At 72.2% G+C, this 226,511-nt stretch carries 215 protein-coding genes (2 of these 215 running past the window's edge); 91 read left to right on the forward strand and 124 right to left on the reverse strand.

Annotation, left to right across the window (positions count from 1 at the left end; translation table 11 throughout):
* The 8 genes in view from SD460_RS38150 to SD460_RS38185 are tightly spaced (each overlapping or abutting the next) and all read right to left on the reverse strand, a layout consistent with a single transcriptional unit that may run on beyond the window.
* On the reverse strand, positions 1-1,544 hold the 5' portion of the coding sequence (locus tag SD460_RS38150; RefSeq protein WP_318307442.1) for an MMPL family transporter. 649 nt of this gene lie to the left of the window's left edge; only the first 1,544 of its 2,193 coding nucleotides appear in the window; it begins with the start codon at positions 1,542-1,544; its stop codon lies off the left edge, out of view.
* On the reverse strand, positions 1,541-1,789 hold the full coding sequence (locus SD460_RS38155) for an acyl carrier protein (protein ID WP_290062223.1): 249 nt from the start codon (positions 1,787-1,789) through the stop codon (positions 1,541-1,543). The genes SD460_RS38150 and SD460_RS38155 overlap by 4 nt, the downstream gene beginning before the upstream one ends.
* A complete protein-coding gene (locus SD460_RS38160; RefSeq protein ID WP_290062222.1) occupies positions 1,786-2,346 on the reverse strand; it encodes a ferritin-like domain-containing protein in 561 nt (186 codons plus the stop codon). Before SD460_RS38160 ends, SD460_RS38155 begins: the two co-directional genes overlap by 4 nt.
* On the reverse strand, positions 2,343-3,446 hold the full coding sequence (locus SD460_RS38165) for an SDR family oxidoreductase (RefSeq protein WP_318307443.1): 1,104 nt from the start codon (positions 3,444-3,446) through the stop codon (positions 2,343-2,345). Before SD460_RS38165 ends, SD460_RS38160 begins: the two co-directional genes overlap by 4 nt.
* Positions 3,443-4,336: a class-II aminoacyl-tRNA synthetase family protein gene (locus SD460_RS38170; protein WP_290062219.1), complete on the reverse strand. Its 894-nt coding sequence runs from the start codon at positions 4,334-4,336 to the stop codon at positions 3,443-3,445. Before SD460_RS38170 ends, SD460_RS38165 begins: the two co-directional genes overlap by 4 nt.
* The gene (locus SD460_RS38175; protein WP_290062218.1) at positions 4,333-4,578 is read right to left on the reverse strand and encodes a hypothetical protein; all 246 of its coding nucleotides are present in this window, start codon (positions 4,576-4,578) and stop codon (positions 4,333-4,335) included. Before SD460_RS38175 ends, SD460_RS38170 begins: the two co-directional genes overlap by 4 nt.
* Positions 4,568-5,470, reverse strand: coding sequence for a diiron oxygenase (locus tag SD460_RS38180; RefSeq protein ID WP_290062217.1), 903 nt, complete (start codon positions 5,468-5,470; stop codon positions 4,568-4,570). Before SD460_RS38180 ends, SD460_RS38175 begins: the two co-directional genes overlap by 11 nt.
* Complete coding sequence (locus SD460_RS38185; RefSeq protein ID WP_290062215.1) at positions 5,467-6,435, reverse strand: 3-oxoacyl-[acyl-carrier-protein] synthase III C-terminal domain-containing protein; 969 nt, start codon at positions 6,433-6,435, stop codon at positions 5,467-5,469. Before SD460_RS38185 ends, SD460_RS38180 begins: the two co-directional genes overlap by 4 nt.
* Before the next feature lie 157 nt (positions 6,436-6,592).
* Here SD460_RS38185 and SD460_RS38190 point away from each other — a divergent pair, with 157 nt between their 5' ends.
* The 6 genes from SD460_RS38190 to SD460_RS38215 all read left to right on the forward strand — a co-directional run bounded on the left by SD460_RS38190 (position 6,593) and on the right by SD460_RS38215 (position 16,972).
* Positions 6,593-7,384 (forward strand): hypothetical protein, encoded by a 792-nt coding sequence (locus tag SD460_RS38190; RefSeq protein WP_318307444.1) that lies wholly within the window; start codon positions 6,593-6,595, stop codon positions 7,382-7,384.
* 60 nt (positions 7,385-7,444) lie between these two features.
* Complete coding sequence (locus SD460_RS38195) at positions 7,445-7,930, forward strand: peptidase inhibitor family I36 protein (RefSeq protein WP_290062213.1); 486 nt, start codon at positions 7,445-7,447, stop codon at positions 7,928-7,930.
* Between the two features lie 271 nt (positions 7,931-8,201).
* Complete coding sequence (locus SD460_RS38200; RefSeq protein WP_318307445.1) at positions 8,202-14,546, forward strand: hypothetical protein; 6,345 nt, start codon at positions 8,202-8,204, stop codon at positions 14,544-14,546.
* Positions 14,543-15,571 (forward strand): hypothetical protein, encoded by a 1,029-nt coding sequence (locus SD460_RS38205; protein ID WP_290058735.1) that lies wholly within the window; start codon positions 14,543-14,545, stop codon positions 15,569-15,571. The genes SD460_RS38200 and SD460_RS38205 overlap by 4 nt, the downstream gene beginning before the upstream one ends.
* Positions 15,571-16,152, forward strand: coding sequence for an HD domain-containing protein (locus SD460_RS38210; protein ID WP_290058733.1), 582 nt, complete (start codon positions 15,571-15,573; stop codon positions 16,150-16,152). The genes SD460_RS38205 and SD460_RS38210 overlap by 1 nt, the downstream gene beginning before the upstream one ends.
* Complete coding sequence (locus SD460_RS38215; protein WP_290058731.1) at positions 16,142-16,972, forward strand: hypothetical protein; 831 nt, start codon at positions 16,142-16,144, stop codon at positions 16,970-16,972. Before SD460_RS38210 ends, SD460_RS38215 begins: the two co-directional genes overlap by 11 nt.
* On the opposite strand, the gene SD460_RS38220 is transcribed toward SD460_RS38215, so the two are convergent.
* A complete protein-coding gene (locus SD460_RS38220) occupies positions 16,948-18,072 on the reverse strand; it encodes an FAD-dependent oxidoreductase (RefSeq protein WP_318307446.1) in 1,125 nt (374 codons plus the stop codon). The genes SD460_RS38215 and SD460_RS38220 overlap by 25 nt on opposite strands.
* Positions 18,073-18,156: 84 nt before the next feature.
* Between SD460_RS38220 and SD460_RS38225 the strand changes: the two genes are divergently transcribed.
* Positions 18,157-18,810: a TetR/AcrR family transcriptional regulator gene (locus SD460_RS38225; protein ID WP_290058728.1), complete on the forward strand. Its 654-nt coding sequence runs from the start codon at positions 18,157-18,159 to the stop codon at positions 18,808-18,810.
* Here SD460_RS38225 and SD460_RS38230 read toward each other — a convergent pair.
* Entirely contained in the window at positions 18,807-20,249 is a 1,443-nt protein-coding gene (locus SD460_RS38230; RefSeq protein ID WP_290058726.1) for an MFS transporter, read from the reverse strand. The genes SD460_RS38225 and SD460_RS38230 overlap by 4 nt on opposite strands.
* A 162-nt stretch (positions 20,250-20,411) precedes the next feature.
* On the opposite strand from SD460_RS38230, the gene SD460_RS38235 reads away from it, so the two are divergent.
* A complete protein-coding gene (locus tag SD460_RS38235) occupies positions 20,412-21,332 on the forward strand; it encodes a TAXI family TRAP transporter solute-binding subunit (RefSeq protein ID WP_290058724.1) in 921 nt (306 codons plus the stop codon).
* On the opposite strand, the gene SD460_RS38240 is transcribed toward SD460_RS38235, so the two are convergent.
* Positions 21,329-22,726 (reverse strand): sensor histidine kinase, encoded by a 1,398-nt coding sequence (locus SD460_RS38240; RefSeq protein WP_318307447.1) that lies wholly within the window; start codon positions 22,724-22,726, stop codon positions 21,329-21,331. The genes SD460_RS38235 and SD460_RS38240 overlap by 4 nt on opposite strands.
* A 3-nt stretch (positions 22,727-22,729) precedes the next feature.
* Entirely contained in the window at positions 22,730-23,404 is a 675-nt protein-coding gene (locus SD460_RS38245; protein WP_290058720.1) for a response regulator transcription factor, read from the reverse strand.
* Positions 23,405-23,630: 226 nt separating this feature from the next.
* On the opposite strand from SD460_RS38245, the gene SD460_RS38250 reads away from it, so the two are divergent.
* The 5 genes from SD460_RS38250 to SD460_RS38270 all read left to right on the forward strand — a co-directional run bounded on the left by SD460_RS38250 (position 23,631) and on the right by SD460_RS38270 (position 27,771).
* Positions 23,631-24,359: an amino acid ABC transporter ATP-binding protein gene (locus tag SD460_RS38250; protein ID WP_192783056.1), complete on the forward strand. Its 729-nt coding sequence runs from the start codon at positions 23,631-23,633 to the stop codon at positions 24,357-24,359.
* Positions 24,360-24,415: 56 nt separating this feature from the next.
* Complete coding sequence (locus SD460_RS38255) at positions 24,416-25,342, forward strand: glutamate ABC transporter substrate-binding protein (protein WP_290058718.1); 927 nt, start codon at positions 24,416-24,418, stop codon at positions 25,340-25,342.
* Positions 25,343-25,428: 86 nt separating this feature from the next.
* Entirely contained in the window at positions 25,429-26,076 is a 648-nt protein-coding gene (locus SD460_RS38260) for an amino acid ABC transporter permease (RefSeq protein ID WP_290058716.1), read from the forward strand.
* Positions 26,073-26,954 (forward strand): amino acid ABC transporter permease, encoded by an 882-nt coding sequence (locus SD460_RS38265; protein ID WP_290058715.1) that lies wholly within the window; start codon positions 26,073-26,075, stop codon positions 26,952-26,954. Before SD460_RS38260 ends, SD460_RS38265 begins: the two co-directional genes overlap by 4 nt.
* A gap of 79 nt (positions 26,955-27,033) precedes the next feature.
* Complete coding sequence (locus SD460_RS38270; RefSeq protein WP_318307448.1) at positions 27,034-27,771, forward strand: SDR family NAD(P)-dependent oxidoreductase; 738 nt, start codon at positions 27,034-27,036, stop codon at positions 27,769-27,771.
* Here the strand turns inward: SD460_RS38270 and SD460_RS38275 are convergent.
* On the reverse strand, positions 27,725-28,420 hold the full coding sequence (locus SD460_RS38275; RefSeq protein ID WP_318307449.1) for a YoaK family protein: 696 nt from the start codon (positions 28,418-28,420) through the stop codon (positions 27,725-27,727). The genes SD460_RS38270 and SD460_RS38275 overlap by 47 nt on opposite strands.
* Before the next feature lie 244 nt (positions 28,421-28,664).
* On the opposite strand from SD460_RS38275, the gene SD460_RS38280 reads away from it, so the two are divergent.
* Entirely contained in the window at positions 28,665-29,516 is an 852-nt protein-coding gene (locus SD460_RS38280; protein WP_290058709.1) for a helix-turn-helix domain-containing protein, read from the forward strand.
* On the opposite strand, the gene SD460_RS38285 is transcribed toward SD460_RS38280, so the two are convergent.
* Genes SD460_RS38285 through SD460_RS38310 form a run of 6 tightly spaced genes read right to left on the reverse strand, consistent with a single transcriptional unit; the run spans position 29,503 to position 35,004 of the window.
* A complete protein-coding gene (locus SD460_RS38285; protein WP_318307450.1) occupies positions 29,503-30,627 on the reverse strand; it encodes an amidohydrolase family protein in 1,125 nt (374 codons plus the stop codon). The genes SD460_RS38280 and SD460_RS38285 overlap by 14 nt on opposite strands.
* Complete coding sequence (locus SD460_RS38290; RefSeq protein WP_290060966.1) at positions 30,624-31,145, reverse strand: GNAT family N-acetyltransferase; 522 nt, start codon at positions 31,143-31,145, stop codon at positions 30,624-30,626. The genes SD460_RS38285 and SD460_RS38290 overlap by 4 nt, the downstream gene beginning before the upstream one ends.
* Positions 31,146-31,171: 26 nt before the next feature.
* Positions 31,172-31,924: a succinate dehydrogenase/fumarate reductase iron-sulfur subunit gene (locus SD460_RS38295; protein ID WP_290060967.1), complete on the reverse strand. Its 753-nt coding sequence runs from the start codon at positions 31,922-31,924 to the stop codon at positions 31,172-31,174.
* Positions 31,921-33,837, reverse strand: a complete 1,917-nt coding sequence (locus SD460_RS38300; protein ID WP_290060969.1) for a fumarate reductase/succinate dehydrogenase flavoprotein subunit — start codon at positions 33,835-33,837, stop codon at positions 31,921-31,923. Before SD460_RS38300 ends, SD460_RS38295 begins: the two co-directional genes overlap by 4 nt.
* A gap of 58 nt (positions 33,838-33,895) precedes the next feature.
* A complete protein-coding gene (sdhC, locus tag SD460_RS38305; protein WP_290060971.1) occupies positions 33,896-34,720 on the reverse strand; it encodes a succinate dehydrogenase subunit SdhC in 825 nt (274 codons plus the stop codon).
* Positions 34,717-35,004: an Rv0250c family protein gene (locus SD460_RS38310; RefSeq protein WP_196425237.1), complete on the reverse strand. Its 288-nt coding sequence runs from the start codon at positions 35,002-35,004 to the stop codon at positions 34,717-34,719. The genes sdhC and SD460_RS38310 overlap by 4 nt, the downstream gene beginning before the upstream one ends.
* Positions 35,005-35,256: 252 nt before the next feature.
* On the opposite strand from SD460_RS38310, the gene edd reads away from it, so the two are divergent.
* The 4 genes from edd to SD460_RS38330 all read left to right on the forward strand — a co-directional run bounded on the left by edd (position 35,257) and on the right by SD460_RS38330 (position 41,268).
* The gene (edd, locus tag SD460_RS38315) at positions 35,257-37,215 is read left to right on the forward strand and encodes a phosphogluconate dehydratase (RefSeq protein ID WP_318307451.1); all 1,959 of its coding nucleotides are present in this window, start codon (positions 35,257-35,259) and stop codon (positions 37,213-37,215) included.
* Positions 37,212-37,817, forward strand: coding sequence for a bifunctional 4-hydroxy-2-oxoglutarate aldolase/2-dehydro-3-deoxy-phosphogluconate aldolase (gene eda, locus SD460_RS38320; RefSeq protein ID WP_318307452.1), 606 nt, complete (start codon positions 37,212-37,214; stop codon positions 37,815-37,817). The genes edd and eda overlap by 4 nt, the downstream gene beginning before the upstream one ends.
* Before the next feature lie 204 nt (positions 37,818-38,021).
* Positions 38,022-39,989, forward strand: a complete 1,968-nt coding sequence (locus SD460_RS38325) for a PEP/pyruvate-binding domain-containing protein (RefSeq protein ID WP_290060976.1) — start codon at positions 38,022-38,024, stop codon at positions 39,987-39,989.
* 19 nt (positions 39,990-40,008) lie between these two features.
* Positions 40,009-41,268 carry an MFS transporter gene (locus SD460_RS38330; protein ID WP_318307453.1) on the forward strand — a complete coding sequence of 420 codons (1,260 nt, stop codon included), beginning with the start codon at positions 40,009-40,011 and terminating at the stop codon, positions 41,266-41,268.
* On the opposite strand, the gene SD460_RS38335 is transcribed toward SD460_RS38330, so the two are convergent.
* The 4 genes from SD460_RS38335 to SD460_RS38350 all read right to left on the reverse strand — a co-directional run bounded on the left by SD460_RS38335 (position 41,258) and on the right by SD460_RS38350 (position 45,476).
* Positions 41,258-41,785 carry a regulatory protein RecX gene (locus SD460_RS38335; RefSeq protein WP_086862444.1) on the reverse strand — a complete coding sequence of 176 codons (528 nt, stop codon included), beginning with the start codon at positions 41,783-41,785 and terminating at the stop codon, positions 41,258-41,260. The genes SD460_RS38330 and SD460_RS38335 overlap by 11 nt on opposite strands.
* 32 nt (positions 41,786-41,817) lie before the next feature.
* Entirely contained in the window at positions 41,818-42,864 is a 1,047-nt protein-coding gene (gene recA, locus SD460_RS38340; protein ID WP_290060979.1) for a recombinase RecA, read from the reverse strand.
* 240 nt (positions 42,865-43,104) lie between these two features.
* A complete protein-coding gene (locus tag SD460_RS38345) occupies positions 43,105-43,299 on the reverse strand; it encodes a DUF3046 domain-containing protein (protein WP_290060981.1) in 195 nt (64 codons plus the stop codon).
* A gap of 323 nt (positions 43,300-43,622) precedes the next feature.
* Positions 43,623-45,476 (reverse strand): Hsp70 family protein, encoded by a 1,854-nt coding sequence (locus tag SD460_RS38350; protein ID WP_318307454.1) that lies wholly within the window; start codon positions 45,474-45,476, stop codon positions 43,623-43,625.
* Between the two features lie 183 nt (positions 45,477-45,659).
* On the opposite strand from SD460_RS38350, the gene SD460_RS38355 reads away from it, so the two are divergent.
* From SD460_RS38355 to def, 6 genes are all read left to right on the forward strand, one after another.
* Complete coding sequence (locus SD460_RS38355) at positions 45,660-46,910, forward strand: four-carbon acid sugar kinase family protein (RefSeq protein ID WP_318307455.1); 1,251 nt, start codon at positions 45,660-45,662, stop codon at positions 46,908-46,910.
* A complete protein-coding gene (gene pdxA, locus SD460_RS38360) occupies positions 46,907-47,935 on the forward strand; it encodes a 4-hydroxythreonine-4-phosphate dehydrogenase PdxA (protein WP_290052387.1) in 1,029 nt (342 codons plus the stop codon). The genes SD460_RS38355 and pdxA overlap by 4 nt, the downstream gene beginning before the upstream one ends.
* Positions 47,932-49,209: an MFS transporter gene (locus SD460_RS38365; RefSeq protein ID WP_290052388.1), complete on the forward strand. Its 1,278-nt coding sequence runs from the start codon at positions 47,932-47,934 to the stop codon at positions 49,207-49,209. The genes pdxA and SD460_RS38365 overlap by 4 nt, the downstream gene beginning before the upstream one ends.
* The gene (locus SD460_RS38370; protein ID WP_290052390.1) at positions 49,181-49,981 is read left to right on the forward strand and encodes a DeoR/GlpR family DNA-binding transcription regulator; all 801 of its coding nucleotides are present in this window, start codon (positions 49,181-49,183) and stop codon (positions 49,979-49,981) included. Before SD460_RS38365 ends, SD460_RS38370 begins: the two co-directional genes overlap by 29 nt.
* A complete protein-coding gene (locus tag SD460_RS38375) occupies positions 49,962-54,650 on the forward strand; it encodes a DEAD/DEAH box helicase (protein WP_318307456.1) in 4,689 nt (1,562 codons plus the stop codon). The genes SD460_RS38370 and SD460_RS38375 overlap by 20 nt, the downstream gene beginning before the upstream one ends.
* Positions 54,651-54,767: 117 nt before the next feature.
* Positions 54,768-55,268: a peptide deformylase gene (gene def / locus SD460_RS38380; protein WP_290052393.1), complete on the forward strand. Its 501-nt coding sequence runs from the start codon at positions 54,768-54,770 to the stop codon at positions 55,266-55,268.
* On the opposite strand, the gene SD460_RS38385 is transcribed toward def, so the two are convergent.
* From SD460_RS38385 to SD460_RS38405, 5 genes are all read right to left on the reverse strand, one after another.
* Positions 55,265-56,326: a GNAT family N-acetyltransferase gene (locus tag SD460_RS38385; protein WP_318307686.1), complete on the reverse strand. Its 1,062-nt coding sequence runs from the start codon at positions 56,324-56,326 to the stop codon at positions 55,265-55,267. The two genes, def and SD460_RS38385, sit on opposite strands and share 4 nt — an antisense overlap.
* A gap of 74 nt (positions 56,327-56,400) precedes the next feature.
* Positions 56,401-57,174, reverse strand: coding sequence for an alpha/beta fold hydrolase (locus SD460_RS38390; protein WP_290052394.1), 774 nt, complete (start codon positions 57,172-57,174; stop codon positions 56,401-56,403).
* A 77-nt stretch (positions 57,175-57,251) separates the two neighbouring features.
* Positions 57,252-57,983, reverse strand: coding sequence for a VOC family protein (locus tag SD460_RS38395; protein ID WP_290052396.1), 732 nt, complete (start codon positions 57,981-57,983; stop codon positions 57,252-57,254).
* A 58-nt stretch (positions 57,984-58,041) separates the two neighbouring features.
* On the reverse strand, positions 58,042-58,809 hold the full coding sequence (locus tag SD460_RS38400; protein ID WP_290052398.1) for a maleylpyruvate isomerase family mycothiol-dependent enzyme: 768 nt from the start codon (positions 58,807-58,809) through the stop codon (positions 58,042-58,044).
* A complete protein-coding gene (locus SD460_RS38405) occupies positions 58,799-59,212 on the reverse strand; it encodes an SAV_6107 family HEPN domain-containing protein (RefSeq protein WP_290052399.1) in 414 nt (137 codons plus the stop codon). The genes SD460_RS38400 and SD460_RS38405 overlap by 11 nt, the downstream gene beginning before the upstream one ends.
* A gap of 802 nt (positions 59,213-60,014) precedes the next feature.
* Here SD460_RS38405 and SD460_RS38410 point away from each other — a divergent pair.
* Positions 60,015-60,527, forward strand: coding sequence for a YbaK/EbsC family protein (locus SD460_RS38410; protein WP_318307457.1), 513 nt, complete (start codon positions 60,015-60,017; stop codon positions 60,525-60,527).
* A complete protein-coding gene (locus SD460_RS38415) occupies positions 60,524-61,138 on the forward strand; it encodes a GNAT family N-acetyltransferase (RefSeq protein ID WP_318307458.1) in 615 nt (204 codons plus the stop codon). Before SD460_RS38410 ends, SD460_RS38415 begins: the two co-directional genes overlap by 4 nt.
* Here the strand turns inward: SD460_RS38415 and SD460_RS38420 are convergent.
* The 3 genes from SD460_RS38420 to SD460_RS38430 form a co-directional block, all read right to left on the reverse strand.
* Positions 61,114-61,983: a DMT family transporter gene (locus SD460_RS38420; RefSeq protein WP_438860863.1), complete on the reverse strand. Its 870-nt coding sequence runs from the start codon at positions 61,981-61,983 to the stop codon at positions 61,114-61,116. The two genes, SD460_RS38415 and SD460_RS38420, sit on opposite strands and share 25 nt — an antisense overlap.
* A 214-nt stretch (positions 61,984-62,197) precedes the next feature.
* Positions 62,198-63,886 carry a DUF885 domain-containing protein gene (locus SD460_RS38425; protein ID WP_290052406.1) on the reverse strand — a complete coding sequence of 563 codons (1,689 nt, stop codon included), beginning with the start codon at positions 63,884-63,886 and terminating at the stop codon, positions 62,198-62,200.
* Positions 63,887-63,928: 42 nt separating this feature from the next.
* A complete protein-coding gene (locus SD460_RS38430) occupies positions 63,929-64,813 on the reverse strand; it encodes a methylenetetrahydrofolate reductase (RefSeq protein ID WP_247012324.1) in 885 nt (294 codons plus the stop codon).
* A 106-nt stretch (positions 64,814-64,919) separates the two neighbouring features.
* On the opposite strand from SD460_RS38430, the gene merB reads away from it, so the two are divergent.
* The 5 genes from merB to SD460_RS38455 all read left to right on the forward strand — a co-directional run bounded on the left by merB (position 64,920) and on the right by SD460_RS38455 (position 69,932).
* Positions 64,920-65,609 (forward strand): organomercurial lyase, encoded by a 690-nt coding sequence (gene merB / locus SD460_RS38435; protein ID WP_290052414.1) that lies wholly within the window; start codon positions 64,920-64,922, stop codon positions 65,607-65,609.
* A gap of 61 nt (positions 65,610-65,670) precedes the next feature.
* On the forward strand, positions 65,671-66,759 hold the full coding sequence (locus SD460_RS38440) for a polyprenyl synthetase family protein (protein WP_290052417.1): 1,089 nt from the start codon (positions 65,671-65,673) through the stop codon (positions 66,757-66,759).
* Between the two features lies 1 nt (position 66,760).
* Complete coding sequence (gene crtI / locus SD460_RS38445) at positions 66,761-68,233, forward strand: phytoene desaturase family protein (RefSeq protein WP_290052418.1); 1,473 nt, start codon at positions 66,761-66,763, stop codon at positions 68,231-68,233.
* On the forward strand, positions 68,230-69,156 hold the full coding sequence (locus SD460_RS38450; protein ID WP_318307460.1) for a phytoene/squalene synthase family protein: 927 nt from the start codon (positions 68,230-68,232) through the stop codon (positions 69,154-69,156). The genes crtI and SD460_RS38450 overlap by 4 nt, the downstream gene beginning before the upstream one ends.
* Positions 69,153-69,932, forward strand: coding sequence for an LLM class F420-dependent oxidoreductase (locus tag SD460_RS38455; RefSeq protein ID WP_290052422.1), 780 nt, complete (start codon positions 69,153-69,155; stop codon positions 69,930-69,932). Before SD460_RS38450 ends, SD460_RS38455 begins: the two co-directional genes overlap by 4 nt.
* Before the next feature lie 3 nt (positions 69,933-69,935).
* Here the strand turns inward: SD460_RS38455 and SD460_RS38460 are convergent, their stop codons facing one another.
* The 3 genes from SD460_RS38460 to SD460_RS38470 form a co-directional block, all read right to left on the reverse strand.
* Positions 69,936-70,448 (reverse strand): CGNR zinc finger domain-containing protein, encoded by a 513-nt coding sequence (locus SD460_RS38460; protein ID WP_290052488.1) that lies wholly within the window; start codon positions 70,446-70,448, stop codon positions 69,936-69,938.
* Positions 70,449-71,114: 666 nt separating this feature from the next.
* Positions 71,115-71,522: a hypothetical protein gene (locus SD460_RS38465; protein ID WP_290052424.1), complete on the reverse strand. Its 408-nt coding sequence runs from the start codon at positions 71,520-71,522 to the stop codon at positions 71,115-71,117.
* A 46-nt stretch (positions 71,523-71,568) separates the two neighbouring features.
* Positions 71,569-71,937 (reverse strand): Rv2175c family DNA-binding protein, encoded by a 369-nt coding sequence (locus SD460_RS38470; protein ID WP_290052426.1) that lies wholly within the window; start codon positions 71,935-71,937, stop codon positions 71,569-71,571.
* 103 nt (positions 71,938-72,040) lie between these two features.
* Between SD460_RS38470 and pknB the strand changes: the two genes are divergently transcribed.
* The 5 genes from pknB to SD460_RS38495 all read left to right on the forward strand — a co-directional run bounded on the left by pknB (position 72,041) and on the right by SD460_RS38495 (position 78,166).
* Positions 72,041-74,068 carry a Stk1 family PASTA domain-containing Ser/Thr kinase gene (gene pknB / locus SD460_RS38475; RefSeq protein WP_290052427.1) on the forward strand — a complete coding sequence of 676 codons (2,028 nt, stop codon included), beginning with the start codon at positions 72,041-72,043 and terminating at the stop codon, positions 74,066-74,068.
* Positions 74,065-74,274 carry an NfeD C-terminal domain-containing protein gene (locus SD460_RS38480; RefSeq protein WP_020644793.1) on the forward strand — a complete coding sequence of 70 codons (210 nt, stop codon included), beginning with the start codon at positions 74,065-74,067 and terminating at the stop codon, positions 74,272-74,274. The genes pknB and SD460_RS38480 overlap by 4 nt, the downstream gene beginning before the upstream one ends.
* Positions 74,275-74,329: 55 nt before the next feature.
* A complete protein-coding gene (locus SD460_RS38485) occupies positions 74,330-75,835 on the forward strand; it encodes an SPFH domain-containing protein (RefSeq protein WP_290052431.1) in 1,506 nt (501 codons plus the stop codon).
* A gap of 136 nt (positions 75,836-75,971) precedes the next feature.
* Complete coding sequence (locus SD460_RS38490) at positions 75,972-76,673, forward strand: hypothetical protein (protein ID WP_290052432.1); 702 nt, start codon at positions 75,972-75,974, stop codon at positions 76,671-76,673.
* 179 nt (positions 76,674-76,852) lie between these two features.
* On the forward strand, positions 76,853-78,166 hold the full coding sequence (locus SD460_RS38495; protein ID WP_290052433.1) for a wax ester/triacylglycerol synthase family O-acyltransferase: 1,314 nt from the start codon (positions 76,853-76,855) through the stop codon (positions 78,164-78,166).
* Positions 78,167-78,190: 24 nt separating this feature from the next.
* On the opposite strand, the gene SD460_RS38500 is transcribed toward SD460_RS38495, so the two are convergent.
* The gene (locus SD460_RS38500; RefSeq protein WP_290052434.1) at positions 78,191-79,027 is read right to left on the reverse strand and encodes a helix-turn-helix transcriptional regulator; all 837 of its coding nucleotides are present in this window, start codon (positions 79,025-79,027) and stop codon (positions 78,191-78,193) included.
* 86 nt (positions 79,028-79,113) lie between these two features.
* On the opposite strand from SD460_RS38500, the gene SD460_RS38505 reads away from it, so the two are divergent.
* On the forward strand, positions 79,114-79,884 hold the full coding sequence (locus tag SD460_RS38505; RefSeq protein ID WP_318307461.1) for an SDR family NAD(P)-dependent oxidoreductase: 771 nt from the start codon (positions 79,114-79,116) through the stop codon (positions 79,882-79,884).
* A gap of 3 nt (positions 79,885-79,887) precedes the next feature.
* On the opposite strand, the gene SD460_RS38510 is transcribed toward SD460_RS38505, so the two are convergent.
* The 4 genes from SD460_RS38510 to gltB all read right to left on the reverse strand — a co-directional run bounded on the left by SD460_RS38510 (position 79,888) and on the right by gltB (position 88,595).
* Complete coding sequence (locus SD460_RS38510; protein WP_318307462.1) at positions 79,888-81,279, reverse strand: class II 3-deoxy-7-phosphoheptulonate synthase; 1,392 nt, start codon at positions 81,277-81,279, stop codon at positions 79,888-79,890.
* Positions 81,280-81,469: 190 nt separating this feature from the next.
* Entirely contained in the window at positions 81,470-82,354 is an 885-nt protein-coding gene (locus SD460_RS38515) for a trypsin-like serine peptidase (protein ID WP_290052438.1), read from the reverse strand.
* Positions 82,355-82,540: 186 nt separating this feature from the next.
* Positions 82,541-84,049, reverse strand: a complete 1,509-nt coding sequence (locus tag SD460_RS38520) for a glutamate synthase subunit beta (RefSeq protein WP_290052439.1) — start codon at positions 84,047-84,049, stop codon at positions 82,541-82,543.
* Entirely contained in the window at positions 84,042-88,595 is a 4,554-nt protein-coding gene (gltB, locus tag SD460_RS38525; RefSeq protein ID WP_318307463.1) for a glutamate synthase large subunit, read from the reverse strand. The genes SD460_RS38520 and gltB overlap by 8 nt, the downstream gene beginning before the upstream one ends.
* A gap of 314 nt (positions 88,596-88,909) precedes the next feature.
* Here gltB and SD460_RS38530 point away from each other — a divergent pair, with 314 nt between their 5' ends.
* Positions 88,910-89,695, forward strand: coding sequence for an SDR family oxidoreductase (locus tag SD460_RS38530; protein ID WP_318307464.1), 786 nt, complete (start codon positions 88,910-88,912; stop codon positions 89,693-89,695).
* A gap of 63 nt (positions 89,696-89,758) precedes the next feature.
* Here SD460_RS38530 and lgt read toward each other — a convergent pair whose 3' ends face one another.
* The 4 genes from lgt to SD460_RS38550 are packed head-to-tail and all read right to left on the reverse strand — an operon-like array spanning position 89,759 to position 94,463.
* Positions 89,759-90,730, reverse strand: a complete 972-nt coding sequence (lgt, locus tag SD460_RS38535; RefSeq protein WP_290052446.1) for a prolipoprotein diacylglyceryl transferase — start codon at positions 90,728-90,730, stop codon at positions 89,759-89,761.
* 18 nt (positions 90,731-90,748) lie between these two features.
* Positions 90,749-91,918, reverse strand: coding sequence for a M20 metallopeptidase family protein (locus tag SD460_RS38540; RefSeq protein ID WP_290052449.1), 1,170 nt, complete (start codon positions 91,916-91,918; stop codon positions 90,749-90,751).
* A complete protein-coding gene (locus SD460_RS38545) occupies positions 91,915-93,039 on the reverse strand; it encodes an amidohydrolase family protein (RefSeq protein ID WP_318307465.1) in 1,125 nt (374 codons plus the stop codon). The genes SD460_RS38540 and SD460_RS38545 overlap by 4 nt, the downstream gene beginning before the upstream one ends.
* Complete coding sequence (locus SD460_RS38550) at positions 93,036-94,463, reverse strand: APC family permease (RefSeq protein ID WP_318307466.1); 1,428 nt, start codon at positions 94,461-94,463, stop codon at positions 93,036-93,038. The genes SD460_RS38545 and SD460_RS38550 overlap by 4 nt, the downstream gene beginning before the upstream one ends.
* Before the next feature lie 48 nt (positions 94,464-94,511).
* Here SD460_RS38550 and SD460_RS38555 point away from each other — a divergent pair, with 48 nt between their 5' ends.
* Positions 94,512-95,870, forward strand: coding sequence for a type I glutamate--ammonia ligase (locus tag SD460_RS38555; protein ID WP_290052453.1), 1,359 nt, complete (start codon positions 94,512-94,514; stop codon positions 95,868-95,870).
* On the opposite strand, the gene SD460_RS38560 is transcribed toward SD460_RS38555, so the two are convergent.
* The 8 genes from SD460_RS38560 to SD460_RS38595 all read right to left on the reverse strand — a co-directional run bounded on the left by SD460_RS38560 (position 95,862) and on the right by SD460_RS38595 (position 102,723).
* Entirely contained in the window at positions 95,862-96,518 is a 657-nt protein-coding gene (locus SD460_RS38560; RefSeq protein WP_290052455.1) for a peptidoglycan recognition protein family protein, read from the reverse strand. The genes SD460_RS38555 and SD460_RS38560 overlap by 9 nt on opposite strands.
* 46 nt (positions 96,519-96,564) lie before the next feature.
* Positions 96,565-97,122 (reverse strand): Uma2 family endonuclease, encoded by a 558-nt coding sequence (locus tag SD460_RS38565; protein ID WP_290052456.1) that lies wholly within the window; start codon positions 97,120-97,122, stop codon positions 96,565-96,567.
* 134 nt (positions 97,123-97,256) lie between these two features.
* The gene (locus tag SD460_RS38570; RefSeq protein WP_290052459.1) at positions 97,257-97,637 is read right to left on the reverse strand and encodes a MerR family transcriptional regulator; all 381 of its coding nucleotides are present in this window, start codon (positions 97,635-97,637) and stop codon (positions 97,257-97,259) included.
* Between the two features lie 34 nt (positions 97,638-97,671).
* Complete coding sequence (gene trpA, locus SD460_RS38575; protein WP_290052461.1) at positions 97,672-98,463, reverse strand: tryptophan synthase subunit alpha; 792 nt, start codon at positions 98,461-98,463, stop codon at positions 97,672-97,674.
* Positions 98,460-99,689, reverse strand: a complete 1,230-nt coding sequence (gene trpB / locus SD460_RS38580; protein ID WP_290052489.1) for a tryptophan synthase subunit beta — start codon at positions 99,687-99,689, stop codon at positions 98,460-98,462. The genes trpA and trpB overlap by 4 nt, the downstream gene beginning before the upstream one ends.
* Positions 99,668-100,477 (reverse strand): indole-3-glycerol phosphate synthase TrpC, encoded by an 810-nt coding sequence (gene trpC / locus SD460_RS38585; protein ID WP_290052463.1) that lies wholly within the window; start codon positions 100,475-100,477, stop codon positions 99,668-99,670. The genes trpB and trpC overlap by 22 nt, the downstream gene beginning before the upstream one ends.
* Before the next feature lie 124 nt (positions 100,478-100,601).
* Positions 100,602-101,129 (reverse strand): Trp biosynthesis-associated membrane protein, encoded by a 528-nt coding sequence (locus SD460_RS38590; RefSeq protein WP_290052491.1) that lies wholly within the window; start codon positions 101,127-101,129, stop codon positions 100,602-100,604.
* Positions 101,130-101,163: 34 nt separating this feature from the next.
* The gene (locus SD460_RS38595; RefSeq protein WP_318307467.1) at positions 101,164-102,723 is read right to left on the reverse strand and encodes an anthranilate synthase component I; all 1,560 of its coding nucleotides are present in this window, start codon (positions 102,721-102,723) and stop codon (positions 101,164-101,166) included.
* A 94-nt stretch (positions 102,724-102,817) separates the two neighbouring features.
* Between SD460_RS38595 and SD460_RS38600 the strand changes: the two genes are divergently transcribed.
* Complete coding sequence (locus SD460_RS38600) at positions 102,818-103,441, forward strand: TetR/AcrR family transcriptional regulator (RefSeq protein WP_290052467.1); 624 nt, start codon at positions 102,818-102,820, stop codon at positions 103,439-103,441.
* Here SD460_RS38600 and SD460_RS38605 read toward each other — a convergent pair.
* From SD460_RS38605 to hisF, 5 genes are all read right to left on the reverse strand, one after another.
* On the reverse strand, positions 103,438-104,463 hold the full coding sequence (locus tag SD460_RS38605) for a hypothetical protein (RefSeq protein WP_290052469.1): 1,026 nt from the start codon (positions 104,461-104,463) through the stop codon (positions 103,438-103,440). The two genes, SD460_RS38600 and SD460_RS38605, sit on opposite strands and share 4 nt — an antisense overlap.
* A gap of 100 nt (positions 104,464-104,563) precedes the next feature.
* Positions 104,564-104,926, reverse strand: coding sequence for a DUF1304 domain-containing protein (locus tag SD460_RS38610; RefSeq protein WP_290052470.1), 363 nt, complete (start codon positions 104,924-104,926; stop codon positions 104,564-104,566).
* A complete protein-coding gene (hisI, locus tag SD460_RS38615; RefSeq protein WP_290052471.1) occupies positions 104,923-105,285 on the reverse strand; it encodes a phosphoribosyl-AMP cyclohydrolase in 363 nt (120 codons plus the stop codon). The genes SD460_RS38610 and hisI overlap by 4 nt, the downstream gene beginning before the upstream one ends.
* Positions 105,282-105,659: a hypothetical protein gene (locus SD460_RS38620; protein WP_290052474.1), complete on the reverse strand. Its 378-nt coding sequence runs from the start codon at positions 105,657-105,659 to the stop codon at positions 105,282-105,284. Before SD460_RS38620 ends, hisI begins: the two co-directional genes overlap by 4 nt.
* Positions 105,656-106,429: an imidazole glycerol phosphate synthase subunit HisF gene (gene hisF / locus SD460_RS38625; RefSeq protein WP_290052476.1), complete on the reverse strand. Its 774-nt coding sequence runs from the start codon at positions 106,427-106,429 to the stop codon at positions 105,656-105,658. The genes SD460_RS38620 and hisF overlap by 4 nt, the downstream gene beginning before the upstream one ends.
* Positions 106,430-106,466: 37 nt before the next feature.
* Here hisF and SD460_RS38630 point away from each other — a divergent pair, with 37 nt between their 5' ends.
* The 4 genes from SD460_RS38630 to SD460_RS38645 all read left to right on the forward strand — a co-directional run bounded on the left by SD460_RS38630 (position 106,467) and on the right by SD460_RS38645 (position 110,557).
* Positions 106,467-107,072: a TetR/AcrR family transcriptional regulator gene (locus SD460_RS38630; protein WP_290052479.1), complete on the forward strand. Its 606-nt coding sequence runs from the start codon at positions 106,467-106,469 to the stop codon at positions 107,070-107,072.
* 36 nt (positions 107,073-107,108) lie between these two features.
* The gene (locus SD460_RS38635) at positions 107,109-107,678 is read left to right on the forward strand and encodes a dihydrofolate reductase family protein (RefSeq protein ID WP_290052481.1); all 570 of its coding nucleotides are present in this window, start codon (positions 107,109-107,111) and stop codon (positions 107,676-107,678) included.
* Positions 107,679-107,749: 71 nt separating this feature from the next.
* Entirely contained in the window at positions 107,750-108,916 is a 1,167-nt protein-coding gene (locus tag SD460_RS38640; RefSeq protein WP_290052493.1) for a phytase, read from the forward strand.
* A gap of 147 nt (positions 108,917-109,063) precedes the next feature.
* Complete coding sequence (locus SD460_RS38645; RefSeq protein ID WP_290052483.1) at positions 109,064-110,557, forward strand: right-handed parallel beta-helix repeat-containing protein; 1,494 nt, start codon at positions 109,064-109,066, stop codon at positions 110,555-110,557.
* A gap of 6 nt (positions 110,558-110,563) precedes the next feature.
* Here SD460_RS38645 and SD460_RS38650 read toward each other — a convergent pair whose 3' ends face one another.
* Positions 110,564-112,147 (reverse strand): hypothetical protein, encoded by a 1,584-nt coding sequence (locus tag SD460_RS38650; protein WP_318307468.1) that lies wholly within the window; start codon positions 112,145-112,147, stop codon positions 110,564-110,566.
* A gap of 294 nt (positions 112,148-112,441) precedes the next feature.
* Between SD460_RS38650 and SD460_RS38655 the strand changes: the two genes are divergently transcribed.
* Entirely contained in the window at positions 112,442-112,939 is a 498-nt protein-coding gene (locus SD460_RS38655) for a SigE family RNA polymerase sigma factor (RefSeq protein WP_290056272.1), read from the forward strand.
* Positions 112,936-113,898, forward strand: coding sequence for a hypothetical protein (locus SD460_RS38660; RefSeq protein WP_290056271.1), 963 nt, complete (start codon positions 112,936-112,938; stop codon positions 113,896-113,898). The genes SD460_RS38655 and SD460_RS38660 overlap by 4 nt, the downstream gene beginning before the upstream one ends.
* On the opposite strand, the gene SD460_RS38665 is transcribed toward SD460_RS38660, so the two are convergent.
* Positions 113,888-114,826 carry a hypothetical protein gene (locus SD460_RS38665; protein ID WP_290056269.1) on the reverse strand — a complete coding sequence of 313 codons (939 nt, stop codon included), beginning with the start codon at positions 114,824-114,826 and terminating at the stop codon, positions 113,888-113,890. The two genes, SD460_RS38660 and SD460_RS38665, sit on opposite strands and share 11 nt — an antisense overlap.
* A 147-nt stretch (positions 114,827-114,973) precedes the next feature.
* On the opposite strand from SD460_RS38665, the gene SD460_RS38670 reads away from it, so the two are divergent.
* Genes SD460_RS38670 through SD460_RS38680 form a run of 3 tightly spaced genes read left to right on the forward strand, consistent with a single transcriptional unit; the run spans position 114,974 to position 116,818 of the window.
* Positions 114,974-115,687 (forward strand): ABC transporter ATP-binding protein, encoded by a 714-nt coding sequence (locus SD460_RS38670; RefSeq protein ID WP_290056268.1) that lies wholly within the window; start codon positions 114,974-114,976, stop codon positions 115,685-115,687.
* Positions 115,684-116,418, forward strand: a complete 735-nt coding sequence (locus SD460_RS38675; RefSeq protein WP_290056266.1) for an ABC transporter permease — start codon at positions 115,684-115,686, stop codon at positions 116,416-116,418. Before SD460_RS38670 ends, SD460_RS38675 begins: the two co-directional genes overlap by 4 nt.
* Before the next feature lie 13 nt (positions 116,419-116,431).
* A complete protein-coding gene (locus tag SD460_RS38680; RefSeq protein ID WP_290056264.1) occupies positions 116,432-116,818 on the forward strand; it encodes a PPOX class F420-dependent oxidoreductase in 387 nt (128 codons plus the stop codon).
* Here the strand turns inward: SD460_RS38680 and SD460_RS38685 are convergent.
* From SD460_RS38685 to hisH, 5 genes are read right to left on the reverse strand one after another with little or no spacing between them, the layout of a single operon-like run.
* Complete coding sequence (locus tag SD460_RS38685) at positions 116,802-117,278, reverse strand: GNAT family N-acetyltransferase (RefSeq protein ID WP_318307469.1); 477 nt, start codon at positions 117,276-117,278, stop codon at positions 116,802-116,804. The genes SD460_RS38680 and SD460_RS38685 overlap by 17 nt on opposite strands.
* A 10-nt stretch (positions 117,279-117,288) precedes the next feature.
* Positions 117,289-117,669 carry a DUF1330 domain-containing protein gene (locus tag SD460_RS38690; RefSeq protein ID WP_290056261.1) on the reverse strand — a complete coding sequence of 127 codons (381 nt, stop codon included), beginning with the start codon at positions 117,667-117,669 and terminating at the stop codon, positions 117,289-117,291.
* Between the two features lie 55 nt (positions 117,670-117,724).
* Positions 117,725-118,318 (reverse strand): TetR/AcrR family transcriptional regulator, encoded by a 594-nt coding sequence (locus SD460_RS38695; protein WP_290056260.1) that lies wholly within the window; start codon positions 118,316-118,318, stop codon positions 117,725-117,727.
* A gap of 43 nt (positions 118,319-118,361) precedes the next feature.
* Positions 118,362-119,099, reverse strand: a complete 738-nt coding sequence (gene priA, locus SD460_RS38700) for a bifunctional 1-(5-phosphoribosyl)-5-((5-phosphoribosylamino)methylideneamino)imidazole-4-carboxamide isomerase/phosphoribosylanthranilate isomerase PriA (RefSeq protein ID WP_290056259.1) — start codon at positions 119,097-119,099, stop codon at positions 118,362-118,364.
* A gap of 36 nt (positions 119,100-119,135) precedes the next feature.
* Positions 119,136-119,756, reverse strand: coding sequence for an imidazole glycerol phosphate synthase subunit HisH (hisH, locus tag SD460_RS38705; protein ID WP_290056278.1), 621 nt, complete (start codon positions 119,754-119,756; stop codon positions 119,136-119,138).
* Between the two features lie 207 nt (positions 119,757-119,963).
* Here hisH and SD460_RS38710 point away from each other — a divergent pair, with 207 nt between their 5' ends.
* From SD460_RS38710 to SD460_RS38720, 3 genes are read left to right on the forward strand one after another with little or no spacing between them, the layout of a single operon-like run.
* A complete protein-coding gene (locus SD460_RS38710) occupies positions 119,964-120,140 on the forward strand; it encodes a hypothetical protein (protein ID WP_290056257.1) in 177 nt (58 codons plus the stop codon).
* Between the two features lie 48 nt (positions 120,141-120,188).
* Positions 120,189-121,361: an acyl-CoA dehydrogenase family protein gene (locus SD460_RS38715; protein WP_290056255.1), complete on the forward strand. Its 1,173-nt coding sequence runs from the start codon at positions 120,189-120,191 to the stop codon at positions 121,359-121,361.
* Positions 121,362-121,399: 38 nt separating this feature from the next.
* Complete coding sequence (locus tag SD460_RS38720; protein ID WP_290056254.1) at positions 121,400-121,948, forward strand: NIPSNAP family protein; 549 nt, start codon at positions 121,400-121,402, stop codon at positions 121,946-121,948.
* On the opposite strand, the gene SD460_RS38725 is transcribed toward SD460_RS38720, so the two are convergent.
* From SD460_RS38725 to SD460_RS38735, 3 genes are read right to left on the reverse strand one after another with little or no spacing between them, the layout of a single operon-like run.
* Positions 121,934-122,362: an NUDIX hydrolase gene (locus tag SD460_RS38725; RefSeq protein WP_290056253.1), complete on the reverse strand. Its 429-nt coding sequence runs from the start codon at positions 122,360-122,362 to the stop codon at positions 121,934-121,936. The genes SD460_RS38720 and SD460_RS38725 overlap by 15 nt on opposite strands.
* Before the next feature lie 21 nt (positions 122,363-122,383).
* Entirely contained in the window at positions 122,384-123,277 is an 894-nt protein-coding gene (locus SD460_RS38730) for a transketolase family protein (protein WP_290056251.1), read from the reverse strand.
* A 2-nt stretch (positions 123,278-123,279) separates the two neighbouring features.
* Positions 123,280-123,972 (reverse strand): thiamine pyrophosphate-binding protein, encoded by a 693-nt coding sequence (locus SD460_RS38735; RefSeq protein WP_290056250.1) that lies wholly within the window; start codon positions 123,970-123,972, stop codon positions 123,280-123,282.
* Positions 123,973-124,024: 52 nt separating this feature from the next.
* Here SD460_RS38735 and soxR point away from each other — a divergent pair, with 52 nt between their 5' ends.
* Entirely contained in the window at positions 124,025-124,486 is a 462-nt protein-coding gene (soxR, locus tag SD460_RS38740; RefSeq protein WP_290056248.1) for a redox-sensitive transcriptional activator SoxR, read from the forward strand.
* Positions 124,487-124,518: 32 nt separating this feature from the next.
* A complete protein-coding gene (locus SD460_RS38745) occupies positions 124,519-125,067 on the forward strand; it encodes an RNA 2'-phosphotransferase (RefSeq protein WP_290056247.1) in 549 nt (182 codons plus the stop codon).
* Between the two features lie 159 nt (positions 125,068-125,226).
* On the opposite strand, the gene SD460_RS38750 is transcribed toward SD460_RS38745, so the two are convergent.
* Positions 125,227-125,820, reverse strand: coding sequence for a TetR/AcrR family transcriptional regulator (locus tag SD460_RS38750; protein ID WP_318307470.1), 594 nt, complete (start codon positions 125,818-125,820; stop codon positions 125,227-125,229).
* Positions 125,821-126,026: 206 nt separating this feature from the next.
* On the opposite strand from SD460_RS38750, the gene SD460_RS38755 reads away from it, so the two are divergent.
* Positions 126,027-128,213, forward strand: coding sequence for an MMPL family transporter (locus SD460_RS38755; RefSeq protein ID WP_290056244.1), 2,187 nt, complete (start codon positions 126,027-126,029; stop codon positions 128,211-128,213).
* Between the two features lie 126 nt (positions 128,214-128,339).
* On the opposite strand, the gene SD460_RS38760 is transcribed toward SD460_RS38755, so the two are convergent.
* From SD460_RS38760 to hisD, 4 genes are read right to left on the reverse strand one after another with little or no spacing between them, the layout of a single operon-like run.
* Positions 128,340-128,498 (reverse strand): CG2302 family histidine operon protein, encoded by a 159-nt coding sequence (locus tag SD460_RS38760; protein WP_290056243.1) that lies wholly within the window; start codon positions 128,496-128,498, stop codon positions 128,340-128,342.
* Positions 128,495-129,094, reverse strand: a complete 600-nt coding sequence (hisB, locus tag SD460_RS38765; protein WP_290056242.1) for an imidazoleglycerol-phosphate dehydratase HisB — start codon at positions 129,092-129,094, stop codon at positions 128,495-128,497. The genes SD460_RS38760 and hisB overlap by 4 nt, the downstream gene beginning before the upstream one ends.
* Positions 129,091-130,191, reverse strand: a complete 1,101-nt coding sequence (locus SD460_RS38770) for a histidinol-phosphate transaminase (RefSeq protein WP_290056240.1) — start codon at positions 130,189-130,191, stop codon at positions 129,091-129,093. Before SD460_RS38770 ends, hisB begins: the two co-directional genes overlap by 4 nt.
* Positions 130,188-131,513: a histidinol dehydrogenase gene (hisD, locus tag SD460_RS38775; RefSeq protein WP_318307471.1), complete on the reverse strand. Its 1,326-nt coding sequence runs from the start codon at positions 131,511-131,513 to the stop codon at positions 130,188-130,190. The genes SD460_RS38770 and hisD overlap by 4 nt, the downstream gene beginning before the upstream one ends.
* An 84-nt stretch (positions 131,514-131,597) precedes the next feature.
* Here hisD and SD460_RS38780 point away from each other — a divergent pair, with 84 nt between their 5' ends.
* Positions 131,598-132,392: a carbon-nitrogen hydrolase family protein gene (locus SD460_RS38780; protein ID WP_290056237.1), complete on the forward strand. Its 795-nt coding sequence runs from the start codon at positions 131,598-131,600 to the stop codon at positions 132,390-132,392.
* A gap of 69 nt (positions 132,393-132,461) precedes the next feature.
* Here SD460_RS38780 and SD460_RS38785 read toward each other — a convergent pair whose 3' ends face one another.
* The 3 genes from SD460_RS38785 to eccB are packed head-to-tail and all read right to left on the reverse strand — an operon-like array spanning position 132,462 to position 135,243.
* On the reverse strand, positions 132,462-133,121 hold the full coding sequence (locus SD460_RS38785) for a response regulator (protein WP_290056235.1): 660 nt from the start codon (positions 133,119-133,121) through the stop codon (positions 132,462-132,464).
* A complete protein-coding gene (locus SD460_RS38790; RefSeq protein WP_290056234.1) occupies positions 133,118-133,810 on the reverse strand; it encodes a response regulator transcription factor in 693 nt (230 codons plus the stop codon). The genes SD460_RS38785 and SD460_RS38790 overlap by 4 nt, the downstream gene beginning before the upstream one ends.
* Positions 133,811-133,821: 11 nt before the next feature.
* Positions 133,822-135,243 (reverse strand): type VII secretion protein EccB, encoded by a 1,422-nt coding sequence (eccB, locus tag SD460_RS38795; RefSeq protein WP_290056232.1) that lies wholly within the window; start codon positions 135,241-135,243, stop codon positions 133,822-133,824.
* A gap of 140 nt (positions 135,244-135,383) precedes the next feature.
* Between eccB and SD460_RS38800 the strand changes: the two genes are divergently transcribed.
* The gene (locus SD460_RS38800; protein ID WP_290056230.1) at positions 135,384-136,433 is read left to right on the forward strand and encodes a type VII secretion protein EccE; all 1,050 of its coding nucleotides are present in this window, start codon (positions 135,384-135,386) and stop codon (positions 136,431-136,433) included.
* Positions 136,434-136,440: 7 nt separating this feature from the next.
* Here SD460_RS38800 and SD460_RS38805 read toward each other — a convergent pair whose 3' ends face one another.
* Genes SD460_RS38805 through SD460_RS38835 form a run of 7 tightly spaced genes read right to left on the reverse strand, consistent with a single transcriptional unit; the run spans position 136,441 to position 143,362 of the window.
* The gene (locus tag SD460_RS38805) at positions 136,441-137,937 is read right to left on the reverse strand and encodes a hypothetical protein (protein ID WP_290056229.1); all 1,497 of its coding nucleotides are present in this window, start codon (positions 137,935-137,937) and stop codon (positions 136,441-136,443) included.
* A gap of 48 nt (positions 137,938-137,985) precedes the next feature.
* Positions 137,986-139,356: a type VII secretion integral membrane protein EccD gene (gene eccD, locus SD460_RS38810; RefSeq protein ID WP_318307472.1), complete on the reverse strand. Its 1,371-nt coding sequence runs from the start codon at positions 139,354-139,356 to the stop codon at positions 137,986-137,988.
* Positions 139,356-139,676: a YbaB/EbfC family nucleoid-associated protein gene (locus SD460_RS38815; RefSeq protein ID WP_290056226.1), complete on the reverse strand. Its 321-nt coding sequence runs from the start codon at positions 139,674-139,676 to the stop codon at positions 139,356-139,358. Before SD460_RS38815 ends, eccD begins: the two co-directional genes overlap by 1 nt.
* On the reverse strand, positions 139,673-140,143 hold the full coding sequence (locus SD460_RS38820; RefSeq protein ID WP_290056225.1) for a hypothetical protein: 471 nt from the start codon (positions 140,141-140,143) through the stop codon (positions 139,673-139,675). The genes SD460_RS38815 and SD460_RS38820 overlap by 4 nt, the downstream gene beginning before the upstream one ends.
* Positions 140,143-141,504, reverse strand: coding sequence for a WXG100 family type VII secretion target (locus SD460_RS38825; protein WP_290056224.1), 1,362 nt, complete (start codon positions 141,502-141,504; stop codon positions 140,143-140,145). The genes SD460_RS38820 and SD460_RS38825 overlap by 1 nt, the downstream gene beginning before the upstream one ends.
* A gap of 3 nt (positions 141,505-141,507) precedes the next feature.
* Positions 141,508-142,557, reverse strand: a complete 1,050-nt coding sequence (locus SD460_RS38830; RefSeq protein WP_290056222.1) for a WXG100 family type VII secretion target — start codon at positions 142,555-142,557, stop codon at positions 141,508-141,510.
* Positions 142,558-142,588: 31 nt separating this feature from the next.
* Positions 142,589-143,362, reverse strand: a complete 774-nt coding sequence (locus SD460_RS38835; protein ID WP_318307473.1) for a WXG100 family type VII secretion target — start codon at positions 143,360-143,362, stop codon at positions 142,589-142,591.
* A gap of 142 nt (positions 143,363-143,504) precedes the next feature.
* On the opposite strand from SD460_RS38835, the gene eccCa reads away from it, so the two are divergent.
* Positions 143,505-147,431, forward strand: a complete 3,927-nt coding sequence (eccCa, locus tag SD460_RS38840; protein ID WP_318307474.1) for a type VII secretion protein EccCa — start codon at positions 143,505-143,507, stop codon at positions 147,429-147,431.
* Here eccCa and SD460_RS38845 read toward each other — a convergent pair whose 3' ends face one another.
* From SD460_RS38845 to SD460_RS38865, 5 genes are all read right to left on the reverse strand, one after another.
* On the reverse strand, positions 147,432-147,908 hold the full coding sequence (locus tag SD460_RS38845) for a hypothetical protein (protein WP_318307475.1): 477 nt from the start codon (positions 147,906-147,908) through the stop codon (positions 147,432-147,434).
* Between the two features lie 72 nt (positions 147,909-147,980).
* On the reverse strand, positions 147,981-148,340 hold the full coding sequence (locus SD460_RS38850) for a DUF6086 family protein (protein WP_290056216.1): 360 nt from the start codon (positions 148,338-148,340) through the stop codon (positions 147,981-147,983).
* A complete protein-coding gene (locus tag SD460_RS38855; RefSeq protein ID WP_318307476.1) occupies positions 148,340-152,026 on the reverse strand; it encodes an ALF repeat-containing protein in 3,687 nt (1,228 codons plus the stop codon). The genes SD460_RS38850 and SD460_RS38855 overlap by 1 nt, the downstream gene beginning before the upstream one ends.
* A 175-nt stretch (positions 152,027-152,201) precedes the next feature.
* Positions 152,202-152,483 carry a hypothetical protein gene (locus SD460_RS38860; RefSeq protein WP_290062883.1) on the reverse strand — a complete coding sequence of 94 codons (282 nt, stop codon included), beginning with the start codon at positions 152,481-152,483 and terminating at the stop codon, positions 152,202-152,204.
* Positions 152,484-152,488: 5 nt separating this feature from the next.
* Entirely contained in the window at positions 152,489-156,463 is a 3,975-nt protein-coding gene (locus tag SD460_RS38865; RefSeq protein WP_318307477.1) for a polymorphic toxin-type HINT domain-containing protein, read from the reverse strand.
* A gap of 366 nt (positions 156,464-156,829) precedes the next feature.
* Between SD460_RS38865 and SD460_RS38870 the strand changes: the two genes are divergently transcribed.
* The 7 genes from SD460_RS38870 to SD460_RS38900 all read left to right on the forward strand — a co-directional run bounded on the left by SD460_RS38870 (position 156,830) and on the right by SD460_RS38900 (position 164,759).
* Positions 156,830-157,336, forward strand: coding sequence for a hypothetical protein (locus tag SD460_RS38870; RefSeq protein WP_290061038.1), 507 nt, complete (start codon positions 156,830-156,832; stop codon positions 157,334-157,336).
* A gap of 130 nt (positions 157,337-157,466) precedes the next feature.
* Entirely contained in the window at positions 157,467-159,482 is a 2,016-nt protein-coding gene (locus SD460_RS38875; protein WP_318307478.1) for a trypsin-like serine protease, read from the forward strand.
* A 53-nt stretch (positions 159,483-159,535) separates the two neighbouring features.
* On the forward strand, positions 159,536-161,074 hold the full coding sequence (locus SD460_RS38880; protein ID WP_290061035.1) for a tachylectin-related carbohydrate-binding protein: 1,539 nt from the start codon (positions 159,536-159,538) through the stop codon (positions 161,072-161,074).
* Positions 161,075-161,190: 116 nt separating this feature from the next.
* Positions 161,191-162,924 (forward strand): FG-GAP-like repeat-containing protein, encoded by a 1,734-nt coding sequence (locus SD460_RS38885; RefSeq protein WP_290061033.1) that lies wholly within the window; start codon positions 161,191-161,193, stop codon positions 162,922-162,924.
* Positions 162,925-163,075: 151 nt separating this feature from the next.
* Positions 163,076-163,780: a S1 family peptidase gene (locus SD460_RS38890; RefSeq protein WP_438860689.1), complete on the forward strand. Its 705-nt coding sequence runs from the start codon at positions 163,076-163,078 to the stop codon at positions 163,778-163,780.
* A 53-nt stretch (positions 163,781-163,833) separates the two neighbouring features.
* Positions 163,834-164,277: a YdeI/OmpD-associated family protein gene (locus SD460_RS38895; protein WP_290061029.1), complete on the forward strand. Its 444-nt coding sequence runs from the start codon at positions 163,834-163,836 to the stop codon at positions 164,275-164,277.
* Entirely contained in the window at positions 164,277-164,759 is a 483-nt protein-coding gene (locus tag SD460_RS38900; protein WP_290061028.1) for a nucleotidyltransferase domain-containing protein, read from the forward strand. Before SD460_RS38895 ends, SD460_RS38900 begins: the two co-directional genes overlap by 1 nt.
* On the opposite strand, the gene SD460_RS38905 is transcribed toward SD460_RS38900, so the two are convergent.
* Complete coding sequence (locus tag SD460_RS38905) at positions 164,756-166,168, reverse strand: class I adenylate-forming enzyme family protein (protein WP_290061026.1); 1,413 nt, start codon at positions 166,166-166,168, stop codon at positions 164,756-164,758. The genes SD460_RS38900 and SD460_RS38905 overlap by 4 nt on opposite strands.
* Before the next feature lie 326 nt (positions 166,169-166,494).
* On the opposite strand from SD460_RS38905, the gene SD460_RS38910 reads away from it, so the two are divergent.
* The 6 genes from SD460_RS38910 (at position 166,495) to SD460_RS38935 (ending at position 170,726) form a co-directional block, all read left to right on the forward strand.
* Entirely contained in the window at positions 166,495-166,839 is a 345-nt protein-coding gene (locus SD460_RS38910; RefSeq protein ID WP_086856673.1) for a WXG100 family type VII secretion target, read from the forward strand.
* A gap of 18 nt (positions 166,840-166,857) precedes the next feature.
* Positions 166,858-167,160: a hypothetical protein gene (locus tag SD460_RS38915; protein ID WP_020644701.1), complete on the forward strand. Its 303-nt coding sequence runs from the start codon at positions 166,858-166,860 to the stop codon at positions 167,158-167,160.
* 102 nt (positions 167,161-167,262) lie between these two features.
* Positions 167,263-167,649, forward strand: coding sequence for a hypothetical protein (locus SD460_RS38920; RefSeq protein ID WP_086856674.1), 387 nt, complete (start codon positions 167,263-167,265; stop codon positions 167,647-167,649).
* Positions 167,646-168,944, forward strand: a complete 1,299-nt coding sequence (locus SD460_RS38925; protein ID WP_318307479.1) for a WXG100 family type VII secretion target — start codon at positions 167,646-167,648, stop codon at positions 168,942-168,944. The genes SD460_RS38920 and SD460_RS38925 overlap by 4 nt, the downstream gene beginning before the upstream one ends.
* 76 nt (positions 168,945-169,020) lie before the next feature.
* The gene (locus SD460_RS38930) at positions 169,021-170,361 is read left to right on the forward strand and encodes an alpha/beta hydrolase (protein WP_290062597.1); all 1,341 of its coding nucleotides are present in this window, start codon (positions 169,021-169,023) and stop codon (positions 170,359-170,361) included.
* Positions 170,358-170,726, forward strand: coding sequence for a hypothetical protein (locus tag SD460_RS38935; RefSeq protein WP_290062598.1), 369 nt, complete (start codon positions 170,358-170,360; stop codon positions 170,724-170,726). Before SD460_RS38930 ends, SD460_RS38935 begins: the two co-directional genes overlap by 4 nt.
* 6 nt (positions 170,727-170,732) lie before the next feature.
* Here the strand turns inward: SD460_RS38935 and SD460_RS38940 are convergent, their stop codons facing one another.
* From SD460_RS38940 to nadA, 5 genes are all read right to left on the reverse strand, one after another.
* Complete coding sequence (locus SD460_RS38940; RefSeq protein ID WP_290062599.1) at positions 170,733-171,263, reverse strand: PM0498 family protein; 531 nt, start codon at positions 171,261-171,263, stop codon at positions 170,733-170,735.
* Positions 171,264-171,305: 42 nt separating this feature from the next.
* Positions 171,306-172,466 (reverse strand): S8 family serine peptidase, encoded by a 1,161-nt coding sequence (locus tag SD460_RS38945; RefSeq protein WP_318307480.1) that lies wholly within the window; start codon positions 172,464-172,466, stop codon positions 171,306-171,308.
* A 72-nt stretch (positions 172,467-172,538) separates the two neighbouring features.
* The gene (gene nadC / locus SD460_RS38950; RefSeq protein WP_318307481.1) at positions 172,539-173,432 is read right to left on the reverse strand and encodes a carboxylating nicotinate-nucleotide diphosphorylase; all 894 of its coding nucleotides are present in this window, start codon (positions 173,430-173,432) and stop codon (positions 172,539-172,541) included.
* Positions 173,429-175,072 (reverse strand): L-aspartate oxidase, encoded by a 1,644-nt coding sequence (locus SD460_RS38955; protein WP_318307482.1) that lies wholly within the window; start codon positions 175,070-175,072, stop codon positions 173,429-173,431. The genes nadC and SD460_RS38955 overlap by 4 nt, the downstream gene beginning before the upstream one ends.
* Complete coding sequence (nadA, locus tag SD460_RS38960) at positions 175,069-176,082, reverse strand: quinolinate synthase NadA (protein WP_290057347.1); 1,014 nt, start codon at positions 176,080-176,082, stop codon at positions 175,069-175,071. The genes SD460_RS38955 and nadA overlap by 4 nt, the downstream gene beginning before the upstream one ends.
* 111 nt (positions 176,083-176,193) lie before the next feature.
* Here nadA and SD460_RS38965 point away from each other — a divergent pair, with 111 nt between their 5' ends.
* Both SD460_RS38965 and SD460_RS38970 read left to right on the forward strand, forming a co-directional pair.
* Positions 176,194-176,826 carry an NUDIX hydrolase gene (locus SD460_RS38965; RefSeq protein WP_290057346.1) on the forward strand — a complete coding sequence of 211 codons (633 nt, stop codon included), beginning with the start codon at positions 176,194-176,196 and terminating at the stop codon, positions 176,824-176,826.
* 40 nt (positions 176,827-176,866) lie between these two features.
* On the forward strand, positions 176,867-177,583 hold the full coding sequence (locus SD460_RS38970; RefSeq protein ID WP_318307483.1) for an LON peptidase substrate-binding domain-containing protein: 717 nt from the start codon (positions 176,867-176,869) through the stop codon (positions 177,581-177,583).
* Between the two features lie 103 nt (positions 177,584-177,686).
* Here the strand turns inward: SD460_RS38970 and SD460_RS38975 are convergent, their stop codons facing one another.
* The 10 genes from SD460_RS38975 to SD460_RS39020 form a co-directional block, all read right to left on the reverse strand.
* Positions 177,687-178,727, reverse strand: a complete 1,041-nt coding sequence (locus tag SD460_RS38975) for a M48 family metallopeptidase (protein WP_290058243.1) — start codon at positions 178,725-178,727, stop codon at positions 177,687-177,689.
* 42 nt (positions 178,728-178,769) lie between these two features.
* The gene (locus SD460_RS38980) at positions 178,770-179,366 is read right to left on the reverse strand and encodes a DUF2567 domain-containing protein (RefSeq protein ID WP_290058244.1); all 597 of its coding nucleotides are present in this window, start codon (positions 179,364-179,366) and stop codon (positions 178,770-178,772) included.
* A 59-nt stretch (positions 179,367-179,425) separates the two neighbouring features.
* Entirely contained in the window at positions 179,426-179,629 is a 204-nt protein-coding gene (gene bsaP / locus SD460_RS38985; RefSeq protein WP_290058245.1) for a biotin synthase auxiliary protein BsaP, read from the reverse strand.
* On the reverse strand, positions 179,616-180,629 hold the full coding sequence (gene bioB, locus SD460_RS38990; protein WP_290058246.1) for a biotin synthase BioB: 1,014 nt from the start codon (positions 180,627-180,629) through the stop codon (positions 179,616-179,618). The genes bsaP and bioB overlap by 14 nt, the downstream gene beginning before the upstream one ends.
* A gap of 72 nt (positions 180,630-180,701) precedes the next feature.
* Complete coding sequence (gene bioD, locus SD460_RS38995; protein ID WP_438860866.1) at positions 180,702-181,418, reverse strand: dethiobiotin synthase; 717 nt, start codon at positions 181,416-181,418, stop codon at positions 180,702-180,704.
* An 81-nt stretch (positions 181,419-181,499) separates the two neighbouring features.
* Positions 181,500-183,671, reverse strand: a complete 2,172-nt coding sequence (locus SD460_RS39000) for a SulP family inorganic anion transporter (RefSeq protein WP_318307485.1) — start codon at positions 183,669-183,671, stop codon at positions 181,500-181,502.
* Between the two features lie 217 nt (positions 183,672-183,888).
* Positions 183,889-186,120: a bifunctional SulP family inorganic anion transporter/carbonic anhydrase gene (locus tag SD460_RS39005; protein WP_290058248.1), complete on the reverse strand. Its 2,232-nt coding sequence runs from the start codon at positions 186,118-186,120 to the stop codon at positions 183,889-183,891.
* A gap of 453 nt (positions 186,121-186,573) precedes the next feature.
* Positions 186,574-187,851 (reverse strand): adenosylmethionine--8-amino-7-oxononanoate transaminase, encoded by a 1,278-nt coding sequence (locus SD460_RS39010; protein ID WP_438860651.1) that lies wholly within the window; start codon positions 187,849-187,851, stop codon positions 186,574-186,576.
* 17 nt (positions 187,852-187,868) lie between these two features.
* A complete protein-coding gene (locus tag SD460_RS39015; protein WP_290058249.1) occupies positions 187,869-189,071 on the reverse strand; it encodes a cytochrome P450 family protein in 1,203 nt (400 codons plus the stop codon).
* Positions 189,072-189,094: 23 nt separating this feature from the next.
* Positions 189,095-189,508: an SRPBCC family protein gene (locus SD460_RS39020; protein WP_290058250.1), complete on the reverse strand. Its 414-nt coding sequence runs from the start codon at positions 189,506-189,508 to the stop codon at positions 189,095-189,097.
* Between the two features lie 64 nt (positions 189,509-189,572).
* Here SD460_RS39020 and SD460_RS39025 point away from each other — a divergent pair, with 64 nt between their 5' ends.
* Positions 189,573-190,196 carry a nucleoside/nucleotide kinase family protein gene (locus SD460_RS39025; protein WP_290058251.1) on the forward strand — a complete coding sequence of 208 codons (624 nt, stop codon included), beginning with the start codon at positions 189,573-189,575 and terminating at the stop codon, positions 190,194-190,196.
* Positions 190,197-190,199: 3 nt separating this feature from the next.
* Here the strand turns inward: SD460_RS39025 and SD460_RS39030 are convergent, their stop codons facing one another.
* From SD460_RS39030 to SD460_RS39045, 4 genes are all read right to left on the reverse strand, one after another.
* The gene (locus SD460_RS39030) at positions 190,200-191,357 is read right to left on the reverse strand and encodes a glycosyltransferase family 4 protein (protein WP_290058252.1); all 1,158 of its coding nucleotides are present in this window, start codon (positions 191,355-191,357) and stop codon (positions 190,200-190,202) included.
* A gap of 145 nt (positions 191,358-191,502) precedes the next feature.
* Positions 191,503-192,555 (reverse strand): C40 family peptidase, encoded by a 1,053-nt coding sequence (locus tag SD460_RS39035; RefSeq protein WP_290058253.1) that lies wholly within the window; start codon positions 192,553-192,555, stop codon positions 191,503-191,505.
* Between the two features lie 425 nt (positions 192,556-192,980).
* The gene (locus SD460_RS39040) at positions 192,981-193,238 is read right to left on the reverse strand and encodes a hypothetical protein (RefSeq protein ID WP_290058254.1); all 258 of its coding nucleotides are present in this window, start codon (positions 193,236-193,238) and stop codon (positions 192,981-192,983) included.
* Between the two features lie 352 nt (positions 193,239-193,590).
* Positions 193,591-194,979 carry an NYN domain-containing protein gene (locus SD460_RS39045; RefSeq protein WP_318307486.1) on the reverse strand — a complete coding sequence of 463 codons (1,389 nt, stop codon included), beginning with the start codon at positions 194,977-194,979 and terminating at the stop codon, positions 193,591-193,593.
* 96 nt (positions 194,980-195,075) lie between these two features.
* Between SD460_RS39045 and SD460_RS39050 the strand changes: the two genes are divergently transcribed.
* Positions 195,076-196,779: a DEDD exonuclease domain-containing protein gene (locus SD460_RS39050; protein ID WP_318307487.1), complete on the forward strand. Its 1,704-nt coding sequence runs from the start codon at positions 195,076-195,078 to the stop codon at positions 196,777-196,779.
* Positions 196,780-197,542: 763 nt separating this feature from the next.
* Here the strand turns inward: SD460_RS39050 and SD460_RS39055 are convergent.
* Positions 197,543-198,433 carry a MerR family transcriptional regulator gene (locus SD460_RS39055; protein ID WP_318307488.1) on the reverse strand — a complete coding sequence of 297 codons (891 nt, stop codon included), beginning with the start codon at positions 198,431-198,433 and terminating at the stop codon, positions 197,543-197,545.
* 45 nt (positions 198,434-198,478) lie between these two features.
* Here SD460_RS39055 and SD460_RS39060 point away from each other — a divergent pair, with 45 nt between their 5' ends.
* The 3 genes from SD460_RS39060 to SD460_RS39070 are packed head-to-tail and all read left to right on the forward strand — an operon-like array spanning position 198,479 to position 199,738.
* On the forward strand, positions 198,479-199,216 hold the full coding sequence (locus SD460_RS39060) for a maleylpyruvate isomerase family mycothiol-dependent enzyme (protein WP_290058258.1): 738 nt from the start codon (positions 198,479-198,481) through the stop codon (positions 199,214-199,216).
* A gap of 58 nt (positions 199,217-199,274) precedes the next feature.
* The gene (locus tag SD460_RS39065) at positions 199,275-199,556 is read left to right on the forward strand and encodes an Lrp/AsnC family transcriptional regulator (protein WP_247012548.1); all 282 of its coding nucleotides are present in this window, start codon (positions 199,275-199,277) and stop codon (positions 199,554-199,556) included.
* Entirely contained in the window at positions 199,553-199,738 is a 186-nt protein-coding gene (locus tag SD460_RS39070; protein WP_290058259.1) for a YdeI/OmpD-associated family protein, read from the forward strand. Before SD460_RS39065 ends, SD460_RS39070 begins: the two co-directional genes overlap by 4 nt.
* On the opposite strand, the gene SD460_RS39075 is transcribed toward SD460_RS39070, so the two are convergent.
* The 5 genes from SD460_RS39075 to ctaE all read right to left on the reverse strand — a co-directional run bounded on the left by SD460_RS39075 (position 199,735) and on the right by ctaE (position 204,509).
* Entirely contained in the window at positions 199,735-200,088 is a 354-nt protein-coding gene (locus tag SD460_RS39075; protein WP_290058260.1) for a VOC family protein, read from the reverse strand. The genes SD460_RS39070 and SD460_RS39075 overlap by 4 nt on opposite strands.
* Before the next feature lie 77 nt (positions 200,089-200,165).
* Complete coding sequence (gene qcrB / locus SD460_RS39080) at positions 200,166-201,857, reverse strand: cytochrome bc1 complex cytochrome b subunit (RefSeq protein ID WP_318307489.1); 1,692 nt, start codon at positions 201,855-201,857, stop codon at positions 200,166-200,168.
* Entirely contained in the window at positions 201,854-203,008 is a 1,155-nt protein-coding gene (qcrA, locus tag SD460_RS39085) for a cytochrome bc1 complex Rieske iron-sulfur subunit (RefSeq protein WP_290060285.1), read from the reverse strand. The genes qcrB and qcrA overlap by 4 nt, the downstream gene beginning before the upstream one ends.
* Positions 203,005-203,823 carry a cytochrome bc1 complex diheme cytochrome c subunit gene (qcrC, locus tag SD460_RS39090; protein ID WP_290060284.1) on the reverse strand — a complete coding sequence of 273 codons (819 nt, stop codon included), beginning with the start codon at positions 203,821-203,823 and terminating at the stop codon, positions 203,005-203,007. Before qcrC ends, qcrA begins: the two co-directional genes overlap by 4 nt.
* 62 nt (positions 203,824-203,885) lie before the next feature.
* Entirely contained in the window at positions 203,886-204,509 is a 624-nt protein-coding gene (gene ctaE, locus SD460_RS39095; RefSeq protein ID WP_086681061.1) for an aa3-type cytochrome oxidase subunit III, read from the reverse strand.
* 95 nt (positions 204,510-204,604) lie between these two features.
* Here ctaE and SD460_RS39100 point away from each other — a divergent pair, with 95 nt between their 5' ends.
* From SD460_RS39100 to trpD, 3 genes are all read left to right on the forward strand, one after another.
* Positions 204,605-205,018 (forward strand): hypothetical protein, encoded by a 414-nt coding sequence (locus SD460_RS39100; RefSeq protein WP_290060283.1) that lies wholly within the window; start codon positions 204,605-204,607, stop codon positions 205,016-205,018.
* A gap of 63 nt (positions 205,019-205,081) precedes the next feature.
* On the forward strand, positions 205,082-205,483 hold the full coding sequence (locus SD460_RS39105) for a response regulator transcription factor (protein WP_290060286.1): 402 nt from the start codon (positions 205,082-205,084) through the stop codon (positions 205,481-205,483).
* Between the two features lie 5 nt (positions 205,484-205,488).
* Positions 205,489-206,523, forward strand: coding sequence for an anthranilate phosphoribosyltransferase (gene trpD, locus SD460_RS39110; protein ID WP_318307490.1), 1,035 nt, complete (start codon positions 205,489-205,491; stop codon positions 206,521-206,523).
* A 45-nt stretch (positions 206,524-206,568) separates the two neighbouring features.
* On the opposite strand, the gene SD460_RS39115 is transcribed toward trpD, so the two are convergent.
* Positions 206,569-207,492: a DMT family transporter gene (locus SD460_RS39115; protein WP_290060281.1), complete on the reverse strand. Its 924-nt coding sequence runs from the start codon at positions 207,490-207,492 to the stop codon at positions 206,569-206,571.
* Between the two features lie 83 nt (positions 207,493-207,575).
* On the opposite strand from SD460_RS39115, the gene SD460_RS39120 reads away from it, so the two are divergent.
* On the forward strand, positions 207,576-208,535 hold the full coding sequence (locus tag SD460_RS39120) for a GlxA family transcriptional regulator (protein ID WP_290060280.1): 960 nt from the start codon (positions 207,576-207,578) through the stop codon (positions 208,533-208,535).
* A gap of 53 nt (positions 208,536-208,588) precedes the next feature.
* Here SD460_RS39120 and SD460_RS39125 read toward each other — a convergent pair whose 3' ends face one another.
* Positions 208,589-209,008, reverse strand: coding sequence for a cytochrome c oxidase subunit 4 (locus tag SD460_RS39125; RefSeq protein ID WP_160696084.1), 420 nt, complete (start codon positions 209,006-209,008; stop codon positions 208,589-208,591).
* 32 nt (positions 209,009-209,040) lie between these two features.
* Complete coding sequence (ctaC, locus tag SD460_RS39130; RefSeq protein WP_290060278.1) at positions 209,041-209,982, reverse strand: aa3-type cytochrome oxidase subunit II; 942 nt, start codon at positions 209,980-209,982, stop codon at positions 209,041-209,043.
* Positions 209,983-210,168: 186 nt separating this feature from the next.
* Here ctaC and asnB point away from each other — a divergent pair, with 186 nt between their 5' ends.
* The gene (gene asnB / locus SD460_RS39135; RefSeq protein ID WP_290060277.1) at positions 210,169-212,103 is read left to right on the forward strand and encodes an asparagine synthase (glutamine-hydrolyzing); all 1,935 of its coding nucleotides are present in this window, start codon (positions 210,169-210,171) and stop codon (positions 212,101-212,103) included.
* Positions 212,104-212,167: 64 nt separating this feature from the next.
* On the opposite strand, the gene SD460_RS39140 is transcribed toward asnB, so the two are convergent.
* Positions 212,168-213,157, reverse strand: coding sequence for a carbohydrate kinase family protein (locus SD460_RS39140; RefSeq protein ID WP_290060275.1), 990 nt, complete (start codon positions 213,155-213,157; stop codon positions 212,168-212,170).
* 148 nt (positions 213,158-213,305) lie between these two features.
* Between SD460_RS39140 and SD460_RS39145 the strand changes: the two genes are divergently transcribed.
* Entirely contained in the window at positions 213,306-213,476 is a 171-nt protein-coding gene (locus tag SD460_RS39145) for a hypothetical protein (RefSeq protein ID WP_290060274.1), read from the forward strand.
* Between the two features lie 74 nt (positions 213,477-213,550).
* Here SD460_RS39145 and SD460_RS39150 read toward each other — a convergent pair whose 3' ends face one another.
* Complete coding sequence (locus tag SD460_RS39150; protein ID WP_103342340.1) at positions 213,551-213,928, reverse strand: HesB/IscA family protein; 378 nt, start codon at positions 213,926-213,928, stop codon at positions 213,551-213,553.
* 146 nt (positions 213,929-214,074) lie between these two features.
* Here SD460_RS39150 and SD460_RS39155 point away from each other — a divergent pair, with 146 nt between their 5' ends.
* On the forward strand, positions 214,075-214,722 hold the full coding sequence (locus SD460_RS39155; RefSeq protein ID WP_290060272.1) for a DUF3043 domain-containing protein: 648 nt from the start codon (positions 214,075-214,077) through the stop codon (positions 214,720-214,722).
* Positions 214,723-215,107: 385 nt separating this feature from the next.
* A complete protein-coding gene (locus SD460_RS39160) occupies positions 215,108-216,097 on the forward strand; it encodes an aldo/keto reductase family protein (RefSeq protein ID WP_290060271.1) in 990 nt (329 codons plus the stop codon).
* Here the strand turns inward: SD460_RS39160 and SD460_RS39165 are convergent.
* Genes SD460_RS39165 through SD460_RS39175 form a run of 3 tightly spaced genes read right to left on the reverse strand, consistent with a single transcriptional unit; the run spans position 216,094 to position 217,887 of the window.
* Complete coding sequence (locus SD460_RS39165; RefSeq protein ID WP_290060270.1) at positions 216,094-216,306, reverse strand: hypothetical protein; 213 nt, start codon at positions 216,304-216,306, stop codon at positions 216,094-216,096. The genes SD460_RS39160 and SD460_RS39165 overlap by 4 nt on opposite strands.
* On the reverse strand, positions 216,299-217,141 hold the full coding sequence (locus SD460_RS39170) for a phosphoribosylaminoimidazolesuccinocarboxamide synthase (RefSeq protein WP_290060269.1): 843 nt from the start codon (positions 217,139-217,141) through the stop codon (positions 216,299-216,301). Before SD460_RS39170 ends, SD460_RS39165 begins: the two co-directional genes overlap by 8 nt.
* Entirely contained in the window at positions 217,138-217,887 is a 750-nt protein-coding gene (locus SD460_RS39175) for a GntR family transcriptional regulator (protein WP_318307491.1), read from the reverse strand. Before SD460_RS39175 ends, SD460_RS39170 begins: the two co-directional genes overlap by 4 nt.
* 137 nt (positions 217,888-218,024) lie before the next feature.
* Here SD460_RS39175 and SD460_RS39180 point away from each other — a divergent pair, with 137 nt between their 5' ends.
* Complete coding sequence (locus SD460_RS39180) at positions 218,025-218,468, forward strand: hypothetical protein (RefSeq protein WP_290062500.1); 444 nt, start codon at positions 218,025-218,027, stop codon at positions 218,466-218,468.
* Here the strand turns inward: SD460_RS39180 and SD460_RS39185 are convergent.
* Positions 218,465-219,151: an IspD/TarI family cytidylyltransferase gene (locus tag SD460_RS39185; RefSeq protein WP_318307492.1), complete on the reverse strand. Its 687-nt coding sequence runs from the start codon at positions 219,149-219,151 to the stop codon at positions 218,465-218,467. The genes SD460_RS39180 and SD460_RS39185 overlap by 4 nt on opposite strands.
* Before the next feature lie 73 nt (positions 219,152-219,224).
* Between SD460_RS39185 and cobT the strand changes: the two genes are divergently transcribed.
* Positions 219,225-220,301, forward strand: coding sequence for a nicotinate-nucleotide--dimethylbenzimidazole phosphoribosyltransferase (cobT, locus tag SD460_RS39190; protein WP_290062502.1), 1,077 nt, complete (start codon positions 219,225-219,227; stop codon positions 220,299-220,301).
* Positions 220,302-220,374: 73 nt separating this feature from the next.
* Here cobT and SD460_RS39195 read toward each other — a convergent pair whose 3' ends face one another.
* The gene (locus tag SD460_RS39195; RefSeq protein ID WP_290062503.1) at positions 220,375-221,478 is read right to left on the reverse strand and encodes a branched-chain amino acid aminotransferase; all 1,104 of its coding nucleotides are present in this window, start codon (positions 221,476-221,478) and stop codon (positions 220,375-220,377) included.
* 96 nt (positions 221,479-221,574) lie between these two features.
* On the opposite strand from SD460_RS39195, the gene SD460_RS39200 reads away from it, so the two are divergent.
* Positions 221,575-221,877: a hypothetical protein gene (locus tag SD460_RS39200; protein ID WP_290062504.1), complete on the forward strand. Its 303-nt coding sequence runs from the start codon at positions 221,575-221,577 to the stop codon at positions 221,875-221,877.
* On the opposite strand, the gene SD460_RS39205 is transcribed toward SD460_RS39200, so the two are convergent.
* Positions 221,834-222,508 carry a ribonuclease FAU-1 family protein gene (locus SD460_RS39205; protein WP_290062506.1) on the reverse strand — a complete coding sequence of 225 codons (675 nt, stop codon included), beginning with the start codon at positions 222,506-222,508 and terminating at the stop codon, positions 221,834-221,836. The genes SD460_RS39200 and SD460_RS39205 overlap by 44 nt on opposite strands.
* The gene (locus tag SD460_RS39210; protein WP_318307493.1) at positions 222,501-223,346 is read right to left on the reverse strand and encodes a hypothetical protein; all 846 of its coding nucleotides are present in this window, start codon (positions 223,344-223,346) and stop codon (positions 222,501-222,503) included. The genes SD460_RS39205 and SD460_RS39210 overlap by 8 nt, the downstream gene beginning before the upstream one ends.
* A gap of 110 nt (positions 223,347-223,456) precedes the next feature.
* Here SD460_RS39210 and SD460_RS39215 point away from each other — a divergent pair, with 110 nt between their 5' ends.
* Together SD460_RS39215 and SD460_RS39220 are read left to right on the forward strand one after the other, a co-directional pair.
* On the forward strand, positions 223,457-224,956 hold the full coding sequence (locus SD460_RS39215; protein ID WP_318307494.1) for a leucyl aminopeptidase: 1,500 nt from the start codon (positions 223,457-223,459) through the stop codon (positions 224,954-224,956).
* A gap of 124 nt (positions 224,957-225,080) precedes the next feature.
* Positions 225,081-226,511: the 5' portion of a TRAP transporter permease gene (locus SD460_RS39220; protein ID WP_290062037.1), read on the forward strand. 534 nt of this gene lie beyond the right edge of the window; only the first 1,431 of its 1,965 coding nucleotides appear in the window; it begins with the start codon at positions 225,081-225,083; its stop codon lies beyond the right edge, outside the window.

Below are 226,511 nucleotides of genomic sequence, written 5' to 3' on the forward strand. Positions count from 1 at the left end.
GCCGTGGCGGCGCGGACCGCGGTCAGCAGTGCCCGCGTGCTTTCGGCCGACGCGTGGTCGTCGGGCACCACCTCCAGCACGATCGAGCGCCGGTCGGCGGAGAGGTAGTGGCCGGCGGCCGGGCGCAGCGCCGGTTCGAGGAGGTCCGACGGCGGGTCCACCCGGCGCACGTGGTCGAGTCCGGCGAGCCGGTCGTGCAGCCGGCGGGCCTCGTCGCCGCCCGCGCTGCCCGGCAACGGTTCTTCGCCGCGGACCACGACGACGATCGGCGACGCCGTGCCGCGGCCGAACTCCTCGTCCACCGCGTCGTACCCGGCGCGCACCGAGGAGGACGGCGGCAGGATCCGGACGTCCGGGGTGAACGTGCGCAGGTCCGCCGCGGGCGCGGCGAGCAGCAGCAGCGCCGCGGCGGCCGGCAGCAGGAACGCGACCGGCCGTGCCATCACCCGGCGCGCCAGCCGGCCCCACCGGCTGCCGGTGCGGGGCTCGCACAGCCGTTTCGGCTGGGGCACCCGGTCGCCGAGCAGGTACAGCACGGCCGGCAGCACCAGCCCGGCGGCGAGCACCGCGGTGCCGACCACCACGACGACGCCGAGCGCGATCGACTTGATCGCGTCCAGCTCGATCACCAGCAGCCCGCACGTCGCGGCCGCGACGATCGTCCCGGCGAACAGCACCGTCCGGCCGCTGGTGCGCAGGGTCGCCGCCAGCGCCGCGAAGCGGTCACGGCGACGCGCGTACTCCGCCACGTACCGGGAGATCACGAACAGCGAATAGTCGACGCTGACGCCGAGGCCGATCATGCTGGCGGCGCTCTGCACGAACAGCGACAGCTCGTACCCCTCGGCGATCCGCGCGAGCAGGCCGAGCGCCCACACGATCGCGGTCACGCCGGTGAGCAGCGACAACGCGGTGAGCAGCACGCTGCGGTACAGCAGGTACAGGATCAGCAGGATCAGCGGCAGGGTGATCAGCTCGGCCCGGGCCAGTCCCTGCTCGCTGAGCCGGTTCACCTCGCCGAAGAACGTGCCGGCGCTGACCAGGGCGACCCGCAAGCCGTCCGGGGCGTACCGGCGGTCCAGCTCGTCCTGGACCGCCGGCAGCACCTGGCGTGCCTCGCCTTCCGGCAGGTCGAGCCCGACCATCGTGATCGCGGTCCGCCCGTCGCCGCCGACGAACCGCGCCCGGGCCGCGGACCCGGCGTCCAGCCAGCCGTAGCTGCTGGTGGCCCGCAGGCGCGGCTCGGCGACCGGCGCGCGCATCGCGTCGCCGACGCGGGCCGCGAACTCCGGCGTGCCCGCCTGGTGCCGCTCGTCGCGCACGACCAGCGTGACGGTGCTCGCCCCGCGGCCGGTGAACCCCTCCCGCAGCGCGGTGGCGACGCGTTCGGACGCCGACCCCTCGACGTACCACCCGCCGCCGCTGAGCCGGCCCGGCAGCTGCCCGGCGGCGATCCCGGCGACCGCCAGGGTGAGCAGCCACAGCACCACCACCGGCCACCGGAACCGCCGCAAGCCGCGCGCGAGCCGCGTCGACGCGCTCACGGCGCCGGTGCGGTCGCGTGCCGCTCGGCCAGCAGCCGCTCGAGGTCGCCGAGGGTGCGCAGGTCCTCGAGGTCGTCCTGGGTGAGCACGACGTCGTACTCCTCCTGCAGGTCCACGGCGACCTCGATGAACGCGAAGCTGTCCGGGAGCAGCTCCCGGATCGTGGTGTCGCGGGTGAGGCGCTCGGCCGGGGTCGCGGTGAGCTCGGCGACGCGGCGCGCCACCTGCTCGAAGGTGACGCTCACGGTGCCTGCTCCCCGAGGAACGCGATCCGGTCGCCGTACTCGGCGAGGGTCTTCGCGTAGATCTCCTGGTCGGCGGCGGTGAACCGGTCGAGGGTGGCCGCGATGTGCTCGGCGCCGTACCGGCTTTCCATGTCCCGCAACGCGTCCCGGACGTACTGGACGTGCCAGCGCTCGTCGAGCATGATCCGCTCGATCGTCTCGCGGACCCGTGGGTGCAGGCCGGGGACGCGCAGGTGCTGCCGGTACTGCCCGATCACCCGCTTCTCGAAGACCTGGGTGATCGCCATGACCTCCATCAGGTTCGCGGGCATCCCGATCGCGCGCAGGTACTGGTCCTGATAGGACTCCCGCAGTTTGACCGGGGTGGCGTCGAGGTCGTTGACGCACTCGGTCCAGTAGCGGGCGTGGTTGGCCTCGTCCGCGAAGTGGTGCGTCACCTCGGCCTGCAGCTTGCCGGTCTTGACGGTGCGGGCGACGCGCCCGAAGAACAGCGCGCCGTTGATCTCGGAGCTGCGGTAGTAGCTGAGCAGCCACAGGTCGTTTTCGGACAGGGTCATGCGATCTTCTCCATTCGGGAAACGCCGGACCGGCCCCACCGCGTGCGGACCAGCTCCGCGCAGGCCACGGCCGCCAGCTCGCGGACCCGGACCGGCGGCCGGGACGGCCACGCGGCGGCGAGACGCCGGTTGTCGAACCGCTTCGGGAGGAACAGCTGGGCCGCGAACGGCGCCACCGAGTCCAGCGCGGCCGCCAGCGGGCTGGCCGACAGTCCCCGGGCCGCGGTCACGAGGTCGCGGAAGCTGTCGCGGTCGCAGAACCGGGGCCGGAGCACCCGGCGGCGGCGGAAGCCGGGATCGGTCTCGAACACGTCGAAGACGTCCTGGATCAAGGTGCCCAGGCTGACCGTCTCGGCCGGCGACGGCGCCAGGTGGTAGATCCCCGCCGGTGTGTCGGGATCGGCGAGGCGCACGGCGCCGCGGGCGGTGAAGTCGGCGTCGGCGAGGTAGAGCCGGGTGTCCGGGTCGCCGGGTACCAGCGAGAGCAGCCCGTAGAAGTACAGCTTGAGCGTGTTGTGGAAGGCGTTGTGCCGGCTCACGGCCCCGGTCGCGTCGTCGGCGACCACGGTCGCCGGCCGGGCGACCGACAGCGGCAGCCCCGCATACCCGGTCAGCAGCCGCTCCGCCTCGTACTTGGACCACTCGTAGTGGTTCGCGAAGCCGGCGGCGCCGTCGTGCGCCCGCTCGGTCACCTCGCCGGTGCGCTCGCCCGCGCTGTACAGCGTGGAGAGCACCAGCAGCCGCCGCAGGCCGGGGCAGCGCGCGGCGAACTCGGCGACCTTGCGGGTGCCGGCGACGTTGACCGCTCGCGCCACCGGCAGCGGCACGGTGAACTCGGTCCGCGCGGCCACGTGCACGACTCGGGTGACGGGGCTCGGGTCCACGGCCCGGAACGGGGCCGGGTCGAGCAGGTCCACGGGCACCACCGTGATCCGGTCCTGGTGCGTGGCACCCAGTTCGCGCCGCAGCGAGGTTTCGAGGCCGGCCGGCTCGCCGCGGACGGTCAGGAGCAGCCGGTCGCCGGTTTCGGCCAGCAGCCGCGCCACGATCCGGCGGCCCAGGTAGCCCGCGGCGCCCGTGACCACCGTCAGCCCGGTCACGACGCCACCGCCACGGCTGTCACCCGGCGGGCCGCGGCCACCACGTCCGGCCAGCCGGCCGGGGCCGGGCCGTACCGGTCGGTGAGGGCGTACAGCCAGCGTTCCAAGCCGAACGCCACGCACCCGGTGGTCGCCGGGCGGCCGTGGCGGGTGATCTCGTAGGCGTCGCCGAAGGTGTCCTCGTGCAGGTTCACCGACGCGATCGCGAGGTCGCGGTAGGCGGCTTCGTGCTTGGTCGGCGACAGCCGCTGCGCCAGGTACTTCGGGCTGCGGGTGGGCCGGAAGAACGGGTCGGTGGCCGCGGCCCAGCCGACCGGCAGGGCCAGTTCGCGGAACAGCGCCGTCACCAGGTCCGTGGCGGCACGCAGGAACCCCGTCACCTCCCGGCGGTCGCCGAGGCAGACGATCTCCCGCATCCGGAACGCCCACTGCCGGCGCAGCGGCTCGTAGTGGGTTTCCCGGCGGAAGCACGTGTTGCGGGTCGTGACGTACCGCGGGCCGCTCAGCGCCTCGCCCCGGTGGTGGACGTAGACGTGGTAGCAGGCCGCGGGGGTGAGCACCTCGCGCACGGGGGCGAGCCGGGTCAGGCGGACGCCGGTCTCGTCCAGCGGGCGGGTGGTGAACTCGCCCAGGTTCTCCTCCGCCGGGTCCAGGCCGCAGGCGAAGGTGGCCAGGTGCGGGAACGACGTCAGGAAGTCGACCGCCTGCAACGCCTCGGCGTCGAGCATCGCCGGGTGGTCCTCCGGCTCGGCCGGCCACCGGCCGGCGAGGACGGTCCACGCCTCGTCGCACGCCTGCGCCAGCCGCAGCAGCGGTCCGGACAGGACGACCTGCCCGTCCGGGCGCCACGCCAGCCCGGCCGGCATCGGCCGCGCCACCGCCGGGGTCACCGCGCACCGCCCAGGAACCGGTCCGCGATCACCCGCAGGCTGTGGAAGTCGCCGGGCCGCAGCTGTTCCACGTCGATGGGTTCGCCGCGCAGCCGTTCCAGCAGCAGGATCAGCTCGGGGACGTGCAGCGACGTCAGGATGCGGCCTTCCAGCAGCGGCAGGTCGTCGGTGAGTTCCCCGGGCGGCAGGCCGGTCGCCTTGGCCACCACCCAGGTCCGGACTTCGTCGAGTTCAGAAGGCATCGGCGGGCTCCTCGGCCAGCAAACCGGTGGACAGCAGGAACTTCAGGCACTTCGCCGAGACGCGGCGCCGGTGCTGCCGCTGTGCGGTCGCGTGCCACGCCGCTTCGGCGACCTCCCACGGGTCGGGGTGGCCGCAGTCGGCGTAGACGTCGGGGTTGTAGTACTCCCGCCAGGTGGTGACGAAGAACTGCCCGAGGTACGCGCGCAGTTCGGCCAGCCGCGCCGTGCTCCAGGACGGCGAGTACACCTGCCAGAGCGCTTCCACGATCGCGCGGTTGAACACGAGGTGCCGCGATTCGTCGGCGTGGTGCGCCTCGTTGATGAACAGCGCCAGCGGGTGCAGCCGGTCGTCGCGCGCCTGCAGGACGTTGTACCGGTCCGCGTGCTCTTCGAAGATCAGCACCTTCGCGAAGAACAGCAGATCGGAGACCTCGCGGTCGGCCGATTCGACGAAGGGCAGGTGCCGGCTGCGGTAGACCTTGTCGTAGCGGCGGCAGAACCCGCCGAAGTAGACGCTGTGCTTGTTCTCCTCGTCGAGGAAGTGGTGCAGGTAGTCGGCGATCTCCGCCAGGTCGGGGCGGTAGAGCCGGCGGGCCACCCCTTCCATCAGCGCCTTCTCGCCGTGGATGTTGAGGCTGAAGAAGTTCGCCGCCTCGTGGAAGGCGAGCCGGCGCGCCGCCGTTTCGTCCGAAGGCCACGCGCTCGTGCCGTACAGCGAGGACAGCTCGGGGGTGAAGAACCAGCCGGTCTCCGGGTCGAGTTCCGCCGGCCACTCCACCGTCCGGTACGGGTTCGTGTACTTCGCCCGCGACAGTTCGGTGAGCCGGTCGAGTTTCCCCGCCATCGACGCGATCGCTTCGCGCAGGGACGGCGGGTCGGTCTGGGTGGTCATGGACGTTCCTCCACGGCTTCGAGCACGACGGCCTGCCAGTTGAGGCCGTAACCGGCGACCACGAGCAGCACGAGGTCGCCCCGGCCGGCCCGGCCGGAGGCCGCCAGCGAGGCGAGGTTGACGATGTTGTCGGCCGAGATCGCGTGGCCGTTGTCCGGCAGCGACGGCTGCCAGACGCGGTCCGCGGCGATGCCGACCAGGCGCGGCAGGATCTGCCAGGCCGCGCGGTGGGTGTTCTGCGGCACCACCCAGGCGATGTCGCCTGCGGTCAGGCCCGCGCGGTCCAGCAGCTCGCCGATCAGCAGCGTGACGTACGAGAAGTAGGAACCGAGCGTCTCGTCGTCGCCGGCCTGGTGCAGGCCGCCGTTGGTGATGTGGTGCGAAGCCACCAGACGGAAGCCGGACGGCGCCGTGCCGACCAGGCACGCGGCCGCGCTGTCGGAAATCAGGTTGTACGAGTGCTCGTACCGCGAGCCGGCCGGGAAGCGGTCGGCGGTCACGCACAGCACCCGCCGCCACCCCGGCTCGGTCAGCAGCAGCGCCCGCGCCACCCGCAGCGCGCCGAGCATCGTCGTGCAGCCCTGCTGGGTCAGCCCGAGCACCACGGCGTCGCCGAGCCCGAAGTCGGCTTGGAGGCGGCTGGCCGGGAAGTCCATCAGGTACGTCACGTCGCCGGAGGCGCGCCACCGCTCCTCGTCGCCGACGTTCCCGTTGCCGGGCAGGCAAGTCGCGTAGACGATCGCGTCGATCCCGGCCCGCAGAACGGCTTCCGGGAGGGCCCGCACCGCCGCAGCCGCCAGGTCGTACGCCGTGGTCCCGGGTGCGCACCGGTGGTGCCACTCGAAACCGGCCGAAGCGAGGTCCGCCGACGACGAGCGCAGCAGCTCCGCGTCCCCGGACTCGGTGACGTGCGCCTTGAGTTCCCCCATGGCGTGCACGAGGTGGTCGACGTAGACGTCGGTCATCGAAGCTCCCTTCGGCGGTCAGGCCGGGAGTTTCGCTCCCGGCTGCGGCCGGGTTTGTTGTGGAAGTGTTGTGGCCCGCGGCCGCAACACATCCACAACGTTTTCCCCGCATCCCCCGGCGACGGTGTGCGACATCGGCACACCCCGGGGAGGACACATGCGGAAGCTGCTCACCACCGTGGCCGTCGCCGCCGCCTTGGCCGGGTGCGCGGCACCGCCGAACCTCTTGCGCAGCACGGATCTCCGGCTGCCGCTGGACGACTACCTGCTGTCCCCGGCCGAACTCCGCGAGCTCAGCGCGGCCCGGGAGCTGCTGGTCCGGCGTTGCCTGGCCGCGGCGGGCTTCGCCTACCCGTCGCGAGCGGACTCGGCACCGAAGGGTCCCCGGACCTGGAACGAGCGGCGTTACGGCGTCACCGACGCGGACCTCGTCGCGGTGGACGGCTACGGGCTCGGCGACCGCGAGCCGACCGGCGACAAGCCGGCCCCGAAACTCGACGCGGCGGCCCGCGCGGCCCTGGAGGGCCCGCGGGGGTGCGCGGCCAAGGCCGGCGAAGAACAGCGCCGCGGCGGCCCGGAGCTCGATCGCGACCTGCCGCGCCGGCTCGCCTCCGAAAGCTTCGCCCGATCGCGGGGCGCCCCGGAGGTGACCGACGTCGTCCGGAAGTGGTCGGACTGCATGCGCGCCGGCGGGTTCGCCTACGACGACCCGCTCGCCCCGCCGGCGGACCCGCGGTGGGCCGGGCCGGGCAAGCCGGCCGCGGCCGAGATCGCGACGGCGACCGCGGACCTCGAGTGCAAGCGGCGCACCAACCTGGTCGGCGTGTGGTTCACCGCCGAGACCGCCGTCCAGCGCGGCCTGGTCGACGGCAACCGCGCCGCGCTGGAGTCGATCCGGCGGGCCGCCGACGCCGAGCTGGCGTTGTCGCGGCGGCTGCTCACCCCCTGAACCGGCGCGGCGGACCGGCCGCGTGGAAACAAAGATCGGAGTGCAACGATGCGAAAGCTCATGACCAGAGCCGGGATCGTGCTCGGCACGCTCGCGCTCGCCGTCGGCGTGGCGGCGGGACCGGCGGCGGCCGCCCCCGCCCCACCCGCGCCCACGACGTCGCACGACTCGGCAGTGGGCCAGGGCAAGGCACCGAGCCCGGTGAAGAAACGCGGCGACGCCACCACGAACGTCTCACCGGGCAACGGCGTCTGCGAAGTGTTCGAGTTCTGCCTGTTCCGGCTGAGCGGCTTCCAGGGCAGCATGGTCGACATCTTCCGGAACGTGCCGAACTACGCCGGGGTCCTGTACTTCGTGTGGGCCCCCGGGGTCGGCGAGCCGATCGCGAACAACAGCCAAAGCGCCTTCAACGGCGACCCGGACTACTTCGTGATCACCTGCACCGACCCGGGCTACAGCGGCCAGTGCGGGTACATCCCCCCGATCAACGGCGGGGACTTCCTGCCCGACTTCTTCCTCAACGTGGAGTCGCACTACTTCACCTGACCGAGGCGGAACCGGACCGGCCGGGCGGTGCTCCGGCAAAGTCAGGTCGGGCCGGCCAGTCCGGCGGATGCGCCCCAATGTGGCGTTCGGTGCGTTGGACGCACCGAACGCCACATTGGGTGCATCCGGGACCGGACCCTGGCCCGGATGGGCGGGGCGAGTTCCGAGCCCAGTGCAACGCGTCCCCGGCGAACGGCAGCGTCCCCGGTGACGCTGCCGTAACGCCGCGAAAGCGCTGGTGCGACGGCTCGGATGCCATCCTGCTGGCCCTATGCCAGTGCCCGTCAAGGTCCACGCACCACAGCCGGCGACGCCGGTGGTTTCCGTGGTGCCGGAAGCACCGGGGGCGGCCGGGCCGGTGCGGGAGGCCGGGCCCGCGGTGGCCGGGAACGCGGTGGCCGGGAACGCGGCGGTGTCCGCGGCGATGGGCGGGACGCCGCCGGGGGCCGGGCCGTCCGGATCCGCGCTGCTGGCCGGGCAGGGGCTGGTCGGGAACCAGGCCGTCGCGGCCTCAGCTCAACGGCAACCCGCGCGCAAAGCGGTCCCGAAGGGGCCGCCGAGGCCGCGGCTCGACCAGCGGGGCGCGGACGACCGCAGCGGCAAGAAGAAGCCCGCGGCCGGCTCGCGGGCGCCGGAGCTGGGACTGGTCGCCCCGGCGCGGCTGGTGCTCCCCTCCTTCAGCCACCGGTTCGACGCGCCGGCCGCGCTTCCGGCGGTGCGGGCCGCGGCCGTCAAGCCGGCGGCGCTGACCGCGGCCGCGCGGGTGTTCCGGGACCTCGTCGAGCGGGCGCGGCGGGCCCACGACGCCCAGCGCGCGCTGCTCGAACGGCTCGGGCGGGGCGCGGTGGACCGGCACAGCCGGCTCGACGGCCGGACGCGGTCGCGGGTCGCGCAAGGCGTGCAGGAGCTGGACGACCTGCGCGGCCAGGCGCTGGGCACCGTCGACACCGCCTACGACGAAGGCACCGCCGGGCTCGACCTCGCCGTGCGGCGCGGACGGCGGCTGGTGGGTTCCGCCACCGCCGGGGCGCTGCAGCGCGTGCGGGCCAACGCGGACACCGCGGGCGAGCAGGTCACCGCGATCGTCGACGACCTGGCCGCCGGCTACACCGGCCTGCTCGAAGACAGCGCCGTCGCGATCACGACCTCGGCCGGGCAGGCGGTCGCCGCCCTCCAGGCCTACGGCGCGTCCGCCTCGAAGCTGTTCCCCGGCGGGACGACGCCGGTGGTGGAGGCCGAGAACGAGGCGCGCCGCGCGGCCGTCCCGGGGCTGGTTTCGGCCGCCGTGACCGCGCGGAACCAGGCGGCGGACGAACAGGCGAAGGCCTATCGAGACCAGATTCCCGTCGTCCGCAAGCAGTTCGACGAGACCGAGCTCGCCAAGGCGCTGAACACGCGCAAGGCGGAGATCGACACCAAGGGCCGGGCCGCCGTGCAGAACGCGAGCCGCACGGCCTTCGGCGCGCTCGGCAGGCAGGCCGCGAGCGGGCACGAGGCGCTGCGGCGGATGGCCGGCGACGCCCGCACGTCGATCGAGCTGCGGCACCGGGCGGCCCGGACGCGGCTGGTCGGCGAGGCCAACGCCCTGCTGCAGGGCTCCCAGGCGCAGGCGAGCGCCGAGCTGACCGGGCTGGAGACGGCCGCGGCGAGCGGGTTGCCCGCCTTCGACCGCACGATCACCGCGGTCCACGAGGGACTCAAGGCGGCGGCCGGCTCCGCGGAAAACCTCAGCCAGGCCGTGGAAAAGGCCGCCGAGGAGACCCGGCCGAAGGTGGACGAGCTCGGCCTCTCGCAACAGCGTGCGGTGACCCGCGCCGACGCGTCGACCGCCGACGCGGTGGCCGGGGCCGAACGGTCCGCGGTCCAGGCAGCCGGGCAGGCGCGCGTGGCCGCGGCCGGTGCGCTGCGCGAGACCGGGGCGGGCGGCGCCCGCGGGATGGGCGACTTCGTGCACGGGCACGACGCGGCCTTCGCGGCCACGGCGAAGGGCGTCAGCCGGGTCGCGGACGCGTGGGCCATGCCGCTGAAACGGGTGTTCGGCGACGCGGTCCGCAAGACCAAGGACGCGATGACCGCGCCGTTCACGGAGTGGAAGGCCGACACGGTCGGCCGGCGGACCGACTTCATCGACGCGGCCTTCACGCCATTCCTGAACCCGGCCACGGCGCTGGCCGGCTCGGTCGACGCGGCCGCCAAGGCGGTGGCGGACGACCTCGACAAGCGGCGGTTCCAGCTGGAGAAGGCGTTCGACGGCTGGGGCACGAACGAGGAGGAGGTGTCGAGAGCGCTGCGCGGCCTGACCGCGACGCAGGGGCGCGCGCTGAGCTGGATCTACGCGAACCACAACGGCTCGCTCGAGGCGGCGCTGCGCGACGAGCTCAGCGGCGCGGACCTCACGTCCGCGCTCGCCTACCTGCGCGGCGACCAGGCCGCGGGGGCCGCGGCCGAGCTCGAAGCCTCGATCCACTGGTACAACGACGAGGAATCGCGCATCGAGGACATCATGCGCAACCTCAAGCCCGAAGAGCTCGACAAGCTCAAGGGCAGCAAGGAGGGCGCGGAGGCGCTCGCCGACGTGCGCGACAACCTCGGCGGCACCGACCTCAAGGTGTTCGACGCGCTCTCGGTCGGCAACCAGAACCTCGCCGACGCGTTCCGGATGAAGGACCGGATCGACGACGCGCGCAAGGCCGGCGACATCGACGCGATCCACGACACCCTCGCCGCCTACAGCAAGGCCCCCACCGAACGCGGCCGCGTCGCGGCCACCCCCGACGAACGCCGGGTGGCCGTGCAGCGCGAGCTCGCGGGCCTGATCGGCGGACCGGCGCGCGGCCCGGCCGCGATCACGCCGGCGCAGGCCGCCGCCGCGGTCAAGAAGTACGCGCTCGCGTCGATCGAAGTGGTCAGCACCGACGCCGAGGGCGGCACGACGACCGAAACCGTCGAAATCACCGGCGCCAACCGGGACCTCGGGGTCGCGCTCATCGAAGGCGGCGAGGACACCGAGGCCGCACGCGCGGCCCGGCTCGGCGTGGAGACCCAGCGGCCCGGCGGGCCCAACCTGCTCAAGCTGGACGCCGCGCTGGTCGACCCGCGGCTCAAGCCGATCCCGGCCGGCCTGCCGGCGGCGGAGCGCGCCCGGTTGCAGGCCGACCGCGACCAGGCGCTGGCCGAGCGCGACCGGATCTTCCGGAAGTACGCCACCGACTACGGCGGCGCGAAGCAGGCGGGCACGCCCGCGGCCGCGAAGACCTACTTGGAAGGGCGGCTGCGCACCGCCGCCGGCGACGACAAGGACCTCGGCGAGCTGGCCGTCGCACTGGCCCACGACGACTACCCGACGCCGAAGACGGCCGCGCTGGCCGTCAAGTACGCGTCGAAGGGCGCGGGCACCGACGAAGAGCTGATGTTCCGCTTCGTCGAGCGGCTGGACCGCGACGAGATCGCCGCGATGCGCGTCGAGTACCGGGATCTCACCGGCACCGCGCTCGACGACGACCTCGGCACGTTCGGGGGCAAGGGCTGGTTCACCGAGCTCTCCGGCGACGACCGGCTGCGGATGGAGCGGGCGCTGCTCGGCAAGCCCCGCAACGACCGGGAACGCGCCGAGGTCTCCGCGTTCAGCATTCAGCAGCAGCGGGACGAGACCGGCTGGCTCGGCTCCTGGCTGGCCGGGGACAGCCTCGCGGACCGGTCGCTGACGTCGGCGAAGGCCGAGCTCACCGCGTCGCTCGGCGGCGCGACCGTGAAGGTCGACGACAAGGGCAACCCGGTCTGGACCGACGCCGCCGGAAAGCCCGTCGCGGCCGGCAGCGGCATGTTCGACAAGGACGGCCGGTACACCGGCGCGGATCCGCGCCAGTTCGCCTCCGCCGTGCGGGCCGGCAACCTCGCGGCCGAGAACTACGCCGCCCGGATCGACAGCATCGCGAACTACCTGACCACGGCGGTCATGGTGATCGGCGCGATCGTCGCCGCCGTCGCCACGGTCGCCACCGGCGGCGCGGCCAGCCCGCTGCTGCTGGCCGCCATCGCCGGGCTCACCGGGCTCGGCTCGATGGGGGTGCACTGGGCGGTCAGCGGCGGCCGGTACGGCTGGGAGCAGGCCGCCGTCGACCTCGGCATGACCGCGGTCCAGGCGCTCACCGCGGGGATCGGGCAGCACCTGTCCCTCCTGGCGCGCGGCAGCACCCAGACCCTCGCCACCGGCATGACGACGCTGCGCTCGGTGCAGGCGCCCCTCGCCCAGACGATGGGCGGCATCACCGGCAGCACGGTCGGCGACCTGCTGGTCATCGGCGCCACCACCGGCGGCATGGGCGGCTTCGGCGGCGCGCTGCTCGACGAAGCGACCTGGCGCAAGGGTTTCGGGGCCGGTTTCGGGAAGCTGCTCGAAGGCACGCTGATGGGCGCGCTCGCGGGCGCGACCAGCACCGTGACGTCGCACGCCTTCGAGTCGATCCCCGCCGGCCGCGCGATCGGCGGCACCCGACCCACCCTCGGCGACGCGCTGAGCGGCTCGACGGCCGCGCGCGCGGCCCTGCGCGGGACGTCGTCGTTCCTCGGCGGCGCGACCGGCAAGGGCGCGGAACTGGGGCTGGGCAAGGCGTTCGGCACCTACCACGGCGACGCGGGCGACATCCTGGCGGAGATGGGCAAGGCCGGCCTGGAGTCGGCCGTCCAGGACAGCGCGGCCGGCCCGCTGGAATCGCTGCACCGGCGGCCGGACCGGGTGGAGGCGCGGGCCAAGCTCAAGCGGCTGCGGGAAGAGTGGCCCGAGCTGGACCGGGCGCTCACCGCCAACCCGGTCGCCCGGGACAGCCTGCTGACCCACCCCGAGTCCGTCGCGCTGCTGGAAGCCGCGCTCGGCGACGTGCAGCGCCGGCTCGCCGGCGCCGGTATCGCCGACGCGGTCCGCCGGGGCGAGGTCACGCCCGAGATCCAGGCGAAGGTCGATTCGATCGTCGGCGACCTCAAGGCCGAACACCCCAACGAGGTCCTCGACCGGGCCGCGCAGGTGAACATCGCCAAGGAGATCAAGGCGGGCACGACCGAGGAAGGCTACCGGCAGCAGGGCTTCGACCCGGCCCGGCGCAAGGATCCCGCCTACCAGCGCGAAAGCGTCGACCGGCTGCGCGCGGAAGCGCCGGCGGCGCAGAAGCAGCTCAACAAGATCGTTTCCGACATCGCGGCCGAGACCGGCGGCGAGGCGTCCTGGCGGCCCGGGGTGAAGGACCGCGGCCGCAGCCTGCGGAAAGTCGCCGAATACGTGGAGAAGTACGACACGGGCGACGCGTCGATGCTCGTCGACGTCGTCGGCGCGAGGATCCGCTTCGAGAGCGTCGACGAGCTCTACCGGGCGCTCGACGCGTTGAAGAACGACCAGCGGCTGAAGATCGTGCGGATCAAGGACCGGGTCACCAAGTCCACGCCGAGCGGCAACCGCAGCGTCCTGATGAACGTGCGGCTGCCCGACGGGCACGTGGCGGAGCTCAAGTTCAGCCTGAAGTCCTTCGAGGCACCCTCGGTCGCCGAGCACCCGCTGTACGAGATCCGCCGCGACTTCGAATCGGCGGCGGTGGTCGCGCGCCGGTCGCCGACCCCGGTCGAAGCGCTGATCACGGCCGCGACCGAGGCGTACGGCCGCCGGAACTACGGCGCCGCGTGGAACCGGGAGATGGCGGGCAGCCGGCTGCGCGAGCTGCTCGCCGAGCACCCCGACGTCGCCTCGATCGCGGCGCGCCTGGTGGCCGATTCGGCGCTGCACCCGACGAACCTCGCGAAGTCGCTCGCCGATCCGCAGAGCCGGGACGCCACCATCGAGATCCTCCGCGATCTCGCCGACCGGCGGGTCATCGGCGAGCGGACGCTCGAGGAGTACCGGGCGGCGAGCCCGGGTCAGGGGCCGCTGTTCGAGCCGGTGGCCCCGGCGATCAACCGGGACGCCGGCCGGGACCGCAAGGCGGTCTTCGTCGAGCAGGCCAAGCAGGCCGATCCGGCCCGCGGGGTCGGTGCCTCGCCGAACCGCGAAGAGCTGGCCCAGCTGGCTGACTACGCGAAGCGGTTGCGGGAGAACGTGCACCCCGCGGTGGAAGCCGAGGTACTCGAGTTCGTGTCGCGGACGGCTCCCGGTGCCGCCGTCAGCGTCCGGACGAAGGACGCTGCCGGCATCCTCGACAAGGTCGAGCGGATGTCGACCGGCTCCGCCAAGCGTCCCGGCCGCCCGGACTACCGGGCCGGCGACGTCATCGACGCGGTGGGCGCCCGGATCACCACCGACAGCATGGCCGACCTGCAGCGGGTCCTCGAAGGGGCGAAGGAGTACTTCCGCACCGGGAGCGACGGCCGCATCCTCGAGATCGAGAACATGTACGCGGAGCCGAAGGACAAGAACCCGGCGTACCGCGTGATCCCGCTCGTCGTGAAGATCGACGTGGGCGGCGTTCCCTATACTTTCGAGCTGCAGCTGACCACCCGGCGGGCCTCCATCGCCGCCGACCTGGAGCACAACACGATCTTCAAGCCGTACGTCGAGCTGACGGAAGCCGAAACGGCGCGGGTCAAGGGGATGCTCGCCGAAGCGGCCGCGCTCGACCAGGAGGAGACCCGGTGAAGTCGCTGGACTTGGGGCCGCTGGACTACCACGAACGCCTGACGTTCGTGTGGATCACCGGCGGAGCGCCCGCGGGGCCGCGGGCCGCGTTCGTCATCGACGGCCGGGCCTACGCGGACGCGGAGCAAGCGCGCGCCGCCGTCCGGGACGCGCTGGAGCAGACCGACCTGCGGGCCGAGGTCGCGGACTTCCGCCCGGCCGGGATCGCGGCGAACGAAGACGAACTCGCGTACTGGCCGAGCTGGGCGGAGTTCCGCCGGTGCCTGGACGTGTACGGCCCGGTGTTCCCCTGGCGCCGCCCGCGCCCTGTCCCACCCGTTCCCCCGCCCGCGGCGGCCCCCGTCGCCGTCGCGCCGGTTTCCGCCGCCCCGGACCGGTACTTCGAATGCTGGGGCGAGCTCGTCGAGATCTTCCCGTGGGGGCAGGGCCCGGAGGATCCCGTGCTGGGCCGCCGCGCGGAGGGGTACGGGCTCAACGGCTACACCGGCGAGTTCGAAGCCGACACCCGGCGCGCCCGGCAGTGCGCCCACGGCGTGGACGACGACGACACCTGGCCGCTGGACGACGAGGACGAGTTCGTCGACGCGGTCGAGAAGCGCCGCGAGCGGCTGCTTCGCACGTCGTTCTACCAGCGGCACGACAAGCCGGAGATCTTCGCCGCGTACGAGCGGGGAGAACCCCGGCGCGTCACGTACGAGATGTGGCGGGAGGCGCAGCGGCGACGGGCGTTCTACTTCTACGGCACCGAGCCGGTGCGCGTCGACCTGACCACTCCGGCGACGGCGTGGCGGCTGGACGCGAAGACGGGCCGGCTGGTCCCGGGCGAGGTCGCCGGAGAAGGCAGGCGGATCACCGAACACGAGTGGCTCCTCGCGATCGAGGAACGGCGGCGTGCGCTCGACGTGGACGGTGCCCTCGCCGAGGCCTACGCGAACGCCGCCGCGGAGCCCGAAAAGTCGTTCCGCAACCGGATCCTGACCCACGCCTTCGACCTGTGGGCCGAGAAGTTCGAGGCGGACCGGTGATGCGGACCTTCTCGGCGAAGGAAGGCTGGCCCGCCGTTCGCGCCGGCTGGGCGGACCGGCTCCCGGAGGCGGACCTGGCGGCGCTGGACGAGGCCGTGGCCTTCGCGGCCCGCCACCACGGTGGGCAGACCCGGCCGGCCGGCGAGCCGTACCTGGAACACCTCCTGGAAGCCACGCGCGTGCTCGTCGAGGCCATTGGCAGCACCGACGTCGACGTCCTGCGGGCGGCCGTGCTGCACGACGTGGTCGAGGACACCGACGGCACGCTCGACGAGGTCCGCGCCCGCTTCGGGGACCGGGTGGCGACCCTGGTCGGCTGGGTGACCAAGCCCGAAGGCGGGGCGCGGGCCGACTACCTGGCGCGCCTGCGCGACGCCCCGGACGACGCGCTCCTGGTGAAGCTCGCCGACCGGCTGAGCAACGTCCAGCGGCTGGACACGCATCCGCGTCCCGCGAAACGCGGGGCCTACTACGAAGAGACCGTCCGCACCATCCTGCCCCTCGCCGCCCGGCACCCGTGGTTCCGGGACTGGTTCGAGACCTGGCGCACCGAGTTCCGCGGGCTCGCCGATGAGCGGTGACCTGCCCGCGTTCTTCCGCGACGGCGAAGTCCCCGCGAAGGTGGTGCGCACCGCCGACGGCCGGGTCACCGCGTTCCGGCTCGGCCCCGGCGGCGGCTGGACCGCATGTCCCGAGCCGGCCGGCCCCGACGTCTCCCGGCTGGACCGCGACGAGTTCCTGACCCTCGTCGAACGGGCGCGCGGCCGGCTGTCCGGGACCGGGCCGCTCTTCGACCTCTACGCGCGGATCGCGGCGGCCGAAGCGGACGGCCGGACCGCGGCGGCGTTGCGCCGGACGTCGTACATCCTGTTCGAGACCGAGCTGCAGCAGCGCGGCGACCCGGGCGCGGACCCCTCGCTCGCCACCGGGCAGGGCGACCCGCGGGTGCGGGCCGCGGTCTCGATGACCGTGTTGTCCGCGCGGCTCGAACCGGTCCTCCGGGCGATCGCCGCCGATCCGGCGGGCGCGGCGCTGCGGGAGCTGCGGCCGCGGGAGGCCGACTACGCCTGGGTTTTCGTGCGCGAGGCGGTCGCGGCCGCCCGGCAGCGGTACGAACGGGCGTGGGACGCCGGGATCGGGTTCCGGCGCCCGGGCGGCCGGTCGCGGATCCGCGTGCACCTCGCGCCGGCCGGCGCGCTCGCGGACGACAACGCGCTGTCACGGCCGTTCCCCGGCGGCTACCGGTCGGTGGCGGACCGGCTGGTGCCGGCGCGGGTGTGGGCCGCGTGGCGCTACCACTCCCCCGGCGCCACCACGGGACTCTCCTACGACGGGCTGGTCTGGTGCGAAGACCACTGGGCGTTCTTCCCGAAGCCCTACCGGGTGCTGGCCTCCGGCTGAGCCAGCAGGGCGACCATGCTGTGCGGCGCGCCGGGGCCGAACATGACCTCGTAGATGTCTTCGTCCGCGGCCTCGGTAGCGGCGCGCTCGAACATCCGCCGTTCGTACCCGGCGATCGCGTTTTCGACGTCGTCCCCGTTTTCGGCCAGTGCTTGCCCGAGTTCGGCGCCGTCCAGCATGGCCAGGTTGGCGCCTTCGCCGTTCGGGGGCATGAGGTGGGCGGCGTCGCCGAGCAGGGTCACCCCCGGCACGCGGTCCCAGCGGTGCCCGGCCGGCAGCGTGTGGAGGCGGCGCAGCACCGGCGGGGTGTCGCTCGCGGTGATCAGCGCGGTGAGTTCGGGGGCCCAGCCGTCGAACTCACCGGCGGCGCGCGCGGTCACCTCGGCGGGATCGAGGCCGGCGAGCCAGTCCTCGGGCCTGCGCAGCTGCGCGTACGTGTGCAGGGTCCCGCCGCTCTCCCGGTGGGCGAGGATCCCCTGGCCGGGGGCGAGCGCGAACAGCGAGCCGCCGCCGACCGCGGCCGCCGCGGCGGGGTGGCGGGTGTCGCCGTCGAAGAGGAACGTCTCGACGACCGAGACGCCGACGTACTCGGGCGTGGCGGCCGACAGCAGCGGCCGCACGCGTGACCAGGCGCCGTCCGCGCCGACCAGCAGGCTCGTGACGACGCTGGTGCCGTCGGCGAAGCGCACTTCGTGGCGGCCCTCGCCGAGGGCTCGCGCGCCGACGGCCTTGTGCCCCCACCGGACGACGTCCGGCGGCAGCGCGTCGAGCAGCAGCTGCCGCAGGTCGCCGCGCTGCACTTCGGGCCGCTCGCCGGTGCCGTCGTCGGGCCGGTCGAGCAGCACGGTCCCCGCCCGGTCGAGGACCCGGTAGGACTCGCGGCCGGGCAGGACGAGCTCGCGGAACCCCTCCGTCAGGCCGGCCGCTTCGAGCGCGAGCTGGCCGTTCCAGGGGTGGATGTCGAGCATCCCGCCCTGGCGGCGCGCGGCCGGCGAGGGTTCGGCTTCGTGGACGGTGACCGGGATGCCGTGCCGGTGCAGCACGCGGGCCAGGACGAGACCGCCCAGGCCGGCTCCGATGATCGTGACTCGTTCGCGCATGGTGTCTCCTTCGATTGGATCGGCGATCCAATCCAAAGCTAGCATGACTTTGGATCGGCGATCCAACCATGCGATGATGACCTCATGGCGAAGCGGCGCACGGACGGTCTGTCCCAAGAAGTGATCGTCGAGGCGGCGACCGGGCTCCTCGACGAAGGCGGCGAGGCCGCGCTGACCTTCCGGGCGCTCACGGCCCGCCTGAGCACCGGCTACGGGGCGATCTACCACCACATCGCGAACAAGAGCGACCTGCTGGCGGCGGCCACCGACGACATCGTCGACGGCGTCATGACCGGCGTGGTGGTCGGCGCGGAGCCGCGAGAGGCGCTGCGGACGGTCGCGCTGGGCCTGTTCGACGCGATCGACGCCCATCCGTGGGTCGGCGCCCAGCTGTCCCGGGAGCCGTGGCGCCCCGCGCTCCTGGCGGTCTACGAGCGCATCGGCGGGCTGCTCGACGCGCTCGGCGTCCCCGATAAGGCGCTGTTCGACGCCGCGGGGGCCCTCGTGAACTACGTCCTCGGGGTGGCCGGGCAGAACGCGGCGAACGCCCGCCTCCTCGGCGGCGACGTCGACCGGTCGGCGTTCCTGACCGGGGTGGCCGACCAGTGGGCCCGGCTCGACCCGGCCCGGTACCCGTTCGTCCACAAGGCGGCGACGCGGCTGGGCGACCACGACGACCGCGAGCAGTTCCTGGCCGGCGTCGACATCTTCCTGGCCGGCGTCGCGACCCTCCGCTAGACGGCTTCCAGCTCCGGCTCGGCGTCCGGCACCCGCGGCCGGACCAGGAGGCCGGCGAGCGCGACGAGCAGGCCGGCCGTGGTGAACCCGGTGACGACGACCAGCGCCGGCACCCACCCGCGGAGCAGCGCGGCGGTCGACGACTCGCCGCCGCCGGCCGCGGTCAGCACCGCCGTCACGACTGCGAGGCCGATCGCGCCGCCGACCTGCAGCGAGGTGTTGACCAGGCCGCCCGCCAGGCCCTGCTCGCCGTCCGCGATCCCGGCCGTGGCCTGGATGTTGAACGACGGGAAGGCCAGCGCGAAGCCGAGCCCGAGCAGGATCATGCTGGGCAGCACCGAGCCGACGTAGCCCGAGTGCTCGTCCACGCGCAGGAACAGCGCATAGGACAGGACGTGCGCGAGGACCCCGGCGAAGATCGCGCGGGTCGTCCCGACGCGCTCGATCAGCGGATCGACGCGCGGGCAGCCGAACGCGACGATCATCGCCGCCGGCAGGAACCCCAGCGCCGTCTGCAGCGGCGACCAGCCCAGCACGCGCTGGAAGTAGAGCATCACGACGAACTGGACGCTGATGAAGGAGGCGAAGAACAGCGCGGCACCGAGGTTGGCCCTGGCGAGCGGCCCGGAGCGGAGGATGCCCAGCCGCAGCAACGGGTTCCGGCTGCGTTTTTCGATGAGCACGAACGCCACCAGCAACGCGACGGCGACCACGAAGGTGATCAGCGTGCGCGGCGCGACCCAGCCGGTTTCGGGCGCCTCGACCACGCCGTACACGAGCAGCAGCGAGCCCCCGACCCCGGTGAGCGCACCGGGCAGGTCGTAGCCGCCGGCCGGCTCGGCGCGGTAGGCGGGAATCAGCTTCCACGCCACGACGACCACGGCCGCGGCGAGCGGCGCGGGCAGCAGGAACGTCCACCGCCACCCGAGCTCGGTCAGCACCCCGGAGAAGACCAGCCCGGCGGAGTACCCGCTGGCCCCGAACACGGCGAAGATGCTGATCGCCTTGTTCCGCGCGGGCCCTTCCCGGAACGTGGTGGTCACGATGGACAGCGCCGCGGGCACGGTGAACGCGGCGGCGGCCCCCTTGACGAAGCGGCTCACGATGAGCAGCGTCCCGTCGTCGACGAGCCCGCCGAACAGCGAAGCCAGCGCGAACAGCGAAACGGCGGCGAGGAAGACCCGCCGCCGCCCGAGCAGATCGGCGGTGCGCCCGCCGAGCAACAGCAACCCGCCGAAGCCGAGCACGTACCCGCTGACGACCCACTGCAGGGCGTTGGTGGACAACCCGAATTCGGCTTGGATGGCGGGCAGCGCGACCCCGACCATCGACCCGTCGAGCGCGTCGAGCGCCGTGACGATCGAGACGGTGAGGAGAACACCCCACAGACGCGCGTCCCACCGGGTCGAGGCGGTGGACAGGTACGTGGCAGAACTCATGGATCCGACGTTAGGTTCGCACGTTCCCGAACCTCGTCTCATGAACTGCGGTGCCCAGGTCACCACGCCGGTGCGGTCGACGACGTGCTCCAGGTGCTTGCGCACCGTCGCCACGGAGATGACCGGCTGACGGCGGACGCGCACGTCTGGCACGATCGGCTGATGAGCAGGCCACGGCGAACGCGCGGACCAGTGCTGGCCGCCATCCTGCTCCTGGTGCTCTCCGCCTGCTCCAGCCAGTTCGCCGACGTCCGGCTCCGGATCGCCGCCGGGAACCCCGGTGGCGTCTACGACAAGCTCGCGCAGACCCTCGCCACCGCCTGGCAGGCCGGGCTCGACATCGAGCGGCCGCAGGTGCTGCAGACGCAGGGGTCGCCCGACAACGTCCGGCGGGTGCTGAGCGGGCAGGCCGAGGTCGCCTTCGTGGCCGCCGATGTCGCCGCCGATCAGTACCGGGATCGGCCCGGGCTTGCCGCGCTCGCGCGGATCCACGACGACTACCTGCACGTCGTCGTGCGGTCGGACTCCGACATCCGGTCGGTGGCGCAGCTGCGCGGGCGCCGGATCGCGATCGGCTCGCCCGCCTCAGGGGTCGAATACATCGCCGGGAAGCTGCTCGGGGCGGCCGAACTGACCGGGAAGGTCAGCACCATCACCCGGGGTCTCGACGACTCCGTCGCGGCCCTGCTGAACGGCGACGTCGACGCGTTCTTCTGGTCCGGCGGGCTGCCGACGCCGAAGCTGGCGGACACCAAGAGCCGGCTGCGGCTGGTCGACATCGCCGACCTGATGCCGAAGATGCAGGCGATCAGCGAGGTCTACGGCACCGCCACCATCCCGGCGAGCACCTACGACCAGAGCGGGCCGGTGACCACGCTGGTGGTGCCGAACTTCCTCGTGGTGCGCACGTCGATGCGCGACGACGTCGCCGAGGCGCTGGTCAGCGGCCTGTTCGCGGCGCGGCAGCAGCTCGCCGGCGCGAATCCGGCGGCGCTGTCGATCGACGTCCACCCGGGCATCGAAACGCAGCCGATCCCGCTGCACCCGGGCGCGCTCCGCTACTACCGGGCGCAGAAGACCTAGCCCGCCGGGAACGTCATCGTGATCCGGAGGCCGCCGCCTTCGGGCAGGTCCAGGGCCAGTTCGCCGTCGGAGTGCGCGACGATCTCGCTGACGATCGCCAGGCCCAGCCCCGAGCCGGGCACGTTCTGGTGGGCCGGGCTGCGCCAGAACCGGTCGAGCGCGCGGTCCAGCTCGTCCGGCCGCAGGCCCGGGCCGTGGTCGCGGACCGACAGGCGCACGCGGTCGCCGTCGCGCTCGACGGCGACCCGGATCTCGGTGCCGGCCGCGGTGAACTTCAGCGCGTTGTCGAGCAGCGCGTCCAGGATCGTCTCGGCGCCGCGCGGCGGCATGCGCACGCGGACGCCGTCGCCCGGGGTGTCGACGACCAGCCGCACGTCGCGGGCCTCGCCGACCACCGACCAGTCGGCGACGCGCTCGGCGACGGCCTCGTCCAGCACGAGCGGGTCCAGCTCGCCGCCGGAGGCCTCGGCGCGGGCCATCGACAGCAGCCCGTCGAGGATCTGGTGCAGCCGGCCCGCGTCGACCCGCGCGGCCTCCAGGTCGGCGGCGGCCGGCTCGTCGTCGACGTGGCCTTCGAGGTTGCCGAGCCGGATCTTCAGCGCGGTCAGCGGGTTGCGCAGCTGGTGGGAGGCGTCGGCGACGAACGCGCGCTGCGCGGCGAGTGCCCCCGACACGCTCTCGGCCATCCGGTCGAAGGAACGGCCGAGCTGCCGCAGCTCCGGCGGCCCGCCGCTCTCCCCCACCGGCTCGGCCTCGCGCCCGCTGACCACGGACGCCACCAGCGCGCCGGTCGCGTCGTCGAGGCGGTGCACCGGCCGCAGGATCCAGCGGACCACCGGGATCGCCACGGCCAGCGCCAGCGTGAACGCGAGGATCCCGCCCGCGGCGAGCAGCAGCCACCACCACAGCACGTCGGCCCGCTCGGCGCCGGTGTCGGACACCGTCACCACCGCGCCGCGCACCTCGCCGTCGGCGAGCACGGGTTCGGCCAGCACCAGCGGCGTGGCGTCCCACGGCATCAGCACGCCGCCGGGCTGGGAGCGGCGGCCGGCCAGCGCCTCGTGGACCGGGTCGCTGATCCGCTCGGCGTTCATGTCGAGCCGCGCGGCGTTCGGGCCCAGCGAGCTGACCACCGGCTTGCCGTCCTGGTCGAAGACGACCACCTGGACGCCGTACACCTCGGTGTAGCGGCGCAGGTCGGGGTCGAGCAGCAACGGCTTGTCATCGAGCAGCGGGCGCTGCGCCAGCGACGCGAACCGCGCGGTGTCGGTCAGCCGGTCGAGGAAGAGGTCCTGCTGCGCGCCGGCGGCGATGGTGGTGGCCAGCGGGATGCCGAGGCCGAACACCAGCAACGCGACGAGCGTCAGCACGATGCCCTGCAGCCGGACGCGCACCCCTCAGCTCCGGGCGACCTGGCCGCCGAGCCGGTAGCCGACCCCGCGGACCGTCTCGATCAGCGCCGGGCGCCCCAGCTTCGTCCGCAGCGTGGCGACGTGGACGTCCAGCGAGCGGCTTTCGGCGGGACCGCGGTGGCCCCACACCTCGGTGAGCACGTGCTCACGCGAGCAGACCGCGCCCCGCGCGCCCGCGACCAGCGCGAGCACCTGGAACTCCTTGCGGGACAACGCGACCGCGTGCCCGTCGACCAGCACCTCGTGCCGGGCCAGGTCGACGCTGACGTCCCCGACGCGGATCACCACCGGCTCGGCCGTCGCGTGCTCGCCGCGGCGGCGGCGCACCGCCTCGACCCGGGCCAGCAGCTCCTCGACGTCGTAGGGCTTGACCAGGTAGTCGTCGGCGCCCGCGCGCAGGCCCTTGATCCGGTCGTCGACCTCGCCGCGCGCCGACACGACGATGATCGCGACGTCGCTGACCGCGCGGATCTGGTGGCACAGCGTCACGCCGTCGATGTCCGGCAGGCCGAGGTCGAGCAGGATGACGTCGACTTCGTGCACCCGTTCGAGCACCCCGGCGCCGGTGGCCAGGCGGGCGATCGCCAGGCCGCGGCGGGTCAGCGCCGGGATCAGCGCGCCCGCGACCCGGTCGTCGTCCTCCACCAGCAGCACCCGCACCCGTCGCCTCCCATGGTGACCTGCTTCACCGCCCGGTAGCGACGAACTCTAGGACGTCTCCCCCGGGACCGCCGAATCGGACATCGATACCCACTTGAAACCCTAAGAATGGGTCAAGCCGCCTTGCGAGCAGGGAGCACGGCGGTAGGTTCTCGCCATCGCGTGGTGACCCTCGCCGCATTCGAACGATCCTGGAGGCCAGATGACCGCGGAGGTGGCGGCGCCGATGATCAAGGCGGCCGCCGTGAACAAGTACTTCGGCGACCTGCACGTGCTCAGGGAGATCACGCTCGAGGTGCCCCGTGGCCAGGTCGTCGTGGTGCTGGGCCCGTCGGGGTCGGGCAAGTCGACCCTCTGCCGGGCGATCAACCGGCTGGAGCCGATCAACTCGGGCGAGATCGCCGTCGACGGCGTCCCGCTGCCCGCCGAGGGCAAGGCGCTGGCGGCCCTGCGCGCCGACGTCGGCATGGTGTTCCAGTCGTTCAACCTGTTCGCGCACAAGACCATCGTCGAGAACGTGATGCTCGCGCCGGTGAAGGTCCGCAAGACCTCGCAGGCCGAAGCGCGCAAGACGGCGATGGAGCTGCTGGAGCGCGTCGGCATCGCGAACCAGGCCGACAAGTACCCGGCGCAGCTCTCGGGCGGCCAGCAGCAGCGCGTCGCCATCGCGCGGGCGCTGGCGATGCGGCCCAAGGTCATGCTGTTCGACGAGCCGACCTCGGCGCTGGACCCGGAGATGGTCCAGGAGGTCCTCGACGTGATGACGGGCCTGGCCAAGGACGGCATGACGATGCTGGTCGTCACCCACGAGATGGGCTTCGCCCGCCGGGCAGCCGATCGGGTGATCTTCATGGCCGACGGCGAGATCGTCGAGGACACGACGCCCGAGGAGTTCTTCACCGCGCCGAAGAGCGAGCGCGCGAAGGACTTCCTCGGCAAGATCCTGACCCACTGAGAGAACGTTCCGCGGCGCCGTCGCGCCGCGGGTGACGACACACAGGAGAGATTCACATGAGGATCCGCACCCTCGCGGTGGGAGTGCTCGTCGGTGGCCTGACGCTGACCACCCTGACCGCCTGCGGCAAGGAAGGCACGCCGAGCACCCCGGGTGCCGGCGACCAGGGCGGTTCGAGCGCCGCCGCGCTGCCGAGCTACCCGGTCGCGACCGGCGTCGACCTGGCAGGCTCCCCGGTGTTCGCCAAGATGAAGTCGGCGGGCGCGCTGACCGTCGGCGCCAAGGACGACCAGCCCGGCCTGGGCCAGAAGGACCCGACGACCGGCAAGTTCGGCGGCTTCGACATCGAGATCGCGAAGCTCGTCTCGGCCGGCCTCGGCTTCGACCCGGAGAAGATCACCTTCCGCACGGTCGACTCGGGTGCCCGTGAGCAGACGATCGCGAACGGCGACGTGAACTACTACGTCGGCACGTACTCGATCACCGACAAGCGCAAGGCGCTCGTCTCCTTCGCCGGCCCGTACTTCGTCGCCGGCCAGGACCTGCTGGTGCGCAAGGACGACTCGTCGATCACCGGCAAGGACACCCTCAAGGGCAAGAAGGTCTGCTCGGTCACCGGCTCGACCCCGATCCAGAAGGTCCGCTCGGAGAACCTGACCGAGCCGGGCAACATCGTCGAGTTCCAGAAGTACTCGCAGTGCGTCGAGAAGCTGCTGTCGAAGGACGTCGACGCGGTCACGACCGACGACGCGATCCTCAAGGGCTACGCGTCCCAGGACCCGGACAACCTGAAGGTCGTCGGCCAGACGTTCTCCACCGAGAAGTACGGCATCGGCCTCAACAAGGACGACAAGGTCCTGCGCGACAAGGTCAACGAGATCCTGCAGAAGGCGCTGGACGACGGCACCTGGCAGAAGATCTACGACGCGACGCTCGGCAAGTCGGGTTCGGCCGCCAAGAAGCCGACCCTCGAGAAGTACTGACGTTCGCGTGACGGCCGGTGGATCGGGTTTCCCGGTCCACCGGCCTTCTCCATCCACCACCTGACCACGGACGCGGGGAAGGCTCCATGGACGTCCTCTTCAACAACCTGGACCTGTTCGGTCCGTTCTTCCTCCGCACGATCGAACTGTTCGTGCTCTCGGCCGTCGGCAGCCTGGTCTGGGGCACGGTCCTGGCCATGCTGCGGGTGAGCCCGGTCCCCGTCTTCCGCGCCGTCGGCACGGCGTACGTGACGATCGCCCGGAACACCCCGCTCACGCTGGTGTTCGCGTTCTTCGTGTTCGCGTACCCGCTGCTGGACATCGTGAAGCTCGACTACTTCCCGGCCGCCGTGACCGCGCTGACCGTCTACACCTCGGCGTTCATCTGCGAGGTCGTGCGCTCGGGCATCAACACCGTGCCGGTCGGGCAGGCCGAAGCGGGCCGGGCGCTGGGGCTGACCTTCGGCCAGATCCTCGGCCAGGTCGTGCTGCCGCAGGCGCTGCGCTCGGTCGTCCCGCCGCTGATCAGCACCCTGATCGCGCTGCTGAAGAACACCACGATCGCCGCCGGTTTCTCCGTCGCGGAGGCCGGCGCGATCCGCTCGTACCTGTCCGAACGCGGTGAGAACCAGCTGGTCGGCCTGCTGTGGGTCGCGCTCGGCTTCATCATCCTGGTCGCCGTGCTGTCGTTCGTCCAACGCAGCCTGGAGAAGCGCTGGAGCGTGGCCCGATGACCAATGTCCTCTTCGACGTCCCGGGCCCGAAGGCGCGGCTGCGGTACCGGACGTACGCGGTCGTCGGCACCCTCGTGGTGGTCGCGTTCCTCGGCTACATCGGGTGGCGCTTCTACGACAGCGGCCAGTTCACCGCCCGCAAGTGGGAGTGGCTGCAGTACTCGCAGGTGCAGCGCGACCTCGCCAACGCGGTGCTCCAGACGGTCGAGGCGTTCGCGGCCGCGGCCGTGCTGGCCTTGATCTTCGGTGCGATCTTCGCCGCCGGGCGGCTGTCGGACCACGCGTGGATCCGCGGGATCGCCGGGTTCGTCGTGGAGTTCTTCCGCGCCATCCCGGCCCTGATCCTGATGTTCCTGTTCTACTTCGGCCTGCCGACCGTCGGCGTGCCGATGACGCCGTTCCTCGGCGTGGTGTTCGGCCTGACGCTGTACAACGGCTCGGTGCTGGCGGAGGTCTTCCGCGCGGGCATCCAGTCGCTGCCGAAGGGGCAGAGCGAAGCCGCGTACGCGCTGGGCATGCGCAAGACGCAGGTGATGTTCCTGGTCTTGCTGCCGCAGGCGATCCGGGCGATGCTGCCGACGATCATCAGCCAGCTGGTCGTGCTGCTGAAGGACACCGCGCTCGGCTTCATCATCACGTTCCAGGAGCTGCTGTACTACGCGCGCTACATCGGCTCGCAGGGCACGTTCGGCCGCCCGATCGTGCCGTCCACGATCGTCGCGACCGCCATCTACGTCGTGATGTGCCTGCTGCTGACGGCGCTGGCGACGTACCTGGAGCGGCGCAACCGGCGCAACAAAAAGGTCATCGGCGGAACGGGCGGCAAGGTCGAGCAGATCGCGCTCGGCTCCGCCGCCGGTGGCGGCGCCGCCGGCTGAGTCCCCGGCTCGGAACGGCCCCCGGCGTACCCGTCGGGGGCCTTTCCATGTCCGCCGATCTCCCCTAGCGTCGGGGCCCATGGGTGTCGCACTGGTGACCGGAAGCTCCCGAGGCCTGGGCCGCACGATCGCCCGGCGGCTGGCCCGCGACGGGTTCGCCGTCGCGCTCAACGGCCGGCACGACGATCCCGACCTCAAGGCGGCCGCGGAGTCGGTCCTCGCCGAGGGCGGGCGGGCCGCGGGCTTCGCCGCCGACGTGACCGACCGGCGCGAGGTGGGCGAGCTCGTCGACGCGGTGACGGCGTTGCTGGGCCCGGTCAGCGTGCTGGTGGTCAACGCGACCGGCCCGCAGCCGGACGTCCCGCTGTCCGATGTGGACTGGCCGGAGCACCTGGCGCACCTGGACTTCTTCGTGCGCTCGCCGGTGCTGCTGGGCCACGCGGTGCTCCCCGGCATGCGCGCCCGCGGGTACGGCCGGATCGTCCACATCGATTCGGAGGTGGCGGACCGCCCGCCGCCCGGCCGGTCGGCGTACGCGACGGCCAAGGCGGCCCAGGCCGGCCTGGCCCGGTCGTGGGCCCGCGAGCTGGCCCCGGACGGCATCACGGTCAACTCGGTGGCCCCCGGCTTCGTCCCGGTCGAGCGCCACGCGGAGGTCCCGGAAGCCGAACGAGCGGCCTACCTGGCCTCGGTCCCCGCCGGCCGGCTCGGCACCCCCGACGACGTGGCCGCGGCGGTGAGCTTCTTCGCCTCGGCGGAAGCGGGCTTCATCACGGGCCAGCGCCTGCTGGTCGACGGCGGCCGCGCGCTCGGCTAGTCCCGGTCAGCAGCACCGCGAGCACCGCCAGCACGAGGACCAGCGCCAGTGCCAGCGCGGCCGCCATGGCGACGTGCAGCTGGAGCAGTCCCCCGGCGAACGCGCCCCCGAGCATGGCCCCGACGGCGGCCACCTTCCGCAGCGGGTGCGAACCCGCGCCCCCGGCGGCCTTCGAGTCGGCCGCGAAGCCGGTCAGCGTCATCGTCAGCACCGTCGTCGTCAGGTCGGGCGCGCCGATCCGGCGGACCGCCGCGTTCTGCAGGCCCATCGCCAGCCCGAGCACGACGATCAGCAGCTCGCTGCCCAGGCGCGTGCCGCCGCCGAGCGTCGCGGCCAGCACGACGGCCACCGCGATCAGTCCGGCTTGGACCGCGGTCGCCCGGCGGAGGGTGTCGCGGTCGTCCCCGGCGCGGGCCAGCCGCCCGCCGGCGAGCGCGCCCGCCAGGAACGCCAGCACCGCCGTCAGCGAAGCGAGCACGGACAGCGTCGTCTCCCCCGCCGCGGCGAAGCCGAGGAACACGACGTTGCCGGTCATGTTGGCCACGAACACCCGCCCGAGGCCGAGGAAGCTGACGGCGTCGACCACGCCGGTGACGACGGTCAGGGTCAGCAGCAGCGCGGCCACGTCACGCGGTTCCGGTTCAGCCATGCGGGCAGTCAACCACCGCGGGCCCCGGCGCGGAACCGGCGGTCCCGTACGATTCCCGGAATGGCCGTCGTGAATGCCTTCTCGCCTTCGCGAAGGTGCGAAGCGCGCTTCATTGTGCGAAGGTGCTTCGCAGCGCTTCGCGGGCGAAACCCGTTGTCACACAGGCAGAACAGCAACATCCCTTCCGGTGAACCGCTGCGTGGCAGGAGCCGTTTTGTCGGTGCTTGCCTTTAACGTGCGGGGCATGACCGAAAAGAGCACGGTGCGCACCCGGGAGATGGGTGTCGAGCTGAAAAACCAGCGCGAGGCGAGACAAATGTCGCTGCGCGAGGTCGCCCGGCGCGCCCACTGGTCGGCGTCCAAAGTGTCCGGCTGGGAGAACGGCCGCCGGATCTCGCCGATCGACGCGGCGATCTACCTCGCGCACTGCGGAACCGACGCGTCCGAACGCGACCGGCTGCTGCACCTGACCCGGCCGCCGAGCGACCTCTACTGGGTGCGGCCCTACTTCGACAAGCTCGTCGACCCGATGAAGTCGCTGATCATCCAGGAAAACCTGGCGACCGCGGTGATCTCGAACAGCCCGCTGGCCCTGCCGGGCATGCTCCAGACCGAGGACTACGTGCGGTCGGTCTACGAGCTGTCCGGCCGGTACACGACGGACCGGCTCAAGGCGCTCGTCCAGGCGAGGATCGACCGGCAGCAGCTGCTGCAGCGCCGGAACCCGCCGCAGTGCCTGTACTTCGTCTACGAGCACACCCTGCGGTCGGTCCTGCGCGACCCGGCGCTGATGCACGAACAGCTGCAGTACCTGGTGCTGGCCACCAACCTCCCGCACTGCACCATCCGCGTCGTCCCCGCCTCCGCACCGCCGTACCACCTGATCGGCAGCCGGTTCACGATCCTCGAGTTCGCCGAACACCCGCCGGTGGCCTACGAAGAGACCTTCGCGGCCGGGCTGTTCATCGACGAACGCGTGGCCGTCGAAGCCTTCTACATCTACCGCACGCGGCTGGAGCAGGTGGCCTTGTCGGAACACGAATCCCGGGCGTTCCTGGTCCGGCTGGCCGAGGAGTTCGACCTCATGGCGAATTGACCCCGCCGACCCGTTCCCCGTCGTGCCACACCGCCCGGATCCGTCCCGGCAGGTCGGTCAGGTCCAGGTCCGTACCGTCGAGCAGCACCACGTCGGCCCGCAACCCCACCGCGAGCCGGCCCCGGTCGTCCTCCAGCCGGAGCAGGCGGGCCGCCTCGGAGGTGGCCGCCTTCAGCGCGGCCGCGTCGCCGAGCACGGCGGCCAGCAGGCGCAGCTCGGTCGTCAAGTCGACATGGGGACGGGGAGCCAGGTCCGAGCCGGCCGCGATCGGGACGCCCGCTTCCACCGCGAGGCGGACCGAACGGCGGTGCGTCCCGGCGAACTCGCTGTCGCTGATCGGCGAGAGCGTCGGCACGTACCAGGCGTTCGCCAGCGCGGCCACGGCGTCGTCGTCGAGGAACGTGCCGTGCTCGACACTGCGAGCGCCGGCGCGGGCCGCCGAGACGACCGCCGCGGCGGTGTGCGCGTGGGCCAGGACGTCCCGGCCGCTGCGGCGGGCCTCGTCGACCAGGGCGAAGAGCTCGTCGTCGGTCGGCCGGACGTCCACGCCCTCGCGCACCGCCCGCAGGGCGCCGCTCGCGCCGACCTTGATCCAGTCGGCGCCGGCGCGCACCATCCGGCGGACGGCCGCCCGCGCCGCGTCGGGGCCGTCGAACACCGGGTCCGGCAGCGACGGGTCACCGAAGTGGTCGACGGCGCCCGCGGGCGGGTCCCAGCTGTCGCCGAGCCCACCGGTCGGCGACAGCTGGCGAAGGCTGACGAGCAGGTCGGGCCCGGTGATCCAGCCTTCGCGCAGCGCGTGCTTGAGCCCGGCGTCGGCGCCCCAGGCGTCCCGCACGGTGGTGATCCCGCGGGCCAGCAGGCCGCGCAGCACCGGCACGGCTTCGAGCACACGCGCGCTGCGCGGCAACGGCTCGGGCCGAGGGAAGGCGACGTGCACGTGGCAGTCGATGAGCCCGGGGATCAGCAGCCCGCCCGAGCAGTCGACGCGCCCGTCGCCCTCGAGACCCGGGCCGACCTCGGCGATCCGGGCGCCGTCCAGCCGGACGTCCGCCCGCGCCGAGTCCCCGGTTTCGGGGTCGAACACGAGCGCGCCGGCGAGCAACGTCACGCGAGATCCTTGCGGTAGATCAGGAAGTCGCACGGTGTGGCCAGCGCGGGCGCGAGGTGCGGGTAGTCCCCGGCGAGGTCGGCGCGGTGCGTCACGCGGTAGCCGAGCCGGGCGTACCACTCGGCGAGGAACTGCTTGGACGGGTGCGTCCACTCCCGCGGCACGAGGAGTTCCAGCTGCATCTCGCGGCAGCCTGCCTCCCGGCACGTCTGCTCGGCGAAGCGCACCAGCTCCCGCCCGATCCCGGCTCCGCGCCGGGCGGGGTCGGCGGCGAGCATTCCGAACTCGCCCGTCGCGTCATCGAGGCGCTGGACGCGGACCGAGCCGGCGAGAGCGCCGTCCACCGTGGCGACGGCGATCTCCCCGGCTCGCACGAAAGCGCCGACCTCGTCGGCGGAAGTCCGGTCGGTGCTCTCGCACCAGAGCCCCTTCTCCGCCTCGGCGTAGACGAGGTTGACGAGGTCGGCGATCCGCCCGGCCGAAACGAGGCCGGACGGCGGCAGGAAGGCGATCTCCATGCCCCCACCATGCCAGGCGGGTCACCTCATTTGTCGCGGCGGAACAACTTGTTGCCGAGCCACACGATCGGGTCGTACTTGCGGTCCGCGACGCGCTCCTTCATCGGGATGAGCGCGTTGTCGGTGATGTGGATGCCTTCCGGACAGACCTCGCTGCAGCACTTGGTGATGTTGCAGTAGCCGAGGCCGTGCTCCTCCTGGGCCGCGTCGCGCCGGTCAGCGACGTCGAGCGGGTGCATCTCCAGCTCCGCGATCCGCATGAGGTACCGCGGCCCGGCGAAGGCCTCCTTGTTCTCCTCGTGGTCGCGCACCACGTGGCAGGTGTTCTGGCACAGGAAGCACTCGATGCACTTGCGGAACTCCTGCGAGCGCTCGACGTCCACCTGCTGCATGCGGTACTCGCCGGGCTTGAGGTCCGCGGGCGGGGTGAACGACGGGATCTCCCGCGCCTTCGTGTAGTTGAAGGACACGTCGGTGACCAGGTCGCGGATCACCGGGAACGTCCGCATCGGCGTCACCGTGATGACCTCGTCCTCGGTGAACGTCGACATCCGCGTCATGCACAGCAGGCGCGGCTTGCCGTTGATCTCCGCCGAGCACGAGCCGCACTTGCCCGCCTTGCAGTTCCAGCGCACCGCGAGGTCCGACGCCTGGGTGGCCTGCAGGCGGTGGATGATGTCGAGGACGACCTCGCCCTCGTTCACCTCCACTGTGAAGTCCTGCAGCTCGCCGCCGGTGTCGTCGCCGCGCCAGACGCGGAAGCTCGCCTTGTAACTCATGCCTTGCTCCCGGGGTGCGTCTCGAGCTCGTCGTCGGTGTAGTACTTCCCGAGTTCGCCGAATTCGAACAGCTCCAGCAGGTCCTGCCGCAGCGGCACCTGCTCCTTCACCTCGACGCCGATGTCCGGGACGACCGGGTTGTCCCCTTCGGCCGCCGAACACACCAGCAGCTTGTGCCGCCAGTCGGGGTCCATGCCCGGGAAGTCGTCCCGCGTGTGCCCGCCGCGGCTCTCGGTCCGCGTCAACGCCGCCTTCGCGACGCACTCGCTGACCATGAGCATGTTGCGCAGGTCGATCGCGAGGTGCCAGCCGGGGTTGAACTGCCGGTGCCCTTCCACGGTGACGTGCAGGATCCGCTGCCGCAGCTCGCCCAGCTTCTCCAGCGCCTGCTCGATTTCCCCGGCCTTGCGGATGATGCCGACGAGGTCGTTCATCGACTGCTGCAGCTCGGTGTGCAGGGTGTAGGGGTTCTCGGCCGACGCGCCCGCCGGCGGGTCGAACGGCGCGAGCGCCATCTTCGCCGCGGCGTCCACATCGGACTGCGCGACCGCGGGGCGGTCGGCGAGGCCGTCCACGTACTCGGCGGCGCCGAGCCCGGCGCGGCGGCCGAACACCAGCAGGTCCGACAGCGAGTTGCCGCCGAGCCGGTTGGACCCGTGCATGCCGCCCGAGCACTCGCCCGCCGCGAACAGGCCGGGCACGCTCGCCCCGGCCGTGTCCGGGTCGACCTCGATGCCACCCATGACGTAGTGGCAGGTCGGGCCGACCTCCATCGGCTCGGCCGTGATGTCGACGTCCGCGAGTTCCTTGAACTGGTGGTACATCGACGGCAGCCGCTTCTTGATCTCCTCGGCGGGCAGCCGGCTCGCGATGTCGAGGAAGACGCCGCCGTGCGGGGACCCGCGGTTCTCCTTGACCTCGGAGTTGATCGCGCGCGCGACCTCGTCGCGGGGCAGCAGGTCCGGCGTGCGGCGGTTGCTCTCCTGGTCGGTGTACCAGCGGTCGGCTTCGTCTTCGCTCTCCGCGTACTGGCCCTTGAAGACGTCCGGCACGTACTCGAACATGAACCGCTTGCCCTCGGAGTTCTTGAGCACGCCGCCGTCACCGCGCACGCCCTCGGTGACGAGGATGCCCTTGACGCTCGGCGGCCAGACCATCCCGGTCGGGTGGAACTGGACGAACTCCATGTTGATCAGTTTCGCGCCCGCCCGCAGGGCCAGCGCGTGGCCGTCGCCGGTGTACTCCCACGAGTTCGACGTCACCTTGAACGACTTGCCGATGCCGCCGGTGGCGAGCACGACCGCGGGCGCCTCGAAGAGGATGAACCGCCCGCTCTCGCGCCAGTAGCCGAACGCGCCGGCGATCTTGCCGTCGGTGGTGAGCAGCTCGGTGACCGTGCACTCGGCGAAGACCTTGATCTTCGCTTCGTAGTCGCCGGTCTCGGCGAAGTCCTCCTGCTGCAGCGAAACGATCTTCTGCTGCATCGTGCGGATCAGCTCGAGCCCGGTGCGGTCACCGACGTGCGCGAGCCGCGGGTAGGTGTGCCCGCCGAAGTTGCGCTGGCTGATCCGGCCGTCGGCGGTGCGGTCGAACAGCGCGCCGTAGGTCTCGAGCTCCCAGACGCGGTCGGGGGCCTCTTTGGCGTGCAGCTCGGCCATCCGCCAGTTGTTGAGGAACTTCCCGCCGCGCATGGTGTCGCGGAAGTGGACCTGCCAGTTGTCGTTCGAGTTCGCGTTGCCCATCGAGGCCGCGCACCCGCCCTCGGCCATCACCGTGTGCGCCTTGCCGAACAGGGACTTGCACACGACGGCGACGCGGAAACCGCGTTCGCGAGCTTCGATCACGGCGCGCAGACCGGCGCCACCGGCACCGATCACCACCACGTCGTAGCTGTGCCGTTCGACCTCGGTCATAAAAGGATTCCACCTCGGAACTGGGGACTTCGGTTTTGGGGAGCACTGCCGGGAGGCGCTAGTTGACGAATCTCAGGTCCGAGATCGCCCCGCTGGCCACGAGCATGACGTAGAAGTCGGTCAGCACCAGCGTGCCGAGCGTCGTCCAGGCCAGCGCCATGTGGCGGGTGTTGAGCTTCGAGACCTTCGTCCAGATCCAGTAGCGCACCGGGTGCTTGGAGAAGTGCTTCAGCCGGCCGCCGGTCACGTGCCGGCACGAGTGGCAGGAGAGCGTGTACGCCCACAGCAGGACCACGTTGCCGAGCAGCACGATGTTGCCCAGCCCGAAGCCGAAACCGCCGGTCTTGCCGTGGAACGCCGTGATGGCGTCGTAGGTGTTGATCAGCGAGACGATCAGCGCCACGTAGAAGAAGTAGCGGTGGACGTTCTGGATGATCAGCGGCAGCCGCGTCTCGCCGGTGTACTTGGCGTGCGGTTCCGCGACGGCGCACGCGGGCGGGGAGAACCACACGGCCCGGTAGTAGGCCTTGCGGTAGTAGTAGCAGGTCAGGCGGAACCCGAGCAGGAACGGCAGCACGACGAAGCCGAGCGGGATGAACCCGGGCAGGTCGCCGAACCAGTGGCCGAAGTGGCTCGAGCCCTCGACGCAGGAGGTGGACAGGCAGGGGGAATAGAACGGCGTCAGGTAGTGGTAGTCGGGCACCCAGTACGCGGTGCGCACGAACGAGCGGACCGTCGCGTAGATGATGAACGCCGACAGTCCGAGCACGGTCAGCAGCGGCTGGAGCCACCACCGGTCCGTGCGGAGGGTGCGCTCGGCGATCCGGGCCCGTTTCGGGGCCCGGACGCCGGTGCCGACGCCGTTGTCAGCGGGTGCGCTCACCGCTGGTCGCGCTTGTAGCCGCCGACGCCTTCGTCATCGGCGCCGTGCCAGAGCGCCGGGTCGTAGGGGGTGTCGGGGACGGGGACGCGCTCCGCGGCCTTCGCCTGCGCGGGCACCGCGAGCGGCGTGCCGTCGAGGTCCGCGGTGTCGATGTCGAGGCGCTCCACGTCGTTGGCGAGCCGGCGCACCGCCGAAGCGTCGCCGTAACGAGAGCGCAGTGCGCCGACGCACTGCCGGAGCTGGCCGATGGTTCGCCGCAGCTCGGCGATCTCGGAGGTGGACATGATCCCTCCCGGTGGTGGTGGGGCTGGCAGGGAACCGGCCGGCGATCGCTCGCCTTAAGGCTTTGCCACGCGTCGTGCAGTGTGACAACTAGCACACTAACGGTTCGCGAGGTGATCGGGGTCACGCGGGTGGATCTTCTGAATCGATTTTGATTCGGCGTTTTGCCGAGGTAGTGTGGCCAGTGTCACGACCCTGAGGCGTCAGCGTTGCCGTCCCGCGGACCACCACACACCAGTGATCCGGAGCCGGACATGAGCCCCGCCCCCACCACGAAGCCGCACCGAGTCGTCGCCGACGTCACCGCCCGCATCGCCGAGCGCAGTGCCGCGACCCGCACCGCCTACCTCGCCCGCACGGCCGAAGCGCACGAAGAAGGCCCGGTCCGCCGCGGCCTCGCGTGCAGCAACCTGGCCCACGGGTTCGCCGCGATGGACGGCGTCGACAAGGCCGCCCTGCGGGCCGCGCGCGCCCCCGGCGTCGCGATCGTCTCGTCCTACAACGACATGCTTTCCGCGCACCAGCCGATGCAGGAATACCCCGCCTGGCTGAAGAAGTCCGTGCGCTCCGCCGGAGGTGTCGCCCAGTTCGCCGGCGGCGTGCCCGCGATGTGCGACGGCATCACGCAGGGCCGCGCGGGCATGGAGCTGTCCCTGTTCAGCCGCGAGGTCATCGCGATGTCGACGGCGATCGCGCTGTCGCACGACATGTTCGACGCGAGCCTGCTGCTGGGCGTCTGCGACAAGATCGTGCCCGGCCTGCTGATCGGCGCCCTGTCGTTCGGGCACCTGCCGGCGCTGCTCGTCCCGGCCGGCCCGATGAACTCCGGGCTGCCGAACAAGGAGAAGGCGCGCGTCCGGCAGCTGTACGCCGAAGGACTCGCGACCCGCGAAGACCTCCTCGACGCCGAAGCGGCGTCGTACCACTCGGCCGGCACCTGCACGTTCTACGGCACCGCGAACTCCAACCAGATGGTCGTCGAGGTGATGGGCCTGCACCTGCCCGGCGCCAGCTTCGTCCAGCCGGGTTCCGCGTTGCGGCACGCGCTGACCGAGGAAGCGGGACGCCGGGTCGTCGCCATCTCGCGCGGCGAGGAGTACACGCCGGTCGCGCGGATCCTGGACGAGAAGGCGTTCGTCAACGGCGTCGTCGCGCTGCTCGCCACCGGCGGCTCGACCAACCACACGATGCACCTGGTCGCGATCGCCGCGGCCGCGGGCATCCAGCTGACCTGGGACGACTTCGCCGACCTCTCGGCCGTCGTGCCGCTGCTGGCGCGGGTCTACCCGAACGGCAGCGCGGACATCAACCACTTCCACGCGGCCGGCGGCATCCAGTTCCTGGTCGGCACGCTGCTCGACGCGGGCTTGCTGCACGAGGACGTGCACACGGTCGCCGGGTTCGGGCTGCACCGCTACCGCGCCGAGCCGATCCTGTCCGACGGCGAGCTCGTCTGGCGCGACGTCCCCACCCGCAGCCTCGACGAAGAGGTGCTGCGCCCGGCGTGGCGCCCCTTCGCCGCGGACGGCGGGCTCCGGATGGTCGAGGGCAACCTCGGCCGCGCGGTCGTCAAGGTCTCCGCGGTGGCGCCCGAGCACCGCGTCGTCCAGGCGCCGGCCCGGGTGTTCACCACCCAGGAGGCGTTCAAGGCCGCGTTCGAAGCCGGCGAGCTCGATCGCGACGTCGTCGTGGTGGTCCGGCAGCAGGGCCCGCGGGCCAACGGCATGCCGGAACTGCACGGCCTGACGCCGGCACTGGGCGTGCTCATGGACCGCGGGCACGCCGTGGCGTTGCTCACCGACGGCCGGATGTCGGGCGCGTCGGGCAAGGTCCCGGCGGCGATCCAGGTGACGCCGGAAGCCGCGGCGGGCGGCCTGATCGCCCGCGTCGCGGACGGCGACGTCATCCGGCTCGACGCGTCCTCGGGCTCGCTCGACGTCCTGGTCGGTGACGAAGAACTCGCCCGCCGTGAGCTTGTGGACTCGCCGCCGTCCGAAGCATCCTGGACCGGCACCGGCCGAGAGCTGTTCGCCGCGTTGCGCCGTGCGGTCGGCCCCGCCGACCAGGGCGCTTCGGTGTTCGGCGGCTTGACTCCGGAACACCTTGGCGTCCTTTCGGGGGTCCAGGGGGGCTTGCCCCCCGGCCAGGGTCCGGGGCTTGGCCCCGGGCAACACCGAACACCCGCTTTCACCACCCAGGAGGTCGGTCAGTGACCACCGGTCAGGACCTGCTCGCGCTGTCCCCCGTGATGCCCGTCGTCGTGCTCGACGACGCCGCCGACGCGGTACCCACGGCCCGGGCCCTGCTCGCCGGCGGGATCGGGGTCATCGAGCTGACCCTGCGCACCCCCGCGGCGCTGGCCGCGATCGAGCGCATCGCCGCCGAGGTGCCGGACATCGTCGTCGGCGCCGGCACCGTCACCGCGCCGGAGCACGCGAAGCAGGCCGCCGACGCGGGCGCGAAGTTCCTCGTGACCCCCGGCTGCACGGACGCCGTGGTCGACGCGTGCTTCGAGACCGGGCTGCCGTTCCTGCCCGGCGCGAGCACCGTGTCGGAGGCGATGCGGCTGGCCGAGCGCGGGCTTTCGGCGCTGAAGTTCTTCCCGGCGGAGGCCTCGGGCGGCGTCGCGTACCTGAAGTCGATCGCGGGCCCGTTGCCGTCGCTGAAGTTCTGCCCGACCGGCGGGATCACCGCGGCCACGGCGCCGTCGTACCTGGCGCTGCCGAACGTCGGCTGCATCGGCGGGTCGTGGCTGACGGCGTCGCTCGACGTCGCGACGATCGAGAAGCTGGCCGCGGAAGCCGCGCAGCTGTAGCGGAGATCACCCCGCGTCAGCACCGCGCCCGAACGGCGGAATGCGCGTCCGCATTCCGGGAGCACCGTTCCAGTCTTCTGGAACGGTGCTCCGAGCGGGTGTGGCGGCGGTCATGAATTCCACTGAGTGGAGCAATCGCGGCGCCGGTGGGTGATTTACCGGCCTGTTATCGTTTCCCTTCGCTGTTTCGAGCGAGGAGATCCGGTGTCCCTGACCGATGTGGTCGCCCCCAGTCCTGCCCCCGAGAACGTCGCCGCCCTGGTCGGCGAACGCCTTTCGCTGTCCGCCCTCCACCAGCTGGGCGGCACCCTCGGCGGCTATTCCTTCGTGAAAGTCGTGGTGGACCGGGAAACCTCGGCGATCCACTTCCTGAACGACGCGCGCCATTCCTTTCACGCGATCTATATCGGCGAAGAGATCCTCGGCGTCCCCGAAGAACGGGTGCGCGCGGAGATCGACTCATACAACGAGGCTTTCTACCACGCACCGGACCGCCGGTTCCTGCTCGGCATTCTCGCCCGGCACCCGCAACTGCTTTCGCTGGAAACGGTCGAGGTCGACACGATGCCGGCGGCGCTGATCCGCGAGTTCCACGCCTTCGTCGCGGAGTACGTCGACCCGGCGCTGCCGCTGGTGTTCAAGCCGGCCAACCAGCTGCAGGAGCGGATCGTCCGGGAGATCCCGGCGGGCGAGCTGCCCCGCGTGTTCGCGCACGAGCTGTTCTCCACGGCGCCGTTCGTGGCGCTGAACCCCGGCACGGCCACCGGGCGGCTGCGCGCGTTCCGCACCGAGGCCGAGTACCGCGCGGCCACGCTGGACTGGACGGACATCATCGTGATGGACCGCGTCCCCGACGACGTCCCGCGGCTGTCCGGCATCGTCAACGCCCGGCACACGACACCGTTGTCGCACACCAACGTGCTGGCCACCGGCTGGCAGATCCCGAACGCCGTCCAGCTCGGCGCCCTCGCCGAAGTCGAGCGCCGCGGCCTCGACGGCAAGTGGGTCGAGTACACAGTGGACGGCCAGGCGCTTTCGCTGCGCGAGATCCCCGAGCCGGCCACGGCGACGCCCCCGAGCTGGTACGCCCAGCGCGTCACGCTGGAGCAGCCGGAAGCCGACCACAGCCCGATCGTGCACCTCGCCCGGCTGCGCGCGGCCGACCGCTACCGCTACGGCACCAAGGCGGCCAACCTCGGCGAGCTGCACCACGTCCTGGCCCACGGTTCGCAGCGCCTGCTCGGCTTCTACCAGGTGCCCCGTCCGCCACGCGAGAACCTGCTGCCCTACCTGGCCCGGCTGCTGGATGTCCCCGCGGGTGCCGACCTGACCGCCGCGGCCCGCCGCCTGCTCGACGACCGCGTCCGCGTACCGCGCGGCATCGCCCTGCCGTTCTCGCTGCAGCGCCGGTTCCTGGAGTCGTCACCGCGGATCCAGCAGGCCATCGGCAAGCTGAAGATGGCGCTGGAGCTGGACGCGCGCGAGATCGAGCCGCTGTGCGTCGAGCTGCAGACGCTGATCCGGGCGGCCCGCATGCCGGGCGCGCTGGCCGGCGAGATCGACTCCGCGCTGGTGTCCCAGCTGGCCGGCGTGCGCTCGTTCGTCGTGCGCAGTTCGTCGAACGCCGAGGACCTCGCCGGGTTCTCGGCCGCCGGGATCTACGAGTCGCTCACCCACGTCACCACCGCCGAGCGGATCTTCGCCAGCGTCAAGGAGGTCTGGGCGTCGCTGGTGTCGGTGCGCAGCGTCCGCCTGCGCCGCCAGGCCGGGATCTCCCTCGACGACTGCTACATGGGTGTGGTGATCCAGGAGCAGGTCGCGGCCGACTTCGGTGGCGTGCTGGTGACGACGAACCCGATGAACCGCGCGGACTTCCGCACGGTGTACGTCAACGTGTCACCCCGCGTCACCGACGTCGTCGAGGGGTCGGCGCTGCCCATGCAGTACCTGTATTCGACGGTCGAGGGCGGCGGCCGCACGGTGTCGCTGGGCGACGCGCCCGAGGACCTCGACGAGGCCGCCCACGAGCAGCTGCAACGGCTCGCCGTCGCCGGCCGCCTGCTGCAGGGCCACTTCTCGCCTGATTACACGTTCGATTCGCCGGTGGACGTCGAATGGCTCGCCGACCGCGACCACATCCACCTCGTGCAGCTGCGTCCGTATTCCGTTTGATCCTCCAGGAGACACCACCATGCTGGGCTTTCGCCTGCCCGCGAAACCGGCCGTCCAGCGCGCCGTCCGGCTGACCTACGGGTTCCAGTTCTTCTTCGGCCTGCTGTTGTGGGTGCCGATCTTCTACCAGTACCAGAAGCTGGCCGGGCTCTCCGACGGCGAGATCTTCGGCATCCAGAGCATCTACTACATCGTGTTCTGCCTGCTGGAGATCCCGACCGGCCTGATCGCCGACCGCTTCGACTACCGCACCTCACTGACGGCGGGCGCCGGCGTGCTGGTGGCGGCGAACCTGGTGCCGGTGTTCCTGAGTTCGTACACCGGTTTCCTGGTGCACTTCGTCCTGATCGCCCTGGCCCGTTCGCTGGTGTCCGGCGCGCAGAGCGCGTACCTGTACGAGTACCTGAACGCCCACGGCGAGGGAGAGCACTACCTCCGCGTCGAAGGGGTCGGCCGCGCGTACAGCCTGGTCGGCAAGATCGTGTACTGGCCGGTGATCGGCCTGCTGATGACGTGGAACCTCCCTTCCCCGTACTGGCTGACGGCGCTCAACGCGGCCGTGGCCCTGGCCTTCGCGTGCAAGCTCCCCCCGATCCCCGGCGGCCGTCGTATCGAAGGCAAGACGGCCTCACTCCTGTCGGGCGTCGGCGGCGCGTTGTCCACGCTGCGTTCGTCCCGGTGGCTGGCGCTGCTGATGGTGCAGGGAATCGCGATGTTCACGCTGGTCCGGATCTGCCAGGTGAACCTGTTCCAGCCGATCCTGGAGTCGAAGTCGCTCTCGGTGAACTGGTACGGCGCGGTCCTGGCCGCGATGACGGTCTTCGAAGCCCTCGGCGCGGCCCGCCCCCACCGCCTCCGCCGCGCGATCGGCCCGGTGGGTTCGGTGTTCACGCTGACGATCGTGATGGCGTCCTGCCTCGGCTTGCTGGTCTGGGCAGGCCCCTTCCCGGCCGTGGTGCTGCTGTGCGTCTTCGCGGTGGCGACGGGCATCGCCTTCCCGGTGCAGAAGCAGCTGCTGAACGACTCCATCCCGGACTCCCGCTACCGCGCGACCCTGCTGTCCCTGGAGTCCATTGTGGACCGAGCGGTGTGCGCACTGGTGGCGGTGGCACTGGGCGCGTACCTGGCGGCCGGCCGGCTGAACGAGTTCCTGCTGCTGTCGGCCGTGGTCACGTGCGCCGCGATGGGCCTGCTGGCGCTGCTGCTGCTCGCGGTCCGCAAGCACCGCTCCGACCGCCGGGTCCCGGCGGCCCGCGCACCCGAAGCCGTCAGTCGATGAACGCGTCGTCGAGGAGGGTGGACTCCGCGCCGTACTCGCGGAGTTCCTCCTTGATGACGGTGTACGCCAGCCCCTGGGGGTAGCCCTTGCGCGCCAGGAAGCCGAGCAGCCGCCGCAACGCCGTCTGTTCGTCGACGTTGCCCAGGGAGCCGAGGCGCTTGCGGACCAGTTCCCTGGCCATCTGCTCCTCGGACTCGCGGTCGACCTCACCCGCCGCCTGCGCGGCGACCTCGTCGTCGACGCCCTTGCGGCGCAGCTCGGCCAGCAGCGCGGTGCGGGACAGGCCCTGGGTCTCGTGCCGGGACTTGACCCACAGCTCCGCGAACTCCGCGTCGTTCACCAACCCTGCCCGGTCGAGCTTGCCGAGCAGGGTTTCGCTGGTCTCCTCGTCGAACCCCTTGCGGCGCAAGGCCTGCCGGAGCTCCTCCTGAGTACGCGCACGCACGGCCAGGAGGTCGTAACAGATCTCCTTGGCCTTCTTGTACCGCTCCTCGGGAGGCAGCTCGGCCGGCGGGATCTTCGGCGCCCTCGCCACTCAGCTCACTCCGCTCAGAAGTCGACCGGCGCCGGCACGGCCTCGACGGCCTCCGCGTCGACCTGCGCGCCGATGCCCAGCTTCTCCTTGATGCGCTTCTCGATCTCGTTGGCGATGTCCGGGTTGTCGCGCAGGAACTTCCGCGCGTTCTCCTTACCCTGGCCGAGCTGGTCGCCTTCGTAGGTGTACCAGGCGCCGGACTTGCGCAGGATCCCCTGGTCGACACCCATGTCGATCAGCGAGCCCTCGCGGGAGACGCCGACGCCGTACAGGATGTCGAACTCGGCCTGCTTGAAGGGCGGGGCCATCTTGTTCTTCACGACCTTGACGCGGGTGCGGTTGCCGACCGGCTCGCCGCCGTCCTTGAGCGTCTCGATGCGGCGGACGTCGAGCCGGACCGACGCGTAGAACTTCAGCGCCTTACCACCGGTCGTGGTCTCCGGGGAGCCGAACATGACGCCGATCTTCTCGCGCAGCTGGTTGATGAAGATCGCGGTGGTGCCGGAGTTGTTCATCGCACCGGTCATCTTGCGCAGCGCCTGGCTCATCAGGCGGGCCTGGAGGCCGACGTGCGAGTCACCCATCTCGCCCTCGATCTCGGCACGCGGCACGAGCGCGGCCACGGAGTCGATGACCAGGATGTCGAGCGCGCCGGAGCGGATCAGCATGTCCGCGATCTCCAGCGCCTGCTCACCGGTGTCCGGCTGGGAGACGAGCAGCGCGTCGGTGTCGACGCCGAGCTTCTTGGCGTACTCCGGGTCCAGCGCGTGCTCCGCGTCGATGAACGCCGCGATGCCACCGGCGCGCTGCGCGTTGGCCACCGCGTGCAGGGCGACCGTCGTCTTACCGGAGGACTCCGGGCCGTAGACCTCGACCACGCGGCCGCGGGGCAGCCCGCCGATGCCGAGCGCGACGTCGAGGGCGATCGCACCGGTCGGGATCACGGAGACGGGCGCGCGGCCGTCCTGGCCGAGCCGCATGACCGAGCCCTTGCCGTACTGCTTGTCGATCTGCGCGAGCGCGAGCTCGAGCGCCTTGTCCTTGTCGGGTGCTGCAGGCATGGAAGTCCACCTCGCTGGTCGAAGCCCCGGCTCTCCGGGGGCTCTGTGTCGGTTCTTCAGCTGTCCGGTCCGACGCTAGCGGCGGGGACCGACAATTCCAGGCGCGGCGCCCAATCTGTGGATCGCTGGACCCGATGTGGACAACACCTTAGACGAACACGTGTTCGAGGTCGGCAGCGACACACCCTTGCGCTAGGATTTTCGCCCGCCCGGGTCAGGACCCGTGCGTATCCGCCCAGGTCAGCGCCGTTCGAAGGGTACGTCGAAGGCGTCGCAGACCTCTTTCCAGACCTCTTTCGCCGGGATTCCCGCGGTCAGCGCCTGGTCGACGGTGCGCCCGCCGAGCCCGCTGAGGACGTGGTCCCTGGCCAGTACCTGGGCCCGCCCGGGGCCGAACTCCTCGGCCATCAGCCGCCGGAAAACCGTGATCCGCATTGAACCCACTCTAACCGCCGGGCACGAACGGTCCGTTCGCGCCCGCCGCCCGCCCTCCCGACCGGCCGGGACCCGCGCCGAACGCAGTGAATGACTCATTCCTGTCGTCCGGCGACACGACTCCGGCAAAGTCGCGGCGGTCCGGTACCCCAGGCCGGTCCCGTCGCTCGCGGCGTACTGAAGGGGACTTTCCTGTCATGTGATGCCAGGAAAGTCCCCTTCAGCACACCAGATGCCAGCAACGTCCCCTTCAGGTCGGCGGGACCCGCGACCTGGCCGGGACCCTGTCGTCCGGCGACGTGAATGAGTCATTCACGTCACCCTCACTCCCCCGGCTGGACGCTCGCCTCGAAGTAGTTCGCCAGCGTGTCCGGCGTGGTCACCTGGGCCTGGTCGCTCGAGTTCAGCTGGTAGATGAATCCCACCAGCGGCCGGTCCGACACCGCGAACACGAGCACCGCCGCCGTCTTGCCCGCCGCGGACGAGTAGTGGCCCTTGAGCCCGTTGCCGCCCCAGTCGGCCTCGGTGCGGTCGCCGCCCGCGGAGGCGAGCAGGCCGTCGGTGTACTCCTTGAGCGTGTCGGCGCTGTCGCCCTGGACGTAGGTCACCTGCGTGCCCGCGCGGCCCGGCGCCGAGCAGGTCGAGGCCACGCCGAGGCTCTTCGCCGGCGCCGCCGGGCCGTTGCCCATGCCCGGCTTGCAGTCGCCGGTGTCGGCGATCTTCCCGGCGAGCTGGCGCAGGCAGCCGGTGAGCCCCTTGCCGTCCGCCTGGCCCGGCGTCCTGCACTGGTCCGCGGTGTAGGTCGCCACCGAAGACGACGACGTCAGGAAGAAGGTCAGCCCCGCGGCGAGCACCACGACGACCGCGGCCGCGATCCCGATGAGCAGCTTCTTCTTCCCGCCGGACTTCGGCTCGCCCTTCTCGGCGGCCGAGGCGGCCGAGGCGGGCGAGTACGCGGGGAAGTTCGACGGCATCGGCTGCGGCCCGCTGGGCGGGAAGTAGCCCTGGTACTGCTGCGGCGGCGGGGGCGGCGGCGCGTACTGCGGGCGGTGCGGCCCGGTGCCGGCGGCCACCGCGCCTTCGACGTTCTGCGTCCGCGCGCCGAGGCCGTCGCGGGCGACGTGCTGGGCGCCCAGCGCCACCGCCGTCTCCGGCTGGTCCAGGCTGCCCGGCACGACGCCGAGCTTCTCCGCGATCATGGCGCCGACCAGCGGCAGCCGGCTCGACCCGCCGACCAGGTAGATGCCGGCCAGCCGGTCCGGGCTCAGCCCCGACGAGCGCAGCGTCCGCGACAGCAGCTCGACGCTGCGCAGCATCGCCGGCCGGACCAGGCCTTCCAGCTCACCGCGCGTCACCAGGACGTCCTTGAACGGCTCGGGCATCGGCACCTCGGTCTGCGGGTGCCGCGACAGCGCCTCCTTGGCCGCCTTGACGTCTTCCTGCAGCGCGCGCCGGGTGCGCCGGTCGCCCGTGGACTCGGGCCGCAGCAGCCGCTGCCAGCGCTGCGGGTCGGAGTGCGAGACCTCGCGCCCGACGTGCACCATCAGCGCCTGGTCGACGTCGAGGCCGCCGAGGTCGGGCAGGCCGTCCTCGGCGAGGACGGTGAAGCCGTTCTGCGTGGCGCCGACGACGGCGACGTCGAAGGTGCCCGCGCCGAGGTCGTAGACCGCGAGCGCCTGGCCGGGCGCGAGGGACTTGCCGGGGAACGACGCGAAGTGCGCCGCCGCGGCGACCGGCTCCGGCACCAGCAGGATGTTCTGGCCGACGCCGGCGAGCCGGGCGGCGGACATCAGGACGTTGCGGCGGGTCTGGCCCCACTGCGCGGGGTGGGTCAGCCGGACTTCGTCGGGCTGTTCGCCGCCGAGCTGGCGGGACGTCTCTTCGAGCACGCGGCGCAGGATGGCGGCCAGCGCGTCGGTCACCGGGACGACGTCGGTGCCGAGCAGCAGGGTCTGCTCGTCGATGCGGCGCTTGGGGTTCGGCTCGAAGCGCGTCGGGTCGAGGCGGGCGCGGCGCTCGGCGTCGCGCCCGACCATGATCGTGCCCTCTTCGGTGGCGAACACCGCCGAGGGCATGTTGGCCGAGCCGTCCACCTCGACGACCCGGGGCGGCATGCCGTGCGCCGAAAGGACGGCGACCGTGTTGGACGTCCCGAGGTCCACCGACAGGATCCGCACTGCACTCCCCTTCACGAAAAACCCGCCTTGACGGCGTTCGCCGTGATGCTGCCACGTGCGCGGTCACCGTGCGTGCAGACCCGGCAAAGTACCCCGCCGCTTGACGGAGAGGTGGATCACGAGGCACGATAGTTGCGCAGTTCGGTCATCCGAGTTGCATGAACCGCGCAAAGGAGCGTCAAGATGCCGAAGTTGCTCGTCCTCGGGGACGACCTCACGGGCAGCAACGCGACCGGAGCGCTGTATGCCCGCTTCGGGCTGCGCGCGGTGTCCGTCAACGCGCCGCTGGAGCCGGACGCGCCCTGCTTCCGCGAGGACAGCGGGATCGACGCGCTGGTGGTCAACTTGAGTACCCGGCACGCTCCGCCGTCACACGCCGGGCAGGCCGTCCGCCGCGCGATCGAACTCGCCGGGCCGGTCGAACTCACGGTGAAGCGCGTGGACACGACGCTGCGCGGCAACGTCGGCGTGGAGACCGAAGCCGTCCTGGCGTCGGCGCCCGCCGCCCGCGCGCTGGTCGTTCCCGCCTTCCCGGACGCCGGCCGGGTCACCCTCGGCGGCCTGCACCTGGTCGACGGCGTGCCACTGGCCGAAAGCCCCGCCGCGCGCGACCCGCTGGCGCCGGTCCGGTCCTCGCGGGTCCGCACCCTCCTCGGGCCGACGCGCCGCGATATCGCCGAACTGCCGCTGGACGTCGTCGAGGAGGGCGTGGACGCGGTCGAAGCCGCCCTGCGGTGCCCCGCCGGGCTCGTCGTCTGCGACGCCACGACGAACCGGCACCTCACCACCGTCGCCAAGGCCGCGGCCCGGCTGGCGGCCGAAGGCACGCGGTGGATCTCCGTCGACTCCGGGCCGTTCGGCGTCCGGCTGGCCGCGGCGCTGGGCCTCGCACCCGGCCACGACACGGTCCCGCCGGTGCTCGCGGTGGTCGGCAGCATCACCGGCCAGACCCACGACCAGCTGCTGGAAACCGAGCTGGTGCTGGACGCGCGGTACGTCGACGTCGCCGCGGACCGGCCCGATCCGCCGTCCATCGCCGACGAAGCCGGGAAGCTCCTGGCCGCCGGGCACCGGGTCGTCGGCATCCGCACCCGTGCCCCCGCGCCGGGCACCCCGATCGACCCGGCGGTCGCGGCGCGGATCCCGCCCGCGCTGGGCGAAGCGACCCGGCTGGTGCTCGGCGCGCACCGGATCGGCGGGCTCTACGCCACCGGCGGCGACATCGCCGTCGAGGTCACGCGGTCGCTCGGGGCCGAAGGCTTCGAGATCGACACCGAAGTCCTGCCACTGGCGGTGGCCGGACGGCTGTCCGGCGGGCCGTACGCGGGGCTGCCCTTCGCCACCAAAGGCGGGTTGATCGGCGGCCGCGACGCCGCCGTCGCCTGCCTGGAACACCTGAACCACGTGCTGGCCACCGGAAGGAAGAACCCGTGAGCGACCTCCCCCTCCTCGCCGTCACCCTCGGCGATCCCGTGGGCATCGGCCCGGAGATCACCCTGAAGACCCTGGCCGAGCCGGAGGCACTGCAGCTGGCGCGCGGGGTCGCGGTCGGCGACGCGCCGGTGCTCGACCGCGTCGCCCGGCACCTGGGCCTGTCCGTGGAGATCAACCCGATCGCCACGGTCGCCGACGCGCGCTTCACCCCCGGCGTGATCGACGTGCTCAACCTCGGCGTCGTCACCGAAGACCTGCCGTGGGGCGAGGTCAACGCGACCGCGGGGGCCGCCGCGGTCGGCGCGATCGAGGTCGCCACCCGGCTCGCGCTGGCCGGCGAGGTCGACGCGGTCGTGACCGCGCCGATCAACAAGGAGGCGATCTGGGCGGCCGGCTCCCGGCACCTCGGGCACACCGAGATGCTCGGCGAGCTGACCGGCTCGACCCGGTTCAACACGATGTTCTGGGTGTCCGGGCTGAAGATCTTCTTCGCCACGCGGCACCTTTCGCTGCGCGAGGCGCTCGACCGGATCACGCGGGAGAACATCGAGCACGCGATCCGCGAGGCCTACACCGCGCTCGAAGTGTTCGGCACGGAGAAACCGAGGCTCGCCGTGGCCGCGCTGAACCCGCACGGCGGGGAAAACGGCAAGTTCGGCGACGAGGAGATCGTCGCGATCGCGCCCGCGGTCGCCGCCGCGCGCGCCGCGGGGCTCGACGTGGTCGGCCCGATCCCGGCGGATTCCGTGTTCCACCAAGGGATCCAGGGCCGCTTCGACGGCGTGCTCTCGCTCTACCACGACCAGGGGCACATCGCGTCCAAGACCTACGACTTCGACGGCACCGTCTCGGTGACGGTCGGCCTGCCGATCCTGCGCACGTCCGTCGACCACGGCACGGCGTTCGACATCGCCGGCACGGGCCGGGCGTCGCACGGCACCATGCGCGCCGCGTTCAAGGCGGCGGCGACGCTGGCGCCGTACGCCCGGAAGCTGCCCGCGATCTACCCGCCGAGCGTCCGGTGATCCCCCGCAAGCGCTGGGCCTACGTCATCCCGGTCGCGGTGGTCATGTACATGCTGGCCTACCTCGACCGCACGAACGTCGCGGTGATCCTGCCCTACATCGGCGACGACTTCCCGTTGTCCGCCAGCGCGAAGGGGCTGGCGAGCGGCATCTTCTTCGTCGGCTACCTCGTCCTGCAGATCCCGGCGGCGGTGCTGGCGGCGAAGTGGAGCGCCCGCAAGACCGTGCTGATCCTGATGATCGCGTGGTCGATCGCGGCGGTGCTGTGCGGGCTGGTGCGGAACGAAACGCAGCTGCACCTGGCCCGGCTGCTGCTCGGGCTGTTCGAAGGCGGCGTGTGGCCCGCGGTGCTGATCCTGCTGGCGTCGTGGTTCCCGCAGGCGGAACGGGCCAGGGCGAACGCGCTGTGGATGACGTGCCTGCCGATCTCGGCGATCATCATGTCGCCGCTGTCCGGGCTGATGCTCGACCACATGTCGTGGCGCTGGGTGTTCGTGCTCCAGGGCCTGCCACCGCTGCTGTGGGCGGTCGTCTGGTGGTTCGCGGTGGCCGACCGGCCGGCCAAGGCCCGGTGGATCTCCGCCGAGGAGCGCGAGTACCTCGAAACGACCTTGAAGGCCGAAGAAGACGCGAAGCCCGCGTTCGCGAAGCAGGGTTACCGGCAAGCGCTGGCGAACCGGCAGGTGCTGCTGCTGATCGGCATCTATTTCTTCTGGATCACCGGCTTCTACGGGTTCAGCTTGTGGTTGCCGTCGGTGGTGAAGACGATGACGGGCGGTTCGGCCACCGCGGTCGGGTTCCTTTCGGCCGTGCCGTACGTCCTCGCACTGGCCGGGATGGTCGCGTGCGCGCACTGGTCGGACCGGACCGGCGACCGGCGGCTCGCGGTCACCCTGCCGCTGCTGGTGGCCATCGCCGGGCTCCTGGTGGGCAACCTCGTGCACTGGCCACCGGCCGTGCAGCTGATCCTGCTCTGCGTCGTGGCGACCGGCGTGTACATGCCGTACGGGCCGTTCTGGGCGATCCCCAGCCGGCTCCTCGGCATCGAGGTGGTCGCCGTGGCGATGGGCCTGATCAACGCCCTCGGCAACCTCGGCGGGTTCGCCGGTCCCTACCTGGTCGGCTGGCTCACCGACGTCACCGGCAGCGCCACCACCGGGTTCGTCGTGCTGGCCGCGTTCCTCGCCGTGGCCGCCGGGCTGGCGTTCTTCGGGCTGAAACCCGCGGTTGTGGAAGAGTCGGCGCATGTCCCAGCCGCGACCAGGCACCCGTGACCGGCGCGCGATGCTCCTGGAGGCCGTCCGCGACGGCTCCGGCGGCATCGCGGAGCTGGCCGCGGAGTTCGGTGTCTCCGAGTCGACGATCCGCCGCGACCTCGCCTCCCTCGCCGGGGCCGGGCACGTCGTCCGCACCTACGGCGGCGCGCTCGACACCGAACGCAGTCCCCGGGAAAAGGACCAGGAGCACGCGGCGGCCAAGGAGGCCATCGCCCGCGAGGCCGCCGCGCTGGTCGAGGACGGCGAGGTGGTGCTGCTCGACGCCGGCACGACCACCGGCAGGCTCGCCCGGCACCTCGCCCACCGGGAGGGGCTGACGGTGGTCACCAACGGCGTCACCGCCATCCGCGAGCTGGCCGGGTTCGCCGGGATCGACCTGATCGTCCTCGGCGGCCGGCTGCGGCACCCCAACGAAGCGATCCTGGGCGAGACCGTGCTGGCCCAGCTGCGGCACATCTCACCCGATCGGGTGTTCCTGGGCGCGGACGGCGTGGTCGACGGCCGGGGGCTGTGCTGTCCCTCACTCGAGCAGTCGGTGGTCAAGCACGCGATACTCCACGCGGGCGGCGAGGCGTACGTGCTGGCCGACCACTCCAAGCTGGACCAGGCCCCTTTTTCCTACTGGGCGCCGCTGGACCGCGACTACCGGCTGATCACCGACGAGCCGAAGGCCGACGTCACGTACCCGCAGTTCGCCGAGAGCGTGATCCTGGCCGGCGAGGCCGAAATTGTCGGGGGTGCCGCGCATCATGGACGGCGTGGCAGATGACGTGCTCGACCTCTTCTCCCCCGCGACCCGGGACTGGTTCGCGGGGGCCTTCGCCGCGCCCACCGCGGCGCAGGAAGGGGCCTGGCGGGCGGCGCACGCGGGTGAGCACGCCCTCGTCGTCGCGCCGACCGGGTCCGGCAAGACGCTGTCGGCGTTCCTCTGGGCGCTCGACCGGCTCTCGGTGGAGCCGCCGCCGGCGGAGGCCACCAAACGCTGCCGGATCCTCTACGTCTCGCCGCTGAAGGCGCTCGCCGTCGACGTCCAGCGGAACCTGCGCGCACCGCTCGCCGGCATCTCGCAGGCGTCCCGGCGGCTCGGGTTGCCGGTGCCGGAGATCGAAGTCGGCATGCGCACCGGCGACACGACCGCGGCCGAGCGCCGCTCGTTCGGCAAGACCCCGCCGGACGTGCTGGTGACCACGCCGGAGTCGCTGTTCCTCATCCTCACGTCCTCGGCGCGGGAGTCGCTGCGCGGCGTCGAGACCGTGATCGTCGACGAGGTGCACGCGGTCGCCGGCGGCAAGCGCGGCGCGCACCTCGCGCTCTCGCTGGAGCGGCTGGACTCCCTCCTCCCCAAGCCCGCGCAGCGGATCGGCCTGTCGGCGACGGTCCGCCCGGTCGACGAGGTGAGCGCGTTCCTGGCCGGCGGCCGCCCGGTGCGGGTGGTCCAGCCGAAGCTGGCGAAGACCATCGAGGTCCGCGTCGAGGTCCCGGTCGAGGACATGAGCAACCTCGACGCGCCCCGCCGCGGCCCGGCGCCCAGCCCGCTCGACGAGCTGGAGTCGCTCGGGTCGCTCGAGTCGTTGGAGTCGCTGACCGAGGCGTTCCCGCCGGGTGACGTCGCACCCGGTGGCATCGGCACGCTGGAGGAGATCGCCGGCAACCCGGTGCAGCGGCCGTCGATCTGGCCGGCCGTCGAGGAGCGGGTGCTGAGCCTGATCCAGGACCACCGCTCGACGATCGTGTTCGCCAACTCCCGGCGGCTCACCGAGCGGATGACGGCCCGGCTCAACGAACTGGCCGCCGAGCAGACGGAGCTGACCCCGGCCGACACGTTCCCGGCCGAAGCCGTCGGGCAGTCCGGGGTGAGCACCGGCGCGCCGCCGGTCATCGCGCGGGCGCACCACGGGTCGATGTCGCGGGAGCAGCGCACGCACGTCGAGGAGGACCTCAAGTCCGGGCGGCTGCCGTGCGTGGTGGCGACGTCGTCGCTGGAGCTGGGCATCGACATGGGCGCGGTCGACCTGGTGGTGCAGATCGAGGCGCCGCCCACGGTGGCGTCCGGGCTGCAGCGCGTCGGCCGGGCCGGGCACCAGGTCGGCGCGGTGTCGTCCGGGGTGATGTTCCCGAAGTTCCGCGGCGACCTCGTCTCGTGCGCGGTGGTGGCGGAGCGGATGGCGAGCGGCGCGATCGAGGCGGTCCGCTACCCCCGCAACCCGCTCGACGTCCTCGCGCAGCACGTCGTGGCCATGGTGGCGCTGGAACCGTGGACGGTGGCGGACCTGGCGTCGCTGGTGCGGCGAGCGGCGCCGTTCGCGTCGCTGCCGGACGACGCGCTGCACGCGGTGCTCGACATGCTCGCGGGCCGGTACCCGAGCGAGGAGTTCGGCGAACTGCGGGCGCGGATCACCTGGGACCGCATCAGCGGCGAGCTGCGCGGGCGGCCCGGTTCGCAGCGGCTGGCCGTGACCTCGGGCGGCACCATCCCGGACCGCGGCCTGTTCACCGTGATGACGCCGGGCGCGGACGACAAGCCCGGTTCGCGCGTCGGCGAGTTCGACGAGGAGATGGTGTACGAGTCGCGCGTCGGCGACACCATCCTGCTCGGCACGTCGTCGTGGCGGATCACCGACATCACGCACGACCGGGTCATCGTGGTGCCCGCGCCCGGTGAGCCGGCGCGGATGCCGTTCTGGAAGGGCGACGCGCCGGGGCGTCCGCTGGAACTCGGCCGGGCGCTGGGGAAGTTCGTCCGCGAACTGTCCACATCGGACGACCAGAAGGCCAGGGACCGGGCCGCCGCGGCGGGGCTGGACCAGCGGGCGTCGGACAACCTGCTCGCCTACCTGGCCGAGCAGAAGTCCGCGACCCGGCACGTGCCGAACGACCGGACGCTCCTGCTGGAGCGCTACCGCGACGAGCTGGGTGACTGGCGGATCATCCTGCACTCGCCGTTCGGCGCGCAGGTGAACGCGCCGTGGGCGCTCGCGATCGCGGCGCGGCTGCGGGAAAACCGCGGGGTCGACGCGCAGGTGGCGCACTCCGACGACGGCATCGTCCTGCGCCTGCCGGACGCGCTGGATTCCGAGGGCGGCGACGTCACCATCGGCGCCGACGACGTGCTGCTCGATCCCGAAGAGGTGGAGCAGCTCATCGTCGCCGAAGTCGGCGGCTCGGCGGTGTTCGCGGCCCGCTTCCGGGAATGCGCGGCGCGGTCGCTGCTGCTGCCCCGCCGGGACCCGCGGCGCCGTACTCCCCTGTGGCAGCAACGGCAACGCGCGTCGCAGCTGCTTTCGGTGGCGGCGAAGTACGAACGGTTCCCGGTCGTGCTGGAGGCGATGCGGGAAGTCCTGCAGGACGTCTACGACGTGAGCGGCCTGCGGGAGCTGATGGCCGACGTCCGCGCGCGCAAGGTCCGGCTGGTGGAGGTCGAGACGCCGGCCGCGTCGCCGTTCGCGCGCAGCCTGCTCTTCGGCTACGTCGGGATGTTCCTGTACGAGACCGACGCACCGCTGGCCGAACGGCGGGCGGCGGCGCTGTCGCTGGATTCGGCGCTGCTCGCCGAACTCCTCGGCACCGAAGCGATCCGCGAACTGCTCGACCCGGAAGCCGTGCGCGAGGTGGAACGGTCGCTGCAGCGGCTCGAACCCGACCGGCACGCGCGGTCGGCCGAGGACGCCGCGGACCTGTTGCGGTTCCTCGGCGACCTGACCGTCGAGGAGGCCGCCGAACGCGGGATCCAGGCGGAGTGGCTCACCGAACTGGAAGCGGCGCGGCGGGCGATCCGGGTGCGGATCGGCGGCGAGGAACGGTTCCTGGCGATCGAGGACTCGGGCAAGGTGCGGGACGCGCTGGGCACGGCGCTGCCGGTCGGCGTGCCCGAGGCGTTCACCGAACCGGTCGCGGACCCGCTCGGCGACCTGCTGTCGCGCTACGCCCGCAGCCGCGGGCCGTTCGCCGCGGCGGACGCGGCGAAGCGGTTCGGGCTGGGCCTGGCCGTCGTCACCGGCGTCCTCGACCGGATGACCGGGGAAGGCCGCCTGGTGCGCGGCGAGCTGAGCCCGGTCGGCCATCCCGATACCCACGGGGTCGGGATCGAGTACTGCGATTCGGCGGTCCTGCGCCGGCTGCGGCGGGCTTCGCTGGCGAAGCTGCGGGCGGAGGTCGAGCCGGTCGAACCGGCGGCGCTGGGCCGGTTCCTGCCCGCGTGGCACGGGTTCGGCGGCCGCGTCCGGGCGGCGCCGACGGCGGACGACGTGCTGTCGGTGGTCGAGCAGCTCGCCGGGGCGCCGTTGCCGGCGAGCGCGGTGGAGTCGCTGATCCTGCCCGGCCGGCTGCCGGGTTACTCCCCCGCGCTGCTGGACGAGCTGACGACGGCGGGCGAGGTCACCTGGGCGGGCTGCGGCGCGCTGTCCGGCGGGGACGGCTGGATCGCCCTCGCTCCCACGGACGTCGCCGACCTGCTGCTGCCCGAGGTCGTCGAAGACATCCCGACCGGGCCGCTGCACGACGCGATCGTGTCCACTTTGGAGGGTGGCGCGCTGTTCTTCCGCCAGCTGGTGGACCGCGCGACCGTGCTGGTCGAGAAGGCACCGAGTGACGCCGAAGTCGTGGCGGCGCTGTGGGACCTGGTGTGGGCGGGGCTGGTCACGGGCGACACGCTGGGCCCGCTGCGGGCCCAGGTCGCCGGGCACGGCGCGCACAAACCCCGGCGCCAGGCGCCCCGCGGCCGGTACGCGCGGTTGCGGGCCGGGCGGCCGCAGATGCCGTCGCGGTCCGGGCCGCCGACCGTGGCGGGCCGGTGGGCGCTGACCCCGCCGCGCGAAACCGACGCGACCCGCCGGGCCCACGCCCGCACGGAGGCGTTCCTGGAGCGCCACGGCGTCCTGACCCGCGGCGCACTCGACACCGAACGCGTCACCGGCGGGTTCTCGGGGATCTACAAGGTCCTGCGCGGCATGGAGGACACGGGCCAGGTGATCCGCGGCTACGTCGTGGAGGGCCTCGGCGCGGCCCAGTTCGCGGCGAAGGGCGCGGTGGACCGCCTGCGCGCCGTGTCCGGCCCGGGCCGCCCGGCCCCCGGCCGCGCGGTGGTGCTGGCCGCGGCGGACCCGGCCCAGCCCTACGGCGCCGCCCTCCCCTGGCCGGCGGCGACGGGCGACACGAAACACCGTCCCGCCCGCAAGGCCGGAGCACTGGCGGTCCTGGTGGACGGGGTCCCGGCCCTGTACGTCGAGCGAGGAGGCCGCTCACTGCTGAGCTTCACGGAGGAACGAAAACCCTTGTCGGACGCGGCCCAGGCACTGTCGGCGGCGGTCCGCGAGGGCTGGCTGGGCCAGCTGTCCGTCCAGCGCGCGGACGGCGAGCAAGCCCTCACCTCGGAGCTGGCGGAAGTGCTGCGGGAAGCGGGTTTCCGGGCGACACCGTCGGGCCTGCGCCTACGAGCCTGAGGAGGGAAAGGATCGGCGCCCGGGTGGCGGTGCGCGAGGCACACCGCAGGCATCCGCGACCCCGCCGCGGGCTGCCCTAAGCTGCCAGTCCGACACCGCACGAAGGATGTTCTGCTCATGGCGATGCGCGAACTGCGCTATTTCGGCGACCCGATCCTCAAGTCCGTCTGCGATCCGGTCACCGTGTTCGACGAAAAGCTCGAAGCGCTCGTGCGGGACCTGGTCGACTCGGTCAAACCCGCCGGGCGGGCCGGGCTGGCCGCGCCGCAGATCGGCGTCGGGTTGCGGGTTTTCAGCTATGACGTCGCCGGCCTCACCGGGTACGTCGTCAACCCCGAGATCGTCGAGCTCTCCGAGGAGACGCACGAAATCGGCGAAGGCTGCCTTTCCGTGCCGGAGCTGTGGTTCCCCACCCGGCGCGCCAAGCACGCCAAGGTCCGGGGCGTCGACGTCCACAACGAGCCCATCGAGGTCGAAGGAGAAGACGTGCTCGCCCAGTGTCTCCAGCACGAAACCGATCACCTCGACGGCGTCCTCTACCTCGACCGGCTCACCGCCGAGCGCAAGAAGTCCGCCCTGCGCGAGGCGCGGGACAAAGACTGGTTCTGGAAGCGCTAGGCAGGCAGGAAGAGCCGCAGCTTGGCGCCGTCCTCGACGGCTCGTTCCGTCCGCAGGCCGGCCCGGGCCGCCGTGCGGGGCAGGACGTCGTCGCCGGTCAGGCAGTCCGCCGACAGCTCCGTGATGCCCTGGGTCTCCGCGAGGACCGCGAGCCGAGCCAGCAGTGCCGTGCCGATGCCCTGCTGCTGCCAGTCGTCCTCCACCAGCAGGGAGATCTCGGCGGTCCCCGACGCGGCCGGGATGAGCTGGGCCAGGCCGATCACCTCGCGGCCGAACACCGCCAGCACGCTGGTTCCGCGCGGGGGCACCAGCAGCCGGTGCAGCCAGCGGCGCGGGACCGTCCGCACGCCCGAGTGGTAGCGCCGGAAGAGCGTCGCCATCGAGCAGCGGCGGTGCAGGTCGGCCACCGCGTCGGCGTCGCCGGGGACGCCTTTGCGCAGGACGATCGCGGCGCCGTCGGGGCGGTCGAGCACGACCGGGCCGGACGCGTTCCGGGCCGCCGCCGTGAGCAGCGCCACCAGCGCTCCGGCGCGGGTCAGCTCCAGCTGCACGAACGGCGCCCAACGACGGCGCGCCACCAGCGCGCGGTCGCCGGCCAGCGCGAACACCGCCCGGTGCCCGCTCTCGGTGCGAGCCGGGTTCGCCTCGGTGGCGGGGACCAGCGTGACGACGTCCGCGGCGAGGACGTCCTTCAGCACTTCGGCGAGGCGGCCCGGGTCGTCGACGGCGCGGCGGGCCGCCAGCAGCGTCGACGCGGACGGGTCGACCAGCTCGCGGACGTCGGCGTCGATGATCGCGGTGCATTCGCAGCCCTCGGCGCGGATGGCTTCGACCAGGCGCCGCCGGGGCAGGCCGGTCGCGGGGCGCAGCACGATCTCGTCGAGCACGCCGCCGGGCACCGGCAGCACGCTCAGGCCGAGGATGTTGCACTCCAGGTCGGCGAGCCGGATGGCGAGGCGGGCCAGGGTGCCCGGGTGGTCGTGCATCCGGACCCGCACCCGCCACGCCGACGCGCCGGCGGGCTCCTCGACGGCGGCCGTCCGATCCGGCTGGGGCAACGCTCTGGAGGTCTCCATGCCCCCACGGTCCCCGGTGGTTGTTGCCGCCCCAGGACGCCGGTGTTTCGCGCAGGTCAGCGTTCGACGCCACCCGGCAACCCCGGCGAAACACTCGCCAGCCAGGACCGCAGCTCGGTCGCCAGCGCGACCGGGGCGTCCAGCTGGACCAGGTGGCCGGCGTCGCGGATCGGGGTGAACTTCGCGCCGGGGATGCCCGCGGCGAGCCGCTCGCCGATGTCGATCGGGATCCACGTGTCTTCGGTGCCCCACAGGACGTGCACGGGCACGTCGACCCGGCTCAGCCGCTTGTCGTTCTCGGCCAGGTAGCTCTCGTCGTACGCCGCGATCTGGCGGTAGAGCGCCGGCTGGCCCTCGTCGCCGAGCCACGGGGCGGCGAGCTCGTCGACGTCGGCTTCCCGCAGCCCGCGGTGGCTCGCGTTGGCGACGTAGGCCCGGACCAGCGCCTCGTGGATGTACGCCGGCACCCGCGCGAGCACGTCGGGGTGCTCCTTGACGAGCTGGAAGAACGGCGAGCCCGACGGCGGGATCACCACGGCGTCGGCCAGCAGCAGCGACGCGTAGGGCACGCCGTGGAACAGGTGGGCGCGCAGCGAGACCGCGCCGCCGTAGTCGTGGGCGACGACGTGCGGCCGGTCGAGCTCCCAGTGCGCGAGCAGCGCTTGGAACGCTTCGGCTTGGACGTCGAAGCCGACCGGGTGGCCCGCGTCCTTCGAAGACCGGCCGTAGCCGGGCATGTCCCAGAGGTAGACGGTGAAGTCGCTGCTCAGCGCCTCGGCGAAGGGCCGCCACAGCCACGACGACCACGGCGTGCCGTGGCAGAACACCACCGGGGCCCGGAGCCGGCGCTGTCCCAGGCGATCCGGCGCCCCTGCCAGTCGAAGGTCTCCATGCCCTCCAAGCTAGGTCAGCGCGGGGTGAGCACGCAGAACTCGTTGCCCTCCGGATCGGTCAGCACCCGCCACGGCAGCGCCGGGCCGCCCAGGTCCGCCGGCGCCGCACCGGCCGCGACGACCTCCGTCACCGCCGCGGCGTGGTCCGCGCCCGCCGGCGGCGCGACGTCGAGGTGGACCCGGTTCTTGCCGCGCTTGACGTCGCCGGTGCGGAGGAACTCCAGCCACGGCCCGCGTTCCGACGGCGCGCGCAGCCCGACCAGGACGTCACCTTCGCGGGATTGGACCGGCCACCCCGTGATCCCCGTCCAGAACGCCGCCAGCTGCTCCGGATCGTGGGCGTCAACCACGATCGACGCCACCGCGTCAGTGCCGGTGTAGCGCTCCCGCGGCTCGAGGACGCAGAACTCGTTGCCTTCCGGATCCGCCAGCACGACCCACGGCACCGCGCCCTGGCCGAGGTCGACCCGGTCACCGCCGAGCTCGAGGGCCCGGGCCACCAGCTCGGCCTGGTGCTCGGGGGTCCGGCTCGCCAGGTCCAGGTGGATCCGGTTCTTCACCACCTTGGGGTCCGGGACCGGGACGAAGACGAGGTCCAGGTCCCAGCCGTCGGTTTCCGGGGCGCGCACGTCGACTTCGCCGAGCTCTTCGGCGACGGCACGCCAGCCGAGCAGCGCGGCCCAGAAGTCCGCCAGGACCTCCGGCCGCGCCGCGTCGATCACCAGGTTCACCAGGCGTGTGTTCATGCGGCGCAGGCTAACCGCCACCCCCGACAGTTCCGGTTCGGCTTCCCCACCGGCCGGTTCATCGGGTCGCGAGCCGCAGCAGCGCCCAGAGCTGGGCCGCCTGGTCGTGCACGCCGCGCACGGTCACCGAGGTCAGGGACGCGCGGCCCCAGAGCCACAGGTAGACCTGCGCGGGCTTCGCCGTGACGACGTCGTCCGCGGCCTCGGCCTCCTCGGCCGAACAGCGCCAGGCCTCGGTGATTTCGGGTCCGGCGCGCGCGATCCAGCTGTGCGCGCCGGTGCGCACGCCGACCGAACCCGCTTTCGTGCCGGTGAGCCCGAGCATCGGCAGCTTCTGGCCGAACCACAGGGTGAGCGCCTCGTCGATGCCGTCGATCGCCAGGTCGTCGGCCACGCCACGCGGCTCGGAGCCCGCCGCCTGTTCGACGTCGACGCGGTGGATCAGCGTCTCGTGCAGCATCCGGCGCCGCCAGAACCCGTAGGTCGGGTCCGCCGGCCACCAGGTGTCGGCGCGCTCGTCAGGCTCGTGGGCGGCGAGCTCGTCGAGCAGCTCGGCCAGGCCCGTCTCGAGGAACTCGTGCAGCGGCTGGCCGGGTTCGGGATCGCGCGGCCAGTCTTCGGGGCTGCGGCCCTCCGCGAGCCGGCGCCGGACCATCCGGTAGAGGCTCCCGACGTGCCGCGCCACCTCGCCGATCGACCAGCCGGGGCAGGCGGGCACCGGCGCTTCGAGCGGAGCGGCGTGCACGGCCTCGGCGAGCACGCGGCCTTCGATCCCCAGCGCCGTGAGCAGCCGCCCCTGGTCGACCGGGCCGTGCTCACGCGACATGGGCTTCCCCGCTGATCGGCAGGCCGTGCACCAGCCGGCGGACGAGCTCCAGGAACAGCCCGGCCACGCGCACCAGCTGCGCGGCCGACTCCCCGGTGACCTTGCCGGTGATCCCGGCCTGCGCGGCGGCGCGAGTCGCGGAGTTGCCCGCGAAGAACGCGGACCACTCGCGCAGCTCGGGCGCGACGGAGTCGAGCAGGACCCAGCTGCTGGCCGGCCGAGCCCGCCCCCGATGCGGCCGCCCCCGAGCCTCGAGCACGGCGGCAGCCCCACGCAGAGCGGCGAGGTAGGCCCCGATGAACCGCTCGGCGGCGGTGGTCTCCCGCTCGGCCTCGGCCAGCCCACGCCGAGCTTGCGCAAGGAGAGCGGCCGCGGCGGGCGGGGCCGGCGGGCGGAGGGACATGGGCAGCTGGGACTGATCGGAACCGGCGGCCGGACTCAGCGCCACGGCCTGCGGCCGGGCGGCGCTGGTCGCCGGCGGGTTCGCGGCAGGCGGGCGGAGGGGCATCGGCAAGCCAGCGACGGCCGCGGGCGGAGCCTCGGCCGAGCCAGCGTTGGTGGCGGCCGGTCGCGGGGTGTCGGCCGACGGGGCCGGCTGCGGCAAGTCAGCAATCGTGGCGGCCGGGTGAGGGACATCGGCGGGGGCAGCCACCACGGGCGGGTCAGCAGCGGTGGCCGGCTGCGGGGCGTCGGCCACGGCAGCTGCAACCGGCACGTCAGCGGTCGCGCCAGCCGAGCGCGGGGCGTCGGCCGACCGCGACGACTCCACCGCCGCCGGAGCAGCCGCAGTCGCAGCCACCTGCTCCGACGGGGGCGGTGTCATCGGCAGCTCGGGCTGGCCCAGCTCCGCGGCCGAAACCGGCGGGGTCGGGCGAGGGCGGCGGGGGCGGCCGTGGTGGGTGCCGGCCGCCGCCGGGGTTACCGGGGGGCGCAGCGACATGGGCAGCTGGGGCTGCCCGGGGTCCGTGGGGGACACGACCTTGACGGACATGGCGACCCTCCTCCTGCGCGGCGTGAGCTCGATCCGGTACCCGGCGCCGAGACGCTTCCCCCGTCCCGGGGCCGGGCACCTGACCGGTGCGCGCTCACCAGATGTCGAACGTCTGTTCGAACAATTTCCAGAGTAACCCCCGACCGGGCATCCGCTCAACCCCAGGGGTGGAATCCCCCGGGACACCAGGTCGGCGGCGTGATCTCATAGGCCCATGAGTTCGCTGGACCACCCCGCCGTCGCCAAGGTGGCGGCCGCGCTGGCCGAAGCCGGGCAGCACACCGCCGCCGAAGGCATCCGCGTCCTGGCCGCCGAGGTGCGGACCGCCGCCCAGGCGGCCGAAGCACTCGGTGTGCCCGTCGGCGCCATCGCCAACAGCCTCATCTTCCGCCTGGGGTCCGACAAAAACGCGCTCCTCGCGCTGACCTCCGGTGCCCACCGCGCGGATCCGGCCACCCTCGCGCGGCTGGCCGGCGGCGAAATCGGCAAGGCCGACGCCGACTTCGTGCGGGCGCACACCGGGCAGCCGATCGGCGGCGTCGCCCCCGTCGGGCACCCGCGGCCGCTGCCGACGCTGGTGGACACCGCGCTGCGCGCCCACGACGTCGTGTGGGCCGCCGCCGGGCACCCCAAGACCGTCTACCCCACCACGTTCGCGGACCTCGTGGCGTTGACCGGGGGCACCCCCGGCGCGCTCAGCGGCGCGGAGGAAGATGGATCGCTGTGACCGCGATGCCCGCCGGCTGCTCCCGCTACGTCCAGCTCTCGACGGACGAGTTCCGCGCACGCCTGCCCGAAGCGCTCGACATCTACGTGCGGGCGATGCGCTACCCGGCGGGCACCGCCGAACAACGGGCGCCGATGTGGCTCACCCACGCGCTGCGCGAGGGCTGGCGCTGCATGGCCGCGCTCGACGCCGACGACGTCCTGCTCGGGCTGGCCTACGGCTACCGCGGCCGGGCCGGGCAGTGGTGGCACGAGCAGGTGCGCCACGGCCTGAGCCGCCGGTTCGGGCCCGCCGAGGCCGACCGCTGGCTGGCCGACTACTTCGAGCTGACCGAGATCCACGTCAAGCCGGAGAACCAGGGGCACCAGATCGGCGAGGACCTGCTGCGCGCCCTCCTCGACGGCGTGCCGAGCGCGAACGTGCTGCTCTCCACGCCGGAGGGCACCAGCCGGGCGTGGAAGCTCTACCGCCGGACCGGGTTCGTCGACGTCCTGCGCGACTACCACTTCGCCGGTGACCCGCGGCCGTTCGCGATCCTCGGGCGGGCGCTGCCCCTCGAGGATCGCCGAGGGGCAGCGCCGGAGGTTCACCGCGGTTCGGGCCGCCAGTAGCCGACCACCAGCGCGGCGACCAGCACGGCCGCGCCGCACCACGCCGTGCCGCTCAGCCGTTCCCCGAGCAGCACCGCGGACAGCACGGCCGCCGTCAACGGCTCCAGCACCGCCGACAGCGCGCCCAGCACCGGGTGCGCGCCGGTCAGGCCGCGCAGGTACGCGGTGTAGGCGAGCGCGGTCGGGACGACGCCGAGGTAGCAGGCCACCAGGAGGACGTCCGCGTGCAGCGGCAGCGCCATCCCGGTCCAGCTCACGACCGGCGTGAGCAGCAGACCGCCGGCCAGGCCGCCGAACGCCGTCGTGGGCAGTGGCTCGAGGCCCTCGACCGGCTTCGCGGTGAGCAGCGTCAACGCCGCGAAGCCCGCCGCGGCCAGCAGCGCGAAGCCGAGGCCGCCGAGCGTGGCCACCGCGTCGGGTGACCAGCGGAGCAGCACCAGGCCGGCGAGCGTGCCCGCCACGGACACCAGCGTCCAGCCGCGGGGTTTCCGCGTACCGGCGAGGGTGACCACGACGGGCGCGGCGCCGATCGTGGTCATGGTCGCGATGCTGACCGAGCTCAGCGATACCGCGGCGAAGTAGCTCGCTTGGAACAGCGCGAACAGCCCGCCGACGGCGAGAACGCGGTTGACCGCGCCGGCCGTCCGCGGGAAGGTGCCGCCCTTCACCAGGACGAACAGGGTGGCGACCCCGCCGCCGACGAGCAGCCGGTAAGCGGCGACGGCGAGCGGGTGGAGGCCAGCGAGGTCGCCGAGCAGCGAACCGGCGAGGCCGCCGGTGCCCCAGAGGACACCGGCGAGGACGAGCGCGGCCGAGGAACGGGCGCGCGTGGGTACAGACACCAAGGGAAACGCTCCTGCGTCGAAGGAAAGGGAGATCGACGACGCGGGGCGGTGCGCAAGACGAAGCGGCCGCGGGCGCTCAGGCCACGCGGCGAGGGACCACCCCGCTCAGGCGCGGGGCGGTGGGGTGACGAGGAAGATCCGGTGCACGGGGCGAACCTAACGGGGAAAAACGAAGCGGGGCCACCGGTTTTCCGGTGACCCCGCCCGCGAACGCTCAGTCCAGCTTCGCCAGCTGCTCCCGCAGCGTGTCCAGCCCCATCCCGCCCAGCTTCAGCGCCTCCGTGTGGAAGCGCTTGATGTCGAACGACGCGCCCGCGCGGGCCTGTGCCTCGGCGCGCGCGGCCAGCCAGAGGCGCTCGCCGATCTTGTACGCCGGGGCCTGGCCCGGCCAGCCCAGGTAGCGGTCGATCTCGTCGCGGAGGTGGGCTTCGTCGGTGATCGTGCGGGTGAGCATGAACTCCAGGCCCAGCTCCGGCGTCCACCGCGAACCCTCGTGGAAGCCCGTGCCCGCGGGGATGACCAGCTCGAGGTGCATGCCCAGGTCGACGATCACCCGGGCGGCGCGGAAGAGCTGCTCCGAAAGCATGCCCAGCAGGTCGCCGTCGTCGGACAGGTAGCCCAGTTCCTCCATCAGGCGCTCCGCGTACAGGGCCCAGCCCTCCGCGTGGCCCGACGTGAACGCCATCAGGCGCTGGTACTTGTTCAGCGACGCCGACTGGTCGACCGCCGTCGCGATCTGGAGGTGGTGGCCCGGGGCGCCCTCGTGGTAGACGGTGCTCGTCTCGCGCCACGTGCTGAACTCGTCGCGGCCGGCCGGCAGGGACCACCACATGCGGCCCGGGCGGCCGAAGTCCTCGCTCGGGCCCGTGTAGTACGCGCCGACGCCGCCGCCCGGCGGGGCGATCTTGCACTCCAGCGCCATCACGCGGTCGGAGATCTCGAAGTGCTTGCCGCGCAACGACTCCAGGGCGCCGTCGGACAGGCGCTGCATCCACGCCTCGAACTCCGGGCGGCCCTTGACGCGGTACCGCGGGTCGGCGTCCAGGATCGCCGCGGCTTCCTTCGGGGTCGCGCCGGCCTTGACGCGGTTCGCGACCGCGCGCATTTCCGCTTCGATGCGGGAAAACTCCGCCCAGCCCCATTCGTAGGCTTCGCGCAGGTCGAGCGCGGCGCCGACGAAGAACCGCGACCACAGGCGGTAGGCGTCCTCGCCGGCGGCGTCCTTGACCGGGGCCTTCGGCGCCAGCTCGGCGCGCAGGAACCCGGCGAACTCGGCGAACGCCTCGTCGGCGGCACGCGCGCCGTGCGCGAGGTCGGACTTCAGCGCTTCGCCCTGCGAAGACGCGCCGTCGACGAGCGAGGCGAAGAACCCCTTCGCGTCCTTCAGCCCGGCCCACGTCTCGCACTGCTCCGCCACCTTCGAGACCTGCCGCAGCGCCGCGACGTGCCCCGCGTCGGCGCCCGAGAGGAGGCCGCTCCGGACGCCGGCCAGCGCCTTCGGGACCTCGCCGATGCGGGCGGCGACGACCGACCAGTCCTGCTCCGACTCCAGCGGCATCAGGTCGAACACCATCCGCAGCTCCTGGACGGGGCTGGAGATGACGTTCAGGCTCGCCACGTCGAGGCCGGCTTCGTGGATCTCCAGCTCGAGGCCGACGCGTTCGGTGAACACCGCCTGCGCCGCCCGTTCCGCGGGGTCGCGCGGCTGGGCGGCCGCTACGGCGGCGTGGGCTCGCGCCGCCAGTGCGGCACGCTCGGCGAAGCCGTCCGCGGAGTAGTCGGTCAGCCGGTGGTCGTGACCGGCGATGCCGTAGGACGTCGCCGCGACCGGGTCCGCGGCCGCGTAGTCGTCGACGTAGCGGTCGCAGATGCCGTTCACGTCGTCGGAAGCAGTGGAAACCATGAGCCGCACCGTACCGGGCCACACCGACCCGGTGGTACGTACTTAAGCACGGGCCGGGACGAGCCCCAGCCGGGCGATGACCTCGCGCGTCGCCTTCGAGCGGTTGAACGTGTAGAAGTGCAGGTTCGGCACGCCTTCCGCGATCAGCTTCTCGCACAGCTCGGTGATGACGTCGATGCCCGCGGCGCGGAACGCCTTCGGGTCGTCCGCCAGCGGCTCCAGCCGGTCGAGCAGCTTCCGCGGCGCGGGCGCGCCGGACAGCTTGATCGTCGTCTGCAGGGTCCGCATCGTCGTGAGCGGCATGACGCCGGGCAGCACCGGGACGTCGCAGCCGGTCGCGGCCACCCGGTCGCGCAGCCGCAGGAAGTCCTCGGCGTCGTGGAACAGCTGCGCGATCGCGAAGTCCGCGCCCGCGCGCAGCTTGCGGACCAGGTACTTGGTGTCGGTGTCGAGGTCGGGCGAGCGGGGGTGGCCGTAGGTCGACGCCGAGACGCCGACGCAGAAGTCGCCCAGCTCGCGGACGAGCTGCACCAGCTCTTCGGCGTAGGTCAGCCCCTCGGGGTGCGGGATCCAGTCGCCGTAGACGTCGCCCGGCGGGTCGCCGCGCAGCGCGAGGATGTTGCGGACGCCGACCGAGGCGTACCAGCCGATGACGTTGCGCAGCTCGGCGACGGAGTGGTTGACCGCGGTCAGGTGGGCCATCGGCACCAGCGTCGTCTCGGTCGCGACGCGGGCGATGCTGCGGATCGTGCCGTCGCGGCTGGAGCCACCCGCGCCGTAGGTGATCGACATGTAGGCCGGGTCGTACGGCTCGAGCTCCCGGACCGCCTTCCACAGGACGGCCTCGTCCGCCGCGTCCCGGGGCGGGAAGAACTCGATGGAGAACTTCGGCCCGTCTCCGCGCAACCGCTCGATCACCGACGTCATGCCTGCATGTTAAGGGTCCGCGCCCGCCATGCGGGAGCCCCCGTCCGCGTCGCGAGACTGCGGTTCGACTCACATTCGAGGCGCTATGGCCGACTAAACTGGCGGCGTGCGGGAAGAGGATGCCGGCTGGGACGAGGACGTGCGCCTCGCGGTCTACCACGCTTTCGCCGAGCACGGCCGGGCGCCGACCGCGCCGGAGCTGGCCGACGCGGCGGGTGGCTCACTGGCCGTCGCCAAGCAGGCGCTGCACCGCCTCGCCGACGCCCACCACCTGGTGCTCGACGACTACGAGCACGTCGTGCTGGCGCACCCGTTCGCCGCGCGGCCGCTCGGGTTCTCCGTGATGGGCGCGCACACGCTGTGGTGGGGCGGCTGCGCGTGGGACTCCTTCGCCATCCCGCACCTGGTCGAAGCCGAGCCGGAAGTGCTGGTCGCGACGCGCTGCCCGGGCTGCGGCCAGCCGCACGCGCTGGTGGTGGACCGGGCCGGGCCGCCGGAGGGCGCGCAGGTGGCGCACTTCCTGGTGCCCGCCGCGCGGATGTGGGACGACGTCCTGCACACGTGCGCGAACCAGCGGCTGTTCTGCTGCGAGTCCTGTGTGGACGCCTGGCTCGCCGAAACCGGGCGGCCCAAGGGGTGCGTGCTGGACCTCGTGACGCTGTGGCGGCTCGCCCGCGGCTGGTACGAAGGCCGGCTCGAGCGCGGCTACCGGCGCCGCGAGCCGGACAGCGCGATCGCTTACTTCGCCGAGGCCGGGCTGACGGGGTCGTTCTGGGCCGCCACGGCCGGAGTCTGATTCACCACATCCGGGTGCCCCGGCGGCCCGCGCGCCCGCGGGTTCGGCGAGGATGGGCCGCATGAACGCGCCCGCCGACACCGACCTGCCCGCCCACGTCGAGCGGGCGCTCGCCGGGTTCCTGGACCGGGCCGGCACCGAGATCCTGGGAGCCGAGCCGACGGTGGCCGCCGGCATCGACGCGCTGCGCGGGTTCGTCCTGGGCGGCGGCAAGCGGCTGCGCCCGACGTTCGCCTGGTGGGGCTGGCGTGGCGCGGGCGGCGACCCCGCGGGCGCGGAGGCCGACGGCGTGCTGCAGGCGGTGTCCAGCCTCGAGCTGATCCAGGCCTGCGCGCTGATCCACGACGACCTGATCGACTCCTCCGACTCCCGCCGCGGCTTCCCGACCGTGCACATCGCGGGCGCGAAGCTGCACGCCGACCAGGGCTGGCTCGGCTCCCCCGCGACGTTCGGCCTGGCCACCGCGGTGCTCGTCGGCGACCTGGCGCTGGCCTGGGCGGACGACATGTTCGCCGACGCCCCGCTGCCCGCCGAGACCCTCGCCGCGGCGCGCCCGGCGTGGCGCGCGATGCGCACCGAGGTGCTCGCCGGGCAGTACCTCGACGTCCGCACGCAGGCCACCGGCGACGCCTCCGTCGAGGCCGCGCTCAAGATCGACCGGCTCAAGACCGCCGCCTACACCGTCCAGCGGCCGCTGCACCTGGGCGCCGCGCTCGGCGGGGCGTCGGACGAGCTGATCGCCACGCTGCTGGAGTTCGGCGGCGAGGTCGGCGTCGCGTTCCAGCTGCGTGACGACCTGCTCGGCGTGTTCGGCGACCCGTCGGTCACCGGCAAGCCCGCCGGGGACGACCTGCGCGAAGGCAAGCGCACGCTGCTCGTCGCGCTCGGGCTTCAGCTCGCCGCCGAAAAGGGTGAGACGGCCGCGGCCACCGTGATCGCGGACGCGATCGGCGACGCCGACCTCTCCGACGAGGGTGTCGAGACCGTCCGGATGGCGTTGCAGCAGGTCGGCGCGGTCGACGCGGTCGAGCGCCGGATCGACGAGCTGACGACGGCGGCGATGGCCGCGCTCGAGCGCGCGCACCTGGCCGAGCCGGCGCCCGAGGCGCTGACCGGGCTGGTCGTCAAGGCCACCCAGCGGACGTACTGACGTGCGGATCATCGAAGGGCCCGCCGACCACGTCGTCGTCATCGGGGCCGGGCTGGCCGGGCTCTCGGCGACCCTGCACCTGCTGGGCGCCGGCCGGCGCGTCACGCTGCTGGAGCAGGCGGACACCCCGGGCGGCCGCGCCGGGCAGCAGAGCTTCGACGGCAACGCGGTCGACACCGGCGCGAGCGTGCTGACCATGCCGGAACTGCTGGACGAGGCGTTCGCCGCGGTCGGCGAGTCCCTGGCCAAGAACCTGCGCCTGACCCGGCTCGACCCGGCGTACCGGGCGCGCTTCGCCGACGGCAGCTCGCTGGCGCTGCACACCGACGGCGACGCGATGGAAGCCGAGATCCGCGAGTTCGCCGGTGCTCGCGAGGCGGCGGGCTACCGCGCGCTGCGGCGCTGGCTGACCGAGCTGTACGCGGTGCAGCGGGACCGGTTCATCGGGACGAACTTCGACTCGCCGCTCGACCTGGCGCACCCCTCGCTGGCGAAGCTCGCCGCGCTGGGCGGGTTCGGGCGGCTCGGCCCGCGCGTGGGCCGCTACCTGCTCGACGAGCGCGTCCGGCGGCTGTTCACCTTCCAGGCGCTCTACGCCGGTCTCGACCCGGCGAGCGCGATCGGCGCGTACGGCGTCATCTCGTACATGGACACCGTCGGCGGCGTCTACTACCCCGAAGGCGGGATGGGCGAGATCGGCCGGGCGCTGACCGGCGCCGCGGCACGGGCGGGCGCGGAGGTCCGGTTCGGCACCGAAGCGGCCTGGCTCGAACGGGTGAATTCCCGGGTGCGCGCGGTCCGGACGCGCTCGGGCGAGCGGATCGCGTGCGACGCCGTCGTGCTGGCGACCGAGCTGAGCACGGCGTACCGGCTCATCGGCGCGCGCCCGCGGCGGCCGGTGCCGCTGCGCTACTCGCCGTCCGCGGTGGTGCTGCACGGGCGGACGACCGAGAAGTGGGACCTCGGCCACCACACGATCTTCTTCGGCGCGGCCTGGGAGCGGACGTTCGCGGAGATCATCCGCGAGGGCAAGCTGATGAGCGACCCGTCGCTGCTGGTCACCCGGCCGACGGCGACCGACCCCGGGCTGGCCGGGCGCGGCGGCGAGATCGTCTCGGTGCTCGCGCCGGCGCCGAACACCCAGCGCGGTCCGATCGACTGGGACCGCGTGCGCGGGCCGTACCGCGACGAGCTGTTCCGCACGCTGGAGGCCCGCGGGCTGACCGGCTTCGGCGACGAGTTCACCGTGGACGAGACCATCACCCCGGCGGACTGGGCGGCGCGCGGGCTCGCGGCCGGCACGCCGTTTTCGCTGGCGCACACGTTCGCGCAGACCGGCCCGTTCCGGCCGGCGAACCTGGTGCGCGCGGCGGGCAACGTCGTGCTCGCCGGCTGCGGCACCACCCCCGGCGTCGGCATCCCGCCCGTGCTCATCTCGGGACGGCTGGCCGCGGAACGGATCACCGGCCGGTGAACGAACTCGACGCCGCGGGCATCCTCGCGCCGGACCTGCGGGCCGCCTACACCGAGTGCCGGCGCATCAACGCCCACTACGGCCGCACGTTCTTCCTGGCCACCCGCCTGCTGCCGGCCCGCGCCCGCCCGGCGGCGCACGCGCTGTACGGCTTCGCGCGGATGGCCGACGAACTCGTCGACAACCCGGCACCGGGCAGCGACCCGGCCGAGTCGCTGGACCACGTCGCGGCGATGGTCGACGTCGTCTTCGACGGCGGCACCCCGGACGACGCGGTGCTGGTGGCGCTGGCCGACACCGTGCGCCGCTACGGCCTTTCGCGGGACTTGTTCACCGCGTTCCTGAAGTCGATGCGGCTGGACCTCTCCCCGATCGAGTACCGGACGTTCGCCGAGCTCGGCGAGTACATGTACGGCTCGGCCGCGGTGATCGGCCTGCAGATGCTGCCGGTGTTCGGCACGATCGGGCCGCTGTCCGACGCCGAGCCGGGCGCGATCGCGCTGGGCGAGGCGTTCCAGCTGACGAACTTCCTGCGCGACGTCGGCGAAGACCTCGACCGGGGCCGCCTGTACCTGCCGCTCGACGAGCTGGCGGCGTTCGGCGTCTCGCGCTCACTGCTCGAGGCGAGACGCCCCGACCCGCGGATCCGGACGGCGATGGCGTACTTCGTCGCGCGGACACGGGCGGCGTACCGGCGGGCGGAGGCGGGGGTTTTGTTGCTGCGCCCCGAATCGAGGCCGTGCGTGCGGACGGCGTTGACGTTGTACCAGGGCATCCTCGACGAGATCGTGGCCCTGGACTACGACATCCTGACGCGGCGCGCGGTGGTGCCGAAGTCGCGCAGGCTGGTGGTCGCACTACCCCCCTTCGCCGCGGTCTGGGCGCGCGAGACGTTCGGGAGCGGTCGTAGGCTGCGATCATGACCGAACGACGCATCCGGATCGGCTTGCAGCTGCAGCCGCAGCACGCCGACTACGACAGCATCCGGCGCACCGCGTCGGCCGCCGAGGACCTCGGGGCCGACATCGTCTTCAACTGGGACCACTTCTACCCGCTGTACGGCGATCCCGAGGGCAAGCACTTCGAGTGCTGGACCATGCTGGGCGCGTGGGCGGAGTCGACGTCGCGGGTGGAGATCGGCGCGCTGGTGACCTGCAACAGCTACCGCAACCCCGAGCTGCTCGCCGACATGGCCCGCACGGTCGACCACATCTCCGGCGGCCGGCTCATCCTCGGCATCGGCTCCGGCTGGTTCGAGAAGGACTACGACGAGTACGGCTACGAGTTCGGCACCGCGGGCGGGCGCCTCGACGACCTCGCGGAGTCGCTGCCCCGCATCGAGTCCCGCCTCGGCAAGCTGAACCCGGCCCCGACGCGCAAGATCCCGGTCCTGATCGGCGGCGGCGGCGAGAAGAAGACGCTGAAGCTGGTCGCGAAGCACGGCGACATCTGGCACGGTTTCGGTGACCCGGAGGTCGTCGAGCGCAAGGTGAAGATCCTCGACCAGCACTGCGCGGACGTCGGCCGCGACCCGGCCGAGATCGAGCGCTCGTGCGGCGTGCAGGGCGAGCCGGACGAGCTGGGGCCGAAGCTCCTGGAGCTGGGCGTCACGACGTTCACGGTCGGCGTCGGCGGGCCGGACTACGACCTGGGCGCGCTCGAGAAGTGGATCGCCTGGCGGGACAAGACGAACAGCTGAGTTTCACGTTCGCGCCCGGTGCGCGGCGACCCGTTCTCGTGTCGCGCACCGGGGCGAACAGAACTTCCGGAGACTGCCGCCGCCCGTGTGGGCGAACGGCTTCCCGCACGACGGCGACGCGCACAACCCGCCCGGCACGTCCTGGCGTTCGGCCAGCAGCGACGCCAGCCCCAGCGCCGACGACGTCACCAGCCACGCGCCCCACGGCCCGTCGTCCGCCGCGTCGACGTGCAGGTGCCAGCCGTACCCCTCCTCGTGGTCGGTCAAGCGAGGCGGGCGCGCGTACTTCGTGAACAACGCGTTCAGCACCGAAGCCGCCGAGGCCACGTCGCCAGCCGCGAACACCGCGCGAAGCTCGAGCGCGGCCGCGTGCAGGTCCGGCACGTCCACGTCCGACACGTCGGTTTCGCCGTGCTCACGCAGGACGCGCGCCACCGCGGCCGGGTCGGGCTCCGGGAGCAGCACGTTCAGCAGGTCGACCGCGCGCTGCACGGAATCCCGGTGCGGGAAGGTCATGCCCCACTGTAACGTCTCGACCATGATAAGGCGTTACCTGGCCGGGTCGACGCTCGCGCGGATCGGGGACGAGCTCTCCGGCCCCGCTCTGCTCCTGCTCGGCCTCACCGCGGGCCCGCACGCCGGGTCGGCGCTGCTCGCCGGGCTGACCGCGGCCGCCGCCGTGGGCGGGCCCGTGTTCGGGGCCGCGCTGGACCGCAGTGGCGCTCCCGGACGGCTGCTCGCCGTCGCCCTCGCCGGGTACGCGGGCGGGATCGCGCTGGTCGCCGCCACTTTCGGGCACTTACCGCTCGCCGTCGTGGTCGCGCTCGCCGTCGGCGCCGGGCTGCTCAACCCGGCCGTCGCGGGCGGCTGGACCGCTCAGCTGCCCGCCGTCGCCGGGCTCGAACTACAGAAAGCCAGCCGGCTCGACGCGCTCACCTTCACCGCCGCCGCACTGGCCGGGCCGGGACTCGCGGGGCTGCTCGGCGGGCCGGCCGGGCTCGTCGTGGCCGTCGCGCTGGTCGCCGCCGCGGTCCCGGTCGCGTGGTCGCTGCCGGGGAAACAGCCGAAGCCGGCGACCCGCCTCCGTGACGGCTTCACGATCCTGGTCCGCAACGTCCCGCTGCGGCGGGCGACGGCCGCGTCGACCCTCTCCTGCGCCGGCATCGGCATGGTCACCGTCTGTTACCCGCTGCTGGGTGCGGCCCACCTGCGCGGCCCGGCGGACGGCGCGCTCCTGCTGACCGTCCTGGCCGTGGCGTCGCTGCTGGCCAACGCGGTCTTCGCGAAGTGGCCGCTGCCGTGGGCCCCGGACCGGACGGTCTGGCTGAGCACGCTCTTGCTGGCCGCCGGCTGCGTTCTCTCAGCGGCGGGACACGGCGTCGCGGCGCTGGCCGCGGGCGCCGCACTGGCCGGGCTGGCCGAAGGTCCGCAGCTCACGGCGTTGTTCGCGATCCGCCACCGCGAAGCACCCGAGCACGTCCGGGCGCAGGTGTTCACGACGGCGGCGAGCGTGAAGATCACCGGGCTGGCGGCGGGCGCGGCGCTGGCCGGCCCCCTGGCCGCGTGGTCGCTCCCGGCGTGCCTGCTCACGGCCGCGGCGGTGCAGGTCCTCGCCGCGACCCCGTACCTCCGCAGGTCAGAACGCCATCGCCTGCGCGCGCCGCTTCACCTCGGTGCCGTGGCTGGTGCGCAGCGCGTTGACCGGGGTGCTGCCGGGCAGGGTGTCGTCCGCGGTGAACAGCCACCGCAGCATCTCCGTCCGGCTGAACCCGGAGTCGGCGAGCACGGTGATGGTGCCGGCCAGGCCCTTGACCACGCCGTCCTTGACGAAGAAGGCGCTGGGCACGCACAGTTCGCCGCCCCGCTTCAGCGCGATCAACTGCCCGTCACGGAGCATCTGCCGGACCTTGTTGGCCGAAGTCCCGAGCGCCTTGGCGACCTCGGGCAACGGGAGGACCGCGATGGCGGTGTCGAGGACGTCTTCGGCGACAGGAATCCCACTCACAGGTGACACTGTGCCACATTCGGTCCCGTCACCCGCTAGTGCGCACGGGTGACCCGCGAGGTCTCCTCCACGAGGCGTGTGCGGTTCCGTACGATCCATACCCGTGACACGCACCCACCCCAGCCTGGCCGGCACGCTCCTCGAGCGGCGCTACCGGGTGGACCGGCTGCTCGCCCACGGCGGGATGTCTTCCGTCTACAGGGGGACCGACACCCGGCTGGACCGTCCGGTCGCGATCAAAATCATGGACCCGCGGTTCGCCGACGACCGGTCGTTCGTCGAGCGGTTCGTGCGCGAGGCCCAGTCCGCGGCGCAGCTGCACCACCCGCACGTCGTGGCGGTGCACGACCAGGGCTTCGACCTGCCGCAGGGCGCGGAGTCGGGGCTGGCGTTCCTCGTCATGGAACTGGTGGACGGCGGGACGCTGCGCGACCTGCTCGACGAGCGCGGTCCGCTGGACGTCGCGCTGGCGCTGAGCGTGGCCGAGCCGGTGCTGTCGGCGCTGGCCTCCGCGCACCGGGCGGGGCTGGTGCACCGGGACGTCAAGCCGGAGAACGTGCTGATCGGCCGGTCCGGCCCGCACACCGGCGGCGCGGTGAAGGTCGCGGACTTCGGCCTGGTGCGGGCGGTGGCGAGCGCGGGCACGACGAGCTCGAGCGTCATCCTCGGCACGGTCGCCTACCTCTCCCCCGAGCAGGTCGAAACCGGCGCGGCATCGGCGCGCGGCGACGTCTACTCGGCCGGGATCCTGCTCTACGAAATGCTGACCGGCCAGGTGCCCTACACCGGGGACACGGCGATCTCGGTGGCCTACCGGCACGTGAACGACGACGTGCCGCGCCCGAGCGCGCTGCGCCCGGACCTGCCGCCGGAGCTGGACGACCTGATCACGCGCGCGACGCGCCGGGACCCGGAGCAGCGCCCGGCCGACGCCGGGGAGTTCCTCACCGAGCTGACCGCCGTGCGCGCCCGGCTGGGGCTGCTGCCGGTGACCGTGCCGATCCCGGTCTCGCACGGCCAGGGCGACGTCGCCGACACCGAGCGCACGCTGCCGCGCATCCCGCAGGTGCCGGACGGCGAGAAGACGATGCCGGTGCACCGCCCGAACGCGACGCGGGCGCTGAGCCACCCCGGCACCCCGCCGCCGGGGATGACCCAGCAGATCCCGCCGGTCCGGCCCGGTCCCCCGCGCCGCCAGGGCGAGCCGGGACCGGAGAAGCCGAAGGACAACCGGAAGCGGATCGCGGTGATCGCCGCCGCGGTGCTGCTCTTCGGCGGGCTGCTGACGGCGTTCATCTTCATCCTCACCGACACCGGCGGTGATAAGACCGCGACCGTGCCGAAGCTCGTCGGGCTGAACCAGGCCGCGGCGGGTGACGCGCTGCGGTCGGTGAAGCTGACGCCGCAGTTCACCCAGGAGTACGACAACAGCGTGCCGTCGAACACCGTGCTCCGCGCCGAGCCCGGGGAGGGCACGAAGCTGCAGCCGAACTCGACGGTGTCGGTGGTGCTGTCCAAGGGCCGCCCGGCGGTCCCGGACGTCCGGCCGGGCACCGCGCTGCCCGACGCCGAGAACGCGATCAAGACGGCCCAGCTGACCCCGGTCCGCGGCACCGACGACTACGACGCCGAGGTCCCGCAGGGCGCGGTCATCCGCACCGAGCCCGCCGCCGGCAGCCAGCTGAACATCGGCGGCCAGGTCACGATCATCGTGTCGAAGGGCCCGATCCCGCTGCCACCGGTCCCGGACGTCACCGGGCGGAGCAAGGACGAGGCCTTCCAGCTGCTGCAGCAGGCCGGCTTCGAGCCGTTCCAGGCGGGCGAGGAGTTCAAGCAGGACGTCCCGGGCGGCGCCGTCACCCGGACCGACCCGCCGGCCAACGCGCAGGCCAAGGAGAAGCGGATCGGCGTCTTCGTCAACAACGCCGTCCAGGTGCCGGACGTCCGGTTCCGCTCGTTCGACGACGCCCAGAAGATCCTGGAGCAGGCCGGGTTGAAGGCCGACCGCGACGGCGGGCGCGGTCGCGGGCCCGGTGGCGGCGGGTTCGACTTCGTCTTCAACCAGGACCCGCAGCCGGGGACGTTCGTGCAGAAGGGCTCCAAGGTCAAGCTCAAGGGCTTCGGTCAGTGATCGGCAGCCGCGGCCGCGTCACCGGCACGATCGGCCCCGGCCTCATCGGTGAGGTGCTCCTGAACGTCCGGGGCGGCACGGAGGCGTTCTACGCCTACCCGGCCGACCCGGACGAGACGTTCAGCTCCGGCACGCAGGTGCTCGTGGTCGACTTCGAACCCCCGCGGACGGTTTATGTGGAACGGTGGCAACCGCTGAGCCGCTGACGGCGTCGAAGGGGCACCAACACACCCACAACAGAAGAGCGAGGGGGTCGGTGCCATGAGTCTCGTGGAAATCGTGCTGCTTTCCATCGGTGGTCTCATCGTCGCGCTGGTGGTGATCTTCGGCATCCTGCGGCTGCTCTACAAGGTCGCCGAGCCGAACGAAGCCCTGATCATCTCCGGGCTCGGCGTCCGCGTCGACCGCGCGGACACCGCGGACAGCCTGGGCTTCAAAATCATCACCGGCCGCGGGGTGAACGTCCTGCCCGGCTTCCAGACCGCGCGGCGGCTGTCGCTGGACACCCGCGGCGTCAACCTGCAGGTCTCGTGCGTGACCAAGCAGGGCCTGCCGGTCACCGTGCGCGCCGTCGTCATCTACAAGGTCGGGGACGACTTCGCCTCGATCGCCAACGCCGCCCGCCGGTTCCTCGACCAGCAGAAGGGCATGAACGACACGATCCACGAGCTGTTCTCCGGGCACCTGCGCTCGATCGTGGGCGGGCTGACCATCGAGGAGATGATCCACAACCGCGACGCGCTCACCGGCGAGGTGCGCCAGTCGTCGGCCACGGAGATGATCAAGCTCGGGCTGATCGTGGACTCGCTGCAGATCCAGGAGATCGACGACGAGTCGGGCTACATCAACAACCTCGGCAAGCCGCACGCCGCCGCGATCGCCGCGTCGGCCCGCATCGCCGAGGCGCAGCGCGACCAGGAGGCCGCCGAGGTCGAGCAGGTCTCCGCGGCGAAGAAGGCGGCCGCGGTCCGCGAGAGCCAGATCCAGCAGGCCGGCTACCAGGCGGAGGTCGACCAGGCGCGGGCGAAGGCGTCCCAGTCGGGCCCGCTGGCCGAGGCGACCGCGCGCCAGGAGGTCGTCGTCCAGGAGACGCGGGCGGCCGAGCTGGAGGCGGCGCTGGCCGAGCAGCGGCTGCAGTCGCAGGTCCGCAAGCCGGCCGACGCGAAGGCGTACGACACGCGGACGACGGCCGACGCGGCCCGTGACGCTTCGATCGCGAAGGCGCAGGCCGAGGCGAAGGAGACCGAGCTGCGGGCCGCGGCCGACGCGACCCGCGTCAAAACGGCCGCCGAAGCCGAGGCGCAGGCCACGAAGGCCCGTGCGGAGGCGGCGGCCGGGGCGACCCGGGCGACCGGTGAAGCGGAGGCGGCCGCGGCCAAGGCCCGCGGTCTGGCCGACGCGGAGGCCGCGAAGGCGAAGGGACTCGCCGAAGCGGAGTCGGCCCGGGCGAAGGGCCTCGCCGAGGCCGACGCGATCAAGGCGCGCGCGGCGGCGCTGGCGGAGAACCAGGAAGCCGTCGTCGCGCAGCAGCTGGCCGAGCGCTGGCCGGAGATCGTCGAGGCGGGCGCGAGCGCGTTCGGCAACATCGACCACATGGTCGTGCTCAACGGCGCCGACGGCATGTCCGACATGTTCGCCAAGGCGCTGTCCCTCGGCGGCACCGGTCTCGGCCTGGCCCGGCAGCTGATGGACGCCATGGGCAAGCCGGCCGAGAAGGAGCTCGACGAAGCCGCGCGGACGAACGGCGAACTCAAGCTGAGCGACTGAGGCGTCACGGAGTGTGCGGCCCTTGTGTCCCGGATCACGGGAAGCAAGGGCCGTACGCCCGATCGGGGGCGGCAATTCCCGTGATGTTGTCCTACCGTGGGCGCATGGTGCCGGACTGCGTGTCGCGGGCCGTCCGATGAGCTTCTTCACCGGCGGTCCCCGTGAGCGTCCCCTGTTCCCCGTCCCGGAACAGGAGCTGTACGCGTTCAACGGCCGGCACTGGACCGACGCCCCGCGCGAGCACATCGTCCCGGCCGTGCTGGCCTGGCCGCAGCCGCTGGGCCGGTCCGACCGCACGGTGGTCGCGCTGCGGACCGTCGAGGTGTGGCCGGAGGCGCTGACGCTGCGCGTGACGGTGTATTCGCGGGACAGCCTGGTCGACGACCCCGCCGAGGGGCTGATCGACCACCGGCGCAAGCCGGACTACAACGGGCTGCTGGTCGGCGTGCTCTACGCCGACGGCAGCCGGGCCAGCTCGGAAACGGTTTCGGTGCCGTCGGCTTCCGAGCCCGACGGCCCGGTGCTGCGGGCGCAGGCGGTGGGCGGCACGCGCTTCGCCGTCGAGCACGAGGTGTTCCTGTGGCCGCTGCCGCCGGCCGGCCCGCTCAAGCTCGTCGTGCAGTGGAAGGACCGGGACATCCCGGAGACCCGGACGACGCTCGACGGCGGCGCGATCCGGGCCGCGGCGAAGGACGCCGCGGAGATCTGGCCCGGGCTGGGCAAGCGGCAGGCGAACGGCCTGCCGGTCCGCCGGGTGGGCAAGCAGGTGGCACTGACCCCCGACTGGGGGGCCTCGGTGGTGCGGGCGGAGCAGCCCGATTCCGCCCCGGGTGAGTGAAAACAAGCTGATCTGTGACCCCGGGCACCGGAGCCCGGGGTATCTCGAATGGATGAACGGGGTGAGTAGTTAGCGTCGTGGAAACACTTCGACCACCCGGCCGTCATGTCGGGCTGGTGCAGTGAACCCCCTCCTGACGCACGTGGCCGTGCACACCCGCGAACCAGGAAAGGTCGCTCATGGCAGCCTCGCCGCTCAGCGCACTCGACGTCGCTTTCCTTTGCCTGGAAAGCGAAAACTCCCCGATGCACATGGGGGCGGTGCTCACGTTCACCGCCCGCGGCCCGGTGGACGGCGGGGCGCTGACGGCGATCCTCGCCGAACGCGCCGCCCGGCTGCCGAAACTGCGGCAGCGGGCGCGCGCGGAACTGTTCCCGCCGGGCTCCGCCAGCTGGACCGAGGACGCGGAATTTGTTGCGGCCGAACACATTCACCACGTCGTGCTCAGCTCGCTGTACGAACCGGACCCGCTGGCGGCGTACGCGTCGCGGTGGATCGCCGAGCCGCTCGACACCGCGCGGCCGCTGTGGGACCTCACCGTCGCGACCGGACTGCCGGACGGCAAGTTCGCGCTGCTGCTCAAGCTGCACCACGCGCTCACCGACGGCGCCGGGGCGTACGCGGTCGCGGCCGGCCTGCTCGACGGCGTCAAGCTGCCGGAGCAGACCGCGCCGTCCCGGCCGATCCCGGCCCCACGCTCCACTTTGGACACGGTGAAGGACGCGCTGGGCACGGTGTGGGGACAGGCGAACGAAACCGCCGGGATCGCGTCGTCGCTCGTGCGGGCCGCGCGCCCGCCGCTCTCGCCGATCTCGGCCCCGACGTCGGCCGAACGACGGCTCGGCTTCGTGCGGCTGCCGCTGTCGGAGCTGCGCCGCGTGCGCCAGGCCCACGGCGGCACCACGAACGACGTCGTGCTGGCGGTGCTGTCCGGCGCGCTGCGCGAATGGCTGGTCAACCGCGGCCACCGCGCCGACGGCCGCACGCTGCGCGCGCTGATCCCGGTGAGCGTGCGCGGCCGGTCGGGCGACCAGCTCGGCGGCAACAAGCTGTCCGGCTACCTGTGCGACCTGCCGGTCGGCGAAGACGACCCGGTCGAGCGCCTGCGGGTGGTCCGCCGCGCGATGACCCGCAACAAGGCGGCGGGCCCGAGCCGCGGCGCCGGCGCGCTGCCGCTGCTCGCCGACCGCGTCCCGCCGCTGCTGCACCGGCTGGGCACGCGCACCGCGGGACGGGCCGCCCCGATGCTGTTCGACCTGGTCATCACCACGGTCCCGCTGCCACCGGCCCGCCTGTCGATCGACGGCGCCCGGCTGGCGGAGGTCTACCCGTTCGTCCCGCTGGCCCCGCGCCACGCGGTCGGCATCGCGGTGGCCACCTACCGCGACTCGGTCCACGTCGGCCTCCAGGCCAACGGCGAGGCGGTCCCGGACATCGGCTCCCTGCGCGACGCGGTGCTCAAGTCCACGGCCCGCCTGCTGGACGCCTCCTGACTCGATCGGGGCCGGGCAGCGTCGTCAGGGCGTGACGCCCGCAGTCCCCACCACCTCCAGGAACGCCAGCGCCTCGGCCCCGCGGGAGCCGGGTGGCGCGGTGTAGAGCACGAGGTGCTGGTCGTCGCCGCGCAGGGCGAGGGAGTCGCAGTCGACGGTCACCTCGCCCACCGCCCGGTGCCGGAAGGTCTTGGAGAGCACCGGCGTCGCGTGCACGTCGTGCCGCTCCCACAGCCGGGCGAACTCGGCACTGCCCGCGCGCAGCTCGGCGACGAGCCCGGTCACCGCCGGGTCCGCGGGGTAGCGGGCCAGGGTCGCCCGCAGCCCCCGGACGACGTTGAGCCGGAACTCGGCGACGTCGGAGACCCGGTACAGCGACCCGGCCGGCTCGAGGAACGCCTTGCGCGCGAGGTTGCGCCGCTCGGGCGGGACCGCCGCGAAGTCCTCCATGAGCGCCGCCGCGAGGTCGTTCCACGCCAGCACCTCGAAGGTGGCGGAGACGACGAAGGCGGCCGTCTGCGGCAGCCGCTGCAGCAGCGCGAGGATGCTGGGGCGCACGTCGCGGGGGTGCCGCCCGCTCCGGATCGGCGCGGTGCCCGCCAGGACGTGCAGGTGCTCGGCCTCGGCGCCGGTCAGCCGGAGCGCCTCGGCGATGCCGGCCAGGACCTCGCCCGACGGCCGCGGCGCCCGGCCCTGCTCGAGGCGGACGTAGTACTCGGTGGAGATGTGCGCGAGCACCGCGACCTCTTCCCGGCGCAGTCCCGGCGTTCTCCGGCGCGGTCCGGCGGGCAGCCCGGCGTCCTGCGGCCGCAGCCGCTCACGACGGCTCCTGAGGAACGCACCCAGCTCTTGCTTGTCCACCCCTCCAGTATGCGAACGCTCCGGCGCCGGATCCTGGTACGGCCTGTGCCTGTCTCCGGGCCGCACACCCGGGCAGCGTCGGGTTCATGACGAACACCACGATCGGCCTGCTCTCCGGCAAGGTAGTGCTCATCACCGGCGCCAGCCGCGGCATCGGCGCGGCCGCGGCCCGCCTCTTCGCCGAGGAAGGCGCCGCCGTCGTGCTGGCCTCGCGCGGCATCGAGCCCCTCGAGCGCATCGCCGCCGAGATCCGCGACGCGGGCGGCGCCGCCGACGCCGTCGCGCTGGACCTGGCCGATCCCGCGAGCATCCGGGCCGCCGTCGACCGCGTCGAGCAGCTGCACGGCCGCCTCGACGGGGCGTTCAACAACGGCGCGACGATCCAGCGGCCCGGTCCGCTGGAGACGACCGCCGAGGAAGAGATCGACGAGCAGTTCGCGGTGAACTTCCGCGCGCACTGGACCGCCATGACCGCCGAGGCCGCGCTCATGCGCCGCGGTGGCGGCGGGGCGATCGTCAACACCTCGAGCATCGGCAGCCGCCGCGCCAACCCCGCCCTGCCCGCTTACGGCGCCATGAAGCGGGCGCTGAACAGCCTCACCGAGACCGCGGCCGTCACCTGGGGCCCCCAGGGCATCCGGGTCAACGGCCTCACGCCCGGTGGCACCGCCACGGACATGATCGACGAGTGGGAAGCCTCGACTCCCGGGATCGTCGAGCGGATCACCGCGTCGATCCCGCTCGGCCGCATGGCCGAACCCCGCGAGGTCGCCGAGGCGGCCGCCTGGCTGCTCAGCGACCGCGCGGCCATGGTGAGCGGGGCGATCGTGCCGGTCGACGGCGGGGCCGGCGCTTGAGCGTCAGCCGCGGAGCATCTCCGCGACCAGGAAGGCCAGCTCGAGCGACTGCTGCGTGTTGAGGCGCGGGTCGCAGGCGGTCTCGTAGCGGCCCGACAGGTCGACGTCCGAGATCTCCTGGGCGCCGCCGAGGCACTCGGTGACGTCCTCGCCGGTCAGCTCCACGTGGATGCCGCCCGGGTAGGTGCCCAGCTTGTTGTGCACCTCGAAGAAGCCCTGGACCTCGTCGACGATCCGGTCGAAGTGCCGGGTCTTGTACCCGGTCGACGACTCGTGGGTGTTGCCGTGCATCGGGTCGCACTGCCAGATGACCTTGTGCCCGGACGACTCGACCTTCTCGACGATCGCCGGCAGCACCTCGCGGACCTTGCCGTTGCCCATCCGCGCGATGAGCGTCAGCCGGCCCGGCTCGTTGCGCGGGTCGAGCCGCTCGACGTACTCGACGGCCTGCTCGGGCGTGGTCGTCGGGCCGATCTTCAGCCCGATCGGGTTGGCCAGCAGCTCGGCGAACGCGATGTGCGCGCCGTCCAGCTGGCGGGTCCGCTCGCCGACCCAGAGGAAGTGCGAGGACAGGTTGTACAGCTTCGGGTCGGCCGCGTCCGCGTGGTCGAGGCGGAGCATCGAGCGCTCGTAGTCGAGCAGCAGCGCCTCGTGGCTGGCGAAGATTTCCGTCGACTGCAGCGACGTGTCGGTGACCCCGCACGCCGACATGAACCGCAGGCCGCGGTCGATCTCGTTGGCCAGCGACTCGAAGCGCTGCGCGGCGGGTGAGGCCGACACGAAGTCCTTGTTCCAGTCGTGCACCTGGTGCAGGTCGGCCATGCCCGCGGCGGTGAGGGCGCGGACCAGGTTCATCGCGGCGCCCGCGTTCGCGTAGGCGCGGATCATCCGGCCGGGGTCCGGCACGCGCAGCTCGGGCTTGGCGACCAGCGAGTTGATGATGTCGCCGCGGTAGACCGGCAGGCCCAGCGCGTCCGTCCCGGCCGACCGCGGCTTCGCGTACTGGCCCGCGATGCGCCCGACCTTGACCACCGGCAGGCTCGCGCCGTAGGTCAGCACGACGGCCATCTGCAGCAGCGTGCGCAGGTTGGCGCGGATGTGCGGCTCGGTGTTGGACTCGAACGTCTCCGCGCAGTCGCCGCCCTGCAGGAGGAACGCCTCGCCGCGCGCGACCATGGCCAGCCGGTCCTTCAGCCGGTCGATCTCGGCGGGCACGGTGATCGGCGGCACGCTCTCCAGCACCCCGCGCACCCGGCGGGTCGCCTCCGGGTCGGGCCACTCCGGCTGCTGCGCGGCCGGGCGGGCCAGCGCGGTGTCCAGCCGCTCCCGCAGCCCGGGCGGCAGCGGCGGCAGTTCGGGCAGCGTGTCGGCGGGGACGTCCACAGTCCAGTTCACACGGTCCAGGATAGGGTTCGCGCCGATCGGCGTTTCGCCAGGTCGGCCCCAGCGCCGCCGCCCCCGCCCTGAGCTGCGGACCCCGCGTCCACGGTGACCGGCCGCACGCGAGACCCGAACGCCGCTCGCGTTTCGCGCGCCCCCGACACCGGCGTCAGCCCAGGGGCCGGAACCCCTGGGCTGACGGTGTTCACGCGGCTTGCGCGCGGTTGTACAGGTTCTGCGCGTCGGTGCCGAAGTAAGGCCCGAACATGTAGCCCGGCAGGAAGGTGTAGCCGAAGCTGTTGACCGAGGCCTGCACGCCGGTCCCGGTGCCCTCGTTGAACGAGAGGAACCACGGCCCGCCGCTCGAGCCGCCGGTCATGTTGCACCGCATGGCGTGGTCCTTCGTCAACAGGAAGTCGGTGAAGGTGCTGCCGCTGCAGTAGATCAGCTTCGTCCCGTCGTACGGCGACGCGGCCGGGTAGCCGAAGGTGTACATGCTCTGGTTCTTCGGCTGGTTGAAGGCGATGCCCTGCGCGCCGACGACATCGGTGAGCCGCTGCCCGTTGAGCGGGTTCACGACGGCCATGCCGACGTCGTAGTTCATGTCCTCACTGGCTTCCCACTGCGGCGTGGTCAGCGTGGCCTTCGCGGCCCACTGGCCGTAGGGCGCGTTCCCGTTGTCGTAGCCGGGCACGAACACCCATTCGGTGTGCCAGGTCCCCTGGTACTTCACGCAGTGCCCCGCGGTGACGACGACACTGCCGTTGGTGCTGGTGACGGCGTCCCCGGAGCAGGAGGCCTTCTGCCCGTTGAAGAGGAAGAACACGCGCCCGGCGGTCTGGGTGACCTTGCCACCGCCGGTCCACGCACCCCCGCCGTTCGGGATGCTCTGGATGACGGCGCTCTGCCCTTTCGCCACGTCTTTCGGCGCGGCGGCGGGCGCCTTGACGAGCTTGTCCATGGGAACGGCCGCCCGCATGGCATCGGGCGTCCAGAAGGGTTTCGCCGCTTGAGCGGGCGTGCCGACAAGGGCAAAGGCAAGCGAAAGGACGGCGGTGACGACCGCGGCCCGGAATGTCGTGCGCTTCAAGACACCCACCTTCCGCGAAAGTGAATTGCCGCAAAAGCGGCACAGCTACTCGAAAGTAGTTGGCTCGACACAGAGCGCACACCGCCATTCGGCCGTAGGCGTGGCCACCGTTCGACGTAGTCGGGTCCGGCACGGAACGCCGAAGGCCCCCTCACCAACGGCGAGGGGGCCTTCGCAACGAACGGATCAGACCACCGCGAGCGGCAACGCCGTCGGGTGCACCGGCGCCGGCAGGTCCGAAGCTCCCGTCAAGTACGTGTCCACCGCGTTGGCCACCGAGCGGCCCTCCGCGATCGCCCACACCACCAGCGAAGCGCCGCGGTGCGCGTCACCGCACACGAACACGCCGGGCGTCTCCGTCTGCCAGTCCGCGCCGCAGGAAAGCGTTCCCCGGCGGGTCAGGGACAGACCCAACCCGGGAAGCAGCGGCATCTCCTCGACGCCCTCGAAGCCGATCGCCAGCAGGACCAGGTCGGCCGGGACCGTCTCGGTCTGCTCGGTTGTCGGGATGACCTCGCGGCGGCCGGTGGCCGGGTCCTTCTGGACTCGGACCTCCTGGAGTTCGACCGCGCGGACGTGGCCGTTCTCGTCGCCGACGAAGCGCTTGACCGCCACTGCGAACTTGCGCTCGCCCGCTTCCTCGTGGGCCGGGTACGTGCGCAGGATGTACGGCCACGTCGGCCACGGCGAACGCTCGTCGTCGCGGACGGACGGTGGGGTCGGGTACTGGTCGAGCTGGGTCACCGAGCGCGCGCCCTGGCGGGTGGCCGTGCCGTAGGAGTCCGCGCCCGTGTCGCCGCCGCCGATGACGAGGACGTGCTTGCCGCGGGCGTCGATCGACGGGGGGCCGTCGCCCTCGACGTACTTGTTGGCCGGGACCAGGTGTTCCATCGCCAGGTGGATGCCCTTGAGCTCCCGGCCCGGCGTGGTCGTGTCGTCGCGGCCGCGCAGGGCGCCGACCGCCAGCACGACGGCGTCGTACTGCGCGCGCAGGTCCTCCACCGAGAGGTCGACGCCGACCTCGCAGCCGGTCACGAACCGGGTGCCTTCCTTGCGCAGCTGCGCCAGGCGGCGGTCGAGGACCTTCTTCTCCATCTTGAACTCGGGGATGCCGTAGCGCAGCAGGCCGCCGAGGCGGTCGTCGCGCTCGAACACCGTCACCTCGTGGCCGGCGCGGGTCAGCTGCTGGGCGGCGGCCAGCCCCGCGGGCCCGGAGCCCACGACCGCGACGCGGCGGCCACTGGACACTTCGGACACCTGCGGCTGGACGTAGCCCGCCTCCCAGGATTGGTCGGCGATCGTCTGCTCGACGCGCTTGATCGCCACCGGCCCGCCGGACAACGGCGAGATCGACAGCACGCAGCCCGCCTCGCACGGTGCCGGGCACAGCTTCCCGGTGAACTCGGGGAAGTTGTTGGTCGCGTGCAGCCGGTCGCTCGCCGCGGCCCAGTCACCGCGGCGGACGAGGTCGTTCCACTCCGGGATCAGGTTGCCCAGCGGGCAGCCGGAACCGCCGGAGTGGCAGAACGGGATGCCGCAGTCCATGCACCGCGACGCCTGCTTGCGCACCTCTTCGTTGCGCTCGCCCGGGTCGACGTCCGCGTAGACCTCGCCCCACGAGTGCAGACGGTCCTCTTTGGACTTCTTCTTCGGCTCCGCGCGAGAATACCGTAGGAAACCGGTCGGGTCAGCCACGAGCGGCCTCCATGATCGCCTCGTCGACATCGCGGCCGGCGGCTCGTGCCGCCTTCGCCGCGTCCAGGACCCGCTGGTAGTCGCGCGGCATCACCTTCGTGAACGCCACGGACCGGCGCGGCCAGTCGCCGAGCAGCGAGGCCGCCACCGCGGAGCGGGTGAGATCGTAGTGCTGCTGCACCGTTTTCTTGAGCCACGCCAGGTCGTCGGCGGTCGGCTTGAGCAGGTCCACCATGTCCTGGTTGACCTTCCGGCCGTCGACGTCGAGCACGAACGCGACGCCGCCGGACATGCCGGCCGCCAGGTTCCGCCCGGTCGGGCCGAGCACCACCGCGCGGCCGCCGGTCATGTACTCGAACGCGTGGTCGCCGACGCCCTCGGCGACGACCGTGGCGCCGGAGTTGCGGACGCAGAAGCGTTCGCCGACCTGGCCGCGCAGGAAGATCTCGCCGGCCGTGGCGCCGTACGCGATCGTGTTGCCCGCGATCGTCTGCGCCTCGGCGGCGAACGAGGCCGCCGGGTCGGGGCGCACCACGATCCGGCCGCCGGACAGGCCCTTGCCGACGTAGTCGTTGGCGTCGCCGACCATGTCCAGGGTGATGCCGCGCGGCAGGAACGCGCCGAGCGACTGGCCCGCCGACCCCGTGAGCGTGACGTTGATCGTGCCTTCGGGCAGGCCGTCCCCGCCGTAGCGGCGGGTGATCTCCGAGCCCAGCAGCGTGCCGACGGTCCGGTTGACGTTGCGCACCGGCAGCTCGATGTTGACGTGGTGCGCGTCCTCCAGCGCCGCCTCGGCGAGCTGGATGAGCGTGCGGTCCAGGGCGTGCTCGAGGCCGTGGTCCTGACCGCGGGTGCGCCGCTTGGCACCACCGTAAGGAGTCTCCGAAGGCATCTCGAAGATCGGCGCCAGGTCCAGCCCGGACGCCTTCCAGTGGTCGACCGCCTCGTCGGTGTTCAGCAGCTCGGCGTGGCCGATGGCCTCGTCGAGCGTGCGGAAGCCCAGCGCCGCAAGGGTTTCCCGGACTTCCTCGGCGACGAACTTGAAGAAGTTCACCACGTGCTCGACCTGGCCGGTGTAGCGCTTGCGGAGCTCCGGGCTCTGCGTGGCGACGCCGACCGGGCAGGTGTCGAGGTGGCAGACGCGCATCATGATGCAGCCCGCGACGACGAGCGGGGCCGTCGCGAAGCCGTACTCCTCGGCGCCGAGCAGCGCCGCGATGACGACGTCGCGCCCGGTCTTCATGGCGCCGTCCACCTGCACGGTGATCCGGTCGCGCAACCCGTTGAGCAGCAACGTCTGCTGGGTTTCGGCGAGGCCGATCTCCCACGGCGTGCCCGCGTGCTTGAGCGAGTTCATCGGGGACGCGCCGGTGCCGCCGTCGTGCCCCGAGATGAGCACGACGTCCGCGTGCGCCTTGGACACGCCCGCCGCGACCGTGCCGACGCCCAAAGAGGACACCAGCTTCACGTGGATGCGGGCGTGCTCGTTGGCGTTCTTGAGGTCGTGGATCAGCTGCGCCAGGTCCTCGATGGAGTAGATGTCGTGGTGCGGCGGCGGCGAAATGAGGCCGACGCCCGGCGTCGAGTGCCGGGTGCGCGCGATCCACGGGTACACCTTGTTCGGCGGCAGCTGGCCGCCCTCGCCGGGCTTCGCGCCCTGCGCCATCTTGATCTGGATGTCGTCGGCGTTGACCAGGTACTCGCTCGTCACGCCGAACCGGCCGGACGCGACCTGCTTGATCGCGCTGCGCCGCTCGGGGTCGTAGAGCCGTTCGGGGTCTTCGCCGCCCTCGCCGGTGTTGGACCGGCCACCGAGCCGGTTCATCGCGATGGCCAGGGTTTCGTGCGCCTCGGCCGAAATCGAGCCGTACGACATCGCGCCGGTGTTGAAGCGCTTGAAGATCGCCTCGGCGGGCTCGACCTCGTCCAGCGGGATCGGCTCGCGGACGCCGTCGCGGAAGGAGAACAGCCCGCGCAGCGTGCCGCCCTCGCGGTAGAGGCGGTGCACCTCGTCGGTGTACTTGCGGTACACCTCTTCGCGGCCGGTCTTGGACGCGTGCTGCAGCAGGAACACCGTCTCCGGCGTGAACAGGTGCAGCTCGCCCTCGCGGCGGTAGGCGTACTCGCCGCCGGTGTCGAGTCCACGGTGGACCCGCTCGGTCGGGTTGTCCGGGTACGCGCGGCGGTGGCGCGTGGCCACCTCTTCGGCGAGCACGGTCAGGCCGACGCCGCCGAGCTTCGACGACGTCCCGGTGAAGTACTCGTCGAGCAGGTCCTGGGCCAGGCCGAGGGATTCGAAGACCTGGGCGGCGGTGTACGCGCCGACCGTCGAGATGCCCATCTTGGACATGATCTTCAGGACGCCCTTGACCAGCGCCTGCACGTAGTTGCGGATCGCCTTGCCGGGCTCGATGCCGGTGACCGCGCCCTGCGCGATCATGTCTTCGATGGTCTCGAAGGCCAGGTACGGGTTGACCGCGGCAGCGCCGTAGCCGAGCAGCAGCGCGATGTGGTGCACCTCGCGCGCGTCGCCGGATTCGACGACCAGCGCGACGCGCAGGCGTTCCTTCGTGCGGACCAGGTGGTGGTGCACCGCGGAAACCAGCAGCAGCGACGGGATCGGCGCCATCCGGTGGTCGGAGTCGCGGTCGGACAGCACCAGCGTGCGCGCGCCGGCCGCGATCGCCTCGGACGCCTCGCGGCGCACCCGCTCGATCGCCCCGGCCAGCGCCTCGGCGCCGCCGTCCACTTCGTACAGTCCGGAAAGGACGCTGCACGCGAACCCGGGGAGGTCGCCGTCGTCGTTGATGTGGATGAGCTTCGCGAGCTCGTCGTTGTCGATGACGGGGTACGGCAGCTTCAGGTGGCGGCAGGACGCGGGTCCCGGGGCCAGGAGGTTGCGCTCCGGGCCCATGATCCGCGCCATGCAGGTGACGAGCTCCTCGCGGATCGCGTCCAGCGGCGGGTTGGTCACCTGCGCGAAGTTCTGCTTGAAGTAGTCGTAGAGCAGCCGAGATCGCTTGGACAGCACCGCGGGCGGGGTGTCCGAGCCCATCGAGCCGATCGGCTCGGCGCCCTTCTCGGCCATCGGCGCGAGCAGGATCTTGAGCTCTTCTTCGGTGTAGCCGAAGGAAAGCTGGCGGCGCAGCACCGAGTCGTGGCTCTGCACGACGTGGTCGCGGTCGGGCAGCTCGGCGATCTTCAGCAGGCCCGCGTGCAGCCAGCCCTCGTACGGCAGCTCGCCGGCGAGCGCGGACTTGACCTCTTCGTCGTCCACGATCCGGCCGGCTTCGGTGTCCACGAGGAACATCCGGCCGGGCTTGAGCCGCCCCTTGGCCACGACGTCCTTCGGAGCGACGTCGAGCACCCCCGCCTCACTGGCGAGCACGACGCGGTCGTCGGCCGTGCGCCACCAGCGCGCCGGCCGCAGGCCGTTGCGGTCCAGGACCGCGCCGACCAGCGTGCCGTCGGTGAAGGTGACGCAGGCGGGACCGTCCCACGGCTCCATCAGGCTCGCGTGGAACTGGTAGAAGGCCCGGCGTTCCGGCTTCATGGTGGCGTGGTTCTCCCACGCCTCCGGGATCATCATGAGCACCGCGTGCGGCAGCGACCGGCCGCCGAGGTGCAGCAGCTCCAGCACCTCGTCGAACGACGCCGAGTCCGACGCGTCCGGCGAACAGATCGGGAACAGCCGCGAAAGGTCGCCGTCGATGAGCTCGGACTCCAGCAGCGCCTCGCGCGCCCGCATGCGGTTGCGGTTGCCGCGGATGGTGTTGATCTCGCCGTTGTGGGCCACGAACCGGAACGGGTGCGCCAGCGGCCACGACGGGAAGGTGTTGGTGGAGAAGCGGGAGTGCACCAGCGCGATGGCGCTTTCGAGCCGCTCGTCGCGCAGGTCGTCGAAGAACGCCGGCAGCTGCTCCGGCGTCACCATGCCCTTGTAGACGATCGTCCGCGAGGACAGCGACGGGAAGTACGTGCCGCAGCCGGAGTTCGCGCTTTCGTGCTCGACGCGCTTGCGCAGGCAGAAGGCCAGCCTGTCCAGCTCCAGGCCGGCTTTTCCGTCCGCGGTGACGAAAAGCATGGCGAAGTGCGGCATGACCGAGCGGGCGGTCGGGCCGATGTCGGCGCGGTCGGCGTCGACCGGGACCTCGCGCCAGCCGAGCACCTCCAGGCCCTCTTCGACGGCGATGCGTTCGGCCAGCTCGACGGCCTTGCGGCGCTGCTCGGCGTCTTCGGGGAGGAACGCGATGCCGGCCGCGTAGGTGTGGTGGCCACGTTCATCGGGCTCCGGCAGGGAAAAACCGGCTTCCGCGCGCAGCAGCACGTCCGGCAGCTGCAGCAGGATGCCGGCGCCGTCGCCGCTGGTGGGTTCGGCGCCGGCGGCGCCGCGGTGGTCGAGGTTGGTCAGCGCGGCGAGGCCATCGGTGACGATGCCGTGGGAGCGGCGCCCGCGGATGTCGGCCACCATGGCCACACCGCAGGAGTCCTGTTCGGTCTCCGGGTCGTAGAGACCCTGCTTGCCGGGAATGGCGGAGAAGATCATGAAGAAGGGACCTCCTTCGTCGTCTGTCGTGCGGGGCCGGGCTACCGGCCGGGGAGCGCACGGGACGACGATGGCCCGCTTGTTAGCGCGACTTTAACACCTGGGAAACACGTCAGCATCAATTCAGTGCGCCCTGAACTGCGGCGGACGGTAACGATCTGGCTGCGCGGAACGACGTAGTTCCTGATGGGTTCCCGGTAGTTCGCACCGCTAAGTATACGTGCCGGAAACTCCGGTCAAGCCTAACGTGACCAGTCCGACCCGGCACACTCGCACCGTGTCCGCGGTCACTAGAACGTGTTACATTTCGCCGCATGATCCTCGACCGGTTCAAGCTCACCGACCAGGTCGCGGTGGTCACCGGCGCCGGACGCGGGATCGGCGCGGCCACCGCCGTGGCTCTCGCCGAAGCGGGCGCCGACGTGGTCATCGCCTCCCGCACGGCCGCCCAGCTCGACGAGGTCGCCGCCCGCGTGTCGGCGGCCGGGCGCCGCGCGGTCACCGTCCCCGGCGACCTCTCCACCCCGGACGCCGCGGCCGCGCTGGCCGCGACGGCGGTGGCCGAGTTCGGGCGCCTCGACCTGGTGGTCAACAACGTCGGCGGCACGTACCCGCGGCCCCTGCTGGAGAGCACCGCGGAGTTCCTGGAGGAAGCGTTCCGCTTCAACGTCTCGACCGCGCACGCGCTGACCGCGGCGGCCGCCCCCGCCCTGCTGGAGACGGGCGGCTCGGTCGTCAACATCTCGTCGGTGATGGGCCGCGTCGCGGGCCGCGGCTTCGCGGCGTACGGAACGGCGAAGGCGGCGCTGGCCCACTACACGCGCCTGGCAGCGGCGGACCTGGCCCCGAAGGTCCGGGTGAACGCGATCTCGGTGGGCTCGGTGGCGACGTCGGCCCTGGAGATCGTGGTGGGCAACCCCGAACTGAAGGCGAAGATGGAGTCGGCCACGCCGCTGCACCGGATCGGCGAAGCCGAGGACATCGCCGCGACGGTGGTGTTCCTGGCCTCGCGCGCCGGCGGGTACCTCACAGGCAAGATCCTCGAGGTCGACGGCGGCCTGCAGACCCCGAACCTCGATCTGGGCCTGCCCGACCTGTAGTGAATGACTCATTCCTGTCGTCGGACGACAGGAATGAGTCATTCACTACGTCGGTGCCCGGAGTCAGCTCTCTTCGGTCTTCTTCGGTTCCTCGGCCGGCGTCTCCGGAGCCTCGGCCGCCACCTTCGCGGGCTCGGGCTCCTCCTCGGCGGCCTCCGGCGCGTCCTTGCTCACCAGCGTCTCCGGCAGCTCCCGCGGCCCCCGCTTCCCGGCGAGCACGAAGTACACCACCGCCGCGACGAACAGCAGGATCGACGTCCAGACGTTCACCCGCAGGCCGAGGATGTGGTTCGCGGTGTCGGTCCGCATCATCTCGATCCAGCCGCGGCCGACCGTGTACCCGGCGACGTACAGCGCGAACGCCCGCCCGTGGCCCAGCTTGAACTTGCGGTCCGCCCAGACGACCAGCAGCGCGACCAGCAGGTTCCAGATCAGCTCGTACAGGAACGTCGGGTGGACCGGGCTCTCCGGCAGCGGGATGTGGCCGGTCGCGACGCCGTTGAGCAGGTTGTCCGGGTCTTCCGGGTTGAAGCGCTGGTAGACCTCCAGGCCCCACGGCAGGTCGGTGTGCGCGCCGTAGAGCTCCTGGTTGAAGTAGTTGCCGATGCGGCCGATGGCCTGCGCGACGACGATGCCGGGGGCGATCGCGTCCGCCATCGCCGGCAGCGGGATGCCCTTGCGGCGGCAGGCGATGAGCGCGCCCACCGCGCCGAGGGCGATGGCGCCCCAGATGCCGAGGCCGCCGTCCCAGATCGCGAACGCGTTCCAGGGGTTCTTGCCCTCGGTGAAGTACAGCTCGGGGTCGGTGATCACGTGGTACAACCGGCCGCCGACCAGGCCGAACGGCACCGCGAACACCGCGATGTCGATCACCGTGCCCTTGGTGCCGCCGCGGGCCACCCAGCGCCGTTCGCCCCACCAGATCGCCACGATGATGCCGGCGATGATGCACAGGGCGTACGCGCGGAGCGGGATCGGTCCCAGGTGCCAGACCCCCCGGTCGGGACTGGGGATCGTCGCGAGGTAGGCGCTCATCACGCGGCCACCGTAGCGCTAAGGCGCCGGAGCCTCCAAGGCGGCCAGGTACCCCGCCACCAGCGCGTGCGCGACCTGGGTGACGGCTTCGTCGCGCGGGAGGAAGCGTTCGTCGTGCAGGCTGGGCACGCCCGCGGTGTCGCCGAGGCCGACGAACAGCATCAGCCCGCGCGTCGGGCCGCCGCAGTAGTGGGCGAAATCGTCGGCGCCGAACGACCGGAACTGGTCGTCGACGCCGTAGCCGGCGTGGGCCAGCCAGCGCTGCGCGGCCGCCGCGAGCGCGGCGTCGTTGTCCAGCACCGGCTCGCACGGGCTGATCTCCAGTTCGGCGGTGCAGCCGTGCGCCCGCGCGGTGCCGTGCACGATGTCGGCCAGCGCTTCCAGAGCGCGCTCGCGGTCCTCGGCGCGCATCAGGCGCAGGGAGCCGAACGCGGTCGCGCTGTTCGGGACGACGTTGGCCGCCGCGCCCGCCTGGATCCGCCCGACCGAGCAGACCGCGCCGTACACCGGGTCGATCCGCCGCGACGCGAGCTGCTGCAGGCTCACCACCAGCTGCGACAGCGCCAGGATCGGGTCGCGCAGCAGGTGCGGGTAGCCGGCGTGGCCGCCCTGGCCGTGCAGGGTCACCTCGAACTCGTCGGTGGACGCGTTCACCGGGCCGGGCGCCGCCGAGACGACGCCGTGCGCGATCCGCGGCTGGACGTGCGCGCCGATCACCGCGTCGACGCCTTGCTCGGTCAGCACCCCGGACTCGACGATGTCGAGCGCGCCCGGCGGCGAGGTCTCCTCCCGCGGCTGCAGCAGCGCCAGGATCGGCCGCGGCACGCCGACGCGGACCGCCGCGCGGCCGACCGCGACCAGCGCGGCGAGGTGGACGTCGTGGCCGCACGCGTGCATCAGGTCGTTGCCCGAGGCCCACGGCACGCGGGTGCCCTCCAGCACCGGGAGGGCGTCGAGCTCGGCGCGCAGCGCGATCGCCGGACCGCCGGCGCCGGGCAGCGGGATCGCGCGGCCGGTCTTGGCGACGCGGATCCCCTCCCCCGCGCCGAGCGCCTCGGCGACCAGGCGGGCGGTGTCTTCTTCGTCTCCGGAGCCGCGCGGGTCGGCGTGCACGGCGTGCCGGAGCGCGACGGCGGCGGGCAGTTCGTCGGCGATCGCCCGCGTCCACCGGGCCCACAGGTCGTTCACACGTGCTCCAAGCGGTAGATCCTCTGCGCGTTCTCGTGCCCCACCGAAGCACACAACCGGATCGCGTCCCCTTCGGACACCGCGTCCGCGTCGAGCGCGGCGCGCACGAAATCCGACAGTCCCTGCCGGAACAGCGCCGTGCCCAGGTGGTAGAGCTCGGCCAGGCCGAACGCGTCGGTGGAGAAGAGGACCTTCCCGAACGGCGCGATCTCCAGGAGCTCGGCCAGTACCGCCGGCGCCCGGAACCCGGCGTTGTGCGTGATGAGCCCGGCGTCCACGAACACGTGCTCGAAAACCTGCGCGAGATACGCGGCGTTCCGGTGGAACGGGTAGTTGTGCAGCAGCAGGATCGGCACGCCGCGGTCCCGGGTGGCCCGCAGCAGCCCGGTCAGCAGCAGCGGGTCGCAGCGGTGCAGGTCGACGTCGGAGTCGCCGTAGCCGACGTGGAACTGCACCGGCAGGCCCAGGTCGAGGCCGGTGAAGACGAGGTGGCGGTGCAGCACCTCGTCGGCCAGCCGGGGGTTTCCGGAGCGCAGCCAGCGGCCCGCCGCGGCCGCCACCTCCGGCGGCGACGGCCGCTCCCCCGCCAGCTCGAGGCCGACGCGGTAGGCGGCGATCGACTTGAACCCGGCCGCGGTCGCGGCGCGTTTCCCCAGCTCGTCGGCGAAGGCGGCGGCGAACCCGTCCGCGGTCGTGCCCCGGATGACGGACTCGGCGACCTGTTCCAGCCGGACGACGTCGTGCGCGCGGGCGCCCGCGAGCGCGGCGAACTCGGGCGTGGTGGTCAGGGCGTCCGGCAAGAAGCCGCCGTCCAGGAGGAAGTCGGTGGTGCCGGTGGCGCGCAGGAAACGCCGGGCCACCTCGGCCGCGCCCAGCTCGGCGCGGCGTTCGAGGTAGGCGTCGGCGGGGGCGTGCTTCGGCAGGCCGAGCACCGGCGCGCAGCGGGCACGCACGGCCAGCCCGATCAGCGAGTCGAACAGGCTCGTGCCGAGCGGCGAAGGCGCGTCGGCCTCGGTCAGCATCCCCTCGAAGTCCGCGCGGGCCACGTCCCGGGTGACGACGCCGTGGCAGTGGTGGTCCACCAGCGGCAGGTCCGCGACGAACGGGAGCAGGTCGGTCATGCGCCTCCGTCCACGGTGGTCAGCCTCTCCCCCACCCTACGAGCGAAGCCGGGTGCCGACAGGACGGCGAGCACCGCGAGCACCAGCACCGCCGCGGCCACCACCGGGAACCAGCGCGCCGGGCCTTCGGTCGGATAGGGCACCACGTTGACGTAGACGGTGTACCCGAGCACGGCGAGCGCGCCGATCGGGAACACGAGGTGCCACCCCGGCACGCGCATGCGGCGCTTCACGAACAGCAGCAGGATCGCGCCCACCGTCGTGAGCAGGTAGATCACCAGCAGGATCAGCGTGCCGATCGAGCCCGACCAGGCGAACGTGTCCGCCGCGGTCGCGCCGAAGAAGAGCGCGCACACCAGGATGATCAGCACCGCCGCGCCGGTCACCGCGCTGACCGCGGCCACCGGCGTGCCGCGGCTGGACGTCCGGCCGAGGCCGCCACCCGCGTCGCGCCCGAGCGCGTAGAGCAGCCGCGAACCGCCGACGACGCAGGCGAGGCAGCAGCCGAACGCGCTGATCGCGGCGCCGACGCTGATCACGTCGCCGACCCAGGCGCCGGCGTAGCGGCTGCCGAGGTCGCCGAGCAGGGACGGCGAGTCGTGGAACGCGGCCGCGTCCGTGCCGAACGCCATCATCTCGACGGCGGTGACCACGACGAAGTAGACACCGCCGAAGACCGCCGTGCCGAGGATCGCGCGCGGGATGTTCCGCTTCGGATCGTGCGTCTCCTCGCCGAGTGTGGCGGCGGCTTCGAACCCGGCGAAGGACAGGAAGCCGAACACCGCGCCGAGGAACACGCCGGACAGCCCGGTTTCCGGGACGAAGACGTCCAGGGTGAACCGGGCACCGCTGGGTGCGTTCCCGGCCAGCAGGCGCACCAGGATCACCACGGTGACCAGCAGGATCACCGCGATCGTCGCGCCTTCGACGGCGAGCAGCGTGCTCGTGCCGCGGCGGGCGGGCAGCACGGACAGCAGCCAGGCGCCGATCAGCGCGACCGCCGTCAGCACGAACGGGCCCCAGGACGGCGGGTCCGGCCAGATCCCCACCTGCGTCAGGAAGGCCGTGCCCAGCGTGCCCGCGGCCGAGCTCGTGACGACGGCGTAGAACGTGTACGTGCCGAGGAGGCCGATGCCGGAGACGACGCCCGCGCGCGGGCCGAGGGTGGCGCCGACGAAGGCGTACACCGAACCGGCGTGCTGGTAGTACCGGCAGAGCTTGACGAAGCCGTACGCGACCAGCAGCACCCCGACCGCGGAGAGCAGGAAGGCGAGGGGGACGGCGCGGCCGGCGGCGGCCGCGGTCTGCTGGGGGTTGATGTTGGCGGCCATGCTGGGCGCCATCAACGCCACGGACAGGCCGACGGCCTGCCAGACGGAGAGGGAGCGGCGCAGCCCTGGACGGGTTTCGACGGTGTCTGACACGATCTCCACCTCTTTCTCAGGCGACCAGTGAACAACGACAGGGGTGGGATGAGCCAGCTCGATCGGGCAGAACTCGCGCAGCAGGGCGCGATCCGGGCCGACGGCCTGCGCGCGGCCGGCGTGGAGCTGGTCGCGCTGACCTTCGTGGACAACAGCGGCATCGCGCGGGTGAAGGCCGTCCCGGTGGACCGGCTGTGGTCGGCGGCGGCGTGGGGCGTCGGCGCGTCGAAGTCGTTCGACTTCTTCCTGGCCACGGACGAAATCACCGACGGGACGTACTCGCGGGGCCCGGTCGGCGACCTGCGGCTGCACCCGGACCTCGACGCGCTCGTGCCGCTGGCGGCGCAGCCGGGCTGGGCGTGGGCGCCGGTCCGGAAGTACGACACCGACGGCGAGCCGCACCCGCAGGACGCACGGGCGCTGGCCGCGACGGCGACGGCCGAACTGGCCTCGCGGGGCTACCGGGCGCGGATGGCCTTCGAGCTCGAATGGGTGATCACCGCGGCGGACGCGCCGGCCGACCCGCGCTCGGCCACCGCGGGCCCGGCGTACGGCTACGCGCGGCTTTCCTCGCAGGCGGCGTACCTGCGCACGCTGGTGTCCACGTTGTCCGCGCAAGGCGTTGCGGTGGAACAGATCCACCCCGAATACGCGGCCGGGCAGTTCGAGCTGTCGGTGGCGGCGGACGACCCGGTGCGCGCGGCCGACATCGCGGTCCTGACGCGGGAGACGATCCGCACGGTCAGCGAGCGGCACGGGCTGCGGGCCTCGTTCACGCCGAAGTTCGAGCCCGGCGGCGTCGGCAACGGCGGCCACGTCCACCTGAGTCTCTGGGACGGCGACCGCAACCTGTGCTCCGGCGGCGACGGTCCCTTCGGCCTGACGCGGACCGCCGAGGCGTTCGGCGCCGGGATCTTTTCTCGCTTGCCGGCGCTGCTGGCGATCGGCGCGCCCTCGGTGGTGAGCTACCTGCGGCTGGAGCCGCACCACTGGGCGGGCGTGTTCAGCGCGTGGGGCCTGGAGAACCGCGAAGCGCCGCTGCGGCTGGTGCAGGGCCCGGCCGGGCAGCGCGACCGGACGGCGAACTTCGAGGTCAAGTGCTTCGACCTGACGGCGAACCCGTACCTGGTGGTGGCGGCACTGCTGTTCGCGGGCCTGGCCGGCGTGGCGGCGTCGGCGTCCCTGCCGGAACCGGTGGACGTCGACCCGGGAACGCTCCCGTCCTCGACGCGGTTGCTGACGTCCCTGGCGGACGCGGTGGCGGCGTTCGAGGCGGACGACGCGCTGACGTCGGCGTTCGGCCCGGAGCTGGCAACGACGCTGATGGACGTCCGTCGCGGCGAGATCGCCCGGCTCGGGTTGCTGCCGCCGGACGAGCTGTGCGCGGTGATGCGGTACCTACATTGACGCTCGCACCTCGTCGCGCAGCTGCGGCAGCTTGGCGTAGAGGCGGTCGCCGGGGCATTCGGTGTTGTAGAAGTCGCGGTGGCCCTTGATTTCCTCGACGGGGATGCCGTACTGGCGGCAGACGTAGGCGCAGAAGGTGACGAGCGACGCCCACTGCGCCGCGGGCGGCTCGACGTCGGTGTAGGTGCCTTCGTTTTCGATGCCGATGGCGTTGGTGTTCTGCCCGGGACAGTGCGCGCCCTGGACCATGGTGGTGCGGCCACGCAGCGCGTCGAGGCTCCCGTGCCGCCCCTCGAGCCGGTACCCGCCGCGGCTGACGGTGAAGTGCTGACCGGTGTCGGACCAGCCGTTGTTGTCCATGTGGTCGTGCTGATCGTCCCGGGCGACCTGGAAGGCGTGGGCGAGCGAGTAGTCGGTGCTGTTGGCGCTGGCGATGTGGTGGATGAGCACGCGGTTCGCGGGGTGGCCGAGGGTGGTGAGCGCGTCGGCGGGCGGGCGCGCACCCCACTCGGCGCAGCTGTAGATCCGGGGAGCGGTGGCTGCTTCTGCCAGCCGGGGCACCACGAGCCCGGCCGCTCCCGCGACGGCGACGCCGGCGGCGCCGCGGAGAAAGGCGCGCCGCGGGAGGTGTCGTAAGTCGAAGTCCATGCGGCGCACTCTGCCGGGGCGGCGTACAGCTTTCGTACAAGAGCGCTCAGAGGCGGAGGGTGGCGGCGAAGGGGCGGGAGAGGTGGAGCTCGCCGTTCTCGCTCTTGGCGAGGGGTTCGTACTCGCCGCCCTGGAGTTCGAAGAGGGTGGCGCCGACCGGTTCTTGCGGCTCGACCAGGAGGTAGAACGGGATCAGTGCCTCGGCGTAGATCGCGCGCTTGAGAATCCGGTCCTGCACCTTGGTCGATGGCGAGACGATTTCCGCTGCCAGCAGGACATCACTCGCCGCGTACGCGACGGTGTCGACCGCAGGGCAGGTCAGGATCACGAGATCGGGGATCAGGAGCCGCTGTCCTCCGAAGCGGACGTTCACGCCTGGCAGCAACTCGGTGTCTTCCGGCACCACGGGCACGAATGCGAGCTGCAGTCTCTGCAAGAGCCGCTGATGAGCCGAGGTGGGAGCGGGGCTCACGAGGAGAGCTCCATCCACGAGTTCGATCCGTTGCAGCGAAGTCTGGTCCTCGGGGAGAGCGAGAACTTCCTCCGCGGTCCAGCCTTCGGGCCGCAGTGGGATGCCGGGCTGGGGCTCAGTCGGTGCTGCCATCGCGCTTCACCTCCGCTCGGGCCCGTCGCCGCAGGTCTGTTCCAGTGTGGCATGTCCAGCCGGTCCCCTCGTTGTGGATCATCACACGAGGAGTATGCGGGTCGCCACCGACAGTTCTGGATCAGCTGATGGCGTCACGCCGGTGCGACAGCCAGCTCCCCCGCGCCGCTGTACAGCTGGATCTTGAACCGGATGTGCTCGTGGTGCTCCTGCAGCCGCGCGATCTGCGCCGCCACCCGCCGTTCGTGTTCGCGCAGGACCTCGACGCGCTCGTCCTGTGTCGCCTCGCCCGAGCGCAGCAGGTCCACGAACCGCAGCATCTGCGCGACCGGCATGCCCGTGTACCGCAGGCACCTCAGCAGCTGCAGGAACTCCACGTCCTGCTCGGTGAACACCCGGCGGCCGCCGGCGGTGCGGCCGACGTGGTGGAGGAGGCCGATGCGCTCGTAGTAGCGCAGGGTGTCGATGGTGAAGCCGGTCTTTTCGGTCACCTGGGCCGGGGTGTAGGACGTCACGCCGTCCAGCGTGACACCTGGAGCGCACTCCAGGTCAAGCGGTGGCGACCGCCCGGCGCACGCCGTCGGCCAGCTCGGCCGACAGGCGGTGGACGCCCGAAGGGCCTTCCGCCGCCGCCGTGACCAGGGCCGAGCCCACGATCACCGCGTCCGCGAACGACGCCACCTCGGCCGCCTGGTCACCCGAGCGGACACCGAGACCCACGCCGATCGGGAGTGACGTGTGCGCCCGGGTGCGGCGGACCAGCTCCTCCGCGCCCGCGCCGACCTGGTCGCGCGCGCCCGTCACGCCCATCACCGCGGTCGCGTAGATGAAGCCCGACGACGACGACGCCGTCAACGCCAGCCGCTCCTCCGACGACGAGGGCGCCACCAGGAACGTGCGGTCCAGGCCGTGCTCCTCCGACGCCTTCATCCACGCCGAAGCTTCGTCCGGGATCAGGTCCGGCGTGATCAGGCCGAGCCCGCCCGCCGCGGCGAGGTCGCGCGCGAAGCGGTCCACGCCGTAGCGGTTGACCGGGTTCCAGTACGTCATCACGACCGCGCGGCCGCCGCGGGCGGCCACCGACTCGACGACCTCGAAGACGTGCTTGAGGCGGAAGCCGTTGTCCAGCGCCGTCACGGACGCGGCCTGGATGGTCGGGCCGTCCATCACCGGGTCGGAGTACGGGACGCCGACCTCGATCAGGTCCGCGCCGCCGTCGACGCACGCCGCGATGAGGTCCTTCGAGCCGTCGACCGTCGGGAAGCCCGCCGGGAGGTAGCCGACCAGCGCGCCCCGCCCCTCCGCGCGCGTCGTCGCGAAGAGGTCGTCCAGCCCGCTCATTCGTTCACCAGTCCGAACCACTTCGCCGCCGTGTCCATGTCCTTGTCGCCGCGGCCGGACAGGTTCACCAGGATCAGGCCGTCGGGGCCCAGCTCACGGCCGAGCACCAGCGCGCCGGCCAGCGCGTGCGCCGACTCGATCGCCGGGATGATGCCCTCGGTGCGCGAGAGCAGCCGGAACGCGTCCATCGCCTCGGCGTCGGTGACCGGCCGGTACTCGGCGCGGCCGGTGTCCTTCAGCCACGCGTGCTCCGGGCCGACGCCCGGGTAGTCCAGCCCGGCCGAGATCGAGTGCGACTCGACCGTCTGGCCGTCCTCGTCCTGCAGCAGGTAGGTCATCGCGCCGTGCAGGTTGCCCGGGGTGCCCTTGGTGAGCGTGGCGCCGTGGCGGTTGCCCTCGATGCCCTCGCCGCCCGGCTCCAGGCCGACCAGCCGCACGGACGGGTCGTCGTAGAAACCCGAGAAGATGCCGATCGCGTTCGACCCGCCGCCGACGCACGCGGCGACGACGTCGGGCAGGCGCCCGGCCTGCTCGAGGATCTGCTCGCGGGCCTCGGTGCCGATGACGTGGTGGAAGTTGCGCACCATCGTCGGGAACGGCGCCGGCCCGGCGGCCGTGCCGAACAGGTAGTGCGTGGTGTCCGCGTTGGTCACCCAGTCGCGCAGTGCCTCGTTGATCGCGTCCTTCAGCGTCCGCGACCCGGTCTTGACCGGGATGACCTCGGCGCCGAGCAGCCGCATGCGGGCCACGTTCAGCGCCTGGCGCTCGGTGTCGACCTCGCCCATGTAGACGACGCAGTCGAGGTCGAGCAGCGCGCACGCGGTCGCCGTCGCGACGCCGTGCTGGCCCGCGCCCGTCTCGGCGATGACGCGCTTCTTGCCCATCCGCTTGGTGAGCAGCGCCTGGCCCAGCACGTTGTTGATCTTGTGGGATCCGGTGTGGTTCAGGTCCTCGCGCTTGAGGAAGACGCGCGCGCCGCCGGCGTGCTCGCCGAAGCGCTTGGCTTCGGTGAGCAGCGACGGGCGGCCCGCGTAATCCTTCAGCAGGCGGTTGAACTCGTTCAGGAAGTCCGGGTCGTGCCGGGCCTTCTCGTACTCCGCGGCGACCTCGTCGACGACGCCGATCAGCGCCTCCGGCATGAAGCGGCCGCCGTACGGACCGTAATAGCCGCGGTCGTCCGGGTCGTGCTTGTCGTGCTCAGCGGTCACCGGGACGGCCTCGGGCAGGCGGGGTGGGATCCGGCGGTGACCAGCTTGACCAGGGAACCCTTCGGGTCGCCCGAGGCGACGAGCCCTTCGCCGACCAGCACCGCGTCGGCGCCGTGCCCGGCGTAGGACATCAGGTCGCCCGGCCCGCGGACCCCCGACTCGGCGACCTTGTAGACGTCCATCGGCAGGCCGGGGGCCAGCCGCGAGAAGACGTCGCGGTCCACCTCGAGGGTGTGCAGGTTGCGCGCGTTGACGCCGATGACCTTGGCGCCCGCCTCGAGGGCCTTGTCGGCCTCCTCGGCGTTGTGGATCTCCACCAGCGCGGTCATGCCCAGCGATTCGACGCGGTCGAGCAGCGAGACGAGCGCGTTCTGCTCCAGCGCGGCGACGATCAGCAGCACCATGTCGGCGCCGTGCAGGCGGGCTTCGTGCACCTGGTACGGGCTGACGATGAAGTCCTTGCGCAGGATGGGGGTGTCCACCGCGGCGCGGACCGCGTCGAGGTCGGCCAGCGACCCGCCGAAGCGGCGCTGCTCGGTCAGCACGCTGATCACCCGCGCGCCGCCGTCTTCGTAGTCCTTCGCCAGCGAGGCCGGGTCGGGGATGTCGGCCAGGTCACCCTTGGACGGGCTGCGCCGCTTCACCTCGGCGATGACGCCGATGCCGGACTCGCGCAGCGCGGACATCACGTCACGCGGCGCCGGGGCGGCGGCCGCGCGGATCTTCAGTTCGTCGAACGGCAGCGCGGATTCCCGCACGGCGAGGTCTTCCCGCACGCCGGCGACGATGTCTTCGAGCACGCTCACCGGGCGCCCCCGCCCTGGCACGTGCTCACGGATTCACTCGCAAGGTCGCTCACAAAAACCTTCCCCTTCCCGCCGAAACGATGCTAACCCCCGCATCTGGAGCGCTCGGTTCCGGGTGCGTGCGTTACTCCGAATGCCTGCCGCGGGCGTCCGTCGGGTCCTCGCCCTCCGACAGCGCTTCCCACAGCTCGGCGTCCGGATCGCGGGTCTTCTTCCGCGTCGCCGGAGCCGCGTACTTGGTACCCAGCCGCGCCGCCGCGCCCGCGCCCTTGACGGCTGCCAACCCGCCGGCGGCGACGAGAATTCCCCCGAGCGCGGCCAGCCCGCGCCCGATCAGCATCTGGGACACCGGCAGCCCGTCGGCGTAGCCGCCGAAGCGGACGCCGTCGATCCCGGTCCAGACCGCGGCCACGCCGGCCAGCGCGAGCACGACGCCGAGCACGCGCCGCGCCCAGCCGCCGGTGGCGATGACGCCCGCCACCCCGGCCAGCGCGAGCAGGGCCAGCGGCACCAGCGCCGTCGCCTGCTGCTCGCCGGTCTCGCGGTACAGGACCGTGCCGCGCACGCCGCCGTCGCGGAACTCGGCGAACCACGTCAGCCGTGACGCGCCCCACAGCGCGAGCGCGCCGAGCAGCAGCGCGGTCACGATCATCCACAGTGGACGACGGGACGGCTTGGCGGCCGGCTCAGACATGGGCGGAGTCCGCGGCCGGGTCGAGGGTGCCCGCCGCCACCATCGTCTGCGCGGCGGCGACCGCCGAGAGCACGGTCCTGGCCTTGTTCAGCGATTCGGTGTCCTCGTAGTCCGGCACCGAGTCGGCGACCACCCCGCCCCCGGCCTGCACGTGCGCGACGCCGTCCTTGACCAGCGCGGTGCGGATCGCGATCGCCGTGTCGGCGTCGCCGGCGAAGTCGAGGTAGCCGACGACCCCGCCGTACAGCGCGCGGCGGACCGGCTCCAGCTCCTCGATCAGCTGCATGGCGCGGACCTTCGGCGCGCCCGAGAGCGTCCCGGCCGGGAAGCACGCGGTGACGGCGTCGAAGGCCGTCTTGTCCTCGGCCAGCTCGCCGGTGACGGTGGACACGATGTGCATGACGTGGCTGTAGCGCTCGATCTGGAAGAAGTCGACGACGCGGACGGTGCCCGGCTTGCAGATCTTGCCGAGGTCGTTGCGGCCGAGGTCGACGAGCATCAGGTGCTCCGAGCGCTCCTTTTCGTCGGCGAGGAGGTCCTTGGCCAGCTGCGCGTCCTCCTCCGGGTCGGCGCCGCGCCAGCGCGTGCCCGCGATCGGGTGCGTGGTCGCCTTGCCGTCCCGCACGGTGACGAGCGATTCGGGGCTGGAGCCGACGATGTCGAAGCCGTCCAGCCGCAGCAGGTACATGTACGGGCTCGGGTTGGACGTCCGGAGCACGCGGTAGATGTCGAGCGCGTCGGCGGCGGTCGGGATCTCGAACCGTTGCGACGGCACGATCTGGAACGCTTCGCCGGCCTTGATCGCCTCGACGGCCTTCTCGACGGCCGCGTGGAAGTCCGCTTTGGACCGCTTCCGGGTGAACTCCGGCGCGGGCCGGTCGAACGCGGCGACGGTCGCGGGCGCGGGCACCTGGAGCTGCTCGGTCATCGCGCTCAGCCGGGCGACGGCGTCGTCGTAGGCCGCGTCCACGCGCTCGGGCGAGTCGTCCCAGTTGACGGCGTTCGCGATGAGCGTGACGGTGCCCTCGTGGTGGTCGAACGCCGCGAGGTCGGTGGCCAGGAGCATGGTCAGCTCGGGGATGTCGAGGTCGCGCTCGGCCAGCTCGGGCAGCCGTTCCAGCCAGCGCACGGCGTCGTAGCCGATGTAGCCGACCATGCCGCCGGTCAGCGGCGGCAACCCGGGCAGCGGCTCGGTGTGCAACGCTTCGATCGTTTCCCGCAGCACGGTGAGCGGGTTGCCGTCACTCGGCAGGCCGACCGGCGGGGTGCCGGTCCAGACCGCTTCGCCGTCGCGCACGGTCAGCGCGGCCGGGCTGCGGACGCCGATGAACGACCAGCGCGTCCAGGAGGCGCCGTTTTCGGCCGATTCGAACAGGAACGTGCCCGGCCGGTCGGCGGCGAGCTTGCGGTACACCCCGATCGGCGTCTCGCCGTCGGCGAGGACCCGGCGCACGACCGGGATCACGCGGCGGCTCTCGGCGAGGGCGCGGAAGTCCTCGCGGGACGGACTGACCGAGCCGGGGCCGGACGAACCGGCGGAAGCGCTGACCATGGGGCTCATTGTGCCGCCCCGCGAAATCCGGCGACGGCGGGGCCGTAATTCAATGGACGTTGAATTCAACGCGGGCGTGAGTCATGATGGAGCCGTGAGCACCACCGACAACCCCGACACTACTGCCCGCCGCCGCGGCCGGCGCCCGGCCGGCCAGGACACGCGCACGGCGCTGGTGGAAGCCGCGCGGGCGGTGTTCGCCGAGAGCGGCTACGACGGCGCGACGGTCCGCGCGATCGCCACCCGCGCCGGCGTCGACGCGGCCATGGTCAACCACTGGTTCGGCAGCAAGGAGGGGCTGTTCGCGAAGGCCGTGCTCCAGCTCCCGTTCGACCCCCTCGAGCTGCAGGCCGAACTGCGCGACGGCCCGGACGACGAGCTCGGCAAGCGCATCGTCCGCGCGTTCCTCACCCGCTGGGACGGCGCGGGCGGCGACGTCTTCCAGGCGCTGATCCGCAGCGTCACCGGCCACGAGCAGGCGGGGCAGATGCTGCGGAACTTCTTCCAGAGCTTCTTCACGGCCCTGATCACGTCGATCGGCTCCGACCGGGTCCCCCTCCGGATGACGCTGTGCGCGTCCCAGCTGGTCGGCATGGGCATGATCCGCTACGTCGCGAAGTTCGAGCCGATGGCCGCGGCGGAGATCGACACCCTGGTGGCGGCGGTGGCACCGAACGTGCAGCGCTACCTCACCGGCGAGATCGGCGAGATCGGCTAGTCCCGGCGCGTGCCCGGCGCGCACGCCGACATCGCGTGCGGCCGTTCCCCGACCGCACCGGCCGGGAACAGCACGACCATGTCGGGTCCCCAGCCGCCGATCCACACGAGGCGGTCCGGCCGCTCCGCCAGCGCGGCGGCGTGGCGGGTCCGCTCGGTCCCGTTCAGCGTGATCGACGAGCCGTCGCGGTAGCGGACTTCGAAGTCCAGCAGGTTCCGGCGGTTCCGCCCGGCGCCCCGGGTCACGGTCACCGCGGCCCGGCGCCACCCGGTGCGCCGCACGGCGCGGTCCAGCCGGCGGCAGTGCAGCGCCTGCACGACCGTGATCCGCAGGACGACGTAGGCGATCCCCGTCAGCACGGCCAGCAGCGGGATCGGGGAAGAGCTCTCCTCCCGCCCGGCGGCGAACCGGACGTCCTGCGGGCGGGCCGGGTCGTACACGACCGACACCACCTGGCCGACACTGTGCGTGGCGCCGGGTTCGGGGGTGAGCTGAGCGGTGCGGGACACGCCGTCGACGCGGTACTCCACCCCCACCCGCGCGTCCGCGACGGTGACGACGGTGGCGAGCGCCTCGGTGCCGGTTTCCGCTTCCGCACCCCCGCTGTTCGCCCCGGACAGCGCCGCGCAGCCGGCCAGCGCCCAGACCCAGACCCCCGCGATGAAGAGCGAACGCCGTCCTCGCGCGCGCAGGCCCGCGAGGTCGTCCTCGAAGTCGGCGCGGCCGGCTTCCGGCAGCCAGTTCCCGAGGCCCAGCCGCGCCAGTTCGGCGTCGTCGCGGCGGTCGCCGGCCAGGATCCGGGTGCCGATGAGGACGACCAGCGTCGCCGCGCCGACGAGCGCCGCGACCTCGGCGGGCAGCTCACCCTTGGCCAGGACGGGACCCGGCGCGGCGAGCGTCGTCGAAACGACGAGCACGAAGAACGCGAAGAGCGCTACGGCCAGCGCGGCCAGCAGGTCCCGTCCGTCTTTCCGCCGCTCCAGCCGGCGGGCGACCGCACCGGCGTCCGATCCCAGATCCATGCGCGCAGCCTAGGGCGCGAACCCGCAGCTCAGCGGCGTCCCGGCGATACCGCACACCGGGGCAACCCGGCGGCCCCGCCGGGCGTGCAAGGGAGCAGGGTCAGCGGGCGAGCAGCAGCGCGAGCAGCGCCAGCGCGCCCGGCAGCACCTGCACGAACAGGATCCGCTTGCTGGCCGTCGCCGTGCCGTAGAGGCCCGCGACGATGACGCAGACGAGGCCGTACAGCTTCAGCTGGAAGCCCGTCGGGTCGCTCGCGATCAGGCCCCACACCAGTGCGAGCGCCAGGAAACCGTTGTACAGCCCCTGGTTCGCGGCCAGCGTCTTGCTCTCCTCGGCGAACTCCTTCGTGGTGCCGAAGGCGGCGCGGGCGCGCGGGGTGGTCCAGAGGACCATCTCCAGGACGACGATGTAGACGTGGATCAGGGCGACCAGCCCGACCAGGACGTCGGCGACGATTGTCACGCGTGCTCTTTCTCGTCGGCCAGGAGCAGCCGCTCCTCGGTGTCGAAACAGGTGTGCGTGCCGGTGTGACAGGCCGGGCCGGTCTGGTCGACGCGCAGCAGCACCGTATCGCCGTCGCAGTCGATGCGCACCTCGCGAACATGCTGGTAGTGCCCGGACGTCTCGCCCTTGACCCACAGCTTGCGCCGGCTGCGCGACCAGTACGTGCCGCGGCGGGTGGCGAGGGTCGCGGCGAGGGCGTCGTCGTTCATCCAGGCCATCATCAGCACGTCGGAGGTGGCGTGCTCGACGACGACCGCGGCGATCAGGCCGTCGGCGTTGCGCTTGAGGCGCGCCGAGACGCCCGCGTCCAGGCTCATGCTTGCGCTCCCAGGATGTGCCGCTTGAGCGGCGCCGAGTTCAACAGGACGAACGCGTAGCCGTAGCCCGCGAAGGACAGACCGGAGAACAGCTTGTTCCACCACAGTTCCGCGGCCAGCAGCAGGAACGCGTGCAGCAGCGCGAACACCACGGCGACGACCAGGCCGCCGATGCGGGCGCTGCCGAGCTTCAGCACCAGCCCGGTGGTGACGACGCCGCCGAGGATCAGCGCGAGCGCGGGCATCCGGTAGATCGCCAGGCCGGATCCGGCACTGAGCACCGGGATCAGGTCGAGCAGCGCCCACGCGATCGGCAGCCCGACCAGCAGGGCGGCGGTGACCTTCACCTCGGCGGGTGCCTGCCACGACTTCATCGGACCTCGACCCCGCCCTCGCGCAGGGCGCCCTTGACGTCGCCGATCTTCAGCTGTCCGAAGTGGAACACGCTGGCCGCGAGCACCGCGTCCGCGCCGGTCCGCACCGCGGGCAGGAAGTGCTCGAGCGCGCCCGCTCCCCCGCTGGCGATCACCGGGACCCGCACGGCCTTGCGGACCAGCTCGATGAGCTGGAGGTCGAAGCCGTTCTTGGTGCCGTCGGCGTCCATCGAGTTCAGCAGGATCTCGCCGACGCCGAGTTCTTCGCCGCGCGCGGCCCACTCGACGGCGTCGATGCCGGTACCCCGGCGGCCGCCGTGGGTGGTGACCTCGAAGCCGGACGCGGTGGGCTCGCCGCCTTCGGGGACGCGGCGCGCGTCGACCGAAAGCACGATGCACTGGGCGCCGAACCGGCGCGAGGCCTCGTGGAGGAACTCCGGCCGCGCGATGGCGGCGGTGTTGATGCTCACCTTGTCCGCGCCGGTGCGCAGCAGCCGGTTGACGTCGTCGTTGCTGCGGACGCCGCCGCCGACGGTGAGCGGGATGAAGACCTGCTCGGCGGTGCGCCGGACCACGTCGTAGGTGGTTTCGCGGTCGCCGGAGGACGCCGTGACGTCGAGGAACGTCAGCTCGTCGGCCCCTTCGGCGTCGTAACGCCGGGCCAGCTCGACCGGGTCGCCGGCGTCGCGGAGGCCGGCGAAGTTGACGCCCTTCACGACCCGGCCCGCGTCGACGTCGAGACAGGGGATCACCCGCACCGCGACAGACATGCGCACCAGCGTAGTCAGGGGGCTTTAAGCTCGGGCAATGGCACGGGCGGGACGGCGGCCGGGACAGACGGAGACGCGCGAGAAGATCCTCGACGCGGCCCGCCACCGGTTCGCCGAGCTGGGCTACGACGGCGCGACGGTCCGCGGCATCGCGGCCGACGCGGGCGTCAACGCGGCACTGCTGCACCACTTCTTCGGCAGCAAGCAGGCCCTCTTCGCGGCGGCGATGAACCTCCCGGTGAACCCGGCTTCGCTGGTCCCGGCGATCCTCACGGGCCCGCGCTCGGGGGTGGGCGAACGGCTGGTGCGCGCGTTCCTCGCGGTGTGGGCGGCCCCGGAGGGCCGGACGCCGTTCATCGCGATGCTGCGCGCGGCGGCGACCAACGAGCAGGTGGCGCTGATGATGCGCCAGTTCATCGAGCGCACGGTGCTGGCCGAGGTGGCGCGGGCGCTGGAGGTCCCGAAGATCCGCGTGACCGGGATCGCCGCCCAGATGATGGGGGTGGCGCTGCTGCGGTACGTGATCAAGCTGCCCCCGCTGGCCGAGGCGGACGACGAAGAGATCGTCGGGCTGCTCGCCCCGGTGGCGCAGTACTACCTGGATTCCCGGGACGCTGTCGAAACGCGCGGGGCCCGTTCGTAGCCAGGGTGAGAGTCCCCCTTACCCGAGGAGAGCGCCATGACCGCGACGTACACGTTCGACGTCTTCACCAGCCTCGACGGCTTCGCCGCCCACACCGGCGACTGGGGCGGCTACTGGGGCAAGCAGGGCCCGGAACTGCTCGCGCACCGCCTCGCGCAGTACGGCGAGGAGCAGCGGATGGTCGTCGGCGCGAACACCCACCGGCTGAACGCCGAGCTGCTGCCGGCGGACCCCGCGGCACTGGACCCCTGGGTGGCCCGCCTGCGCACCCTGCCGGCCACGGTGGTCTCGACCACGCTGAAGGACCCCCTCGGCTGGCCGGACGCCACCATCGTGTCCGGCGACGCCGTCGACGTCGTCCGGTGCCTCAAGGAGGAGTCGCCCGTGCCGCTGCGGTCCCACGGGAGCCTGTCGCTGAACCGCGCCCTGCTGGCCGCCGGGCTGGTGGACCGGGTGCAGGTGACGGTGTTCCCGGTGATCACGGGCAAGACGGGCGCGGACCCGGTGTTCGGCGGCGCGGAGGATTTCGACCTGGAGCTGCTGGAGAGCCGCACCCTCGACGGCCGGACGCAGGAGCTCGTCTACCGCCCCACCCGGCACGGGTGAGCCCGGCATCCGCCGTTCACGTCCCGGACACCCGATTCGTCTAGTTTCCGCGCGTGCGCAGACTCCTTCCGGTGGCCGTCGCCGCCGTCTCCCTCTTGTCCGCCGTCCCCGCTTCCGCCACTCCCCGCGATCCCTCGCCGGTGGCCCAGACCCAGGCCTTCGCCGACGATCCCTCGGCGTCCCCGGCGAACGCCGACGCCGACGACCCGGCCATCTGGGTCCACCCGCACCACCCCTCGCGCAGCGTCGTGCTGGGGACGCTCAAGGAGGGCGGGCTCGCCGCGTTCGACCTGGACGCGCGGACGCTGCAGCTCGTCCCGGCCGGGCCGGGCGGGCGGTTCAACAACGTCGACGTCGTCGGCGACCTCGCCGTCGTCAGCGACCGGGGCCGGGACCTCGTCCGGGTGTACCGGATCGACCCGCGGGGCGCCGCCGCCGGGGCGGACCTCCTGCGGGACGTCACCGATCCCGCCGCCGGGCGGGTGTTCCCGGAGTCCGATGTGGACGAACAGCGGACCGCGTACGGCCTGGCCGCCGGGCGCGACCCGCGCACCGGCGTCCGGTGGGTGGCGGTGACCCGGCGGCACGAGACGCGCGTGGCGCTGCTGCGGCTGGTCGACCGGCCGGGCGGCACCGTCGGCACGGCACCGCTGGCCACGGTCGACCTGCCGTCGTCGTTCCGGCTGCCGGACGGCACGACGTGGTCGCCCTGCGAGGAGCCGGGCGAAGGACCGCAGCTGGAAGGGTCGGTGCTCGACGGCCGCGTGCTCTACACCGCCCAGGAGGACGTCGGGATCTGGCGGATCCCGCTGACCGCCACCGGTTTCGGGCGGCCCGAGCTGGTCGACCGCGTGCGCTCCTACGGCGTCCCGCAGCGGTGGGACCCCGCGACCGGGGAATGCGTCCCCGACGGCACCGACCCGGGCTTCGGCGGCCGGTGGCTGGAAGCCGACGCCGAGGGCCTGGCGATGGCGGACGGCACGCTGTTCGCGTCCAGCCAAGGCGACTCGCGCTTCGTCGTCTACGGCCGTCGCACGCGTGACCTCCGGATCGTCGCGGGCCGCGGCACGGACTCGGTCGAGCACTCCGACGGTTCGGCGATCACGACGGCCGCACTCGGCCACCGTTTTCCGCACGGCCTCCTGGTGGTCCACGACGGCGAACGCCGCCCGCCGTCGGGCGGCCTCCCGACCACCGGCTTCGCCTTCGTCCGCCTCGAGGACGCAATCCGCGGGTAACGAGGAGAAGAACACCGGATTTCGGCCGCCACCATTGTCCTGGATTTGTCATGTTATCGGCCGCGTGATTCTTTTACCGCGGCCGATAACCCCCAACAGTCCACTGATGGCGGTATCTCCGCGATCGATTTTGCGTAGGTTCACGGCATGCCGCGCCTTCATTCCGCGCTCGTCGTCCTGCTCGTGGCCGCTTCCGTTGTTCCCGTTTTCGCGGCCGCCGCGCCCGCCGCCGCCGAAGCCGGGACCGGTGCCGTGTGCGACCGCCAGCCCGAGCTCTACACCCAGGCGCCGCCGGGTGCCGTGACCGTCGATCTGGCCGTCGAAGGCGACCTGAGCGTCAAGACGCAGGCGTCGCCGCCGGGGACCACCTTCTGGCTGCCGCCCGGCACGCACCGGCTGGCTTCCGACCAGTTCGGGCAGGTCATCCCCAAGGACGGCGACGTCTACCTCGGCGCGCCCGGCGCGGTGCTCGACGGCCGCGGCGTCAACCGGGCCGCCTTCACCCAGCAGGCCAAGGACGTCGTCATCCGCGGCCTCACCATCCAGAACTTCGTCGCGCCCCAGGACCAAGGCGTCGTCAACCACGATTCCGGCGAGCACTGGGTGATCGAAAACACCACCATCCAGCACAACACCGGCGCCGCGGTGATGGCCGGCGTCCGGCAGGTCGTGCGGGCCAGCTGCCTGCGCGACAACGGGCAGTACGGGATGAACGCCTACCGCCCCGACAACACGATCACCGGGCTGCTCGTCGAAGGCAACGAAATCACCGGCAACAACGTCGACGACTGGGAAACGCGCAGCCCCGGGTGCGGGTGCAGCGGCGGAATCAAGTTCTGGGCCGTGAACGGCGCCGACGTCCGCGGCAACTGGATCCACCACAACCACGGCGTCGGCCTGTGGGCGGACACCAATGACAACGATTTCCTGATCGAAGACAACGTCATCGAAGACAATGACGCGGAAGCGATCTTCTACGAGATCAGCTACAACGTCGTGATCCGCCACAACGCCGTCCGCCGCAACAACGTCGTGGCGGGCAGCCGCCGCGCGTCCCGCGGCGACAACTTCCCGTCCGCGGCGGTCTACATCTCCGAGTCCGGCGGCGAGCCCCGGGTGCCGGCCCGCACCGACGTCATCGACATCTACGGCAACGCCTTCGAGGACAACTGGTCCGGCATCACGCTGTGGGAGAACGCCGACCGCTTCTGCAACAGCCCGGCGAACACGTCGACCGCGAGCTGCACCAAGCTGGTCGCGGACCGGACCCGGTGCGCGGCACCGGGCATCGAGTCCTCGCCGCTGTTCGACGACTGCCGCTGGAAGACCCAGCGCGTCGAGATCCATTCCAACACCTTCCGCTTCGATCCCGCCCGGCCCGGCTGCGCCGGCTTGTGCGGCCGGATGGCGGTGCTGTCGAACTACGGCACCTACCCGGCGTGGTCCCCGTACCGGGGCACCCTCGTGCAGGAGGCCATCAGCCGCGACCAGGACAACTACTGGTACAGCAACGACTACTTCGGCCCGTGGGCGTTCGTCGCCGGCGACACCTCCCGCACCCTCACCCCGGCGCAGTGGCAGAACGAGCCCTGGAACCAGGACGACTGCGCCTCCTTCGACGGTGTGACCCCGAACTGCTGACCCGGCTCACCAGAAGAAGATCCGGGGCGGACTCACCCGCGGTGGTGGCGCGATCCGCGGCACCCTGGCGATTTCCGGGGGCACCGAGAACCGGTCCGGCGGGGTGTAGCCGAACCTGCCCGGGTCGTACGTGTACGGCAGCCGGTAGTAGTCCGGTGGCAGCAGGCGCAAGGGTTCCGGCAGCGTCAGGCGCAGCCGACCCGACGGGTCGAGTGCCGGGGGCGGCGTCCGGGCCTGGATCACCTCCGTCACCTTCTGCCCGACCTGGCCCGGCGCCGCCCGCAACGCCGAGGCCGACGCCTGGAACGCCCGGGCCGCCTCCTCGGCGCGGGGTGCCGCGGCCGCCGCCGGCCGGCTGACGTCCGTGCGGTCGACGAGGCCCGTGGCCTCGCGGTCGACCGCCGCCGCGAAGTCACGCGGGCTTCGCAGGGCGATCTCGGCCAGGCGGTCGTAGAGCGGAGCCAGCCTGTCCTGGAGGGTCTTGTCGGCTGCCTCGGCGAACGCCTGCACCAGCGGTTCCAGGATCGGGATCGCGTCCGTGACCGGCTTGGTCACCGCCAGGATCCGTTCGGTGGCGACCTTCTCGACCTGCAGGGTCACCTTCTTGCGGCTGTCCGCGACCAGGTCGATCCCCGGTTCGGGGGGCCGGGTGCCGACGGCCGCCTCGGCCGCCGCCACCTGCTCGGGCGTGATGTCCGGCGGCACCTCGTGCGATCGCGAGCCGTCGACCCGCACCTCGGGCGGGAGCGCCTCGGCCCGCTGCGCGCGCGACGTCTCGGCACGGACGGCTTCGTCCACCGCCGGCACCCCGACGTCGTACTCCGACTTGGCGCGCTGGGCGACGCCGCGCGCGGCTTCGGTCAAGCCCGCCAGTTCCGTCCGGCGCACCGCGAGCGCGTCCCGGTACGCCTTCGGCAGCGACGCTTCGACCTTGCCGTACAGCTGCCCGGCCACCCGCTGGGTCAGGTCGGCCTCGATCCTCCTGGTCACGTCGGCGTAGCCCTGCTGGGCGACCTTGAACTTCACCTGCAGGTCGGTGGCCGGCACGCCGAGCTGCATGCCGAACAGCGACAGCGACGCCAGCGTCGCGAGCCCGGCGGCCGCCGGGCCGCTGTACTTCGTGTAGAAGTCCGCCGTCCGCCCGAGCCCGGCCGCGGTGCGCCCGCGCCAGCCGTCCGACCGGCGCGCGGCCAGCAGGCACGTCAGCAAGTAGACGCCGATCAGCGCGGCGAACACCGAGAACTCGCTCAGCTTCAGGTTTTCCGAGAAGAACTTCGACACCGCCTCGAAAAACCGTTGCAGGGAGACGAGCCAGCCCGTGCTCGACGCGTCCGCGAACCACTGCAAGTACGCCGACAGCCCCAGGTACGCCGTCGCGGCCACGCCGACCGGCACGAGGTACAGCACCCCGAACGCGGCCAGGTGGTACCGCAGACCGGAACCCTCGCCCGCGAACCGCCGCGTGTACCGGCGGAAGCCCGCGACGAGCCCCCAGACCGCACCCGCGAACAGCGCGAACGGACCGATCGCGAAGGCGGCCACGAGCACCACCACCGCGGCCGAAACCGCCACTGCCTTCCCCCTCGTCATCGCCCCTCCTCCGGGTCGTCTTCCTCCCGATGCAAGGAAAGCACGGGCCACCGACAGGTTTTGCCGAGCGGGCGGACCGCACCACGGAAACCGGGAACGCACCGGAGCCGCCGGCCCCCCGGTCCGGTGAACGCCGAAACCGTCACCCCGCTCGAACACCCCCGACAAGACGCCGAGTGTGACCGCGAACACGTCCTGCTGGGCCGAACCGGTGAACTCGCCCGGAAAAACTTTCCGCCCGCGTGCATCAGCCCGGCCCGCTCGCGCGTCCAAGAGAAGAACGAAGGGACGCGTGTGAGCTTCGAAGAGTTCGTGGCGGAGCGGCTGGACGGGCTGCTCCGCTACGCCACCGTCCTGACGAACGACCCGCACCTGGCGCAGGACATCGTCCAGGACGTACTGCTGCGCGCCCAGCAGCGGTGGGACGGCATCGACGCCCCGCCGTCCTACGTGCGGCGGATGATCACCAACGAATACCTCTCGTGGCGGCGCCGGGCGGTGCGGCGGATGGTGCCGAGCAGCCACGACGTCCTCGACGCGCTCGGCCCGCCCGAAGCCGACCCGGCCACCGCCTACGACGAGCGGGACGCGATGCTCGGCCTGCTCGCCACGCTGCCCCGCAAGCAGCGCGCGGCGATCGTGCTGCGGTACTACGAGAGCTACTCCGACGCCGAGATCGCCGCGGTCCTGCGGTGCGGCGCGTCCACCGTGCGCAGCCAGATTTCCCGCGCGCTGGCCACCCTGCGCCAGGCGCCGCTCCCCGCGGCCCTCACCACCGGAGCTGGAGAATGACCCGCAGCGACCACGAAACCGAGACGCTGATCCGGGAGAGCCTGGACCGCCTCGCCACCCGCGCCCCGGACGGCCGGGCGGTGCGCGACGCGCTGGCCCGCGCCGGGCGGCAACGGCGTCCGGCTACGAAGCTGGCGCTGGTTGCGGCGGCGGTGGTCGTGCTGGTCGCCGGGGTCTTCGTGGGCACGCGGGCGCTCACCACCGCCGACCTCGACCCGGCCGCCGGCCGCCCGGTGCTCGGCTACAGCCCGGGCTGGCTGCCGGCCGGCTTCACCGAGCAGTACCGCGAAGGCGGTCCGGGCATTGCGCCGCAGGTCCGGCGGTGGTTCGCCGGCCCCGCGGAGGTCACGCTGTCGGTTCACTCGACCGCCGACCCCGAGTGGTCGCAGACCGAGCTGCGGATCGCCTCGATCCGCGACCAGGTCCTGGTGCGCGGCCGCGTCGCCATGGTCACCGGCGACACCGGGACGGCCGCCCTGGTCACCTGGCTCGCCGACGACGACCACGTCCTGACCGCGCGGGTCGGCGGGGTCCCGGACGCCCGCGTGGTGGCGCTGTCGATCGCCCAGGGGGTCACCGCCACCCCGGTCGGCGTCCGCGGCGAGCTGCGCTTCGGCGCGCTCCCGGCGGGCCTGACCGAGCGCTCGGCCGCGGTCGGGGGCACCGGCCCGGCCGACGCGAGCACCGAGCTGACCGCGGCCGACCCGGCACGCCCGTCGGAGCCCGCCGTCCGCGTCACGGCGAGGGCGGTTTCCCCCGTCGTCGCCGGCGCCGAGCCCGTCACCGTCCGCGGCGGCCAGGGGTTCGACATCTCCGGCGCGATCGCCGTCCGGCTGCCGTCCGGGCGCTGGCTGACGGTGTCGGGCCCGCGACCGGAGAGCGAGCTGATCGCCGTCGCGAACGGCGTCCAGCTCGACCCCTCACCCGACTACCGCTGGCTCGGCCGGGCTACCAGCTGATCATCGGGAACCAGATGATCCCGAGCCTGCCGAGCACGCGGACGTCCCAGTACAGCAGCGTGAACGTGCCGCCGACGAGCAGCGCGGCCCCGGTCACCGTGGCGATCCGGGCCGGCTTGGCCGCCAGCCAGCGCTGCAGCCGCCCGCCCGTGGCGTAGGTCAGGATTAGGAACAGCACCGCCATGATCACGATGTTGCCGAGCGACTGCAGCGCGAACGCGGCGGCGCCGTAGAAGACGTTGTGCTGCTCGGCGGCGCTGCGGAACATGATCCGGAACAGCGGGTACGGCCGCCCGATCAGGAACCCGCCGATGAGCGCGCCCATCAGGACGTGCGGCGCGGCCGGGTGCCGCCGGGTGAACGCGGCGAACGGGTTGCGGAGGATGCCGAGCGCGATCAGGCCCATCGCCAGGAAGACCAGGCCGACGATCCCGAAGGCGATCATGGACTGGACGCTGCGCGGGCTCAGCCCGGTCGTCTGCGCGGTGGAGAACTGCGGCATGCCGGTGCCGACGAGCGCGACGATCACGCCGTAGACGATGGACACGGTGAGCATGCCCGCCGCGATCCAGCCGAGCGGCTTGAACGGGCTGCGCTTCTCGCCCGCCTGCCCGCCCACCAGCGGCGCGACCGCCCCGAACGCGGCGATGTTGCACGCGGTGAACGACCCGGCGAGCCCGGAGACGAACGCGAACAGCGTCCCGGCGAGGGCGCCGCTGATCGGCGTCGCTTTCGCGTCGTACCCGAGCAGCCCGTTCGCGACGCTGTCCCCGATCACGGAGTCGACGAAGGGCGCCGACCAGATGGCCGTCAGCGCGAAGCCGGCCAGGATCGCGACGACGGCGATCGCGGCCCGGCGGGCGGGGTAGGGCCCCTCGCCGAAGAAGCCCGCTTGCGGATGAACCGGAACTTGCTGGGTGACGGCCATCGACGTTTCCCTCCAGTACGCGGGCAAGAACCCGACCGGGAAATCGTCGCAAATCAAGTGCTTGACGCGCTTCTGCCGACCTGCGCCATCACGTTGCGCCGGGTGCCCCCTTGACGACGGCTTCTCAACGCGCGCAGAATTAAACACATGACTAATTCTGCGCTGTCGGTCACCGGGCTCCGCGTCCGGCGCGGTGGCCGGCCCGTGGTGCGGGACGTGAGCTTCGAGGTGCCGCGCGGCGCCGTCACCGGGCTGCTCGGCCCGAGCGGCTGCGGCAAGACCACGCTGATGCGCGCGATCGTCGGCGTCCAGATCGTCGAGGGCGGCACGGTCACCGTCCTCGGCCTGCCCGCCGGGAGCCCGGCGCTGCGGCGGCGGATCGGCTACGCGACGCAGAACCCCGCGATCTACGCCGACCTCACCGTGCGGGAAGCGCTCAAGTACTTCGCCGCGGTGCTGCGCGCGCCGGTGTCCGATGTGGACCGGGTGATCGCCGAAGTCGGGCTGGCCGACCACGCCGGCAAGCTGGTCGGTTCGCTGTCGGGCGGCCAGCACAACCGCGCTAACCTCGCCGTCGCGCTGCTCGGCGAGCCGGAGCTGCTGGTGCTCGACGAGCCGACCGTCGGGCTCGACCCGGTGCTGCGCGACGAACTGTGGTCGCTCTTCCGCCGGCTCGCCGACGGCGGCGCGACGCTGCTCGTGTCCAGCCACGTCATGGACGAAGCGGCGCGCTGCGACCGGCTCCTGCTCATGCGCGAAGGCGTCCTCCTGGCCGACGACGCGCCGCTCGCCCTGCGCGAGCGCACCGGTGCCGCCGACCTCGAAGGCGCGTTCCTGAACCTCGTGCGGGCCGCGTCGTGAACCCCGCGCTGACGCTGGCCACCACCCGGCGCATCCTGACCCAGCTGCGGCACGACCCGCGCACCGTGGTGATGCTGATCCTGGTCCCGACGCTGCTCATGGTGCTGCTGCGGTACGTCTTCAACTCGGCAGCCGTCTTCAGCCGCGTCGCGCCCGCGCTGCTCGGGGTGTTCCCGTTCCTGATCATGTTCCTGATCGCGTCGATCACGACGTTGCGGGAACGCACCACAGCCACCCTCGAACGCCTGATGACACTCCCGATCGGACGGCTGGACCTGCTCTTCGGCTACGCGCTGGCGTTCGGCGCGATCGCCGTCGTGCAGGTCTCGCTCGCCGCCGGCGTTTCGCTGTGGTGGCTCGGCCTCGACCTGGCCGGCCCGGTGGGGATGCTGCTGCTGATCGCGGTCCTCGACGCGCTGCTCGGCATGGCGCTGGGGCTGTTCGTGAGCGCGTTCGCCCGCACCGAGTTCCAGGCCATCCAGTTCATGCCGGTGTTCGTGCTGCCACAGATCCTGCTGTGCGGGCTGTTCGTCCCGCGCGGCGACATGGGCTGGCTGCTGCGGTGGCTCTCCGACGTGATGCCGCTGTCGTACGCGGTCGAGGCGCTGACCCGCGTCACCGCGTCTTCGGCGGTGGACGCGGTCATCCTGCGGAACCTCGTGGTCGTGGCGTGCTGCGCGCTGCTGGCGCTGGTGCTCGGCGCGGCGACCTTGCGGCGCCGGACGCCGTGACTACCGTGGTTCCATGGCATCCGAAACGGACCGGCTCGCGGCCGAACGTTACGTCGTCCTGACCACGTTCCGGCGCGACGGGCGCGCGGTGCCGACCCCGATCTGGGTCGCCGGCGACGCCGGTGAGCTCGTGCTGTGGTCGGAGCGGAAGGCGGGCAAGGTCAAGCGCATCCGCAACAGCGGGCGGGTGGAGGTCCAGGCCTGCGACCTGCGCGGGCGGCAGACGCACGGCGCCGTCGCGACCGGGCAGGCCCGGCTGCTGGACCTCGCGGAAACCGAGCGGGTCCGCAAGGCGATCGCCCGCAAGTACGGCATCGTCGGGCGCGTCACGATGTTCTTTTCCAAGCTGCGCGGCCCGGCCGACCGGACGGTCGGGATCGCGGTCAAGCTGGACGACTGAAGCCGCGGAACCCGCGCCGCAGGTAGTTCGGCAACGCGTTCGGGTGATCGAGCGTCGAGGTGTGCAGCCAGACACGGCGCGCACCGGGCGGCGTCCAGGCGTCGGCGACGACGAGGGTGAGCGCGTACCCGCCGAGTCCTCGGCCGACGAACTCCGGGAGCAGCCCGAACGTGGTGATCTCGACGTCGTCCCCGCCCCGCGGCTCGAAATCGGCGGCGCCGGCGACCTCGCCGCGGTACTCGATCACTCGGTACCGCCGCCCCGGTTCGGCGAGCCACCGCGTCCACTCCGTGTCCGAACGGGACGCGCTGGGCCACCGGTACGGCGTGCCGATGCGGACGTGCAGCTCGCGGATCAGCGGCCCGGGTTCGGCGGGCCGCAGCGCGACGCCGTCGACGGCCGGGGCCGGGTTGAGCTGGTCGGCGGCGGTCATTTCGAGCTGCGTGACGATCTCCTCCACCCGCGGCAACCTACGGGGCGGCGACAGCGCTGTCAGCCGCTTTTCGGCCCACCGCGGCGGCTCGCAGCGCGGCACCCATGGCGGCCGAGTCGTGATCGGGGCCGCACCCGTCCACGATGACCAGATCACCCGGGATGTGGTCCGCGCGCAGCCGCAGGATCGCCTGGTAGGCGGGCGACGCGTACCACTCGTGCGCCGCGGCGGCGCTCGGGAAACCGATGAGCACGAGCCCGCCCGGCCACTCGCCTTCCACGACGTGCACCGGGGCGCCGTGCACGAGGAACTCGCCGCCGAAGGGGTCGAGCGTCGCCTGGATGCGTTCGAGGTACTGGAAGACCTCTTCGGACAGCTCGGCGGGCGGGCGCAGGTGGGCGAGTCCGTAGGCGGTCATGGTGGCCCTTTCGTCGTCCTGAAAGGATCCTCGCGCGCCGGCCGCGTGGCGTCGATTACGTCGGGGGTAAGGCCGGCTGCCCGGCCAGCAGCCGGTCCACGAGGGTCTCGACGAGATCGTGGCGCTGGTCGTCGGAGAACAGGCCGGGCAGCGTCAGCCGTTCCATGATCAGCCAGTTCAGCGCGAGCCACAGCAGGACGACCGTCGTGCCGTCGCCGGGCAGCCCGGATTTCTCGTGGTAGGCCACGTTGAAGTCGACGTCCGCGCGGATCCGGCGGGTGAGCACGTCCCGCAGCTCCGGCCGGCGGGTGGCTTCCAGCCGCAGTTCCAGCAGGGCGAGGAACCCGGTGGGGAACGCGGCGACGCGGTCGACGAGCTCGTGCATCAGCTCGGTGACACGAGCCCGGTCACGCGGCCCGGTCAGCCCGCCCGCGATAACGGCTTCGTCGACCAGCCGCTCGTAGACGCGTTCGCCGGCGTGCTTGAGGATCTCGTCACGGTTCGCGAAGTAGTTGGACGCCGTGCCGGCCGGGACGCCGGCCTGCTGGTCGACCGCGCGGAAGGTGAGCCCTCGCGCACCTTCACGGGCGAGGACGTCGATGGCGGCGTCGAGCAGGGCCGCGCGTCGTTCGGGATTGCGTCGCACCACTCCGGTCAAAGTACTACAGCCGGAGTGCGTCCGACAGGGCCGCCTAGACCTCCGCGACCGCGGCAAGAGCCTCCGGCAGCGTGAACGCGCCCGCGTACAGCGCCTTCCCGACGATCGACCCCTCCACCCCGTCCGAAGCCAGCCCGGCCAGCGCGACCAGGTCGGCCACGCTCGACACCCCGCCCGAAGCGATCACCGGGGCGTCCGTGCGGGCCACGACGTCGCGCAGCAGCTCGAGGTTCGGGCCGCGCAGTGTGCCGTCCTTGCTCACGTCGGTCACGACGTAGCGGGACGCGCCGTCGCGGTCGAGGCGCTCCAGGACCTCCCACAGGTCGCCGCCGTCGGAGGTCCAGCCGCGGGCCGAGAGGCGGTGGCCGGCCTCGGTGATGCGCACGTCGAGGCCGATCGCGACGCGGTCGCCGTACTCGCCGATCACGCGCGCGGTCCATTCCGGGTCCTCGAGCGCGGCGGTGCCGAGGTTGACGCGGCGGGCGCCGGTGGCCAGCGCGGCCTTCAGCGACGCGTCGTCGCGGATGCCGCCGGAGATCTCGACCTGGACGTCGAGCTTGCCGACGACCTCGGCGAGCAGCTCGCGGTTGCTGCCCTTGCCGAAGGCGGCGTCGAGGTCGACCAGGTGGATCCACTCGGCGCCGTCGCGCTGCCAGGCGAGCGCGGCCTCCAGCGGGCTGCCGTAGGAGGTCTCGGTGCCGGCCTCGCCCTGGACGAGTCGCACGGCCTGGCCATCGGCCACATCAACAGCGGGAAGCAGCGTGAAAGTCACGCCGGTAACTCTAGGGCGGAGACGCGGGTCACCCGGTCAGAGGGTCGCCAGCCAGTTGCGCAGCAGCCGCGCACCGGCGTCGCCGGACTTCTCCGGGTGGAACTGGGTGGCCCACAGCGGCCCGTTTTCGACCGCCGCGACGAAGTCCTCGCCGTGGTTCGCCCAGGTCACCTTGGGTTCCTGTCCGGACAGGCCGGACTCCAGCTCCCACTTGCGCGCCGCGTAGGAGTGCACGAAGTAGAAGCGCTCGTCCGGGTCGAGCCCGGCGAACAGCTGCGAGTCCGCGGGGGCGCGGACGGTGTTCCAGCCCATGTGCGGCAGGACGTCGGCGTTCAGCCGGTCGACGACACCCGGCCACTCCCCCGTGCCCTCGGTCTCTTCGCCGTGCTCGTCGCCGCGGGAGAAGAGAATCTGCATGCCGACGCAGATGCCGAGCACGGGACGGCCGCCGGCGAGGCGCTTGCCGATGATCCGGTGGCCCTTGACCTCCAGCAGCCCGGCCATGCACGCCGAGTACGCGCCGACGCCGGGCACGACCAGGCCGTCGGCCTCGATCGCGGCATGCGGGTCGGCGGTGACCTCGACGTCGGCCCCGGCGCGCGCCACAGCGCGTTCGGCGGAGCGGAGGTTGCCGGAACCGTAGTCGAGGATCACCACACGAGACACGCCACCCAGCGTAGCCGTCGCGGTCAGCGCCGCTCGAACGAATAGACGTCCGTCACGGTGGCGCACGGCGACGGCGCGATTCCGCCATGACGGGGACCACAACTCGCACGACGAGGTTTCGCCGTCCCGCCGACTGGGTATCAAGTCACCCGATCGTGTGGGTTCCACTCCGCACGGCCGGACGCCAGGGAGGCGAAGATGGCCGAGGACGACGTGCTGTCGCAGATGCTGAACGCCTGGTGCGACGACATCGACAGCGTGCCATTCCCGCAGTTCAGCGAGCTGCTCATCCCTCGGCAGCAGACGCGCCCGCGTGCGAAGTCCCCCGCGTCTGTCGCCCGCGTGACGAACGCCACTCGGGGAACAGACGCCTGACTGTGGTTTCCTGCGAGGGCCGCATCGACGCGTCCCCCGGGAGCCCTCATGAGTCGCACCCCTGATCCGCACGATTTCCTCGACCTCGACGCCGGGCTCGCCGAGGAGGAGCGCGCCATCCGCGACGCCGTGCGCGCGTACGCGAAGGACAACCTGCTCGACCACGTCGCCGACTGGTACGAAACGGGTTCGCTCCCGGCCGCCGAACTGGCCAAGGGCTTCGGGTCGCTGGGCCTGCTCGGCATGCACCTGGAGGGCTACGGGTGCGCCGGCACCAGCGCGGTCGCGTACGGCATCGCGTGCCGCGAGCTCGAAGCCGTCGACTCCGGGCTGCGCAGCTTCGTGTCGGTGCAGGGCTCGCTGGCGATGTACGCGATCCACCAGTGGGGCAGCGAAGAGCACCGGCAGGAATGGCTGCCGCGGATGGCCACCGGCGACGCGCTGGGCTGCTTCGGGCTGACCGAGCCGGACGCGGGCAGCGACCCGGGTTCGATGCGGACGCGCGCGGTGCGCGACGGCTCCGACTGGGTGCTGTCGGGCACGAAGATGTGGATCACCAACGGAACCGTCGCCGACGTCGCGGTCGTCTGGGCGCAGACCGACGAAGGCGTCCGCGGGTTCGTCGTCCCGACGTCGACGCCGGGCTTCACCGCGAACGAGGTCAAGCACAAGCTGTCGCTGCGGGCGTCGCTGACCGCGGAGCTGGTGCTGGACGGCGTCCGGCTGCCGTCGTCGGCCGCGTTCCCCGAGGTCCGCGGCCTGCGCGGGCCGCTGTCCTGCCTGAACGAAGCCCGCTACGGCATCCTCTTCGGCGTCGTCGGCGCGGCGCGCTCCTGCTACGAAGCCGCGCTGGAGTACACGCTTTCGCGCTCGCAGTTCGGGAAGCCGCTCGCCGGGTTCCAGCTGACCCAGCGGAAGCTCGCCGACCTGCTCGTCGAGGTGAACCGCACCGGGCTGGTGGCGCTGCAGATCGGGCGGCTGAAGGACGCCGGGACGCTGCACCACAACCACGTCAGCTTCGGGAAGATGGCGAACGTCCGGTCGGCCCTCGACGCGGCGCGGACGGCCCGGTCGATGCTCGGCGCCAACGGGATTTCGCTGGAGTACCCGGTGATGCGGCACATGGCGAACCTCGAGACGGTGCTGACGTACGAAGGCACCGAGGAGATGCACGCGCTGTCACTCGGTCAGGCGATCACGGGGCTCGCGGCCTTCCGCTGATCCCGTTTTTGTCGGTGGTGGCCGCTAGCTTCGGCGGCATGACCCACATCGACTTCGAAACCGTCATCGAGCTCCGGCGCTACACCCTGCACCCGGGGCGGCGCGACGAGCTGATCGAGCTGTTCGAGCGCGAGTTCGTCGAGCCGCAGGAGGCGGCGGGCGCGCACCTGTTCGGGCTGTTCCGCGAGCGCGCGTCGCCGGACAAGTTCGTGTGGCTGCGCGGGTTCCGCTCGATGGAAGCACGCCGGGCGGCGCTGGAGGAGTTCTACTTCGGCCCGGTCTGGAAGGAGCATCGCGAGGCGGCGAACGCGACGATGATCGACTCGGACGACGTCCTGCTGCTGCGCCCGGTCCGGCGCGGCCTGTCCACGCCACCGCCGGGTTCCGGCTTGCACGTGGCGATCTCTTCGCCTGCCTCGCCACCGGATTCCGCGTTCGCGGCGTTCGAGACCGAGCCGTCGGAGAACACGTTCCCGCAGTTGCCGGTCCGCACCGGCGGTCCGTTTTCCGTGTGGTTCAGCCGGACGCCGATGGGGGCCGCGGGGGAACTGGAGCTGGAGGCGACCACGCGCTCACTGATCCGCTGAGAGGAGTTCGAGCAGCCCGGTGGGGTAGAGGATCTTGCTGCCGTCGCGGAAATCCGCGACGTCGACCCAGCGCGCGATGGCGTCGTCGTCGAGGATCTGCATCTCTTCGCGCCGGTAGCAGGCGGAGTCGGTGAACTCGGCGTCGTAGAGGAAGGTGATCTCGTGGCCGGACTTCCCCTGCCAGGTGAAGATGTTCTCGAGCACGCCGAGCCGTTTGCCGACCCGGAGTTCGGCGTCCAGCTCCTCGGCGAACTCCCGCCGGAGGGCTTCCTCACCGCGCTCGCCGAACTCGATCCCGCCCCCGAGCGGCCGGTAGAACGTTTCGCCCTTGACGTCGTCGCGCCCTTCGAAGACGAGCAGCGCGTCGCCGCGCCACACGAGCCCGAGCGCGATCGGCCGGATCCTGAACCCCATGGGGCCACGCTAGCGGCCCCGCTACCCCTGGAGGAAATCTTTGATCGACAACGCCAGTGAGCCCGCGTCGAGCCCGTGGGCCAGGTCGTGGTCCGCGATGCCGCCGTAGGTGCGCACTTCGGTGTCCCGGCGGACACCGAGCGACCGCAGCCGGTGCGGCACGTCGGAAAGCGCCTCCGCGACCCAGTGCGCGGACGTCCCGGCCAGGTACGGCTCGACCAGGACCACCTCGGGTGCGGCGGCCAGGGCGGCCGCGCGCAGGCCGGCGGCGTCGAACGGGCGGATCGTCGAGGCGTAGAGCACCGTGACGTCGAGGCCCGCCGTCGCGCGCAGGACGCGGTCCAGCACCGGCCCGACGGCGACGACCACTCCGCGCGATCCCGTGCGCAGGCGCGTGAAGCCGACGCCGAGGTGGGGCGACGCGTTCTCCTGGGCCGAAAGGCGCAGGTAGATCCGTCCGTCACCGGGGATCGACTCGAGCAGCAGCCGGCGCGCCTCGTCCGGGTGGCCCGGCACGTGCACGGTCCAGCCGGGCAGCGAGTCGATCAGCGCGACGTCGCCCGGGGACTGGTGGGTGCGCCCCGCCGTCGTCATGTCGTAGGACGCGCCGTAGGAGACCAGGACTCCGCCGACCTCTTGGTGCGAGAAGTCGAGCTTGATCTGCTCGAAGGCGCGCTCCACGAGGAACGACGGGAAGGTGTGCACGATCGGCCGGAGCCCGGCGAGCGCCAGCCCGGCGCCCGTGCTGACCAGCAGCTGCTCGCGGATGCCGACGTTGATCACCCGGTCCGGGTGCCGCTGCGCGGCGCCCGCGAGCTGGGCGGCCGAGATGTCCGCCAGCACGACGGCGACGTCCGGGTCGGCGTCGAGGACCTCTTCGGTGGTGCTCAAGAACGCTTCGCGCATCGAAGACATGGTCAGCCTTTCGGTTCGACGACGGCGACCACCGCGAGCGGGCGGCCGGGGTGGGCGGCGGTGAAGGCGTCGTGGAGCGCGTCGTGGTCGCGGCCGGACACCGTGCGGGTCTCCCAGCCTTCGACGGCGAACCGGCGGGCGATGCCGCCCGGCCAGCCGCGCGTGGAGGACTGGTTGTCGATCACCACCGCGGTGAGGTTCTCGAGGCCGGCGCGTCCCGCGACGACGATCGCCTCGTGGTTCGAGCCTTCGTCGAGCTCGGCGTCGCCGACGAGCGTGACGACCTTCGGCCCGGTCAGGCCGCGGGCGCGCAGGCCAAGTGCAGTGCCGAACGCTATGGGCAGGCCGTGGCCGAGGGATCCGCTGGAGATTTCGACGCCCGGGACCCGGCGCCGGTCGGGGTGGTGGCCGAGCCGCGACACCGGGTCGGACCAGGTCGCGAGTTCCGCTTCGGCGAGGAAGCCCTTCGCGGTGAGCACGGCGTAGTACGCCATCGGGCCGTGTCCTTTGGACAGCAGGAAGCGGTCGCGGTCGGGCTCGCGGAAATTTTCGGGCGTTACGTCGAGGACGCGGTCGTAGAGCACCCACAGGACGTCCACAGTGGACTCCGCGGCGGCGCTGTGCTTGTCGTCACCGGTCATCAGCGAGATCAGCCGTGGCAGGCCGGCGTAGCCCGGTTCGGTCGCAGTGGTCATGGTTCGACGATGCAACCTCGACTAAACTCGAAGTCAAGGATAGCCTGAGCAGGTGACGAGGCTCGCTGAACATCTCAGCATCGGACAGGTGGCGGAACGCAGCGGAGTGCCGCACACGGCACTGCGGTTCTACGAGGAGAAGGGGCTGATCAGTTCGGAGCGCTCGGCGGGCAACCAGCGCCGCTACCCGCGTTCGGTGCTGCGCCGGATCGCGTTCGTCCGCGCCGCGCAACGGGTCGGGCTTTCCCTGGAGGACATCAGCTCGGCGCTGGCGAGCCTGCCCGAGGACCACGCCCCGACGAAAGCCGACTGGGCGCGGCTGTCGCGCGACTGGCAGCACGAGCTCGACGCGCGGATCGATGCCCTGCAACGCCTTCGCGACCGCTTGACCGGCTGCGTCGGCTGCGGCTGCCTGTCCCTGCGCAGCTGCGCGCTCTACAACAACGACGACGAGCTGGCGCGCTACGGCCCGGGCGCGAGCAAACTCCGCCCGGCGACCGAGGGCGGCATTTAACCGCTTGCCCGCGGCGGGATCCTGGGGAGGAAATGAACGAAAAGCAGTTGATCCGCATCTCGAAGCGCCTGGCCCGCCACCTGCGCCACGACCCGGCCGCCATCGGCCTCACCCTCACCCCGGACGGCTGGGCGAACGTCGAAACCCTGCTCGGCGCCCTGCGCGCGCACGGACTCACGGTCACCCGCGAACAGCTCGACGAAGTCGTCGAGAGGAACAACAAGCGCCGCTTCGCGTTCGACGAAACGGGCACACGCATCCGCGCGAGCCAGGGCCACAGCGTGACGGTCGACCTGGGGCTGCCGAACGCAATCCCACCAGCGGTGCTGTACCACGGAACGGTCTCGAAGTTCCTCGACGCGATCTTCCACGAGGGCCTCCGCCCGATGAACCGCCACGCGGTCCACCTGTCACCGACAACCGACACAGCCCGAACGGTGGCGGCCCGCCGCGGCAAGCCGGTGATCCTGCACATCGACGCGGCCGCGATGACGGCGGCGGGCCACGAGTTCCAGGTGAGCGCCAACGGAGTCTGGCTCACAGCAACGGTGCCCCCGACCTACCTCTCCCACATCCCCTGACCACCGCGGCGACCGATTTACCTGCACGGCAACGAGAATCGCCAGCCACCCCGCCCCAGGCACGCAGTCATCCGCCGGGTCCGAGCCGCGCGCCGCACGCGCGCAACCATCCACCCCGGCGCAAGCCGCCCGCCGCCAGGGCGCGAACTGGGGGTCAGCTCACAGGGACGGCACCGCGCTCGGCGTCCGGCGGCGCGGGCGTCCCAGCAGCCGCCTGCCCACGTCCAGCAGCTCCGTGCGCAGCTCGTCGTCGCCCAGGCTGGCCAGGTCCGGGGAGCCTCCCGCCATCGCGATGCCCGTCAGCGTCACCATCGCGTTGACCCGCGCCGCCGTGTCCGGGGACGGGCCCGCCAGGATGCCCAGCAGCGCCTGGCCGAAGCCCTCCATCCCGCCGTGCGCGGACTTCTCGATCGCGCGGATCAGGCCCGGGTCGCTCGAAAACAACGCCACCAGCGCGCGGTGGCGGATCACCAGGTCGATGAACCCCTCCAGCAGCAGGTCCACCTGCGCGCCCCGCCGCTTCTGCGCGGCCGCGCGCAGGACGAGTGCGTCCAGGTCGCGCACACCCGGCTCGGCCACCGCCTCGGTGATCTCCGCCTTCGTCTTGAAGTGGTAGTAGACCGCGGCCTTCGTGATCCCGAGCGCGTCCGCGATCATCTGCAGCGACGTGCCCTCGACGCCGTGTTCCGTGAACAGGCGCAGCGCGGTCTGCAGCAGTCGGGTCCGGGTGTCCCCGTCCGGGCCGGCGGTCATTCTTCCTCCTCAGCGAGCCGTCGGAGCGTACGTCACTCCCTGTCGATCGGCAAACTCCCTTACTAGCCGATCGGCAGGGATAAACCTTGCTGTTCGGCAAGTCACATCCTTGCCGATCGGCTTGGACCCGCCCTAGCCGATCGGCTAGCTTGGAAAGGAACCTGATGGAGTGAACCGACCCCGTTCGGGCGAAACGGAGCTGACTCGTGGCGACCTTCCTGTACCGGCTCGGCCGGTTGTCCTTCCGGCGGCGAGCGCTGGTCGCCGCCGTCTGGGCGGCCGTCCTCGTGGCGCTCGGGCTGGGTGCCCTGACGCTGTCGGGCCAGCTGTCGAACTCGGTGACCATCCCCGGCACGGAGTCGCAGCGGGCGATCGACCAGCTGACCGAGAAGTTCCCGCAGGCCAACGCCGGTGGCGCCACCGCGCGCGTGGTGATCGAGGCGCCGGCCGGGACCACGATCACCGACGCGAAGGGCAAGGCTGCCGTCGAGTCGCTGGTCACCCAGCTCAAGACGGCGCCGAAGGTCGCCGCGGTCGTGGACCCGTTCCAGATGCAGTCGATCTCACCCGATCAGCGCGTCGCGCTCGCCCAGGTCAGTTACGGAGCGAAAGCGTACGAGCTGACCGAAGAAGACCGTCAGGCGCTGCAAGCCCCCGCGGACGCGGCCCGGGCCGCCGGGTTCACCGTCGAGTTCGGCGGTGACGCCGTGCAGGGCATCCCCGAGACCGGCGCCACCGAGGGCCTGGGCGTCGCGGTCGCCGCCGTCGTGCTGATCATCACCTTCGGCTCGCTCGTCGCGGCCGGCATCCCGCTGCTGACCGCGCTGATCGGCGTCGGCACCGGGATGGGCGGCATCTTCCTCGCCTCGGGCTTCCTCGAGCTGAACTCGAACACGCCGATCCTCGCGCTGATGATCGGGCTCGCCGTTGGCATCGACTACGCGCTGTTCATCGTTTCGCGCTACCGGCACGAACTGGGCCTCGGCCGCGACCCCGAAGAAGCCGCCGGACGCGCGGTCGGCACCGCCGGCTCGGCCGTCGTGTTCGCCGGGCTCACCGTCATCATCGCGCTGGCCGGCCTGACCGTCGTCGGCATCCCGTTCCTCGGCCAGATGGGCGTGGCCGCCGCGGTGACCGTCGCGGTCTCCGTGCTCATCGCGCTGACGCTGCTGCCCGCGGTGCTCGGGTTCGCCGGCGTCCGCGCCGCCGACAGCCGCATCCGGCTGCGCCGCAAGCCGGTCGGCACGACGCACGGCGAGCGCTGGGCGCGGTTCGTGGCCCGGCACCGGATCCCGGTGCTGCTCATCGCGCTGGCCGGGATGGCCGTCGTCGCGCTGCCCGCGCTGAGCATGCAGCTCGGCCTGCCCAACGACAGCACCGCCGCGCCGGAATCGACGCAGAAGAAGGCGTACGACATCGCGAGCCGCAGCTTCGGCGAGGGGTCCAACGGGCCGCTGCTGGTCGTCGTCGACACCGGCGCGAGCACCAACCGCCAGGCCGCGTTCGGCCAGGCCGCCGCCGACATCCAGAAGCTGCCCGACGTCGCCGCCGTGACGCCGCCGCGCGTCAACCAGACCGGGGACACCGCACTGCTGACGGTGATCCCGAAGAGCGGCCCGAGCAGCACGCAGACCGAGGACCTGGTGGCGGCGATCCGCGCCGAGTCGGGTGTCCTGGAGAACGCGACCGGCGCGAAGCTCGCCGTCACCGGCCAGACCGCAGCGAACATCGACGTCTCGGAGAAGCTGTCGGACGCGATGCTCCCCTACCTGGCGCTGATCGTCGGGCTGGCGTTCGTGCTGCTGATGCTGGTGTTCCGCTCGGTCGTGGTGCCGCTGAAGGCGACGATCGGCTTCCTCGGCTCGGTCGCGGCGACGTTCGGCGCGGTGGTCGCGGTGTTCCAGTGGGGCTGGCTGACCGACCTGCTCGGCGTCGCGTCGACCGGCCCGATCATGAGCATGCTGCCGATCCTGCTGATCGGTGTCCTGTTCGGGCTCGCGATGGACTACCAGGTGTTCCTGGTGACGCGGATGCGCGAGGAGCACGTCCACGGCGCGGAACCGCAGGAGGCCATGGTGACCGGCTTCCGGCACGGCGCGCGGGTGGTCGTCGCGGCGGCGCTGATCATGATCAGCGTGTTCGCCGGCTTCATCCTGGCGGAATCGTCGCTGATCCAGTCGATCGGCTTCGCGCTGGCGTTCGGCGTGCTGGTGGACGCGTTCGTGGTCCGCATGACCCTGGTCCCGGCGGTGATGTCGCTGCTCGGCCGCGGCGCGTGGTGGCTGCCGAAGTGGCTCGACCGCATCCTGCCGGACGTCGACGTCGAGGGCGAGAAGCTCACGAAGCACCTGGACGAGCCCGAAGAGCGCGAACTGGTCGGCGCGAGCCGCTGAATCCGGTTGTCCACAACCCCGCGGGGTTGTGGACAACCGGCCTCCGGCCGCGGGTTTTGTCGGCCGCTGCCGATAGACTGGACAAGGGCACGCCCCCCAGGGAGGGCGGGGGCCTGTTCCGAGGTCCTAGCTGGACAGCCAGAAGATCGCGCCGCCGACGGCCAGCAAGGCCGCGATGCCCAGCACCACGGCGATGAACTTGGCCGTCTTCCACGTCGAGTAGACGCCGCCCACCAGGAAGCCGCCGAGGGCGAGCAGCAGGACGCCGATGACGCTGTTGCTCACAGGACGCCCTTCGTCGACGGGATGCCGCCCGCGCGCGGGTCCGGCTCCGTGGCCGTTCGCAGGGCTCGGGCCACCGCCTTGTACTCCGCCTCCGCGATGTGGTGGGGGTCGCGGCCGTGGATGACCCGCACGTGCAGGGCGATCTGCGCGTGGAACGCCAGCGAGTCGAAGACGTGGCGCGTCAGGACGAACGGGTAGTTGTTGCCGATCGTGAAGGTGTTGAACTGCTCCGGCTCACCCACGTGCACGCAGTACGGGCGCCCCGACACGTCGATCGCCGCGTGGGCCAGGGTTTCGTCCATCGGGATCCACGCGTCGCCGAAGCGGCGGATGCCGCTCTTGTCGCCCAGGGCCTGGCGGATCGCCTGGCCGAGGACGATCGCCGTGTCCTCGACCGTGTGGTGGGCGTCGATGTGGACGTCACCGGTCGCTTCGACCTTGAGGTCGAGGGAGCCGTGGACGCCGAACGCCGTCAGCATGTGGTCGTAGAACGGGACGCCGGTCGAGATGTCGACCTCGCCCGTGCCGTCGAGGTCCAGCTGGACGAAGATCGAGGACTCCTTGGTGGTCCGCTCGACCTTGCCGATGCGCGTCATCGGGAAACTTCCTTACTCGCCTCGAGGAAGGCGTCGTTCTCTTCCGGGGTGCCGATGCTGACGCGCAGGTGCCCTTCGATACCGGGGTCGCGGATCAGCACGCCCCGGTCCAAATAGGACTGCCACGCGGCCGAAGGCGAGCTGAACCGTCCGAAGAGGACGAAGTTCGAGTCGCTCGGGACCGGGTCGTAACCCAGTCCCGCCAACGCTTCCACGACGCGGTCGCGTTCGGCCGCCAGCTTGTGCACGCTGTCCAAAGTGGCGTCGGCGTGCCGCAGCGCCGCCCGCGCAGCCGCCTGCGTGAGCCGCGAAAGGTGGTACGGGAGCCGCACCAGCTGCAGGGCGTCGACGACCGCCGGGGCCGCCGCCAGGTAGCCCAGCCGGCCGCCGGCGAAGGCGAACGCCTTGCTCATCGTGCGCGAGACGATCAACGACGCCGGATAGTCGGCCAGCAGCTCCACCGCGCTCGGCTGCGACGAAAACTCCGCGTACGCCTCGTCGACCACGACGATCCCGGTGGCCGCGTCGAGGATCGCCCGCAGCTCAGCAAGCGGGATCGAGCCGCCGGTCGGGTTGTTCGGGCTGGTGACGAACACGATGTCCGGCCGCTTCTCCGCGATCAGCGAAGCCGCCGCGGCGGTGTCCAAAGTGAAGTCCGCGCGGCGCGGCGCCGGGATCCACTCCGTGCGGGTGCCCGACGCGATGATCGGGTGCATCGAGTACGACGGTTCGAAGCCGAGCGCGCTGCGCCCGGGGCCGCCGAAGGCCTGCAGGATCTGCTGCAGCACCTCGTTGGACCCGTTGGCGGCCCAGACGTTCGCCTCCGACAGCACGACCCGCGTCGACACGGTGAGGTAGTCGGCCAGGTCCTGGCGCAGCGCCACCGCGTCGCGGTCCGGGTAGCGGTGCAGCTCGGCGGCCTCCGCGCGGACGGCCTCCGCGACATCCGCCACCAGCTCGGGCGGCGGCGGGTACGGGTTTTCGTTGGTGTTGAGCCGGACCGGGACGTCCAGCTGCGGCGCGCCGTACGGGGACTTGCCGCGCAGGTCTTCGCGCAGCGGCAGCGCGTCCAGGGTGACCTCTTCGCCGATCGTCATCGGACCGAACCTCCGAAGCGCGCCGCGACGGCCTCGCCGTGCGCGGGCAGGTCCTCGGCGTTCGCCAGCGCGACGACGCGGCCGGCGATCTCGCGCAGCGCGTCCTCGGAGTAGTCCACGACGTGGATGCCCTTGAGGAAGCTCTGCACCGACAGGCCCGAGGAGTGGCGGGCGAACCCGCCGGTGGGCAGCACGTGGTTGGATCCGGCGCAGTAGTCGCCGAGCGACACCGGGGCGTACGCGCCGACGAAGATCGCGCCCGCGTTGCGGACCCGGGCCGCGACCTCGCGCGCGTCCGCCGTCTGGATCTCCAGGTGCTCGGCGGCGTAGGCGTCGACCACGCGCAGTCCGTCGTCCACAGTGGACACCAGGATGACGCCGGACTGCTTGCCGCCCAGCGCTTCGGCGACCCGCTCGCTGTGCTTCGTCGCCGCGACGCGGCAGGCCAGGTCCTTGTCGACCGCGTCCGCCAGCTCGGCCGACGTCGTCACCAGGACGCTCGCCGCGAGGGGGTCGTGCTCGGCCTGGCTGACCAGGTCGGCGGCGACGTGCACCGGGTCCGCCGTCTCGTCGGCGAGGATGGCGATCTCGGTCGGCCCGGCCTCGGCGTCGATCCCGATGACGCCGCGCAGCAGCCGCTTCGCCGCGGTCAGGTAGATGTTGCCCGGGCCGGTGACGATGTCGACCGGCGCGAGCTCGGCGCCGTCGGTGTCCGTGCCGCCGTACGCCAGCAGCGCGACGGCCTGCGCGCCGCCCGCGGCCCACACCTCGTCGACGCCGAGCAGCTCGGCCGCGGCGAGGATGGTCGGGTGCGGCAGCCCGCCGAACGCGGCCTGCGGCGGCGAGCAGACGACCAGGGAGCCGACGCCGGCGATCTGCGCCGGGACGACGTTCATCACCACGGTCGACGGGTACACGGCCAGTCCGCCCGGGGCGTACAGCCCGACACGCTCGACCGGCACCCACTTCTCGGTGACCGTGCCGCCGTCGACGACGGTCGTCGTGACGTCGGTCCGGCGCTGCTCGGCGTGCACCTTGCGGGCGCGGGTGATCGACTCCTCGAGCGCGGCGCGCACGGCCGGGTCCAGCTGCTCGAGCGCCTGCGTCAGCGAAGCGCGCGGTACGCGCACGGACGCGGGGCGGACCCCGTCGAACCGCTCGGTGTACTCGAGGACGGCTTCGACACCGCGGTCACGGACCGCCTCGACCACCGGGCGCACGTGGTGCAGCGCCGCGTCCACGTCGTATTCGGCGCGGGGCAGCGTGGCGCGCAGTTCGGCGGCGGTCGGGACCTGCCCACGCAGGTCGGTGCGGTTCAGCATGCCCTCCAGGGTACGAGGTCACACTGGAGCACTCGTCGGCGATACTCCCCGGTGACGGCGGATCCCAGCATGCAGGAGGCAGCGGTGGCGCGAATCGCGTTGTGCCAGGTCAACTCGGGTGACGACCCGGAGGCGAACCTGAAGCTCGTTCGCTCCGGAGTGGAGGCCGCGGTGGCGGGCGGCGCGCGGATCGTCGTGTTCCCCGAAGCGACGATGGCGCGCTTCGGCCGTCCGCTGGAGCCGGTCGCCGAGCCGCTGGACGGGCCGTGGGCCTCGGCGGTGGCCGCCGTCGCCGCCGAGTACGGCGTCGTGGTCGTCGCCGGGATGTTCACCCCGGCGGACGAGGGCCGCGTCCGCAACACGCTGCTGATCACCGGCGGCGGGCACCACCGCGGCTACGACAAGGTGCACCTCTACGACGCGTTCGGGTTCGCCGAGTCCGACACGGTCGCCCCGGGGTCGGCGCCGGCCACCTTCGAGCTGGACGGCGTCGTCTACGGCGTCGCCACCTGCTACGACGTGCGCTTCCCGGAGCTGTTCCGCGCGCTGGCCGACGACGGCGCCGACGTCGTGCTGCTGCCGGCGTCGTGGGGCGCGGGAGAGGGCAAGCGCGAGCAGTGGGAGGTCCTGGTGCGGGCGCGGGCCCTGGATTCGGGCTGCTGGGTGCTGGCCTGCGGCCAGGCCGACCCCGTGGCGACGGGCCTCACGGTCAACCCGAAGGCGCCGACGGGGATCGGGTACTCGCTGGTCGCGGACGGTTTCGGCCGGGTCGCCGCCCAAGCCGGCGCCGCGCCCGAGACGCTGCTGGTGGACGTCGATCCGGCCGTGTCGGCCAAGGCCCGCACCGCCACGGGAGCCCTGGCCAACCGCCGCCTTTGAACCGCAAAGCGGCACTTTCATAGGGAAAGTTCCATCCCCGCACGCGGCACTTTCCCTACGAAAGTGACGCTAGCGGAGCAGGCCTTCGCGGATGGCGACCCGGACGAAGCCCGCGCGTCGCCGTTCGCCGGTCTTGTCGCGGATGCGGTCCAGGTAGGACCGGACCGTCCGGACGCTGATGTTGAGGATCTCGGCGACATCGACGTCCCGCTCCCCGGCCGCCACCAGCCGGAGCACCTGCTTTTCCCGTTCGGACAGCACGATCTTCGGCCCCGCGTGCCGCTCTTCGCTGTCCTGGATGATCATCCCCGCCAGCGTCGGCGACACGTACGCGTTGTCGTCGGCGATGGTGCGGATCGCGCGCAGCAGCTCGTCGCCGTCGACGTCCTTGGACAGGAAGCCCTTCGCGCCCGCCTGCATCGCGCCGAGCACCTCCGGCTGTTCCGCGTGCGCGGACACCACCAGCACCTTGTGCCCCATCTGCCCCACTTCCAGGACCGCGGCCGCGTCCTGGACCCCGCGCAGCTTGAGGTCGAGGACGACGACGCTGCCCGCCGGCTGGTCCTGGACCGCGAACCGGGCCACCGAATCGGCGACCGCGCCGAGCTCGATGTCCGGCGCCTCGGTGAGCACGCGGGTCAGCGCGTACCGGTAGAGCGGGTGGTCCTCGATCACGCCGACCTTGATCCGCCGCGGGGGCGGGGCCGGTGCTTCCTCCGGCTCGCTCATTTGCGGCCGCCGCGCCGGGGGCCCGCGTCGCCGATCAAGCCGCGCCGGATGGCTTCCTTGACCAGGCCCGGCCGCCGCCGTTCGCCCGTCTTGTCGCGGATCCGGTCGAGGTAGCCCCGCACGGTCCGGACGCCGATGCCGAGGATCAGCGCGATGTCGACGTCCCGCTCCCCCGCCGCCACCAGCCGCAGCACCTGCTCCTCGCGCGGCGACAGCTCGACGTCCGCCGAAACGGCCGGGCGGTCCGCGTTGTCCTTCATGATCATCCCGGCGACCACCGCCGAGACGTACGCGCCGCCACCGGCGACCGTCTTGATCGCGATCAGCAGCTCGTCGGCGTCGACGTCCTTCGAAAGGAAGCCGCGCGCCCCCGCCGCGATCGCGCCGAGCACCACTTCCGGCTCCGCCTGCGCGGAAACCACGAGCACGTGGTGCCCGAGCTCGCAGACCTCCAGCACCGCCGCGGCGCCCGCCACGCCCGGGAGCCCGAGGTCCAGCAGGACCACACTGCCCGGCGGCTGCCGGTGGACGTGGAACCGCGCCACCGAATCGACCACCGCGCCGAGCTCGACGAAGTCGGCCTCGGCCAGTACGCGCTCGACGGACACGCGGTACAGCGGATGGTCTTCGATGACCGCGACGCGGACCCGCCCCTGGTCCACTTCGCCGGCCGAACGCTCTTCTGTCATCTGCACGACTTTCACCCCGTTCCACCCGACGGAGCCGGCCGCCCGGCCGTGGCCGGGTCCAGCGCGGGGCCCGTCGGCACCAATGCCAGCAAACTACCTGCGACCGGTGACTTGGCCACTCCTCCGTAACCGAGCGAGGACAGCGCCTGCGCGCTCACCACCGGGTACTTCCGGCCCGTGTCGGTCACCAAGTACGTGGTGGCCGAGCCGGCTTCGACGACGACGGCTCCCCCCGACGGGGGGACGAACACCTCGTCCGCCACCCTTGCTTCGGTTCGCGTGGCGACCTGGATTGCCTTGGCACCAGGGGAAAGCGGGAATTCGGCCGAAACGAGCAACCGGTTGCCCTGAACGCACAAGGCGACCGAACCGCCGGTGATCGGCGCCTTGCCGGGGATGCGGTCGGGGTAGGCCGCCGGGTCGGCGCCGCCGGTGCGGGGCGCGGCGACCTTGGCGACCGCGGCGACGTCGGCCGCGCGGACCTCCACCGGCGCGGGCGGCCCGGAATAGGCCGCGGCGTTGGCTCCCGTCGTCACCAGGAGGCTCGCTTCGGTCTGCCCGACCGGTTCGAGACCGTCGCGGCGGACGAGGTAGTACGAAGTCGCGGCGCCGGGCGCGGCCATCGCGTCGACGACGGCGAGGACCTCCCCGACGCGGGTGTCGCGGCCGCCCACCGCCGGACCCCGGTCGCCGGCGCCGTCGACCGGCAGCGCGGCGAGGTCGCGTCCGGCCTGGACGGTGTCGATCCACCGCGAGGACACCGCGATCGTCGGGTAGTTGTCGAACTGCAGCGCGGTCGCGGCCTCGTCGCTGAGCTTGTAGCGCCGCCCGCCGGCGAGGAGGAAGCGGTCACCCTGCGGCAGCCGGACGATCACGCCCTGGTCGCGCGGCAGCTCGACGCCGGACGCGGGCGGGGCGAGCAGGACGGCGGTGCGCGGTTCTTCCGACGCGGGCGCGTCGGAGCTGGTGCGGCTGCAGCTCGTCCACGCGGCGCTGACGAGCGCGCCGGCCACGGGCAGCGAGTCGGGGGCGCCCGGGATGCCGATCTGGGTGCCGCGGCCCGCCTTGCCGAGGTTCTCCGGCGACACGCTCACGGTCGCCTCGCCGGTGCCGCCGGCCAGCAGCCGCGCGGACGCGTAGTTGAGCACCGGGTGCAGCACGCCGTCGGCACCGAGGACGAACCGCGCGCCGGTGCCCTCCTCGACGATCACCTTGCCGCCCTCGAGCCAGTCCTTGCCGCCCGAGGGGTTCAGCAAGCCGATGATCCCGAAGACGGCGGTGACGAGCAGCGCGGCCACGAGCCCCAGCACGGTGGCGAGCACGAGCCGGCGGCTGGGCGAGACGGGGTGGTTGGCGTCCGCGGCGACGAGCGCGGAAACGAGCCTGCGGCGGAGGAACTGGTACGCCTGGATCTGGTCCCGCTGCGTCCACACGCTGCTGTGCCCCCGGTGTGCGTCGTCCCTCCGAGCACTCGATGCTAAGCACCCTCCGGCGGGGCGGCGAGGGTAATTTTTACGCCCACGCGACATCTGGGGAGGCAGTAGCGTCGCAGGTCCCGGGGAAAGGGGAGCCCGTGTCCGTCGAAACCGCCGGCGCCGTCCGCCCGGCACCGTCCCGGCCCGCGTCCGCGGCGCTGCCCTGGCTGCTGCCGATCCGGCCGCTGCAAGCCGCGCTGTGGGAACTCGCCGCGATCGCCGTCCTGCTCGCCTGGCTGGTCGACGGCGTCGAGCAGCCGGTGCGGATCACCGTGAGCGCCGTCGCCGGGCTCGTCGTGCTGCTGACGTCGGTGCGGTTCGCGGGACGGCACCTCGCGGGCTGGGCGCTGACGTGGACGGCGTTCCGGCTCCGGCGGCACGACACCCGCCGCGACAGCCCGGACCCGCTGCTGTCGGTGGCCGGGCCGGTGAAGGTCCGCCAGCACGTCGACCGCGCGGGCAACCGCTTCGGCGTCGCGGAGGTCGACGGCGGCTGGAGCGCGCTGGTGCGGCTGACGCCGGGTGTGGGCGCGCCGGGGCCGCTGGCCGACATCCTGCGCGAGGCGTACCGGCGGACCGACGTCCCGCTGGCGTCGGCTCAGCTGCTGACGTGGGCCATCCCGCGCGGCGACCAGGTGCTGCGCGTGCGCTGGCTCGCGGTGCGCTACCGGCCGGACCTGGCCCCGATCGCGGCACTGGCCCGCGGCGGCGGCGACCTCGGGGCCCTGCGCAGCACGGCGTCGGCGGCGCTGAGCCTGATGGGGGCGCTGGCCGAGGCGGGCTACCAGAGCACCGTGCTGGAGGCCGGCGAGCTGGCCAAGGAACTCCGGGTGGCGCTGGGAGTCCAGGGTCCGGCGACCGGTTCGCCCGAGGGCTGGCGGTCGTGGACCTGGGGCGGTGGCGCCCCGCAGATGTGCTTCGCGCCGAGGTCTTCGCGGGCGCTGGACCTGGCGGTCCCGGGCGCGGCGTTCACGGCGACGTCGTTCACGCTGACGCGGACGGCCGGCGGCAAGGAGAAGGCGGAAGTGACGATCCGGGTGGGCGCGCGGCCGGGTGCCCCGGTCCCCACGCCCCCCGCGGCGGTCCCCCTGCACGGGCGGCACGGCGCCGGGGTCCGCCAGACCCTTCCCCTCGCGCTGGACAGCTAGAAGCAGCTCAGCGCTCGCCCAGCAGAACCGTATGGAGGCGGACCACGAAGTCGTCTGCCGCAGCCCGCCTCACGGGATCCGCCAGCCAGCCGCGCAGCATCGCTCGACGGAGAACGTCTTGGGGTACCGCCAAGCTGTCCGCCGCGAACGGAATCCACTTGTTGTGCGGCAAGAAGCGGATCTGATCGAATACCATCTCCACTTCTACCCGGCTCTTTCCTATCGAAGTACTCAATTCATCGACTCGATCGACACAAGCGGACAGCAGCTCGGACTCCGGCCCCGCCGAACCGGGCAGGTACAGGATCCGGCCATCCGGCGAAGTCATTTCCCCTCGCTGGTCGGCATCCAGCACCGCGGCAGTACCCACTCGCCTGATCTTGGACAGGTCTCTCACGATCCGCGCTGCGGCGGTCGCACCTCCAGCGGCCACGATCTCGCTCGTGGCGATGAGACCAGGCGCGAGAACCGCCAACAGGGCGTGGAGAAAGCCCGCAGCTTCGTCGTCTTCCACGAACACGAGGCCGCGCAACTCAGGGCGTTCGTTTCGGTAGAGCGCAACCTGGTCGTCACGCTCGGGCTTCACCACGCGGACGCCGGAGGCCGTCGGCGTCAGGACGCGAATCAGCTGCGGTGGGACTCTGGCGAGGATATCGCGCGAGTTGGTGGCCAGGACGGCCTGCACGTCATGGGCGAGCGCCAACCGAGCCAATTCGGCAACCAAGGGCCCCTGTCCGCGCGCAGCCAGGCCACGTTCCGGCTCGTCGATGAGCAAGACGTCGTCAGGACACGGCGAACGAAACGCCCACAGGCAATTGTGCACCCACAACTCGGCGTAGCTCATCGTCTTGTTTTGTACAGTGCGGCCTCCACGCGAAGCCTCGACAACAAACGTGTGCTCCGCATAACCAGGGCCCGACCGCAACTCCCCCGATGGTATCGGCAACCGATCGTACCAAGTCACATCCCACATTCGACGGTCGGTGTAGCCCAGACCAAGGATGCGATCGAGCCCCTCACGATCCCTCGTCGTCTCCTTCATTTCAACCGATTCGAAGGCGTAGATATCCTCGCGGTGACGAATCACATCGCCAGACCGGATCCAGGTATTTTGCATTCGCAACATGGACTCCGGTCGCAGGATGTGGGCGAACGGGGCGATCCCGACTTGAGGATCCCACCTCGTGCCGAATTCCTCCGTGAACGAAGCTGTTCTCACGATCGCCACGCCGTCCGACGTGGCACGGATAACAAATCTGCCGGGTTGCTCGGTGACGACGGGCGGAGAGTCATCACTCGACCGGTAGTTACAGGTCATCTGTTCCAGCAACCTGAGCAGGAAGGATTTGCCCGTTCCGTGCATTCCGCAGAGGACCGTGAACGCACCGAATTCGATCTCCTGATCAGCGAATATCGGCGATCCGGTCACCGTCAAGGAGTCGATGCGGCGACTGACCTTCGCGTCGGCAAGCCGCCGCCACACCTTCTGCTCATCGGAAATCACCGGCGCAACTCTGCACCGCGGGGAACCGAAGAGCAAACCGTTTCGTCCTCAGCCGCGGACGGCCTCGTAGACGCCGGCGATCATGGCCACGAACGGGACCAGGGACAGCAGCACCAGGAACTCGGACACGTCCAGCAGCCTCGACCAGTACGGCGAACGCAGCCCGCGCGCCACCCGCGTCGCGTACGCGAGGCAAACCACCGCCGCCAGGACGACCGCGCAGCCCGCCGCGAAGAGGACCGTCCGGTCGCCCGAAGCCACCAGCCACGCCCCGGCGCACACCAGGCTGACGATGCCGAAGCCGACGAGCACCAGGCGCTGGGCCCGGCCGGCGTACGACCGCGACCGCAGGATCCACGCCACGCCCAGCACCGCGGCCAGCCCGGCTTCCCACGGCCCGCCCGAAGAGAGCACGATCGAAGAAGCCAGCACCACCAGCCCGAGCGCCACGAGCAGTCCCGTCAGCACGGCTTGGGCGTGGGACGTCCGGCCGATCATCTCCGTGCCGAGCGACGGCTGTTCGTCCGCGCGGAACGCCTCCATGTCGTCCGGGACCCGGGGCAGCGGCAGCCGCGCCAGGCGCAGGGACAGCATCGGGGCCACCGCCGCCAGTGCCGTGCACAGCACCGCGGCCACCCCGGCGGCCGACGCGGGTGAGACGCCGGCGAGCAGCACGACGCCCGTCGTCACCGCGCCGACGCCCGCCGCGCCGGTGATCGCCACGAACCACGGGAGGCGGTCGGCCACCGAAACCGCCGCCAGGACGCCGTACACCGTCACCGCCGCGAAGCCGGCCGCCAGCGGGCCCGCCGACAGCGAGAACAACGGGTGCGGCGGCAGCACCGACATCCCGGCCAGCAACGCGACCCCGACGCCCGCGACGGCACCCGCGGCACCGGCCTCGGCGTCGCCGTAAGCGCGGCTGAGCGCGCCGCCGCCGAGCAGCAGCACCAGCGCCAGCAGCCCGGTGCCGATGGGCGCCAGGACGCTGCCGGACGCCGCCGACTGCACCAGGAGCCCGCCCGCCAGCAGCAGCACCACCGCGGCCACCAGACCGGATCGGCGCGCCACCGACGGGTTCCAGCCGCCGGAGGTGTCGGCGACGCTCGCGATCGAATCGACGACGTCGTCGAACAGCAGCGGACCCCGCGGGCGTTCCCGCGGGGTCAGGTGGAGCACTTCGCCGTCCCGGATCTGGGCGGCCGCGACGCTCAAACCGAGGGCCAGTGGCGCGCCGCCGAGGCGGGAGAGCACCCAGCCGGGGTGTTCGGCCGACGCCTGCCCGGCGGCGCCGGCCAGGCGCACCAGCTGCGGCACCAGCTCGGCGAACGTCGACTGCTGCGGCAGGGCGACGTCCACGCGGGCCCGCGGCGTGACCACCGTGACCCGTCGTGTCGTCCCGGTGATCGAAGCGGTCATCAGATCTCTTTCGCGGCCGAAATGACGGGGGCGAACTTGGCGTTGGACGCCTCGGCGAGCTTCGCCAGCCCGGCGTTCACCGCTTCGAGGACGATCTCCGAAAGGTTGCGGGCGTCGTACTCGCGGATCGCGCGGGGGTCGATGTCGATCGAGGTGAACCGGCCGTCGCCGCGGAGGGTGACGGTGACCTCGTTCTGGCGCGAGTGCGCCTTGACCTCCATCGCCTCGACCGTGCGCTGGATCCGCTGGACCTCTTCGGTCTGCTTGCGCACCTGCGCCAGCAGCTCGTCCATGTCCGGCACCGCGTACGGATCGGTCACTGTGCTTTCCCTTCGTGCTGGCGGACGCGGACGCTGCCCACGAACCGCTGGAAACCGGGTGAGAGCCGCCGCGCGGTCGCGGGCGCGGCCGTGCAGGCGAGCTCGAGCACCAGCCGCTCCGCCGGCGTGGTGCCGGGGACCGTCAGGTGCACCTGGGTCTGGATCAGCTCTTCGCCCTCGCCGGTGCGCAGGCGAAGCAGCTGCATGACGCCGGGCGCGGCCGGTTCGCCGACGTCGCGGCGGCTCAGCACGTCGATCCCGGCCGAGGCCAGCGAGAGGCGTTCGACGGCTTCGGCGGCGATGGCGTCGATCGACGCGCCGTCGGGCCGCTGCTGCACGCTCACGGTGATGTTCGGGACGAACTCGCCCGGGGCGGCGTCGTGCACCGCGACGAAGACCGCACCCGAGTCGCCCGGGTCGACGGCGGTCCAGCCGTCCGGGATGACGAAGTCGAGGGGAAGCGTCATCACAGCCCCACGTACGAAACGGCGTCGTCCCAAGCGGATCCGACGGCGTTCGCCGCGTCGGAGGCGGCGTGGCCGACCGCGTCGACGGCCGCGCCGCCGTACTCGCCGATGGTGTGGCCGAGCTTCGGCAGGTCGATGTCGATCTTCGCGCCGACCCCGGCGCCGAAGCCGAGCGCCGCGCCCGCCTTGAAGTTCACCTTGAGGTGCCCGGCGTCGTAGACGGCTTGGGCGTCGAGCTGGGCGCCGATGCCGTACTGCAGGGTGCCGTTCGCGCCGACGCCGATGCCCGCCACGTCCGCGGCCACTTCGCCTTCGATCTTGCCGCCGGCGAAGACGTTCGCGTGCGCGCCCACGCCGTGCGCGCCGATCGTGCCGGACGCGCTCGCCTCGCCGCCGGCGAAGACCGTGCCCTTGGCGTGCGCCGAGGCGGGACCCCAGTCCCCCTTGGCTTCGGCCTCTTCCTTCAGCGCGGCCAGCTCGGTGTGCCCGGACGCGCCGACGTCCCAGCCCTTCGAGGTGATCTTGCCGTCGTACTCCGGGGTGAGGCCGTCCTGCTCGTGCTTGAACTTGTAGTACGTGATCTCGGTGTTGCGGCCGAGCTTGTCCTTCACGGTCTCCGGCTTCGGCTGCCCGAACGGCGTGTCCGCCTTCTTCGGCGCGCGGGTGCCTTCGAGGCCGTCCCAGGTGAGCTTCTTCCAGCCCGAGTTCTTGAACCACGACGGCGCCGACCGGGGCCGCTTGCGCCCGTCGAGCGTGCTGCCGTTGAGCCAGCCGAGCGGGCCGGCGGTCTTCTTGCCCAGCTTGTACTCGAGCCGCTGCGTGCCTTCGGGCGGGAAGAGTTCCGCGAGCGCCTCGGAGAACTCGTCGACGACCTGCCGGGCGGCCTGCACGCTCTGTTCGCCGAGCTGCCGGGCGGCCTGGATGAACGCGCCGACCGAGCCGGAGTTCACCGCGCGGGCCTGCGCGGTCAGCTGCTGGGCGTACTGGTCGAACTGCGCGAGGACCGAGTCGACCGCGGCCTTCGCCGACTGCACCAGCTGCGAGGCGGTGGAAAGCCGCTGCGCCTGGTCGTCGAGCTTCGCGGCGGCGTCGGTGAGCTCCTGGCCGAGCTCGCCGGCCGCCGTCGCGAACGCCGTGTAGGCGTCGCCGTCCCAGTCCGCGTGCAGCGTCTTCGCCGACTCGCCGATTTCGCGGGCCTTGCCCGAGACCGTCGAGGCCTGCGTGGCGACCCGCTGCGACGCGGCGCTCAGCGCCCCCGGGTCACCCGTGACGCGTCTCTGGCACTCGACGAGCACGCGCCGGTACCCGGACAGCACGGAGCTGACCACCCCCGACGCGTCGACCACCCCCGAGGACCACATGGGCTAGTTCCCGGCCGCGTCGTAGCCGACGTGCTGGCTGAAGTGCTTGCCGTTGTAGTCCAGATCGATGTCGAGGTCGAAGTCCTGGCCACCCGGAGCCTCCACAGTGGACTCACCGGTGGTGAGGTTGGTGTGGATGACGACCTCGTCGGCGCCGTGCACCGGCTGCGGCACCGGAGCGGGCTGCGGGACCGGGGCCGGCTGCGTCGGCACGGTGGCGCCGTGCTGCGCCGGGTCGACGGCGATCCAGCTGTTCGCCGGGTTCAGCGGCGATCCGTTGCCGGACACCGCCGAGCCGCCGGTGGAACCGCCGCCGGTGGCGAGCGCGGGCGGGGTGTAGTCGGTGAACGAAGGCTGCTGCGGGATCCCCCCGCCGCTCCCGCCCGCCACCGCCTGCTGCCCGGCCGAGCTTGCCACCGGCGCCGGGGCCTGAGGCGCCGTGACCGGGGTGGTCCCGATCGACGGCGTCGTCGCGCCGGAGCTGCCCGAGTCGTGGTGGAAGAGCTTCTCGATCTCGCCGATGACCTGCGCGAGCGTGGTGATCTGCTGGGCGAGGTCACCCGCGCCGAGCGCCTTGAGCAGCGCGCCGATCGAGGTGATGAACGCCCGCAGCGACGCGCTCGTCGCGGTCGACAAAGCGACCGCCGCGCCGTACGTCCACGGGTTCGACATCAGCGAGGCGACCGTCGGGTTCACCGCGGCGACCACCGAGCGGTAGGCCTGCTGCGCGGTCTTGACCAGCGTGCCGGAGATGCCGAGCAGCTCGGCGCCCTTCTGCACGACGTTGATGATCGTTTCGAGCTGCTTCAAGGAGTCGGAGATCTTCTTCAGCGCCGACTCGCTCGCCGCACCCGACCAGATCTTGCCGAGCTGGTCGGCGGCCTTGGTCAGCTCGTTGTACATGCTGAGGAACTGCTCGGCCTTCTTGATCAGGTCGAGCACGTGCTTGGCGATCTGCTCCGGCTGCCCGGTGACGATCTGCGGCAGGATCGTGATCGGCCCGCCCGACGACGCGGTCGCGTCCATCGCGCTGGAGTTCGGGAAAGTCAGCATCGGACCTCACAAAGTCTCGGGGTGCGGAGGATCAGACGACGGAGGCGGGCCGGTACACGCTGACCCTCGCCAGCCCGCTGATCCGGGCGTCGAGGAGCCCGTGGTTGTACAGGCGGCCGCCGTCGCCGGCGACGCCGATGACCGGCTGGCGGTCGGAGAACAGCAGCGGCTCGACCACCACGACGTCCCCGCTGTGCACGCCGCCGGGAACGTCGGAGAAGGTGCGGGCGGTACCCGCGTACACCTCGATCAGCCCGACCCGCGCCTGGTTGTCGGCGTCGCCGGCGAGCCAGTCGTTGAAGTCGGCGACGCCGTGGAAGCGGGTGTCGGTGATCGGGTGGTCCCCGAGCCCGCCGAGCCGCGCGTCCCCCAGGTAGCGCAGCACGTTCCCGACCGACGACGGCTCGCCGTGGGCGCCCGCGCTGTCGTTGATGGCGAGGGTGGCGAGCTCGGAAGCGTGCGAGTTCCCCCAGATCGACGACGACGGCGTGGTGGTCCCGTCGTGCCCGCCGCCGTAGCCCGCGGCGGCGGCTTCGTCGGCCGCCTGGTAGGCGTCGGCACTGGCCTTGACCAGCCCGTTGATCTGCTGCAGCAACTGCAGGAGGGTGCGCACGGCGGTGATCTGGCTGGAGTGCAGCGCGGCGTTCGCCGCGGCCACCGCGCTGCCGAAGGTCGCGAACGACATCGGCGGCACGACCAGGCGTTCCAGGTCGGCCACGGCGTTGATGCCGTGGGCGAGGATCCCCCCGACGTTGCCCACGGCGGACCGCATCGCCTCGGGCTCAGCCCGGTACTCGCCGGCCATGGGTCTCCTTCCGGGTGGCTTGTCCGGCTGAGCGTAAGTTCGTCCCCGGAAGCGGGCGGACGGCAAAAGTACCCACCGCGGCGTGGCGGTAAGTGGCCAAAATACCGGTCAGAGCCATCCCGATCCGCTGGAGCATTGCCGTATGAGTCTCTCCCCCGAGCGTCCTTCCGAGATCGTGCTGCAGTCGCCGCCGATGCTCCCGAAGAGCTCGTCCGGCGGGATGGTCCAGCTGATGATGTTCCTGCCGATGATGCTCGGCATGGGCGCGATGTCGTTCGTCTACATCGGACGCGACGGCGGCGTGATGACCTACATCTTCGGCGCGCTGTTCATCTGCGCCATGGGCGGCATGGTCGTGATGTCGCTCGGGCGCGGCGGGATGGCGAAGAAAGCGCAGATCAACGACGAGCGCCGCGACTACCAGCGGTACCTCTCCGGGCTGCGTGCCCAGGTCCGCGACATCGCCGACGGGCAGCGCGCGGCCATGATCGCCGTCCAGCCCGACCCGGCCGACCTGTGGGCCTACGTCGAATCCGGGAAGCTGTGGGACCGGCGGCGCGCCGAGTCCCAGTTCGCGCAGGTGCGCGCGGGCACCGGGCCGCAGCGGCTGGCGACGCCGTTGAAGGCCCCGCAGACCGTGCCGCTGGAGGACCTGGACCCGGTCTGCTCCACCAGCCTCAAGCACTTCATCCGCACCTACTCGACGGTGGACGGCCTGCCGGTGGCGCTGTCGCTGCGGTCGTTCGCCGCGGTGACCCTCGCCGGGCGGCGCCCGGACGTGCTGGGCCTGACCCGGGCGCTGCTGTGCCAGCTCGTCACCTTCCACTCCCCCGGAGACCTGCGGGTCGCGATCTGCGTGTCCCCGGACCGGCAGCACGACTGGGAGTGGGCGAAGTGGCTGCCCCACGCGACGGCGGCCGGCGCGACCGACGCCGTCGGCTCCCGGCGGCTGGCCGCGGACTCGGCGGCGGGGCTGGCCGAGCTGCTCGGCGCGGACCTCGGCGAGCGGCCCGCGTTCAGCAGGCGCGCGGCGAGCCAGCTCGACCTGCCGCACCTGATCGTCGTCGTCGACGGCGGCAACGCCCACGGCGAACCGCGCCTGATCGGCGAGGACGGCCGGCTCGGCGTCACCGTGCTCGAAGTCGGGCAGGAGCACCCGCGGACGTACTCGACCGAGCGGCTGCTGAGCCTGCACACCGCGCCCGACTCCCTCGGCATGGTCGTCGGCGACGCCACCGAGCAGCGGCTCGGCTTCCTCGGGCAGCCGGACGTCCTCGACCGCGGCGCCGCCGAAGCGCTGGCGCGGATGCTGACGCCGCTGCACACCCCGGCCGCCGTCGTCGGCGAGAAGCCGATGTCGGCGACGTTCGGGCTGTCCGGCCTGCTCGGCATCGGCGACCCGCGCGACACCGACACCGCCGTGACGTGGGCGCCGCGCGCGGCCCGCGACCGGCTGCGGATCCCGCTCGGCGTCAACCCGGACGGGCGGCCGGTGGAGCTGGACCTCAAGGAGTCGGCCGAGGGCGGGATGGGCCCGCACGGCCTGGTCATCGGCGCGACCGGGTCCGGCAAGAGCGAGCTGCTGCGGACGCTGGTGACGGCGCTGGCCGTGATGCACTCGTCGGAAACGCTGAACCTCGCGCTGATCGACTTCAAGGGCGGCGCGACCTTCGCCGGGATGACCGACCTCCCGCACACCTGCGCCGTCATCACGAACCTGTCCGACGACCTCGCGCTCGTCGACCGCATGGCCGACGCGCTGAACGGCGAACTGCTGCGGCGCCAGGAACTGCTGCACGCGGCCGGGAACTACGCGTCCGTGCGGGACTACGAGAAAGCGCGCGCGGACGGCGTGCCGCTGGACCCGCTGCCGTCGCTGCTGGTCATCATCGACGAGTTCAGCGAGCTGCTCTCCGCCCGGCCGGAGTTCATCGACCTGTTCGTCGCGATCGGCCGGCTCGGGCGGTCGCTCGGCATCCACCTCCTGCTGGCGTCGCAGCGGCTGGAGGAGGGCCGCCTGCGCGGGCTGGACTCGCACCTGTCGTACCGCGTCGGGCTGCGGACGTTCTCCGCCGCCGAAAGCCGCGCCGTGCTGGGGGTCGCCGACGCCTACCACCTGCCGCCGGTGCCGGGGTCGGCGTACCTGAAGGCCGACACCGACACGCTGATCCGGCTCAAGGCCGCCTACGTCTCCGGCGAGCTGCCGCCGCGCAGCACCGTCGTGCGCGAAGACGGTCAGGAACTCGGCGTGCTGCCGTTTTCCCTGGCCCCGGTGGAGATCCCGGTGACCACCGAGGTCGAAGACGCCGCCGCGCCGGACGGTACCGGCGAGACGATCATCCACGCGATGCTCTCGCGGCTGGAGGGCCGCGGGCCGTCCGCGCACCAGATCTGGCTGCCGCCGCTGAACGAACCGCCGACGCTGGACCAGCTGCTGCCGCCGCTGGGCGAAGACGCCGCGCGCGGCCTGTGCCCGCTCGGCTGGGGTGGCAACGGGAAGCTGACGATCCCGGTCGCGCTGGTGGACAAGCCGTTCGAGCAGCGCCGCGACATGCTGTGGGCCGACTTCTCCGGCGCGGGCGGGCACGCGCTGATCGTCGGCGCCCCGCAGACCGGCAAGTCGACGCTGATGAAGGACATCGCGGGGATGCTGGCGCTGACCCACACCCCCGCCGAGGTCCAGTTCTTCATCCTCGACATGGGTGGTGGCGCGCTCGCCCCGATCGCCGGCCTGCCGCACACGTCGGGCTACGCGACCCGCCGCGACGCGCAGCGCTGCCGCCGGGTCGTCGCCGAGCTGACGACGTTGCTGGAGCAGCGCGAGGAGTTCTTCGCCGCCAACGGGATCGAGTCGATCACGACGTTCCGGCAGCGGCGCGCGGAGTTCACCGAGAGCACCGACGGGCGCGAGTTCGGCGACGTGTTCCTGTTCGTGGACAACTGGACCACGATCCGCCAGGAGTACGAGCAGCTGGAGGAGCAGATCACCGGCCTGGCCGCGCGCGGCCTCGGCTTCGGCATCCACGTGATCGTCTCGCTCAACCAGTGGATCGGCGTCCGCGCCCAGCTGCGCGACGCGATCGGCACGCGGTTCGAGCTGCGCCTCGGCGACCCGATGGATTCGTCGATCGACCGCAAGGTCGCGGTCAACGTCCCGGCTGACCGCCCGGGCCGCGGCATCACGGCGGAGAAGCTGCACTTCCTGGCGGCGCTCCCCCGCATCGACGCGGACCAGCGCCCGGAGACGATCGGCTCGGGCGGCGTCGACCTCACGCGCCGGGTTTCCGACGCCTGGAAGGGCCCGCGCGCACCGCAGGTCCGGCTGCTGCCGCCGGAGGTCCCGCTGGACACGCTGCCCGCGGCCCCTTCGCGTCAGGTGACGCTGGGCATCGCGGAGTCGACGTTGCGCCCGGTGCACCTGGACTTCGCGGCGGACCCGCACTTCGTGGCGTTCGGCGACGTGGAATCGGGGAAATCGTCGCTGCTGCGCGCGATCGCCACGGGCATCACGTCGGCGTACACCCCGGAGGAAGCGGCGATCATCGTCGCGGACTACCGCCGCGGCCTGCTGGGCGCGGTCCCGGAGCCGCACCTGCTGGGCTACGCGGGCGCGGAGGGCAAGCTGACGGACCTGATCGGCGAATGCGCCACGGCGATGCGCAACCGCCTGCCCGGTCCGTCAGTGACGCCGGAGCAGCTGCGGAACCGGTCGTGGTGGCGGGGACCGGAGCTGTTCGTGCTGGTGGACGACTACGAGCTGGTGGCGACGGTCGGCCGGAACCCGTTGCAGCCACTGCTGGAGTTCCTCCCCCAGGCCCGAGACATCGGCCTCCACGTGATCATCGTCCGCGGCTCCGGCGGCGCGGGCCGGGCGTTGTTCGAGCCGGTCCTGCAGCGGCTGCGGGAGCTGGGCTCACCGGGTTTGATCATGTCGGGCACGAAGGACGAGGGCGCGCTGCTGGCCGATGTGAAGCCGTCCCCGCAGCCCCCGGGCCGCGGCACGCTGGTGTCACGGCGGCACGGGACGGGGCTGGTCCAGGTGGCGTGGACGAAGCCGGCGGAGAGCTGATCACCGCACGGGCGCGGTCATCTCCGCGGCGAAGCGGTAGTAGCAGACCGCCTGCTGCTTGCTGCTTTCGAGGAACGGGGTCATGACCTGCACGCGGGCACCGGGAATCGGGCGCGCGACGGCGGTGCAGCGATCGAGCGTCTGCTGGTAGAGCGCGTACTCCCCCGCCGCGAGCGGCAGCACGGCGAACGCCTCCGCGGTGTGGCGTCCGGTGCAGGACGTCAGCAGCACGTCGACCTCACCGGAGCCGGTCGGTGACCAGAAGCACTGGCCTGCGGTGACGTCGAGCCCGTGCACTTCGCCCGCGGGGAGCCGCTCGCCGGGCGTGGTCCGGGTGACCGCCCGGAAGATGAGCACGCCCGCGAGCACGAAGACGCCCATGCCGACTGCGACGGCAACGCGGCCGACCGGCCGACGGCGTCGTTCAGCACGCATGAGCTCGTCGAAGAGCTCGGGATCGTGCTGTGGTGCTGACATCGTTCTTCCTTCGTGCGCGAGGCGCGGAAACCGGGTCCGGCCCTGCCCGGTGCGGGGCAGGGCCGGAGCCGGTCACATCGACGACGCCAAGGCGTCCCTGGCTTCGAACAGCTCCCCGTGGGCCGCCTGCTCGGGGGTCATGTCGACCCCACAGCGGTCGAGGACGACCAGGCTGACCACCAGGAACCCGCGAGACAGCTCCGCGTACACCGGATTCACGACCATCGAGCCCGCCAAGGACGACCGCACGAAAGCGGCCAGCGCCGCCGGGTTCACGTAGTAGTAGTCGCTCGCCATCATCGTCAGACCGGCGTCGGCGAGACCGACCCCCGCGTTGCCGGCCAGCGTTTCGGCCGTGCTGACGAACAGCTTCCCGATCCGCAGCGCCGGGCTCCAGACGACCTCGCCGTCGACGTCGAACACATAGCTCACTACGAGAACTCCAAGTAGACGGTCACGTCCGGGTGCGCCGATCGGAACTGGCTCACCGCGGCTTCGATCGCCTCGCGCAGCTCCGGTTCGACGCCGGGCGTGGTCATCCGCAAGCCGATCGGAGCGTCACGGTACCGCGAGAGCTCCGGGCTGACCGAGCGCGCCTCCAGGTACGACTCGAACTTGCCGGTCACCTGCTTGTCGATCCACTTCGGCACGTCGGTCGCCCACGCCGCGGACTTCTCCTCCCAGAGCACGCCGCCTTCGATGTGATCGATGTCGGTGATCATCCGTCCGTTGTTCGGCACCGCCGGGTCGTAGACCTGGACGTCCTTCGACCCCTCCAGCGGCCCCTTGTTCTGGACCATCTTCCCGATGTCGTCGGCCGCGCCCTGGATGCCGTCCATCGCCATCGCGAGCCCGCCGACGATCCCGGCGATGCCGCCGGCGATCTGGGGACCGCCGGTGAACGCGCAGGCGATCACCCCGCCCAGGAAACCGATGGCCGCGCCGGGGATGGCCCCGACACCGCCCTCGGGCAGCCCGACGAGCGCGCCCGCCGCGGTGCCGCCGGCGATCTCCTCGCCGCACGTGGCCGCGCCGCTGCTGACCGCGGACACCCCGGCCAGCGTCAGCCCGATCCCGCCACCGATCTCCAGCAGGTGCGCGAGCAGCGCCAGCAGATCCCCGGCGTGGTCACGCACGAAGTCGAGCGTGCCCCGGGCCATCGCGTCGATCAGCGCGAGCAACTGATCGGCCGCATCCCTCAGCGCGGCCAGCTCGGGCCGGTCCTGGGCGCCTGCCGCGGCCTGGTCACGCAGTTTCTGCACCTGGTCGCGCATGTCGGTGACAGCCTGGCGGGTCGTTTCTTCCCGCTGCTTCTCGACCGCAGCGTTCTGCGCGGCCGCGGCGGCCTGCGCGGCCTCGGCGGCGGACTTGCCCGCGGCGATCGCGTCGGCCAGCGCCTGCGCCGCCGACGCACGGGCCTGCGCCGCGTACTGCGACGCCAACGCGGCCGACTGCGCGGCGTGCGCGGCCGAGTTCTTGGCCGCTTGCGCACTGCCCCGGGCGGCCGCCGCCGCGTCACGGGCCTGCTTCGCCGACAGCGCCGCGTCCGCGGCCGACTTGCTCGCCTCGTCGGCGGAGGCCTTCGCTTGCGCGGCGAACTGCGCGGCCTGGTCCGCGGACGCCTTGGCCGCGTCGGCCCACTGCTTTGCCTCGTCCGCGGCGCCGCGGGCGGTCGCCGCGTACTGGGCGGCCAGCGCCGCGTTCTGCTTGGCCAGCGCGGCCGACTGCGCCGCGTCGGCGACGTAGCCGTTGACCTGGGCGACGTGCTCGGCGGTGTTCGCGTCCCGCAGCGCGGCCTCGAACTGGCCGGTCGCCAGGAACGCCTTGACGTAGGACCAAGGTCCGGACAAGGCCGCGTTGGCCGCGGCCCGAACCTCCGGGCCACCGGCGTCGAGGATCTTCTGGACGGCCACCCGGTCGTCGTCCTCGGCCGCGCGGTACCGCCCGGTGGTGAGGAACACGTGGATGTCGTCAGCGGTGCCGGACAGGGCGTGGTTCGCCGCGTCGCGGGTGATCGGCCCGCCGGTGTTGAGGATCTTCTGGACGGTGACGCGGTCGTCGTCGTTCTTGTTCGGGTACGCCCGCGTGCGCAAGAACTCCTTGACCTGGTCGTAGCTGCCACCGTTGGCGGCGTGGGCGGCGTCGCGCTGGGCGGCGATCGTGGTCGTGCCGGCGATGATGTCGACGCTCAGCCGATCGTCCTGCTCAAGAGCGGCGGCCAGCCCGGCGCGAGCGAAGCCGAGGACCTGCGCGTCGGTTCCCCCGAGCGCGTCCGACGCGGCGAGCCGCACCTTCGGCCCGCCGTCGTGCCACAGCTCGACCGCGGCGCGACGTCCGTCGACGACCGCCGCCGCGGGCTCCGTGGCCGGGTCGGCCGCCCGGGTCAGCAGCTGCTGGGTGGCCGCGTCGACTTGTTCGGCGGCTCCCGCCGTCCACCGCGGGTTGCTCACCTGGTCCAATTCGGCCTGCTTGGCGTCCTCCGCGTCGCGCGTCGACTGGGACTGCTGCTCCGCCAGCCGCTCGTCGTCGGCGCGGCGTGCCAGCGCGGCGGTGTTCTTCGCCTGGTCGGCGGCCGTCTGCGCGCTGTCGGCTTCGTTCTTCGCTTCAGTGGCCGCGGCCTGGGCCCGGTCGGCGGCACCGGCGGCCTCACCGGCGTGCTGCGCGGCCTCGTCGGCGGCCGCGGCCGCGGCGTCGGCGTGCGCGGCGGCGTCCGTCGCGGCCTGCCTGGCCTGCCCCGCGGCGGCCGCCGCGTCGTTGGCGAGCGCAGTCGCCACACCGGCCGCCCGCTTGGCTTCGTCGGCGTTGCGCTGCGCCCGGTTGGCCGCGGCCGCGGCTTCCGCCGAGCTCGCGCCTGCCTTCTGGGCCCAGCCACCCGCGTCACGGGACGCCTGGGCGGCCGCAGCGGCGTCCCCGGCGGCCGCCGCGGCGGCGGAGGCGGCCACGGAAACCTGCCGGACGGCCTCGACGGCCTGAGCCACGGCGTCCGCCGCGGTCCGGGCCCCGATGGCCGCGTCGCGGGCCTTCTGCGCGGCGTCGCGGGCGGCGTCGGCCTGCCCGCGGTCGGTCGCGGCCGCGGCGGCGGCGTTGCGGGCCCGTGCGGCGGCCTGTCCCGCCATCGACGCGGCCCACGCTGCCTGGCTTGCCGCGTGCGAAGCCTCCCGTGCGGCGCTCGCGGCCGCGGCGGCCGCGTTGATCGCCTTCTGGGCGGCCTGCGCGGCCCGGTTCGCAGCGTCCGCCGCACGGCCGGCAGCGCTCGCGGCCTGCGCCGCCGAGTTCTGCGCCTGCCGGGTCTCTTCGGCCGCCGTCTGCGCGGCGAGCTTCGCCGCCGCGGCGGCGGCCACCGCCTGGTCGGACGCGTCCTTCGCGGCCTGTGTCTGCACCACCGAACGCGCCTGCGCGCCCTTCGCCAGGTCGGCGAGGGCACTGACGGAAAGCGTTTCCGCGTCGCGCTGGGTCGCCGCCTGGAACCCGGTCCGGAGGAATTCGCGGACGCTCTCGATGGTCGCCGAAAGCGCCTGGTTCGCCGCCTTCTTGACCTCCGGGCCGCCGGTGTTGAGCAGCAGCTGCACGGCGATCCGGTCGTCGACGTCCTGCGCCTGTTGCCAGCCGGCACCGAGGAAGGCCAGCTGGTCGTCGGTCGTGCCGTTCAGCGCGGTGTTCGCCGCCGCCTTCACCCGCGGCCCGGTCGCCGCCGCGAGCAGCCTGCTGACCTGGATGCGCACGTCGTCCCGCCACGGCTGCTGCCAGCCGGCGGTGAGGAACGTCCGGACGTCACCGATGGTGCCGCCGAGCGCACCGTTCGCGGCGTGCTGGGTGGCCGGGCCGCCGGCGGTGAGCATCTTCTGGACCGCGACGCGGTCTTCGACCTCCTGCATCTGCGCGAGGCCGGTGGCGACGAACGCGTGCACGTCGTCGTCGGTACCGCACAGAGCGGCCTCCGCGGCCCGTGAAACGACCGGACCTCCGGTCCGCAGCAGAGCGACCAGCTGCTGCCGGTCGGTGGGCGCGGGGGTGTCGTCGGCGGAGGCCGCGGGCGCCGAGCCCACCGCAAGCGCCACGGCGGCCAGCAGCCCCACCGCGCTCTTGGCCCGTTCCGGCCATGACCATCTGCGTCTCATGTGTCGTCGCATCCTTTCCGGGAATTCGACCACCGAAGGAATTATTCGGGCAGCGCGAAGGGCGGTCCGGAAAAAATCCCCCGACGAAATCGCGGCCCCTTCCGCTTCAGTCGAATATTAGCTACCCGAAGGCAGGACCAGCAAGGTTTTCACCGGAGAAAGCGGGACGACACTGTCAGCGTGTCGCCGCGAGAAACTCCCGCACCAGCGTGAAAAACTCGCCGACCTGCTCCTCTTCACCGGCCCGGCTCGCGACGACCCGACTGACCTGGTAGGCCCACGTGAGATTCGGGCCAGCACCACCGTTTCGGGACAACCACTCCCGGAAACCGTCGAGAAAAACGAAACCGGTCGCGGCGTCGAAACCAGCGAAGAAGGCGATCGCCTGCTCCAGGTTCCGAATTTCGTACGCTCCCGGTCGCCGCATCACGTCGGCGATCCGGTCGGCGGTGTCCAACGTGCTCAGCCTCCGGGCGACGGGGTGAAATCGAGGTACTCACCGTACTTGAACTTGTTCCGGTACTCGTCCAGCGTGAGGCCGTAGCGCCCGGTCGTGGCGTCGTACACGCGACCGTCCTTGACGAGGACGTCGTGGTAATTCCACCCGGACTCGTACCAGACGTCGGGCTTGTCGAGGTCGCGGATCTCGCCGACGGACGGCGCGTTGTAGCGGTCGGTGATCCGGTAGACGTCCCCGCCGATCTTCTGCTGGATCTCGCGCGCGGTCTGCGTGCACGTGTTCGTGTGGCACACCTCGGCGACCGACTTCGGCACCCAGCTCTCGCCGAGGTCGTCGAGGCAGTTGTTGTGCACCAGCAGGTGTGCAGCCGTGACGAAGTAGTCGTGGTCGCCTTCGACCTCGAAGTTGTACACCGTGACCCCGCCGGTCACGGTCTCCGTGGCGGTGACCGCCGGCGAGCTGCCGTCCATGCTCTGGACCCGGTCGTGCACGCGCAGCTCGTCGGCGTGCACCCAGCCGCGTTCCGGTACCCAGAAGGGGTGCTCCCGGGTCACCTGGACGCTGGTCGTCCCGAAGTGCACGGTGACGAGCACCTGCGCATCGTGCTCGAAGGTCCGGACCACCTTCCGCAGCCGGGTCCCGCCCCCGGCGGTGTCCTTGGCCCAGACCAGATCACCCGGCCGGACCTGCTCGATCGGCCGGTCACCTTCCTCGGTCGCCACCAAGGTCCCGGCCGGGAAGCAGTTGACCTTGGCCTCAGCGATCACCGATCGCCCGCGGTCGAGGATCTTCTTGAAGCTCGCGGTCTCGTCGAAGTACTTGCCGATGGTCGAAATGACCCGCCACAGCGCCTTGCCGACGTCGTAGGCCTTGAGCACCGCCAGCCCGAGCGACGCGATGTCGATCGCACCCATGAGGCAGTTGACGAGGTTCGGGTCCTTGACGCACGCCTTGATGCCGCCGATGAAGAGGTCGACGAGGATCTGACCGCCGTTTTCGATGATCCAGTCGATCAGGTTCTGCTCGGCACCGCCCTGCGCGCGCTTGTACTCGTCGACCAGCTCCTGGCCACCGGCGGCGCGCAACGCCGCTTCGTCCTCGGCGCTGAGCGGACCCGATTGCTGCGGTCCGCTTGCCTGCCGCCGCTGCTCCTCTTCGTTCTGCCGGTCGGCGGCGAACTTCGCCGCCTCCGTCGCGGCCTGCGCCGCTTCCGCGGCGTCCTTGCCCGCCTGGACGGCGGCGGTGCGGGCGCGCTCGGCGTACTCCTGGGCCGAACTCGCGGCCGTGCTCGCCCGGGTGGCCGAGGCGCGGGCCTGGACGGCCGAGTTGGCGGCGCTCCTCGCCGCCTGCTGTGCGCTCTGCGCCGCGTTCCGCGCCTGCCGGGCCGACTGCGCCGCCTGCTCGGCGGACTGCTGAGCCTGGTTCGCCGAGTCGTTGGCCTGGTCGGCGTACGTCTTGGCCAGGCCGGCCTGCCGGTCCGCTTCGGCCGCTGCCGCCGCCGCTTCCTGCGCCGCGTTGTGCGCCCGCGCGGCCGCCGCTGCCGCGAGCGCGGCGTCGGCCTGGGCCCGCGCGGCGATACTGGCCGCCTCGGTCACGTACCGGTGCACGTCGGCGGCGTGCGTGACGGTGTCGACGTCCCGCTGCTCCGCCCGGTAGCGCTCGGTGCCGAGGAAGTCCTTCAGATACGACGCGGGCCCGGCGAGCGCCGCTTCCGCCGCGGCCTTGACCTCGGGGCCGCCTGCCGTCAAAGCCTGCGTCACCGCGATCCGGTCGTCGTGCTCGGCCGCGACGTACTGACCGGTGCGGAGGAACTCGGCGACGTCGTCGGCGGTGCCGTTGAGTGCCCGGTTCGCGGCCTCCTTGGTGGCCGGGCCGCCGGTGGTGAGGATCAGCTGCGCGGCGACGCGATCGTCGTCGGCCTTGCCCGGGTACGCCCGGGTCCGCAGGAAGTCGGTGACCGCCGTGATCGGTCCGGCGAACGCCGTGAGCGCCGCCTGCTTGAACCGGGCGTTCGCGGTCTCGTCCGCGAGCGAGACGACGCTGGCGCGGTCATCCTGCTGAGTCGCGGTGGCGAGTCCCGTGCGCACGAACTCGCGCAGCCCAGCCTCGTCCTTCGCCAGGGTCGATGCCGCCGCGGCCCGGGTCCACGGGCCGCCGCTCTGCAGGAGCTGGACCGCCGCCTTGCGGATGTCGAGGACGACGGTCTCCGGTGCCGTCGCCGGGTTCGCCGCCTCGGCGAGCAAGCGCTGGGTCTCCGCCGAGCGGGCGGCCGCCTCGCCGGCCTTCCAGTCGCCCGCTGCCTTGCGGTCGTCTTCGGCCTGCTTCGCCGCTTCCGCGTCCGCGACCGCCTGGTCCTTCTGCGCCTCCAGGCGCGCCGCGTCCGCGTCGCGGGACGTCTTTTCGAGCTGGGCCGCCTGGTTGGCCGCCGTCGTCGCCGTGTCCGCCGACGCCTTCGCCGACGCCGCATAGCGGGCTGACGCTTCCGCGTCCTTCTTCGCCTGCTCCGCCGCCGCGGCTGCCTGGTCGGCTGCCGTCGCCGCCGCCTCCGCGTGGGCCGCCGACGCGTTCGCCGCGTCGCGGGCCTGACGGGCCGCCGTGGCGGCCTGGTTCGCCAGCGATTCCGCCGCGTTCGCCGCCCGGTTCGCGCGGGCCGCCGCGGCGCGGGCCGTGGCCGCCGCCTGCTCGGCCTGGGTCGCGTTCGCGCCCGCCGACCGCGCGTAGCCCGCGGCTTCACTTGCCGCCGACGCCGCCGCGTCCGCGTTGGAGCTGGCGCTGCGCGCCGCACCCGCGGCCCGGCCCGAAGCGTCCGCGGCCTGCCCCGCGGCGTTGGCCGCGTCCGCCGCCGCACGGGCGCCGGCCGCGACGTTCCGCGCGTCCACCGCGGCCTGGCGCGCTTCCGCCGCGTGCGCACCGTCGGCCGCCGCGTTCGACGCCGCCGAATACGCCCGGGAGCACGCCTGCTCCGCCAGGGACGCCGCCGTCGCGGCCTGCGCCGCCGCGTTCGCCGCCACGCGAGAAGCCCGGTTGGCTTCGGCCGCCGCACCGATCGCGGTCTTCGCCGCTTCGGCCGCGCTGCGTGCCGCGTTCGCCGCCCGTCCGGCCGCGCCGGCCGCCTGCACCGAGGAGTCCCGTGCCGCCTGGGTTTCGGCCGCGGCCCGCTGGGCGGCTTCCTTCGCCCGCTGCGCCGCGGCGATCGCGCGGTCCGCGGCGTCCTGCGCCTGCTTTGTCTGGGCCGCCGCCTGCGCGCCGGCGTCCCGTGCCAGATCGGCGAGGTGCGCGACGGTGGCCGTCTCCTGGTCCCGTTCGGCCGCGAGCGCGTAGCCGGTCTCCAGGAACGCCTGGACGTCTTCGACCGTCCCGTCGAGCGCACGCTGCGCCGCCTTCTTGACCTCCGGTCCTCCGGTGGTCAGGAGCTGGGTGACCTTGATCCGGTCGTCGTCGTTCTGCGCCTGCTGCCGGCCGGAGTCGAGGAACTTCCGGACGTCGGATTCGGTGCCGTCGAGCGCTTTCTGACCCGCCACCTGGACCCAGTGGCCACCGGTGGTGATGTACCGCGAGACCTGGGCGCGGTTGTCGTCGCGCCACGGCTGCTGCCAGCCGGTCGTCAGGAAGGTGCGCACGTCCGCCGCGGTGCCGTTCAGCGCCGCCTGCGACGCGCGCCGCAAGCCCGACCCGGCGAAGGTCAGCAGCTGGCTGACCTTGATCCGGTCGTCGTGCTCCGCCGCGACTGCCTTGCCGGTGGCCAAGAACGTGTGCACCTCGGCGTCGGAGCCCACCAGGGCCGCCGCCGCGGCGTCCTTCGTCGCCGGGCCACCCGCCTGCCACAGCGCGACCACCTGCGCGCGTTCGCCCGGCCCGGCGGTCTCCGCCAGCGCCGGCGCGGGCACCGCGACCGCCCCTGCCCCCACCGCGGCCACCAGCGTGACCGCCAGTGCCGTGCGCGCTCTCCGCGCGCCGAACAACCTCGTGAACCGCACCCCGCCCGTCCCTCCCGTGCGTACCGGAACCTGGTATCGAGAAGGAGAAGCGCGCGAAGGGACACCGGCGACCGGAAACCACGCATAACGAACAGAAAAGGCTTTCCCGCCTTCGCTCCTCCCCCGAAGCGGTCGAAAGTTAGCAGAAGGAAGGAACTCTCCGGAAGCCGCATTCGGGTGAGCCGGCCAAGATCACACCGATAGCCGTGTCAGCTTGGCGGACATTTGTTGACTCCGCGACGAAGAGCTGATTAGAGTCCGATCCGCGTCCGCTCGGGGTCGGTCGCAGCCCACTCATGTCCAGTCGCGGCGGATGCGATCGCCGCGACCCGGTCATGCCGTGTTTCGACTACCTGAGGGGGAGTCATGCGCGCTCGCGCACGCATCACCGCACTGGCTTCGGCGGGCGCCGTACTGGCCATCGCCGGTACGGCCTTCGGCGCGTCGGCCGCGATCGGCGCTTCGTCGCCGGCCGACGACACGCCGCCGCCCATCGTCGAGGACTACTCGTACCCGGGAGCCGCGAAGATCCTGCAGGACCGCGCCCTGACCCTGATCAGCGGTGACGGCCACATCACCCTCGTCGCCTGCGGACCGGCGTCCGGCCTGCTCGAGGTGCACGCCTACAACTCGGCCGACCACAGCTCCGACCCCGGCCACTACTGCTTCAAGGTCACCGGCTCGACCGGCTACCTGCGCCTCGAGGTGCCCTTCGCCTACCAGGTGAAGGGCGACAACCACACCGTCCAGGCGACTGTCGAGATCAACGGCCAGAACAGCACCGTCCCGGTCAGCAAGAACGGCTGGACCGGCATCGGCGAAGGCGCCGGCACCGATCCCTCGACGCTGCTGGAGCTGCGCGCGTCGGCCTGACCCCGGCGCACCGTACCGGCCGCCGCATTCGGCCGGCCATTCACACCAGCACGCCCGCACGATTTCCGCGAGCGCGGTTTTCCGCGCCCGCGAATCGTTCGCGCGCCAAAAACAATTTCGAGGGAATAGCATGCCCGTTCGCCCGACCAGAGCCGTGGCACTCGCCGCGGCTGTCCTGGCTTCAGCCACGCTCACCACCGCGACCGCTGGCGCCGTCTCCGGTGGCTCCGCCGCCACCTCAGGCGCCTACCCGTTCGCCGCCAAGCTCACCGCCGACGGGCGGGCCTGCGGCGGCGCGCTCGTCGAACCCGACCTCATCCTCACCGCGGCCTCCTGCTTCCCGGAAAACCCGCAGGGCGGCGTGCCGGCCAAGACGACCACCGCGACCGTCGGCCGGTCCGTGCTCTCGGGCACTGGCGGGCACGTCGCGAACGTCACGAACGTGGTCGTGCGCGGGGACCGCGACGTCGCGCTCGCCCGGATCGACGTCCCGATCACCGACATCGCCCCGCTGCCGCTGAGCACCGTCCCGGTCAACTACCCCAGCGGTAACGAGACCCTCAGCCTCGCCGGCTACGGCCGCACCGAGGCCGAGTGGGTGCCGGATGCGCTGCACGTCGGCACGTTCAAGGCACCGTCCGCCACCGCGACCACGCTCTCGCTGACCGGGACGAACGGCAACGACGCCTGTCGCGGCGACGCGGGCGCGCCGATCTTCCGCGACGCCGACAGCCGCACCGACGTCGTCGCCGTGGCGAGCTCCTCGTGGCAGCACGGCTGCTTCGGCGAGACGACCACGCGCCAGGGCACCGTCGCCGCGCGGACCGACGACATCGCCGGCTGGATCCGCCAGCAGGCGCTGGCGCCGGTGGCGAAGGCCACCGGGCACGCGATCACCGTCACCTGGCACCCGCTGTCCCCCGCGGACAACGCCACTTACCGCGTCTACGGCGCGACGACCCCGGACGTGCCCGTCGACAGCGCGCACCTGCTGGGCAGCGCCGGCGCGGCGGGCTACACGCTGACGGGGATCCCGGGGCGCCAGACCCGGTACTACCGCGTCGTCGCCGCGACGGCCGACGGCTGGACCAGCACGCCGACCGACGTGATCTCGGCGACCACGCCCGCCTCGGCGGGCCCCGACTTCACCGGGGACGGCAAGGACGACGCCGGTGCCGGCTACGACCTCAAGAACGCCCGCACCGGCGTGTACGTCTGGCCGACGACCGCAACCGGCGTGGACGTCCCGCAGCTGAAGTGGAGCGCCGACGGCTGGGAAGCCTCCCGGGTCCGCTGGGTCACCGGTGACTTCAACGGCGACGGCCGCAGCGACTTCGGCGCGTTCTACGACTACCTCGACGGCGGCACGAACCTCTTCCTCTTCTACGCCAACGCCTCCGGCGGCTTCGACGCCGGTGTGATCAAGTGGAGCGGTGCGCTCCGGCCGCTCAACGCCCGGTTCACCACGGCGGACTTCGACGGGGACGGCCGTACGGACATCGCCGCCGCCTACGACAACGGCAACGCCGACCTGAGCGTGCTGACCTGGCACGCGACGGCGACCGGCGTCGACGCGCCGGTCACGCAGTGGCGCACGGGCGCCGGCAACTGGGTGCTGGCCCAGTCGAACTGGCGGGCCGGCGACTTCAACGGCGACGGCCGCGCCGACCTGGCAGCCTTCTACGACTACCGGGACAACACGGCGAACCTGTTCCTCTGGTACGGCAACGCATCCGGCGGTTTCGACGCCCAGGGCGTCAAGTGGAACGGCGCCATCCCGTCCGGCAAGGCGCAGTTCGTTTCCGGCGACTTCGACCGGGACGGGCGCACCGACCTCGGTGCGGCGATCGACCTCGGCAGCGCGAACCTGACGTTCCGCACCTGGCACGCGACCGCCGCCGGCGTCGACGCCCCGGTGACGCAGTGGACCACCGGCACCGGGGCGTGGAACCTCGGCCAGTCCCGGTGGACCGCGGGCGACTTCGACGGCGACGGCCGCACCGACCTGCTCGCCTCCTACGACTACGGCAGCTCGAACACGAACCTGTTCCGCTGGCACGCCAACGCTTCCGGCGGCTTCGACGCCGAAGGCGTCAAGTGGAGCAGCAACGGCACGTTCAACGCCGCCCAGTCGTCGATGTTCTGACCGACCGGTGGCGGCGCCCCTCGGGCGCCGCCACCTTCTCGAGCGAGGAACACATGCGCAGAACGACGTTCGCGGCTCTCTCGGCCGTCGCGGTCGCCGGCGGCCTCCTGACCGCGGCTCCCGCCGAAGCCCTTTCCGACGGCACCGCGGTCCCCGTGGGCACCCACCCCTTCATCGCCCGGATCACCACGCCGCTCAAGGCGTGCTCGGGTGCGCTGATCGACCCGTCCTGGATCGTGACGTCGGCGTCCTGCCTGAGCCCGGCGGATTCCGGGGCGCCGACCGAGGCCGCCTCGGTCACCGTCGGCGACGTCGACCTGAGCACCGGAGCGGGCCACACCACCAAGGTGACCAAGGTCGTGCGCCGCACCGACCGGGACGTCGTCCTCGCGAAGCTCGAGACGGCGGCGACCGGGGTCCGGCAGATCACGCTGGGCACCGCACCGCAGACCGGCGAAACGCTGCAGGTGGCCGGGTTCGGCCGGACGGCGACCGAGTGGGTGCCCGCCCGGCCGCGCGTCGCGCCGTTCACCGTCGCGGACGTCACCGGCGCCACGGTGTCCGTCTCCTCGGCCGACGGCGTCGACACCTGCAAGGGCGACGCGGGCGGCCCGGCGTTCCGCGTGTCCGGCGGGACCGCGCAGCTCGTGGCACTGAGCAGCGGTTCGTGGCAGCACGGCTGCCTCGACGTACCCGGAACCCGTTCCGGCGGCACCGAAACCCGTGTCGACGACCTCGGCGAGTGGATCCGCGCGCAGACCGTGCCCACGCCGGTGTCCTGCCCCGCCGGGGCGGCGATCTGGAGCGCGCGCACCGACGGCAGCCTTTGGCGCTACGTCCACCTCGACCCCGTCGGCGGCGCGGTCAGCTGGTCGCAGCCGAGCAGCCCGATCGGCTCCGGCTGGACGGGCCGGACGCTGGCCGGCAAGGGCGGCGTCGTCTGGGACTTCCACCGCAAGAACGGATCCGGCGACCCCTACCCGAGCGGCACTCTGAAGCGCTGGGTGTACTCGACGAGCACCGGCTGGAGCGGCGGCGACGAAGTCGGCAGCGGCTGGACGCGCTACCTGAGCGCCGAGTACGCGAACCGGATCACGGTCGACGAGAAGAACCGCATCTTCATGATCGACGACCAGGGCCGGCTGCGCGTCTACGCCTGGAGCGACACCACGAACTGGTGGGTCGACGGCGGCGGCACGACCCTGGACACGGGATGGTCCCGGTTCGACTCGATCACCGCGGCCGGTGACGGCGTGCTGTACGCCAGGAAGCCGACCGGCGAACTGTTCCGCTTCGAGTACGAATTCACGGCTTCCACGTGGACCCAGCGGGACAAGCCGGTGGGCGTCGGCTGGCAGATGTTCAGCGAGATCTTCTCCCCGGGCGCCGACATCCTGTACGGCCGCGGCAGCACGGGCACGAGCCCGTTCGACGGCAAGACCGGCCCGGTCCTGCGCTGGTACCGCTACACGGACAACACCGACACCTGGGCGCCGTCGGGGCCCGACCACAGGGGCGTGACCATCGGCTCGGGGTGGAACACCGAGATCCACGTGACCGCCGCACCCGACTCCTGCCGGCCGGCGAGCTGACCCACCGGAACGGCAGCGGCCCGGCCTTGGCCACTTCCGGGGCCAGGCCGCTGTTCCCGCTTCCGCAGCGGTCGCCTCCCCGGCACGGCAGAACGGATCCCAGAAGGGGGAACTCCATGCCTCATCGCACCAGACTCGCGTCGGCCCTCGTCGTCGCCTTGCTCGCCGGCGGCTCGCTCGCCGTCGTCCCCGCGGACGCCGTCTCCGGTGGCACCACCGGAACCCACGGCTTCGCGGCCAAGCTCACCGCCGACGGTCGCGCCTGCAGCGGCGCGCTCGTCGAACCCGCACTCGTCCTGACGTCCGCCAGGTGCTTCCCCGAGAACCCGCAGGGCGGGACACCGGCCAAGGCCACCACCGTCACCATCGGCGGGCACACCGCGAAGGTGACCGCGCTGGTCACCCGGTCCGACCGCGATGTGGCGCTGGCCCGGCTGGACACCACGGTCACCGATGTCACACCCCTGCCCCTCGGCACGGCCGCGGGCGCGCCGGGAGCGTCCGAGAGCTTGTCCCTCGCCGGCTGGGGCCGCACGGCCGACGAATGGGTGCCGGACCAAGTGCACGTCGCCTCCTTCACCACGTCGTCCAGCACCTCGACCACCCTGTCGCTGACCGGGACCGACGGTGCGGACGCCTGCAAGGGTGACGCCGGCGCACCGGTCTTCCGCCCGGGCGGAACCGTGGCCGGAGTGGTCAGCTCGTCCTGGCAGCACGGCTGCCTCGCCGAAACCGAGACGCGGCAGGGCACCACCGCCGCCCGGGTCGACGACCTCGGCGGCTGGATCCGCGGCCAGGCGATCGTCGGCACCGCGAAGGCCGTCGGCCACGGCGTCACGCTCTCCTGGACTCCGCTGGCCGCCTCCGACGACGCGACCTACTCCATCTACGCCAACTCCGCGGGCCCGGCCACCACCAGCGCGACGCAGCTCATCGGCACCACGAAGGCGGCCACGTTCCTGCACTCCGCCACGTCCCGCAAGACGTGGTCGTACCTCGTGGTCGCCTCGAACGGCGCCGCCAGCCCGCAGTTCACCGCCACCACAGGGGCGCGGTCACTGACCGACTTCACCGGCGACGGCAAGGCCGACGTCGCCACGTTCATCCGCGGCACCGCCGGCGATGTCTACGTCGCGAACTCCGAGGGGACCAAGTTCAACGGCACGTCGAAGCTCTGGCAGGACTACTTCGGCACCGGTGCCGAAATTCCGCTGAGCGGCGACTTCAACGGCGACGGCAGGGCTGACGCCATCGTCTTCAAGCGCGGCACCGGTGGTGACGTCCTGGTGGCTCTCTCCGACGGCACCAAGTTCGGCACCGGCGTCCTTTGGCACGACTACTTCGACATCAACGACGAGATTCCCGCCGTCGGCGACTTCAACGGCGACGGCAAAGACGACATCGCCCTGTTCAAGCGCGGGACCAGCGGCGACGTCCTCGTCGCTCTCTCCGACGGCACCAAGTTCGGCACCGGTACCCTCTGGCACGACTACTTCGGCATCGCGAACGAGCTGCCGTACATCGGGGATTTCAACGGTGACGGCAAGGACGACATCGCCGTGTCCATCCGAGGGGGCGCGGGGGACGTCTACGTGGCCCTGTCCGATGGCACCAAGTTCGGCGCGAGTGCCCTGTGGCAAGACTATTTCGGCATCAACGACGAACTCCCGGCCGTCGGCGATTTCAACGGCGACGGCAAAGACGACATCGGCCTCTTCAAGCTCGGCACCACCGCCGACGTCCTCGTCGCCCTCTCCGCCGGCACCAAGTTCGGCACCGGCACCCTCTGGCACGACTACTTCGGCATCGCCAGCGAAGTGCCGCTACCGCGGGTGATCACGGTCATGTAGGGCCCGGTACCCCCGGGCGAGGCCCCAGGGGTACCGGTTACCCGGTTACCGACTTCGGTAGGTACCCAAAAATGTCCCACGGAACTTACGTTTGTGCTCGTCGCCCGGTTTCGGGGCCGACATCCGGATCACCTGGCCGAAGGGCATTTTCATGCGAATGTCGAGGGCTGTTGCCGCGGTCGGAGCGGCCGCCGCGGCGCTGGGCCTGGTCTCAGCGGGGGTTGCGGACGCCCAGGAGGACATCATCGGGGGGAGCACCGTCTCCTCCGCGCCGTGGGGCGCCCAGATCTACTGGAACGACGTCACCACCTACGGCGGGTTCGAGTGCTCCGGGACGATCATCGCCCCGCAGTGGGTGCTGACCGCGCGGCACTGCCTGAACTCGCCGGGCATGCACGTCAAGGTCGGCAACGTCGCGCTCCAGCAGGGGACGAACGCCAACGTCGACCAGCAGAAGGCGTCGCCGAACGGCGACATCGCGCTGCTGCACCTGACGACGGCGGTCAGCACCACGTACATGAAGCTCGGCACCGGCAACCCGCCGACCGGCGCCACCAACCAGATCTACGGCTGGGGCCGCACGGAGGGCACCAGCCCGCCGTCGAGCACCCTCAAGACCGCCAACGTGCGCGTCACCGGCACGAGCTCCGACGCGTTCGGCGGCACCGCCATCGCCAGCCAGGGCGTCAACGGCTCGGCGTGGCACGGCGACTCGGGCGGCCCGCAGCTGTACAACGGCGCCCAGGTCGGGGTGTGCTCCACGGGCAGCAACTCGGGTTCGAACCCGCAGGGTACGCAGAACTACGCGAGCATCGCCTCGAGCCGCAGCTGGATCCGCACCACGGCCGGCGTCTGACCCGCCGGGCCGGCCTCACCGCCCGGGAGGCCGGCCCGCGGCATACTTCCCCCATGGAGTTCCGCACGCGGGTGCTGCTCGGCGGCAAGACCGCGACCGGCCTGCCGGTGCCCGACGAGGTCGTCGACGCGCTCGGCGCCGGCAAGAAACCCGCGGTCACGGTGACGCTCGGCGGGCACACCTACCGCACGACGGTCGCGAGCCGCGGCGGGCAGTTCCTCGTGCCGCTCAGCGCGGAGAACCGCGAGCAGGCGGGCGTCGCCGCCGGGGACGACGTCGTGGTGGAGATCGCCCTCGACACCGCCCCGCGCGAGCTGGAGATCCCCGCCGACCTCGCCGCAGCGCTGGCGGCGGACGAAACCGCGCGCGCCCGGTTCGAAAGCCTTTCCTACAGCGCCAAACAGCGGTTCGTGCTGCCGATCGGCCAGGCGAAGACCCAGGAGACGCGGCAGCGGCGGGTGGCCAAGGTGATCACGGACCTGCGCGCCGGGAAGTGATGGACGCACGCACGGTGCTGCGCGTGCTGGCCGCCGTGACGCCGAACGCGGTGTGGCTCGCCGGCGGCTGGGGCATCGACGCGCTCCTCGGGCGCCAGACCCGTGAACACGGCGATCTCGACCTGCTGCACCGGCTGGACGAAGAGGAAGCCGTCCTGGCCGCGCTGGCGGCACTGGGCTACCGCGAAACCCTCGACCTCCGCCCGGTCCGGTTCGTGCTCTCCGACGGCGCGACCGAGCTCGACCTCCACCCGCTCGTCTTCGCCGCGGACGGCTCGGCCACCCAGGAAGCCGACGACGCGGGCGCGGTCTTCCCCTACCCCGCGGACTGCTTCGTCACCGGGCACGTCGGCGGCGTCGAGGTGCCGTGCGTCTCCGCGGCCCAGCAGGTCTTCTTCCACCAGGGGTACGCGCCGCGCCCGCGGGACCTCGCGGACATGCGCCGGCTGCGCGAGGCCTTCGGCGTCGACACCCACTTCTAGTCCACAACGGACCGCCGCAGCGCCGCCTTGTCCGGTTTTCCCGACGGCGCAACGGGAACCGCGCCCACGAAGCTGAACTGCGCCGGTACCGCGGCCTCCCCCAGCTCGGCCGCCACGCCCTTGCGGACCTCCGCCAGGTCCGGGTCGCGGCCCGGCACCGGGACCACGAACGCGTGCGCCGCTTCGCCCGTCTGCGCGTCCGGGACCGCCACGACGTACGCCTGGTCGACGTCCGGGTGGGCCGCGATCGCCCGCTCGATCGGGCCGGCGTAGTGGATGATCGCGTTCACGATCACCACGTCCCGCGCGCGGCCCGACAGGTGGAGGTAGCCCGCCGAGTCCAGGTGGCCGAGGTCCTGCGTCCGCACCCAGCCGTCGCGCAGCACCGACGCCGTCGTCTCGGGATCGCGCCAATAGCCCGAAAACGCCGACGGGGTGCGCACCCAGATCTCGTCGCGGACGTCGATCTGCACGGTGTCGCAAGGCTTCCCGACCGAGCCGATGCCTTCGTCGGCCCGGCAGATGGTCAGCATCCCGGTCTCGGTCTGCCCGTACGCGTGGTGCATCGCGGGCCCGATCCGCTCGGCCGCCTCGGCGAGTTTGTGCTGCGGCATCGGCGATCCCGCGACGATCAGCGCCCGCAGCGCGCTCAGGTCGACGGGTGAGTCGCGCAGGGAGTCGAGGATCCGGTGCAGGCGCGGCACGGTCGTCAACGCGGCGGTGATCCGCAGCCGCGTGAGGACCGCCGGGAAGTCCGGCAGGCCCTCGGGGATCACCGCGGTGCCGCCGGCCATCAGCGACACCCCCAGCTGCTCGACCATCACGGCGCTGGCCAGGGAGCCGAACATCAGGTAGCGCCCGAAGGCGGCGCCCAGCCGTTCGTGGGCCGTGCCGGCCAGCGGCGGCCGCCAGACGCGGCCCTCGGTCAGCGCGCGGTAGCTGTACGCCACGCCCTTCGGGACGCCGGTGCTGCCACTGGTGAACACCACCGTCGCGATGTCCTCGAGCCGCGCGCCCGGCGCCGGCTCCTCGTACGCGGCCAGCAGCGCGGGGCCGATCCGCAGCACCGGCACGCCGGCGTCGACCAGGTCGGCCGAGTCGTCCACGACCAGCGCCGAGACGTCGGAGAGGACGTGGCGCAGCTGCGCTTCCGGCAGCCCGGCCCGGACCGCGACCGCGCGGCCGCCGAGCACGTGCACCGCGATCAGCGCGGCGAACCCCTCCGGGGTGACGGCGGTGGCGAGGCCGACGCCGTCGCCGGGGCCGAGCCCGGCCGCCCGCAGGCCCGCGGTGAACCGGCCGATCAGCTCCCGCAGCTCGCCGCGTGACGTGACGCGGGAACCGTGTTCGAACGCGGGGACCTCCGGAGCGCGCTCCAGCTCGTCCAGCAGAGCCTGCGGGTGGACCATCTCGACCGCCTTTCGCCCGGGGGTCCCGGTCTACCCGGCGGATCTCAGAATTTCGGCAGAAGATCCCACGGCCGGCGTTGACGAGCGTGCGATCATCGGACAGCGGCTGAGCAGCTACACCGCACCCCCGGCGTCGCGCCGGGCTCTCGATCGCGCCCCCGAATCCCCGCCGGGCAGCCCCTATCGGTCCTCTGTGGGTAGAAGTGCCGTCACTGCGACCGGCAGTTGTGCCGTTTGACCGCACTGGCCTCTTTTCTAGCGTGACTTTCACACCGCGCGGACCACCGCGCCAGGGGTATTCGCTTCAGGAAGGAGGTGGCCCGTCCATGTCCAGTCCGGGATTCCAGGCAGATTCCGCTGCCATGACGCGCGCCGTCCAGGGTTTCGAGGAAACCGCGACGAACGCCAAGTCCACGATGGCCAGCTTGGAGTCCGAGCTGACCGAGGCGCTGCGCAACTACAAGGGTGACCAGGCCGTGGCGTTCTGGGACCTCCAGCGGCGGCTGCAGGAGAAGATGACCGTGGCCGTGAAGGAGCTCGACACCATGTCGCAGCTCGTCCACACCAGCCACCAGAACTACGGCCGCGGCGACGCCGACGTCCACCAGAGCTTCCAGGGGGTCGGCAACTCCCTCGAGGGCTCGGGCGTGATCCCCCGCCTCAACCCCTGACCCGAGAGGACGCCCACCATGGCCGACGTCGTCGAAATCAATTTCGCCGCGCTGCAGCACAGCTCGGCATCCCTGGCCGCCAAGGCCAAGGCGCTCACCTCGCAGCTGGAGCAGCTGCACCAGAACCTCCAGCCGATCACCGCGACCTGGTACGCCTCCGGCAGCTCCGCCGGTGACGCGGCCCGCCAGTCGGAGACCCGGCTGCGTCAGGCCACCGCGGACATCGTCGCGATCATCGCGCAGTTCGGCGGCAAGGTCGGCGAGGCCCACGACCTCCAGCAGTCGCTGGAGAACCGCAACCAGGGGCTGTTCGCGGGCTGATCCGCGCCCAGACGTCGGTCGGCCGGTGCGGGAAACCCCCCGCTCGCACCGGCCGACCGGCTTTCCCCATGTCCGCCCAGTGCGCCCAGAGAGCCGGGACCGATGCCAGACCAGTCGTACTACGTCCACCTGGAATCGCTGAAGGACTTCGTGCGGGAGCTGGAAACCCAGATCCACGCGATGTCGAAACCGAACGACTTCCTGCTCACCCTCGGCGCGGAGCCGCTGTTGTTCGGCGAGTTCGGCGAAGCCGGGTCGCTGGCCGACGCGCACCGCGCCGCCGTCTCGGAGATGCAGGGCCTGCTCGACCAGGTCCGCAGCGCGATCGGCTTCGCGCAGGACGTGACCACCACGGTCGCCGACGGTTACCAGAACGCCGACCAGGCCGTGGCCGGGGACCTGCACCACTCCGGTGCCGTCACCAACCTCCTCGACCCGGTGCTCGGGCTGCTGGGCCTCGGTGACTCCGACGGGAGCCGCAAGGGATGACGAAGAACACCGCGCACACGAACTTCGCCGCGTACAGCCACCAGCAGCTCTACGCGATGCTCCAGGCCGGCGACCCGAACAGCGCGCGCCACGCCGCCGACAAGTGGAAGTCCGCCGCGCTGCACCTGCACGAGCAGGCCCACAACCTCAACTCGGAACTGACCGAGTTCAAGGACCAGTGGACCGGTGGCGCCGCCGACCAGTACCAGCACATGATCGTCGACCTCGCGAACGGCATCTCCAAGGTGGCGCAGACCGCCGAGGCGATGAACGTGATGCTCGGCGACGCCGCCGACGCGCTGGTGAAGGCCAAGAAGGAGATGCCGCCGCCGGTTTCGGTGCCGGACGTCTCCCCCGCCGACGTCGCGCTCGCGGTGAACCCGCCGCTGCTGCCGCCGGACTCCTCGCCCGCCGTCGTGCAGGCCGCGGCGCAGCAGCGCCAGCAGGCCATCGCGAACGTCGAGGCCCAGCAGTCCGCGGCCAACGCGGCCGGGTCGGCGCACGGCCGGGCGATCGTCGTCATGACCGAACTGGCCGGGGAGTACACGGTGGCCGAGGAGTCGATCCCGGCGTCGCCGAACGCCGTCCCGGTGCCCGCGACCCCGCCCTCCGGTGGCGGTGCGGGCAGCGCGGGTTCGCCCGGGCTCGTCGGCAACGGCGTCACCGAGCCTGGCGTCGTGGTCACCCCCGGCGACGGGCACCCGCTGCCCTCGACCGGCACGCCGCAGCCGGGCACGACCGTGCCGACGTCGAACCCGCTGTTCGGCGACATGTTCACCGCCGGGCTCGCCGCGGCCTCGGCCGCCGCGTTCGGCCGGTTCGGCTCGATCATGCCGAAGGTGCCGTCGTGGGCCACCGGCAAGGACCCGAAGGACAACAAGGAAGAGCCGCCCGGAACCAAGCTCGGCGGCGGCGGCGCGGGCGTCGAAGGCGGCGCCGGGGGCGGCATCCCGATCGGCGGGGGTGACGCGCCGTCGATCGGCGGCGGCATCCCCGGCGGGGCGGGCATCGGCGGCGGCGCCGACGCCCCGGCCGCGCACTCCGGCCTGGCCGGCGACGGCGGCGCGAGCAACGCGTTCAGCGGTCTCGCGGGCGGCGCGGCCGGTGCCGTCGGCGCGGCGGCGGCCAAGAGCGCGATGCCGATGATGCCCATGATGCCGATGGGCATGGGCGGTGGCGGCGACATGGGCTCCGGACGGCGGATCCCGGCGTGGCTGGTGGAGACGGAGAACGTCTGGGGCCAGTCGGCCCCGGTCGCCCCGCCGGTCATCGGCGAAGAGCCCGAAGCGTACTGACCCGGTCGTGAGTGTTGAGTCGGGTTAGAACCCGACTCAACACTCACGACCCCCTGCTGCGAAACGGAGGCGGGCCGTGACGGCTGCCGGCTATCGCGTCGCCCCGGCCCGCCTCGACACCGTGGCCGGCGAAACCGGCCAGCGGGCCGACGCACTGCACACCGCGGAGACCGCGGTCTCCGGTGAGAAGGTCCCGGCCGCGGCGTTCGGCCAGGTCGAGGAAGCCAAGGCCGCGGCGAAGACGTTCGAGAAGACCATGAAGGAGCTGGGCGGGAAGCTCGAATCGGGCGTGTCCCGGCTCCGCAGCATCCAAAGTGGACTTACCGAGTCGGCGGCCGGCTACCGCCGCGTCGACGCGCAGATCGCCGCGATGTACCGGGCCCTGCTGCCCGAGGATCCCTTGCCCAAGGCGGGAAACCCGGCCGGGATCGGCGGTTCCGCCGACACCGGCGCGTGGGCGCACGCGATCGAGGAGAACCGCGCGAAGGTCGCCGACGCGCTGACGGCCGAGCGCGGCAAGCTCGCCGGGCTGACCGACGCCGACGAGATCGCGCGGTCGCGGGCGCGGATCAAGCTGTACGAAGACATCCTCGCGAACAACCGGCAGATCCTGAAGTTCGACCCGTCCGGCAACGGCCGGATCGCCGAGCTGGTCGGGCACGTCGAGCCCGGGACGCGGAACGTCGGGCTGTTCGTCCCCGGCGTCAACACGCAGATGTCCAACTTCGACGCCTACGCCGGCCTCGGGCGCAGCCTGGTCGCCGCGGACCCGACCGGGCGCACCGCGATGGTCGTCTGGGCCGACGGGGTGTTCCCGCAGAACCCGGTCGTGCAGGGCCCGGACGCGAGCTACGCGCAGACGATGGCCCCCGACCTCAAGCACTTCACCGACGACCTGCGCGGCGAGATCTCCAGCCACGCCGGCGACGGCGTCACGCTGACCGCGATCGGGCACAGCTACGGCGGCGCCACGGTCGGCCTGGCCGAGACGCACGGCCTCGACGTCGACCGCGTCCTGCACGTCGAGTCGGCGGGCATGGGCCACGGCGTGTGGTCGCCGTCGGACCTGCCGGCGAGCCAGGCGGGCGTGCAGCGCTACTCGATGACGGCGCCGCTCGACCCGATCGAGATCGCCCAGGGCAACGCGTGGGGCCTGGAGTGGACCGGCATCGGCCACGGCGCCGACCCGGACACCTTCCCCGGCGTCACCGAGCTGGAGACCGGCCGTTCCGCGGACGGCTCGCAGTTGTGGGGCCTGTCCTCGCACAGTGACGTGCTGAAGCCCGGTTCGGAGTCGTGGACGAACATCTACCGGGTGATCACCACCGGACCGGTGACCCCGGACGGCACCTTCGACCCGCGTGGCATCCTCGAACACGGCGTCGAGTTCCTGAACGACGGGGGTGTGCTGCGATGAGCCCGGAACTGGACCGGCTGGCGGTCGAGCTGACCGACGTGATCGACAGCGTCGCGGAGGTGTTCGGCGAAGGTGCGGACCGCACGGTCGAGGGCGAGCTGGACTGCGACCCGACCCGCCCGGGACAGCTGTTCTGCTGGCAGTACGGCGTCCGGCTCGACCACCCCGGCGAGCCGGAACGCCGCCTGGCCGAGGTCGTCCTGCCGACCCTGGCGGAGCGCGGCTGGGAGTCGCACGACCGGAGCACCCCGCGCGAGCTGATCGCGCGCTTCAGCCGCGAGGGCGCGGACTTCACGGTCCACGTGGCGCGAGCCAGCCAGGCGGTGGCGATCATCGGCTCGACCCGCCCGGTCCCCGCGTCCTGAAGCCCGTCACCACGGTGTCCCGCCCATGCTCGCGGGCCCGCTGTCGACGACGATCAGCTTGTCCCCCAGGAACTCGTCCACGTCGGGGCTCAGCCACGACTCACCGCGCCGGGCACGGTGAAACCTGAATGTGCCGTTGGTGCTGTTCGCTCCCACGATGCACCGCACCGCGACAGACCCGGGCAGCGCACGGACGAGCCGCACGACTTCCAGGGCGAAGCCCCACCCGTGACGCAGCATCACCACTTGGGCCGCCGCACTGATCACCGGCTCGTCCGCCAGCGATCCGACCTCGATGGGCACCACATCGTCCAGGTGGAAGCTGCTCGTGGCGCACTCCCACGCGGTCAGATCCGGTCCGCCCGAGCGGGGCGCCCGGACGTGGGCGGCGTGCCGGGCAAAGGCCAATGCCGGGCCGTGCCGGACGATGCCTTCGGCAACCAGCTCGCGTAGTCCCGGTGCCAGCTCCGCCGCCGGCACCGCGCACGACGGCCCCAGAGCTTTGATGGCCACCTCGTTCATCCGGATGGTGAGCACGGCGCAGAGCCTGCCAGGGCCAGGCCGACGAACGCACGCGCCCTACGGCGTGAAGCGCGACGGCCGCCAACCGCGGTGCCGGGCACGCCGGACCGCCGCCACCGCCACGCCCGCCGCGGCGGCCAGTGCCACTCCCGCCAGTGCGATCGTGCCCGCCGGGACGTCCGCCGGCTGCTGGGCCGGGGCCGCCGCCGGGACGACGTCGGGCTCCGGGGCCGCCGGGGCGACGGAGCCGGGGGCAGCGATGCCCGCGGGCAGCGTCGACGAGACCGCCGCGTACGCGTCCAGCACGCCCCAGCCGAGGCGCGGGTCGTGGCCGCCCGAAGCCGGGCGGTGGGCCGTCAGCGTGAGGCGGGTGGCGACCTGGTCGCCGGTCAGGTCCGGGTGGTACGCCCGCACCAGCGCCGCGACCCCCGCGACGTACGCCGCAGCCAGTCCCGGGTCGGTGACCGGAAAGCGGTGCGCGATCGCGCCGCCCGCGCCGGCCGACGTGCTGACCAGCTCCGCGCCCGGTGCGGCGACGCCGACGTAGTCCCCCGCCTCGGTCTGCACCGGCTCGCCCGCCTGGTTCACCGAACCGACCGCCAGCACCCCGGCCGTCGCCGTCGGGTACGTGCGTGCGCCCTGCTGGGTCGCCGACGCCGCCGAGACGACCACCGCGCCCTCCGACCGCGCGCGGGACACCGCGCCCGAGAGCGCCGGGCTGTCGAACGCCGCCGGGACGGCGATCAGGATGACGCCCGCGTGCCGGTCGAGCGCCGTGTCGATCGCGCCGGCCAGCGCGCCCGGGTCGCCGCCGTCGCGCGAAGAGCTGTCCGTGTAGCGGATCGGCAGCAGGCGCGCGCCCGGCGCGACGCCGGCGAACGTCGTGGACGGATCCGGTTGCGCGGCGACGATCCCCGCCGCGATCGTGCCGCGGCCGTCGCAGTCGGTCTGCTCGGTCCCCGCGCCGCCTTCGAGCTGGCCGGGCCGGAACTGGCCGTTCTGCCCGTCGACGCCGGTGCCGATCACGGCGACCAGCTGGCCGTCACCCCGCGTCAACGGCCACAGCCGCGCCGGGTCGACTTGGCGCTGCCCCCACGGGACGGCGCCGGAATACGTGCCGGACGGGTTCGCGCACTGCGCTTCCGGGGCCGCGGCCGCCGTCACGGGCAAGCCGGCCGTCACCAGGCCCGCCACCGCGAGCGCCGCCGCTATCCGCACCCCAACCCCCGAACAGAAAGACGGTGGCGGACAAGGAACTCCGCCACCGCCAGTCTAGCCGGGAACCCCGGCTCAGCGAAGGTCCATGCCCAGATCCAACGCCGGTGAAGAGTGCGTCAACCCGCCCACCGAAAGGTAGTCCACACCGGACTGGGCGTAGGCCCTACCACGGTCGATGGTGAGGCCACCAGAGGATTCCAGCCGCGTCTTCGGGGAAACCTCGTCGCGGCGCGCGACCGCCCGGCGGCACTGCTCCGGCGTGAAGTTGTCCAGCAGCACCTCGTCCGCCCCCGCGGCCAGCGCCTCCTCGAGCTGCTCGAGCGTGTCGACCTCGACCTCGCACGGCAGTTCCGGCGCGTGCGCGCGGGCCGCGGCCAGCGCCGCCGTCACCGAACCCGCGGCGACGACGTGGTTGTCCTTGATCAGCACCGCGTCGCCGAGGCCCAGCCGGTGGTTCACCCCGCCGCCGCAGCGGACGGCGTACTTCTGCAGCAGCCGCAGCCCCGGCAACGTCTTGCGGGAGTCGCGGATCGCGCAGCCGGTACCGTCCACTTCGGACACCCAGGCGGCGGTCGCGGTGGCGACGCCGGAGAGGTGGCAGAGCAGGTTCAGCGCCGTGCGCTCGGCGGTGAGCAGCCCGCGCACCGGGCCGGCGAGCACCAGCGCGGGCTCCCCCGCGACCAGCCGGTCGCCGTCCTCGCGCCCGGCCAGCACCTCGTAACCGTCGCCCAGCACCATGTCGAACACCGCGAGCGCGACCGGCAGCCCGGCGATGACGCCGTCCACGCGCGGAGTCAGCTCCGCCACGGCCGTCGCGGACTCGGGCACCGTCGACGCCGTCGTCGCGTCGGGCCCGTACCGCAGGTCTTCGCCCAGCGCGGTGGTCACCACCCGCTTGACGTCTTCGACGTCGAGGCCCGACGCGGCGATCAGGCGCAGGACCGGTTCGGAGATCGGGAACGTCATGCCACGCCCTCCAAGGGGATCGGGTCGGCCAGCACCGGCTGGCCGGAGGGACTGAGCCGGATGAGCTGGCTGCGCCGCCAGTTCCCGTCCGGTGCCGGGAAATCGGACCGCACGTGGCAGCCGCGCGACTCGGTGCGCCGGACGGCCGCGGCGAGCAACGCCTGCGCCACCACGGTCAGCGCCGCGTCTTCGACCGCCGCGTGTGTCCACAACGGACTGTCCTGAGCCGACAGGTCGAGCACCGAACCCGCGGCCGCGAGGCCGTCGGCGTCACGGCCGATCGCCGCGTACCGGCTCATCACCCGCTGCAGCGCGTCGCGCTCGGCGGCGGGCGCGGTGGTCCACGACGGCAGCCGGCCGCGGGCGGGATCGGCGAGCAGTCCGGCCGCGAGGTCCGCCGCCACGGCCTCGGCGACGCGCTGCCCGACGACCAGGCCTTCGAGCAAGCTGTTGGACGCCAGCCGGTTCGCGCCGTGCAAGCCGGTCCGCGCCACCTCGCCCGCGGCGTACAGGCCGGGCACCGACGAGCGTCCGTCCACTGTGGTCACCACGCCGCCGCACGAGAAGTGCGCCGCCGGGGTGACCGGGATCGGGTCGACGGCGGGGTCCAGCCCGAGCACCCCGCAGGCCGCGAACACGGTCGGGAACCGCGCCGCGAAGCCGGCGACCGACGTCGCGTCGAGGAAGACGTGGTCGTCGACGCCGCCCGGCGCGGTCACCATCCGGCGCGTGATCGCCGCCGAGACGACGTCGCGGGGCGCCAGGTCGCCGAGCGGGTGCACGCCCGCCATGACCGGCGCGCCGGTGGCGTCGACCAGCGTCGCGCCCTCGCCGCGTACGGCCTCGGTGACCAGCGGGCAGCGTCCCCGCGCGCCCGGGGTGTACAGGACGGTCGGGTGGAACTGGACGAACTCGACGTCCGCCACCGCGGCCCCGGCCCGCAACGCGAGCGCGAGGCCGTCGCCGGTGGCGATCTCCGGGTTCGACGTGGCCTGGTAGAGCTGCCCGATCCCGCCGCTGGCCAGCAGCACGGCCGGCGCGCGGACGACGCCGGGAACGCCGCCCGAGTCGAGCACCGTGACCCCGGCGACCCGCCCGCCCGGCGTGCGCAGGGCGTCGACGGCGATGTGGTGCTCCAGGACCGGCACCCGGGCGTCCCCGGCCCGCGCGACCAGTGCGCGTTCGACCTCGGCGCCGGTCGCGTCGCCGCCCGCGTGGATCACGCGGAACGCGCTGTGCCCGCCCTCGCGGGCCCGGGCGAGCAGCCCGTCCCCCGCCGAGTCGAACGTCGCGCCGTCCGCCCGCAGCCGGGCGACCGCGGCCGGGCCGCCGTCGAGGATCGAGCGGGCCGCGGCCTCGTCGACCAGGCCGGCACCCGCGGCGAAGGTGTCCTCCGCGTGCTTCGCGACCGAGTCGTCGAGGTCGTGCTCGTGCTCCAGGACGACGGCGACGCCGCCCTGGGCCCAGCGCGTGTTGCCGTCGGCGACCGCCGCCTTGGTGATCACCAGGACGTGCAGCCCGAGCGCCTGCGCCCGCAGCGCCGCGGTCAGCCCCGCGACGCCGCTGCCGATCACGACCAGATCCGCGCGAGCCTCCCAAACCGGAGTTTTCGCCTGGTGGTCATTAACCGGCGGGGTCATTCGCCGCCGCCGGGCTGCCCGATCTCGATCATCCGCTGCACCGAAGCCTGCGCGCGGGCCGCCGTCTCGAGGTCGACGTGGACCTCGTCCAGGCCGTCACGCAGGCACCGGAGCAGCGCGGCGGGGGTGATCATCTTCATGTACCGGCAGGACGCGCGGTCGTTCACCGCGCGGAAGTCGATGCCCGGCGCGGCCTTGCGCAGCTGGTGGATCATGCCGATCTCGGTGGCCACCAGCACCGACTTGGCCTTCGTGTCGCGGGCCTCGTGGACCATGTCCCCGGTGGAGAGGATCTTGACCCGCTCCGGCGCCACGGCACCCTCGCCGGCCAGGTAGAGCGCCGACGTCGCGCAGCCGCATTCGGGGTGGACGAACAGGTCCGCGTCCGGGTTCTCGGCCGCGCGCTCGGCCAGCTCGGCGCCGTTGATCCCGGCGTGGACGTGGCACTCCCCCGCCCAGATGTGCATGTTCTCCCGGCCGGTCACGCGCTTGACGTGGGCGCCGAGGAACTGGTCCGGGAGGAAGAGAACCTCCTGGTCGGCGGGGATGGAGGCGACGACGTCGACCGCGTTCGAGGACGTGCAGCAGATGTCGGTCTCGGCCTTCACCTCGGCCGTGGTGTTGACGTAGGAGACGACCGCCGCGCCCGGGTGCTCGGCCTTCCAGGCCCGCAACTCGGCGCCGGTGATGGAGTCGGCCAGGGAGCAGCCGGCCCGCGCGTCCGGGATCAGGACCGTCTTCTCCGGGGCGAGGATCTTCGCGGTCTCGGCCATGAAGTGGACGCCGCAGAAGACGATGGTGGACGCGTCGCTGCTCGCCGCGATGCGGCTCAGCGCGAGGGAGTCGCCGGTGTGGTCGGCGATGTCCTGGATCTCCGGGACCTGGTAGTTGTGCGCGAGCAGGACCGCGTCGCGCTGCTTCGCCAGGCGCCGCACCTCCTCGGCCCAGGCCGCGTTCGCCTCGACCCCGCCGAACGGGGTGAGGCCTTCCGGAACCAACGTGGTGGTCATCTGGCCCTCCTGGACCGGTCGCGGGTTTTCGCCTTACAATCGAAAACCGTGCGAAGTCATCTTAACACCCAGGCACCCCTGGCCCACGAGGTTTTAGGAGCGGTACTGCAAGTGCGCTCGGACACACTGCGGGTGCTGCTGTGGCGCCGCGCGCTCGACCCGCACCTCGGCCGCTGGTCGCTGCCGGGCGGGCGGCTGCGGCCCGACGAGGACGTCGAGACGTCCATCCGGCGCCAGCTCAAGGAGAAGGTCGACGTCCGCCAGCTCAAGCACGTCGAGCAGCTCGCGGTGTTCAGCGACCCGCACCGGGTGCCCGGCCCGCGCGTGGTGGCGACGGCGTTCCTCGCGCTGGTCCCCTCCGACGTCGACCCGGAGGTGCCCGAGGACACCGAGTGGCACGACGTCGCGCAGCTGCCGCGCACGGCGTTCGACCACGAGGCCATCGTGCGGCGCGCCCGCGACCGGCTGCGCTCGAAGCTCTCCTACACCAACCTCGGGTTCGCGCTGGCCCCCGACGAGTTCACGATTTCCGCCCTGCGCGGCCTGTATTCGGCGGCGCTCGGCTACCGCGTCTCGGCGACCAACCTGCAGCGGGTGCTGTCCCGGCGCGGCCTGCTGGTCCCGACCGGCCACACGGCCGCCCCGGGCCGGGCCGGCGGCCGTCCGGCGGCGCTGTTCTCCTTCGCCGGCAAGGGCATGCAGATCACTGATCCGTTCGCGGTCTTCAAGCCGCCGAACCGGTGACCGTGCTGCGGGAGCCGCGTTCTCCCCTTAACGTGGACCCGTGACCGAGCCGGAATCGGATAGTGACGCGACGACGACGATCCTGCCGTTGTTCCCGCTGCAGACCGTGCTGCTGCCCGGTACCAAGCTCCCGCTGCACATCTTCGAACCGCGCTACCGGCAGCTGACGGCGGACCTCGTGAGCGGCACGGTGCCGGGCCGCGAGTTCGGCGTGGTCGCCCTCCGCTCGTCGCTGACCCGCGAAGTACGTGGTCTGGACCAGCTGTACGAGATCGGCTGCAGCACGGTGCTGCGCGAGGCGAAGCGCCTCCCGGACGGCCGCTTCGACGTCGTCACGCAGGCCCAGCGCCGGTTCCGCCTGACCGACCTCGACTGCACGTCGGCGCCGTACCTGATCGCGTCGGTGGTGTGGATCGACGACGACCCGGTCGCCCCGTCCGGCGGCATGGCGGAGCGCCTGGCGACGGTCGCGCGAGCGGCGCACCAGCGCTACTGCGAAACGGCGTGGCGCAGCGACGACTGGCACGCCCCGGACCCGGACACGGCGATCGAGGAGCTGGCCTACGTGCTGGCCGCGGACTGCCTGCTGCCGCTGGAAGACCGCCAGCACCTGCTGGAGGAGCGCCACCCGCTGCGCCGGCTCCGCATCGCGTGCCGCCTGCTGACCCGCGAAACGGGCTTCCTGGACAAGCTGGGCGCGGTCCCGCTGCCGCCGGGCGAGCTCACCGACCTGAGCCGCCCGGCCAGCTTGAACTGACGCCCGCGCCCAGGCCCAAGCGCCCCAATGTGGCCTTCGGTGCGTGAGACGCACCCAAGGCGGCCTTCGGTGCGTCAGACGCACCCAAGGCCGCCTTGGGGCGCTAGGAAGCCGAGCCGTTCCCGGACCCGTTGCCGAACTTGGTCCACACCTTGCCCGCCGCGCCCGAGACCGCTTCGCCGACGTCGCTGAACACCTTCGTCAACGGGTCCGCCGACGAGTTCCACGATTCCTTGTACGACTGCGCGGCCGACTTGAGGTCGTCCTTCCAGTCCGAGCCCGGCTTGTCCGCGTCCCGCCGCGGGTAGTCGCCCGCCAGGATCGCGCGGTAGTCCTCCGAAGCCGCCCAGCGCTGCAGCTGCGCCGCGCGGACCACCGCGAACGGGTGCGACTCCGTCTCGACGAACTTGAGCTTGAGGAAGCTGTCGCGGATGTCCTCGACCGACTCGTACTCGGACGCCTGCTGCAGGAACGACGGGATGTCGATGCGGGCCGGGTCGATGCCGCCCGCGACCTGGATCTGCGCGCGCAGCGCCGCCGTCGGGTCCTGACCGCAGAGCAGACCCGCGCGGTCGCACGACAGCTCCGCCTTGCGGAACCACTCGCGCAGCGCCGCGATGATCGCCCGGATGCCGAGCGCGCTGACCGGCGTCCACGACATCGCCAGCTGCAGGCTGATCAGGCGCACCATCATCGTGCGGTACACCGCGTGCCCGGACAGCACGTGCCCCATCTCGTGCCCGAGCACGAACCGCAGCGAATCGTGGCTCATCAGCTCGACCATCCCGGTGCTGAGCCGGATGAACGGCTCGTCCATGCCGACGGTCTCCGCGCCGAGACGCGGGTCTTGGAACACGTAGACGTTCGGCACCGACGGCAGGTCGAGCGTCTCGGCGCACTCGTGGCGCAGGCGGTCGAGCTCCGGGTACTGCTTCGGCCCGACGCGGATCGACGACGCGAGCGCCATCAGCCGCTCGCCGCGCTCGTTGTAGAACCCCGAAATGGCCTTGACGACCTGCGCGAACCCGGGCACCGCGCGCAGCGTGGCGAGCGCGCCGCGGTCCACCGGGTGCTCGTAGGCGCGCGGGCTGATCCCCGGGAAGCGGACGGCGTCACGCCGCGAAACTTCGATGTCCTCGGTCATGGAACCCCCTGTGAGTGAGGGGACCAGAGTAGGGCAAACCGCTCAGCCGAGACGGCGGCCCAGGTCGTCGCGGCCGTTCCAGGTGGCCAGCAGGCTGTAGGCGATCGACACGCCGAGCGGGCCGGTCAGCAGCACCCACCACGACTCCAGCCGCGGCGCGAGCTCGATCACCGAGCCGAGCGCGGGCGGGCTGGTGATCGCGTAGTGGCTGTTCGCCCAGGTCACGCCGAGCAGGATGGCGATCACGCCCGCGAGCGCCACCCCGAGCAGAGCCGCGACGAACACGACCGGACCGCGGAGTTCGCGCAACAGCCAGATGACGACGCCGACGACGATCCCGAGCCCGAGCGCCATCAGCCCGAACACGGCGAGGTCGTCGAATCGGTGCCAGCTCTCCAGCTCCAGCGCGCCCTGGGTGCCGTCGGCGGCGACGATCCGGACGCGCTCGGGCGGCGCGAGCCGCGACCAGGCGAAGGCGAGCGGGAAGCCCAGCAGGCCGACCGTGCTGAACACGCTCAGCGCGGGCAGCAAGTCCGCCTTGACGACCACCCGGGGCCGCCGTTCCCGGAACAGCACGGGCACCGACCACGGACCGGCCACGGCCGACGGCCGGTGCGCGGGCCCCGACGTCTCACTCACCCGGACTCCCTCCTGGAACGCGTTGCCACCGAGGGTAACCGGTCGGTGTACACCCACCGTCAGCCGCTGGCCGTGTCGCCGTGCCGGCTGCACTTCGCCGTCCAGCCGAGCGGGCTCACCTGCACCACCAGCCGCCGGGCGCAGAAGGTGCAGTAGCGCGGGGGTTCCAGTGCCGTCCGGGGGTTGTGGCACGCCGGGTGGTCCGCCCCACCCGGCGATTCCTGTCCACAGTGGACGCAGAAGACCGCGTCAGAGGCTGTCACTGAGGGCCTTGATGGGCATCTTGAGCTCGTCCAGCATCTCGAGGTCCGCCGAGGCCGGGCGGCCCAGGTTGGTCAGGTAGTTGCCGACGATGATCGCGTTGACGCCGCCGAGCATGCCCTGCTCCGCGCCGAGGTCGCCGAGCGTGAGCTCACGGCCGCCGGCGAAGCGCAGCATCGTGCGCGGCATCGCGAGCCGGAACGCCGCCACCGTGCGCAGGGCGTCCTTGCCCTCGACGATCTCGTAGTTCTCGTACGGTGTGCCGGGCTGCGGGATGAGGAAGTTCATCGGCACCTCGTGCGGGTTCAGCTCGGCCAGCTGCACCGCGAACTCCGCGCGCTGCTCGACCGTCTCCCCCATGCCGATGATGCCGCCGCAGCAGACCTCCATGCCCGCCTCGGCCACCATCCGCAGCGTGTCCCAGCGCTCTTCCCACGTGTGCGTGGTGACCACCGCGGGGAAGTGCGAGCGCGCCGTCTCGAGGTTGTGGTTGTAGCGGTGCACGCCCATCTCGACGAGCTCGTCGACCTGCTCCTGCGTGAGCATGCCGAGCGAGCAGGCGATCTGGATGTCGTTCCCGTCCGCCCGGATCGCCTTCACGCCTTCGCGCACCTGCGAGAGCAGCCGCTGGTCCGGGCCGCGGACGGCGGCGACGATGCAGAACTCCGTCGCGCCGGTCTCGGCGGTCTGCCGGGCGGCCTTGACCAGGTTCGGGATGTCGAGCCACGCCGAGCGCACCGGCGTCGGGAAGCGGCCGGACTGGGAGCAGAAGTGGCAGTCCTCCGGGCAGCCGCCGGTCTTCAGGCTGATGATGCCCTCGACCTCCACCTCGGGCCCGCACCAGCGCATCCGGACCTCGTGCGCGAGCGCGAGCAGGTCGGGCAGCCGGTCGTCGGGCAGCCGCAGCACCTCGAGGACCTCGGCTTCTCCCAGGCCGGCGCCGGTTTCGAGGACGAGCTCACGGGCGTGGGCGAGGACGTCGGTGTCCGGAACTGCGGTCAAGGCGTCTCCTTGGTCGTGGCGGAAGCGTCCCTCATCGTGCCTGACGGGCCCCTCGGGCGACAGCGACGCAGGTCACTTCCCGGCTGACGCGCAGCCGGCGAACAGCTCGGGGTCGAACTCGCCGCCGAACCACGGCGAGAGCCCGCCCCTGGCCGCGGCCAGGAACTCGTCACGGGACGCCGTGCCGAGCCCGGCGGGCAGCACGCCGAGCAGCGGCGCCCCGGCCGCCACCGGCAGGTCTTCGAGGTTGGACAGCGCCGCGAGGTCCGGCTCGGCCGGCCAGGCGCCGATGATCACGCCGGCGACGGTCAGGCCGCGCTTGCCGGCGACCTCGGCGGTGAGCGCGGTCGCGTTGAGCGTGCCGAGCCCGGCCTCGGCCACGATGATCACGAGCGAGCCGAGCGACCAGGCGACGTCGGCGAGGCTCGCCCCGGTGGAGTCGAAGCGGACCAGCAGCCCGCCCGCGCCTTCGATCAGAGTCAGGTCGTGCCCGGTGTCCAGGTCGGACGCCGCCCGCGCGATCTCCCCCGGGTCCAGCGTCGGCAGCCCGCTGCGGCGCGCGGCGGCTTCCGGGGACAGCGGATCCGGGTAGCGGCGCAGTTCGAGGGTGGTGACGTCACCGGCGAGCCGCCGGACGTCGGCGAGGTCGCCGGGCTCGTCGGGCCGCACCCCGGTCTGCGCCGGTTTCAGCACCGCGACCCGCTGCCCGCCGTCCGCCGCCAGAGCGGCGATCGCCGCCGTGGTGATCGTTTTGCCGACCCCGGTCCCGGTCCCCGTCATCACCAGCATGGTCACGGACCATCAACTTAGTGAACCCGGTCCGGGACGCGCACACGCGGGCCGTGCTCGAGCGCACGGCCCGCGTGTCGATCAGGCTCCCGTCACCGCCGCTCCGGCCGGGCGGAACGTGCGCTCGGCCGCGTCGAACAGGTGGACCTGCGCCGTCCCGACCGCGAAGTACATGCCGGTCAGCTGCAGCTTCCCGGCCGCCTCGGCCGCGGCCACCGACGGGTACTCGCGCAGGTGCTCCAGCTGCTGGAGCACGTTGTGCAGGGCCAGCCGGTCACCCTTCCGCTCCGGGACCGCGCCCTCCAGCGTGGCCGAACCCAGCCGGTGCGCGCTCGGCTCCGCGTGGCGGAGCCAGACCGACAGCGGTCCCGGCGGCGGGCCGTCGGCCAGCGCCGCCATCGCGCCGCAGCCCGAGTGGCCGCACACCACGATCTCCTCGACTCCGAGCACGCCGACGGCGTACTCGATGGACGCGTTCATCGACGGGTCCGCCTGCCCGGGCGGGACGAGGTTGCCGATGTTGCGGATGGTGAACAGGTCGCCGGGGCCGCTGGTGGTGATCAGGTTGGGCACGATCCGGGAGTCGCCGCAGGTGATGAACAGCGTGCGCGGCCGCTGGCCGTCGGCGAGCCCGGACAGCGTGTCCTTGAGCAGCGGCGCGGCGCGGCGGTGGAACTCGGTGGCACCGTTGCGGGTCTGCTGCGTGGGGATGCCTTCGGTGGCCTGCCACGCCGACCAGGGCGCGAGCCAGCGCGGCACCGCCCGGCTCGCGTGCAGCCGGGACCGCGTCGGGCGGCCCGCCTTGCCTTCGCCGAACCACGGGTGGCCGACCTCGTCGACCTCGACCGTGCCGCCGGCGCGCTCGTGGGCCTGCTGCCAGGTGGTGAGGCTCTCGAACGCGGCGTGGTCGAGGTAGTCGACGACGAGCTCGAGCCGCACCGGGACGCCGGCCGGGATGGTCCCGAGCACCTTCGACAGCCGCGGCACGGACAGGAACGTCAGGACGCCTTCGACGACGACGCGCCAGGCGTCCCCTTCGCGCTCGACGTGAATCCCCGACCAGAGCGTGCGGCGCAGCATCAGCACGAGCGCCAGCCCGATGCCCGCGAGCACGCCGGTGAGCAGGTCGAACACCACGACGCCGGCGAGGGTGAGCAGGTAGACGGGCAGGTCGCCGTGGGCGAGGACGGTCTTGATGTGGCCCGGGTTGACCAGCTTCGCGCCGACGTGCACCAGCAGGCCGGCCAGCGCGGCCAGGGGGATGCTCTGGATCAGCCCGGCGAGCAGGACGACGAACAGCAGCACCCAGACGCCGTGCAGCACCGCCGACGCGCGGGTCTTCGCCCCGGCGGCGACGTTGGTGGAACTGCGGACGATGACGCCGGTGACCGGCAGGCCGCCCAGCGCGCCGGAGAGCATGTTGGCCGCGCCCTGGCCGACCAGTTCCCGGTCGAGGTTGGCGCGCCGCCCGGTGTGCATCTTGTCCACCGCCACGGCCGAAAGCAGGCTTTCGACGCTGGCGATCAGGGCGATGGTGACGACGGCGAGCGCAAATCCGCCCCAGCCGCCGTCGGGCAGCTGCGGGACGAGCTGGATGTCCAGCAGGTCACCGGGCAGCTCGACGCGCGGCAGCGTCATCCCGAGCAGGACCGACAGGCCGGTGGCGGCGGCGATCGCGGCGAGCGGTCCCGGCACCTTCCGGACGGCGGACGGCAGCTTCGGCCAGACGAGCAGGATGGCGATGGTGAGCAGGCCGATCACGGCGGCTGAGTCGTGGTGGGCGACGATCTGGCCGGGCAGCTCGGCGATGTTCTCCACCGCCGAGCTCTGCGCCTTGCCGCCGAGGACGACGTGGAGCTGACCCAGCACGATCGTGACGCCGATGCCGGCCAGCATGCCGTGCACGATCGCCGGCGAGATGGCCAGCGCGGCGCGCGCGATGCGGCTCAGCCCCAGCAGGATCTGGCAGGCGCCGGCGGCGACGGTGATCGCGCAGGTGACGACCCACCCGAACGTCTGGATGGTTTCGGCCATGACGACGGTCAGGCCGGCGGCGGGCCCGCTCACTTGCAGCGCGGAGCCGCCCAGCGCCCCGGCGACGACGCCACCGACGACGGCGGCGACGAGCCCGGCGGCGACCGGCGCGCCCGAAGCGAGGGCGATGCCCAGGGACAGGGGTACTGCGACGAGGAAGACGACCAGTGAGGCCGGCAGGTCGTGGCGGAGCACGGCGAGGGGTCTCATGATCACCATGCAACCGGAAACCGAGTGAAATGTCCGCTATGCACCACTCGTTCGGGTGAATAATTCGCTGCATTTAGCTCGAATGTCACATATCGGACAAGCCGTTCACAAGCCGTTCACACACTTTGGCCTGTCACGTGACAGTTGAATTCCGTACTACACAAGGGTTTCCACGCTCCCGATGTGACACCGGACGGGCCCGGTGCCACATCGGGAGCGGTCCTCGTCAGTGCTCCACAGCGCCGGCCGGGACGAAGCCGCGAGCCGCATCGTCCAAAAGGGACACCTGCGCGGCGCCGACGTCGAAGTACATGCCGGTGAGCCGGAGCGCGCCGCGCTCGAGCGCGGCCGCCACCACCGGGTACGCACGCAGGATCTCCAGCTGCTGCACCACGTTCTGCAGCGCGAGCTGGTCGGCCTCGGCGGCCGGCCGCTCGCCGCCGAGCAGCACCGGCGCTTCGCGGGCGCGGCGCCGGAGCGTCGCTTCGCCGTGGCGGAGCCAGCTGCCGAGCTGCTCGAGCCCGTCCGGGGCCCGGCCGAGCAACGCCTTCATCGCGCCGCAGCCGGAGTGCCCGCACACCACGATCTCGGCCACGCCCAGGACGCCGACCGCGTACTCGATCGCGGCGCCGACCGAGGAGTCGTCGCCGTCCGGCGGCGGCACCAGGTTGCCGATGTTCCGGACCGTGAACAGGTCGCCCGGCCCGCTGGTGGTGATCAGGTTGGGCACGATCCGCGCGTCGCCGCAGGTGATGAATAGCGTGTGCGGCTGCTGGCCGTGCGCCAGCCCGCTCCACGTGTCCCGCAGCAGTGGCGCGGTGCGGCGCTGGAACTCCGACGCGCCGCGGCAGAGCAGCGAGCTCGCCGTGCGCTGGGCGGGGAGCACGACGTGCTCGGCCTGCCACTGCGACCACGGCGCGAGCCACCGCGGCACCACGCGCGCGGCGACGCTGCGGCGCACGGTCGGCTCGCCCGAACTCCCGCGTTCGAACCACGGGTGCCCGATCTCGTCGACCGTCACCGGCCCGGCGTGCGCCTGCTGCCAGCCGCGCAGGCAGTCGAACGCGGCGTGGTCGAGGTAGTCGACGAGCAGTTCGAGGGTGACCTCGGCGTGCGGCGGCACCCCGGCGAGCACGCGGGTCAGCCGCGGCACGGACAGGAACGTCAGTGCGCCTTCGATGACGACGCGGTGGCGCTCGCCTTCCCGCTCGACGTGGATGCCGGAGAAGATCATCCGCCGCAGCATCAGCGCGAGCGCGAGCAGGACGCCCGCGGCGACACCGGTGAGCAGGTTGACGGCCACCGCGCCGGCGAGCGTGACGACGTACACCGGCAGGTCGCCGTGCCGCCGGACTTCCTTGAGCCCGTGGACGTTCACGAGCTTCATCCCGACGTACACGAGCAGGGCGGCGAGGGCGGCCAGCGGAATAAGCCGCAGCACGCCGGTCAGCAACAGGCAGGCGGCGAGGATCCAGACGCAGTGCAGGATCGCCGACAGCCGCGTGCGCGCGCCGGCCTCGTAGTTGGTCATGCTGCGCACGATGACGCCGGTGACCGGGAACCCGCCGAGCGCGCCGGCCGCGACGTTCGCCGCGCCCTGCCCGATGAGCTCGCGGTCGAGGTCGGTGCGCGGGCCGCCGCGGAGCTTGTCGACCGAAACGGCGGACAGCAGGCTTTCCAGGCCGGCGATGAGCGCGATGGTGAGCGCGGCGAGGGCGAACCCGCCCCAGCCGCCGTCCGGCAGCCGCGGCACGATGTGCAACTCGGGCAGCCCGGCCGGGAGGTCGACGCGCGGCAGCGACATGCCGGTCAGCACGGACAGCCCGGTGGCCAGCGCGACGGCGGCCAGCGGCGCGGGCACGCGGCGGACGGTTTTCGGCAGCCGCGGCCAGGCGATCAGCACGGCGAGGGTGACGACCCCGATCAGCACGGCCTGGTCGTGGTGCGCGGCGATCTGCCGCGGCAGCGCGACGACGTTGGCGAGCGCGGAACCCTGCGCCGAGCCGCCGAGCACGACGTGCAGCTGCCCGAGCACGAGCGTGACCCCGATGCCGGCGAGCAGCCCGTGCACGATGGCAGGCGAAACGGCGAGCGCGGCCCGGGCGGCCCTGGTCAGCCCGAAGAGGATTTGGAGCAGCCCGGCGGCGACGGTGATCGCGCAGGTGACGGGCCAGCCGTGGGTGGCGATCGTGTCGGCCAGCACCACGGTGAGCGCGGCGGAGGGCCCGCTGACTTGCAGCGGCGACCCGCCGAAGAGGCTCGCGACCAGCCCGCCGACGACGGCGGAGATGAGGCCGGAGAGCAGCGGTGCCCCGGCGGCGAAGGCCACACCGAGGGACAGGGGGACGGCGACGAGGAAGACGACTATCGACGCGAGGAGGTCGTGCTTGAGGTTCTCCGGAAGACGGGGCTGCTTCGGCGGGCCGGTGTCGTGTTCACCACGAACGATCTCGATCATGGGGGCAGGATCGCCGAAACGCGGCGAAAAGTCCGCTATGCAAGGATTTCTCGCGTTTGCTCCGGTACGGATCGGGTCGGTTCATCCGGCTTTTCCCCCGCGACCGCCCCACCGTTCGCGTGGTGTCGATCTTGGTCGGGTACACAGCGCGACGATGAGAGACCTTCGGGTCTCACTGTGGGCGTGGTCACACCCGATGTGCTGAAATCACGCCTTTTCCGCCACCGCCAGCATCGCGCGGGTGATCAGTGCGGGGAGCCGCGACCGCTCGGCACCCACCCGGAACGCCCTTGGGCCACAGGCCTCGCCGCGCTCGCGACCCGCCGGGCAACGCGGCACCTCACGCCTTTTCCGCCCCCGCGAGCACCGCGCGGATGACCAGAGCCGGCATCGCGCGGACGTCACGCGGCCCGCGTCGCTCGTCGGGCCACGCGGCACCCCACCCGGCCGCCGTCACGCCTTTTCCGCCACCGCCAGCATCGCGCGGGTGATCACCGCGAGGTCGGCTTCCGTCGAAACGTACGGGGGCATCGCGTAGACGAGGTCGCGGAACGGGCGCAGCCAAGCGCCGTGCTCGGTGACCACCTCGGTGGCCACCGCCATGTCGACCGGGTGGTCCAGCTGCAGCACGCCGATGCCGCCGAGGACGCGGACGTCCACCACCGGCGCCAGGTCGCGGGCCGGGGCGAGGCCGTCCAGCAAGCCTTTCTCCAGGCGGGTCACGTCGGAGCGCCAGGTGCCGTCGGCGAGCAGGCCGAGCGAGGCGTTCGCGACCGCCGAGGCCAGCGGGTTGCCCATGAACGTCGGGCCGTGCGCGAGGACCGGGAGCGCGCCGCGGGAAATGCCCGCCGCCACCTCCGGGGTGCACAGGGCCGCCGCCATGCTCAGGTAGCCGCCGGTCAGCGCCTTTCCGACGCACAGCACGTCCGGCGTCACGCCCGCGTGCTCCGCCGCGAAGAGCGCGCCCGTGCGGCCGAAGCCGGTCGCGATCTCGTCGAAGATCAGCAGCACGTCGTGCGCTTCGGTCAGTTCCCGCAGCGCGCGCAGATAAGCGGGGTGATGGAAGCGCATGCCGCCCGCGCCCTGCACGACCGGCTCGACGATCACCGCCGCGAGTTCCCCCGCGTGGCGGGAAATCGACTCGACCAGGGTGTCCACATAGGACTGATCCGGCGGCGCGTCGAACCCGGACGGCGGGGCGGGCACGAAGACCTGCTCGGGCAGCACCCCGCGCCACAGCGAGTGCATGCCGCCGTCGGGGTCGCACACGCTCATCGGCGTGAACGTGTCGCCGTGGTAGCCGCCGCGCCAGGTGAGCAGCCGCCGCTTCTCCGGCAGCCCGCGCGAACGCTGGTACTGCAGGCACATCTTCGCCGCGACCTCCACCGACACCGACCCGGAGTCGCAGAGGAAGACGTGCTCCAGCCCGTCCGGGGTCAGGTCGACCAGCGTCTTCGCCAAGGTGATCGCGGGTTCGTGCGTCAGGCCGCCGAACATGACGTGGCTCATCCGGCCGGCCTGCTCCGCGAGCGCGGCGTCGAGCACCGGGTGCCGGTAGCCGTGGATGGCCGACCACCACGACGACATCCCGTCGACGAGCTCCCGGCCGTCGGCGAGCTTCAGCCGCACGCCGCTCGCCTCGGTCACCAGCAGCGAAGGCACCTTCGCCGGCATCGGCGCGTACGGGTGCCACACGTGCTGAGCGTCCAAAGCGAGCAGGTCGGTTTCCATCAGCCGACCCTACGACGTCACTTCAGCCGGACCGGCAACGCCTCCAGCCCGTGCACCAGCGAACTCGGCCGGTAGACCAGCTCGTCCGGCTTCGCGTCCAGCGTCAGCTCCGGGAACCGCGTCACCAGCCCGCCCAGCGCGATCTCCGCCTCCAGCCGGGCCAGGGGCGCGCCCACGCAGTAGTGGATGCCGTGCCCGAACGCCAGGTGCCCGCCCGCCGCGCGCGTGATGTCCAGGCGGTCCGGCTCCGGGTAGCGCTCGGCGTCGCGGTTCGCGCCCAGCAGCGAGACCAGCACGAACTCGCCCTCCGGGATCGTCACGCCGCCCACCTCGACCGGCTCGGCCGTGAAGCGCAGCGTGGCCAGGTGGATCGGGCCGTCGAACCGGAGGAACTCCTCGACGGCGTTCGGCAGCAGCTCCGGCTCCGCGCGCAGCTTGGCCAGCTGCGCCGGCTCGCGCAGCAGCGCCAGCACGCCGTTGGCGATCAGGTTGACAGTGGTCTCGTGGCCGGCGACCAGCAGCAGGAACGCCATCGAGACGAGCTCGGGCTCGGACAGCGAGTCCCCGTCGTCGGTCGCGTGCACCAGGTCCGACAGCAGGTCCTCGGCCGGCTCCGCGCGCTTCTGCGCGATCAGGTCCGTGAGGTAGGCGAACATGTTCTGCGCCGCGCTCTGCATGGCCTCCGGCTCGGACGCGCTCAGCAACGTCTTGGACCACGCGGAAAAGTCGGTGCGGTCCGCCGCGCGCACGCCGAGCAGCTCGCAGATCACCGTGATCGGCAGCGGCGCGGCGAACGACGGCAGCAGGTCGGCCCGCTCCTGCCCGGCCAGCGCGTCGAGCAGCTCCGCGGTGATCTCCTCCACGCGCGGCCGCAGCCGGGCGATGGTCCGCCCGGTGAAGGCCTTGTTGACCAGCTTGCGCAGCCGCGTGTGGTCCGGCGGATCGGAGTTGAGCATGTGGAAGCCGAGATCCGCACCCACCCCGGCCTGGGCCGGCTGGCCGGACGGCAGCTTCGCCTCGAACAGCTCGCGGGCGCGCGCACTGTTTTTGTGCAGCCGCGGATCCGCCAGCAGCGCCCGCGCCTGGGCGAAGTCCGTCACGATGTAGCAGTCCAAGCCGCGCGGCATCCGGGCCCGGCGCACCGGCCCGCCCGCGCGCAGCAGCTCCGCGAACAGGTGCGCGTCCTGCGCGAAGTCCTCGGCCACCTCGAAAGTCGTCATCCCGCTCCCCCGTGCAGTCCGCTTCAGCGCTCGGCGAGTGCCACTACCACGCGCTCGGTCACGTCCTGCCAGTATGCCCGTTGTTCCTCGCGTTCTCCGGCGCCCGCGAGCCATTCCTGGTGGAACCGCAACGTGGTTTTGGCGCCCGCGCCGCTCAGCCGCACCTGGACGGTCGAATCGTGGTCCCAGTCGCTGGGCCGCCAGGTGAGCCGCACGCGGTCGTTCTCGACGTAGCTGCGGACCTCGCCGACCGTGCCGTTCGCCGTTTCGTACTCCACGCCCGGTTCGCGCGGCAGCTCCACCCCGGGACCGAGCCAGATCGCGACGCCGTCCCGGCTCACCAGGAACTCCCAGATCCGCTCCGCCGGGTACGGCAGGGTCCGCGAAACGCCGATGTTCCACCCGACATCGGCCGTTTTCCCCACTGATGAAGTCATGTCCGCATCCTCCCACCGGGGTACGACAAAACCGGTCGCCGGTCCGGGTGCAGGATCGGTACTCGTGCGCTACCGCCCCATTTCCCCAGCCGTGCTGGCCCAAGAACTGACCGAACGCATCGACGCGCTCACCGGGCGTCCGCGGTTCGCGGTCGCGATCGACGGCGCCGCGGGTGCGACGGAAACCACAGAACTCGCGGACGCGCTGGTCGACCCGCTGCGCCTGCGCGGCCGCGCGGCCTTTCGCGTGTCCGCGCACGACTTCCTGCGCCCCGCGTCGCTGCGCTACGAGCACGGCCGCACGAACCCCGACGCCCGCTACACCGACTGGCTCGACCTCGGGGCGCTCCGCCGCGAGGTGCTCGACCCGCTCGGCGACGGCGGTTCCGGCGAGGTCCTGCCTTCGCTGTGGGACGCCGGGCGCGACCGCGCGACCCGCGCCGAGCGCGTGCCGGTCCCCGAGGGTGGTGTCGTGCTCGTCGACGGCGAGCTGCTGCTCGGAGCCGGTCTCGCCTTCGACCTGGCCGTGCACCTGTGGCTTTCCCCCGCCGCGCTGCGCCGCCGAGTGCCGGAGGAGTGGGCGGTCCCGGCTTACGAGCGCTACGAAGAAGAAGTGGACCCCGGCTCGCTCGCCGACGTCGTCGTGCGCGTCGACGATCCGCGGCACCCGGCGCTGTACACGCCGTGAGCCTCAGCGGACGACGGCCACCGGGTCGCCGTCGAGGAGGCCGGACAGCCGCCCGGCCATGGCGTCCCAGCGCCAGTTCTCGGTGACCCAGGCGCGGCCCGCCTCGCCCATCCGGCGGGCCCGCACGGGGTCGGCGAGGAGGCTGGCGAGGGTCTCGGCCAGCTGGCCGGTGTCGCGGCCCTCGACGACGTGCCCGGTGACCTCGTCGAGCACCGTTTCCGGGGCCCCGCCGGAGTTGCCGGCCACGACCGGCAGCCCGGTCGCCGACGCCTCCAGGTAGACGATGCCGAGCCCTTCGACGTCGAGGCCGCGGCCGCGGGTGCGGGCGGGCATCGCGAAGACGTCACCGGCCGCGTAGTGGGCGGGCAGCTCGGCCCACGGCACCGAGCCGGTGAGCACGACGTCCCGTTCCAGGCCGAGCCCGGTGACCAGCTGGGTGAGCTTCTTGCGGTACGGCCCGCCGCCGACGATCAGCAGCGCCGAGTCCGGCACGCGCTCGCGGATCAGCGGCAGCGCGCGGATCAGCTGGTCCTGGCCCTTGCGGGGGACCAGCCGGGACACGCAGACGACCGTCGGCCGGTCGGAAAGGCCGTGCCGGGCACGGATTTCCGCGCGGCCGGCCGGATCCGGTTTGTACAGTTCCGCGTCCACACCGGACGGCAGCAGCTCCAGCCCGGCCATCGGGCCGAACGCGGCGGCGAACCGGCCGCGCGTGTAGCGGCTGACGTAGGTGACGGCGTCCACGGTGTCGCCGATGCGCCGCAACGCCTGCCGCGAGGCCGGGAGCATGGACCAGCCGACTTCGTGGCCGTGCGTCGACGCCACGACGCGCCGCGCGCCCGCCTGGCGCAGGGAGTGCCCCAGCAGCGCCAGCGGCGCCGCGGCCCCGAACCAGACGGCTTCGCAGTCCCGCGCGCGCATGATCTCCTTCGCGCGGCGGAGCACGTCCGGCGTCGGCAGCATCAGCGACGTCGGGTGCCGCACGACCTCGAACGGCGCTTCGGCGTCGAACTCCTCGTGCGACCCCGTCCGCGACTCCCACGAAGGCGCGTAGACGACCAGGTCGTCCGCCGGCAGCCGGGTGGCGAGGGAGTTCAGGTAGTTCTGGATCCCCCCGGGCCGGGGCGGGAAGTCGTTGGTCACGAGCAGGGTCTTCAACACGCTCCAGAGGCTAGCGGCCGCCTCCCCTCTTCGTTCGGGGGTCCGGGTGGCGAAGCCCCCGGCCCGAGGCGGAGCCTCGGCTGACACAGCGAAGGGGCGGCACCGCGTGTGCGGTACCGCCCCTCCGGGAGTGCTGCTCGGGAAGTCACGCCGTCGGGCGGCGGGCTCCCGCGTACTGGCTCTGCAGCGGCGAAATCTTCACGACGTCGCCGGTGTCGGGCGCGTGCACCATCTTGCCGTCGCCGAGGTACATGCCGACGTGCGAGACGGGCGAGTAGTAGAACACGAGGTCGCCCGGCTGCAGCTGGTCACGCGGCACCGCGGCGCCGAACGTGGACTGCTCGCGGCTCGACCGGGGCAGCTTGATCCCGGCCTTCCCGTACGCCCACAGCATCAGGCCCGAGCAGTCGAACGAGCTCGGCCCGGTGTCGCCCCAGCCGTACGGGCTGCCGAGCTTGCTCAGCGCCGCGTTGACCGCGGTCTGGGCGGCGGCGGTGGGCGCCTGGACGTTCGGCGCCGTGCCGCCCTTGTCGCCCTGCAGGGCCTTGTCGGCCGAGCTGAGGCTCTTGTTGGCGGCCTTCAGCTGGTCGATCTGGTCGTTCAGCGTCTTCTGCTTGGCCTGGATGTCCTGCGTCAGCTTCGCCGCGGCGTCACGGGCGTCCGTCGCGCGCTTCGCGGCGTCGGTGGCCTTGCTGGTGGCGTCGTCGGCCTGCTTGACGGCGCCGGTGAGGTTGCCCATCGCGCCGTTCTTCTCGGTCGCGATCACCTCGAGCGCCGAGGAGCGGTCGAGGAAGTCCTGCGTGGACGTACCGGCCAGCAGCGCGGACAGCTTGTTCAGCTGGACACCGCTGGTGAACGACGCGCCGGCGAACTTGTCGACCTCGGTCTGGTACTTCTTCTGGTTCGCGGTCGCCTGGGCGGCCTGGTCCTTCGCCGCGTTGACGTCGTTGGTGGCCTTGTCGAGCTCGCCCTGCTTGGCTTTCAGGTCGTCCTGGGCCTTGAGCAGGTCTTCGTTGAGCTTTTCGGCCTGCGCCGCGAGATCGCGGTACTGGGCGAGGGCGTCCGAACCGGTGGGCGGGGCCTGGAGGACGGGGACGGGGGCGGCGGTGGCCGTCGGCTGGGCCACGGTGACGAGGGTGATCACCGATGCCGCGGCGAGGACGCCGGACATCACGCGCCTGACTGGATGCGACTGCACGGTCGCGCGTGTCTCCTTCGGTCTCGGCCGCCGTCGGGGATCGGGGCACGAAGAGGCCGGGGAGTCCTCTTCGCCGCTCGTCCCCCACCGCTTCGGGGCTGCTTCGTCCGCAACAGGTGAAGCAAAGCGGTGGTGGTTCCGGATCCCAGCTTCCCGACAAAGCTGCGCCCGGCGGCGATCTCGCGTCGCCGCCTCATCGACGGCCGGGGGCCACGAGATCTCGGACAGGTTACGAAAAGACCGCCACCACGTCCACCACCCCGCGGCCAAAAACTCTCCGTAGCGCCTGGAAACACCATCGGACCAGCCGTGGAGAAAACATGTGATGGGCGTTACACGCTGGGGATATTCCCGAAGCAGATTCGGTCACCGACCGTTCACCTGACCCGATCGACCATTCGGCGCGCCGACACGAAACGGGCGTGTCAGGCCGTGCGCAAGTCGGCTCCCTCCACCAAGCGCAGCCGCGGCACCATCCCCGCTTCGGCGAGCGCGTCGACGGCGCGTCGCTCGTCGGCGTCCCACACGACGGCGGGCGGCGCCCCGAGCAGCACGCTCACCACGCAGTCGTGGCAGGAGATGCCGCGCACGACGCAGCGATCGCAGTCGACCACGAGGTTTTCCATGTCCTCGACGGATAGGTGCGAGACGTCCACTGCGGACAGATCGGGGGTGTCGTTCATGTGGTCCTCCTCACGTCGGAACTGACTGAGGAGAACGGTAGGGGTCACCACCGACAATTTCGGGCGAGCGAGCCCACGCCCCCTGCGGCAGCGGCGTGCGAGCCGGCGGCATCTCGCCATGCTCCCGGGACCGGACCCGGCACGGTCCGGGCGAGTGCGGCAGTCCTGCCGGTGCCGGAGTGCACGAAGGTCGCGAATGACTCATTGGGGACCTCCCTGGTCCCCGATGAGTCATTCGCGACACCGGTCCCAGTGGGCAAGCCCGACTTTGCCGGAGCGCTGACGTCGGGCGCGGTGAACGACTCGTTCACCACGTCCAGGGCCGCGCGACCCCGGGTCACAGGCCGCGCGATCAGACCCGCGAAAGGCGGCTGACCAGCACCGAAGAGGGCGCCGGGTGGGCGCCGCCGCCGCGGACCGAGTCGGCCACCGCGCGATCGGACGTCGCCACCACCATCGGACGGCCCGCGGGCTCGGCCGCGACGATGTTGCGGATCACGTCGTCGGCCAGCACCCCGCGGTCGGAGAACAGCACCCGCACCCCGCGCGGCACCGCGGCGGGGACCGACAGCACGCCCGCCCCGTCGAAGACCACCGTGACCTCGGCGGACGTGCGCGCGGCCAGCGCCTGGAGCTGGTGGATCAGCCGGTCGCGCTGGTCGGCGAGCGCGAGTTCCGGGTAGCCGGTCTTCGTCACGTTGTAGCCGTCGACGATCAGGTGCACGTTGGGCAGCGCGAGGTAGCGGTCCAGCGTGGACACGTCCGCGATCTTGCCGCCCTGCCCGGTGCCGGACCGGGTGCCGCGCACCATGTCCGCGGGGCGGGCGCCACGCGCGCCGAGGGCGAGCTCGCGCCGCAGCCCGGTGACGGCGCCGTCGATCGTGTCGATGAGCAGCCCGAGCCGCACCTCGTCGGCTTGGCGGGCTTCCCGGGCGGACTGGCGGGCGATCTCGGCGTCCGCGGCGGCGCGTTCGGCACGGGCGCGTTCGGCGGCGACGCGCTGGCGTTCGCGGTCGAGCTGGGCGGTCAGCGCGGCGATCTCGTCCGCGCGGGCGGCGGACCCGCGGGCGGCGTCGGCGGCCGCCGCTTCGGCCGCGTCACGGGCCTGGCGCAGCTGGACGCCTTGCTCGCGCAGGCGCTTCAGGAGCTTCTCGACTTCGCCCTCGCGCTCGCCGCGGACGCTTTCGGCGGCGAGGCGCGCTTCGGCGAGTTCGGCGCGGACCTGGCCGAGTTCGGCCTCGAGCCGCTGGTTGCGGGCCAGCGCGGCGTCGCGTTCGGCGCGGAGGGCGTTCTCCTCGGCGTTCTTGGCGACCAGCCGCACGCGCCCGGCGGCACCGGACTCCCCGAGCAGGACGGCGGCGGCCGCGGCGGCGACGGAGTCGGCGGCGTTCGGGTCGAGCGCGTCGGTGCGGTGTTCGCGCAACCACTCGATGACGGCGGTCCGGAACTGCGAGGACTCGCCGAGCGCGGCCAGCAGGGCGGCCCCGCCGAGCTTGGCGCGCTTGGCCGGGGCGAACTTGGCGACCGGCCGCAGCTGGCGCGGCACGTCGGTGCCGGGGAGCTTGGCGACGGCGGCCGCGGCGAGCTCGGCGATGCGGTCCCGGACCGGCTCGGGCAGTGCCGGCCAGGTGGCGGGTTCCGGCCGGTCGGCGGGCTCTTCAGCCGGCTCCGGGCGCGACGCGACACCCGAGGGACCGGCGGGGTCCCCTGGCGGCTCCGGCACGAGCGGCTGCGGGTGCATTGGTCCAGGGTAGGCCCCGCCCCCGCATCCCGCGCCGCGCGGCACACGGACCGGCTCCGCGCGGAAACTGTCGGTGGTCGCCCTTACAGTCCGACCATGCGTTCGATCCAGGCACAACTCGCGTTCGACGAGCTCGGAACCCCGTTGCGGGAAACGACTTTCGTGGTTTTCGACCTGGAAACCACCGGAGCCGGGCCGGGCGCGTCCGAAATCACCGAGATCGGCGCGGTGAAGGTCCGCGCGGGCGAGGTGCTCGGCGAGTTCGCGACCCTGGTGAACCCGGGCAAGACCATCCCGCCCCAGATCGTCTCGCTGACGGGTATCACCCAGCTGATGGTGTACGACGCGCCGCCGATCGAGGAGGTGCTGCCGGCGTTCCTGGAGTTCATCGGCGGCTCGGTGCTGGTGGCGCACAACTCGGGGTTCGACACCTCGCACATGCGGGCCGCCTGCGAGGCGCACGGGTACGCGTGGCCGAAGCTGACGGTGGTGTGCACGGCCCGGCTGGCCCGGCGCGTGGTGCCGCGCGACGAGGTCGGGCGCTACAACCTGACGGCGCTGGCGCTGCTGTTCGGCGCGCGCACGCGGCCGACGCACCGGGCGCTCGACGACGCGCGGGCCACCGTGGACGTGCTGCACGGCTTGCTGGAGCGCGTCGGGAACCTCGGCGTCCATTCGCTCGAGGAGCTGATGGGGTACCTGCCGGAGGTGACGGTCGCCCAGCGGGCGAAACGGCACCTGGCGGCCGACCTGCCGGCCGCGCCGGGCGTCTACCTGTTCAAGGGCCCGAAGGAGGAGGTCCTCTACGTCGGCACGGCGAAGGACCTGCGGCGGCGGGTGCGGACGTACTTCACGGGTTCGGAGAACCGCAGCCGGATCCGGGAGATGGTCGCGCTGGCCGAGCGCGTCGACCACGTCGTGTGCGCGCACGCGCTGGAGGCGGAGGTGCGGGAGCTGCGGCTGATCGCGGCGCACCGGCCCGCGTACAACCGCCGGTCGAAGAACCGTCACCAGGGCTGGTGGATCGGGCTGACGGAGGAGGCGTTCCCGCGCCTGTCGGTGGTCCGCCTGCCGCGGCCGGGGGTGCTGGGCCCGTTCCGTAACCAGGCGGACGCCCGCGCGACGGCGGACACCCTGGCCGGCGCATCGGGCCTGCGGACCTGCACGCAGCGGATCTCACCCCGCTCGCCCAACGGGACCCCGTGCGTCCTGGCGGAGCTGGGCCGCTGCGGCGCGCCCTGTGCGGGACGGCAGAGCGTCGAGGCGTACGAGCCGTCGGTCGCATCGGTGTCGGGCCTGATCGCGGGCCTGGACGGCCGCCCGTTGCACACGGCGGCGGCCCACGTGGAGCACCTGGCGGCCGGCGAGCACTTCGAGCAGGCGGCCCGCCACCGCGACGAGCTGGCCGGCCTGATCCGCGCACTGGGCCGGGCCCACCGCCAGGGCGCACTGGCCGCGATCGCCGAGCTGATCGCAGCAGCCCCGGACGGCGCGGGCGGCTGGGAGCTGTCGGTGATTCGCTACGGCCGGCTGGCTTCAGCGGGAGTGGCCCGGCGCGGGGTGCCGCCGATGCCGGTGGTGGAGGCTTTGGTGGCGTCGGCGGAGACGGTGCTGCCGGAGCCCGGGCCCCTGCACGGGGCGCCACCGGAGGAGGTGGGGGTGCTGCTGCGCTGGCTGGCCAGGCCGGGGGTTCGGCTGGTCCGGACGACGAGGCCGTGGGCGGAGCCGGCGGCGGTGGCGGGCTGGCAGGGGTGGCTGGACCTGGTGGCGGGGGCGCATTCGCTGGAGCACGTGGGGTGAGGGCGGCGGCGACCCTGCGGCCGACCTGCCGCGCTCGGCGGCCCGGGGCGGGGCACTCGGCTGCGGCGGGCAACCCCGAGCGGCGGGGAAGCAGGCCAAGCTGCTGACTACGGCCGGCAACCGGCCGCGGCTGACCACCCGCAGCTACCGACTGTGGCGGGGCACCCCGGTCGACCGGATAGCTGACCAGCCGCTGGCTGCGGCGGGCAACCGGCCGCGGGCTGACCAGCCAGGGCTACCGACTGCGGCGCGCACCCGGACGGCGGGCCAGCCGGCCAAGCCGCTGACTGCGGCGAGCAACTAAGCCACAGCCGACCACCCGGCGCTACCTCGGGAAGGCGCGCACCCGGTCGGCCGGCCGGGTGCGCCGCTGCTGCGGCCGGCAGCCTGGGCAGCAGGGCCGCTGGCCACCGAGCCGGCGTGCCCCGAGCCGCCAAGCGACGACCGTCGGCGACCGGGCTGCCATGGCGCCCGCGCGCACTGTCCTGCGCACGCCGGCCGGCAGCAACTGCCACAGCGGCGGCGCCACGCTTACGCGTCCGCAAATGCTCAATGCCGACCGCAGCTCTCGCCGGCGCATGCCAGCCAGCCACCGCGGCCCAGCTAGCGGCCGTGCGCCCTCGCTGGCGCAAGCCAGCCGCCCGCAGGAGCCCAAGTCCTGGCCACACACCCCCGTCCAGCCACCGCAGGGCCGTCTCAGGCAAGCCAACCGGCGCTCAAGCAAGCCACAGCGGCCCCCAAAGCACCAACCAGCCCGAGCCCCTCACCCCACCGATCGGTCCAGCGCATCGAGCAGCCAGGTGTGCGCAACCCCCATCGGCGCGGCCTCCCCGGTGACCTCACCCGCCAGATGCCAGTACCGCCGCAAGCGCGGTGACCGGTCCGCCGCCGTCCGGCGGTTCAATGCCCGGCGGAACTCCACACTGTCCGAAGCCCGATGCGCCGTCGCGTGCGCCGCCACGAAACGGTCCAGCGCCGCACCCGGCGACGGCGAGGCACCCGCCGCCACCGCGTCGGCCGCCAAAGCGCACGCCTCCCCCACCGAGGCGTGCAGCTCGCCCAGGTCCGTGATCCGCTCGTGCGCCACCAGCGTGCTCGCCCTCAGCCGCACCGCCAGCTCCCGGTCGGCCGCCAGCACCACCAGCTCGGCGTACGCGACCACCTGGGCCGTCGTCGGGGACTCCGGTGGCTGCGGCGCGCTGATGTCCAGGAACATCCGCGCCGTGTCCGGTGGGATCGGGCCCGTCGTCATCGGCTCCCACAACCGCACCAGCGCCGCACGGGCCGCGGGGGCGTCCTGGACCGCCGACAGCACGTCCAGCCGGGACGGCACCTCCTCCACCGCCCGAAGCACCGACCGCCGCCAGGACAGGGTCGCCAGCTCGCGGTCCAGGGCCGTGCGCTCGGCCGCCACCGCGTCGTCCAGGGACCTGCGGCCGGCCAGCACCTCGGTGATCGCGCGCAGGCCCAGCCCGAGGCCGCGCAGCCGGCGCACCAGCCCGAGCCGCTCCACCGCCGACGCTTCGAAACGGCGGTGGCCGCCGACGCTGCGGGCCGGCTCCAGCAGGCCCTCGTCGCAGTAGAACCTGATCGTGCGGACCGGCACCCCCGTCCGCCGGGCCAGGTCGCCGATCCCCAGTGTGTCCTCGGTCACCTTCGGTCGAACCTCCAGCCGGGTGGAATTCCTACGGTACGGCCCATGGACACCACCAGACTCGCCGAAGGCCTCCACGACCACACCGCCGGGCTCGCCGCGGCGGTGACCGGCGCCGATCCGGACGCGCGGGTGCCCACCTGCCCCGACTGGCCGGTGCGGGTGCTCGTCGGGCACATCGGCCAGGCCCACCGCTGGGCCGCGGGCATCGTCCGGTCCGGGCCCTCCCCCGTGCCCGATCCGTTCGACGCCGACCCCGGCTCGCCCGAGAAGTGGTCCGATTGGCTGCTCGAGGGCGCCGCCGACCTCGAGGACGCCGTCCTGGCCGCCGGGGAGACGCCGGTCTGGACGTTCTTCGGCCCCGGCCCCGCCCGGTTCTGGCTGCGGCGGATGGCGCACGACACCACCGTCCACCACGCCGACGCCGCGTTCGCCGCCGGCGCCGCGTTCGAGGTCGCCCCCGACCTGGCCGCCGACGCAATCAGCGAGTGGCTGGACGTACTCTCCGACCCCGTGACGCCGACCCTGAACCCCGCCTTCGCCGAGCTCCGCGGCACCGGCCAGACCCTGCGGGCCGACCCGGGCGACGGCCCCGGCTGGCTGATCACCCGCACCCCGGACGGCGTCCGCTGGAACCACGCCGCCGGGCCCGCCGACACGACCCTCGCCGGGCCCGTCGGCGACCTGCTGCTCGTGCTCACCCGCCGCCTGCCCGCCGGCCGCGTCACCATCACGGGCGACCCCACGTTGGCCGAGCACTGGCTGGCGCACACGGCGGCGTAGCGAGGCAGCTCACTAGGATCGCGGTCGACACCCCGCAGACGAGTCTTGGAGGACCCAGGTGATCACCGCGATCGTGTTGATCCAGGTTGAGGCGGACGCGATCCCGGACGCGGCGCAGGCGATCGCCGACATCGACGGTGTCGGCGAGGTCTACTCGTGTGCCGGGGACGTCGACCTCATCGCCACCGTGCAGGTCTCCGCGCACGAAGAGCTGGCCGACCTCATCCCCGGCCGGATCGGGAAGGTGCCGGGGGTGCTGGACACCGTCACGCACATCGCGTTCCGGTCCTACTCCCGCACCGACACCGAGTCGGCCTTCTCGATCGGCGTCGAGGATTGACCGAGGTCCCCGGGGAACTGGCCGCCGCGCTCGCGGCGGACCCGGACGCGGCGGCGGCGTTCGAAGCCCTGCCGCCGTCGCACCGGCGTGAGTACGCCCAGTGGGTCGCGGAGGCCAAGAAGCCGGAAACCCGCGTCTCCCGGGCCGGGAAGACCGTCGCCCGGCTCCGCGAACCGGGCTAGGCCGGCTGCCAGAGCTCGACCCGGTTCCCCTCGGGGTCGGTGACCCAGCCGAAGCGGCCGATGCCGTCCATGTCCTGGGTCTCTTCGGCGACGTCGGCGCCCTGGGCACGCAGCTGCGCCAGCATCGCGTCCAGGTCGCGGACCCGGAAGTTGAGCATGGCCTGCTGCGAGGGCGACCCGAAGTAGTCGGTCCCGGCCTCGAACGGCGCGAAGACGGTCGGGCCCGGCGCCTGCTGCCACAGCCCGTGCTCGTCGGCGTCGAGCCCCAGGAAGTCCCGGTACCAGGCCCCCAGGGCCGCCGGGTCCGCCGCGCGGAAGAAGTAACCTCCGATGCCGAGCACACGTTCCATGCCGCGCATCGTGCCAGCCCGGAAACACCGAAGGCCACCTCCGGCGAACCGGAGGTGGCCTTCGCGTCGTCTTGCGGCTAGTGGTCCGACTGCTTCGCGGCCGAAGCCGTTTCGGCGGAGTCGAACTCCCCGTGCTGGCCGTTCTCGACCGCGGAGTGGCCGTTGCCGTTGCCGTGCCCGTTGCCGTGGGCCCGCTGCAGCGCGGCGGTCTCCTCGGCCGGGTCCGGCGACCAGAACGTGCCCGGGACGGCGTGGCCCGCCGAGCCCAGCTTGTTCATCTTCTTCGGCACGGACGCACCCTGGTATTCGAGCGGGATCGCGTGGCCGTGGCTGTCGACGCCGGCGAGCGGCTGGTGGATCTCGATGAACTCACCGTGCGGCAGCCGCTTGATGATGCCCGTCTCGACGCCGTGCTCCAGCACCTCGCGGTCGGCCCGCTGCAGGCCCAGGCAGAGCCGGTAGGTGAGGTAGTAGGCGATCGGCGGCACGATGAGCACGCCGATGCGGCCCGCCCACGTCGTCGCGTTCAGGGAGATGTCGAACTGGTCGGCGATGATGTCGTTGAAGCCCGACAGTTCGATCACCATGAAGAAGCCCAGCGCCATCGCGCCCAGCGCCGTGCGGACCGGGACGTCCCGGGGCCGCTGGAGCAGGTTGTGGTGCGCGGTGTCCTTGGACAGCCTCCGCTCGATGAACGGGTAACCCAGGAACAGGGCGAACAGGATCGGCATGCCGACCGCGCCGGGGAAGAACACCGCCGGGATCGTGTAGTTCCCGAGGTAGACCTCCCACGCGGGCCAGATCCGCAGCATGCCGTCGGCCCAGGCCATGTACCAGTCCGGCTGCGAGCCCGCCGACACCTGCGCCGGGTTGTAGGGGCCGAAGTTCCACACCGGGTTGATCTGGAACAACCCCGACATCAGCGCCAGCACCCCGATGACCAGGGTGAAGAACGCCCCGCCCTTCAACGCGAAGTACGGCATGATCCGCACCCCGACGACGTTGGTCTCCTTGCGCCGCACCCCCGGGAACTGGGTGTGCTTCTGGTACCACACCAGCGCCAGGTGCGCCCCCACCAGCGCCAGCATGATGCCCGGCAGCAGCAGGATGTGCAGCGTGTACAACCGCGGGATGATCTGATCGCCCGGGAACTCCCCACCGAAGAGCGCCCAGTGGATCCAGGTCCCCGCCACCGGCACCGACAGCACGATCCCCGACAGCGTCGCCCGGATACCGGTACCCGAGAGCAGGTCATCGGGCAGGGAGTAGCCGAAGAAGCCTTCGAAGCAGCCCAGGATCAGCAGCAGCCCGCCGATCACCCAGTTCGCCTCACGCGGGCGCCGGAACGCGCCGGTGAAGAAGATCCGCAGCATGTGCACGGCCATCGACGCCACGAAGATCAGCGCCGCCCAGTGGTGCAGCTGCCGCATGAACAGCCCGCCGCGCACGTCGAAGGAGATGTCCAGCGTGGTGCGGAACGCCTGCGACATCTCCAGGCCCTGCATGTTCTTGAAGCTGCCGTGGTAGACGACCTCCTGCATGGAGGGGTCGAAGAACAGCGTCAGGTACACACCCGTGAGCAGCAGGATGATGAAGCTGTAGAGGGCGATCTCGCCGAGCAGGAACGACCAGTGCGTCGGGAAGACCTTGTTGAGCTGGTGCCGCAGGCCCTTGGCCGCGTGGTAGCGCTGGTCCGCGTTGTTCGCCGCGTCGCCCAGCGCCTTCTCGACCGGGCTCGACCCCTTGGTCGGCGTGGTGAGTGAACTCATGACTTACGCTCCCAAAAGGCCGGACCGATGGCCTCGATGAAGTCGCCTCGCGCGATCAAGTATCCCTCTTCGTCCACCGTGATCGGTAGCTGGGCCAGCGGACGCGTCGCCGGGCCGAAAATCGGCTTGCCGTAGTGCAGCGCGTCGAACTGCGACTGGTGGCAGGGGCACAGGATGCGGTTGGTGCGCTGCTCGTACAGGGAGGTCGGGCAGCCGACGTGGCTGCAGATCTTCGTGTACGCGTAGTAGTCGCCGAAGTTGAAGTCCTCCTGGCCGGACCGCTTGACCACCTTGGCGGCGTCGGTCGGGCGCAGGCGGATCAGCATGACCGGGTTGTCGACCCGGGTCAGCGCGGCGGCGAGCAGCTCCGGCTTGTCCTTCTCGGACTCGCGGTACGGGAAGACCGTTTCCATCGCGCCGGCGTCGAGGTCCTCGGCCTTGACCAGGCTGACCTCTTCGCCCTCTTCCAGCGGCTTGCCGGTGTTGCGGCGCAGGTAGACCTTCTCGCCCGGGAAGTTCGGCTGCCAGCCCGTGTGCCACAGCGACTCGCGGGTCTCGCTGTCCTTCCACGGGTTCTTGATGAAGGACGCCAGCGGCAGCGCGGCGGCCGCGAGGCCCAGCGTGCCGGCCCCGGCGATGGCCGTGCGCTTGATCAGCGACCGGCGCGCGATGGTGCTGCGGTTGCCGGCGTCGGCCAGGTGCGCGAGGAACGTCTGGCGGTCGACCTCGGCCGACCCCTTGCCCTCGCCGTCGTGGCGCTCCTGCACCGCGACCTCGGCGGGCACGAACTTCTTCGTGTACAGGATCACGCCGATGCCGAGGCCGAGGATGGCCAGGCCGAGCGTGATGCCGAGCATCGGGGTGTAGAGGCTGTACCAGAAGTGGCCGCTCTCGTTGTCCGGCGACTCGTACTTCCACGGCCACCAGATCAGCGAGACGACGAAGCCCAGCCCGGCCACGGCGGACAGCGCGAACCAGAACGCCACCAGGCGCTCGGCGCGCTTCTCCGCGCGGGTGCCCTCCACGGGCCACGGGGTCGGGTATTCGACGATTTCGACGCCGTCGAGCGCCCCGCCCAGCTTGACCAGCTGGTCACGGTCCATCTCAGCCAGTTCCGCCTCCGTCGGCGGCTTCGGCCCCTCGGCACTCATGCCTTCGATCCAATCCACAACGTCACGCCGATCAGCGCGGCGATCCCGACGATGAAGGCGATGACGCCCTCCGAAGCGGGGCCGACCCCGCCGAGGCCGTTACCACCCGGGTTGTTGTTGCCGTCCGACACCGACTTCACGTAGGCGACGATGTCCTTCTTCTCCTCCGGCGACAGCTGCCGGTCGGAGAACTTCGGCATGTTCTGGGGGCCGGTGAGCATGGCCGTGTAGATCTGCTCTTCGCTGGCCGGGTCCAGGTTCGGCGCGTACTTGCCCGCCGACAGCGCGCCGCCGCGGCCGGTGAAGTTGTGGCACGAAGCGCAGTTCAAGCGGAACAGCTCGCCACCGCGGGCCGGGTCGGAGCCGCGCAGGGCCTCGCCCTTCTCGGCCGGGCGCTGGACGCCGCCGCCGTGCGCCTGGATGTAGGCGCCGACCGCGTCGATCTCGGCCTCGGTCAGCTTCGGCGGCTTCCGCGCGGCCTGCGCCTCCTGGCGCGCGGCCGGCATGCGGCCCGAAGAAGTCTGGAAGTACACCGCGGCGTCGCCGATGCCGATCAGGCTCGGCCCGCGGTCCTGCACGCCTTCGAGGTTCGCGCCGTGGCACGCGATGCAGGTGTTGTTGTAGACCTGCTCGCCGAGCCGCAGCTGCGCCGGCGTTCCCTGGGCCTGCGCGGTCTGCGGCTCCGGGGCGAACACGGCGTACAGGGCGCCGGCGCCCACCAGCGCGATACCGAGCGCGAGCAGGCCGGCGAACCGCCTCCGCAGCTTCGACCGCGCGCGGTAGCGGCGCTCCGACGTTTTGGTGCTGGTGGTCATCTTGCGGCAACCCTTGCTGTCAGTTCAGGCCGGTGGTGATGGTGGTGGCGGCTGGGTGTGAGCTACGGAAGGAGGTAGATCACACCGAAGAGGCCGACCCACACGATGTCGACGAAGTGCCAGTAGTAGGACACGACGATCGCCGACGTGGCCTGGGCGGGCGTGAACTTGCTCAGCTTGGTGCGGATGAGCAGGTACACGAAGGCGATGAGCCCGCCGATGACGTGCAGGCCGTGGAACCCGGTGGCGAGGTAGAAGACCGTGCCGAACGGGCCGGACGGGATCGTCATCCCCTCTTCCACCAGGTTGTGGTACTCGTTGGCCTGGCCGCCGACGAAGATCGCGCCCATGATCAACGTGATGATGTACCAGCGGCGCAGCCCGTAGACGTCGCCGCGCTCGGCGGCGAACACCCCGAACTGGCAGGTCAGCGAGGACAGCACCAGGATCACCGTGAACGGGATCGCGTACGCCACGTTGAGGTGGAACTCCTCGCCGTGCAGCGGCGGCGGCCACTGGCCGGAGGAGTTCTGCGCCTTGACGGTGAAGAACATCGCGAACAGTCCGGCGAAGAACATCAGCTCGCTGGACAGCCACACGATGGTGCCGACACTGACCATGTTCGGCCGGTTCAGCGAGTGGACCCGCTGACTGATGGTGGGAGCTGCCGTTGTCACGCGTCGCATTATGTCCTCTCGCACCGCCGCTCCGCCGGGTGGGTCCACGGCGAGCCGTCTGCGTAACCGATCACACGGGATGCCCGGGAAGGTGAGAGCTACTCATGAGTTTGGTGAACCGCCTGCTCAACCTGGTCAAGAAGCGCGAAACGCCTGTTCTCGGGCCCGACGACCCCGGGCTGGAGATCGTCGTGGCGGCCTTCGACCCGGTCGTCGCGGACTCCGCCGTCCTCGCGGGTTCACCCGGCTGGGTCAGCACGGCACCGGCCGTTCTGCGGCACCACCTGCTGCTGCCGCCGGACCGGGTCGCCGAAGCGGCGTCGATCCTCGCGCAGGACGGCTACGAGCTGCGCGAACAGGGTCTTTCGGGTGATTCGGCGCGGGTGCTGGCGGTGCGCGTCCAGGTGCTCGACGCGCTCCACTGCGCCCAGGAACGGTCCCGGATGGCGGGTCTCGCGCAGCGGCTCGGGGGCGACGCGCTGGGCTGGGACGCGCTCCAGCCGGAGCCGACCGCGTGATGTCCGTCTCGGCCGATACGATCGGCGTGCGAGACGTGCGGTGACGACATGGAGGCGTGCCTGATGGGCGAGTCGATGCGGGTCCTGGTGTTCAGCCACAAGGCGGAGGTGCGCGAAGCGATCGTGAACGCGGTCGGCCGCCGGCCCGCGGCGGACCTGGCGCGCGTGGACTACATCGAGGCGGCCGGGATCGCGGACGTGCTGTCCGAGGTGGACGCGGGCAACGTCGACCTGGCGATTCTGGACGGCGAGGCGCAGCCGACCGGCGGCATCGGCCTGTGCCGTCAGCTGAAGGCGGAGATCGCGGACTGCCCGCCGATCGTGGTTTCGGTGCGGCGCAAGGACGACCGGTGGCTGGCGACCTGGTCGCAGGCGGACGCCGTGCTGGTGCACCCGCTGGACCCGCTGACCGCCGCGGAGACCGTCGCCGACGTGCTGCGACGGGTCCCCGTCGTGAACGGCTGAGCCCGGTGACCACCCCGGTCCCCCGCACCTGGCCACCCCTGCTCAAGCAGCTCGTCGCGGGCGTCGACCTCTCCGCGGACGACACGGCGTGGGCGATGGACCAGATCATGAGCGGGGCCGCGAGCCCGGCCCGGATCGCCGGGTTCGCGGTGGCGCTGCGAGCCAAGGGCGAGACGCCCGAGGAGATCGCCGGCATGGCGGCCACGATGCTGGCGCACGCCCGGCGGGTCGAGCTGGACCGCCCGGCGGTCGACATCGTCGGCACCGGCGGCGACGGCTCGAACTCGGTGAACATCTCGACGATGGCGACGATCGTCACGGCGGCCGCCGGCGCGCCGGTGGCCAAGCACGGCAACCGCAGCGCGTCCTCGAAGTCCGGCGCGGCCGACGTCCTCGAGGCGCTCGGCGTGCGGATCAGCCTGCCGCCGGAGGACGTGCGGCGCAGCCTCGACGAGGTCGGGATCGGGTTCTTCCTGGCGTCGGCGTTCCACCCGGCCCTGCGCCACGCCGGCCCGGTGCGCAGCGAGCTCGGCATCCCGACGACGTTCAACCTGCTCGGCCCCCTGACCAACCCGGCCCAGCCGGGCGCCGCGGTGATCGGCTGCGCGTACCCGGACAAGACCCGCGTCCTGGCCGAGACGTTCGCCCGCCGCGGCACGACGGCCCTGGTCGTCCGCGGCGACGACGGCCTCGACGAGATCACCACCACGACGACGTCGACGGTGTGGGTGGTCTCGGGCGGCACGGTCACCGAGCGCTCCCTCGACCCCGCCGACCTGGGCATCCCCCGCGCGACGGCGGACGACCTGCGCGGCGGCGACGCGGCGGCGAACGCCGAGGTGGTCCGCGAACTGGTGAGCGGCAAGGCCGGCCCGGTCCGCGACGCGGTCCTGATCAACGCGGCCGCCGCGCTGGCGGCGTTCACGGGCTTCTCGGAGTCCCTGGAGGACGACCTGCGGGCCGGCCTGGTGCGCGCGGCCGAGGCGATCGATTCGGGCGCCGCGGCCACGCTGCTGGACCGCTGGATCGCCTTCAGCTGACCCGCGGTCCGGTGGCCGCGCCGGGAAGCCGGCGCGGCCACCCGCTCACTTGCAGGCAGCGGGTTCGGGCACCGCTCCCGCCTCCCTCGGCTGCTGCGGCACACCGGACTTCCGGCCACGCTGCGGTGCCAGCGCCGCCGCCAGGACCGCCAGCATGCCCACCGCCTCCGGCCAGCTCGGGCGGTGGCCGTAGAAGGCGATGTCCACCAGGACCGCGACCACCGGGTACAGGTAGGACAGCAGCGCCACCGTCGTGGTCGGCAGCTTGCCGATGCTCGCGTACATCAGCACGTACATCAGCGCCGTGTGGACGGTTCCGAGCAGGACCAGCCACAGCAGCCCCGAAGTCGTCGACGGCAGGGGCGTGACGAGCAGCACGGGGGCCAGGACCAGCGCGCCCACCGTCGTCTGCACGGCGGCCAGGAGGTGCGGGCGGATGTGCTTCAGCTGCTTCGCGACGAAGGACGCTCCCGCGTAGAGCACGGCCGCGCCCAGTGCGAGGCCGATGCCGGCCAGCTGCACCGGTTTGCCGTCCTCGCCGTGGGCGGACAGCGAGATCAACGCCACTCCGCCGAACGCGATGGCGGCGCGGGCCAGGTGGCTCTTCGCGACCTTCTCGCCGAGGAACGCGGCCGCCAGGCCGACCAGGATCAGCGGCTGCGTGTGGTAGACGACCGTGCTGACCGAGATCGACGACAGCGCGTACGACGCGAACAGCAGCACCCAGTTGCCGACCAGGAAGAGCCCGCCCAGCACGGCCAGGCCGAGGTCGCGGCGGGACGGCCGCCAGGCCTGCAGCCAGCCGCGGGAGAGGCACCACAGCACCAGCAACGTGCCGCCCACGAAGCAGCGGGCGAAGGCCACCGCCGGCGCGGCCGCGCCGCTCTCGAGGACGACCGCGCCGATCGTGCCGGACATCGCCATCGCCGCGGACCACTGGAGGAGCGGGCGGGTTTCGGAGTTCGTCATACCGATCAGGTTCGTCTCGTCGGCGCCCCGCAACCAGTGTCAGAGATGACAACGACCGCAAAACTTGTGACAGACTGGCCGCCATGGACGTCAACCGGGTCGCGGTGGTGCTCGCCGACCGCGTTTCGCCGTTCGAGCTGGGCGTCGCGTGCGAGGTGTTCGGCACCGACCGCAGCGCCGACGGCATCGAGGGCTGGGACTTCGCCGTCTGCTCGCCGGGCGGGGACGCGGTCGCCAGCTGGTCCGGGTTCGGGCTCTCCGGCCTGAAGGACCTGGACCACGCGGCGACGGCGGACCTGCTCATCGTGCCGACGTGCGCGCCGCGGACCGCGCCGCCGCCGGAGCCGGTCCTGGACGTCCTGCGCGACGCCGCCGGGCGCGGGGCCTGGGTCGCGGGGTTCTGCGCGGGCGTGTTCACCCTCGGCTACGCGGGCCTGCTGGACGGGCGCCGCTGCACCGTCCACTGGGTGTACGAGGCGGAGTTCCGCGCGCGCTTCCCGGCGGCCGAGGTCGACCCGCAGGCGCTGTACGCCGACGACGGCGGCGTCCTGACCAGCGCGGGCACGGTCGCGGCGGTCGACCTGTGCCTGCACCTGGTCCGCCGGGTGCGCGGCGTCGCGGCGGCCACGACGCTGGCGCGCCGGATGGTCGCGGCCCCGCACCGCGCGGGCGGGCAGGCCCAGTTCGTCCAGGCCCCGGTGCCCGCTACGGCCGCGCCCGACGACGCCGTGGTCGCGGAGGCCCTGGAGTGGGTCGAACGGCGCCTGGACCAGCCGTTCACGGTGGCGGAGCTGGCCCGGCGCAGCGGGCTCGGCGAACGGACGTTCCTGCGCCGCTTCTCGGCCGCCACGGGCACGACACCGCACCGCTGGCTGACCGAGCGGCGGCTGGACCGCGCCCAGGCCCTGCTGGAGGAGGGCGGGCGCTCGGTGGAGGACATCGCGGCGGCCTGCGGGTACGCGTCCGCGGCCGCGCTGCGGCACCAGTTCACCCGGCTGCGCGGGACGAGCCCGTCGTCCTACCGGACGGCGTTCCGGGGCTGAAAACGAAACCGGCCGCCACGCGCGATGCGTGGCGGCCGGCTGTGAAGAAGAGCTCAGTCGTGCGACGGGCCGGTGTGGTACTCGAACACCAGGCCGCCGATGGTGATGAGCAGCGCGACGAGCGCGATCACCAGCAGCCAGATGTGGAAGAACGCCAGCGCCAGCGCCGCGAGCGCCGCCGTCGCCGCCATGCTGACCGGCCAGTAGCTGCCCGGGCTGAAGAAGCCCAGCTCGCCCGCGCCGTCGCTGATCTCGGCGTCTTCGCGGTCTTCCGGGCGCGGTTCGATGCGGCGGGCGACGAACTGCATGTAGCTGCCCGCGAGGAACGCCAGGCCGCCGGTCAGGAACAGCGAGACGATGCCCACCGGCTCCGGGCCGTGGGTCGCGGCCGCCGCGGTCCACACCCAGTACACCGCCGCCATGAACACGGCGAAGATCGCCACGATGAAGAAGATGCGGGCTTCGGCCTTCATGGGTCTTCCCTACTCCTGTTTGTCGCCGGGCGTCAGTTGGACGCGGTGCGGGCCGTGCGGTCGGTGTTGAACGGCTGGGTCGTGACCGCGTGCGGGGCGCACAGCTCGCCGCAGTTCATCTTCGCCAGTGCCTCGGCCGCGGTGAAGGCCTGACCGGTCGCCGGGTTCGTCTGCTTGCGCAGCCCGATGTACTGGTCGTACTTGTCCGCCGACAGCGCGCGGACCTCGAAGTTCATCACCGAGTGGTACGTGCCGCACAGCTCCGCGCACCGGCCGACGAAGGAGCCTTCGCGGTCGATCTTGTTCTGGAAGGAGCTGTCCTGGTTGTTCTTGTCCGGGTTCGGCATGACGTCCCGCTTGAAGTGGAACTCCGGGACCCAGAAGGAGTGGATGACGTCGGTGGAGATCAGGTCGTACTGGATGGTCTTGCCGACCGGGAGCACCAGGAGCGGGATCTCGCCGGACGAGCCGACGGTGCTGACCTGCTGCCCGTCCGCCTTCTTCGCGGACTCGTCCTCGTACTTGAACTCCCAGTTCCACTGGAAGGCCACGACCTGGACCTTGACGTCCGGGTTCGGGATCTTGTCCAGGACCTTCGACTCCGTCGTCGCGGTGAAGAAGAACAGGACGCAGACCATGATCGTCGGCACGACGACCGTGAACAGCTCGAGCGGGATGTTGTACTGGAACTGCCGGGGCAGCTCCTCCGGCTCGCCGTCGACCGTCTTCTTCTTGCGGTGGAACGTCGCGGTCCAGAAGATCAGGGCCCACACGATGACGCCGACGACCAGCGCCGCGACCACGGTCCAGGTCCAGAGGTTCCGCATCTGGTTCGCCTGCTCGGTGACACCGACCGGCCAGCCGAACCGCAGGATCTCGTCACCGGAGCAACCCGTCGCGGTCAGCGCGACCAGCACCGCCAACGCGGCGACGCGCACGGTCCGCTTCCCCAGGGTGCGCTCGGGTTGTCCCACTGCGCCTCGCCCTTTCACCCAGAGCCTCCTACGACAGATCTTCGTGACGAGCGGAGCCTAGCCGAGTTGGCGCGTCCCGCTGACCAAGGGGTAACCATCGACGCGCGTGTTACGCGCCACCGGCCGCCCGGCATACTGGGCTCTTCCCCCAGCCCGGTGAAGAACTCCGAAGGTGTGTGAGTACCCGTGTGCGGCCTGCTTGGACTGATCTGCGCGACCGAGACCGGCGCGGCCAACGCGCGTGACGCCGTCGGCGCGGCCATGCGCTGCCAGCGCCACCGCGGCCCCGACGAGCAGGACACGTGGGCCGACGCCGAGGTCGTCTACGGCTTCAACCGGCTCGCGTTCATCGACGTCGAGCACGCGCACCAGCCGCTGGTCTGGGGCCCGCCGGAGGCGCCCGGCCGGTACACGATGAACTTCAACGGCGAGATCTACAACTACCGTGAACTGCGCGAAGAGCTCGCGGCGCAGCACGGTGCGAAGTTCGAGACCGAGGGCGACGGCGAGGCCATCGTCGCCGGCTTCCACTACCTCGGCGCGGACTGGGTCAAGCGGCTGCGCGGCATGTTCGCCTTCATGATCTGGGACTCCCAGGAGAAGCGCGTCTTCGGCGCCCGCGACCCGTTCGGCATCAAGCCGCTGTTCTACTCGGCCGGCCCCGGCGGGGTGGCGTTCTCCAGCGAGAAGAAGAGCCTGCTGGAGCTCTCGGACGTCCTCGGCGTCGCCCAGGAGCTGGACCGCAAGGCCCTTCAGCACTACCTGGTCCTGCAGTACGTGCCCGAGCCCGAGTCGCTGCACACCGCGATCCGCCGCGTCGAGTCCGGCACGTCGTTCGAGGTGGCCCCCGGCGGTGAGGTGAAGTTCACGCGCTACTTCCACCCGGAGTTCCGCGCGAAGCCGGTGAACACGCAGGCCGAAGCCGAGGAACTGCACCAGCGCATCGCCGATGTGATGCGCGACTCGGTCGGCAAGCACATGATCTCCGACCCGGACGTCACCGTCGGCGCCTTTCTGTCCGGCGGCATCGACTCCACGGCCACCGCCACGCTGGCCAAGGAGCACAACCCGAACCTGATCGCGTTCACCACCGGGTTCGAGCGCGAGGGCTACTCCGAGGTCGACGTCGCCGCCGAGTCGGCCGCCGCGATCGGCGTGAAGCACGTGGTCCGGACGGTGTCGGCGGACGAGATGATGGAGGTGCTGCCGCTCATCGTCTGGTACCTCGACGACCCGGTGGCCGACCCCGCGCTGGTCCCGCTGTGGTTCATCGCCCGCGAAGCCCGCAAGCACGTCAAGGCGGTGCTGTCCGGCGAGGGCGCGGACGAGCTGTTCGGCGGCTACACGATCTACAACGAGCCGATCTCGCTGGCGCCGTTCGAGAAGATCCCGGGCGGAATGCGGAAGCTGATCGGCAAGGTCTCGACGAAGATCCCCGAGGGCACCCGCGGCAAGGACCTGCTGCGCCGCGGCGCGCTGCCGCTGGAGGACCGCTACTACGGCAACGCCCGCAACTTCCGCGACGACCAGCTGCGCAACGTGCTCAAGACCTACCAGGAAGGCGTGGGCTTCAAGGACGTCACGGCGCCCTGGTACGACGTCTCGCGCGGCTGGGACCCGGTGGCCCGCATGCAGCACGTCGACCTCTACACCTGGCTGCGCGGCGACATCCTGGTCAAGGCCGACAAGGTGACGATGGCGAACTCGCTGGAGCTACGGGTGCCGTTCCTCGACGCCGAGGTCTTCAAGGTCGCGGCGTCGATCCCGCTGGACCAGAAGCTGGCGCACGGCACGACGAAGTACGCGTTGCGGCAGGCGCTGGCGAAGATCATCCCGGCGCACGTGCTCAACCGCCGCAAGCTCGGCTTCCCGGTCCCGATCCGGCTGTGGCTGCGCAACGAGATGTACGACTGGGCGAAGGGGATCATCAGCGACTCGAAGACCGAGGAGCTGCTGGACAAGAAGGCGATCCTGGCGCTGCTGGAGGAGCACAAGGCGGGCCAGCTGGACCGCAGCCGCCAGCTGTGGGCGCTGATCGTGTTCATGCTGTGGCACGGCATCTTCGTCGAGCACCGCATCAAGCCCGAGGTCCCGGAGCCGGTCTACCCGGTCAAGCTCTGAAAAGCCGTGAAGGCCTCCTTACCGGCTCTTATGGCCGGTAAGGAGGCCTTCACGGCTTTTGGGCTCAGGCGGGCAGGACCGCCGAGATCTCGTCCGCCGCGTCCGGGCCGAAGGCCTCGCCGATGCGGGCCAGCGCGTCCGCGCGGTCGAACGTCCACTCCTGGGTGCCGACCGTCTCCAGCACCAGCACCGCGATCAGCGAGCCGAGCTGGGCGGCGCGCTCGACGCCGAGGCCGCCGTCGAGGCCGGCCAGGAAGCCCGCGCGGAAGCCGTCGCCGACACCCGTCGGGTCGGCCTTCGCGCGCTCGGGGACCGCGCCGATCTGCAGGGCGGTGCCGTCCTTGCCGACGATCTCGACGCCCTTCTCCCCCAGCGTCGTGATCCGCATGCCGACCTGCGCGAGGACGTCGGCCTCGGTCCAGCCGGTCTTCTGGAGCAGCAGCTCCCACTCGTAGTCGTTGCTGAACAGGTACTTCGCGCCGGCCACGAAGTCGCGGGCCTGCTCGCCGCTCATGCGGGCCAGCTGCTGCGACGGGTCCACGGCGAAGTCGTACCCGCGCTGGCGGCACTCCTCGGCGTGGCGGACCATGCCCTCCGGGTCGTCCGGGCTGATCAGCACCAGGCTGAGCGCGCCGGCGCGCTCGGCGATCGGCTGCAGCTCGATGTTGCGGGACTCGGCCATCGCGCCCGCGTAGAACGTCGCGATCTGGCAGAGGTCCTCGTCGGTGGTGCAGACGAACCGCGCGGTGTGCGCGACCTCCGACACGTGCACGCCGGAGGTGTCGACACCGTGCCGCTCCAGCCAGGAGCGGTAGTCGGCGAAGTCGGCGCCGACGGCACCCACCAGGACCGGCTGAACGCCGAGCACCCCCAGCCCGAAGGCGATGTTGGCGCCGATGCCGCCGCGCCGGACCACGAGGTCGTCGGCGAGGAAGCTCAGGGAAACCCGGTGCAGCTGCTCCGCGACCAGCTGCTCCGCGAACCTGCCCGGGAAGTGCATGAGGTGGTCGGTCGCGATACTGCCGGACACCGCGATCCTGGCCCTGTCTGCCACCGGCTGCTCCTTTGTGTTCGACCTCACGGCAAAAGGCGCGAAGTTACCCCCGGGTCATGACCCATCCGGGTAGTTCGCGCGCGCCCAACCGACACTACCGGCTGGTACTCCTTCTCCAGTCGAATCGCGATCAATAGCGTTACGAATCGTGAACGCCGTCACCGAACCCGAGACCCTGTCCGAGCTGATCGCCGACTGCGCCCTCATCCCCGAGACGTTGCAGGCCGAGAGCCTGCCGCAGCCCCGCGTCGCGGCCAAGCCGTGGCAGGTCGACGACGCGTGCCACGCCCAGGTGGCCGAGCTCGACGCGTACGTCTGACGTAGTCCGCAGCAACGGAGAAGGCCCCGCCTCCCTCTGGGGGACGGGGCCTTCTTCGCGGCTGTCGCGGTGGCTCAGTGGAACGAGTCGCCGCAGGCGCAGGAGCCGGTCGCGTTCGGGTTGTCGATCGTGAAGCCCTGCTTCTCGATCGTGTCCACGAAGTCGATGACGGCTTCCGACACGTACGGGGCGCTCATCCGGTCCACGGCGACCTTGAGGCCGTCGAAGTCGCGGAACAGGTCGCCGTCGAGCGTGCGCTCGTCGAAGAACAGCTGGTAGCGCAAGCCCGCGCAGCCACCGGGCTGGACGGCGATGCGCAGGTGCATGTCGTCGCGGCCCTCCTGCTCGAGCAGGGCCTTCGCCTTGGCAGCCGCGGTGTCGGTCAGCGTGACCCCGTGGGTTTCTTCGGCGGTCTCGGCCTGCGTCGCGCCGGCGTGCTCAGCGGTCGTCATGGCACTCCCTCTAAGTTCGAACTCACTGCGGATACTCCTCGTGCTGACGTCTTCAACACCCGGGGAGTCCGTTCTGTTCCCCCACCATGGTCGCACATCGATCGACCTGGTGAACGGCGGCGTGACGCCTGCAATACCCTGGTGAGGTGAGGTTCCTGCGCCGAAGCACCACAGACACCCCCGCCGACGAGCCGGAGTCGACGGAAGCCGTCGACGTCGCGGGCAAGTCGTTCACGCCCGGTAAGGGCAAGGCTACGCCCAAGCGCCGCGACGCGGAGGCGAAGAAGCGCGGCCCGGTGGCCCCGCCGCCCACCACGATGCGTGAGGCGATGAAGCGCAACAAGGAACTGCGCAAGTCGAACCCGCAGACGAAGGAAGACCGCCGCGCGGCGGCCAAGCTGCGCCGCGACCGCATGATGGCGGGTGACGACAAGTACCTCCTCCCCCGCGACCGCGGCCCGGTGAAGGCGTACGTCCGCGACCTCGTCGACACCCGGCGCAACCTGCTGGGCCTGTTCATGCCGCTGGCGATCGTGGTGTTCCTGGCGCTGCTGGTGCCGCTGCCCCAGGTGCAGTCGTACATCACGCTGCTGTGCACGGCGCTGCTGCTGGTGATGGCGATCGAGGGCTTCGTCAACGGCCGGAAGATCGCGAAGCTGGTGCGGGAGAAGTTCCCGAAGGAGACGGTGAACGGCCGCTCGGTCGGCTGGTACGCGTTCGTCCGCGCCTCTCAGATCCGGCGGCTGCGGGTGCCGAAGCCGCGCCTGAAGCCCGGGGACCCGATCCCGAACTGAGCGCTTTTCGAGAAGCCGGGTCGAGCGATGCTCGACCCGGCTTCTTGCTGTCCGGCCTCGGCTCGGGCGCTGGTCGAGCGTCGCGAATGAGTCATTCGGGACTTCTGAGGTCGCGAATGAGTCATTCGCGACCTCCTGGTGCCGGAGCGCCCGCCCGGACCCGCCCATCCACCGCGCCGCGCCGGTGGGGCGCTCTGCCTCGAGCGTCAGGGTCTCGGCGAAGCCGTGCCCGCAGCCGACCGGCGCCCCCGAAACGTCGTGAATGACTCATTCCTGTCGTCCGGCGACAGGAATGAGTCATTCACGTCACCCCGGCCCCGAGCCGAGGCTGGAGTCACTCCAGGGTCGTTAGCAAAGCAAACGATTACCGCCTAAGCTCACCGGCATGGAGTTTCGTCGTCTCGGCCGCAGCGGCCTCAACGTCAGTGAGATCTCGTACGGGAACTGGCTCACCCACGGTTCCCAGGTCGAGGAGGACCAGGCCCACGCCTGCATCAAGGCCGCCCTCGACGCCGGCATCACCACCTTCGACACCGCCGACGCCTACGCCAACACCGCCGCCGAATCGGTGCTCGGCCGGGGGCTGAAGGGGCAGCGGCGGGAGAGCCTCGAGATCTTCACCAAGGTCTTCTGGCCCACCGGTCCCAAGGGCCCCAACGACAAGGGCCTGTCCCGCAAGCACATCATCGAGTCGGCCAACGCCTCACTCGAACGGCTCGGCACCGACTACCTCGACCTCTACCAGGCGCACCGGTTCGACCGGACCGTGCCGCTGGAAGAGACCATGCTCGCCTTCGCCGACCTCGTCCGGCAGGGGAAGGTGCTCTACGTCGGCGTCTCCGAGTGGACCGCCGAGCAGATCAGCCGCGGGGCCGCCCTCGCCCGCGAGCTCAAGGTCCCCTTCGTCTCCAACCAGCCGCAGTACAACATGCTCTGGCGCGTCATCGAGGACCAGGTCATCCCCGCCTCCGAGCGCGAAGGCCTCAGCCAGATCGTCTGGTCGCCGATCGCGCAGGGCGTCCTGACCGGCAAGTACAAGCCGGGCGCGGCCTTCCCCGAAGGCTCGCGGGCCACCGACGAGAAGGGCGGCGCCAACATGGTCGCCCGCTTCCTCGACGACAACGTCCTCAAGCGCGTGGCCGAACTGGAGCCGCTCGCGAAGCAGGCCGGCCTGAGCCTCGCGCAGCTGGCCGTCGCCTGGGTGCTGCAGAACCCGAACGTCGCCTCGGCGATCATCGGGGCTTCGCGCCCGGAGCAGGTGCACGAGAACGTCAAGGCCGCCGGCCAGAAGCTCGACGCCGACCTGCTGAAGGCCATCGACGACGTCCTCGGCGATGTCGTCGAGCGCGACGCGAGCTTGACGAAGAGCCCCTAGTCCTGGTTGATCCGGCCCTGGAACGGCACCCCGAGGTCGAACGCGTCCTCGGGGGCCATCCGGGGCGCCAGCCCGAACCCGCGCAACAACCGGCTGGCACCCGCCAGCCGGTCACCGCCGCGCCCGGGCACCCGCGACGGCTCGAGGCCGCGCGAGACCAGCAACGTCTCGACGTCGTCGATCAGCTGGTACGGGTCGTAGTCACCCACGGACCCAGGTCTTCCCGGTGATCCGCTCGTAGACCTCGGTGTAGCGCTGCCGCGTCTGCTCGACGATGTCCGCCGGGATCTCGGGCCCGGGCGGGGTCTGGTCCCAGCCCGTCGAACGCGACCAGTCGCGCACGAACTGCTTGTCGAACGCGTGCTGCGGGCGGCCCGGCTCCCACTCGTCGGCGGGCCAGAACCGCGACGAGTCCGACGTCAGGACCTCGTCGCCGAGGGTCAGCGTGCCGTCGGCGTCGAACCCGAACTCCAGCTTCGTGTCCGCGATGATCACGCCCTGCTTGGCCGCGTGTTCGGCGCCCTTCGTGTAGATCTCCAGCGTCAGCTCGCGAAGCCGCTTCGCGGTGTCTTCGCCGATCTCGTTCAGGACCTCGTCGAAGGTCATGAACTCGTCGTGGCCGGTGTCGGAGATCTTCGTCGTCGGCGTGAAGATCGGCTCGGGCAGCTTGTCGCCCTCGACCAGCCCCGGCGGCAGCGCGACGCCGGAGATCTTGCCGTCGCGCTGGTATTCGCGCAGGCCCAGGCCGGCGAGGTAGCCGCGGGCGATGCACTCGACCTGGACCATCTTCAGCGGCTTGCAGCGCATCGCGCGCCCGGCGAACTCTTCCGGCACGTCGGTCGTCGAGACGACGTGGTTCGGGACCACGCCGGACATGCGCTCGAACCACCACGCCGACAGCTGGTTGAGCAGCGCGCCCTTGTCCGGGATCGGCGTCGGCAGCGAGACGTCGTAGACCGAGACCCGGTCGGACGCGACCAGCAGGATGTCCCCGCCGTCGAGCTCGTACAGGTCGCGGACCTTGCCCGCGTGGATGTGCTTCATTCGCCGTCCTCAGTCGTGTACTCGTAGAAAACCCAGTGGTCGGGCAAGGCGGCGGATTCACCGTACTCGACGACCGTCCCGTCGGCCGCGAGGAAGGTGCTGCGGCCGAGCAGCACCGGCGCCCCTTCGGGCAGCCCCAGCTCGCTCGCCTCCTCGCCGCTCGCGCGGCCCGCCGCGTGCCGTTCCTGCGTCGTCACGATCTTCGTGCCCAGCCGGGCGGCCGCGTGGGCCGAGGTGCCCTCGATGATCCGCTCCGCCACCAGCAGCGCCGGGGCCTTGGCCGACAGCGTGCCGTCGAACCACGACGTCGACGTCGACAGCGGCCGCGAGTCCGGCCCGTACGTGGTCCGCCGCCGCCGGATCGCCGGGGCGCCTTCTTCGAGGCCCAGCGCGGCGGCGGCGCGTTCGGCCGCCGGCTCGAGCCCGGCCTCGCGGATCACCGCGTAGTGGCCGGGCGGGTAGATCCGCCCGGTGCGCGCCGCGGCGGCCGAGCGGTCGCGGGCCGTGCGGTGCAGGCCGCCGCGGTCGACGACCGTGCCGACGCCGCGCACGGGCCGCACCAGGCCCTGGGAGCGCAGCGTGGCCAGCACCTTGGTGGCCGTCGCCATGGCGACGGCCCACGTGCGCGCGATCTCGCGCGCGGAGGGCACGGTGTCGCCCTCCTGCAGCCGGCCGGACAGGATGTCGTCGCGGATCCGGCCCGCGATCTGCAGGTACGGCGGCTCTGGACGGTCGAGGGTGGGCACGGCAGCTCCTCACGGGGACTAACGCACAAGTGTTCTAGCACGCCAGGGTGTCGGAGACAAAGCCCTGATCAGAACCACCCAGGTGTACTAGTACACGAGCTGGACTGCGCTCTAGTACGCAAGTTACCCTCGAAAGTGTGTCCCCGCCCACACCTCACACCGGATCCAGCGGCCAGGGCCTCGAGGAACTCCTCGAGGAGCTCCGGCGCCGCAAATGGGTGCTGCACCTGTTCGGCGGCCGGGAGGCGCCGGAGGTCTACGCGGCGGTGCACCGGTGGCCGACCTGCGCGGACGTCATCATCCTCCGCGACGAGCACCGGGCCAGCGCCTACCGGGTCCCGACCTTCCCGGGCACGGACGTGTTCAGCCCGCGGGTCGTCACCTGGCAGTACCACGCCACCCCGGTGTGGACGCTGCGAGCGGTACTCACCCTCGCGGAGCCCGGCACCCCGGGCGCGCCGCTGCAGGCGCTGCGCCCGCAGCCGGACTGCGCGGTTCCGCCGGAACTGCGGCAGGACGTCACCATCCGGCCCACGAGCACCACGGAAGGGGACGACGGCGGCCCGCCCGCCTGCGCTTAGCGGGCGAGCAACCGCTCCGCGACCACCAGGTCGTGGGGATACGTGATCTTGAGGTTTTCGGGAGCACCCGGGACCCACCGGATCGGCAGGGAGGAGAACCGCTCCATGCACGAGGAAGTGTCCGTACCCACGAAACCTTCGCGCGCGGCCTGTTCGTAGGCCTCGAGCAGCGGTCCGGCCCGGAAGCCTTGAGGCGTCTGGACGCGGATCGCGCCGGGCACCTGGGCGACCAGGTGCCCGGCATCCACCCCGACGACGTCGTCCGCGGCCAGGCCCGGCACAGCCCCCCCGTCCTCGCGTGTCCGGGCCAGCACCGCATCGACCAGCTGTGGGTGGACCAGCGGCCGGGCCGCGTCGTGCAGCAGCACGGCGTCGACCCGGCCGCCTGTCATCCGGGGGGCGAGGTGGCGCAGCGCGTTGAGCTCGGACGCCTGGCGCGTGTCCCCGCCGTGCACGACTTCGACGACGCCGCCGAACTCCGCGAGCACCTCGTCCGCCAGGTCGCGGTCCTGCGGCCGGATGACCAGCACCAGCACGCCGATGCCGGGCACGCGCGCGAACGCGTCCAGCGACCAGGCCACCACCCGGCGCCCGGCCAGCGGCAGGTAGACCTTGTTCAGCTTCGCGCCGACGCGGGTGCCCGCGCCGCTGGCCAGCACCACCGCGGCCGCCGTCGTCTCCACGAGCCGCGAGACTACCGGGACGGCCGCAGCGGTAGGTTGGCCACAGCGTTGCCGTGACGAGAAAGGGCCTGGTGTGGAGCCGGAAAACATCGAGTTCCCCGAGATCACCCCGCCCGACGACCACGCCCGGTCCAACGCGATCGCCCTGCACGACAAGCTGGTCAAGCCGGCCGGGTCACTGGGCAGGCTCGAAGAGCTGGGCGTGTGGATCGCCGCGTGCCAGGGGCAGTCGCCGCCGCGGCCGTTCACGCGGCCGCGCGTCGTCGTGTTCGCCGGTGACCACGGCATCGCCGCGAAGGGTGTGTCGGCCTATCCCGCCGAGGTCACCGCGCAACTGCTCGGCACGATGCTGACCGGTGGCGCCGCGATCAACGTGCTGGCCGCCGCCGCGGGCGCGAGCGTCCGCGTGGTCGACCTGGCCGTGGACACCGAGGCGCCGGCGACCAAGTCGATCGGCGAGTTCAAGGTCCGCCGCGGCTCCGGCTCGATCGACGTCGAAGACGCGCTGACTGCCGACGAGGTCAAGGCGGCGGTCCGCGCCGGGATCGCGATCGCCGACGCCGAGGTCGACGGCGGCGCGGACCTGCTCATCCCGGGCGACCTCGGGATCGGCAACAGCACCCCGGCGTCGGTGCTCGTCGCGGCGCTGACCGGCAGCGAGCCGGTCGCCGTCGTCGGGCGCGGCTCCGGCATCGACGACAACGCCTGGATGCGCAAGGCGACCGCGGTCCGCGACGCCCTGCGGCGCGCCCGCGCGGTCCTCGCCAACCCGGTGGACCTGCTGCGCACCACGGCGGGCGCGGACATCGCGGCGATGGCGGGCTTCCTGGCCCAGGCCGCGGTCCGGCGGACCCCGGTGGTCCTCGACGGCCTGGTGGCGTGCGCGGCGGCGCTCGTCGCCGAAGACCTCGCCCCGGGCGCGCGCCGCTGGTGGGTGGCCGGTCAGCGGACGGCCGAACCGGCGCACTCCCTCGCACTGGAGCACCTCGACCTCGGGCCGCTGCTGGAACTCGACGTCCGCCTCGGCGAAGGCACCGGCGCCGTGACGGCGTTGCCGCTGCTGATGATGGCCGCCCGCGTCCTCGCGGAAACCGCCACGCACGAGCAGGCCGGCGTCTCCGGCCCGCTCATCGCCGCCCCCGCTTCCTGACCCCGGAAAGCCGTGAAGGCCTCCTTACCGGCTCTTATGGCCGGTAAGGAGGCCTTCACGGCATTCGGCAGCTTCAGCCGAGCTTGACCATCCAGTGGTCGGCGTCCGGGTGGGTGCCTTCCTGGATGCCGGTCAGCTCTTCGCGCAGCTTCATCGTCAGGGCGCCGGGCTGCCCGTCGGCGATGGTGAACTCGCCGCCCGCGTGCTTCACGTGCCCGACCGGCGTGATCACCGCCGCGGTGCCGCAGGCGAACGTCTCGGTCAGCTCGCCGGACGCCGCCGCCTTCTCCCACTCCTCGGTGGAGATGCGGCGCTCTTCGATCTTGTAGCCGAGCCGCGAGGCCAGCTGCAGCAACGACTTGCGGGTGACGCCGGGCAGCAGCGACCCGGTCAGCTCCGGCGTGACCAGCCGGGCGTTCTCGCCCGAGCCGAAGACGAAGAACAGGTTCATCCCGCCCATCTCCTCGACCCAGCGCCGCTCGACCGCGTCGAGCCAGACCACCTGGTCGCAGCCCTTCTCGACGGCCTGCGCCTGCGCGACGAACGAAGCCGCGTAGTTGCCGGCGCACTTGGCCGCGCCGGTGCCGCCGGGGGCCGCGCGCACGTACTCCGTCGACAGCCAGACGCTCACCGGCTTCACGCCGCCGGCGAAGTACGACCCGGCCGGGGACGCGATCACGGTGTACACGTAGTCGGCGGCCGGGCTGTTGACGCCGAGGCCGGTCGACGTCGAGATCATGAACGGCCGCAGGTAAAGGGAATCACCCGGCCGGGTGGGCACCCACCGGCTGTCGACCGCGATGAGCTCGCGCAGCGAATCGACGAAGACGTCTTCGGGCAGCTGCGGCATGGCGAGCCGCTCGGCCGACTGCCGGAACCGCACGGCGTTGGCGTCCGGGCGGAACGACGAGATCGAGCCGTCCGGCTGGCGGTAGGCCTTGAGGCCTTCGAAGATCGCCTGGCCGTAGTGCAGCACCGACGTCGCGGGGTCGAGCGTGAAGGGGGCGTACGGGCCGACCTGGGCGTCGTGCCAGCCTTCGGTCTTCGACCACTTCACGGTGACCATGTGGTCGGTGAAATAGGTACCGAATCCAGGGGCTTCGAGTACCTCCGCGACACGGTCCGCGCTCGCAGGACTCGGGTGCGGGACATGGGCGAACTGCGTCGAGGTGGTCATGGCTAGACGATACCGCTTGGTCGGACGCACGTTAGTCGGATGTCCTTGTGTTCCGGGTCCCCCGCACGCGTAGCCCGACGGCCCTAGTATGACGTTGTGACCTACCACTCCACGCAGCCGGTGCCCCGGCCCAAGACCGGCGGGGCCGACGTCAAGACGTTCGCCACCGCGGTGCTGCTGACCTTCGGCGTCGGCCTGCTCGGCATGGTCGGCTGGGCGGTGCTCAGCAGCGGCTTCGGCGGCTTCCTTGGCCTCGTCGCCGGCGTCTTCGGCATCGTCTGGTGGCGCAGCATCCACGGCAAGACCGTGTTCCCGAAGGTGATCCCCACGAAGTCGGTGGTCATCCTCGCGGTCATCAACGTCGTGCTGGCGCTGATCCTTCTCCTGACCGCGGGCTGAGCCCGGCGAGCAGGCCGGGGGGCAGCTCCGGCGCGGGCCACGCCGGGTCCGGGCGGAAGTCGGTGTCCGTGCCGTCGAACGGGTAGGCGCCGCGTTCGGCCAGCGCGCCGATCCGCTCGCCCTCGGCGCGCAGCCGGTCGAGCTGCTCGCGCGTCAGCCGGCCGGCGTCGATCGCGACCTCGGCTTCGTCTTCGTCGTCCCAGCGCCAGGTGCCGTCCCGGTCGACGATCACGTCGAGCACGCCGTCGATGCGGTCCACCCCCAGCGGGTTCCGCCCGAGCGGGACCTCGAGGTTGACGTACCAGTTCGTGAAGCGGCCGCGGGCGTCGAAGAACCACCAGACCGACGACCATTCGTCGTCGGCGATGCGGCGCAGCGTGGACGTGCGGTGCCAGAAGTCCGGCACCGGCACGCGCGGGATGCGGAACCGCTGCTCCAGCGGCGCTTCCGCCATCGAACGCCCGTCCACGAGCCTGCTGCCGACGATCGGCGTGCCCGCCGGCAGCCAGGCGAGCAGCACGCGGCCGTCGTCCGCCAGCACGCGCAGCGGGTGGACCTGGCCGATCGAGCCGTCGGGGCGGTGGAACCGTTCGACCACCGTCTGCCCCGGCCGCCACCGTCGATCAGTCACGCACCCCACTGTACCTGCGCGCGCGTACACCCAGTAGCAGCTCGATCACGGTCACCAGTCCCACGGCGACGAGCACCGGGAGCACCGGCAGGAAGTACGCGGCCACCGCGGCGACGGCCAGACCGGCGAGCCCGGGCACCCCCGCCCGGGTCCGGACTTCCGCGCCCGCGGCGAGCGCCGGGACGACGGTGGCGACCACGGCCACGGCGGTCAGCAGCGGCTGCAGCGCGTCCGCGTCGGCGGCGGACAGCAGGTCGCGCAGCGACGTGAGCGACAGCCCGAGCCGGACCGCGCCGAGCTGGTAGAGCGCGGCGAACGCGGCCAGGACGGCGACCGCGCCGAGCAGCAGCACGCGCAGGCCCGCGTGCTCGCGGCCGCCCGGGCGCAGGAAGGGCAGCGCGAGCACGGCGGCGACGAGGACACCCGCGAAGTCCGGTGGCCGGAGGCCGTCCGCCGTCCCCACCGGGGCCACGGCCACGCACACCACGACGAGCACCAGCCCGGCCGCGAGCAGCAGCCCGCCCGCGATCCGTACGACGATCGTCGGGATCTTCAGCCCGGCGAACCCCGCGCCGGCGACCACGACGGCGAAGGCCGCCGCGGCGAGTTCGCGGTGCGCCGGGAAGACGTAAGCGCCGAACGCGATCGCGTAGACGGTCATCTCGGCGAGCCTCGCGACGGCGACGACCACCCGGTCGACCAGGGCATCCCCCGGTTCCGGCACCCGCGCCGACGCGGCCGCGACGACCGCCGCGAGCACCAGCCCGGCGAGCAGCCACCAGCCCGCGCCCGCCGCTCCCGCCGCCAGCAGCACCAGCAGCCCGCCACCCAGCCGCACGCGGCCCTCCCTCTCCCTGTGTTCACCCCGGCTTCCGCCGTCATTAGCATGGCTCACGATCCCGGCCGGGCCGGTGCCCGGTACCACCGAGAACGCGCGAGGAGCCAGAAGTGACCGTGCCTAAGCTCGCCCTGTCCGACAACACCGGGGAGGCACTGGCCAAGACGCGCGCCGACGTGGTCGTCATCGGCACCCTGGCCGGCGAGGACGGCCCGGTCCTCGCCGCGGGGGCCGCCGCCGTCGACGCCGCCTTCGACGGCCGCCTCGCCGACCTGCTGGCCACCCTCGGCGCGAGCGGCAAGGCCGAAGAGGTCGTCAAGGTCCCGACGCTGGGCAAGCTGCCGGCCGCCGTCGTCCTCGCCGTCGGCCTGGGCAAGCCGGGCGACGCCGTCACCCCCGAGCAGGTCCGCCGCGCCGCGGGTGCCGCCGGCCGCGCGCTGGCCGGCACCGACCGCGCGCTCGTCACGCTGTCCGAGCTCGACCTGCAGGCCGCCGTCGAGGGCACCGTCCTCGGCTCCTACGTCTTCACCGCCTACCGCTCCGAGAAGGGTGACGCGCCGGTCGCGAAGGTCGACTTCGCGAGCCCGGCCGAGGGCACCGCCCGCGAGCACAAGGCGACGCTGAAGGCCGCGACCTCCATCGCCGAGGCCGTCCTCACCGCCCGCGACCTGATCAACACCCCGCCGAACGACCTGTACCCGGCCTCCTTCGCCGACCGCGCGAAGAAGCTGGCCGAGGACAACGGCCTCGAGTTCGAGGTCCTCGACGAGAAGGCGCTGAAGCGCAAGGGCTTCGGCGGCATCCTCGGCGTCGGCGGCGGCTCGTCCCGCCAGCCGCGCCTGGTGCGCATCGGCTACAAGCCGGCCAAGGCCGCCAAGAAGGTCGCGCTGGTCGGCAAGGGCATCACGTTCGACTCGGGCGGCATCTCGCTCAAGCCCGCTGCGAACATGGACCACATGACCTCGGACATGTCGGGCGCGGCCGGCGTGCTCGCCGCGGTCGTGCTGGCGGCGAAGCTGAAGTACCCGCTGGAGGTCGTCGCGCACATCCCGCTGGCGGAGAACCTGCCCTCGGGCACCTCCTACCGCCCGGGCGACGTCCTGACCATGTACGGCGGCAAGACCGTCGAGGTCCTCAACACCGACGCCGAAGGCCGGCTCGTGCTGGTCGACGCGATGGTCCGCGCGGCGGAGGAGAACCCGGACTACCTGATCGAGACCTCGACGCTGACCGGCGCCCAGGTCGTCGCGCTCGGCAACCGCACCGCCGGGGTGATGGGGTCGGAGGACTTCCGCGACCGCGTCGCCGCGATCATGCAGGCCACCGGCGAGAACGGCTGGGCCATGCCGCTGCCGGAGGAACTGCGCGCCGACCTCGACTCGCGCCTGGCCGACCTGGCCAACGTGACCGGCCACCGCTGGGGCGGCATGCTCGCGGCCGGGATCTTCCTGCGCGAGTTCGTCGCCGACGGCCTCGACTGGGTCCACATCGACATCGCGGGCCCGTCGTTCAACACGGGTTCCCCGTGGGGCTACACCGGCAAGGGCGGCACCGGCGTCCCGGTCCGCACGATCGCCGCGGTCCTGGCCGACATCGCCGCCAACGGCTGACCCTCGCCGCACCGGTCGTGAGTGTTAAGTCGGGTTAGAACCCGACTTAACACTCACGACCGGTCTGGCGCGGATGATCCCTTTGCCGGTTTCGGTGTGATCCGCGACACCGTACGGTGACCGGGTGACCACCGGGCCGGTCGAAAAGGACGCTCCTGCCGCGATCGCCGCCGAGCACGACGAAGAACGCCCGGCACGCACGCTTCCCCGGGTCCCCGACCGCGTCGTCTACTTCGTGGCGCTGGCCGTCGCGGTCCTCGTGCTCAAGCAGGTGTTCTTCCCCTTCGCCAAGGGCAACCAGTTCTACCTGGTGCTCTTCCTCGGCACGACGCTCCCGCTGGTCTTCCTCTGCTACCGCCCGCGCGCCCGCGCGAAGGACGATCCCGGCTGGACGGACTGGGTCCTCGCCGTCGTCGCGCTCGCCGTCGGCCTCTACCCGGTGCTGACCGGGTACGACGCCTTCCTCGACCGACAGGGCACCCTGTCCCCGCTGGACGTCGTGGCCGGCGCGCTGCTGCTGGTGCTGATCCTCGAAGCCACCCGCCGCACCACCGGGCTGGTGCTGCCGATCGTCTGCCTGCTCTTCCTCGCCTACGCCTACTACGGCGGTTTCCTCCCGCAGAACTGGGGCATCGCGCACGCCGGCATCGACTTCGGCCAGATCGTCAACGCGCTGTTCAACGACGCCAGCGGGTTCTACGGCACCCCGCTCGACGTCGCGGGCAGCTACATCGTGCTGTTCACCCTCTACGGCGCCGTGCTCAACGCCTCCGGCGCGGGCCGGTTCTTCGTGGACATCTCGTTCGCCGCGTTCCGGAAGTCGCGGACGGCGCCGGGCCGGACCACCGTCCTGTCGGGATTCCTGCTCGGCACGGTGTCCGGGTCGGGCACCGCCACCGCGGTCAGCCTCGGCTCGATCACCTGGCCGATCCTCAAGAAAGCCCACTACCCCAAGGAAAACGCGGGCGGGCTGCTCGCCGCGGCCGGGATCGGGGCCATCCTCTCGCCGCCGACGCTGGGCGCCGCCGCGTTCATCATCGCCGAGTACCTGCAGACGTCGTACTTGAAGGTGCTGATCTGGGCGACCGTGCCGACGCTGCTGTACTACCTCGGCATCGTGTTCGCGATGGAGGCCGACGCCCGCCGCTTCAAGGCCGAAGCGGTCGACGTCCCGCACGAGGATCCGTGGAAGCTGCTGCTGCGCGGCGGCTACCACTTCCTGTCGCTGGCGATCATCGTCGTGTTCCTGGCGCTGGACATCCCGCCGTTCGCCGCGGTCGTCTACGCCACCGGCGTCGCCGCGCTCTTCGCGCTGATCGCCCGGCGCCACGACGTCCGCGGGTGGGCGAAGGACATGGTCGACGCGCTTTCGGCCGGGGTGCGCGGGGCGCTGCCGGTGATCGCGGTGTGCGCGGCGGCCGGCGTGATCACCTCGACCATCACCAAGACCGGGCTCGGCCTCGAACTCGCGGACGCACTGGTGGAGCTGGCCGGGGTGATCAGCGACAACGGCACCGTGGTCCTCATCTTGACCGTGCTGCTCTCGGCCGTCGCC

The sequence above is a fragment of the Amycolatopsis solani genome (assembly GCF_033441515.1).
Classification (GTDB): domain Bacteria; phylum Actinomycetota; class Actinomycetes; order Mycobacteriales; family Pseudonocardiaceae; genus Amycolatopsis; species Amycolatopsis solani.

Excerpts from the sequence above, each read along its gene's own strand:
- SD460_RS38160 (WP_290062222.1), bottom strand. The coding sequence starts at position 2,346 with ATGACCCTGTCCGAAAACGACCTGTGGCTGCTCAGCTACTACCGCAGC.
- SD460_RS38175 (WP_290062218.1), bottom strand. The coding sequence starts at position 4,578 with ATGCCTTCTGAACTCGACGAAGTCCGGACCTGGGTGGTGGCCAAGGCG.
- SD460_RS38180 (WP_290062217.1), bottom strand. The coding sequence starts at position 5,470 with ATGACCACCCAGACCGACCCGCCGTCCCTGCGCGAAGCGATCGCGTCG.
- SD460_RS38185 (WP_290062215.1), bottom strand. The coding sequence starts at position 6,435 with ATGACCGACGTCTACGTCGACCACCTCGTGCACGCCATGGGGGAACTC.
- SD460_RS38190 (WP_318307444.1), top strand. The coding sequence starts at position 6,593 with ATGCGGAAGCTGCTCACCACCGTGGCCGTCGCCGCCGCCTTGGCCGGG.
- SD460_RS38195 (WP_290062213.1), top strand. The coding sequence starts at position 7,445 with ATGACCAGAGCCGGGATCGTGCTCGGCACGCTCGCGCTCGCCGTCGGC.
- SD460_RS38200 (WP_318307445.1), top strand. The coding sequence starts at position 8,202 with ATGCCAGTGCCCGTCAAGGTCCACGCACCACAGCCGGCGACGCCGGTG.
- SD460_RS38210 (WP_290058733.1), top strand. The coding sequence starts at position 15,571 with ATGCGGACCTTCTCGGCGAAGGAAGGCTGGCCCGCCGTTCGCGCCGGC.
- SD460_RS38215 (WP_290058731.1), top strand. The coding sequence starts at position 16,142 with ATGAGCGGTGACCTGCCCGCGTTCTTCCGCGACGGCGAAGTCCCCGCG.
- SD460_RS38220 (WP_318307446.1), bottom strand. The coding sequence starts at position 18,072 with ATGCGCGAACGAGTCACGATCATCGGAGCCGGCCTGGGCGGTCTCGTC.
- SD460_RS38225 (WP_290058728.1), top strand. The coding sequence starts at position 18,157 with ATGGCGAAGCGGCGCACGGACGGTCTGTCCCAAGAAGTGATCGTCGAG.
- SD460_RS38230 (WP_290058726.1), bottom strand. The coding sequence starts at position 20,249 with ATGAGTTCTGCCACGTACCTGTCCACCGCCTCGACCCGGTGGGACGCG.
- SD460_RS38235 (WP_290058724.1), top strand. The coding sequence starts at position 20,412 with ATGAGCAGGCCACGGCGAACGCGCGGACCAGTGCTGGCCGCCATCCTG.
- SD460_RS38250 (WP_192783056.1), top strand. The coding sequence starts at position 23,631 with ATGATCAAGGCGGCCGCCGTGAACAAGTACTTCGGCGACCTGCACGTG.
- SD460_RS38255 (WP_290058718.1), top strand. The coding sequence starts at position 24,416 with ATGAGGATCCGCACCCTCGCGGTGGGAGTGCTCGTCGGTGGCCTGACG.
- SD460_RS38260 (WP_290058716.1), top strand. The coding sequence starts at position 25,429 with ATGGACGTCCTCTTCAACAACCTGGACCTGTTCGGTCCGTTCTTCCTC.
- SD460_RS38265 (WP_290058715.1), top strand. The coding sequence starts at position 26,073 with ATGACCAATGTCCTCTTCGACGTCCCGGGCCCGAAGGCGCGGCTGCGG.
- SD460_RS38270 (WP_318307448.1), top strand. The coding sequence starts at position 27,034 with ATGGGTGTCGCACTGGTGACCGGAAGCTCCCGAGGCCTGGGCCGCACG.
- SD460_RS38275 (WP_318307449.1), bottom strand. The coding sequence starts at position 28,420 with ATGGCTGAACCGGAACCGCGTGACGTGGCCGCGCTGCTGCTGACCCTG.
- SD460_RS38280 (WP_290058709.1), top strand. The coding sequence starts at position 28,665 with ATGACCGAAAAGAGCACGGTGCGCACCCGGGAGATGGGTGTCGAGCTG.
- SD460_RS38290 (WP_290060966.1), bottom strand. The coding sequence starts at position 31,145 with ATGGAGATCGCCTTCCTGCCGCCGTCCGGCCTCGTTTCGGCCGGGCGG.
- SD460_RS38295 (WP_290060967.1), bottom strand. The coding sequence starts at position 31,924 with ATGAGTTACAAGGCGAGCTTCCGCGTCTGGCGCGGCGACGACACCGGC.
- SD460_RS38300 (WP_290060969.1), bottom strand. The coding sequence starts at position 33,837 with ATGACCGAGGTCGAACGGCACAGCTACGACGTGGTGGTGATCGGTGCC.
- SD460_RS38310 (WP_196425237.1), bottom strand. The coding sequence starts at position 35,004 with ATGTCCACCTCCGAGATCGCCGAGCTGCGGCGAACCATCGGCCAGCTC.
- edd (WP_318307451.1), top strand. The coding sequence starts at position 35,257 with ATGAGCCCCGCCCCCACCACGAAGCCGCACCGAGTCGTCGCCGACGTC.
- SD460_RS38330 (WP_318307453.1), top strand. The coding sequence starts at position 40,009 with ATGCTGGGCTTTCGCCTGCCCGCGAAACCGGCCGTCCAGCGCGCCGTC.
- recA (WP_290060979.1), bottom strand. The coding sequence starts at position 42,864 with ATGCCTGCAGCACCCGACAAGGACAAGGCGCTCGAGCTCGCGCTCGCG.
- SD460_RS38345 (WP_290060981.1), bottom strand. The coding sequence starts at position 43,299 with ATGCGGATCACGGTTTTCCGGCGGCTGATGGCCGAGGAGTTCGGCCCC.
- SD460_RS38355 (WP_318307455.1), top strand. The coding sequence starts at position 45,660 with ATGCCGAAGTTGCTCGTCCTCGGGGACGACCTCACGGGCAGCAACGCG.
- SD460_RS38370 (WP_290052390.1), top strand. The coding sequence starts at position 49,181 with ATGTCCCAGCCGCGACCAGGCACCCGTGACCGGCGCGCGATGCTCCTG.
- SD460_RS38375 (WP_318307456.1), top strand. The coding sequence starts at position 49,962 with ATGGACGGCGTGGCAGATGACGTGCTCGACCTCTTCTCCCCCGCGACC.
- def (WP_290052393.1), top strand. The coding sequence starts at position 54,768 with ATGGCGATGCGCGAACTGCGCTATTTCGGCGACCCGATCCTCAAGTCC.
- SD460_RS38395 (WP_290052396.1), bottom strand. The coding sequence starts at position 57,983 with ATGAACACACGCCTGGTGAACCTGGTGATCGACGCGGCGCGGCCGGAG.
- SD460_RS38400 (WP_290052398.1), bottom strand. The coding sequence starts at position 58,809 with ATGTCGCGTGAGCACGGCCCGGTCGACCAGGGGCGGCTGCTCACGGCG.
- SD460_RS38405 (WP_290052399.1), bottom strand. The coding sequence starts at position 59,212 with ATGTCCCTCCGCCCGCCGGCCCCGCCCGCCGCGGCCGCTCTCCTTGCG.
- SD460_RS38410 (WP_318307457.1), top strand. The coding sequence starts at position 60,015 with ATGAGTTCGCTGGACCACCCCGCCGTCGCCAAGGTGGCGGCCGCGCTG.
- SD460_RS38425 (WP_290052406.1), bottom strand. The coding sequence starts at position 63,886 with ATGGTTTCCACTGCTTCCGACGACGTGAACGGCATCTGCGACCGCTAC.
- SD460_RS38430 (WP_247012324.1), bottom strand. The coding sequence starts at position 64,813 with ATGACGTCGGTGATCGAGCGGTTGCGCGGAGACGGGCCGAAGTTCTCC.
- SD460_RS38440 (WP_290052417.1), top strand. The coding sequence starts at position 65,671 with ATGAACGCGCCCGCCGACACCGACCTGCCCGCCCACGTCGAGCGGGCG.
- SD460_RS38455 (WP_290052422.1), top strand. The coding sequence starts at position 69,153 with ATGACCGAACGACGCATCCGGATCGGCTTGCAGCTGCAGCCGCAGCAC.
- SD460_RS38460 (WP_290052488.1), bottom strand. The coding sequence starts at position 70,448 with ATGACCTTCCCGCACCGGGATTCCGTGCAGCGCGCGGTCGACCTGCTG.
- SD460_RS38485 (WP_290052431.1), top strand. The coding sequence starts at position 74,330 with ATGAGTCTCGTGGAAATCGTGCTGCTTTCCATCGGTGGTCTCATCGTC.
- SD460_RS38490 (WP_290052432.1), top strand. The coding sequence starts at position 75,972 with ATGAGCTTCTTCACCGGCGGTCCCCGTGAGCGTCCCCTGTTCCCCGTC.
- SD460_RS38495 (WP_290052433.1), top strand. The coding sequence starts at position 76,853 with ATGGCAGCCTCGCCGCTCAGCGCACTCGACGTCGCTTTCCTTTGCCTG.
- SD460_RS38505 (WP_318307461.1), top strand. The coding sequence starts at position 79,114 with ATGACGAACACCACGATCGGCCTGCTCTCCGGCAAGGTAGTGCTCATC.
- gltB (WP_318307463.1), bottom strand. The coding sequence starts at position 88,595 with ATGATCTTCTCCGCCATTCCCGGCAAGCAGGGTCTCTACGACCCGGAG.
- SD460_RS38530 (WP_318307464.1), top strand. The coding sequence starts at position 88,910 with ATGATCCTCGACCGGTTCAAGCTCACCGACCAGGTCGCGGTGGTCACC.
- lgt (WP_290052446.1), bottom strand. The coding sequence starts at position 90,730 with ATGAGCGCCTACCTCGCGACGATCCCCAGTCCCGACCGGGGGGTCTGG.
- SD460_RS38545 (WP_318307465.1), bottom strand. The coding sequence starts at position 93,039 with ATGACCGACCTGCTCCCGTTCGTCGCGGACCTGCCGCTGGTGGACCAC.
- SD460_RS38555 (WP_290052453.1), top strand. The coding sequence starts at position 94,512 with ATGAGCCAGCTCGATCGGGCAGAACTCGCGCAGCAGGGCGCGATCCGG.
- SD460_RS38560 (WP_290052455.1), bottom strand. The coding sequence starts at position 96,518 with ATGGACTTCGACTTACGACACCTCCCGCGGCGCGCCTTTCTCCGCGGC.
- SD460_RS38565 (WP_290052456.1), bottom strand. The coding sequence starts at position 97,122 with ATGGCAGCACCGACTGAGCCCCAGCCCGGCATCCCACTGCGGCCCGAA.
- trpA (WP_290052461.1), bottom strand. The coding sequence starts at position 98,463 with ATGAGCGGGCTGGACGACCTCTTCGCGACGACGCGCGCGGAGGGGCGG.
- SD460_RS38590 (WP_290052491.1), bottom strand. The coding sequence starts at position 101,129 with ATGATCGTGACCGCGCTGCTGCTCGGCGCGCTCGCGCTGTGGGGCGCG.
- SD460_RS38595 (WP_318307467.1), bottom strand. The coding sequence starts at position 102,723 with ATGGTCAGCGCTTCCGCCGGTTCGTCCGGCCCCGGCTCGGTCAGTCCG.
- SD460_RS38605 (WP_290052469.1), bottom strand. The coding sequence starts at position 104,463 with ATGGATCTGGGATCGGACGCCGGTGCGGTCGCCCGCCGGCTGGAGCGG.
- hisI (WP_290052471.1), bottom strand. The coding sequence starts at position 105,285 with ATGAGCCTGGACGCGGGCGTCTCGGCGCGCCTCAAGCGCAACGCCGAC.
- SD460_RS38620 (WP_290052474.1), bottom strand. The coding sequence starts at position 105,659 with ATGAAGTCGTGGCAGGCACCCGCCGAGGTGAAGGTCACCGCCGCCCTG.
- hisF (WP_290052476.1), bottom strand. The coding sequence starts at position 106,429 with ATGTCTGTCGCGGTGCGGGTGATCCCCTGTCTCGACGTCGACGCGGGC.
- SD460_RS38630 (WP_290052479.1), top strand. The coding sequence starts at position 106,467 with ATGGCACGGGCGGGACGGCGGCCGGGACAGACGGAGACGCGCGAGAAG.
- SD460_RS38635 (WP_290052481.1), top strand. The coding sequence starts at position 107,109 with ATGACCGCGACGTACACGTTCGACGTCTTCACCAGCCTCGACGGCTTC.
- SD460_RS38645 (WP_290052483.1), top strand. The coding sequence starts at position 109,064 with ATGCCGCGCCTTCATTCCGCGCTCGTCGTCCTGCTCGTGGCCGCTTCC.
- SD460_RS38650 (WP_318307468.1), bottom strand. The coding sequence starts at position 112,147 with ATGACGAGGGGGAAGGCAGTGGCGGTTTCGGCCGCGGTGGTGGTGCTC.
- SD460_RS38660 (WP_290056271.1), top strand. The coding sequence starts at position 112,936 with ATGACCCGCAGCGACCACGAAACCGAGACGCTGATCCGGGAGAGCCTG.
- SD460_RS38665 (WP_290056269.1), bottom strand. The coding sequence starts at position 114,826 with ATGGCCGTCACCCAGCAAGTTCCGGTTCATCCGCAAGCGGGCTTCTTC.
- SD460_RS38670 (WP_290056268.1), top strand. The coding sequence starts at position 114,974 with ATGACTAATTCTGCGCTGTCGGTCACCGGGCTCCGCGTCCGGCGCGGT.
- SD460_RS38680 (WP_290056264.1), top strand. The coding sequence starts at position 116,432 with ATGGCATCCGAAACGGACCGGCTCGCGGCCGAACGTTACGTCGTCCTG.
- SD460_RS38690 (WP_290056261.1), bottom strand. The coding sequence starts at position 117,669 with ATGACCGCCTACGGACTCGCCCACCTGCGCCCGCCCGCCGAGCTGTCC.
- SD460_RS38710 (WP_290056257.1), top strand. The coding sequence starts at position 119,964 with ATGGCCGAGGACGACGTGCTGTCGCAGATGCTGAACGCCTGGTGCGAC.
- SD460_RS38715 (WP_290056255.1), top strand. The coding sequence starts at position 120,189 with ATGAGTCGCACCCCTGATCCGCACGATTTCCTCGACCTCGACGCCGGG.
- SD460_RS38720 (WP_290056254.1), top strand. The coding sequence starts at position 121,400 with ATGACCCACATCGACTTCGAAACCGTCATCGAGCTCCGGCGCTACACC.
- SD460_RS38725 (WP_290056253.1), bottom strand. The coding sequence starts at position 122,362 with ATGGGGTTCAGGATCCGGCCGATCGCGCTCGGGCTCGTGTGGCGCGGC.
- SD460_RS38730 (WP_290056251.1), bottom strand. The coding sequence starts at position 123,277 with ATGTCTTCGATGCGCGAAGCGTTCTTGAGCACCACCGAAGAGGTCCTC.
- SD460_RS38735 (WP_290056250.1), bottom strand. The coding sequence starts at position 123,972 with ATGACCACTGCGACCGAACCGGGCTACGCCGGCCTGCCACGGCTGATC.
- SD460_RS38745 (WP_290056247.1), top strand. The coding sequence starts at position 124,519 with ATGAACGAAAAGCAGTTGATCCGCATCTCGAAGCGCCTGGCCCGCCAC.
- SD460_RS38750 (WP_318307470.1), bottom strand. The coding sequence starts at position 125,820 with ATGACCGCCGGCCCGGACGGGGACACCCGGACCCGACTGCTGCAGACC.
- hisB (WP_290056242.1), bottom strand. The coding sequence starts at position 129,094 with ATGACGCGCATCGGCAAGGTCGAGCGGACCACCAAGGAGTCCTCGATC.
- SD460_RS38770 (WP_290056240.1), bottom strand. The coding sequence starts at position 130,191 with ATGACGATCGGCGAAGAGGTCACCCTGGACGCGCTGCCGCTGCGCGAA.
- hisD (WP_318307471.1), bottom strand. The coding sequence starts at position 131,513 with ATGCTGAACCGCACCGACCTGCGTGGGCAGGTCCCGACCGCCGCCGAA.
- SD460_RS38785 (WP_290056235.1), bottom strand. The coding sequence starts at position 133,121 with ATGAGCGAGCCGGAGGAAGCACCGGCCCCGCCCCCGCGGCGGATCAAG.
- SD460_RS38790 (WP_290056234.1), bottom strand. The coding sequence starts at position 133,810 with ATGACAGAAGAGCGTTCGGCCGGCGAAGTGGACCAGGGGCGGGTCCGC.
- eccD (WP_318307472.1), bottom strand. The coding sequence starts at position 139,356 with ATGACCGCTTCGATCACCGGGACGACACGACGGGTCACGGTGGTCACG.
- SD460_RS38820 (WP_290056225.1), bottom strand. The coding sequence starts at position 140,143 with ATGACGCTTCCCCTCGACTTCGTCATCCCGGACGGCTGGACCGCCGTC.
- SD460_RS38825 (WP_290056224.1), bottom strand. The coding sequence starts at position 141,504 with ATGTGGTCCTCGGGGGTGGTCGACGCGTCGGGGGTGGTCAGCTCCGTG.
- SD460_RS38830 (WP_290056222.1), bottom strand. The coding sequence starts at position 142,557 with ATGCTGACTTTCCCGAACTCCAGCGCGATGGACGCGACCGCGTCGTCG.
- SD460_RS38835 (WP_318307473.1), bottom strand. The coding sequence starts at position 143,362 with ATGGCCGGCGAGTACCGGGCTGAGCCCGAGGCGATGCGGTCCGCCGTG.
- eccCa (WP_318307474.1), top strand. The coding sequence starts at position 143,505 with ATGAGTCTCTCCCCCGAGCGTCCTTCCGAGATCGTGCTGCAGTCGCCG.
- SD460_RS38845 (WP_318307475.1), bottom strand. The coding sequence starts at position 147,908 with ATGTCAGCACCACAGCACGATCCCGAGCTCTTCGACGAGCTCATGCGT.
- SD460_RS38855 (WP_318307476.1), bottom strand. The coding sequence starts at position 152,026 with ATGAGACGCAGATGGTCATGGCCGGAACGGGCCAAGAGCGCGGTGGGG.
- SD460_RS38870 (WP_290061038.1), top strand. The coding sequence starts at position 156,830 with ATGCGCGCTCGCGCACGCATCACCGCACTGGCTTCGGCGGGCGCCGTA.
- SD460_RS38875 (WP_318307478.1), top strand. The coding sequence starts at position 157,467 with ATGCCCGTTCGCCCGACCAGAGCCGTGGCACTCGCCGCGGCTGTCCTG.
- SD460_RS38880 (WP_290061035.1), top strand. The coding sequence starts at position 159,536 with ATGCGCAGAACGACGTTCGCGGCTCTCTCGGCCGTCGCGGTCGCCGGC.
- SD460_RS38885 (WP_290061033.1), top strand. The coding sequence starts at position 161,191 with ATGCCTCATCGCACCAGACTCGCGTCGGCCCTCGTCGTCGCCTTGCTC.
- SD460_RS38890 (WP_438860689.1), top strand. The coding sequence starts at position 163,076 with ATGCGAATGTCGAGGGCTGTTGCCGCGGTCGGAGCGGCCGCCGCGGCG.
- SD460_RS38895 (WP_290061029.1), top strand. The coding sequence starts at position 163,834 with ATGGAGTTCCGCACGCGGGTGCTGCTCGGCGGCAAGACCGCGACCGGC.
- SD460_RS38900 (WP_290061028.1), top strand. The coding sequence starts at position 164,277 with ATGGACGCACGCACGGTGCTGCGCGTGCTGGCCGCCGTGACGCCGAAC.
- SD460_RS38905 (WP_290061026.1), bottom strand. The coding sequence starts at position 166,168 with ATGGTCCACCCGCAGGCTCTGCTGGACGAGCTGGAGCGCGCTCCGGAG.
- SD460_RS38910 (WP_086856673.1), top strand. The coding sequence starts at position 166,495 with ATGTCCAGTCCGGGATTCCAGGCAGATTCCGCTGCCATGACGCGCGCC.
- SD460_RS38915 (WP_020644701.1), top strand. The coding sequence starts at position 166,858 with ATGGCCGACGTCGTCGAAATCAATTTCGCCGCGCTGCAGCACAGCTCG.
- SD460_RS38920 (WP_086856674.1), top strand. The coding sequence starts at position 167,263 with ATGCCAGACCAGTCGTACTACGTCCACCTGGAATCGCTGAAGGACTTC.
- SD460_RS38925 (WP_318307479.1), top strand. The coding sequence starts at position 167,646 with ATGACGAAGAACACCGCGCACACGAACTTCGCCGCGTACAGCCACCAG.
- SD460_RS38935 (WP_290062598.1), top strand. The coding sequence starts at position 170,358 with ATGAGCCCGGAACTGGACCGGCTGGCGGTCGAGCTGACCGACGTGATC.
- nadC (WP_318307481.1), bottom strand. The coding sequence starts at position 173,432 with ATGACGTTCCCGATCTCCGAACCGGTCCTGCGCCTGATCGCCGCGTCG.
- SD460_RS38955 (WP_318307482.1), bottom strand. The coding sequence starts at position 175,072 with ATGACCCCGCCGGTTAATGACCACCAGGCGAAAACTCCGGTTTGGGAG.
- nadA (WP_290057347.1), bottom strand. The coding sequence starts at position 176,082 with ATGACCACCACGTTGGTTCCGGAAGGCCTCACCCCGTTCGGCGGGGTC.
- SD460_RS38975 (WP_290058243.1), bottom strand. The coding sequence starts at position 178,727 with ATGACCGAGGACATCGAAGTTTCGCGGCGTGACGCCGTCCGCTTCCCG.
- bioD (WP_438860866.1), bottom strand. The coding sequence starts at position 181,418 with ATGCTGGTGATGACGGGGACCGGGACCGGGGTCGGCAAAACGATCACC.
- SD460_RS39000 (WP_318307485.1), bottom strand. The coding sequence starts at position 183,671 with ATGGTGATCATGAGACCCCTCGCCGTGCTCCGCCACGACCTGCCGGCC.
- SD460_RS39005 (WP_290058248.1), bottom strand. The coding sequence starts at position 186,120 with ATGATCGAGATCGTTCGTGGTGAACACGACACCGGCCCGCCGAAGCAG.
- SD460_RS39010 (WP_438860651.1), bottom strand. The coding sequence starts at position 187,851 with ATGGAAACCGACCTGCTCGCTTTGGACGCTCAGCACGTGTGGCACCCG.
- SD460_RS39015 (WP_290058249.1), bottom strand. The coding sequence starts at position 189,071 with ATGACGACTTTCGAGGTGGCCGAGGACTTCGCGCAGGACGCGCACCTG.
- SD460_RS39020 (WP_290058250.1), bottom strand. The coding sequence starts at position 189,508 with ATGACTTCATCAGTGGGGAAAACGGCCGATGTCGGGTGGAACATCGGC.
- SD460_RS39040 (WP_290058254.1), bottom strand. The coding sequence starts at position 193,238 with ATGAACGACACCCCCGATCTGTCCGCAGTGGACGTCTCGCACCTATCC.
- SD460_RS39045 (WP_318307486.1), bottom strand. The coding sequence starts at position 194,979 with ATGCACCCGCAGCCGCTCGTGCCGGAGCCGCCAGGGGACCCCGCCGGT.
- SD460_RS39050 (WP_318307487.1), top strand. The coding sequence starts at position 195,076 with ATGCGTTCGATCCAGGCACAACTCGCGTTCGACGAGCTCGGAACCCCG.
- SD460_RS39060 (WP_290058258.1), top strand. The coding sequence starts at position 198,479 with ATGGACACCACCAGACTCGCCGAAGGCCTCCACGACCACACCGCCGGG.
- SD460_RS39075 (WP_290058260.1), bottom strand. The coding sequence starts at position 200,088 with ATGGAACGTGTGCTCGGCATCGGAGGTTACTTCTTCCGCGCGGCGGAC.
- qcrB (WP_318307489.1), bottom strand. The coding sequence starts at position 201,857 with ATGAGTTCACTCACCACGCCGACCAAGGGGTCGAGCCCGGTCGAGAAG.
- qcrA (WP_290060285.1), bottom strand. The coding sequence starts at position 203,008 with ATGAGTGCCGAGGGGCCGAAGCCGCCGACGGAGGCGGAACTGGCTGAG.
- qcrC (WP_290060284.1), bottom strand. The coding sequence starts at position 203,823 with ATGACCACCAGCACCAAAACGTCGGAGCGCCGCTACCGCGCGCGGTCG.
- ctaE (WP_086681061.1), bottom strand. The coding sequence starts at position 204,509 with ATGCGACGCGTGACAACGGCAGCTCCCACCATCAGTCAGCGGGTCCAC.
- SD460_RS39100 (WP_290060283.1), top strand. The coding sequence starts at position 204,605 with ATGAGTTTGGTGAACCGCCTGCTCAACCTGGTCAAGAAGCGCGAAACG.
- SD460_RS39105 (WP_290060286.1), top strand. The coding sequence starts at position 205,082 with ATGGGCGAGTCGATGCGGGTCCTGGTGTTCAGCCACAAGGCGGAGGTG.
- SD460_RS39115 (WP_290060281.1), bottom strand. The coding sequence starts at position 207,492 with ATGACGAACTCCGAAACCCGCCCGCTCCTCCAGTGGTCCGCGGCGATG.
- SD460_RS39120 (WP_290060280.1), top strand. The coding sequence starts at position 207,576 with ATGGACGTCAACCGGGTCGCGGTGGTGCTCGCCGACCGCGTTTCGCCG.
- SD460_RS39125 (WP_160696084.1), bottom strand. The coding sequence starts at position 209,008 with ATGAAGGCCGAAGCCCGCATCTTCTTCATCGTGGCGATCTTCGCCGTG.
- SD460_RS39150 (WP_103342340.1), bottom strand. The coding sequence starts at position 213,928 with ATGACGACCGCTGAGCACGCCGGCGCGACGCAGGCCGAGACCGCCGAA.
- SD460_RS39160 (WP_290060271.1), top strand. The coding sequence starts at position 215,108 with ATGGAGTTTCGTCGTCTCGGCCGCAGCGGCCTCAACGTCAGTGAGATC.
- SD460_RS39170 (WP_290060269.1), bottom strand. The coding sequence starts at position 217,141 with ATGAAGCACATCCACGCGGGCAAGGTCCGCGACCTGTACGAGCTCGAC.
- SD460_RS39195 (WP_290062503.1), bottom strand. The coding sequence starts at position 221,478 with ATGACCACCTCGACGCAGTTCGCCCATGTCCCGCACCCGAGTCCTGCG.